General features: G+C 44.4%; 192 protein-coding genes, 1 pseudogene and 1 riboswitch (2 of these 194 cut by a window edge). Of the genes and pseudogenes, 151 read left to right on the forward strand and 42 right to left on the reverse strand.

From position 1 onward, the window contains the following. Positions 1-1,070: the 3' portion of a cytochrome P450 gene (locus MKY85_RS13840; RefSeq protein ID WP_342572957.1), read on the forward strand. It extends 163 nt beyond the left edge of the window; 1,070 of the gene's 1,233 nt are visible here — the last part of the coding sequence; its start codon lies beyond the left edge, outside the window; it ends in the stop codon at positions 1,068-1,070. Positions 1,071-1,167: 97 nt separating this feature from the next. Here the strand turns inward: MKY85_RS13840 and MKY85_RS13845 are convergent, their stop codons facing one another. Then, on the reverse strand, positions 1,168-2,607 hold the full coding sequence (locus MKY85_RS13845) for a DHA2 family efflux MFS transporter permease subunit (RefSeq protein WP_342573365.1): 1,440 nt from the start codon (positions 2,605-2,607) through the stop codon (positions 1,168-1,170). Between the two features lie 281 nt (positions 2,608-2,888). On the opposite strand from MKY85_RS13845, the gene MKY85_RS13850 reads away from it, so the two are divergent. The 26 genes from MKY85_RS13850 to MKY85_RS13975 all read left to right on the forward strand — a co-directional run bounded on the left by MKY85_RS13850 (position 2,889) and on the right by MKY85_RS13975 (position 30,756). Then, on the forward strand, positions 2,889-3,494 hold the full coding sequence (locus MKY85_RS13850; RefSeq protein ID WP_339242450.1) for a TetR/AcrR family transcriptional regulator C-terminal domain-containing protein: 606 nt from the start codon (positions 2,889-2,891) through the stop codon (positions 3,492-3,494). Positions 3,495-3,591: 97 nt separating this feature from the next. Continuing rightward, positions 3,592-4,125 (forward strand): GNAT family N-acetyltransferase, encoded by a 534-nt coding sequence (locus MKY85_RS13855; protein ID WP_342572960.1) that lies wholly within the window; start codon positions 3,592-3,594, stop codon positions 4,123-4,125. A gap of 70 nt (positions 4,126-4,195) precedes the next feature. Beyond that, a complete protein-coding gene (locus MKY85_RS13860) occupies positions 4,196-4,870 on the forward strand; it encodes a response regulator transcription factor (protein ID WP_339242454.1) in 675 nt (224 codons plus the stop codon). Further along, positions 4,867-6,237: a HAMP domain-containing sensor histidine kinase gene (locus tag MKY85_RS13865; RefSeq protein WP_339242455.1), complete on the forward strand. Its 1,371-nt coding sequence runs from the start codon at positions 4,867-4,869 to the stop codon at positions 6,235-6,237. Before MKY85_RS13860 ends, MKY85_RS13865 begins: the two co-directional genes overlap by 4 nt. A 215-nt stretch (positions 6,238-6,452) precedes the next feature. Next, positions 6,453-7,436, forward strand: a complete 984-nt coding sequence (locus MKY85_RS13870; RefSeq protein WP_342572963.1) for an alpha/beta hydrolase — start codon at positions 6,453-6,455, stop codon at positions 7,434-7,436. 168 nt (positions 7,437-7,604) lie between these two features. Then, complete coding sequence (locus MKY85_RS13875) at positions 7,605-8,588, forward strand: alpha/beta hydrolase (protein WP_342572966.1); 984 nt, start codon at positions 7,605-7,607, stop codon at positions 8,586-8,588. Positions 8,589-8,728: 140 nt separating this feature from the next. Next, the gene (locus MKY85_RS13880) at positions 8,729-10,183 is read left to right on the forward strand and encodes an alpha/beta fold hydrolase (protein WP_342572968.1); all 1,455 of its coding nucleotides are present in this window, start codon (positions 8,729-8,731) and stop codon (positions 10,181-10,183) included. A 23-nt stretch (positions 10,184-10,206) separates the two neighbouring features. Beyond that, on the forward strand, positions 10,207-12,297 hold the full coding sequence (locus MKY85_RS13885) for a serine hydrolase domain-containing protein (protein WP_342572970.1): 2,091 nt from the start codon (positions 10,207-10,209) through the stop codon (positions 12,295-12,297). 217 nt (positions 12,298-12,514) lie between these two features. Beyond that, positions 12,515-14,641, forward strand: a complete 2,127-nt coding sequence (locus MKY85_RS13890; RefSeq protein ID WP_342572972.1) for a serine hydrolase domain-containing protein — start codon at positions 12,515-12,517, stop codon at positions 14,639-14,641. A gap of 25 nt (positions 14,642-14,666) precedes the next feature. Continuing rightward, on the forward strand, positions 14,667-15,608 hold the full coding sequence (locus MKY85_RS13895; protein ID WP_342572974.1) for an alpha/beta hydrolase: 942 nt from the start codon (positions 14,667-14,669) through the stop codon (positions 15,606-15,608). Between the two features lie 177 nt (positions 15,609-15,785). Further along, a complete protein-coding gene (locus MKY85_RS13900; RefSeq protein ID WP_342572975.1) occupies positions 15,786-16,160 on the forward strand; it encodes a hypothetical protein in 375 nt (124 codons plus the stop codon). Between the two features lie 2 nt (positions 16,161-16,162). Continuing rightward, entirely contained in the window at positions 16,163-17,881 is a 1,719-nt protein-coding gene (locus tag MKY85_RS13905; protein WP_342572977.1) for an ABC transporter ATP-binding protein, read from the forward strand. A gap of 423 nt (positions 17,882-18,304) precedes the next feature. Next, on the forward strand, positions 18,305-18,727 hold the full coding sequence (locus MKY85_RS13910; protein ID WP_339242471.1) for a MarR family winged helix-turn-helix transcriptional regulator: 423 nt from the start codon (positions 18,305-18,307) through the stop codon (positions 18,725-18,727). Further along, complete coding sequence (locus tag MKY85_RS13915; RefSeq protein WP_339242473.1) at positions 18,724-19,803, forward strand: low specificity L-threonine aldolase; 1,080 nt, start codon at positions 18,724-18,726, stop codon at positions 19,801-19,803. The genes MKY85_RS13910 and MKY85_RS13915 overlap by 4 nt, the downstream gene beginning before the upstream one ends. 139 nt (positions 19,804-19,942) lie before the next feature. After that, a complete protein-coding gene (locus MKY85_RS13920; RefSeq protein ID WP_342572982.1) occupies positions 19,943-20,722 on the forward strand; it encodes a methyltransferase domain-containing protein in 780 nt (259 codons plus the stop codon). Further along, positions 20,719-21,348: a pentapeptide repeat-containing protein gene (locus MKY85_RS13925; protein WP_342572983.1), complete on the forward strand. Its 630-nt coding sequence runs from the start codon at positions 20,719-20,721 to the stop codon at positions 21,346-21,348. The genes MKY85_RS13920 and MKY85_RS13925 overlap by 4 nt, the downstream gene beginning before the upstream one ends. Positions 21,349-21,418: 70 nt before the next feature. Further along, a riboswitch (guanidine-I (ykkC/yxkD leader) is annotated at positions 21,419-21,519 on the forward strand. A gap of 101 nt (positions 21,520-21,620) precedes the next feature. Next, positions 21,621-21,959: a multidrug efflux SMR transporter gene (locus MKY85_RS13930; RefSeq protein ID WP_339242481.1), complete on the forward strand. Its 339-nt coding sequence runs from the start codon at positions 21,621-21,623 to the stop codon at positions 21,957-21,959. Then, complete coding sequence (locus MKY85_RS13935; RefSeq protein ID WP_339242483.1) at positions 21,959-22,273, forward strand: multidrug efflux SMR transporter; 315 nt, start codon at positions 21,959-21,961, stop codon at positions 22,271-22,273. The genes MKY85_RS13930 and MKY85_RS13935 overlap by 1 nt, the downstream gene beginning before the upstream one ends. 116 nt (positions 22,274-22,389) lie before the next feature. Then, the gene (locus MKY85_RS13940) at positions 22,390-23,817 is read left to right on the forward strand and encodes a DEAD/DEAH box helicase (protein WP_339242485.1); all 1,428 of its coding nucleotides are present in this window, start codon (positions 22,390-22,392) and stop codon (positions 23,815-23,817) included. Positions 23,818-23,953: 136 nt separating this feature from the next. Continuing rightward, positions 23,954-24,310, forward strand: coding sequence for an MmcQ/YjbR family DNA-binding protein (locus MKY85_RS13945; protein WP_342572984.1), 357 nt, complete (start codon positions 23,954-23,956; stop codon positions 24,308-24,310). Between the two features lie 56 nt (positions 24,311-24,366). Beyond that, a complete protein-coding gene (locus MKY85_RS13950) occupies positions 24,367-25,056 on the forward strand; it encodes a hypothetical protein (protein ID WP_342572986.1) in 690 nt (229 codons plus the stop codon). A 171-nt stretch (positions 25,057-25,227) separates the two neighbouring features. Then, positions 25,228-26,112: an alpha/beta hydrolase gene (locus MKY85_RS13955; RefSeq protein ID WP_342572988.1), complete on the forward strand. Its 885-nt coding sequence runs from the start codon at positions 25,228-25,230 to the stop codon at positions 26,110-26,112. Between the two features lie 265 nt (positions 26,113-26,377). Next, positions 26,378-27,535 carry a type III polyketide synthase gene (locus MKY85_RS13960; protein WP_339242494.1) on the forward strand — a complete coding sequence of 386 codons (1,158 nt, stop codon included), beginning with the start codon at positions 26,378-26,380 and terminating at the stop codon, positions 27,533-27,535. Further along, a complete protein-coding gene (locus tag MKY85_RS13965) occupies positions 27,522-28,241 on the forward strand; it encodes a methyltransferase domain-containing protein (RefSeq protein WP_339242496.1) in 720 nt (239 codons plus the stop codon). Before MKY85_RS13960 ends, MKY85_RS13965 begins: the two co-directional genes overlap by 14 nt. Before the next feature lie 6 nt (positions 28,242-28,247). Next, entirely contained in the window at positions 28,248-29,396 is a 1,149-nt protein-coding gene (locus MKY85_RS13970; RefSeq protein ID WP_339242499.1) for an NAD(P)/FAD-dependent oxidoreductase, read from the forward strand. 169 nt (positions 29,397-29,565) lie between these two features. Continuing rightward, the gene (locus tag MKY85_RS13975; protein WP_339242501.1) at positions 29,566-30,756 is read left to right on the forward strand and encodes a PLP-dependent aminotransferase family protein; all 1,191 of its coding nucleotides are present in this window, start codon (positions 29,566-29,568) and stop codon (positions 30,754-30,756) included. Between the two features lie 76 nt (positions 30,757-30,832). Here the strand turns inward: MKY85_RS13975 and MKY85_RS13980 are convergent, their stop codons facing one another. Continuing rightward, positions 30,833-31,258, reverse strand: a complete 426-nt coding sequence (locus tag MKY85_RS13980; protein ID WP_339242503.1) for a MaoC family dehydratase — start codon at positions 31,256-31,258, stop codon at positions 30,833-30,835. A 158-nt stretch (positions 31,259-31,416) separates the two neighbouring features. Between MKY85_RS13980 and MKY85_RS13985 the strand changes: the two genes are divergently transcribed. From MKY85_RS13985 to MKY85_RS14025, 9 genes are all read left to right on the forward strand, one after another. After that, positions 31,417-32,415, forward strand: a complete 999-nt coding sequence (locus MKY85_RS13985) for a LacI family DNA-binding transcriptional regulator (protein WP_339261043.1) — start codon at positions 31,417-31,419, stop codon at positions 32,413-32,415. A gap of 117 nt (positions 32,416-32,532) precedes the next feature. Further along, positions 32,533-33,417: an AraC family transcriptional regulator gene (locus MKY85_RS13990; protein ID WP_339242507.1), complete on the forward strand. Its 885-nt coding sequence runs from the start codon at positions 32,533-32,535 to the stop codon at positions 33,415-33,417. A gap of 85 nt (positions 33,418-33,502) precedes the next feature. Continuing rightward, complete coding sequence (locus MKY85_RS13995; RefSeq protein WP_339242508.1) at positions 33,503-34,768, forward strand: extracellular solute-binding protein; 1,266 nt, start codon at positions 33,503-33,505, stop codon at positions 34,766-34,768. A gap of 103 nt (positions 34,769-34,871) precedes the next feature. After that, entirely contained in the window at positions 34,872-35,762 is an 891-nt protein-coding gene (locus MKY85_RS14000) for a sugar ABC transporter permease (RefSeq protein ID WP_339242510.1), read from the forward strand. A 14-nt stretch (positions 35,763-35,776) separates the two neighbouring features. Beyond that, positions 35,777-36,658, forward strand: a complete 882-nt coding sequence (locus MKY85_RS14005) for a carbohydrate ABC transporter permease (RefSeq protein ID WP_091016464.1) — start codon at positions 35,777-35,779, stop codon at positions 36,656-36,658. A 185-nt stretch (positions 36,659-36,843) separates the two neighbouring features. Beyond that, positions 36,844-38,253, forward strand: coding sequence for a spore germination protein (locus MKY85_RS14010; protein WP_339242512.1), 1,410 nt, complete (start codon positions 36,844-36,846; stop codon positions 38,251-38,253). A 40-nt stretch (positions 38,254-38,293) separates the two neighbouring features. Beyond that, a complete protein-coding gene (locus tag MKY85_RS14015; RefSeq protein WP_339242513.1) occupies positions 38,294-39,409 on the forward strand; it encodes an endospore germination permease in 1,116 nt (371 codons plus the stop codon). A gap of 18 nt (positions 39,410-39,427) precedes the next feature. Beyond that, the gene (locus MKY85_RS14020; RefSeq protein ID WP_342573000.1) at positions 39,428-40,603 is read left to right on the forward strand and encodes a Ger(x)C family spore germination protein; all 1,176 of its coding nucleotides are present in this window, start codon (positions 39,428-39,430) and stop codon (positions 40,601-40,603) included. Positions 40,604-40,641: 38 nt separating this feature from the next. Next, positions 40,642-40,860 carry a hypothetical protein gene (locus MKY85_RS14025; protein ID WP_339302543.1) on the forward strand — a complete coding sequence of 73 codons (219 nt, stop codon included), beginning with the start codon at positions 40,642-40,644 and terminating at the stop codon, positions 40,858-40,860. Between the two features lie 88 nt (positions 40,861-40,948). On the opposite strand, the gene MKY85_RS14030 is transcribed toward MKY85_RS14025, so the two are convergent. From MKY85_RS14030 to MKY85_RS14040, 3 genes are all read right to left on the reverse strand, one after another. Next, positions 40,949-42,223 carry a stalk domain-containing protein gene (locus tag MKY85_RS14030; protein ID WP_342573001.1) on the reverse strand — a complete coding sequence of 425 codons (1,275 nt, stop codon included), beginning with the start codon at positions 42,221-42,223 and terminating at the stop codon, positions 40,949-40,951. A gap of 225 nt (positions 42,224-42,448) precedes the next feature. Continuing rightward, complete coding sequence (locus MKY85_RS14035) at positions 42,449-42,874, reverse strand: hypothetical protein (RefSeq protein ID WP_339242519.1); 426 nt, start codon at positions 42,872-42,874, stop codon at positions 42,449-42,451. A 42-nt stretch (positions 42,875-42,916) separates the two neighbouring features. Beyond that, positions 42,917-44,152, reverse strand: coding sequence for an ATP-binding protein (locus MKY85_RS14040; protein ID WP_339261051.1), 1,236 nt, complete (start codon positions 44,150-44,152; stop codon positions 42,917-42,919). A gap of 162 nt (positions 44,153-44,314) precedes the next feature. On the opposite strand from MKY85_RS14040, the gene MKY85_RS14045 reads away from it, so the two are divergent. The 5 genes from MKY85_RS14045 (at position 44,315) to MKY85_RS14065 (ending at position 50,727) form a co-directional block, all read left to right on the forward strand. Further along, on the forward strand, positions 44,315-44,623 hold the full coding sequence (locus MKY85_RS14045) for a hypothetical protein (protein WP_339242523.1): 309 nt from the start codon (positions 44,315-44,317) through the stop codon (positions 44,621-44,623). Positions 44,624-44,811: 188 nt separating this feature from the next. Then, complete coding sequence (locus MKY85_RS14050; protein WP_339261414.1) at positions 44,812-45,384, forward strand: alpha/beta fold hydrolase; 573 nt, start codon at positions 44,812-44,814, stop codon at positions 45,382-45,384. A 193-nt stretch (positions 45,385-45,577) separates the two neighbouring features. After that, positions 45,578-46,576, forward strand: a complete 999-nt coding sequence (locus MKY85_RS14055) for a helix-turn-helix domain-containing protein (protein WP_342573005.1) — start codon at positions 45,578-45,580, stop codon at positions 46,574-46,576. 129 nt (positions 46,577-46,705) lie between these two features. Next, positions 46,706-47,500, forward strand: coding sequence for an SDR family NAD(P)-dependent oxidoreductase (locus tag MKY85_RS14060; protein WP_342573007.1), 795 nt, complete (start codon positions 46,706-46,708; stop codon positions 47,498-47,500). A gap of 407 nt (positions 47,501-47,907) precedes the next feature. Further along, on the forward strand, positions 47,908-50,727 hold the full coding sequence (locus MKY85_RS14065; RefSeq protein WP_342573009.1) for a glycoside hydrolase family 2 TIM barrel-domain containing protein: 2,820 nt from the start codon (positions 47,908-47,910) through the stop codon (positions 50,725-50,727). A gap of 106 nt (positions 50,728-50,833) precedes the next feature. Here the strand turns inward: MKY85_RS14065 and MKY85_RS14070 are convergent, their stop codons facing one another. Both MKY85_RS14070 and MKY85_RS14075 read right to left on the reverse strand, forming a co-directional pair. Continuing rightward, a complete protein-coding gene (locus tag MKY85_RS14070; protein WP_342573011.1) occupies positions 50,834-52,207 on the reverse strand; it encodes a sugar phosphate nucleotidyltransferase in 1,374 nt (457 codons plus the stop codon). Between the two features lie 17 nt (positions 52,208-52,224). Beyond that, positions 52,225-53,034, reverse strand: coding sequence for a DUF6492 family protein (locus MKY85_RS14075; protein ID WP_342573013.1), 810 nt, complete (start codon positions 53,032-53,034; stop codon positions 52,225-52,227). 203 nt (positions 53,035-53,237) lie between these two features. Here MKY85_RS14075 and MKY85_RS14080 point away from each other — a divergent pair, with 203 nt between their 5' ends. From MKY85_RS14080 to MKY85_RS14100, 5 genes are all read left to right on the forward strand, one after another. Continuing rightward, entirely contained in the window at positions 53,238-54,002 is a 765-nt protein-coding gene (locus MKY85_RS14080) for a YheC/YheD family protein (protein ID WP_342573015.1), read from the forward strand. A 198-nt stretch (positions 54,003-54,200) separates the two neighbouring features. Continuing rightward, positions 54,201-54,941 (forward strand): LytTR family DNA-binding domain-containing protein, encoded by a 741-nt coding sequence (locus tag MKY85_RS14085; protein ID WP_339242535.1) that lies wholly within the window; start codon positions 54,201-54,203, stop codon positions 54,939-54,941. Further along, positions 54,942-56,243, forward strand: a complete 1,302-nt coding sequence (locus MKY85_RS14090; protein WP_342573018.1) for a GHKL domain-containing protein — start codon at positions 54,942-54,944, stop codon at positions 56,241-56,243. A 111-nt stretch (positions 56,244-56,354) separates the two neighbouring features. Next, the gene (locus MKY85_RS14095; protein ID WP_342573020.1) at positions 56,355-58,406 is read left to right on the forward strand and encodes a serine hydrolase domain-containing protein; all 2,052 of its coding nucleotides are present in this window, start codon (positions 56,355-56,357) and stop codon (positions 58,404-58,406) included. 192 nt (positions 58,407-58,598) lie between these two features. After that, positions 58,599-60,005: a PQQ-binding-like beta-propeller repeat protein gene (locus MKY85_RS14100; protein WP_339261069.1), complete on the forward strand. Its 1,407-nt coding sequence runs from the start codon at positions 58,599-58,601 to the stop codon at positions 60,003-60,005. A gap of 71 nt (positions 60,006-60,076) precedes the next feature. Here MKY85_RS14100 and MKY85_RS14105 read toward each other — a convergent pair whose 3' ends face one another. After that, positions 60,077-60,751 carry a methyltransferase domain-containing protein gene (locus tag MKY85_RS14105; protein WP_339261071.1) on the reverse strand — a complete coding sequence of 225 codons (675 nt, stop codon included), beginning with the start codon at positions 60,749-60,751 and terminating at the stop codon, positions 60,077-60,079. Positions 60,752-60,994: 243 nt separating this feature from the next. Here MKY85_RS14105 and MKY85_RS14110 point away from each other — a divergent pair, with 243 nt between their 5' ends. From MKY85_RS14110 to MKY85_RS14120, 3 genes are all read left to right on the forward strand, one after another. Further along, complete coding sequence (locus MKY85_RS14110) at positions 60,995-61,975, forward strand: SDR family NAD(P)-dependent oxidoreductase (protein WP_339261073.1); 981 nt, start codon at positions 60,995-60,997, stop codon at positions 61,973-61,975. Positions 61,976-62,239: 264 nt separating this feature from the next. Continuing rightward, positions 62,240-63,130 carry a UDP-N-acetylmuramate dehydrogenase gene (murB, locus tag MKY85_RS14115; RefSeq protein ID WP_339242548.1) on the forward strand — a complete coding sequence of 297 codons (891 nt, stop codon included), beginning with the start codon at positions 62,240-62,242 and terminating at the stop codon, positions 63,128-63,130. Between the two features lie 146 nt (positions 63,131-63,276). After that, positions 63,277-63,972 carry a hypothetical protein gene (locus MKY85_RS14120; RefSeq protein ID WP_339242550.1) on the forward strand — a complete coding sequence of 232 codons (696 nt, stop codon included), beginning with the start codon at positions 63,277-63,279 and terminating at the stop codon, positions 63,970-63,972. 24 nt (positions 63,973-63,996) lie between these two features. Here the strand turns inward: MKY85_RS14120 and MKY85_RS14125 are convergent, their stop codons facing one another. After that, positions 63,997-64,776 carry a DUF817 domain-containing protein gene (locus tag MKY85_RS14125; RefSeq protein WP_339242552.1) on the reverse strand — a complete coding sequence of 260 codons (780 nt, stop codon included), beginning with the start codon at positions 64,774-64,776 and terminating at the stop codon, positions 63,997-63,999. Positions 64,777-65,032: 256 nt separating this feature from the next. On the opposite strand from MKY85_RS14125, the gene MKY85_RS14130 reads away from it, so the two are divergent. From MKY85_RS14130 to MKY85_RS14160, 7 genes are all read left to right on the forward strand, one after another. After that, positions 65,033-65,377, forward strand: a complete 345-nt coding sequence (locus MKY85_RS14130; protein WP_339242554.1) for a YojF family protein — start codon at positions 65,033-65,035, stop codon at positions 65,375-65,377. Then, entirely contained in the window at positions 65,377-66,075 is a 699-nt protein-coding gene (gene bshB2, locus MKY85_RS14135; protein WP_339242556.1) for a bacillithiol biosynthesis deacetylase BshB2, read from the forward strand. Before MKY85_RS14130 ends, bshB2 begins: the two co-directional genes overlap by 1 nt. 315 nt (positions 66,076-66,390) lie before the next feature. After that, positions 66,391-67,779 (forward strand): NosD domain-containing protein, encoded by a 1,389-nt coding sequence (locus MKY85_RS14140; RefSeq protein ID WP_339261075.1) that lies wholly within the window; start codon positions 66,391-66,393, stop codon positions 67,777-67,779. After that, positions 67,776-68,324, forward strand: a complete 549-nt coding sequence (locus tag MKY85_RS14145) for a nitrous oxide reductase accessory protein NosL (protein WP_342573027.1) — start codon at positions 67,776-67,778, stop codon at positions 68,322-68,324. The genes MKY85_RS14140 and MKY85_RS14145 overlap by 4 nt, the downstream gene beginning before the upstream one ends. Before the next feature lie 61 nt (positions 68,325-68,385). Beyond that, positions 68,386-69,207: an ABC transporter permease subunit gene (locus MKY85_RS14150; RefSeq protein ID WP_342573368.1), complete on the forward strand. Its 822-nt coding sequence runs from the start codon at positions 68,386-68,388 to the stop codon at positions 69,205-69,207. After that, positions 69,200-69,913 carry an ABC transporter ATP-binding protein gene (locus tag MKY85_RS14155; RefSeq protein ID WP_342573029.1) on the forward strand — a complete coding sequence of 238 codons (714 nt, stop codon included), beginning with the start codon at positions 69,200-69,202 and terminating at the stop codon, positions 69,911-69,913. The genes MKY85_RS14150 and MKY85_RS14155 overlap by 8 nt, the downstream gene beginning before the upstream one ends. Before the next feature lie 11 nt (positions 69,914-69,924). Continuing rightward, positions 69,925-70,467, forward strand: coding sequence for a redoxin domain-containing protein (locus MKY85_RS14160; RefSeq protein WP_342573030.1), 543 nt, complete (start codon positions 69,925-69,927; stop codon positions 70,465-70,467). 188 nt (positions 70,468-70,655) lie between these two features. Here the strand turns inward: MKY85_RS14160 and metE are convergent, their stop codons facing one another. After that, complete coding sequence (gene metE / locus MKY85_RS14165) at positions 70,656-72,950, reverse strand: 5-methyltetrahydropteroyltriglutamate--homocysteine S-methyltransferase (RefSeq protein WP_342573032.1); 2,295 nt, start codon at positions 72,948-72,950, stop codon at positions 70,656-70,658. Between the two features lie 192 nt (positions 72,951-73,142). On the opposite strand from metE, the gene MKY85_RS14170 reads away from it, so the two are divergent. Next, complete coding sequence (locus MKY85_RS14170; protein WP_342573034.1) at positions 73,143-73,766, forward strand: hypothetical protein; 624 nt, start codon at positions 73,143-73,145, stop codon at positions 73,764-73,766. 207 nt (positions 73,767-73,973) lie between these two features. Further along, entirely contained in the window at positions 73,974-74,462 is a 489-nt protein-coding gene (locus MKY85_RS14175; RefSeq protein ID WP_339261081.1) for a GNAT family N-acetyltransferase, read from the forward strand. Between the two features lie 125 nt (positions 74,463-74,587). On the opposite strand, the gene MKY85_RS14180 is transcribed toward MKY85_RS14175, so the two are convergent. Beyond that, the gene (locus MKY85_RS14180; RefSeq protein ID WP_339261082.1) at positions 74,588-74,953 is read right to left on the reverse strand and encodes a helix-turn-helix domain-containing protein; all 366 of its coding nucleotides are present in this window, start codon (positions 74,951-74,953) and stop codon (positions 74,588-74,590) included. A gap of 215 nt (positions 74,954-75,168) precedes the next feature. Continuing rightward, the gene (locus MKY85_RS14185) at positions 75,169-75,981 is read right to left on the reverse strand and encodes an undecaprenyl-diphosphate phosphatase (RefSeq protein WP_342573036.1); all 813 of its coding nucleotides are present in this window, start codon (positions 75,979-75,981) and stop codon (positions 75,169-75,171) included. Positions 75,982-76,192: 211 nt separating this feature from the next. Between MKY85_RS14185 and MKY85_RS14190 the strand changes: the two genes are divergently transcribed. After that, on the forward strand, positions 76,193-77,221 hold the full coding sequence (locus tag MKY85_RS14190; RefSeq protein WP_342573038.1) for an ABC transporter substrate-binding protein: 1,029 nt from the start codon (positions 76,193-76,195) through the stop codon (positions 77,219-77,221). 129 nt (positions 77,222-77,350) lie between these two features. On the opposite strand, the gene MKY85_RS14195 is transcribed toward MKY85_RS14190, so the two are convergent. Then, the gene (locus MKY85_RS14195; protein ID WP_342573040.1) at positions 77,351-78,256 is read right to left on the reverse strand and encodes an AraC family transcriptional regulator; all 906 of its coding nucleotides are present in this window, start codon (positions 78,254-78,256) and stop codon (positions 77,351-77,353) included. Between the two features lie 241 nt (positions 78,257-78,497). On the opposite strand from MKY85_RS14195, the gene MKY85_RS14200 reads away from it, so the two are divergent. After that, complete coding sequence (locus MKY85_RS14200) at positions 78,498-79,076, forward strand: TetR/AcrR family transcriptional regulator (protein ID WP_342573041.1); 579 nt, start codon at positions 78,498-78,500, stop codon at positions 79,074-79,076. Between the two features lie 152 nt (positions 79,077-79,228). Here the strand turns inward: MKY85_RS14200 and MKY85_RS14205 are convergent, their stop codons facing one another. Beyond that, positions 79,229-79,645, reverse strand: a complete 417-nt coding sequence (locus MKY85_RS14205) for a MerR family transcriptional regulator (protein ID WP_339242579.1) — start codon at positions 79,643-79,645, stop codon at positions 79,229-79,231. 192 nt (positions 79,646-79,837) lie between these two features. On the opposite strand from MKY85_RS14205, the gene MKY85_RS14210 reads away from it, so the two are divergent. Then, a complete protein-coding gene (locus MKY85_RS14210; RefSeq protein ID WP_342573044.1) occupies positions 79,838-80,878 on the forward strand; it encodes an NAD(P)-dependent alcohol dehydrogenase in 1,041 nt (346 codons plus the stop codon). Positions 80,879-81,064: 186 nt separating this feature from the next. Here the strand turns inward: MKY85_RS14210 and MKY85_RS14215 are convergent, their stop codons facing one another. Continuing rightward, positions 81,065-81,583: a hypothetical protein gene (locus MKY85_RS14215; protein ID WP_342573047.1), complete on the reverse strand. Its 519-nt coding sequence runs from the start codon at positions 81,581-81,583 to the stop codon at positions 81,065-81,067. A gap of 293 nt (positions 81,584-81,876) precedes the next feature. On the opposite strand from MKY85_RS14215, the gene MKY85_RS14220 reads away from it, so the two are divergent. Together MKY85_RS14220 and MKY85_RS14225 are read left to right on the forward strand one after the other, a co-directional pair. Next, on the forward strand, positions 81,877-82,251 hold the full coding sequence (locus MKY85_RS14220; protein WP_342573049.1) for an HIT family protein: 375 nt from the start codon (positions 81,877-81,879) through the stop codon (positions 82,249-82,251). Between the two features lie 224 nt (positions 82,252-82,475). Next, positions 82,476-82,847, forward strand: a complete 372-nt coding sequence (locus tag MKY85_RS14225) for an iron chaperone (RefSeq protein ID WP_339242587.1) — start codon at positions 82,476-82,478, stop codon at positions 82,845-82,847. A gap of 75 nt (positions 82,848-82,922) precedes the next feature. Here MKY85_RS14225 and MKY85_RS14230 read toward each other — a convergent pair whose 3' ends face one another. Next, a complete protein-coding gene (locus tag MKY85_RS14230; protein ID WP_342573052.1) occupies positions 82,923-83,903 on the reverse strand; it encodes an aldo/keto reductase in 981 nt (326 codons plus the stop codon). 412 nt (positions 83,904-84,315) lie between these two features. On the opposite strand from MKY85_RS14230, the gene helD reads away from it, so the two are divergent. Further along, positions 84,316-86,733 (forward strand): RNA polymerase recycling motor HelD, encoded by a 2,418-nt coding sequence (gene helD / locus MKY85_RS14235; RefSeq protein WP_342573054.1) that lies wholly within the window; start codon positions 84,316-84,318, stop codon positions 86,731-86,733. A gap of 178 nt (positions 86,734-86,911) precedes the next feature. Here the strand turns inward: helD and MKY85_RS14240 are convergent, their stop codons facing one another. The 3 genes from MKY85_RS14240 to MKY85_RS14250 form a co-directional block, all read right to left on the reverse strand. Continuing rightward, complete coding sequence (locus MKY85_RS14240; RefSeq protein ID WP_339242593.1) at positions 86,912-87,742, reverse strand: carbohydrate ABC transporter permease; 831 nt, start codon at positions 87,740-87,742, stop codon at positions 86,912-86,914. Position 87,743: 1 nt separating this feature from the next. Beyond that, positions 87,744-88,616: a sugar ABC transporter permease gene (locus MKY85_RS14245; RefSeq protein WP_339242596.1), complete on the reverse strand. Its 873-nt coding sequence runs from the start codon at positions 88,614-88,616 to the stop codon at positions 87,744-87,746. A 68-nt stretch (positions 88,617-88,684) separates the two neighbouring features. Beyond that, the gene (locus tag MKY85_RS14250; RefSeq protein ID WP_253435486.1) at positions 88,685-89,998 is read right to left on the reverse strand and encodes an ABC transporter substrate-binding protein; all 1,314 of its coding nucleotides are present in this window, start codon (positions 89,996-89,998) and stop codon (positions 88,685-88,687) included. Between the two features lie 206 nt (positions 89,999-90,204). Here MKY85_RS14250 and MKY85_RS14255 point away from each other — a divergent pair, with 206 nt between their 5' ends. From MKY85_RS14255 to MKY85_RS14270, 4 genes are all read left to right on the forward strand, one after another. Continuing rightward, positions 90,205-91,968, forward strand: coding sequence for a histidine kinase (locus MKY85_RS14255; RefSeq protein WP_342573059.1), 1,764 nt, complete (start codon positions 90,205-90,207; stop codon positions 91,966-91,968). Between the two features lie 16 nt (positions 91,969-91,984). Next, entirely contained in the window at positions 91,985-93,511 is a 1,527-nt protein-coding gene (locus MKY85_RS14260; protein WP_342573061.1) for a response regulator, read from the forward strand. 243 nt (positions 93,512-93,754) lie between these two features. After that, the gene (locus tag MKY85_RS14265; RefSeq protein ID WP_342573064.1) at positions 93,755-95,740 is read left to right on the forward strand and encodes a methyl-accepting chemotaxis protein; all 1,986 of its coding nucleotides are present in this window, start codon (positions 93,755-93,757) and stop codon (positions 95,738-95,740) included. Between the two features lie 243 nt (positions 95,741-95,983). After that, positions 95,984-96,817 (forward strand): gamma-glutamyl-gamma-aminobutyrate hydrolase family protein, encoded by an 834-nt coding sequence (locus MKY85_RS14270; protein ID WP_342573066.1) that lies wholly within the window; start codon positions 95,984-95,986, stop codon positions 96,815-96,817. A 28-nt stretch (positions 96,818-96,845) separates the two neighbouring features. On the opposite strand, the gene MKY85_RS14275 is transcribed toward MKY85_RS14270, so the two are convergent. Together MKY85_RS14275 and MKY85_RS14280 are read right to left on the reverse strand one after the other, a co-directional pair. Beyond that, positions 96,846-99,170 (reverse strand): MMPL family transporter, encoded by a 2,325-nt coding sequence (locus tag MKY85_RS14275; protein WP_342573067.1) that lies wholly within the window; start codon positions 99,168-99,170, stop codon positions 96,846-96,848. A gap of 20 nt (positions 99,171-99,190) precedes the next feature. Then, the gene (locus MKY85_RS14280; protein WP_342573068.1) at positions 99,191-99,838 is read right to left on the reverse strand and encodes a TetR/AcrR family transcriptional regulator; all 648 of its coding nucleotides are present in this window, start codon (positions 99,836-99,838) and stop codon (positions 99,191-99,193) included. 236 nt (positions 99,839-100,074) lie between these two features. Between MKY85_RS14280 and MKY85_RS14285 the strand changes: the two genes are divergently transcribed. From MKY85_RS14285 to nspC, 5 genes and pseudogenes are all read left to right on the forward strand, one after another. Continuing rightward, positions 100,075-100,968, forward strand: a complete 894-nt coding sequence (locus tag MKY85_RS14285; RefSeq protein ID WP_342573069.1) for a TetR/AcrR family transcriptional regulator — start codon at positions 100,075-100,077, stop codon at positions 100,966-100,968. A 216-nt stretch (positions 100,969-101,184) separates the two neighbouring features. After that, positions 101,185-102,444: a cytochrome P450 gene (locus MKY85_RS14290; RefSeq protein ID WP_342573070.1), complete on the forward strand. Its 1,260-nt coding sequence runs from the start codon at positions 101,185-101,187 to the stop codon at positions 102,442-102,444. Between the two features lie 164 nt (positions 102,445-102,608). Next, positions 102,609-102,891: pseudogene (locus tag MKY85_RS14295) on the forward strand (nucleoside deaminase); the annotation flags it as partial. A gap of 552 nt (positions 102,892-103,443) precedes the next feature. Then, complete coding sequence (locus MKY85_RS14300) at positions 103,444-104,682, forward strand: saccharopine dehydrogenase family protein (protein WP_017688530.1); 1,239 nt, start codon at positions 103,444-103,446, stop codon at positions 104,680-104,682. A gap of 1 nt (position 104,683) precedes the next feature. Beyond that, positions 104,684-105,811 carry a carboxynorspermidine decarboxylase gene (nspC, locus tag MKY85_RS14305; protein ID WP_339261418.1) on the forward strand — a complete coding sequence of 376 codons (1,128 nt, stop codon included), beginning with the start codon at positions 104,684-104,686 and terminating at the stop codon, positions 105,809-105,811. Positions 105,812-106,007: 196 nt separating this feature from the next. On the opposite strand, the gene MKY85_RS14310 is transcribed toward nspC, so the two are convergent. Then, positions 106,008-106,781 carry an SDR family NAD(P)-dependent oxidoreductase gene (locus MKY85_RS14310; protein WP_342573079.1) on the reverse strand — a complete coding sequence of 258 codons (774 nt, stop codon included), beginning with the start codon at positions 106,779-106,781 and terminating at the stop codon, positions 106,008-106,010. A 111-nt stretch (positions 106,782-106,892) separates the two neighbouring features. On the opposite strand from MKY85_RS14310, the gene MKY85_RS14315 reads away from it, so the two are divergent. Both MKY85_RS14315 and MKY85_RS14320 read left to right on the forward strand, forming a co-directional pair. Continuing rightward, positions 106,893-107,249 (forward strand): MerR family transcriptional regulator, encoded by a 357-nt coding sequence (locus MKY85_RS14315; protein ID WP_339242617.1) that lies wholly within the window; start codon positions 106,893-106,895, stop codon positions 107,247-107,249. Between the two features lie 90 nt (positions 107,250-107,339). After that, positions 107,340-108,212, forward strand: a complete 873-nt coding sequence (locus tag MKY85_RS14320; protein WP_339242619.1) for a YitT family protein — start codon at positions 107,340-107,342, stop codon at positions 108,210-108,212. A gap of 99 nt (positions 108,213-108,311) precedes the next feature. On the opposite strand, the gene MKY85_RS14325 is transcribed toward MKY85_RS14320, so the two are convergent. After that, entirely contained in the window at positions 108,312-108,986 is a 675-nt protein-coding gene (locus tag MKY85_RS14325; RefSeq protein WP_342573083.1) for a cyclase family protein, read from the reverse strand. A gap of 219 nt (positions 108,987-109,205) precedes the next feature. Between MKY85_RS14325 and MKY85_RS14330 the strand changes: the two genes are divergently transcribed. The 3 genes from MKY85_RS14330 (at position 109,206) to MKY85_RS14340 (ending at position 112,195) form a co-directional block, all read left to right on the forward strand. After that, positions 109,206-109,400 (forward strand): hypothetical protein, encoded by a 195-nt coding sequence (locus tag MKY85_RS14330; protein ID WP_339261119.1) that lies wholly within the window; start codon positions 109,206-109,208, stop codon positions 109,398-109,400. Positions 109,401-109,621: 221 nt separating this feature from the next. Then, positions 109,622-110,755, forward strand: a complete 1,134-nt coding sequence (locus MKY85_RS14335) for a serine hydrolase domain-containing protein (RefSeq protein ID WP_342573086.1) — start codon at positions 109,622-109,624, stop codon at positions 110,753-110,755. 297 nt (positions 110,756-111,052) lie between these two features. Further along, complete coding sequence (locus MKY85_RS14340) at positions 111,053-112,195, forward strand: DUF4309 domain-containing protein (protein ID WP_342573088.1); 1,143 nt, start codon at positions 111,053-111,055, stop codon at positions 112,193-112,195. A 99-nt stretch (positions 112,196-112,294) separates the two neighbouring features. Here the strand turns inward: MKY85_RS14340 and MKY85_RS14345 are convergent, their stop codons facing one another. Further along, on the reverse strand, positions 112,295-113,269 hold the full coding sequence (locus MKY85_RS14345; protein ID WP_339261122.1) for a DMT family transporter: 975 nt from the start codon (positions 113,267-113,269) through the stop codon (positions 112,295-112,297). A 271-nt stretch (positions 113,270-113,540) separates the two neighbouring features. Here MKY85_RS14345 and MKY85_RS14350 point away from each other — a divergent pair, with 271 nt between their 5' ends. The 9 genes from MKY85_RS14350 (at position 113,541) to glyA (ending at position 122,780) form a co-directional block, all read left to right on the forward strand. Beyond that, the gene (locus MKY85_RS14350; RefSeq protein ID WP_342573091.1) at positions 113,541-114,530 is read left to right on the forward strand and encodes a LacI family DNA-binding transcriptional regulator; all 990 of its coding nucleotides are present in this window, start codon (positions 113,541-113,543) and stop codon (positions 114,528-114,530) included. Beyond that, positions 114,523-115,401: a ribokinase gene (gene rbsK, locus MKY85_RS14355; RefSeq protein ID WP_342573093.1), complete on the forward strand. Its 879-nt coding sequence runs from the start codon at positions 114,523-114,525 to the stop codon at positions 115,399-115,401. The genes MKY85_RS14350 and rbsK overlap by 8 nt, the downstream gene beginning before the upstream one ends. Continuing rightward, positions 115,401-115,802, forward strand: coding sequence for a D-ribose pyranase (gene rbsD, locus MKY85_RS14360; RefSeq protein WP_342573095.1), 402 nt, complete (start codon positions 115,401-115,403; stop codon positions 115,800-115,802). The genes rbsK and rbsD overlap by 1 nt, the downstream gene beginning before the upstream one ends. Positions 115,803-115,816: 14 nt before the next feature. Continuing rightward, the gene (locus MKY85_RS14365) at positions 115,817-117,298 is read left to right on the forward strand and encodes a sugar ABC transporter ATP-binding protein (protein ID WP_342573097.1); all 1,482 of its coding nucleotides are present in this window, start codon (positions 115,817-115,819) and stop codon (positions 117,296-117,298) included. 1 nt (position 117,299) lies between these two features. Next, entirely contained in the window at positions 117,300-118,271 is a 972-nt protein-coding gene (gene rbsC, locus MKY85_RS14370; protein WP_253435553.1) for a ribose ABC transporter permease, read from the forward strand. A gap of 14 nt (positions 118,272-118,285) precedes the next feature. After that, positions 118,286-119,218, forward strand: coding sequence for a ribose ABC transporter substrate-binding protein RbsB (gene rbsB / locus MKY85_RS14375; RefSeq protein WP_339242634.1), 933 nt, complete (start codon positions 118,286-118,288; stop codon positions 119,216-119,218). A 323-nt stretch (positions 119,219-119,541) separates the two neighbouring features. Beyond that, a complete protein-coding gene (locus MKY85_RS14380; protein ID WP_342573099.1) occupies positions 119,542-120,285 on the forward strand; it encodes a YggS family pyridoxal phosphate-dependent enzyme in 744 nt (247 codons plus the stop codon). Between the two features lie 19 nt (positions 120,286-120,304). Beyond that, entirely contained in the window at positions 120,305-121,510 is a 1,206-nt protein-coding gene (locus tag MKY85_RS14385) for a benzoate/H(+) symporter BenE family transporter (RefSeq protein WP_342573101.1), read from the forward strand. A 25-nt stretch (positions 121,511-121,535) separates the two neighbouring features. Beyond that, a complete protein-coding gene (gene glyA, locus MKY85_RS14390) occupies positions 121,536-122,780 on the forward strand; it encodes a serine hydroxymethyltransferase (protein WP_342573103.1) in 1,245 nt (414 codons plus the stop codon). A 138-nt stretch (positions 122,781-122,918) separates the two neighbouring features. Here glyA and MKY85_RS14395 read toward each other — a convergent pair whose 3' ends face one another. Together MKY85_RS14395 and MKY85_RS14400 are read right to left on the reverse strand one after the other, a co-directional pair. Then, a complete protein-coding gene (locus tag MKY85_RS14395) occupies positions 122,919-123,539 on the reverse strand; it encodes an SDR family oxidoreductase (protein WP_342573104.1) in 621 nt (206 codons plus the stop codon). Positions 123,540-123,583: 44 nt separating this feature from the next. Next, positions 123,584-125,014, reverse strand: a complete 1,431-nt coding sequence (locus tag MKY85_RS14400; RefSeq protein ID WP_342573106.1) for a PLP-dependent aminotransferase family protein — start codon at positions 125,012-125,014, stop codon at positions 123,584-123,586. Positions 125,015-125,295: 281 nt separating this feature from the next. On the opposite strand from MKY85_RS14400, the gene MKY85_RS14405 reads away from it, so the two are divergent. The 7 genes from MKY85_RS14405 (at position 125,296) to MKY85_RS14435 (ending at position 133,803) form a co-directional block, all read left to right on the forward strand. Beyond that, positions 125,296-127,401 (forward strand): serine hydrolase domain-containing protein, encoded by a 2,106-nt coding sequence (locus MKY85_RS14405; RefSeq protein WP_342573109.1) that lies wholly within the window; start codon positions 125,296-125,298, stop codon positions 127,399-127,401. Positions 127,402-127,742: 341 nt separating this feature from the next. Next, positions 127,743-129,188, forward strand: coding sequence for an amino acid ABC transporter substrate-binding protein/permease (locus tag MKY85_RS14410; RefSeq protein WP_342573111.1), 1,446 nt, complete (start codon positions 127,743-127,745; stop codon positions 129,186-129,188). Next, complete coding sequence (locus tag MKY85_RS14415) at positions 129,181-129,909, forward strand: amino acid ABC transporter ATP-binding protein (protein ID WP_339242646.1); 729 nt, start codon at positions 129,181-129,183, stop codon at positions 129,907-129,909. The genes MKY85_RS14410 and MKY85_RS14415 overlap by 8 nt, the downstream gene beginning before the upstream one ends. Before the next feature lie 132 nt (positions 129,910-130,041). After that, positions 130,042-130,404 (forward strand): hypothetical protein, encoded by a 363-nt coding sequence (locus MKY85_RS14420; RefSeq protein ID WP_342573114.1) that lies wholly within the window; start codon positions 130,042-130,044, stop codon positions 130,402-130,404. A gap of 132 nt (positions 130,405-130,536) precedes the next feature. After that, a complete protein-coding gene (locus MKY85_RS14425; RefSeq protein WP_342573117.1) occupies positions 130,537-131,571 on the forward strand; it encodes an NAD(P)-dependent alcohol dehydrogenase in 1,035 nt (344 codons plus the stop codon). Positions 131,572-131,770: 199 nt separating this feature from the next. Beyond that, the gene (locus MKY85_RS14430) at positions 131,771-132,361 is read left to right on the forward strand and encodes a TetR/AcrR family transcriptional regulator (protein WP_339242651.1); all 591 of its coding nucleotides are present in this window, start codon (positions 131,771-131,773) and stop codon (positions 132,359-132,361) included. Positions 132,362-132,432: 71 nt separating this feature from the next. After that, positions 132,433-133,803, forward strand: coding sequence for an MFS transporter (locus MKY85_RS14435; protein WP_342573371.1), 1,371 nt, complete (start codon positions 132,433-132,435; stop codon positions 133,801-133,803). 65 nt (positions 133,804-133,868) lie between these two features. Here MKY85_RS14435 and MKY85_RS14440 read toward each other — a convergent pair whose 3' ends face one another. From MKY85_RS14440 to MKY85_RS14455, 4 genes are all read right to left on the reverse strand, one after another. Beyond that, on the reverse strand, positions 133,869-135,149 hold the full coding sequence (locus tag MKY85_RS14440; protein ID WP_342573118.1) for a glycoside hydrolase family 27 protein: 1,281 nt from the start codon (positions 135,147-135,149) through the stop codon (positions 133,869-133,871). 108 nt (positions 135,150-135,257) lie between these two features. Then, positions 135,258-136,139 (reverse strand): AraC family transcriptional regulator, encoded by an 882-nt coding sequence (locus MKY85_RS14445; protein WP_342573120.1) that lies wholly within the window; start codon positions 136,137-136,139, stop codon positions 135,258-135,260. 34 nt (positions 136,140-136,173) lie between these two features. Beyond that, entirely contained in the window at positions 136,174-136,974 is an 801-nt protein-coding gene (locus MKY85_RS14450) for a GNAT family N-acetyltransferase (protein ID WP_342573121.1), read from the reverse strand. Between the two features lie 69 nt (positions 136,975-137,043). Beyond that, positions 137,044-137,655: a helix-turn-helix domain-containing protein gene (locus MKY85_RS14455; protein ID WP_342573122.1), complete on the reverse strand. Its 612-nt coding sequence runs from the start codon at positions 137,653-137,655 to the stop codon at positions 137,044-137,046. Between the two features lie 138 nt (positions 137,656-137,793). On the opposite strand from MKY85_RS14455, the gene MKY85_RS14460 reads away from it, so the two are divergent. The 4 genes from MKY85_RS14460 (at position 137,794) to MKY85_RS14475 (ending at position 141,451) form a co-directional block, all read left to right on the forward strand. After that, positions 137,794-138,555, forward strand: a complete 762-nt coding sequence (locus MKY85_RS14460; protein WP_342573123.1) for an alpha/beta fold hydrolase — start codon at positions 137,794-137,796, stop codon at positions 138,553-138,555. 192 nt (positions 138,556-138,747) lie between these two features. Beyond that, positions 138,748-139,182, forward strand: coding sequence for a ribonuclease domain-containing protein (locus tag MKY85_RS14465; RefSeq protein WP_342573125.1), 435 nt, complete (start codon positions 138,748-138,750; stop codon positions 139,180-139,182). Between the two features lie 14 nt (positions 139,183-139,196). Next, the gene (locus tag MKY85_RS14470) at positions 139,197-139,472 is read left to right on the forward strand and encodes a barstar family protein (RefSeq protein WP_339242661.1); all 276 of its coding nucleotides are present in this window, start codon (positions 139,197-139,199) and stop codon (positions 139,470-139,472) included. A gap of 284 nt (positions 139,473-139,756) precedes the next feature. Beyond that, the gene (locus MKY85_RS14475) at positions 139,757-141,451 is read left to right on the forward strand and encodes an ABC transporter substrate-binding protein (RefSeq protein ID WP_342573128.1); all 1,695 of its coding nucleotides are present in this window, start codon (positions 139,757-139,759) and stop codon (positions 141,449-141,451) included. Between the two features lie 124 nt (positions 141,452-141,575). Here the strand turns inward: MKY85_RS14475 and MKY85_RS14480 are convergent, their stop codons facing one another. Continuing rightward, a complete protein-coding gene (locus MKY85_RS14480) occupies positions 141,576-142,445 on the reverse strand; it encodes an AraC family transcriptional regulator (RefSeq protein WP_339261161.1) in 870 nt (289 codons plus the stop codon). A gap of 163 nt (positions 142,446-142,608) precedes the next feature. Here MKY85_RS14480 and MKY85_RS14485 point away from each other — a divergent pair, with 163 nt between their 5' ends. From MKY85_RS14485 to MKY85_RS14505, 5 genes are all read left to right on the forward strand, one after another. Then, on the forward strand, positions 142,609-144,114 hold the full coding sequence (locus MKY85_RS14485) for a glycoside hydrolase family 43 protein (RefSeq protein WP_342573129.1): 1,506 nt from the start codon (positions 142,609-142,611) through the stop codon (positions 144,112-144,114). Positions 144,115-144,121: 7 nt separating this feature from the next. Continuing rightward, positions 144,122-145,672, forward strand: a complete 1,551-nt coding sequence (locus MKY85_RS14490) for a glycoside hydrolase 43 family protein (protein WP_342573131.1) — start codon at positions 144,122-144,124, stop codon at positions 145,670-145,672. 126 nt (positions 145,673-145,798) lie between these two features. Next, the gene (locus tag MKY85_RS14495) at positions 145,799-147,478 is read left to right on the forward strand and encodes an extracellular solute-binding protein (RefSeq protein ID WP_342573133.1); all 1,680 of its coding nucleotides are present in this window, start codon (positions 145,799-145,801) and stop codon (positions 147,476-147,478) included. 48 nt (positions 147,479-147,526) lie between these two features. After that, positions 147,527-149,293: a histidine kinase gene (locus MKY85_RS14500; RefSeq protein ID WP_339261421.1), complete on the forward strand. Its 1,767-nt coding sequence runs from the start codon at positions 147,527-147,529 to the stop codon at positions 149,291-149,293. Then, complete coding sequence (locus tag MKY85_RS14505) at positions 149,278-150,903, forward strand: response regulator (protein ID WP_339242673.1); 1,626 nt, start codon at positions 149,278-149,280, stop codon at positions 150,901-150,903. Before MKY85_RS14500 ends, MKY85_RS14505 begins: the two co-directional genes overlap by 16 nt. A 110-nt stretch (positions 150,904-151,013) precedes the next feature. Here the strand turns inward: MKY85_RS14505 and MKY85_RS14510 are convergent, their stop codons facing one another. Next, positions 151,014-151,781, reverse strand: a complete 768-nt coding sequence (locus tag MKY85_RS14510; RefSeq protein WP_339242674.1) for a helix-turn-helix domain-containing protein — start codon at positions 151,779-151,781, stop codon at positions 151,014-151,016. Positions 151,782-152,056: 275 nt separating this feature from the next. On the opposite strand from MKY85_RS14510, the gene MKY85_RS14515 reads away from it, so the two are divergent. From MKY85_RS14515 to MKY85_RS14585, 15 genes are all read left to right on the forward strand, one after another. Continuing rightward, complete coding sequence (locus MKY85_RS14515) at positions 152,057-153,412, forward strand: extracellular solute-binding protein (RefSeq protein ID WP_339242676.1); 1,356 nt, start codon at positions 152,057-152,059, stop codon at positions 153,410-153,412. 104 nt (positions 153,413-153,516) lie between these two features. Continuing rightward, positions 153,517-156,414 carry an extracellular solute-binding protein gene (locus tag MKY85_RS14520; RefSeq protein ID WP_342573137.1) on the forward strand — a complete coding sequence of 966 codons (2,898 nt, stop codon included), beginning with the start codon at positions 153,517-153,519 and terminating at the stop codon, positions 156,412-156,414. Positions 156,415-156,433: 19 nt separating this feature from the next. Then, positions 156,434-157,390 carry a sugar ABC transporter permease gene (locus tag MKY85_RS14525; RefSeq protein ID WP_339242679.1) on the forward strand — a complete coding sequence of 319 codons (957 nt, stop codon included), beginning with the start codon at positions 156,434-156,436 and terminating at the stop codon, positions 157,388-157,390. Between the two features lie 2 nt (positions 157,391-157,392). Continuing rightward, positions 157,393-158,268 (forward strand): carbohydrate ABC transporter permease, encoded by an 876-nt coding sequence (locus MKY85_RS14530; RefSeq protein WP_278295182.1) that lies wholly within the window; start codon positions 157,393-157,395, stop codon positions 158,266-158,268. A 15-nt stretch (positions 158,269-158,283) separates the two neighbouring features. After that, on the forward strand, positions 158,284-159,747 hold the full coding sequence (locus MKY85_RS14535) for a hypothetical protein (protein ID WP_342573142.1): 1,464 nt from the start codon (positions 158,284-158,286) through the stop codon (positions 159,745-159,747). After that, positions 159,731-160,366, forward strand: a complete 636-nt coding sequence (locus tag MKY85_RS14540; RefSeq protein ID WP_342573143.1) for a YIP1 family protein — start codon at positions 159,731-159,733, stop codon at positions 160,364-160,366. Before MKY85_RS14535 ends, MKY85_RS14540 begins: the two co-directional genes overlap by 17 nt. Positions 160,367-160,383: 17 nt before the next feature. After that, on the forward strand, positions 160,384-162,960 hold the full coding sequence (locus tag MKY85_RS14545; protein ID WP_342573145.1) for a DUF5696 domain-containing protein: 2,577 nt from the start codon (positions 160,384-160,386) through the stop codon (positions 162,958-162,960). Positions 162,961-163,013: 53 nt separating this feature from the next. Further along, the gene (locus MKY85_RS14550) at positions 163,014-163,859 is read left to right on the forward strand and encodes a sugar ABC transporter permease (RefSeq protein WP_253435651.1); all 846 of its coding nucleotides are present in this window, start codon (positions 163,014-163,016) and stop codon (positions 163,857-163,859) included. Positions 163,860-163,876: 17 nt separating this feature from the next. Next, positions 163,877-164,824 (forward strand): carbohydrate ABC transporter permease, encoded by a 948-nt coding sequence (locus MKY85_RS14555; RefSeq protein WP_339242688.1) that lies wholly within the window; start codon positions 163,877-163,879, stop codon positions 164,822-164,824. A gap of 275 nt (positions 164,825-165,099) precedes the next feature. Beyond that, positions 165,100-166,803, forward strand: coding sequence for an RICIN domain-containing protein (locus MKY85_RS14560; protein ID WP_339261176.1), 1,704 nt, complete (start codon positions 165,100-165,102; stop codon positions 166,801-166,803). Between the two features lie 293 nt (positions 166,804-167,096). Then, positions 167,097-169,457, forward strand: coding sequence for a helix-turn-helix domain-containing protein (locus tag MKY85_RS14565; protein ID WP_342573149.1), 2,361 nt, complete (start codon positions 167,097-167,099; stop codon positions 169,455-169,457). 275 nt (positions 169,458-169,732) lie between these two features. Further along, a complete protein-coding gene (locus tag MKY85_RS14570; RefSeq protein ID WP_339243069.1) occupies positions 169,733-170,587 on the forward strand; it encodes an ABC transporter permease subunit in 855 nt (284 codons plus the stop codon). 27 nt (positions 170,588-170,614) lie between these two features. After that, the gene (locus MKY85_RS14575; protein ID WP_253435665.1) at positions 170,615-171,544 is read left to right on the forward strand and encodes a carbohydrate ABC transporter permease; all 930 of its coding nucleotides are present in this window, start codon (positions 170,615-170,617) and stop codon (positions 171,542-171,544) included. A gap of 37 nt (positions 171,545-171,581) precedes the next feature. After that, positions 171,582-173,222 (forward strand): ABC transporter substrate-binding protein, encoded by a 1,641-nt coding sequence (locus tag MKY85_RS14580; protein ID WP_339261180.1) that lies wholly within the window; start codon positions 171,582-171,584, stop codon positions 173,220-173,222. Between the two features lie 17 nt (positions 173,223-173,239). After that, complete coding sequence (locus MKY85_RS14585; protein WP_342573151.1) at positions 173,240-175,132, forward strand: beta-L-arabinofuranosidase domain-containing protein; 1,893 nt, start codon at positions 173,240-173,242, stop codon at positions 175,130-175,132. 299 nt (positions 175,133-175,431) lie between these two features. On the opposite strand, the gene MKY85_RS14590 is transcribed toward MKY85_RS14585, so the two are convergent. Further along, positions 175,432-176,574: a glycosyl hydrolase family 8 gene (locus tag MKY85_RS14590; RefSeq protein WP_342573153.1), complete on the reverse strand. Its 1,143-nt coding sequence runs from the start codon at positions 176,572-176,574 to the stop codon at positions 175,432-175,434. Positions 176,575-176,865: 291 nt separating this feature from the next. Here MKY85_RS14590 and MKY85_RS14595 point away from each other — a divergent pair, with 291 nt between their 5' ends. The 21 genes from MKY85_RS14595 to MKY85_RS14695 all read left to right on the forward strand — a co-directional run bounded on the left by MKY85_RS14595 (position 176,866) and on the right by MKY85_RS14695 (position 205,684). After that, on the forward strand, positions 176,866-178,149 hold the full coding sequence (locus MKY85_RS14595; protein WP_342573155.1) for an SGNH/GDSL hydrolase family protein: 1,284 nt from the start codon (positions 176,866-176,868) through the stop codon (positions 178,147-178,149). Positions 178,150-178,189: 40 nt separating this feature from the next. Then, positions 178,190-178,963 (forward strand): alpha/beta hydrolase-fold protein, encoded by a 774-nt coding sequence (locus MKY85_RS14600; protein WP_339261187.1) that lies wholly within the window; start codon positions 178,190-178,192, stop codon positions 178,961-178,963. Between the two features lie 73 nt (positions 178,964-179,036). Then, the gene (locus MKY85_RS14605; RefSeq protein ID WP_339242701.1) at positions 179,037-179,672 is read left to right on the forward strand and encodes a glycoside hydrolase family 11 protein; all 636 of its coding nucleotides are present in this window, start codon (positions 179,037-179,039) and stop codon (positions 179,670-179,672) included. 134 nt (positions 179,673-179,806) lie between these two features. After that, a complete protein-coding gene (locus tag MKY85_RS14610) occupies positions 179,807-180,646 on the forward strand; it encodes an SUMF1/EgtB/PvdO family nonheme iron enzyme (protein ID WP_339261189.1) in 840 nt (279 codons plus the stop codon). Positions 180,647-181,029: 383 nt separating this feature from the next. After that, complete coding sequence (locus MKY85_RS14615; protein ID WP_342573156.1) at positions 181,030-182,145, forward strand: response regulator; 1,116 nt, start codon at positions 181,030-181,032, stop codon at positions 182,143-182,145. Positions 182,146-182,149: 4 nt separating this feature from the next. Continuing rightward, positions 182,150-183,931, forward strand: a complete 1,782-nt coding sequence (locus MKY85_RS14620) for a sensor histidine kinase (RefSeq protein WP_342573157.1) — start codon at positions 182,150-182,152, stop codon at positions 183,929-183,931. 13 nt (positions 183,932-183,944) lie between these two features. Further along, positions 183,945-185,486: a response regulator gene (locus MKY85_RS14625; RefSeq protein ID WP_342573159.1), complete on the forward strand. Its 1,542-nt coding sequence runs from the start codon at positions 183,945-183,947 to the stop codon at positions 185,484-185,486. Positions 185,487-185,625: 139 nt separating this feature from the next. Beyond that, positions 185,626-187,281, forward strand: coding sequence for an ABC transporter substrate-binding protein (locus MKY85_RS14630; RefSeq protein ID WP_339242710.1), 1,656 nt, complete (start codon positions 185,626-185,628; stop codon positions 187,279-187,281). A 174-nt stretch (positions 187,282-187,455) separates the two neighbouring features. After that, a complete protein-coding gene (locus MKY85_RS14635) occupies positions 187,456-188,358 on the forward strand; it encodes an ABC transporter permease subunit (protein ID WP_339243071.1) in 903 nt (300 codons plus the stop codon). Positions 188,359-188,370: 12 nt separating this feature from the next. After that, entirely contained in the window at positions 188,371-189,273 is a 903-nt protein-coding gene (locus MKY85_RS14640; RefSeq protein WP_339242711.1) for a carbohydrate ABC transporter permease, read from the forward strand. A gap of 291 nt (positions 189,274-189,564) precedes the next feature. Continuing rightward, positions 189,565-189,939: a response regulator gene (locus MKY85_RS14645; RefSeq protein WP_342573160.1), complete on the forward strand. Its 375-nt coding sequence runs from the start codon at positions 189,565-189,567 to the stop codon at positions 189,937-189,939. Beyond that, positions 189,929-190,561, forward strand: a complete 633-nt coding sequence (locus MKY85_RS14650) for a chemotaxis protein CheC (RefSeq protein WP_342573161.1) — start codon at positions 189,929-189,931, stop codon at positions 190,559-190,561. The genes MKY85_RS14645 and MKY85_RS14650 overlap by 11 nt, the downstream gene beginning before the upstream one ends. Next, a complete protein-coding gene (locus tag MKY85_RS14655; RefSeq protein ID WP_339261198.1) occupies positions 190,554-191,525 on the forward strand; it encodes a sensor domain-containing diguanylate cyclase in 972 nt (323 codons plus the stop codon). Before MKY85_RS14650 ends, MKY85_RS14655 begins: the two co-directional genes overlap by 8 nt. Positions 191,526-191,829: 304 nt before the next feature. Beyond that, on the forward strand, positions 191,830-194,142 hold the full coding sequence (locus MKY85_RS14660; protein WP_342573163.1) for a glycoside hydrolase family 95 protein: 2,313 nt from the start codon (positions 191,830-191,832) through the stop codon (positions 194,140-194,142). Positions 194,143-194,464: 322 nt separating this feature from the next. After that, entirely contained in the window at positions 194,465-196,051 is a 1,587-nt protein-coding gene (locus tag MKY85_RS14665) for a response regulator (protein WP_342573165.1), read from the forward strand. Next, positions 196,033-197,772 (forward strand): sensor histidine kinase, encoded by a 1,740-nt coding sequence (locus MKY85_RS14670; protein WP_342573167.1) that lies wholly within the window; start codon positions 196,033-196,035, stop codon positions 197,770-197,772. Before MKY85_RS14665 ends, MKY85_RS14670 begins: the two co-directional genes overlap by 19 nt. 121 nt (positions 197,773-197,893) lie before the next feature. Further along, positions 197,894-199,555 carry an ABC transporter substrate-binding protein gene (locus tag MKY85_RS14675; RefSeq protein ID WP_339261206.1) on the forward strand — a complete coding sequence of 554 codons (1,662 nt, stop codon included), beginning with the start codon at positions 197,894-197,896 and terminating at the stop codon, positions 199,553-199,555. Between the two features lie 41 nt (positions 199,556-199,596). After that, on the forward strand, positions 199,597-201,270 hold the full coding sequence (locus tag MKY85_RS14680) for an ABC transporter substrate-binding protein (protein WP_342573168.1): 1,674 nt from the start codon (positions 199,597-199,599) through the stop codon (positions 201,268-201,270). A gap of 176 nt (positions 201,271-201,446) precedes the next feature. Further along, complete coding sequence (locus tag MKY85_RS14685; protein WP_339243073.1) at positions 201,447-202,388, forward strand: ABC transporter permease subunit; 942 nt, start codon at positions 201,447-201,449, stop codon at positions 202,386-202,388. Positions 202,389-202,403: 15 nt separating this feature from the next. Then, positions 202,404-203,324 (forward strand): carbohydrate ABC transporter permease, encoded by a 921-nt coding sequence (locus MKY85_RS14690; protein WP_342573170.1) that lies wholly within the window; start codon positions 202,404-202,406, stop codon positions 203,322-203,324. Between the two features lie 98 nt (positions 203,325-203,422). Then, on the forward strand, positions 203,423-205,684 hold the full coding sequence (locus tag MKY85_RS14695; RefSeq protein WP_342573173.1) for a glycoside hydrolase family 3 N-terminal domain-containing protein: 2,262 nt from the start codon (positions 203,423-203,425) through the stop codon (positions 205,682-205,684). 109 nt (positions 205,685-205,793) lie between these two features. On the opposite strand, the gene MKY85_RS14700 is transcribed toward MKY85_RS14695, so the two are convergent. Both MKY85_RS14700 and MKY85_RS14705 read right to left on the reverse strand, forming a co-directional pair. Next, positions 205,794-206,438, reverse strand: coding sequence for a TetR/AcrR family transcriptional regulator (locus tag MKY85_RS14700; protein ID WP_339242728.1), 645 nt, complete (start codon positions 206,436-206,438; stop codon positions 205,794-205,796). Beyond that, positions 206,431-207,633 (reverse strand): MFS transporter, encoded by a 1,203-nt coding sequence (locus tag MKY85_RS14705; protein ID WP_342573176.1) that lies wholly within the window; start codon positions 207,631-207,633, stop codon positions 206,431-206,433. Before MKY85_RS14705 ends, MKY85_RS14700 begins: the two co-directional genes overlap by 8 nt. A gap of 142 nt (positions 207,634-207,775) precedes the next feature. Here MKY85_RS14705 and MKY85_RS14710 point away from each other — a divergent pair, with 142 nt between their 5' ends. The 4 genes from MKY85_RS14710 to MKY85_RS14725 all read left to right on the forward strand — a co-directional run bounded on the left by MKY85_RS14710 (position 207,776) and on the right by MKY85_RS14725 (position 211,688). Continuing rightward, a complete protein-coding gene (locus tag MKY85_RS14710; RefSeq protein WP_342573177.1) occupies positions 207,776-208,195 on the forward strand; it encodes a DUF3237 domain-containing protein in 420 nt (139 codons plus the stop codon). Between the two features lie 345 nt (positions 208,196-208,540). Next, positions 208,541-210,028 carry a histidine-type phosphatase gene (locus MKY85_RS14715; protein WP_342573179.1) on the forward strand — a complete coding sequence of 496 codons (1,488 nt, stop codon included), beginning with the start codon at positions 208,541-208,543 and terminating at the stop codon, positions 210,026-210,028. 197 nt (positions 210,029-210,225) lie between these two features. Continuing rightward, on the forward strand, positions 210,226-210,717 hold the full coding sequence (locus MKY85_RS14720) for a sigma-70 family RNA polymerase sigma factor (RefSeq protein WP_339302434.1): 492 nt from the start codon (positions 210,226-210,228) through the stop codon (positions 210,715-210,717). Continuing rightward, positions 210,717-211,688 carry a hypothetical protein gene (locus tag MKY85_RS14725; protein ID WP_342573181.1) on the forward strand — a complete coding sequence of 324 codons (972 nt, stop codon included), beginning with the start codon at positions 210,717-210,719 and terminating at the stop codon, positions 211,686-211,688. Before MKY85_RS14720 ends, MKY85_RS14725 begins: the two co-directional genes overlap by 1 nt. 87 nt (positions 211,689-211,775) lie before the next feature. On the opposite strand, the gene MKY85_RS14730 is transcribed toward MKY85_RS14725, so the two are convergent. Together MKY85_RS14730 and MKY85_RS14735 are read right to left on the reverse strand one after the other, a co-directional pair. Further along, on the reverse strand, positions 211,776-212,342 hold the full coding sequence (locus MKY85_RS14730; protein WP_339242735.1) for a GNAT family N-acetyltransferase: 567 nt from the start codon (positions 212,340-212,342) through the stop codon (positions 211,776-211,778). Between the two features lie 30 nt (positions 212,343-212,372). Then, positions 212,373-213,248 carry a LysR family transcriptional regulator gene (locus MKY85_RS14735; protein WP_339243075.1) on the reverse strand — a complete coding sequence of 292 codons (876 nt, stop codon included), beginning with the start codon at positions 213,246-213,248 and terminating at the stop codon, positions 212,373-212,375. Between the two features lie 109 nt (positions 213,249-213,357). On the opposite strand from MKY85_RS14735, the gene MKY85_RS14740 reads away from it, so the two are divergent. The 5 genes from MKY85_RS14740 (at position 213,358) to cydC (ending at position 221,117) form a co-directional block, all read left to right on the forward strand. Beyond that, positions 213,358-214,761 carry an MFS transporter gene (locus tag MKY85_RS14740; RefSeq protein WP_339242737.1) on the forward strand — a complete coding sequence of 468 codons (1,404 nt, stop codon included), beginning with the start codon at positions 213,358-213,360 and terminating at the stop codon, positions 214,759-214,761. A gap of 413 nt (positions 214,762-215,174) precedes the next feature. Beyond that, complete coding sequence (locus MKY85_RS14745; RefSeq protein WP_339242739.1) at positions 215,175-216,539, forward strand: cytochrome ubiquinol oxidase subunit I; 1,365 nt, start codon at positions 215,175-215,177, stop codon at positions 216,537-216,539. Beyond that, positions 216,539-217,552 carry a cytochrome d ubiquinol oxidase subunit II gene (locus MKY85_RS14750; RefSeq protein ID WP_339261225.1) on the forward strand — a complete coding sequence of 338 codons (1,014 nt, stop codon included), beginning with the start codon at positions 216,539-216,541 and terminating at the stop codon, positions 217,550-217,552. Before MKY85_RS14745 ends, MKY85_RS14750 begins: the two co-directional genes overlap by 1 nt. Before the next feature lie 53 nt (positions 217,553-217,605). Next, a complete protein-coding gene (gene cydD, locus MKY85_RS14755; RefSeq protein ID WP_342573376.1) occupies positions 217,606-219,393 on the forward strand; it encodes a thiol reductant ABC exporter subunit CydD in 1,788 nt (595 codons plus the stop codon). Then, complete coding sequence (gene cydC, locus MKY85_RS14760; RefSeq protein ID WP_342573185.1) at positions 219,390-221,117, forward strand: thiol reductant ABC exporter subunit CydC; 1,728 nt, start codon at positions 219,390-219,392, stop codon at positions 221,115-221,117. The genes cydD and cydC overlap by 4 nt, the downstream gene beginning before the upstream one ends. A 191-nt stretch (positions 221,118-221,308) precedes the next feature. Here cydC and MKY85_RS14765 read toward each other — a convergent pair whose 3' ends face one another. Then, on the reverse strand, positions 221,309-221,584 hold the full coding sequence (locus MKY85_RS14765; RefSeq protein WP_339242743.1) for a hypothetical protein: 276 nt from the start codon (positions 221,582-221,584) through the stop codon (positions 221,309-221,311). A 187-nt stretch (positions 221,585-221,771) separates the two neighbouring features. Between MKY85_RS14765 and MKY85_RS14770 the strand changes: the two genes are divergently transcribed. Further along, entirely contained in the window at positions 221,772-223,388 is a 1,617-nt protein-coding gene (locus MKY85_RS14770; RefSeq protein WP_342573187.1) for a helix-turn-helix domain-containing protein, read from the forward strand. 30 nt (positions 223,389-223,418) lie between these two features. Next, positions 223,419-225,164 carry a sensor histidine kinase gene (locus tag MKY85_RS14775; protein ID WP_342573189.1) on the forward strand — a complete coding sequence of 582 codons (1,746 nt, stop codon included), beginning with the start codon at positions 223,419-223,421 and terminating at the stop codon, positions 225,162-225,164. Between the two features lie 39 nt (positions 225,165-225,203). On the opposite strand, the gene MKY85_RS14780 is transcribed toward MKY85_RS14775, so the two are convergent. The 4 genes from MKY85_RS14780 to MKY85_RS14795 form a co-directional block, all read right to left on the reverse strand. After that, positions 225,204-226,094: a carbohydrate ABC transporter permease gene (locus MKY85_RS14780; RefSeq protein WP_339242749.1), complete on the reverse strand. Its 891-nt coding sequence runs from the start codon at positions 226,092-226,094 to the stop codon at positions 225,204-225,206. Positions 226,095-226,115: 21 nt separating this feature from the next. Continuing rightward, positions 226,116-227,006 carry an ABC transporter permease subunit gene (locus MKY85_RS14785; protein ID WP_339242751.1) on the reverse strand — a complete coding sequence of 297 codons (891 nt, stop codon included), beginning with the start codon at positions 227,004-227,006 and terminating at the stop codon, positions 226,116-226,118. A gap of 87 nt (positions 227,007-227,093) precedes the next feature. Then, positions 227,094-228,698, reverse strand: coding sequence for a hypothetical protein (locus MKY85_RS14790; RefSeq protein WP_339261242.1), 1,605 nt, complete (start codon positions 228,696-228,698; stop codon positions 227,094-227,096). 186 nt (positions 228,699-228,884) lie between these two features. Beyond that, positions 228,885-229,895 carry an alpha/beta fold hydrolase gene (locus MKY85_RS14795; protein WP_342573192.1) on the reverse strand — a complete coding sequence of 337 codons (1,011 nt, stop codon included), beginning with the start codon at positions 229,893-229,895 and terminating at the stop codon, positions 228,885-228,887. Positions 229,896-230,020: 125 nt separating this feature from the next. Here MKY85_RS14795 and MKY85_RS14800 point away from each other — a divergent pair, with 125 nt between their 5' ends. Further along, positions 230,021-230,686 carry the 5' portion of a LysR family transcriptional regulator gene (locus tag MKY85_RS14800; protein ID WP_342573194.1) on the forward strand. 219 nt of this gene lie beyond the right edge of the window, so the window shows 666 of its 885 coding nt (coding positions 1-666); its start codon is at positions 230,021-230,023; the stop codon falls past the right edge of the window.

Here is a 230,686-nt window from a genome sequence, read left to right on the forward strand (position 1 = left end):
AGGTCCTAAGCAATCATGAGTATTTCTCAGCTGAAGGAACTCGAACGACCATTGCGGTCGGAGCGAAGAACAACGAAGGCACACCTCCGGACAAATTAAACATTTCAAGTATCGATCCGCCCCGTCATCAAAAAAGTCGTTCGTTGTTATCCGCTGCTTTTACACCGCGTAGTCTGAAAAACTGGGAGCCACGAATTCGCAACATTGCACAGCAGCTCGTAGCTGATATTAAACCGAATACGACCATTGATATGGTTCAGGCGCTGGCCGCTCCCCTGCCTTCGATGGTTATGGCCGATCTACTTGGTATCCCTCTTACAGACAGTCATCGCTTTAAGAACTGGGTAGATATTCTGTTTCAACCCACCAATCCGAAGACTGCTGAGGAGAGTGAACAGAAAAAACAGACGGCAGCTCAAGAGTATTATCAATTTCTCTATCCTATAGTGGTTCATAAACGGACCCATCCTGGTGAGGATATCATTACGGATCTGTTGAGTGTTGAAGTTGACGGGGAGAAGTTCACGGAAGATGAGGTTGTTCGCACGACCATGCTTTTACTTGGAGCTGGTATTGAGACAACGAGCCATATGGTTTCCAATACGTTCTATTCCTTCCTGTACGATGATCCGAGTCTGTATGAACAACTTAGACAGAATCCTGAATTGGTGCCGCTAGCAGTGGAAGAAATGCTTCGTTATCGGTTTCATAATGCTAAGCGGCATCGAACAGTGAAGCAGGATAACCAATTGCTTGGAGTGGACTTGAAAAAAGGGGATGTTGTCATTTCCTGGATGAGTGCAGCCAATATGGATGAGCAGATGTTTGAAAACCCGTTTGAGTTAAACATTCATCGTCATAATAATAAAAGACATCTTACCTTTGGTAATGGTCCACACTTTTGTCTGGGTGCTCCGCTGGCGCGAATGGAATTAAGTATTGCCTTGACTGCATTTGTAGAGAAGATTGCTCGGATTGAACCCGTGGAGTCTTTTGATCTGGAGGATAATCTGGCCGCTTCAGCTCCGGGACAGTCACTGACCCATCTGCCAGTGAAGATTGTCGGCTAAGGGAATGAGTTTCATCATTGGACAACCTAAAAAGCGGCAGATCAGACGTGAACGTCTTGGTCTGCCGCTTTGTTATGCAAGTATGAGTCTGGATAACTTAATTTGAATTCATGGAAACCTTTTGTCTGACAACCTGTTTGACTTCTTCCTCTTTGGCTTGTTTGGTGCGTTTAATAAAGAAGGAAAGAATCAATCCCACGACAGCGATACCGATGATAACAACATACGCATCATTGATACCTTGAATCATGGACTCGGTAGCCAACTGTTGTTGACTGAGGCCATTGGCTGCACCAGTTGCCATCATGTCCTCTATATGTGCTGTTGTACGTGAGGTCATAACACTCACGAGCAATGAAGTACCTACAGCGCCAGCAACTTGTCTGACGGTGTTGGAGATGGCTGTACCGTGTGCACCCAGTCTTGGTGGCAGTTGGTTAAGCCCTGCAGTTTGAATCGGCATCATGAGCAAAGCCATACCAATTCGGCGGCCGGTCGACATTAACACCAGGTAACCATAACTGGTTGAATCCGATAAATCGATGAAACCAATGGTGGTCACAATGGTGATAACCATCCCGATAACAGCGAGCCATTTTGCTCCAAATCGATCAAACAATTTTCCGGCTACAGGCATCAGGAAGCCCATAACAAGGGCACCCGGAAGGAGTAATAAACCGGACTCCAGTGCAGTGTAACCACGTGCATTCTGGAGGTACAAGGGAAGCAACATCATGTCAGCATACATGATCATGGTAATTGCGATACTAATGACCGTGGTCAGGGAGAACATGTTGTACTTGAAAGCCCGCAGATCAAGCAATGGATCTTCCGAAACGAGCTGACGCCAAGTGAACAGCGCAAGTGCAACAAGACCAGCAGCAATACAGATAAGTACTTCTGCACTTGACCATCCCAGACTTCCTGCTCTGCTGAATCCATACAGCAATGCGCCGAATCCGATGGTGGACAACACCACGCTGATCGTATCGAACTTGGTGTTGACCCGTTCGGATACATTCTTCAGGTATACAAAGGCAAAGGCAATGACAATAAGTGTTAATGGAATCATGCCATAAAACATCGTTTGCCAAGAGTAGTTCTCTAGAATATAACCGGCAAGGGTAGGCCCGATGGCAGGAGCGAAAATGATCGCAAAACCAACCATACCCATAGCTGAACCTCGTTTCTCAGGGGCAAACAAGGTCAAAATAACGTGCATCAAGAGTGGCATGATAATCCCAGCACCTGCTGCCTGAATCATGCGACCTGTCAGCAATGTGCCGAAGTTGGTTGCAAGAGCGGATACGATGGTACCGATTAGGAAAATAAACATCGAAGCTTGGAATAATTGCTTGGTTGAAAAGCGTTGCATGAAGTAGGCTGTAATGGGGATCAGCACCCCGTTTACCAGCATGTAACCTGTCGTTAACCATTGTGCTGTTGCGGCGGAGATGTTAAAATCACCCATCAGTTCCGGTGTAGCGACACTCATGATCGTTTGATTCAACGTTGCAAGGAAGGCTCCCAGAATCATGATAAACAGAATAGGGCCTTTCTTTACGGAAGATTCATCTTGTAACTTAACCTGACTCAATCCTTTTCATCCTTTCAATCCAAACGTGACTAAATTTACAACGTGTTGTATAGTTTACATTGTATTTATTGAATTATATACATATTCGGACAGATTACAATTTACGTTATGAGGTGTTTTCGTCGTTTATTTTACAAATGTTATGATATTGTTGTGTAAATCGAATATAAACGACTGATTGTTTAAAATTGTAATGTTCCAAATTTGAAGGAGGGATACACGTGAAAGATGAGAAGAAATCGCCTGTGGACCCAAGAATATTGCGAACACGTCAGTTAATTCGAGGTGCGTTTGTGGAGTTGCTGCAGGAAATGGATATTGAGAAATTGTCAGTGAACAAAATTGCCGAACGAGCGACGATCAATCGGGTAACCTTCTATCTGCACTATCGGGATATTACGGATATGATGGAGAAGATGGCTGATGAGATGATTGAGCATATTGAACGGATCGTGGAAGAATATGCCCCTCATTTTGAGAAGCAAAGAACAGAAGAGGCATGGCCAGTTCTGGTCAAGTTACTGGAGCATTTTGCAGAGAACGCTTCATTCTATCAGGTGGTACTTGCCACGAAGCGCACGCCCATTTTCACAGAACGACTCCTGAAGCTGTTAAGTACCTTGGTCAAAGCTAAGATAGATCGAGCCGAAATGGAAGATGTGCTGGAGGATTCCGGCATTCACAAGGAAATCGCCATCTGGTATGGTTCGTCTGCTTTAATTGGTACCATTGTTGCCTGGCTGCGTAATGACATGCCTTACTCTCCGCATTTTCTGGCGAAACAATTCTCATTGATCCGTTCATACTCTTATAATGACCTGATATAATCAAACTACAATCCACTGAACAATGGCAGCAAACGGGGGGATATGACAGGGAAAATGCAGGCCATCGACTCATACATAACAGAGGAGGACTAATGTAATGAAATATAGTGCAGAACGTATATATGTGAGATTTTGGAAGGTGGAGGATACCTCATTGCTTCTGGATCTTCAGGTTCGAAATCGTGAGGCAATTGAGAGAACCTCTGCAAGTCATCGGGATGACTCTTACTACAGCTTGGAAAAGCAAAGGGAACTCATTGAGAGCTGGGACAAGAAAAGAGAAGAAGGAATTCGCTATTCCTTCGGTATTTTTCTACATACAACGGATGAACTTGTGGGTGAAATTTCTTTGTTCAAGATCATAATGGATTCAACCCCCAAATGGATCGTAGGTTATGTGACGGATGTGCTGCATCAAGGAAAAGGGTATATGAGCGAAGCCCTGCAATGTGTGCTGGAATTTGCCAAACATGAAACTGAAATTACACGCATCGAGGCTGGCGCGGTACCTGATAATACAGGTTCCATCCGTGTACTTCAAAAGGCAGGATTCACAGCGTGCGGGTCACAGTCTGTCCCGATCCAGGGAACGTTAAAGGAGCATACGATGTTTGCTGTGGATATACAATGAGCAGGATGAATCAGAATTAACTATAATTTGAACCATATATTCAAACGTATCGGAGAGGACAGAAAAATCTATGGCTACTATACTCGTTGCGGACGACGATCCGAACATTCGCGAACTCGTCTGTCTCTTTCTCAAAAACGATGGATTCACGACGGTGGAAGCTGCGGACGGTAAGGAAGCTCTCACCGTGTACGGCGAGACGCCAGTGGATCTGGTCGTGCTTGATATTATGATGCCTGTTATGGACGGCTGGGCATTATGCAAGGAACTCCGCAGAGCCAATCCGGATCTCCCGTTACTCATGCTGACGGCGAGAGGAGAGACTTGGGAGAAGGTAAAAGGATTCGAATTGGGTACGGATGATTATTTGACGAAACCGTTTGATCCATTGGAGCTTACCGCACGTGTCCGAGCATTACTGAAAAGATATAAAATTGGCTCCACACACACAATCCAGTTTGGCAATGTCATTCTGGATCGTCAGACGTATAAGGTGACGAGAGGTACAGAATCGCTTACTTTACCACTGAAGGAATTCGAATTGCTATATAAGCTTGCTGGAACACCAGGCCAGGTCTATACACGTGAGCAGTTGATCGATCAGATATGGGGTATTGATTACGCCGGAGATGATCGAACGATAGACGTACATATTAAGCGCCTGCGTGAACGATTCGCGACGACACCTGATTTTCGGATTGAAACGGTGCGTGGGCTAGGATACAGACTTGAGGTCCATGAATGATCAGATCATTATACATTCGTGTGGTGCTCACCTTTCTGATCTCTGTCATCGCTGGTACAGTTATTTCTTTTTTTATGTCAACCTGGATATTCGAAGATAAATTGAACGAAAATGCCCGAATTAACATACGCAACTTTGGCCAAGACGTAGTGCAGATATATAAGACGATGCCTCTGGATGAAGCAGAATTATTCGTTAGCACTATGAAACAGCTTGATTCATATCATATTCGAATTTATGATGCAACGGGCAAGCTCCAGACTTATGGGAAGCTTAATGGACATAAATCAGCTGCTGTATCGAAAGAGCAACTTAAAAAAGTGTTAGATGGAGGGGTTGTTCAAGACACACCCAAGGGGATCGCTACCGTTCTTTTGGGGTTACCGATCAAGACGGAAATGGGCACAAAAGCGATGTTTTTGGAAACACTCGCACCGCCCTCCGCCTCTTTTGTAGTGCAGTTTGGCTTAATCTTTGCAAGCTGTTCGTTGATTGCAGGAAGTCTGCTGATTCTGATTGCTTCTGTATACCTGGTTAGACCAATCAAAAAATTGACCAAAGCGACCAAACGGATTGCAGCTGGAGATTTCAATGTCAAGCTGAACATCACGCAAAAGACTGAGATAGGTACGTTGGCTCGCAGTTTTGAAGAGATGATGCACGATCTGCAGCAGTTGGAGCAGATGCGCAGGGAATTCGTTACGAATGTTTCGCACGAGGTTCAGTCTCCACTCACCTCGATATCCGGTTACGCTTCGGCACTGAAGCAGGTAAACCTCTCAGAACAAGAGCGGAACCGTTATCTGGATATTATTATTGCTGAAGCCAAGCGAATGTCCAAAATGAGCGACAGCCTGCTCAAGCTGAGTTTGCTTGAATCGCAGTCACAGCAACTTCGGCTCAATACCTTAAGTCTGGATGAACAGATCCGAAGGGTTATCGTGGCACTCCAGCCGCAATGGTCTGCGCGCAATATTCATTTCGAGCTTGATTTGGAGAACGTAAAGGTGACGGCTGATCACGATCAGTTAAATCAGGTATGGACGAACATTCTGGGAAACAGCATCAAGTTCTCCAATGATGGCGGCATGATTAAAGTCAGTATTGAAGAGGATATCAAAAATGTGACTATCCGAATGTCCGACACGGGCATCGGTATTCCCCTTGAAGACCAGAAGCGTATATTCGAGCGCTTTTTCAAGGCGGATCGTTCCCACAGTCGTAAATATGACGGCAGTGGTATGGGACTTGCTATCGTTAAACAGATCGTATCGCTTCATCAGGGTGACATTCGAGTGGAAAGTGAACCTGGTCAAGGGACGTCCTTTGTCATCACGTTGCCCATCCATCCACCAACGGATAGTTAGGCTCGCAGGATAGGCCAAAGAATTAAAATCGGATGATTGAATACCGGATTTTCATACCATGTGTAACATGCAAGTTTCCTTGCATGTTACACATGGTTTTTTTGCTTGTTCATATTCCGTTCATATTCCGGTCACGGAGAGTACATCTTTGTTGGTTAGGCTTGCATTAACGGCCTCTTAGGCCAATACACAGATGAGGACAGGAGCAGATAAATGTGAATCAACAAGCAGACAAAAGAGTGCGAAGTAAGAGCAAAACCAAAAAAGTGTTAAGCATTTTGTTAAAAGTGCTTGCCGCAATCATTTTAGTAATTTTACTTTTTGTAGCTACCGTATATACGGTTAACAAAATCAGTAGTTTTTCAGAGCAAAAAAGAATGGAGCCTTATGGTCAACATGTTTCCGTGGATGGGAAAAATATGAATGTGTTCATTCAAGGTGAAGGCGAGGAAACGATTGTGCTTTTGCCGGGTTTTGGAACAGCGTCACCTGCACTAGATTTTAAGCCACTTATCTCGGAGTTAACCCCATATTATAGAGTCGTCGTGGTGGAACCTTTTGGTTATGGATTAAGTGATCAGACCGAAAGGGAACGCAGTACAGCAAATATTGTAAGCGAAATACATGAAGCGCTGCAAAATCTTCGTATTGATCGGTATATTCTCATGGGTCATTCCATATCGGGGATCTATAGTCTGGATTATGTGAACAAATATGCTGATGAAGTAAGTGCATACGTTGGGCTGGACACCAGTGTTCCAGCGATTAGTGAACAGAAGGTTGAAGCATCAGAAATCGTACCGATTAAATGGTACCGTAACTTGGGTTTCCCACGTTTGCAATTGAAAATGAGTGATGATCCATATGCTGGGCTTCCGTATGATGAACAAACCAAAGAACAATTGAACATTTTGATACAAAAGAACATGTTTAATTCAACTCAGTTAAACGAAATTGTAAGCATGTATTCCAATTTTAAAGCAGCTGAACAGTTAACGTTCCCAGTTGATCTCCCGGTTCTTTTCTTTGTTCAAAAGAATCATCCTGCAGTGGACAATTGGGTTCCCGAACACGAGAAGTTAATAGAGAACTCTGCGCGTGGTGAAATGGTGCTGCTGGAAGCAAATCATTATCTATACCGTTCCCATGCCAAAGAAATCGCTGCACAGTTCAGGGAGTTTATGGGAGGATCTCAATAACCCCATTATTCATTAGTATAAGCGCCTGCTCCGTCACGTCATAACATTTCTTTACTTGTTCATATTCAGTTCATATTGTCGTCACGGAGAGTACATGTGCATTAGATAAAGTTTCATTATCGGCAAAGAAGAATACCAACTACCAGTTTAGGACAGGAGAAGATCAGCGTGACACAACCAGAAGGCAAGAAAGCCAAGAATAGAACCAGGGTCAAGAAGGTACGAAATATTATACTTAAAATACTAGGAGCAATCTTAATTGCTATTGTTCTGTTTCTAGGTATTGTTTATATCACAAATGTAATTAGCAGTAATTCTGAGGCGAAAAAGATTGAGTCTTACGGTCAGCATGTATCTGTAGACGGAAAAAATATGAATGTGCTCATTCAAGGTGAAGGCAAGGAAACGATTGTGCTTCTGCCCGGTTATGGAACAGCAACACCAGTGCTTGATTTCAAGTTGCTTATTGATCAATTATCACCATATTACAAAGTGGTTGCTGTTGAGCCATTCGGTTATGGATTAAGTGATGAAACTGAAAAAGAAAGAACGACAGAGAATATCGTAAGTGAAATTCATGAAGCTCTGCAGCAACTTGATATTCAGCAGTACATGCTCATGGGTCACTCTATAGCGGGCATTTACGGTATTGATTATGTGAACAAATATACGGATGAGGTTACGGCCTTTGTCGGTATTGATAGCAGTGTATCCACCCAACCAAGTATTACAGATGCGAAGTTCCCCTTAAAAACGTTTGCTCTTCTTAGAAATACAGGTCTCTTGAGATTAATGATGAAAGTGGGTGCAGATCCCTATGAGGGACTGGCATTCGATGAACAAACGGTTGAGCAGATGAGAATGATTTCGAATAAAAACATGTACAATCCCACCTCATTAAACGAGATGGACCATATTTATACCAATTTTAAAGGTGCTCAAGGTTTAAGCTTCCCTAAAAATCTTCCACTTCTTCTCTTTGTACAAGCGAATAATGAAGGGGTAGAAGGATGGATCCCCTTGCATGAAGGGCAGATCAAAGACTCGGTTCATGGGAAAGTAATTCCAATGGATGGTTCCCATTATTTACATCATACGCAATTCAAAAAAATTGCTGAAAATGTTAGAGCTTTTATGGCTGAAGCGAAATAAATAGGGGTAAACGTACAACCTTTGAATAACAGATCTGTATGAACGAATCTATATGAACGAATATGAAAAACTGTCCTGTGTGGCGGTTTCTACAACATGGTCAATCCGGACGTTGCTGTGATGAGAGAGAGGAAATACAAATGAGATTATTTGAGATACTTTTAGTTCTATCCTGCTTCGCTTTACTCGCAGACTTACTATTTATTAAAAGAAGTGCAAAGAAAACAGGCCTAGGTATAGGTATAGGAAGCAGTGTCATACTCGTAGCTCATTTATTGGTTGAGGGATACAGATGGCAGTTGCTTTTGGTATATATCATGACGGCACTACTCATGTTTATTGTTTTACTCCGGCATTTCGACAAGATGATCCATCTAAAAATAGGAAAGGTATTGAAGTATAGTTTGTCTTCCCTAATCGTCATTCTGCTTGTTGCTTCTACCCTCTTGTCGGTATACTTACCTGTCTTTGATTTGCCGAAGCCAGAGGGTCCAGAGAAAGTAGGTACTCAAACCTTCCATTTTACAGATCAGAACAGAGATGAAATCTTGACTGAAGATCAAACCGATAAGAGGGAGTTAATGGTTCAAGTCTGGTACCCTACTGAAAACATTAGTAACAAGAGACGTGACACGCTGTTTCCAAATAATAAAGAAATGTTCAAAACGTATATTCAGAGCTTCTCTGCTTCTTTGAAACTGCCTGAATTTGTGCTCGACTACTGGAAATATAGTCATAGCAACTCTTATGAAAATGTAGAAATATTACCTTCGGCAAGTCCTTATCCTGTGGTGCTGCTATCTCATGGTATGGGAACCAGTAGAGTTCTACAGGCATCACAGGCGGAGAATCTGGCCAGTCATGGGTTTATCGTAGTGACAATCGATCATACGTACAGCACGTTTGCTACCCTCTTTCCTGATGGTCGTGTAACGGGGTATACAACAAAGATGACAACCATAGATGACCGCAGAGAAGTTGGCGATATATGGACAAAAGACGTGGAGTTTGTAATTGATCAAATTGAAAAGCTGAATTCAGGTGCAATTGAAAGTCAGTTTAAAGGAAAAATAGATGTAGATAACATCGGTGCGATGGGGCATTCTTTTGGGGGTGCAACGGCGTTTAATGCCACGTATTTGGATCATCGAATCAAGGCCGGGGTTAATATGGATGGGTCACTGAATGAAGTAGAAGATAGAGATGATATAAACAAGCCGTTTATGTTTATCAGATCGGGAAATTTTGAAGACTGGTTAGCCAATTTTGAAAAGGACAGAAATTCGGATGACGAAGTAACTAAGTTTCTTTCAGATGAGCTGCACATTATGAAAAATGTTATTGAACATGGGGGAAATGTAATTTATATAGAAGGAACCCAGCACTTCAATTTCACGGATCTTCAATTTTATTCAGAACTGATTAAACTGTCCGGGATCACAGGAGAGATCAATGGTAAAAGAGGTTCAAATATCGTAAATCAATATGTACTCGATTTCTTTAACAAACAATTGAAAGGAACGGGTGGAAACCTGATTCAGGGGCCGAGCGACATCTACCCAGAGGTGAAATTTGTAGATCCGAAAGAACTCTAATTTAAACTCAGGAGATGATGTGAATGGGACGACAAACGGGAAAACGAACTTCAATCACCGCCTTAACTCTGGTGTTAATGATGTTAGCTCCAATGTCAGTCATGGCCGCACCAGCTACGAGTAACAACAGCGATTTAACGTATGAACCAACCAAGAAAATAGTAGCGGAGAAAGCGAAGATCCTTACTGAGACGTACGGTACGACCAGTGTGCAATATGCATTAATCGATGCTGGAGAGATTGTGGTGTCCGGTCAAACGGGCAAGAACGATATAGAGGATAAAGTACCGCTTACTTCAGATACAATCTACGGCATCGGCTCAACAAGTAAAATGTTTCTTACAGCTTCTGTTATGAAGCTTGTTGATGATGGCAAGATCGATTTGGATGTGCCAATTGTGAACTATTTACCTGATTTTAAGATGAAAGATAACCGATACACATTAATCACACCACGTATGTTGTTGAATCATTCCGCTGGTCTACTGGGCAGCTCCGGTAGCAATGCTACATTATACGGGGATAATGACACGTATTCACATGACACGTTTCTGGAGCAATTGGCGAACCAACACCTGAAGGCTGATCCTGGCGCGTACTCGGTGTATAGTAACGATAGTTTTACGTTAGCCGAGATTCTAGTTGAAAGAGTGAGCGGCATGGGCTTTACTGCATTTATACACAAATATATTACAGAGCCCCTGGACATGAAACATACCAAAACACCCCAGGATGTCGTTGATCCGGCAGCAATGGCGGGAATCTATTCTCCTTTGGTTGAAGGCCAGCTTCCTCAAGAGAATTATAATATCATTGCTACTGGAGGCATCTATTCCACTGCTGAGGATCTGGTGAAATTTTCACAAATCTTCACGGGAGAAGTCGATGGCATTCTTTCCAATAAGTCGGTAGGAGCCATGGCGCAGGAAGAATACAAAAGAGGTATGTGGCCGGAGGATAGCGACACGTCTATATCTTACGGGTTAGGGTGGGATAGTGTGAATTTGTACCCATTCAGTGAATATGGCATCAAAGCTATTACCAAAGGTGGGGATACCATATCGTATCACTCCTCATTAATTGTACTGCCAGAATACAATCTGGCTGCAGCCGTTACCTCATCAGGGGGAACGAGTGCCAGAGATCAGTTTATTGCAAGTGAATTATTACTCAGTGCACTTGAGGAAAAGGGCATTATTACAGAACGAAAGCCGGAAAAATCGTTTGGCGTACCAGTGAAGGCAGATATGCCTAAAGAAATATCCACGTATGCGGGTATATACGGTTCTAATAATTCGGTGAAGAAGATCGAAATGAATCATGCTGGAAAAATGACTGTATCCGCGCTAACAGCTCCAAATAATTCGGCTCAAGAATACACATATACAGCGGATGGTACGTTTGTTAACGATAAAGGCACAGAAAAGCTGAAATTCGTTACAGAGCAGAATGGAAGGACATATCTATGGTCTCGATCTTATATATCCATGCCGGGACTGGGACAGTTGGCGTTCTCCGAATATACGGCGGAGAAGCTGGAAGCCAATGAATTATCCCAAGATATTACTGCCTCATGGGAGCAGCGTGAAGGTAAGAGATACTACGTGGTGAATCAGAAGTATACATCAACTGTATATCTCCATTCATCACCAATTCTTTCTTTTCATATGAATGAAGAGACCCCAGGGTATATGACCAATAGTAAGATTATTGGAGCCAACAAAGCAGTCACAGATCTTCAAATCCCTGGTATGGCAGGACGGGATTCAAAGGAAATTTATTTCGCTGAAAAGAATGGAGTAGAGTACATTACAGCTGTAGGTAGCATATACGCCAGTGAGGAAATCGTACAATCACTCTATTCGGGCAAACAATCTGTAACAACGATTCAATCAGACGGTTACGCCAAATGGTTTTCTATACCATCAACGGTGAATGGAAAAGTCATGACCGTTAAACTGCCTTCAAATGGTGCCTTTGCCGTATATGATCAAAAGGGCATTTGTATTAATTACACCGTGGTCAGCGGTAAGAATGAGGTTGTTTTACCGGAAAACGGTCGCATTGTATTTGCAGGTGACGTTGGTTCCACATTTGAAATTTCATTGAAATAGGTATAGTTCTTATCCCCTTTAGTATCTCATAAAGGGGATATTTTTATGGAGAAAAAGGAAGATTCAGGGGTCGTAAATCATCATGTACTCAAATTATTTTATCCGTTCATATTCGGTTCATATCGACGTCACGAGCAGTACATTTATTTTAGTTAAGCTTAATTTAGCACCAAAGCAAGATGCTCTAATAAAGAGATAATGACAGGAGAAGATGCAGATGATACAACAAGAGAAAATGAAGAACGTGGTCAAGAGAACAGTCAAAAAACGAACTTCAATTGCAGCTTTAACGGTAGTGTTAACCATGTTAGCCCCGCTATCTGCAATGGCCGCACCGGCTGTCATGAATAACAGCATTAACCTTACGTACGAGACAACAAAGAAAACCGTAATCGAAAAAGCTAAATTGCTGACGGAGACGTACGGTACGACGAGTCTGCAATATGCGCTCATTGATGGTGGAGAGATTACGGTGTCCGGTCAAACGGGGAAGAACGATCTAAACGACAAGGTTACTCTTACTACGAACACGATCTATGGCATTGGTTCAACCAGTAAAATGTTTCTTACAGCTTCAGTGATGAAGCTGGTGGATGAAGGCAAGATCGATCTGGATGTGCCTGTTGTGAACTATATGCCTGATTTTACAATGAAAGATAATCGACACAAACAGATTACACCCCGTATGTTGCTGAATCATTCGGCCGGGCTTCCCGGAGCTTCTAACGGTAGTGCTATACTGTATGGGGACAATGATACCATTGCACATGATACCTTTTTGGATCAATTGGCGACCCAGAATCTGATTGCAGAGCCAGGTGCGTATTCGGTGTACTCTAACGATGGATTTACATTAGCTGAAATTCTGGTTGAGAGAGTCACTGGTATGAGCTTTACGGCATTTATACACAAATATATTACAGAGCCTCTGAAAATGAATCATACCAAAACACCACAGGATATAGTTAATCCGGAAGAAATGGCGGGAATCTATTCCCCTTTTTATGAGGCACAACTTCCAAAAGAGAATTATAATATCATTGCTTCAGGAGGCATATATTCCACCGCTAAGGATCTGGTGAAATTTTCGCAAATCTTCACAGGAGAGGTCAAAGGGATTCTTTCCAACAAGTCGGTAGAAGCCATGGAGCAAAAAGAATACAGAAGAGGCATGTGGCCAAAGGATAGTGATTCTTCTATGTCGTACGGATTAGGGTGGGATAGTGTGGACTTGTTCCCATTCAGTGAGTACGGCATCAAGGCTGTTACGAAAGGTGGAGATACGTTATCTTATCATTCTTCACTCGTCGTACTTCCGGAATACAACATGGCTGCAGCCGTGATCTCTTCAGACGGGTCAAGCGTAACCGATCAATTCATTGCGAGTGAGTTATTACTTAGCGCACTTGAAGAAAAGGGCATGATTAAAGAACGGAAACCGGAAAAATCTTTTGGTGTACCTGTGAAGGCTGAGATGCCTAAAGAAATCTCCAAGTTTGCAGGAAGATATGGTGGCAATAATTCAGTGACGAAGATCAAAATAAATACGGCAGGACAAATGACAGTCTCCTCTCTCACGTCTCCAAGTCATCCGGTTCAAGAATACACCTATACATCAGATGGTACTTTTGTGAGTGATGATGGTACAGAAAAGTTGAAATTCGTTGTGGAGAAAAATGGGAATACCTACCTGTGGTCTCGATCTTATATCTCCGTTCCAGGACTCGGACAGGTGGCTCTCTCAGAATATAATGCGGAGAAGCTGGAAGCCAATACATTACCCAAGGAGTTTAACGCTGCATGGGCAAAGCGTGATGGTAAAAAATATTATCTGGTGAATGCGAAATACACATCCATGTTTTATCTTAATGCTACATCGATCGTGCCTATTTATATGAATAAAGAGAATCCAGGGTATATGTCCAATAATAAGATTATTGGAGCAGACGAAGCAGCCAATCAATTGCAGATTCCGGGTAGTGCCGGACGAGAACCAATGGACATTCATTTCTTCAAAAAGAACGATGGAGAGTATCTTACATTTTCAGGTTATGTATTCGTCAGTGAGGAATTGGTAAAACCAATCTATTCCGGTAAACAATCCGCAACAACGATTCAAGCAGATGGATATGCCAAATGGTTTTCGGTACCCGCTACTGCGAAAGGAAAAGTCATGACAGTGAAGTTACCTGCAAATGGAGCCTTCGCTATCTATGATCAGAACGGAGTTTGTATTAATCACAGCGTAGTCAGCGGTAATAAGGTTGTTGTTTTACCCGAAAACGGCCGTATTGTATTTGCAGGTGAGGCTGGCGCCAAATTTGAAATTTCACTAAAAAAGTAAATGAACTCAACAGGAGAGAACCATCATGATGAAAAAAATATTAATCATTTTGCTCAAAATATTCGGAGCGATCGTTATCGCTTTTGCATTATTTATTGCGACTGTCTTTATTGTTAATGTATTTAGCAACAAATCGGAGGAAGGGAAAATAAAATCATACGGCCAGTTTGTAGCGGTTGACGGGAAAAACATGAATGTGTTGATTCAAGGAAAAGGCAAAGAAACGGTGGTATTGCTTCCTGGGTATGGAACACCCGCCCCAGCCCTTGATTTCAAACCGCTCATCGATCAGCTATCTCCATTTTACAAAGTCGTTGTCATTGAACCTTTCGGTTATGGATTAAGTGACATTACTGAAAAAGAGCGTACTACGGAAAATATGGTTAGTGAAATTCATGAAGCGTTACAGCAGCTTAATATTCATCGTTATACGCTCATGGCTCACTCCATTTCAGGAATATACGGACTGGATTATGTGAACAAATATGCAAACGAAGTAACTTCCTTTGTCGGCATCGAGAGCAGTGTCCCAACGCAGGGAGGTAACGATGATCCATTCCCAACTGAAACGTACAAACTGCTTAAAAAATCAGGATTCTACCGATTGTTAATGAAACTGGCCCCTAATCAACTGATTGCACCCGATGTTGGTGATGAAACCAGAGAGCAAATTCGAATCCTTTCCCTCAAAAATACGTTTAATCCGAACAATCTGAATGAAGGCGAAAACTTTGGTCCTAACTTCAAAGCAGCGGAGAACCTGTCTTTCCCCAAAGATCTTCCGTTGATTTTCTTCTTACAAGCGAATGATACCGAAACGGAAGGCTGGATACCCTTGCATGAAGAGCAAGTCAAAGATTCAGTGCATGGAAAAGTGATGACTTTCGAGGGAGATCATTATTTGCATCACACCCGCTCCAAAGAAATGGTTCAAGAATATAGGAAGTTTATGAGTGAAATAGAGTAGAGTGTGTCAACAAAAGAAGCCGCGAAATCGCGGCTTTTTTCTATTGAAAGAGGTGATGAACATACATACGTAGTTACTTTATTGGAAAATTAAGGTTGACACTCCTTGTCGCCGCGTATACAATCGTATACATGAATGCGTTGTATACATATGTATACACGTAATGGAGGTGGCAGGATGAGAGATCGACAGATCGAAGGATCGGATGGAAGTGTACGTCAAGGTGAACGTCCGAGACGTGATGTGGGTGACAGCGAGCAACGTGGAGAGCATTCCAGACGTGGCAGAGGACATGGTGAACATCAGGGGAAACGGGGCCATGGTGCGCAAACCTTCCGTCGCGGCCGGATTCTTGTATTTCTGGAACAGATGCAGAATCGAAGAACAACGCTCGCCAGACAACTTGGTCAGGAGGAGTATGAACATATTCGCCCAATAATCAGTGGGGAGTTGAAAGCCATTGATCAGGTCATCGACGAGTATGTCCATCTTTTCGAACTGCAAAATGAAGATGTAGGTCCCAATAAGAATCTGGAGAGTGAGAGTGAATAAGTATGATTCGTCGTTTTTTTTCGTATTATCGTCCTTATAAAAAACTGTTTTTGATTGATTTTGGATGTGCTGTACTCGCAGGTCTTCTGGAGTTGGCTTTCCCCCTTGCCGTCAGTAAATTCATTAATGAGTTGTTGCCCGGTCAGGATTGGCCTCTTATTTTGCTTGCCTGTATTGTGCTGTTATCCATCTATGCACTTAATACGGTATTGAACTATGTCGTTACATACTGGGGACATATGCTTGGCATTAACATTGAGACCAACATGCGTGAGAAGATGTTCGCTCACTTGCAGAAGCTGTCTTTCCGGTTCTTCGATAATCGCAAAACAGGTCATTTGATTGGTCATCTTACGAATGATCTGAACGATATCGGCGAGGTTGCTCACCATGGACCCGAAGATGTGTTCATTGCAGTGATGACATTAATCGGATCATTCTGGCTAATGGCTAACATTAATCTTGAGCTTGCGCTCCTAACCTTTATCATTATCCCAATTATGGCTTGGGTCATTATCGTATTCGGTGGCCGTATGACGAAGACGTATCGAAGGCTCTTCGGAGACGTCGGCAATTTCAATGCGCGCATTGAGGACAATGTCGGAGGCATGCGAGTTGTGCAATCGTTCGCCAACGAAGAACACGAAAAAGAGCTTTTTGCTGTAGACAATCAGAATTTCCGTAAAACCAAGCTGCTTGCCTACAAAACGATGGCAAAAAGTATCTCGGTCAGTTATATGATGATGCGACTGGTTACAGTATTTGTCATGATCAGCGGGGCTTGGTTTTATATTGATGGCAGAATTAATATGGGTGATTTTATGGCCTTCCTGCTGCTATCGAATATCTTCTTCCGTCCTATCGAGAAGATTAACGCAGTCATCGAAAGTTATCCAAAGGGCATCGCTGGTTTCAAGCGTTATCTGGAGATCATTGATACAGAACCTGAAATTGCGGATAACAAAAACGCCGTGGAATTCGAAAGTGTGAAGGGTGATATTCGTTTTGAGAACGTCTCGTTTGGATATGAATCCAGTCGCCGTATTTTAACTGATATCAGTCTGACTGTTCGACCAGGGGAAACCGTTGCTTTTGTTGGCCCGTCAGGCGCAGGTAAGACAACCATCTGCAGCCTGCTTCCTCGATTCTATGAGGTAGAAGAGGGACGAATCACTGTAGATGGAGTGGACATTCGGGATGTTAAGCTTCAATCGTTGCGTAAGCATATCGGGATCGTTCAACAGGATGTATTTTTGTTCTCGGGTACCATTAAGGAGAATATTGCTTATGGTGACCTGAGTGCAACGGACGAACAGATCTGGGATGCCGCTCGCCGTGCCTCATTGGAGGAATTGATTCTTACGTTGCCGGACGGTATGGATACGGTCATTGGCGAGCGTGGAGTCAAGCTATCCGGAGGACAGAAGCAACGGTTATCCATTGCTCGTATGTTCTTGAAAAATCCACCCATTCTTATTCTGGATGAGGCAACGTCTGCACTGGATACGGAAACGGAAGCACTTATTCAGCAATCACTCGCTGAATTGTCGGTGGGTAGAACGACCCTTGTGATCGCACATCGATTGACAACGATCAAGAACGCGGATCGAATCATTGTAGTGAACACAGATGGTATCGCTGAACAGGGTAACCATGAGGAATTGGTCGCCGCAGGAGGTATATACAGCCGTCTTCATCAGGTGCAATATAGTAACTCTTAATCCATATAAAATGAACAAAAAAATATTTACACTGGGTACTCCGATGACAGAATAACCTTCCGATCGCTGTTATCCCCAGATTTTTTTATTCCTTCTTTAAAGGGGAAATCCGGGGATAAAGGCGAACGCTCCGCTTCTTCAGGTTCTTTCTGTCCTCTTCGTATAGTGTAAATGTTCAGTTCAATTTATATAGAAACTTAAGTAGGTGACTAAGTATTTGTATAAAGTATCTAAATCAATTAAACCTTGCCGCGCATATGTGCGGCTTTTTGGTTTGGCTTAAAAATGTGGTAATCAAATACCAAGGGAAAATATAATGTTGACAACGTCCACTAACCTGATTATTATAATGTTGACAATGTCCACTAAAAAGGAGGGTTTGACATCGACTCTCAGTACATAAATCCAGATATTCTGGCTGACATGCGACGTTTTAACCGTTTTTATACCAACATACTTGGTGTACTCGACAAGCATATTCTCGGAACAGGGTATTCCTTTGCCGAAGTACGGGTCATTATTGAGATTGGAATTCGGGGAGAGAGCATTGCGAACAATCTGGTGGATACACTGACCATTGATCGCAGTTATATGAGCCGCATTGTGAACAAGCTGACCAAGGAAGGTCTGCTTGTGAAAGTGAATTCTGAAGCCGATAGCCGGGTCAGTCTGATTCGTCTGACAGCCAAGGGTGAGGAGCTGTATGCCCAATTAAATGATCGATCCGATCAACAGATTCTGAAATTAATGCAAGAACTCAATGAAGAAGAGATTCAAGAGGTATACACCTCCATGATGAACATACAAGAGAAGTTGAACAAGAAGGCAGGAGAGACAACACGATGATACGATTTGAATGTGACTATAACGAAGGTGCGCATGAACGCATTTTACAAAAACTGATGGAAACCAACATGGAACAGACAAGCGGGTATGGCACGGATGAGCATTGCGAACGCGCGAGAATGCTTATTCGTCAGGCTTGTGACAACGAGCAGGCTGATGTTCATTTTTTGGTTGGCGGTACACAGACGAACACAACAGTTATTGCCTCTATTTTGCGTCCATATCAAGGTGTGATTGCAGCGACCTCGGGACACATTGCGGTTCATGAGACTGGGGCTATCGAAGCAACGGGCCATAAGGTACTCACGGTTCCAAGTGAGGATGGAAAGATCACGCCTGAACAGGTTAGAGCAGTCTATGATGCGCACATGAACGAGTCTTCACCGGAACATTGTGTACAGCCAGGTATGGTCTATATATCTCAGCCAACGGAGAACGGAACGATGTACAGCAAAGCAGAATTGCAAGCATTGCACGCAGTCAGCAGAGCATGTGGTCTGCCATTTTTCGTGGATGGAGCACGCCTTGGATATGCACTTGCCTCCCGTAATTGCGATATGACACTTGCTGATCTTGCACGCTTGTGCGATGTATTTTACATCGGCGGAACCAAGATTGGAGCGTTGATGGGAGAAGCGGTCGTGATCCTGAATGATGCGCTCAAACCAGATTTTCGTTATATGATCAAACAAAAAGGTGGCCTGCTTGCCAAAGGCAGATTGTTGGGGATTCAATTCGAAACTTTGTTCGAAGACGGCTTGTATCTTGAGATTTCCCATCATGCCGTGGATATGGCGTTGAGAATTCATGATTCACTCGAACAGCAGGGAGTACGCTTCCTGTATGACTCACCAACCAACCAGCAGTTTCCGATTCTGCCCAATCTTTTGCTTGAGAAATTACGGAATGATTATACTTTCTCCTTCTGGGAAAAGGTTGACGATACACACAGTGCGGTGCGCTTTTGTACCAGTTGGGCAACCCGGCAGGAGAATGTGGATGCACTGACTCGTGATATTGCTCAATTATTGCATGAAGAGACTCGGATTGAACAACGACTCGAAGTATTGGTATAACTTTGCAAATATTAATGTTACTTAAGGACAACCGCGACAGGTTGTCCTTTTTCGTATGTTTTTCGTGAATTGACAGTTCTCTTATATTAAAGTTATTATAGATATAATATATCCTTAATTGAGGAGGAGATTGTATTCTATGAATAACGGACATTTATCCGGTCAAACGAACGAATCGTGGAGTGGTCATTCTGCTCCTTTTACAGCGTTACAGGAAACACCGATCTTAACCTTGCTCCAGCCGTCCCATGGAGAACGAATCCTTGATGTGGGTTGCGGGAATGGGGATCTGACAGCCAAAATTGCAGCCGCAGGAGCGCTGACAACAGGCATTGATTTTTCGAAGGAGACAATTAGGCAAGCTAAACAGAAATATCCTGATATGAATATTCAAGTTGCTAATGCCTGTCATTATCGGTCTGAAGAGCCGTTTGATGCGGTCTTCTCTCATGCCGTTCTGCATTGGATAAAGGATGCCCCAGCTGTAGTGCAATCCATATACTTAGCGCTTAAGACGGGCGGACGATTCGTGGCAGAGTTTGCCGGAAGTGGCAATACGGCTATTTTAATAGCAGCGGTACGGGAAGAACTGCATGCCCGTGGATACAAATGGGAAGGCCGGAATCCATGGTATCACCCTACCATTTGCGAATATACTAGTCTTCTGGAGCAAAACGGATTTCGAGTTAGTCTGGCCCAGCATGCTGACCAATTTACTCCGTTCAAGCCAGGAGCCAGAAAGTGGTTGGACAGCTTTGCAGAGTATTTATTCAGTGGTATCGCACCTGCGGAACAGGATGTTATTATGGAGGCTGTAGAGAAAAAAGTACAGCCACAACTGATGCGGGATGGACAATGGTATTTGGACAGAAGCCGACTGCGAGTGGTAGCTATGAAGGAATCGGGGAATGCGGTATGAAAGTGGACAAACCCAAGCTTCAGGAGCAGTTGCTTGAACCGGAAACGATAGGTTTTCTCGAATCCAAAGTGGAGTATAAACACAAACTGATTGAGAACATGACTTTGGATCAACAGGAAGCGAGTAAGGTTTCCTTTGAAAATGTTGTATTTAGACATGTGACGATCTCGGAGTCTGCCTTGGAACAATTCGAATTCACGGATGTCCGGTTCGAACACTGCGACTTCTCCAATGTCAATCTCTCTGGTGCCTTCATGCACCGAATCGAATGGCATAACTGCAAGTTTGTTGGAACGGATTTTTCCAATAGTCGCTTGCAAAATGTCAGTTTTTTTCATGGTCTAGGGGATTACAGCAATTTCCGTTTTGCCCATCTGAAACAGGTCTCCTTCTCGGAATGTACCTTGATTGGTGCGGACTTTGCCTATCTGGCTCTTCAGAAGATGGAGTTCACTCAATGTAATATCGACCAAGCTTCCTTAACGGGGACCAAAATGAAAGATTTGGATCTTCGCGATTGCCAATTTGACTCCTTGGTGTTAACCATGGAAGACCTCAACGGTTGTGTGATTTCACCACATCAAGCCGCCACATTTGTAGGATTAATGGGTTTGATTATCAAATAAATGGCATGATCACATTAACGGGGTTGCCAAGATAGTGGAAGTGTGTATAATTGGAGACACATTAGAATACAAACAGGTTTTCTAGGGTTCCGCGACGTATGTGTCGGTCTGGTCCGAGAGAAAACCCGCAACCTGTTGGTTGTGCCACGGAGGGATAAAAGCCTGGGAGATGAACTGCGATATGCAGTTTGTTTCCCGGGCTTTTTTTGTTTTTCGCTAATGAACCCTTACAGGTTGTACAAAAAATGTAGTAGAGAAGGAGTGTTTCAGGTATGAATAAAAATTGGATGTCGGTTGTGATTGCTGCGTTGTTCGAAGTGGGTTGGGTCATTGGATTAAAACATGCCAGCGGGTTGCTGGAATGGAGTCTTACACTGGTTGCGATTATGATCAGCTTCAGCTTAATGATTGCAGCTTCGCGTACCTTGCCCGTGGGAACCGTATACGCAGTATTCGTTGGCCTAGGTACCGCTGGAACGGTGCTTGCAGAGATTCTTTTGTTTAATGCAAATGTGCAAACCGGAAAAATGATACTCATTGGTACACTTTTACTCGGCGTAATTGGTCTTAAAATGCTGAGTAAAGAGAAGAACAAGGAGGTGCAGCTATAATGAACTGGGTGTTTCTTATCTTGGCAGGGGTATTTGAGATGATCGGCGTGCTAATGATAAACAAGTTGCACAAAGACCGTAATTTAATTTCACTCGTTCTATTGGTAGCCGGGTTTGGTTTAAGTTTTATGTTCCTGTCCCTTGCAATGGAAACTCTTCCGATGGGGACAGCATATGCGGTATGGACGGGAATCGGAGCCTCCGGCGGTGCCATTCTGGGCATGGTGTTTTACGGAGAACCCCGAAATGCCCTAAGAATTTTGTTTATCGCTATGGTGCTCGGATCGGCAGTCGGTCTTAAATTGGTTAGTTAAATAAGTGGAATTAAAAAGATAATGTACAGATTGCGTTTTTAATGTTATCCTTATACGTTACGTGTGAAATAAAAGATGCGTCTTATTGATAGATGTGCGTAAATGAAGGAGATAACATGACATTTAAGGACCTAAATATTATTCCCTCTATTATGGAAGGGTTAAGCAAAGCAAACTATACTAATCCTACGCCTATCCAGGAACAGGCCATTCCAGCTGTATTGGCTGGCAGAGACTTGCTGGGATGTGCACAGACCGGAACAGGCAAGACGGCAGCATTTTCGGTGCCGATCATTCAATTATTAAGCGAAAGATCCAAAGGACAAGGATCAAAGTCCGCTCGACATATTCGTTCATTGATTTTGACACCAACAAGAGAGCTGGCAATTCAGATCGCCGATAATATCAAAGTATATAGTCGGTATACGGACATCCGTTGTACGGCTATCGTTGGTGGTGTTTCGCAAAAAGTGCAAGAGCGGGCGCTGAATCAAGGTGCAGATATTATTATCGCAACACCTGGCAGATTGAACGATCTGATTAACCAGAAACGTATTGATCTGAAGATGGTTGAGATTCTCGTTCTGGATGAAGCAGACCGGATGTTGGACATGGGCTTTATTCATGATGTAAAAAGAATTATCGCCAAGATGCCGAACAAGAAGCAAACGCTGTTCTTCTCAGCTACCATGCCTCCTGAAATCACCAAGATGGTTAAAACCCTGCTGGTTGATCCAGTCAAAGTCGAAATCACACCCGTATCTTCAACAGTAGACCGCATTGAGCAGTCTATATATTTGCTGGAGAATGGCAAAAAGCAGCAGATGTTGAATCAGATCCTGGAGGATAAATCCATCGTCACGGCATTGGTGTTCACACGCACGAAGCGCGGCGCTGACCGGGTTACACGTGATTTGGCCAAAGTGAATGTTACGGCACAAGCCATTCATGGCAACAAGTCTCAGAACGAGCGCCAGCGGGCACTGAACAATTTCAAGAGTGGGGCTACGCGAGTACTGGTGGCGACGGATATCGCAGCAAGAGGAATTGATGTGGAGGAACTGTCACATGTCATTAACTTTAACCTGCCTAACATTCCGGAAACGTATGTTCACCGTATTGGACGTACAGGTCGAGCAGGGAAAAGCGGGATGGCCATCTCATTCTGTGAGAAGGATGAACTTCCATTCCTGAAGGATATTGAGAAAGTAATCAAGAAGACGATTCCTGAAGTTAAAGGTCATCCATATCCGATGACAGGTGTTCCTGTGTTTGAGAAAACCAGCAAAGCATCGGGCAGTAAACCTGCGTTCAACAAATCAGCTGCGGGCAAACCAGCCAAATCCAAGGCTAACCCGGCACGCAAGCCCAAATCCGAGTGGTTTGCCAAGAGTGGCAAAACAACCAGTAGCCGTTCTAACGACGGTAGATCCAATAGCAATCGTTCTAACAGCAGTAGCAGTCGATCGAACAGTAGTAGCAGTAAATCAAATAATGGTTCATTCAGCCGCAGCAGCAAAACAAGGAATGATAGAGCCAATTAAGACCTAAATAAACGCAGATAAAACCTTCTTCATTCATATGGAGGAGGTTTTATTATGTATGTACAGAGAGCTTATTTACATACGAACTTATATTCGATATCATTATATCGTTCACGGGTAAAAGGGAGGTCCTGACTTGAAGGATACGATAATTAAGTACTGTTTGAACAAGAAAGGCGCGATCAAGGATTATCCATTTGGCCCTGATCCAGTCACGATTAAGGTCGCGGGTAAGATGTTCGCGCTTATTTTTGAAAATAAAGAAAAGAACTGTCGCTTGAACTTAAAATGTGACCCGATTATTGCAGAGAATCTGAGAGAGCAGCATGAAGCTGTTCAACCAGGATATCATATGAACAAAAAACACTGGAATACCATTACGCTGGATGGCTCCTTGTTAGATGAGGATGTCTACGTCATGATCGATCACTCGTATGAAATGGTTATCCAATCCCTTCCGAAAAGGGTTCGGGAATCTCTGGCCGAATCGTGAGGCATTTCGCTCATATCAATGCCGATGGTCTGCTCGCCAAGTAGAATGAATATCTTATGAAAATGAAGACATACTTGAAGCCCATATGGGACCGTTATCTTGGAAATAAGCAAGATCGAACGGCCTTGTTCAACGTTGCATCCCTTGTTATCAATGCCTGGATTGGGATAGGCAAGCTAGTCTTGGGGATATATCTCCTTTCCGGATGGTTCATCACAAATGCAGTGTATTATTTGATTCTGTGTATAGCCAAAGGCCAGGTGCTTCATCAATATAAAGTTGCCAAAGGTATGGTGTCTCCCCAAGAAAGATATTCTTTGGAGCTTGCGGTGTATAAACACGGAGGTCTTTTTCTATGTTTTCTGGGCGTATCCTATTCGATCGTCTGTCTGCGAATGTATCTGATCGGTGATGCCTTCATATATAGCGGACTTATTGTATATATCGTAGCTATAGTCGCTTTTACCAAACTTGCTTTTGCCGTGTATGGTACCTGGGCTAATCGTCATCTACATAACCCAATTATATCTACATTGAAAATGATTAACTTCACCGATGCCATGGTATCCATCGTCGTGACACAAGCGACACTACTTACCATGCAAGCCTCACCTCTCGCTTTAAAAACCAGCAGCGTGTTTGGCATGGGGTGCAGCGTTTTATTTTGTCTGATGGGGGTCTGGATGATGTTCCACAAGACAAAGCAGTCAAGTATGGAGCAGGAGAGCGCATCCAACGAACAGTGAGAAACTTGGGGATCTTGATATCTCGCATGAACATGCTTTCACAACGGAAGGTGAACTGGCAACGACAGTGGGGGAGGAAAATTACATCACTGTCTTGAATTCATTGGAGAATGAATGATTCAAATTTCCGATTGTCGGATTCGTTCTTAATGCAAATAAGGAGTGATATCTATGGGTCAACAGCAACAACTGGCCATGGTACAACAAATGCGTCAAAATGTCGTCGGTACAGATGCAGCTCTTCAACCCAGCTCCACGTATGCCGTCACCGTAGAAGAAGTTATGATTCCTACGACGAAAGGTGATGCGCGTGTACTTGTGTATACACCGAATCGGGATCATTCCGCACCTCTGCCGGTTTTCTTCAATATGCATGGGGGTGGTTTCATCCTCGGACAAGCAGAGATGGATGATCCATGGTGTCGTCTGATCGCTGATCGTGCTGATTGTGTGGTCGTGAATATCGATTACTGTCTTGCACCAGAGCACAAATTTCCAACCGCAGTCCATGAATGTTATGACGTTGTAAAGTGGGTCCACGACAATCCGGAATCCTTCTCGGTGAACCCATCTCTATTCGCCATTGGTGGGCATAGTGCTGGGGGGAATATTGCAGCAGCAGTGTGTTTGCTGAATCAGCAACGTGGTAGCGAGCTGCCGATTGTACTTCAGGTTATCGATTATGCCGTGTTGGATATAGCTACAGATCCGGCCGAGAAACCGAGTTATGAAGTAGCCATTCCTGCTGATATCGCCAGAACGTTCAACGCGATGTACCTTGAAACGCCACAAGATGCGCATGATCCGTTAGCGTCGCCTGTGCTTGCGACATCATTGCAGGGTCTCCCGGAAGTGTTGATCATTACGGCGGAGAAAGATTCACTGGCACAAGAAGCAAGAACATACGCAGCAAGGCTGGAAGAAAGCGGTGTGAAGGTGACCCATAAGGAGTATAAGGGAGCTGCTCATGGATTTACACATTTTGGCGATCTTCAGATAGCTGAGGATGCTTGGTATCGGATGAGTGACAAGATCAGAGAAGCATTTTCCAAATAAAGTACATTAGAGCGACGTGTAGAAAGAACTGGTAAGTGGTTAGATATCATTTGAGCAAGTTGTATAAAAGTTACCTTAAAGTCGCCTAATGGCGGCTTTTTTTGAGTTCATTGGCGTGATTGCTCAATTGCTTGGTGAAACCAAGCTTCTGATCTTGCAGATGTGTTAATAAACTGGATTAGGAGCCGTCTTGAGATTATAACGATATCGTTAAGGGTAAGAGTGTTAATTAGAGGAAATAATAACCAATACCAGGAGGTTTATTATGAACCAATACAACAGTCCATCCGATATCGCCATTCTTGGCATGGGAACGGCTCTCCCTGCTCACCCCGTAGCGCAGTCTGATATTGCGGAACTAATTGCTTCTTCTCTTCAGGATCGGCCGGATTTGGCCCGGTTTGCCAGGCGAATATTCAAGTCCTGTGGTGTTGAAACTCGATATACCGTAGAACCGAGTTATCTGGGCTCACTGGAAGAATGCCGTTATCTGCCCTCTGGTGAGAGATCTGACATCCCGACAACTGAAGAAAGAATGAATACTTACAAGCGAGAGGCGCTTCCGCTCGGAATCGAGGCGGCAGAGAAAGCCCTCTCGGATTCAGGTGTATCTCCCAAGAGCATCACGCATATCATCACCGTCAGTTGCACCGGTCAATATCTGCCAGGTCTTGATGTTATGCTCATCCGTCACTTGGGACTGTCTGACCGTGTTAACCGACTGCCGTTGATCTTTCAGGGCTGTGCCGCAGGGTTGAAAGCCATTCAGATGGCACGAGATGTCGTGCAGGGTGCTCCGGGATCACAGGTACTTATTGTCTGTGTAGAGTTGTGCACAATACATTTTCAGCCGGTGCAAGATCGAGAAGCACTATTTGCGGCTTCATTCTTCGGAGATGCAGCTTCTTCTTGCATAGTGGGCACACCAGAACCTCAGCACAAAAATGTTCTGTGCTTGGGTACGGGGTATTCTGTGCTTCTTCCGGATTCAACTGAGGATATGACCTGGGAGGTTGGGAATCTGGGGTATGACCTTTATCTATCACCTCGTATTCCGAAGCTGCTTGGTGTTCATCTGGAAGAGGAACTTCGTCTCTTATTGCAAAGTGAGGAGCTTCCTGAGCTGTGGGCCATTCATCCGGGAGGACGCGGGATTGTGGACACTGTGCAGAATGTAATGAAGCTGAGAGATGAACAAACAAAGTACAGCAGGGAGATCCTTAGAACGTATGGTAACCTGTCTTCCAACACGATTCTGTTTGTACTGAATGCGATGCGTGAGGACATGAAGGTGCAGGTTCAATCCTCGACAGATGGGGTAGCCATGGCATTTGGACCGGGACTCACCGCGGAGTTGATGAAATTCACTTATGTACCCTCATTATCTTCAGTGATGGAGGACCACGAACATGTCCTTCTTTAGAACATTATCCATTCGGGCCAAGGAAGAGGAACTGATGGATGACTTCTCTATGGGAGGGGAGGAGCTGCGTGAAGCACTCAGACATCTGAGACGTCTTAACAAAATATTCGCGGCACCCGGCCCAACGCTTGCTGGTGTAGAGAAGTTATGGAACTCTGTCGGCAGGCCAGATAAACTGTCTCTTCTGGATGTGGGGGCAGGTTCAGGGGATGTGAACCAGAAACTGCTGCAATGGGCGGACCGTCAGGGCATTCAGTTGGAAATTACATTGGTTGATTTGACGGAAGAGGCGTGTGAGGAAGCAAGACAACTATTCCGTGACGAACCCCGAGTCAGGGTACAACGTGCCGATCTTACGCAACTGCCCGATGCTTCAGCAGATATTGTGACAGGTTCCCAGTTTGTGCATCATTTTGACGGAGATCAGTTGGTTGATATGGTTTCTCATATGCTGCGAGCATCGAGATATGGTGTCGTCATTAACGATATTCACCGCCATTCCGTGTCCTATAAAGCCGTCTGGATTACAACACGAATGATCTCGCGCAATCGGTACATTCGTCATGATGGCCCTCTGTCCGTAGCCAAAGGCTTTACAGGCAGGGATTGGAAGGAACTTAAACAACGGCTAAATCATGATACGATGACTTATGAATGGAAGCCTTTGTTCCGTTACTCTGTTGTTATTCCCACAAAGGGCAGGTGATCTGACGTGACGAATTCGATAGATGTGATTGTCATCGGAGCCGGGATTGCCGGTAGTACGTGTGCAATGCAACTGGCAGGAAAAGGTCATCGAACCCTTTTGCTGGATCGCCAAGAGTTCCCTCGACACAAAACCTGTGGTGAGTTCATGTCACCCGAAACCAAGGAAATGCTGGAGGTTCTGGACATTCACCTTCTGGACCAGACGAAGAAACCCAGTACCATGGATCATGCCAAAATCGTTATGCCACAAGGTGGAGTGATCGAAGCACCACTGCCGGGATTTGCATATGGCATAAGTCGATATGAGCTGGACCAGATTTTGCATCAGAAGGCTCTGGCGGCCGGAGCCCAGATTGTTACCAAAGCGACCGTAACGAGTATTGAGCAGCTTGAGGATGCCAGTTATGAGGTTCAAGTGAAACAGGGAGATGAGCGGATGAGCTACAGAGCCAAAGCCGTCATCGGAGCACATGGTACCAAGAAGCCGCGTGGGATGGCTTCCGCACCTGAACTGCGAGACCAAACCGTATATGTTGGGGTTAAATCCCACTTCAGCGGAATTGAGATTCCTGCACGGGTCGAGTTATATTTTTGTGAGGGTGGTTATGTGGGGATTTCCCCCATTGAAAATGGCAATGTGAATGTCGCCGCATTGTTGACACTGGATACCGTACAGGGAAGTGGCAAGTCTGTAAACGATATTTTACAGGCGGCTTCCCTGAAGAACGTGAGTTTGGCAGCCCGTTTAGCCGAAGGAAAACCTGTAGACGGAACGCAAGTATCGATTGCACCGCTGCATCTGTCCAATGTTCCTGAACCTTGGTCTCAATATCCGCATATTGGAGATGCCATGCTGATGATCCCGCCTTTATGTGGAGACGGGATGTCCATTGCCCTTCGCTCCTCACTCCTGTGTGCAAGGTGGACCGACAAGTACCTGCAAGGCGACATTGAACATGCCGATTGGCAGAGTAATTACACGCTGGAAGCAAGCCGTGAATTCACCCAATTGCTCAGACGCGCAAGAAGAATTCAAAAGCTGGCTTTTGCCAAAACCAATAAATTCTATCCTGGTCTGGCTCGGATGATCCCCGGTTTAGCTGCTTATGTCGTGAAGGCCACACGGTTATCCGAGATGAACGCAGCGCGCTAATTCATTGAAACTTTGCTCGCGAAAGAGGTTGCTGACGGCGGCCTCTTTTTTGGTGTATACATATAATTTTGTGGAGACAGTTTGGAAATTCGGCAAATGCTCGTATAATAGAATCTAATGTAACGATAGAGAACTAAGTCAGATGAAATGTCGGGAGGCACTATTTAAGATGAACTATTCATTTTCCAATCGTATCGCAGCACTGCAACCATCCATTATTCGCGAGATTCTGAAAGCTTCCTCGGGGCAAAATGTGATTCCATTCTCTGCGGGAAACCCCGCACCGGAAACCTTTCCTATTGAGGCGATTCGCACGTTCACCCAAACCATTCTGGAGCAAGACCCGGTCACGGCTCTGCAATATGGAATTACAGAAGGATATGTTCCCCTCAGGGAAGCATTAACGCAACATTTGAAGACAGGTTTTGATACGGGTAAGCCATCCGATCAATTGTTCATTGTATCTGGAGCGCAGCAGGGGATTGAGCTTGCCTGTAAAGTGTTCTGTAATGAAGGGGACACGATTATCTGTGAGAGTCCGAGCTTTATTGGTTCACTCAACTCCTTCCGGGCATCCGGTGCGAAGCTTGCGGGTGTTCCGATGGAGATGGACGGTATGGATATCGAGAAGCTGGAACAGGCGCTGCAAACGGAGCCCAATGTGAAAATGATCTATGTGATCCCAAGTTTTCAGAATCCTACTGGTGTAACGACAAGTCTAGCTAAACGTAAGGCTATATACGAGCTGGCTAAGAAGTATGGCGTTATGATTTTGGAAGATAATCCGTACGGAGAACTTCGATTCAACGGAGACGATGTGCCAACCATCAAGTCTATGGATGATGAAGGTCTGGTCATCTATGTTGGATCATTCTCCAAAATTTTGTCGGCGGGACTACGTGTCGGTTTTGTACAAGCGCCACATGAAGTGGTGGAGAAGATGGTTGTTGCCAAACAGGGAGAAGACGTACATACCGCCATGCTTCCACAGATTCTGGCATACAAGTTCATGACAGAATATGATTACGCGGGGCACATTAACAGCATTCGTGAGGTATATCGGAGAAAAGCTACATTGATGATGGACAAGCTGCAAGAGCATATGGGTGAGTCCGTTAACTACACTCAACCGGATGGTGGACTGTTCCTCTGGTGTGACCTGCCAGCACATGTGCCGATGCTTGATTATGCCAAGACAGCGGCAGCTCAAGGGGTTGCGGTTGTACCGGGAAATGCATTTCTGGTGAACGAGCAAGACCCTTGTAATGCCATCAGACTTAATTTCTCAACCCCGTCAGACGAACAGATTATCAAGGGTGTAGATATTTTGGGTCAGGTATTGAAGGGCTACAACGCTTAATATTGCATAAAAAGTAAAATACAATAATCCATGAGAAGTCGCCAATGGGCGGCTTCTTTTTGGCCTTTCACAGCCCTTAATTATCAATTAATGCACTTAATTCTGCCTGAAAAACCTTTTGATTCTTCTGATTAAAAGTACTCAGCAGCACGGTAACAATCCCATTACCTTTTCGTCGGGGCGTTAGTCCAATAACTTCTGCAATGACATGAAGTTCATCATCCGGAAAGACCGGCTTCAGAAATTGAATGTTATTCATTCCGGTTCCCGCCACGACATGTTCTCCATAGACCCCGACCTCAATCCATAATTTAAAGGAGATATTCATCGTTTGCATGCCAGAAGCAATGATACTGCCAAAGCGGCCTTGCTTGGCTTTCTCCTCATCCAAATGCATGTACTGTGGATCATAGATCGTGGCAAACTCCATAATATCGTTCTTGGACAATGCCAAGGATGTGGTTTCGTAGCGCTGACCTATTACATATTCACTGAATCTCATGAAGGCACCTCGGTTTCTTTAATATGTTTTTCGTAGTCGATGTCTTGGAAAGAGACATGACTGGACTGACGTGTTAAAATGCTAGTGAACACGCCGGTGTTATGCTGTGTTACCGACATAATGAAATAAACAGATGAAACTGTCTTTGAGGAGTATATATGATGATAACGATTAAAGATGTAGCCAAGATGGCGGGAGTAGCCAGTTCAACCGTATCTTGTGTACTCAACGATAAAGGCAATGTAAGTGAGCCAACAAGACTCCGAGTACTTGAGGCAGCGAGCCAACTTAATTACGTTAGGCATGGTCCTGCATCTGAATTAAAACGAAATAGTACACAAACCATTGGTATTATTGTCCATGACATGTCCAGTCCGTATTTCTCGGATTTGGTGAACGGAATAGAAACTGTCGTCATGAGTCATGGATACGATATGATCGTATGTAGTTCGTTGGGTGGAGAGAAATCAACAGCCCATCGTTACATCCGAGAAAGAAGAATTGATGGAGCTATTGTTATCGCTCAGAATATTCAAGATCAATTGCTGATTGAAGCATCTGAAGCCGGATTTCCAATTGTTGTCATGGATCGGGATCTGGATGCTCAACATATTGTAAAGGTTTTGATGAGTGATACGCAAGGCGGATACCTGGCAACCCGTTATCTGATCGATAAAGGCCACCGGACAATAGCTTATATCAGTGGTCCGTCACAATCGGAATGTAATCTCCATCGTTATCAGGGTTATTTGAAAGCCTTGAAGGAGGCAGGCATTGAAGAGAATCCCGAGTGGAAAATTGGCGGACAATACATGAAGCAAGATGGCTACGTTGCAGCCAAGAAACTGCTTGAAGGAGAGTTGCCCTCCGCGGTTTTCTTTGCAAATGATGAAATGGCGATCGGCGGCATGGAAGCCTTCAGAGAGCATGATATTTCAATTCCCGAGCAGTTATCCGTGATCGGCTTTGACAATATACCTGCATCACAGTACATGAATCCACCACTAACCACCTTTCGTCAGCCAAAGAGGGATGCAGGTCAGCTTGCAGGTCATGTTCTCTTTCAATTGCTGAATGGAGAGGTAGTTGAGACGTTGTATACACTGGACATCCAATGCGTGGAACGCGATTCTGTTCGGCTCCTCAACCTGAGTTGAGGAGTTTTTTTCATTCTATAGAATTTTAAATACTTAAAAAGAAAGGAGAGTAGCCATGAATGCATAATATAAAGACGAGGAGTTTTTTTGCTTTGGAAATAAATGGAGGGTGATACGATGGGCGTACCTACGTTTCTGGAGACAGGTCATATGCAGGAAGGTTTTCCCATTCGGGTAATTCACACAGGAAATCAATTCAATTATGCCGCACACTGGCATGATGAGGTTGAACTGATTCTTGTCAATGGTAAGAGCGCCAGAATTGGCGTGAACGACCACGTTTGTGAGTTGGAAAAAGGGGATGTGCTGCTGATCAAACCAGGGGATGTGCACTGTTTTTTTCCAGGGACTGAACAGCTAACCATTATTTTGTTCCGACTCGAATTGTTAACGGGAAGTTTCACGACCGAAGCTGAAATTCAGGATCTCGGACAACTTTTTAACAAAACAACAGTTATTCCCTCGAACACGGGAAGTCAGAGCAAACTGGCTCATTATATAGATGTCATCATTACCGAGAAGAAAAACCAGAAGCCGGGATATCGATGGTTAATGGTATCCAGATTATATGATCTCATCATACTTTTACTACGTACAATTGTACCGGTTACCACCGATGAATCAACATCTTCAGGATGGCCCTGTACTTCCTCCAAAAAATTTGAATTCCTTGAATCAGTTTGTGAATATCTGGAGGAGCACTATGCTGAACCAATCAAGCTGGAACAGGTGGCGGAACATATTAAGTTCAGCAAGTTCCATGTCTGCAAGCTGTTCAAAGAGATCAAGGGCGTAACACTGATGGAATACTTGAATCATTTTCGAATTATCAAATCAGAGTGGGCCTTATTGTTCCGTCAGGATACCATTCTGGAGATTGCGATCGGGCATGGGTTCAACAATGTAAACTCCTATAACCGTCTTTTTAAAAAATATAATGACTGCACACCCTCCGAATTTCGTAAAAAACATCGTACGAATATCACAAAATATGGAGGGTAATGCACAATATTTGTGGAGAAAGCCCTCTCCAAAATCAATATACTCTAATAAATTGTAAGCGTTTCCTTTTTGAAGGAGGGGGCCTATGAAGAAGTGGTTTAAGCCAACAATTGTATTTGTATGTGCAGCACTGTTGTTAGCTGGTTGTCAGTTCAGTCCATCCAATCAAAGCAAGCAACAGGAGATTACCGTGTGGAGTTTTACGGATGAAGCAGGATATGCCATCGAGAAATTCGAACAGCAATATCCTGACATCAAAGTGAACTTTGTCAACATCCCCGGTAATTTCTATATCACCAAGCTGAAATCTGCGCTACAGACGACCTCGAAGGCTCCGGATGTATTTATGATTGAAAATGCGAATATTCGAGAACTGATTGACGTTCCATATCTGGAGAATCTATCAGCTTCGCCGTATAACGCCAATGAACTTATTCAGGAACAATATGCTTTTGTGCAGGCCAATGAAAAGGACAGTGAAGGAAATGTCAGAGCGATAGGTTACCAGGGAACACCAGGGGGCATCTATTACCGTCGGGATTTGGCAAAGGAATACTTGGGTACCGATGACCCTGAGAAGGTGGGTTCACAGATCGATACATGGGAGAAGATTTTCGAGATTGGAGAGAAGGTGCAGCAACTTAGCGGGAATAAAGTACATGCATTGGCGAATTGGAATGCGATATCGAATTCATATGATGGTATACCTTGGGTGAAGGAAGGCAAACTTGTCATCGACCCAACCTACTTGAAAGTACTCGATCTTGTACGTGAAGCACGTGAGCGGAAAGTACTTGCCGAGTATGATGATGGAAGTGCCGGTTACGCTGCATCCATGCAAAAAGGAGAGGTCATGTTCTATCCCGGGGCAACCTGGGCCCTGCAATTTACGTTCAAGGCAAATGCCCCGGATACCGAAGGCTTGTGGGGATTGGCGCAGGGACCGTCAGCGTTTAGTGCAGGCGGAACTTATATAGGGATGTATAGTAAAAGTGACAAAAAAGATCTCGCCTGGAAGTTTATCGAGTTCTATAACTTTAACCATGATTTTCTGTCGGAGCTCGCGAAAGAGCAGGATTATTTCACGAGCAACATGGTTGTGAATGATGAACTTGCTCCGTCTCTCTCATCGTCCTATTTGGGAGGACAGAAGCATTTCGAATTTTTCTCAGAGGCTGCGAAACGGGTTCCTGTATACGAACGCACCAAATATGATGCGATTATTAACAACGATATCTACAAGAATGTACTCCAGTTGTATCTCAATAAGGACATTCAGACCAAGGAAGAAGTCGTAAAGCGAATCAAACGTGATGTCACCTTGAGATTTCCGGAGCTGGAAGTGGAATAGCTTAGGACGGTCTGATAACCTTCTTCGGAGTTTTCAGACACGCCCTCGAAGTAAGCGATGGTTATACACATCACACATCCGATGATAACTGGGGGGATAGAACATGTTTGCCAAAACGATTCGCAAGGACCATTACGGCTACTATTTCATTGCTCCGTTCTTTATTATTTTCACCATTTTTGGGCTTTATCCCATTTTATATTCGCTCTATATCAGTTTCACCAACTTTGATGGCATCACGACTCCTGACTTTGTAGGAATCGGTAACTACGTGGCTGTACTACAAGATCCGTTGTTCTACAAAACCTTGTTTAATACATTATTCATCTGGGGCGTATCTGTCGTTCCGCAGCTGACGATTTCCCTGGTGTTGGCCTTTATCCTGAATGATAAGCTGCTCAGAGGACGGGATTTTTTCAGAGCCGTATACTTTTTCCCGAATATCGTAACGGCTGCATCACTCGGGTTACTTGTCAGCCTGATCTTTGACTGGCAATCCGGAGGACTGAATCATTTTTTGGTGCAAACTGGCATCATACAAGATCCAATTAACTGGAAAAATGATCCCTGGTTTATGCGTCTGATTGTGTCCTCGATTCTCTTTTTCCAATACTTTGGCTATTCCATGGTCATCTACCTCGCAGGTCTTCAGGGGATAGATCCGTCGTTATTGGAGGCTGCGCAGATGGATGGAGCGAAAAAGAAACATATTTTCATTCATATTATCGTGCCAATGCTCCGTCCAATTATTTTGTTTCAGATGATTACCTCCATTATTGGTGGCATTCAGATTTTTGATCAACCATTTACATTAACCAATGGCAATGGTGGTCCTGACCGGGCAGCCATGACAAGCATTATGTATCTCTATAATGTCGCATTTCAGAGCACTCGTTTTGGGTACGGCGCTGCAATCGCATTTTGTCTGTTTATTATCATCATACTGTTGTCCGTTGCATCCTTCATCATGACCAAGCGGAAGAGCCGTTCATAGGGAGGGGAGTTCTCATGCAAACTGCAAAATCAGTTGAACAACCAAATGCAGCGATTCAGCAATATGCCACCACAAGGCGACTGACGGCAGGCAAGATCATCATCTATCTGTTATTGATTGGTCTTGCCGTGCTGTGCATTATTCCATTTTATCTGATGCTCATCTATTCAACACACAACAATGCAACGATTGCTTCAACATTCACCTTTCTTCCCGGATCGTTTTTGGTGGATAATTATATGAACATGGTATCGAAAATCAACATTTGGCGTGGGTTTGCCAACAGTATTTTCATTGCAGGATCATCAACTGTATTATCTCTGTATATTGGTGCTTTGACCGCATACGGTTTTGCCAAATTCAAATTCAAAGGGCGCAACTGGTTGTTCCTGTTTCTGTTAGCAACCATGATGGTGCCGGGTCAGTTGGCCCTGATTGGGGTATATCGCCTATTCAGTATGTTGGGGCTTCTGGACAGCTATGCCGCGATTATTTTGCCGGCTGCGGCTAACGCGTTTAATGTATTCTTTATCAAACAGTTCATGGAGAGCAGTATCCCGGATGAGATTATTGAATCTGCACGTGTGGACAGTGCCGGTGAGTTCCGGACGTTCAATCAGATTGTATTGCCTATTCTGGGGCCGGCCATCTCCGCCCTTGGCATCTTCACGTTTATTGGGTCGTGGAATAATTTTCTAACACCGCTTGTACTGTTTTTCTCCCTGGATAAATACCCCCTTCCAGTACTAGTTGCGTTAGTTCAGGGTTACTATGGGATGGATTATGGGCTCTTATACTTGGGTGTAGCAATCTCAATCCTGCCTATTATTGTTGTATTCTCTGTGTTTTCCAAACAGATTATCGGAAGTGTTGCTTTGGGTGCTGTAAAAGGATAGTGACGAATTGTATAACGGAATATCAGGGATGCAAAGGGTCCTTTATTCTGATTATATTCTCAGGGTCGCTCAAGAGGGCGGCTCTTTTGCTATTCAATATTTTGCGTATATATACCAACGTATAAGTAAAGGATACCTTTAACTGAGAATATCTGGACGAGCATGCGCAGAAAGGGGAGGGCGGTATGGACACATCACAGATAACACAACAGAACCTGCCGTTAACCGGACATCTTGCTATTGATCAGGAAATGTTAAGCTCCGTTTTTGCAGGTTGCTCGGATGTTATGTTTCATACATTCCAAACCGCATGTCATACTTCAGCACTATGTGTATATTGTGTGGGTTTATGCGATACAGAGCGGCTGGAGAGACAAGTTCTAACCCCCCTTCAGGAAATGGGGATTGAAGCTGCGCAGGTTCCCCTGGCTTCAGTTAAAAGTGTTGAAACAACTACTCAGGCGGTGCAGGCGATATTAGAGGGGGAAGCTTTGTTACTACTGGAAGGTTCAATGATTGGAACTACATACCCTCTATACAAAGCTGAAAATCGTTCAACCGAGGAACCTTTAGCTGAATCGACCGTGCGCGGTGCACGGGATGGATTCACAGAATCGTTAACGATGAATGTATCTCTTCTTCGCAAACGTCTTAAGACACCTGCATTGAAGCTTCATACACGTAATATGGGAGATCGAACCAACACCAGTATTTCACTTGTATACATGGAGGGAATTATCGACCCCAAGCTGGTAAAGGAAGTGAAGACACGACTTTCGGATTTAAAACTTCGTGACGTACTGGAGAGTCAGTACATTGAAGAAGGCATTGTTGATCAGCGGTACTCCCCATTTCCACAGATGATTGCGACGGAGCGTCCGGATGTTGTCGCTTCCAACTTGCTGGAAGGTCGCTTTGCTATTTTTGTGGACGGAACGCCTTTCACTCTTATTGCGCCAGTGACCATCTTTTCCATGTTACAATCCCCCGAAGATTATTATCAAAATGTGTTTATGAGTGTTTTTGTACGCTGGCTGCGATACATTTTTTTTGTGTTATCCATGCTGCTCCCATCCGCTTATGTAGCAATTACGACGTTTCATCAGGAGATGATTCCGACCGTATTGCTTCTCAGTATTGCGCGGGCGAGAGAAGAGATCCCTTTTCCTGCACTGGTGGAAGCGCTCATTATGGAAATCGCCTTTGAAGCACTGCGGGAGGCGGGCGTCCGATTGCCGAAGCAGGTCGGATCTGCAGTCAGTATCGTGGGAGCTTTAATTATTGGTCAAGCGGCGACGAGTGCCGGAATTGTGTCAGCCCCCATGATTATCATTGTTGCGATAACCGGTATCGCTTCTTTCATGATCCCTCGTTACGCTGCCAGCATTGCGACCCGATTACTGCGTTTTCCTATGATGTTTCTGGCGGGAACGCTGGGACTCACAGGTGTCATGTTGGGAGTTATCCTGGTTGTCATTCATCTGAGCAGTCTTCGTTCATTCGGAACACCTTATCTGTCACCAGTAGCCCCTACGATGAGCAAGGAACTCAAGGATGTATGGTGGCGTCCAGCACCAAGGAACAAACCGGATTAGAACAATTCATACTCAAGCAATCAAGGGAGAGGGATTACACATGTTAACTGACAAAGGAAAAATATCAGAGACTCAATTGGCATTCATGATCTTTCCTGCCATTCTCGCAACAGCCATCTTGTCTGTTCCTGGAATTACAATGCATTATGCAGGTCATGACATGTGGCTCTCTCCAATTATAGGCTCCCTTATTGGTTTTGCAGCGGTAGCGATCTCTATCGGACTGGATCGCCTGTACCCCGGAAAAACGCTCATTCAATCGAGTGTATCGATTGCGGGACGTATCTTTGGAAAATTAATAGGATTGGTGTATATCATTTTTTTGCCCCATTTGACGGGCTTGATTATACGGACGTACGGTGAATTCATCGTTAACAATGCACTTCCGCGGACTCCGCTATTCGTTGTAATGGGGACGATGGTTGCGGTGTGTGCGCTGAATGTCAGACTAGGAATCGAAGTAGTTGGACGCACGTCTCAAATCTTTGTGACCCTGCTTATCGTGTTGCTTAGTCTAATCTTCATTCTATTGATCGGGGAACTGACTCCAGCGGAATTATTCCCTTTCATGGAGAACGGACCGCTACCTAGCATTAAAGGAGCCCTTGCTCCTGCTGCATGGTTTAGTGAATACATCGTAATTGCCTTCTTGCTTCCTTATGTCAATCGTAGAAAACGCACAACACGAGTTATGTTGGGTTCCCTTATACTAACGACAACCGCAATGACGGTAATCAATCTGTTTTGCCTTTTTTTAATTGGAGATCTGACGGATAGCTTTGTATATCCGGTTATGATTGCCGCAAGATACATAACCATTGCAGACTTTCTGCAACATATTGAATCCCTGATTATTGCGGTTTGGATTTTTGGAATCTTCGTCAAGATTTCTGTTTTTCTTTATATTTTTGCGACATCCACAGCAGAATGGTTCGGTTTGAAGGATTACAAACCCGTCGTTGTGCCGCTTTCGTTTCTATGCATGGTTTATGCCTACTGGGTTGTGTCCGGCGGATCAGGTACATCCAGTCTGATTGGCCCTTCAGCTAATTTGTATACGATCAGCATTTTATTAATCCTTCCGGCTATGATCTACGGTGTCGCATGGCTGAAGAAAGGGTGGGCACATTTTCGAAAGAATCAAGCGAACACCTGATTGATGGGGGAGGAGCACTTGCGAATATATAGAGTACTACTAATGCCAATATTGTGTTGTGTACTTTTAAGTGGATGCTGGGATCGCATTGAGATTAACGATTTGGCTATCGTGCTGGCTACGGGTATAGATTACGAAGATGGCAAAGTGCAACTGACTTCACAGATTTTCATTCCGCGAAAGGCCAGTGCAGGAGATAGCAGTGGGAGCGGAGGCAGTCCAAGCGGGGTTACGATGATTCGAACAGCGGAAGGACTTACAATTGCTGAGGCATTGAATCGGTTACAACGTAAGGTTCCCCGGAATATGTTCTGGGGCCACTGCGAAGTCATCATCATTAGTGAGCAAGCCGGTAAACGCGGTATCCGCGAGTACATCGATTTCTTCCTGCGTTATCCCCAGTTTAGGGAGCATGCATATGTCTTTTCCAGCGAAAGGGCGGCAAAAGATATCCTTGCCTTGCTTGATCCTCTGGAGCGGAGTTCTGCTGAATCGCTGCGTGAGATGGCCAATCTGAAGCTGGGTACACGGATTACCGCTCTTGAACTAGGTAAATCGATCGAAGGTCCAGGCAGCTCGGTCATCTTGTCTCGCATGTTAATCTTACCCCCGGAGCCCGATCAGGATAAACTGACAACCACCCCATATGTAAAAGGTTTGAGCTTGTATAAGGAGGATCGCTACGTCAAGACGGTCAAAGAACCACTAAGCGTAGGTGTACTATTACTTGCAAAAGAACTGAACAACATTATCATGCCTGTTGAATTTAAGCCGTTAAAAGGTTCTTTTTCGATCCAACCCATTGAAATCCAAACGGTCTTGAAACCTCGGATTGTAAATCAACAGTGGAGTATGAAGGTCGACATCCAAACCCGGGGAGAAGTGGTGTTAAATACAACGGAGGCCGATCTGACTGATCCCGCTGTGTTATCTAAACTGGAACAGGAATGGTCAGCTAAGCTTACAACACTGGCTCATGATGCTTTAGAGATGGCCCAGAAGGAGTTGCGCACCGATTTCTTCAAATTTGCTGTTGAATTCCGCAGATATTATCCGAACCAATGGAAGAAGCAGGAGAAGAACTGGGAAACCATCTATCCTGAATTGGACGTGGAAGTCAAAGTGGATGCACATGTAGTACGTACCGGGAAATCTACAGGCCCGCAGGGGTTACCTGATGAGGACGAAAATTGAACAGAGATCGCTCCTGTTATAGAGAATGAGGTGATTGTATGAAAATAGGCTCAATCCTTGGAATTTTGATGCTGGCGGCTGCGATAATGTATGGAGAGTGGAAGAGTAGCAAAGAGAAGCGAGCCAGAATAGTGAGTGCGGGGATTACTGCAGTGGCGACAGTTATTGGGATCATCCTTCTCTTTCAGCCCCGTTTTCCTGGTCCTACTCAGGTTATGAAGCTTGTATTTGGAAGCGTGGATAAATTAATGAAGTGAAAATATGGAAACAGAAGGACCACGTCTTTACGTACCATAGATGAGGTCCTTCTGTTGTTTGAAGTGAGCTGCATCAGCTCAAAGATGTCTATTCTTTGATTACTGAAGCGTTCACGGCATCTTCCATTTTTGTATTGTAGGAACGGAACAGACCCAGACGCCAGAACGCGGCTCCTTTGAGTTCATAACGTTTGGCAAGACCGAGCTTGTCATCTACCGAGGAGGGCGTTTCACTGCTTAAACTGATCCCGAGCAGAAGTTTACTCTTCGGAACACCGGCCTCTATAGCTAATTGAATCGCCTGATTTACAAGACTATTTGGCTCAGGTACCTGAGATTTGGTGCCAACCGGATTATACTGATAGGCCATAATAATAAGATCATCCGCAATAGAGGCAAGTGTCTTGTAATCATAACCCTTATAAGCACTATTTAGAGGCGGGACCGCTAGTGATAAGGATGTATCCTGGGACAAGGAACTCTTTAATTGCTTCACGTAAGCATTGAGCAGCTTCTGTTGTTCTACTGCATCCAGTTTAAAGCCCAGTCCTTCAAAATCCAGAACAACTCCACCAAAACCATGCTCTGTGACAGCAGCACTTATGCCTTCAATTGATTTTTGCCGCAACTCAGCGTTACTCAATACTTTGGTCAGTTCGCCGTTTCCATCCAAGGCATATACCATAAGCTGCGGTTGGATCTGCTGATCTGCCGCGTCAGCAACGATGGACTGCGGCGTAATATCACCCGAAGCAGCAGGAAGACGGTACTCATCCCCCTGAAGTGTAAACTGACCTTCGCGATCAATGCGGCTCCAACCAAATGCTACAGAATTCATGGAAGGAATAAGATCCTTTTCTTGAAAGGATTGCAATGCATAGAAGGCCCTCAGGTGCATCTCGCGTTGTGGAGATACGAGGGAGACCGTCTTGGTTGCCTGATTCCAGCTTACTTGTACACCGAATTGGTTACTGAATGAACTTAGTGGAATGAGCACGCGTCCCTCCCGCTGAACGGGTGCTGCTGGGAGAGTAACTTTCTTCCCGTTTACGGTCGCTGTAGTACTACCCACTTGAAGCAGTACTTCTGTTGCTTGTCCTTTCACAATTTGCGTCGCTTTTACAGTTTGTGATTTGCTATTCCAGGTAATATCGATGCCAAGGGCTTCCCCGACCGTCCGAAATGGAACGTACGTGACACCTTTCTCAATACAAGGAGCTGCATCAAATTTCAGGGGGACATCATCCAATTGAACCGAGATGGCTGGGGCAGCATAGGCTCCACCGATATTTGGGGTACCCCCGATGATAGAGAGAGCAATCACCGTAACCGCAGCAATTTTTCCTGCACGTTTAATAAGCATCGTTTGTTTCCTCCTACTAATACTTAATAATAGAATCATGTTTTATAACAAAATCTAGTAATCTAGCATATGTAGCATAACAAAATTTTCATATCGTTCCAATATAAGAGTCCGAAAACTGCAGAAGAAAGAACAAAAAACCAGTTTTCAATTGAAAGAGAGTGGCCTAAATAACCCCATACCTCTAATGGGAAACAGCTTAGAGGCATGGGGTTATACGTGTTTTTAATCTGAAACAACAAATCCTTCGAAATTCTCAGGTCCGACCCGTGTTGTACCCAGCAGGTTTGTACTGATAAACGCGGTGTAGGTTAATTGGGGCATGAGCGGGGGGTTATAGTCAGTGGTAGCGAAGACAATCACCTCTGGGTTAAGCAGACCATCTAGACCATAGGTGTGGTTTCCCGAGTACACGATTGGATCGGTTGCGATTGTACCTCGTACAACAGTAATCCTCACTACAAAAAGTGCACGCGGCAATTGCACCGTGATGGTTCCTTTTAAGGAAACTCTTAGATTGGTTCCGGCTCCAGCAGTTATGAGACCAATCTGGCCAAATAATTCTGGTGTAAGGATCACTGGAATCGGTATGGAAATGGAATTAAACAAGGCGGCATTCTGTGATGTCCGTGCATCTAGAAATTGCGTCAATGAATATACCTCCTATCTGTTCCAGATAGAATAATATATTCCTCATCGGGATATTCGCATGGACGGTGGGGCAATGCTGGAAATATTAAAGACAAACTGACTGCCCAAATCACTGGAATCTTTAAGCCATACCACGCCACCCATAAATTCAGCAAGCTGTTTACAGATGGACAGGCCCAATCCCGTTCCGCCATACTTCCCTGAATTACCATGAATCTGAGAGTAGGATTTGAACAACAGATCCTGACAATCCTGTGGGATGCCGATGCCCGTATCCTGTATTTCGTAGGTTGCATGCAGAAGCCCTTTTTTATCAGCAGATACTTGAGCAGAGATACATACTTCACCTTTCTCCGTGAATTTAAGCGCATTCCCAACGAGATTAATTAGAATCTGACGAACTTTGTGTTGATCACCCATTAGCATCACATGATCATTGATGTTGTATTCTGCGTACAAACAAATTCCTTTTTTCTGTGCTTCAGAAGAGAATAATTGTAATACATGATCTACTGTTTCAGTGACACTATAGGGATTGATCTCCAAAGAGATCGCACCAGCCTCAGCTTTCGAATAATCGAGAATCTGATCCATCATCGATAGAAGACTTGTGCCACTAGACTCAATGACATTAACATATAACGACTGGTCGTCATTTAGCCGGGTAGATTGTAACAGATTGGCCATCGCAAGAACACCATTCATTGGTGTACGGATTTCGTGGCTGAGCACTGCCAATAAATTGTTCTTTTCTTCAAGTACTTTTGCAGCGGTTTCTTCCGCTTGTTTTAACTGCTGCAGCGTCGTTTCCATCTCAAGAAGACTTGTGAAAAATGAAGACAAGGAGAGAAGCAGATCCACGTCTCTTTGCTGATAGGAATAGAAATCCTGATCAAATGAGCAGAGGGAGCCGTAAATCTCTCCGTTCTCATTATGTATAGGTACCCCTACAAATGAACAACCGCCTACGAATTCTGTAGCATCCATATGTTTGGTTAAAGGATGAGTAAGATTATTATTTATCACCAACGGGCCTTGGATATGTTCTGTCACAAGCGCACAGTATGACTCGGCGTTTTCAACGACTAGTCCCTCACCCAGAATTAGTTTGTCACGATTATATACGTTCAGAACTTTGGTGGACAGGTGATCCAACTGGGCAATACAAAACGTATTTGCTGGAATTAACCTGCTTGCCGTGTCCATAACATTAGCAGCCGAATCATATAATTTATGTGAGACTATAGATAGTACATCAATGAATTCTGTTTTTAACATATTGATTTGACTCCTCCTGATTGTAGAAATTCGTTGTGCACTGTATTCAGTATATATGAATTCGAAGAATTGAGCATGTATGGTTTTGACAGTGGAAGATGGAAATGAGAAAATATAGTGCTGTAGAACATGAAAAATATATAAATTGGTGGAGGCATCTCAATGAATCAGCGTTTTCGAATTACCCGGTCCATACAAGATAACAATGCGGAACAATCCATCTCCCTGGAAGAGTGCAAACTTTACTTTGAATCGAAGCCCGAATTTACCTATTCACCGGTTCTTCATATTGTCGGAGCAGAGAGCACCATGTCCATCGATGGGGATTTTTTTATGTGGGATCTTGAGGGAACACAGATTGCTTTTCGTTTGTACATGGGCGATATCTATGTGGCTATTTCTAACGAGGCAATTGTCCCCAAAATGATGGAGATTGCAACGGATCTGCGTGCAGATATTGTTGAAGGATAAATAAAAGGCTGAGAATTAGATCTGGATAAAATGGAATCAAATCGTTGTAGTGCGTTTGGATAATCCTGTAAAAATGAGACTAAAGGTTCATTTATATTCCATATGTTAGCTTGTAATATATGGAATATAAATCATTTTACAGGAGAGTGAATGAAGTGAAAAAGACTAAATTAATACTTGTTGTATTCATGAGCATGATTCTCGCCATATCGGTACCTGGGATGGGCTCAAGTTCAAAGGCTTCTGGAGCTACTGCACGTACACCCATTGTATTGGTACACGGACTGACCGGTTCAGATAGCAATTTTACAGCGATTGAGAGTTATTTGCGTAGCCAAGGGTGGACGAGAGATGAACTATTCGCGATTGACCTCCCTAGCAAACAAGGAAACCAATTATTGAACTCCGCAGCCATCAGTCGTTTTGTAGATGATGTACTGCAACAAACAGGTCACACAAAAGTTAACATTGTAGCGCATAGCATGGGCGGAGCAAATAGTCTGTATTACATAATTAATCGTGACGGCGCTTCCAAAGTGGACAAATTAATTACCCTGGGAGGGGCTAATCGATTGACCACTACTACAGCTCCGAGTGGAATAAAGGTGACTTCGATCTATTCCACCAGTGATACGATCGTGTCCCCGGCACTGTCCCGGTTGAACGGGGCGAACAACATTTCTGTTTCCCTTGTATCCCATATCGGTCTGTTGTTCAATTCACGGGTAAACGCCCTGATCAAAACCGCGTTGAACGAGTAGCTAAATTGGTAATAGTGGCATGCTTTCATAATATACTGAATGATTGATTTGAACACGACTGACCATTCATGGTTAGTCGTGTTTTTCGTATTATCCGAAATAGCTCGCTGAGGTAAGATTCAAAAATAGCTACATCCGTTCTATAATTAGAAATCAGAATGAAAAATGGAACAAGCTAAAGGAGTCTGGATTCATGCAATCTCAACCGAATGATCGAATTAAAGTTCACCCAGGCTTTTGGGCCGGATTATATCAATTGGGAATTGGTGCAGAAGACATCGCTCGGACAGCACAACTATCTCTCGAGACAATAAATAAACCTGTAGTGACCCAATCTCAGTACTTTGCAATCTGGCAGGCTTACTCTGATCTCATAGGGGACACCGCCGAGGGCATCATCAAACTTGCAACCGGATATGAGATATCCAAGTATCCTCCGCCTGTGCTGGCGATGTACCATGCTCGTGATTATCGTGATGCGTTGAATCGAATGGTCCGTTACAAGCAAATGTGTCCTCCCGAGAGTTTGCAGATTACCGAAGCAGGGGAGGAATGTATCATTGAACTCGAATGGTTACATAAGGAGCTAACAGGTCCGCCATTATTGGTCGGTATTACGCTGGCATTTCTGCTTGAACTTGGACGTAGGGGTACAGGCCAGCCTTTGATGGCCAAAAGGGTCGAGTTCTCCCAACCGATGGGCAACGTATATACGCTTGAAGCTTACTTTGGCTGCCGAGTTGAGACGAACTCCAACTATAATCGGCTGACGCTGGAGCGAAGAGATCTGAGTCTTCCATTTCTCTCGTATAACGAGGAGTTACTGGAGATTCTGACCCCGGCTCTGGATCGGTCGCTGAACGAACAGAAGAACAGTCATTCCATTACTGAAGTGGTCAAATGGATCTTGAAACGCAACCTCACAGGAAAGCGCCCTGACATCCAGGCGGTCGCCAAAGAACTTCGTATGAGTGATCGTACCTTGCAACGGCGACTGACGGAAGAAAATACAAACTTCAAGCAATTATTAACCGAAGCCAGACGTGAGCAGGCCAGGGAGTACCTGGCAGATCCTTCGCTCGATATCAAAGAGGTCGCATTCCTGGTTGGATATGAAGACCAGAATTCGTTCTATCGTGCGTTTCGGACCTGGGAAGGAGATACGCCATCGAATTGGCGTGTCAGGCATTAACTCTGGCGCAAGATGCTAGTTACTGAGCCCTTCAGACTGCGTAATATTATAACTATCCAGTGCATGAAGCTGTTGATAATGTTCAAAAATAGCTGCCGGATAGTTGTAATCATGAAGGAGAAATGCAGGATGGATATGGGACTAAAAGAGAAAACAGCCTTAGTTACAGGATCAACAAAAGGAATTGGTAAGGCGATTGCCATGGAACTTGCCCAAGAAGGTGTTCATGTGCTGATTAATGGACGCAATGATGAAGAGGTGGAACATACCGTTCGTGAAATCAAGACCACTTTTCCAGACACCTCTCCGCAGAAGGCCACGGCTGATCTTGTAGATCAAGCGCAACGCCAAGTTTTATTTGAGAAATTTCCCGAAGTTGATATATTAATCAATAGCATGGGCATATATGAGATCATGAAATATGAAGAATTGAATGATGAAGTGTGGGAGAGATATTTCCGTATTAATGTGTTGGCTGCCAATGGCTTGTCTCAATTTTATTTACCTAAAATGATGAAGAACAATGACGGGCGCATTATTTTCATCGCAAGTGAAGAAGCCCTAATGCCCTCAGGCCAGATGCCCCAGTATTGCATGACCAAGTCAATGCTACTGTCATTATCCAAAAGTTTGTCCAAACTGACAGCAGGCACCGACGTTACGATTAATACGATCCTGCCAGGCCCAACACTGTCCGAAAACGTACGGGAAATCATTGAGGGCATATACCCAGATGAGACGTTGACTTTCGAGGAAAAAGAGAAAGACTTTATGATAAAAAATCTGCCTCAGTCTGAATTACAGCGCTTCATCAAACCAAGTGAAATAGGCAGACTCGCCGCTTTTGTATGCAGCCCGTATGCTTCAGCCTTTCGAGGCTCTCCCATCCGTATGGACGGGGGCATGGTACCCACCATATTCTAAAATTGTTCAGGATACAGCATAAGTAACGATAAGAAGTCGCCAGTATTGGCGACTTTTTTAATGCCCATGTTAAAGATCGTTGTTGATATTTGCTTACACAAATGTTCTATAATGGAGTCATCAATCTACGAGGAAAGGTTGGAGCGTAAATGATTATAAGAAAAGCAATATTAATGGAATAGTGTTGACGATGTTCTAGGAAATTTATAACCACACGTCAATATGATAAAAGATACTATTTAGCTTTGAAGACGTTTGTTTTGAAAAGAGGTACGGTATTTTATACATAAGACCTATGCGAGGAGGGGTATCAAGTTTATAATACAGGTATGATTTACCGAAAACGGTTTCTATGACTTGGAAGCGATTACTTCTATTAAACAGATGAATTCAGAGGAGACAAAATTATGATAGCTGCATTAAATCTGGAAGGTGTCTGGAAACTTCAGCTCGATGAGCATAAAGTGGAGAATGGTCTGAATTTCTCAGACGTTATTACTTTACCTAATACAACTTCTCATGCGGGCAAAGGCAAGAAAAATGAACAGGTGTTAATCGGTGCGCTGACGGATGAGTATTTGTTTGAAGGATATGCCTGGTTTTCACGTGAGATTGATATTCCCGAACATTTGGCGAATAAACGTTGTTTCTTGCACCTGGAACGAACACGAGTAACCACAGTTTGGATTGATGGGGTAGAATGGGGCACGCAAAACAGTCTAAATACACCTCATCGTTACGAGTTGGAGGCAGGGTTAACGGCTGGGACACATACGATCACGATTCGAGTGGACAATACCAATTATCCAACCAAAGGCGGGCATCTTACATCTGAAGACACGCAGACCAATTGGAACGGGATTACCGGGAAGATGGAATTTCAATTTTTTGAGCGTGTATTTCTGGATAATGTGCAGGTCTACCCTGATCTTGCGAATCGGTCTTTTGAGATTAAAGGAGCACTTGTCGGTGAGCTGAGAGGAGTACATATCGTCATATCCGCTGTTGCTGTCAGTGCAGATCCGGTTCATACGACGAAGGAACAGATTTTCATTCCGGATTCGCAGGAGATTGGGCTGACATATAAGATTGGCGAAGATGCCATGTTATGGAGTGATGATGAGCCTAATCTGTATCAGCTTCACATTCAACTGCAAGACGAGAACGGGGAAATACTGGACTCCACCGAAGTATGGACAGGATTACGGGAATTCCGGGCAGCTGGGGACAAATTCACGATTAATGGTCGCAAAACATTTCTTCGGGGCAAACATGACGGACTGATCTTTCCGCTCACGGGATATGCGCCAACCGATGTGGATGAATGGGTTCGCATTCTCGCGATCTCCAAGTCTTACGGCATTAATCACTACCGTTTCCATACCTGTTGTCCTCCAGAGGCTGCTTTCATTGCGGCTGATCTGCTCGGCATCTATATGGAACCTGAGCTTCCGTTCTGGGGAACCATTACGGACGAATCCTCGGATGCACACAATCAAGCAGAGCAGGATTACTTGATCAGCGAGGGGTTTGCGATGCTGCAAGCTTTTGGTAATCATCCTTCGTTTGTCATGATGTCCTTGGGAAATGAACTTTGGGGCAGCAAGGACAGATTGAATTCAATTCTGAAAGCATACAAAGCATATGATCATCGTCACCTATACACCGAAGGCTCCAACAACTTTCAGTTTGTACCGGACATTCTGGAGGAAAGTGAATTCTTTTGTGGGGTTCGATTCTCGAAAGAGCGTCTGTTCAGAGGTTCGTATGCCATGTGTGATGCGCCGCTAGGACATGTACAGACCGACTTGCCCAACACATTGAAGGATTACGATTCGAACATTGTACCTGAGCAAGGTAGTGATGCTGGCCCTGCTGCTCAAACGGGGGACAAAGAGATTCAGATTCAATATGGCACAGGTTCCAAAACGGTGCAGGCTGAAGCCGGAAGTGATCAACTCATCTCACATGTACCGATCATCTCGCATGAAATTGGACAGTATGCCACGTTTCCGAATTTTGAGGAGATCAGCAAGTATACAGGCTCTCTTAAAGCCAAAAACTTCGAAGTGTTCAGAGAGCGTCTGGAAGCCAAAGGATTGGGACATCTGGCAGAAGCCTACTTCAGGGCCTCTGGCAAGCTTGCAGTCGCCTGTTACAAAGAAGAATTGGAAGCGGCTTTTCGTTCGCAGCAACTAGCAGGTTTCCAACTGCTGGATCTCCAGGATTTCAGTGGTCAGGGAACAGCGCTGGTAGGTGTACTGGACGCATTCATGGATTCCAAAGGCATGATTACACCTGAAGAGTGGAGAACGTTCTGTTCCGATGCGGTGCTGCTCGCGAGATTTCCCAAATATAATTATCGAGCTGGTGAATTATTCGAAGCGCGTATTGAACTAAGTTACTTCCGGAGACAAGTGTTGGATGGACTTCAACTGAAGTGGGAGCTACTAAGCGAGCAGCAACAAGACGGCATCCTTGTAGAAGGGAGAGCTGACCTACCAGCGTTCAATGGAGAACATTATGTGAGTATCACGGATCTTAGCATTCGTATTCCTGAAGTCTCCAATATGACCAAAGTGGAGCTTAGAATGTCCATTCCGGGCACGGATATCCGTAAGTCTTATGACTTGTGGATCTACCCCGGGCAAGTCGAAGTGGGTCTGAGCGGTCTTAACCTCTTTACCGAACTTTCGGAACAAGCGCTGGGTCTGCTTGAAAAGGGGGAGGATATTCTACTATTCCCGAATCCTGATCAGATTCAACACGCGATCCAAGGTTTCTACAGCACCGACTTTTGGTCTTACCCTATGTTCCGATCGATATCGGAGAATATGAAAAGAGAAGTTCCTGTGGGCACAATGGGCTTGTTAATTCAACAGGATCATCCGGTCTTCGAACATTTTGTCACAGAGGAGCACTCAACCTATCCGTGGTGGAGCATCGTTTCTGAATCGTCATCCATCATTCTGGATGAGTTGAATAAGGAGCTGCGGCCAATCGTGCAGACCATTGATAATTTTGAACGAAACCACAAGCTCGGCCTGTTGATGGAGTTTCGGGTCGGGAAGGGTAGAGTGCTGATGGGAGCGCTGAATCTGGAGCGTCTGATGACTACATTGGAGGGCAGACAGTTGTTATACAGCTTCCAGCGCTATGTACTAAGTCCGGCCTACCAGCCAGCTGCCCGCCTGGAAGTCGAGGAACTTCGCAAGTTGTTTAACTAAGATATAGGGAGAAGAAGTGTCAGGTTTCCCTTAATTATGCCAATGAGCCCCTTCCGCGAATGGAAGGGGCTATAAGACACGCAGATTGAATCGGTTCATTCTCCCATTAAACGTTAGATGAACCTGCACTTTTTAGGATTACATTCCAATCTTCTTCTTCAAAAAGTATGTTGTCTTTCTCCTCTGTTACTCCGATCCGGACCTCAAGGATCACCATCCTGGTTTCAGCCAGAATAGAAAAGAGACTCTCCTTGGTAATCGCGAACTGATTGCCCATGCTCACTTGCATGACCTTTCTGTTGACAAGCACTTGCCCACTGCCTGCAAGCACGGTCCATGCTCTCCACCCAGTTCTATGCCAGTTCAACCCGATATGTTTGCCCGGTAGAACCGTTATGTTTAATGTGGTTACTGTTGCACTCTCATCTTCTAACGAACTTTCAATGACACGATAACTGCCCCAGGTTGCTTCGCCATACATCGGTTTTAGTGGCAAGCTACCCAATTGCGCTTTAATTTCATTTGAATTATTTTTGTTGGCAATGAGAATGCCATCCGGACTTGCGGCAGCGATAATACCTGGCACACCAATGACTTGGATGGGGTAGGGAAGCTCGTTAATAATATAGGAATCGGAGGAAGAACCCGAGATTCCACCGTGTCCGATTACATGGGTATCTAACTGGGCGCACAGCGTATCCCAGCTTCCGATATCCTGCCACACTCCCTTATAAGGCAGGACTACGGCCCGCTGTGCCTTTTCTGCAACATGCTTGTCAAAACTGCGTTCAGGCAACGCTTCATACAGGGACGACAATTGATCATAATGAACCGGAAGCCCCATTTTTTTAATATGGGATATCATAAACGCGACGGTGAATGCGTACACACCGCAGTTCCATAGTGCCCCACGTTGTAGCAGAGTTTCAGCAATGGTGGTTTCGGGTTTTTCTATAAATTGTGTTATGGGCGCATAAGCATTACGTTCTTCCCCACCCGGCAGGATGTATCCATACTGTTCTGAAGCATGTGTAGGCCTTGTCCCAATTAAAGCGATATCGGCTTGAGAATGTTTCAATATATCCGGCAGTAATTGGAAGTTGCTGAAAAAATCTTCACCTGCGAACACATCAGCTGGAGCGATACAGATTACATCGTCATCTTTGGCCATTCGGAAGGATTGCAGATATAACGTCGCTAAGGCAGCCGCAGTAAAAGTGCCTCTTTTATAAGGTTCCCCAATGACTGGTATTTTGCCTTGAGTATGTCGTGCCGTAATATTAGCCTGATCCTGATGTGAAATAATGAGTGTTGAATCTGTTAGGGATGAACTGCCAAGCTGACGGCATACTCTGCTGATCATGGATTCCCTACCTCCAGCGTGTGATGGAAGTATATCTATGAACAGCTTGGAGCGAAGCTCATTGGATAAAGGCCAGAGCCTTTTGCCAGAGCCGCCGCACAGCAATACGATATGCATGGGCTTCCTCCTTACGCTCAGGGAGCTTTACTATAGATTTTCCGTTTATGAAAGGAAAGAGAACGGTATTTAAGAGCCAGATTACGGATTTGTTGCTCTTTTAACGAAGAAGCGTTCACATTCAGACTTTTATTCATGGAACTTCTAAGGGCCATGCTGCCAGGGTTTTTCGTATACATAAAATTGGCATACGTTTCATACTCGGAGAAACCAAACTGCTTTTTCTTATTGATATTGGAGATGATCGCTTTGTACCATGGCAGCTTATGAACATCTTCAATTTTCTGTTTTAAGGCAGCGAGTTTCGATTTGTCGAACAGCATATAATGGGTGACAAAAGAGCGGGGACGCGGAGCTTTCATGCCTAACAACTTGCGGTAGGTATTGAAATATTCCGGCTGGCTCCAGTCACGGCAGTAAAAGACGGTTTTGCCTTCTACAAGAAATGTATGAGGCTTAATCAGTACGGTATCCGCATCCATGACTAAAAAGTGCTTTGCCTTCACAATGGAATCTCCGTTCATTTTGAGCAGCTGCTGATATAACCAGCCTGACCGATTCCATCGGGAGGACTGGTAGTGTATCTCGTCTTTGGTTAGAGGCAGGACGGATCGCTCATTAACAAAAATGCAGTTTTTAAGGGAACAAAGTTTTCTGATTTTGGAGCTGACCGGAGAAACAATATATATGCTTCCGATGGGATGCTTCACGTAACGGCGAATGTTATCAATGACGTGGGGAAGAGTAGCCAGATCTTTCTCGATCGCTGGTATAAGAACATCAATCTTGGGCGCAGCATTTAACTGCATTCCACGCTGAACGGACATCTTCTCAACTCCTTGCACATATCGTTATGACTTCTTCCATGGTATGTGTGCAAAAGTGGTTTGGTCAGGGCATGTGCTAATATACATTTTTTACGAATAGGGGCTCTTGTAGAGGGTTCCTATATCGGTATGACATATAATGCATGCAGGATCTTGATCAAACAGCAGGCTTTGATGCGGCTGCTGAAGGAAGAATGTACGACATGGGAGTTGATAAATTGCAGCCATTAAGAAGCAAGTGGTTAAAAACAAAATTGATTATTAATAATGAATCTATTAAACCGTTTATCCCAGACACACAGAAATATAACAAAACGAATCTGAAATCCATGATCAGCAAGTATGGAATGGTCTATGTTAAACCTGAGAGAGGTACTTTCGGGATGGGTGTCATTAAGGCTGAAATGGAAGATCATCAACATTTTGTCTATCAGCATGATCAAAAACGTCTGACTTTTAACAGCTTTGAATCGTTCTATACCAGTCTGACACGTTTGGTGAATAAAAGAAGCTATCTGATTCAGAGAGGAATCCATCTTCTTAAGCACAATAACAGACGTTTTGACATCCGAGTCATGATACAGCTAAGCCCGACCAAGCAATGGGAAGCTACCGGAATCATCGGCCGACTGGGTCATCCAAAGAAAATCGTAACCAATTATCATAGTGGTGGTACACCGATGGATATTCACAAGCTGCTACAATCACATGCATCCACTAAACGCAGGAATGAACTGGTTAAGGAGATGAATGAGCTTAGCCTGCGCATAGCTCGTCATATGAAAAAAAAGTACCCGTATCTAATGCAAATTGGTGTAGATATCGGCCTTGATCATAGTCTGAAACCCTGGATTATTGAGGTAAATGTCAAACCCGACCCATATATATTCAATCAATTAAAAGACAAGACAATGTATCGCAAGGTAATACGATTTTACCGCCATGCTGTGCCCAAAAAAACAGAATAACCGACCGGACTTTTCATAGAAATGGCTGGAGAAGGTTTCAAGTTCAAGAGTCGCCAATGTGGCGACTTTTTTTGTTGATCTGCGTTTTAGGGTCGGAATAATGCATCTCATCCTAATTCGACACTGAAACCTATGCTAAAATAGTATATTCGAGAGTGAAATTCAGAGTCGATGTTGATGAAAGGCGGATGTCCCTCCATGTTTAATATTGCAATCTGTGATGACGAGCAGCAGCAGCGAGATCGTGTGAAATCAATGCTGGTCTCCTTATCTCTAAAAACCAATTTTGATTTTCAAATTAGCCTATTCACATCTGGAGAACAACTGCTCTCACACTACAGAGAGGTTGGGGATACATTTCATATTCTCATCTTGGATGTGGAGATGGGTGGAATGAACGGAATCCAGACCGCTAAAGAGATCAGGAATATGAAGTTTCTGGATGTACAGATTATGTTCTTGACCAGTTACCCGGAATACATGGTGGAGAGCTTCGATGTCATCACTTTTCAATATCTGATCAAGCCAATACAGCCGCAAGTTTTCGAGGAGAAGATGATTAAGCTGTGTCAATATTTTCAGGCATTGGAGAAAAAGTATGTGCTGATCAAGTCAGACTATGATGAATTGCTGCTGAAATATGATGACATCCTCTGGATGGAGGTCGTCAAAAGCTTAACGATCAAGAACAAGTTGAATGTGGTGACACGAGAAAATGTGCATGAGACCAAAGGTGTTTTATCCAGCTATGCTTCCGGTTTGAAAGACCATGGTTTTTTACAGATTCATCGCTCGATTATCATTAATTTGATGCACGTGCAGAAGTTTTCCGGTACTCAAGTCGTTATGTTAAATGGGACGGAGCTGCCCATAGGCAGATCCAAGATTAAGGAAGTCAAGGATGCCTATACCAAATACATGATTATGAGGGTTCAGTAAATGGACATGTATATGATGTTTTCTATCATCTTCGTGACCTTACTTATGGCTTTCCAGGCAAATTTTTATTTTGACTCTGTGTTGGGGAAGTCCAAGCGGAAGCCGCGTAGAGCAGTCTATTTCTTGGTATTTGTGCTGTTGGATTACTTTTATTTGGCAACTTCCTTCTCGGACCTCGTTTCGACGGGGGTAGCTCTGCTATTAATTTTCAGTCTGGCACAATCCTATGAAGTGGAGTTTAAAATCAAGCTTGTGTTTACCATCCTGTATGGGGTTCTGATTACAATGGCGAATACGATAGCTGTATATATTCTAGGCGTTTTGGAGTCCACTGGAGATTTCATCTCATGGGAACAGTTCAATGGTGAAAATCACTGGATTCTCTCCAAGGTGATGCTGCTTGGTTGCAGTATCATGTTCATTGTTATTCAAATTGTACGTCTAGTCGCCAAACGCAGAGGTTTTGCTGTGCATTATCGTTATTATTTGCTGTTTCTTATTGTGCCCATCATTACGATCTATCAGATCAATGTGGCTTCCATCTATAGTGAAAAAAATTTGTTTTACGTCTTTTCAGTACTGGGCTCTCTTTTTCTCAACGTGTTCATTGTTTATGTATTCGATAATATGGTGGAAAAGGTACAGCTCACACATGAAAATACCCAGTTACAGCGTCAGATGGATTACCAGGATGCCAATTATGAGAAGACCGTTCATAGTTTTAAAAATATTAAAAGCATCATCCATGATATCAATCAGCAATTTCTGTATATAGATGAATGTATCAAACGTAACGAACTGGCGGCAGCAGGTGAACATATCCAGTCTACATTGAATACCATTGAAGGTGCGTATCAGCGGGTGAATTCCGGCAATCTGGTCATTGATGCTCTTGTTACAAATACCCTGGCTATGGGGCAGGCAAACGGAATCAAAATCGACACCAAAATCCAACTCCACTCGCAACATATCCAAATCGATCGTTATGATCTGTGTGTGGTGCTTGGTAACATGCTCGATAACGCAATTGAAGCCTCCAAGAAGGTTAGACAGGCGGAGGATCGATATGTTCTCATTGCCATTCACTCCACATCTTCTGCACTCGTCATTCAGATTATGAATCATGTAGAGAAACCGATCGTTGAGTTGAAAAGTGAAAAGCCAAATCCCGAGTACCATGGCATCGGTCTAACCAATATATCGAGAATATGCGAGAAATATGGCGGACATATGAGTATTGAACATCCGTATCGGAAGTTTAACAACATGGTCGTGCTTCCGTTTCACACCGACAATCCCTGAACATACCGTTCGGGGATTGTTTTTTTCCATTCAGGGTCCAATTGCGTTCGATCTGTCATTTCCCGGATATGATGAATTCATTCATAAGAACATTTGAGGGAGGACATTGGGATGAAAAAGTTAATTAGTCTTTTATGTACAGCCGTGATTGTAATTACACCGATGACAGATGTCAGCGCAAAGGAGAATACCAGTACAACGATTGAGACACGGGCGGAGCAGATCGCCACGGAGATGGTGCAAAACTACGGTGTCACCAGTGTGCAGTATGCGATCAGGGACGAAGGGAAACTCATTTTATCAGATAGTGTTGGATTGCACGACAAGGCATCACAAAAGCCAATAGACAAGGAAAGCATGTACGGCATAGGCTCGGTTAGCAAAATGGTTGTTACGGCAGCCGCCATGAAGTTGGCCGATTCCGGCAAAATAGATCTGGATGAGCCGCTTACTTCGTATATCAAAGACTTTAAGATGGCAGATCCGCGATATACTCAAATCACACCGCGCATGTTGATGAATCATTCATCCGGTCTTTACGGTACACATTATGGAAACAGCATGTTGTTTGACGATAATGACACCCGCAATCATGACGAGCTATTACTCAAACTCCAGTCCGAAAAACTGAAATCCAAGCCGGGAGCCTATTCCGTCTACTGCAATGATGGCTTCCAGTTGCTGGAGCTTATGGTGGAACGGGTGAGTGGGTTATCCTACAGCGAATATATCGACCAGTACATCAGTGAGCCATTGAAGTTGGAATCAACGAAGACGCCAATGGATGACTTTGATAGAAATCAGTTATCCGAAACCTATTGGCCAACACTTGCAATGAAGATGCCGACCGAAAATGCAAACATTATCGGTACAGGCGGAGTGTACTCCACCGCAGAGGAGTTGAGTCAATTCGGAGAGGTTTTGATGGGGAATAGACCGGATATTCTGTCCGAATCTGCTGTGAAGGCCATGCAAGCTCATGAATATCGTAAGGGCATCTGGGTATCAGATGAGCAAAATACGATCAATTATGGCTTGGGGTGGGATGCGGTGGATCTTGCACCGTTCAGCGATTATGGGGTTACCGCACTTGCCAAAGGCGGAGATACCATGATGTATCATGCCGTGTTAATCACGATACCTGAACATGATATTTCAATGGCGGTCTTATCTTCCGGTGGATCTTCCGTTTACAATCAGATGTTTGCCAGCAAAGTGCTACTGGAAGTTCTGGCGGATCAAGGTATTATTGACAAGGTGAAGCCCGATCAGACCTTCTCGTCACCCGATAAAGTGAAGATGCCCACAGAATTAAGCACGTACTCCGGTCTCTACGGTACGGTAGGAGAGACGTTGGATATAAAGATCGAGGATGACGAGTTCAAATTGCCTGCATTGCTGGGTGGAATTATTCCAGAGCAGAACTATGTGTACACAGGGGATGAACATTTTACAAGTACAGATGGCAGCGTGAAAGCCAGTTTTGTGAAGGAACGTAATGACAAGGTGTATGTTAAAGTTCAGGCCGTGATAACGTTACCTGGGATAGGCCAAACCGTAATGAACACGTATGATTATCAAAAACTGGATCAACATGCGCTGGACGCAACAACAAAAGAGAAATGGACAGCTCGTGACGGCTCGAAATATTACGCACTGGATGAAAAAATAACATCGATCTTTTATCTGCTTCCATCGATGCTGATCAAAAATCTGTCTGTTGATGCCCAAAATGGTTACGCCAATGGCACGGAAATCTTGGATGCGAATAATGCGAAGAACATCGCCCAGATTCCTGTGATGAACGGAAGAGATGCTTTCGATCTACAATTTTACACGAAAAATGGTGCCGAGATTTTGATCCAGGATGGGCAGGAATACATTGCAGAGGATGCAATTACGCCAATCTTTGGTGGAAAAAAAGGAATTACGACTATCCCGGCTAATGGTCAAGCAAGGTGGTATGCCATCGATTCCCGATCGGCGAACAAATCCATCACGGTGAATTCTCCGAACAGCGGAGGTTACGCAGTGTATGATGATCAAGGAGTAGTGGTTGATTTCTCTGTAGCAACCAATCAGGAATCAACGAAGCTCCCGAAAAGTGGTTTTATCGTTTTTGGTGGCAACGCCGGTGATGTATTCCAGATTGAATTAAAGTAAAGCAGGGACCTCATTACAAAATCACGTTCCCAACGTTGTCACATAACTAATGTCGTATTCAGGAAGTCGCCAACTGGCGGCTTTTTGATTTTTAGAATAATTTAACAATCGAGTAACTTTTCGGACTCAATGCTCGTTATATTTTATGTAGTTATATATTAGGCTCATTTATCACAGGAGGAATCACTTTCTATGATCAATCGACATAAACGTCACACAATGAAGCATTATAAAAGAAGTGCAGGCAGACCCATCATTGCTGGTCTTACTGCCGGAATGCTGATGGTTCATGGAGTCATCGGCGTACTGCCATCTCAGGCACATGCTGAAGCATCGGATGTATCCATCCGTAACTGGTATTCGTATCAGCGAATCACTGTACCTGAACTGAAACCTACTTGGACAGCAAATGTAGATAACTATTTGAATATGAATGAGACGTACATCGGAGCAAGTGCCATTGCAGAAGAAGGCAAAGTATTCACGTTTGCTGGATCGAAGTTGGTGGCACTTGATGCGACAACAGGTAAAAGGCTCTGGACTTACGGCAAAGATCTGACACCTTATATCACCTATCAAAGCGGCGTCCTTTACGGACTGACCAGTGATCATAAGCCTTATGCCTTGAATGCAAAAACAGGCAAAGCAAAATGGCAATCTGTCACATCCACCTGGATTGATACGGTTCAACGTACAGAAGTGTTGGTGCCAACAATGGATACGCTCTACGTGATTAAAGGAAGTACAACGTTTGCACTGGATATCAAGTCAGGCAAATTGCGTTGGTCGGCAGATGAACCATTAGGGGAAGGTCATGGTACTGAGTATCTGGAAGAAGCTAATGGTGTGGTGCTGAGAACTTTTTTTGTTCAAGGAGCACTTACATCCACTCAGCTTAATGCGTACGACAAGAAAACAGGCAAGAAGCTATGGGGTCATTTTGGTCAGGGGGAGGCTCTTCAGATCAAAGACGGTCTTGTATATTCAGCGGATTACTATTCTCCAATGTTGGGAGATGATGACGAATCTTCGCCTGAACGCAAATGGAAAGTTAATGCGTACAACCTGAAGACGGGTGTGTTAAAAGGAAGTCAGGAATACACCTGGAAAATCCCTGGTGATCCACCGTATGAAAATGGGTATGGCGGAATTTTTACGAATAAAGATAAACTATACATTTTGCAAGGGGATAAAATAGCCGAGTATTCATTGACTTCAACCAAGTCTGAACCCACGCCACTTCGAACTTTTCGTAGCCCTTATGGAGAAAATATGGTGTGGGTTGGCATTACACAGGAACGGTTGATCTTCAGGAACGCCAACACGGGAGAGCTCACAGGCATTAAGCTGGCTAATGGTCAGGAGGTACAGTGGCATGGTGATGCCCCCGTTGCTCAGATCGATGTTTACGGTAAAGGAATGTATCGAGCGCAACGTAACGGCACCTTACTTGCACTCAACATGATGACGGGGCAGCCTGCTTTTCGAGTATCCACTGGTGGTGACCTGCACAACACGACGTTGAAGACAAACGGAATGATTATTATCCAGGCTGAAGGCAAACTTCTTGGCGTTAAGCTTCTAGCATCGCTGAAATAATTGTTTCAGAATGAAAATTATAGGGAGAAGACCGGATCATGGCATAGCTTGCGCCTCTAATCCGGTCTTTTTTATTTTTGCGCGTAAAATACCGCAAAGTCCAAGGATTTGTACATGCAATCAACCACAGGAAACCCCGCTTCTTCCAACCACATAAACTGATCCTCCAGCGTGGCATTGATATCCACCTTGCGTCTTTCGATCGAAGCCGAGATGGCTTCCTCAGACAAGCCACTTTGATGAATTGCTTCTAACCAGCGCTGGCGATAATAGGTGTCCGTATCGGGAGTTCTTCCCTGAACCTGATCTGCGTTGATGAAGCGGCCACCTGGTTCTAACAGCTTATGTACAGTTTCAAACACCTTTTTCTTGTCAGCGTGGGTCAGATGGTGAATAGACAGGGAGGAAATAATCATATCGTAGGAACTGGTGAAGTTGTAATTTGAGTAATCTCCGACCAAGTACTCTACCTGTGTAGTATCAGCAAACCTTTCACGTGCCCCTTCGAGCATCTGATCGCTGATGTCGATCAGGGTTAATCGTGCGTTGGGGTACTTTTGCAGGACCAATCCGGAGAGAAGCCCCGTTCCTGCACCGAGATCAAGAATACGTGGCGAATCGAGCGAACATTCCATTAGCTTCAGAGCCATTCCATAGAAATCATCAAAGCAAGGGATAAGTTGTTTTCGCTGCACATCATAATCTTGGGCTACCTTATCGAACAGCTGCTTTACTGAGAATTCCATATGCTCATCACTCCTTGAGGTTTTCTCCATAGTTTACAAACTGGAAGGAAACAAGGGAAATACCGATTATGGATAAGTTCATAGGCTGGAGCTATGGGTTCCGAGTCAAAAGGTCGCCAACCGGCGGCTTTTTTCAGATTGAACGGAAACGTTAAGACGAATGATTCGCTGTATTTGACCTAGAGTGTACTCTAAGGTGTAGACTTGCATTAGATAGAAACTATTTCAAAGGAGACAGATGAGATGACACAAGAAGATACCTTTAAAACCTTACAACATAAAATTGGCTCAGGGTTCGATCATCGGAGTACAACAGAGGACGTATTAAGTAATATTGATCTGACAGGACAACTTGCTATTGTAACAGGGGGTTATTCCGGCCTGGGGCTGGAGACGACACGCGCACTCGTCCAAGCAGGAGCTCACGTCGTTGTGACGGCACGCCGGCCAGCTGTTGCCCAAGAAGCTCTATCCGGACTGTCCGGTGTGGAAATTGACGAACTGGATCTCGCGGATCTCTCAAGTGTTCGTGCCTTTGCCGAGCGGTTTGTGGCGAGTGATCGCAACATCGACATGTTAATTCTCAATGCGGGCATCATGGCTTGTCCGGAGACGCGTGTTGGTCCTGGATGGGAAGCTCAATTTGCAACCAATCACCTAGGCCACTTTGCATTGACTAATCTGTTATGGCCAGCACTTGCAAATCAGGGTGGCGCACGTGTTGTTTCCTTGGCATCAGCGGGACATCATTTCTCACCGATTCGTTGGGATGACATCCAGTTTGAGCATGATTATGAGAAATTCCCTGCCTATGGACAGTCCAAAACAGCAACCATTTTATTCAGCGTTGAGCTGGACAGACGTGGTGCTGAACAGGGAGTGCGTGCGTTCTCGGTTCATCCAGGTGGAATTATGACGCCGTTGCAGCGTCATATGCCTAAAGATGAGATGATCGCATTGGGCTGGATTGATGAATCTGGACAAGTGGCCAATCCTGCATTCAAAACACTTGAACAGGGGGCGGCAACGCAAGTCTGGGCAGCAACTTCTCCTCAGCTTGAGGGCAAAGGCGGTGTCTACTGCGAGGATTGTGACATCAGTGAATTGGCTCCTGAGGATGGAGGTTTCTATGGGGTGAAGAAGTATGCGATTGATCCTGAGCAAGCTCTTCGTCTATGGAAACTGTCCGTAGAACTGACGGATACGGATATCCCAACCACATAAATCCTTGAGTTACACAATAATTAAATTGAGATTCACACTAAACGCTACTGAAGTTGTCAGTAGCGTTTTTTTATTTTGCTCATACTATTTGAGAAAGTAACATCCCTCATGGTTAGGTGAATATCATATATCAGAACAGAGGGAAGAAAGGATACATTATACGGCTCAGTGAAGTGAAATAAATGTGATGGATTGTAATGTGAGTGCTTTTCCATTTAAAATAGAGGAATCATGTTCTTTTTGAGAACGCAGGGAGAGAAAATCATGAATATTTTTGAGCAACACATACCTTTAGAAAAAGTAAAATTCAATGAACCGCTAAAAAATCACACGTTTATTAAAATTGGTGGTAAAGCAGATATCCTCATCCATCCAACAACGATAGACGAAATCACTAAAATCGTAGAGATTGCCAACATACATCAATTGCCGCTGACGGTTATTGGCAAAGGCTCCAACGTCATCATCAAAGATGGAGGTATCCGAGGTGTAACTATTTCCCTTAGTCATTTCGATCAAATTAAAGTGAGTGGAGACAGTATGATTGCGCAAAGTGGCGTTGATATCATTGATGTATCCAGGCTTGCTTTGGAGCATAGCTTAACCGGTTTGGAATTTGCTTGCGGTATTCCCGGAAGCACGGGGGGCGCACTCTACATGAATGCGGGTGCCTATGGGGGTCAGATCGAAGATGTTGTTGAACGAGCGACTGTGATCACCAAAGACGGTACAGTATTGGAGATTCCTCGAGAAGAGATGAAGTTTGGTTATCGAAATAGTCTCTTCAAGATGGATCACTATATCATACTGGAGGCCGAATTCGGGCTCAAAAAAGGAAACAAGGAAGATATTGCAAGCAAAATGAAGGAATTAACGTTCCTGAGAGAATCCAAGCAGCCGCTTGAGTTCCCCTCTTGTGGAAGTGTATTTAAACGACCCGAAGGACATTTTGCCGGTAAACTGATTCAGGATTGTAACTTGCAAGGCACTCGTATCGGAGGTGCAGAGATCTCCATGAAACATGCGGGTTTTATCGTAAATGTGGATCACGCTACTGCCCAGGATTACATGGATCTGATTCAATTTATTCAGAAGAAAGTATATGATACGTTCCAGGTTGAATTGGAAACCGAAGTGATCTTCCTGGGAGAATAGCTTCGATGAATACTTGAAAGGTCGCCGTTGGCGACCTTTTTTGATTGGACACATTGGATTCGTACAAGAATCCATATACTAATTATGGTAATATTAGAGTGATTGTTTTTAATATTTCATCGTTTTTATAAGGAGTGCACTCGGAGATGTCCAAACGTAACAGGAGAATCCTGCTAATCATCACAATGGTAATTGTACTCTCGCCCGTGTCAGTCCTGACATATATGTATATGAATGAACGTGCAGGGGGGTTAGCCGATCAACGCATATCTAAAGTTTGGGGATTAAGTGAAACTATACATATTCCTATAGCGAAAAGTCCTGAGGGAGCAGTTCAGGAATTTAGAGGTGAGTTTTATACCTCCCAATTTATTCATCAGGAGGCTGTAGACGGAGGCATGATTTTGTTCACACAAAAAAAGGGTCGGGAAAACAACAGTAATCTTCAGATGGAGTATACCCGCAAGAACATGTTCGGATGGAAATGGGTATGGGGTGGAGGTTATTCCATAAGTGAGGGTCTACAAACCAAGTTTGCTTTGAATTATATGAATATACCGAAGTTGGATAAAGTCTCGGCCCCGTTTCCCATGTTGTTTGGTGACATCGTAGACCCAACCATCAGACGTGTAACTGTTGAAATCAAGCAAAATGGAAAACCAGTAGAGATAGAAAGCAAATTGGTTGAAGTGAGTCGGGACCAGCTGATCTGGTACGCCTTCCTGCCACCCGCAGCAGATATCCCATATACAATTCAAGCTTATAATGTTGAGGGCGAACTTATAGCAAGCAAGCGAATTGAAGATGCGAATGACAGTGGCTCATTGAATGTTGAACGATGATGCATATGGGTGTGATGATGGATATTACGCAGGATCATCTGTTGTTCGATTGGCTTTCACATATTTGAGCTGCGCAACGATGATGACGCTAATGATCACCAGCAGGAACCACGAACTGATCTTGCTAAAGCTAACCAGTTGCCAAGCATCATGTTGATCAGGATATTTCCAGCCATTGAAGAATGTAGCGATATTCTCAGCAGCCCAGATGAAGAAACCAACAATGACAAAAGCAATGGATAACGGCATTCGATAGGTCGTTGCCCGTACCCGGTAGATAATCCACGTTTTCCAGAAGACAATAAATACAAGCACCGTTAGCCACCAACGAAAATCGGGAATAAAATGATGGGTGAAAAAGTTGATATATATGGCTGCACCGAGCAGACCGGAAGGTAATATACCAGGCCATCCAGTCATGTCCATTCGCAGTCTTCGCCACACCTGACACATAAAGCTGGCTACACTTGCATACATGAATCCACTATATAGAGGGACACCAAGGATTTTGGTGTACGCCGGCTCAGGGTATGACCATGAGCCCATCCATACTTTATAGATCTCCAACGCCAGGCCAATCATGTGAAATACACAGATGACCTTGATTTCATCCCGGGTTTCCAAGCCGCTTCGATACATCAGGTACTGCACAACAAGCAATACCAGCAGGATCGCATCATATCGATAAAGAAAAGGAACTGGGATGACGCTGGATAGGGCCAATGTGCCAAAGATCGCTACAGGAAATATGCAGCTCATCGCCTGATGATAGCCGAAATGCAGTAGCTGTACTATAGGTTTCATTTCAAATTCAACTCCTTTCCAAACACGTTGGAGCCAGATTTATTTAAGATTTAGGGTGTTTATCATAGGCGTTTTTCTGCCTACACTTCATCATATAGATATTTCTGTGAATAAAAAGAGAAAAAAACGCACAAATCTGTTCTTGTTTTTCAGGATTGTATCCCTCAACCGTGATGACTCGGTCCTTCCATGTATATTCTCTCGTGGTTATGTTAAAATGGAATTCGAACAATTAACAATAGACAAGGAGGCCGCCATGCAACCGATCAAACCTCAAGATATTCAGCTCCGACTCAGTGAACTTGCTGATCAGGACTTATACGTACATCTGGAACTCACGTCAGGTGCATATGCACATCATTATGATAGTTCGAAGCATCCGGCATCGGCATTCATTACCAATGCGGCCATACGATATACGCAGGGCTCTATTTCGGGTACGGGTCCATACCGGGTAGGTCTAAAAACCACTCAGGGATGGATATATGCCGAGGGTCTTACACATATTGACGAACAGGAAAACGAAAGACTTATTCTGGCTGGTCACGACACTCAAGGCAAGCTGGTTGTCGCGTTACAACTGAGTCGGGAGATGTTCTGATGAAAGTGGAGGATGGAAAAACCATGAATACGACACACAATGAGCATGAGCGAATCTTGGTGGTGTATCCACATCCGGATGATGAAGCTTTCTCTGTATCGGGAACATTAGCCAAATACATAGATGGCGGTGCCCATGTAACCTACGCTTGTCTGACACTTGGCGAGATGGGGCGCAACATGGGTATTCCTCCCTTTGCCAACAGAGTCACATTGCCTGCGATTCGCAAGCAAGAACTGATTGAAGCTTCCGCAGCGATCGGAATCCAGGACTTAAGAATGCTCGGTTTTCACGATAAAATGATTGAGTTTGAAGATCCGCAGCTGCTCGACGATTGTATTATGGCACTGCTTGAAGAACTGAAACCGTCGCTCGTCATCACCTTCTATCCGGGCTTCAGTGTTCACCCCGATCATGATGCTACGGGAGAAGCCGTCATTCGCACGATTACTCGTCTTCCTGTAGCTGAGCGCCCAGTGGTTCACTGTGTTGCGTTTTCGAATAATCATGAACAGTTCATTGGCACAGCAGATGTATTCGTTGATGTGACTGGATTTTTAAGTCAAAAAATGGCATCAATTCGTGCCCATCGTTCCCAATTCCAGGCAGCAGAGCTTGTCGGAAATCGTGAGCTCGATGATGAAGAAATTAAGAAACGCTTTGGTAGAGAAAAATTTTGGACCTATCCATTTGAATAATCGGATCACTTAGAAGTCGCCATTATGGCGGCTTTTTTTGTTAGATCACAATATCGACACAAAAATGTGCTGTCTATAGCCTAATTGAGCTATATGGAAAAAAATCCGTTTTAAGTACACTGTGATCAGGATTGTGATAACGCTTCATTATTGGGTTGCTTCAATGGATGAGGAATAAGGATGAATGATTCTGAGTGAAATGGAGGGATGGTGTGTACAGCCAAAGTATGCTTGAGATTGACGTAAGATCTGTTAAATACAAAGCCGCAGTATTACACCTCAGCAACAAGGAGCCAGATTTGCGCGGGATGAATCATGAATAATTTTGGGGAAAGGTTGCGTGTGTTTGGCTGTTGCAAGAAAAGCAGGGGCCTGGTCCTGCCTTTTCTAATTAGCATGTTGATTGCCCTATTGTATTTCCCGCAGGGAAAGGCCATGGCCGCCTCTGTAGAACGTGATCTCATTCCCCTTCAGCCAATGATTGACCGTTCTGCATCCGGAGATGTCATTGTACTTGAGTCAGGCCGATATGCAGGCCCCATAACGATTGATAAGAACATCACCATTCAGGGCGATCCTACGGTCATTGTTGTTAACGCGGAAGCCACATCTACAATAATGATTCGTTCGGATGGGGTGAAGTTGAGAGGTTTTACCATTGAACATGATGCGAATGCACAGACTGCAGCCATTCAGGTTGAAGGGAACAACAGTGAGATCACGGATCTGCATATTCAGACCCAGGGTTTTGGGATAATCATCCGGAATTCAAGTCAGGCGGCGATTCAGCGGAACAAGATCACTTGGGTGGGGTCTGGTTCTGCAACCAGTAGCCAGAAGGGCAATGGCATTGATCTGTACAACGCCCATGACAGCTACATTGAAGGCAATGAGATCACAGGCATGCGGGATGGCATCTATCTGGAGAACAGTCGCATATCTACCGTTCGAAATAACAGGCTGTTACATACAAGGTATGGCATCCACTGTATGTACATTGACGGCTCTTCTGTCATGGACAATACCGGAGAAGAGAACATGACAGGTGCCATGATCATGGGCGTCAAGAATACGGTTATATCGGGCAATTCTTTTCGCAAACAAAGTACCCATGTTCATTCCCAAGGCATTCTGTTGTATGACGTACATCAATCCTCTGTACTCAACAATGTGGTGGAGGGCAACCGTGTCGGTATGAATATAGCAGAATCCTCGGGCAATGAGATCCGTGGCAATGCGGTACTTCGGAATTTTGTGGGCATTCAGCTGGTTCTGGCAGAAGATAACGAATTCACACATAACCAATGGGTCTCCAATGTTATTGAGGCTTCGGCTTTGGATAGCCCGAACAATGTCATGATGGAGAATTACTGGGACTCCTTTCAGGGGCTCGATCTAAATCAGGACGGAATCAGTGAGATTTCCTATGCCATTAATCCTTTTTATGAGCAACTGGTCAGTCGAAATTCTGCGTATCAGCTCTTTTTTCAATCACCGGGCATGGTCTTTCTGAGTGACTTGTTTACAGAAGGCAGAGAACAATGGACTACTGACAAGTCGCCACGAATGAGCATGGATAAGGGATCTGATCTGCACATAACAGTGGAAACAGCTACAGGTACCCATATGGTTTGGATCATTGGGCTAGCTTTGCTGGGTATAGCGACTTTTATCATTATCTATATGGGGGTATCACGAAAATGAACAAAAGCTTGAACGGAAGATGGTCAATGCTTATGGTACTTATGTTTGGCATCGTATTATTAACAGCTTGCGGAACAAAATACGCGGCATTGCCGATTAATGAAGAGGTGGATATCTGCGCGATATGTAAAATGCAGGTGAAGGACGATGCATATGCAACGCAGCTCACTACGAAAGACGGCCAAAATTACAAGTTTGATGATATCGGTTGCATGAACCAGTGGAAAACAGAGAATGGCACAGATAACATCGGCATGGACTATGTGCGTGACTATAATGACAAGGAATGGATTGAATACAGCAAAGCCACGTATGTATATGATGCTTCATTGCGCACGCCTATGGCCTATGGAATTCTAACTTTCAAGGACAAGCCATCGGCTGAAGCGTTCGTTGCAGAGCAAGGTGTGGGGACCATTATGACTGCTGAGGATCTTGCATCGCATGACTGGAAACAAAATACAGAGAATATGGACATGATGGGTGAACATGGGCACGGAGAAGAGGGTATGAGTGACGAAGGAATGAGTGATGAGAAACACTAGGAAGATGAGACGAAAGAAGAGTCAGGTCACTAGGTATGACCATAGAAAATGGTGATCAATGATGGCAGATATGATACAGATTGCAAGACGGGAAGTGAAGATGGGATTTCGCAATCCCTGGGCGTATTCGTTTCTGATTCTTTTTTGCACATTTAGCTTAAGTTTGTTACTCCTGAATTCGCAGAATCTGGTTCAAGGATATTCGGGCACAACAGGTTCGATGCTGAATCTAATTCTATACCTTTTGCCATTAATGACGCTGTTCCTCGGTTCCTTCTCATTAACATCCGAAAAGGAAGATGGCAGTTGGCAACTGCTGGCGACATATCCTATTGGTACAATGTCCTTTATTGTGGGCAAGTATGTTGGGTTGTCAATTGTATTGATTACCATTGTTGCGTTTGGATACGGCCTGATGGGAGTGATTAGCGGAGTAGTCGGGAATCCACTGGATGTCATGACATATCTTCTCTTTCTGGCATTCTCGTGTGGACTGGTGTTGTTATTTCTGACACTGGCTCTATTCATCGGTTCGTTGTCGCGCAATCGGTGGCAGGCATTAACCATCTCGGTGACCGTATGGTTTTTCACAGTCATTGGATGGCCAACGTTACTGCTCTCAGTATTGGGATTGATGCCTTATCTGTGGGTCAAACCGATGCTGGTTATGCTAACGTTCATTAATCCGGCTGAGCTGGTGCGATTGTTCGTAGTCATCAAACTGGGAGGTGGATCCATTCTGGGGCCTGAATATTATCAATGGGTGGACTGGGTGCAGCAACCCAGTGGCAGTTGGATTTTCATCGGGATATGTCTGTTCTGGATCACCTGCTCTGTCCTGACCATATACGCGATCTGGGAGAGGGGGCGTTCTCATGGATAAGGTGGGACTCGAAGTGATGGGATTGGGAAAATCCATTAAAAAGAAACGTATTGTTGAGGATATCTCCTTTCGCATGAGTTCCGGTCAAGTGCTTGCCCTCTGTGGAGGCAATGGCGCAGGAAAGAGCACGGTGCTGCGTATGATCGCTGGAATTCTTCGGCCTACCACGGGTGACGTTGTAGTCAACAATATTCGTTGGTTGAAGGAGCGCAAACATTATTCACAGCAGATTGGATATATGCCGGATGATTATCAATTTAATCAGGGATTAAGTGCGGAGGAAATGCTTCTGTTCTGGGCTTCTCTGCGGAAAGTTCCCAAGGGGAGAGTACAGGAAGTACTGACTATGGTAGGTTTGGAGAATCAAAAGAAAAACCGGGTTACGACTTTCTCCAAAGGGATGCGCCAACGTGTGTTATTTGCTCAAGCTGTACTGTCCAAACCTCCATTGCTCATCATGGATGAGCCAACAAATGGATTGGACCCGTTCTGGATGCAGGAATTAGCTCAGCTCCTCAAGGGTATCAAGCAGGATGGCCACATGGTCGTGTTCTCAACCCATCAGCTGGAGATTGCAGATGATATTGCGGATCAGGTGATGTTCATGAACCAGGGACGTAGTGTGGGAGAGGGCTCCACCCGTGACTTTCGTGATCAATTCGGTTCGCTCCATGCAGCATTTCATCAAAGTCTTGGTTTAAAGTGAAGGTGAGTTCAGTGCAGAAGAAGAATCTTAAGAGCAGACGTACTCTTACAATTTTGATTGGATTGATCGCTTTGTTAGCAGGTGCATGGGCTATTTTTGAAAATGTATCGACACCTGAGTCAGGGCGAGCCAACATGATTCAAGTAGGTGCAAGGGCCCCTGAGTTCACAGCGGTTAATTCAGCAGGCGAGCAAGTGAAGCTGTCGGATTATCGGGGCAAAGCCGTCATGATTAACTTTTGGGCTTCATGGTGCACGCCCTGTGTAAGGGAGATGCCGCTCGTACATCAGATTGCCCAGGACTATCAGAATGATGTGGCAACCCTGTTTGTTAACGTGGGGGAATCAAAGGGTACGATTCGTGAGTTTATGGATAAGCAAGCGTTTGATTTTCCGGTCATCATTGATGTGACGGGTAACATATCAGGGATGTATCGTATTACGGGTTTGCCCGCTACGATGGTTATTGATAAGGAAGGGAAGTTCCGTCACATATTGCTAGGCGAACTTACTGAAGACATCCCTTTACAGCAATGGCTGGAAGAGAGTATTTAGTCGTAAGAGTTGGATGGTGAGAAAAGCGGCAGGAACCCCCAAGATCGCCCAAGATCCCTCATAATACAAGTGAAATGAAGGTACGTTAAAAGTAACTACAAAAATTTAAGCACATAAAAAGCCGGACACCCCTTTAACGAAGGGGTGTCCGGCTTTACTTTTTTAAATATGCTGCTTCGCAGCAGAGATTACAATACAGCAGCGGAAGCGTAATTGGTACGGGCGATTCTGGTTGCATCCACCATGTTACGGAGGGAAGCCACGGTTTCTTCCTGTCCACGGGTTTTTAATCCGCAGTCCGGGTTGATCCAGAACAGCTCCGGATCAAGAACACGCAGGGCGCGTTCAATCATGCTGCTCATTTCATCCACACTTGGAACCCGTGGACTATGGATATCATATACGCCAAGACCAATACCCAGCTCATACGTATTTTCTTCAAAACTATGAATCAGTTCGCCGTGACTACGGGATGTCTCAATAGAAATGACATCTGCATCCATGGCTTCGATGGAATCAATCATGTCATGGAATTCGCAATAGCACATATGCGTATGAATTTGGGTCGTTTCGTGCACCGTGCACGTGGAAATGCGGAACGCTTTGACCGCCCAGGCCAGGTAATCGGCTTGTTCATTTTCCTTCAGCGGAAGCCCTTCACGAACAGCCGGCTCGTCAACCTGAATCATGCCAATGCCTGCCTGTTCAAGTGCTTCAACTTCCTGTCTTAGCGCATACGCCAATTGATAGGCAATCTGCTCCCGAGCAATGTCTTCCCGTACGAACGACCAGTTCATGATGGTAATTGGGCCAGTCAGCATGCCTTTAACAGGGCGATCGGTCTGCGATTGAGCATATTTCGTTTCTTCTACCGTCATTTCACCCGTGAACGCAACATCCCCGAAGATAATAGGCGGCTTCACGCAACGTGAACCATACGACTGTACCCAGCCGAACTGTGTAAAGGCAAAACCGGCAAGTTTCTCGCCAAAGAACTCAACCATATCGGTACGCTCAAACTCACCATGTACCAATACGTCAATTCCGATCTCTTCCTGAAGCTTAATCCAGATATCAATCTGCTCCCGGATGAAGGCAGCATACTGTTCGTTGTTCAACTCACCTTTTCGCCATAACTGACGTGCTTTTCTGACTTCAGCAGATTGTGGGAAACTGCCAATCGTTGTCGTTGGGAAGAGTGGCAATTGCCATTTGACCTGTTGGGCTTCATGACGCTCGGCAAAAGGACGAGAGCGCTCTGGCTGTTGAACACTTATGGAAGCAACGGCTTTCTGTACAGCTGTGCGGTTCCGATCTTCGGATTGCTGAAGTGCCTGAAGGGGAAGCTCTGCTTCGTCTATTTTGGCTGTAATCTCTGCACTTGGTGAATATAGGGCTGTAGTCAAAAGAACAATCTCATCCAGCTTTTCATCTGCAAACGCAAGAGCATTTTTCAAATCAGATGTAAGTTTTGCCTCACGTGCAGTGGTAACGGGCACATGCAGCAGGCTGCAGGATGATTGCACGATGATACGTTCAGACGTTACGACTTCAGCCAGTTCATTCAGCAACTTCAGTTTGCCTTGAAGGGAAGCTTTCCAGATCCCACGTCCATCAATAATACCTGCTCCGAGCACTTTGTCAGCCGGGAAACCGGATGTGCGAATGGATTGTATGTTACCAGAGAGTCCGTGTACAAAATCTAGTCCTACCCCTTGCACTGGCAATGACACAATGTCACTGTAGTTTTCGACAGATTCAAAGTACGTTTGCAGCATGATATTCAGGCCCGGCACGGCCGCCGCAAATGTCTCATATATATTATTCAGACGCTGTACGTCTTCATCATCTAATTTGGTGACCAGAATAGGTTCGTCGATCTGCACCCACTGAACACCTTCACTCGCAAGTTCCTGGAGTAATTGAGTGTAAAGTGGAAGCAAGCGATCCAGCCATGCGTCAGTCTCGGATTTATCATAGCCTTTCGAGAGCTTCAGGAAGGTTAATGGTCCAACGATGACCGGTTTTCCTTCAATGCCGAGTTTTTCTTTTGCTTCACGATAAGCGAGAAGGGGTTTGTTCTCCGTCAGAGTTGGGGAAGCCCCCTCCAGTTCAGGTACGATGTAGTGATAGTTGGTGTTAAACCATTTTGTCATTTCGCTCGCTGCGGCATCTTTCGTACCCCGGGCAATGCCATAATATACGGACAACGGAACCGAGCCACCATCATATGTAAAACGTTTAGGAATAATGCCGAACATCACGGCCGTATCCAGGATATGATCGTAATAACTAAAATCATTCACCGGAATGAGGTCGATGCCTTTTGCTTGCTGTTTACACAAATGATCGATACGGATCTCCTGCAAACGTGCGTGAAATTCTGTTTCCTCCAATTTTCCTGCCCAGAACGCTTCCAACGCTTTCTTCCATTCGCGATCAGCACCAATACGCGGATATCCCAATACACTACTTTTCGTCATCGTTTAAAACCCCTCTGCTTTATGTTACACAAAATTTATCACAGATCCGGAGTTATAACGTAATTCCATTAAATTATACCTAGTTATAGCCTGTGGCTATATCAAAAGTGATCATTACGTTTGAAAAAGACACCAGTAATGTTACAATGGTTAACTATGTTCATACGAATGATTGAAGGGAGGGCGATAAGCATGAATCTGTATCACATCCAGTCTACCGTGCACGGAATCAACAGAGTAGCATCGTTTTTGGAAGAAAATTATATTGGTATCGCTTGGTCCGGTACAGGAGATCTGGAGCAAACGCCCCCGGAGCTATGGAAGGAACAGTTAGTTCAACACGTTAGCTTGGATGAAGCAGAATTGGCGAGAGCACTCGGGACATTACATATGTTTGCCAACCTCATGCAGGATGGAGATTATGTATTAATTAGCGATGATGAATGGACGTATGTGGGGGATATCGGGGATTATTATTACGACGATTCCGCTGGTACGGAAGAGGACTTGATCTGTCACCGCCGCGGGGTTACATGGTTGGGTCGTATTCCTCTCGCTGAGCTAAATGACAAAGTTCAGTCGCTGCTAAAAGATTCATCCATACTTGCAAAGTTTGAGCATCCCGTTTCACAAGCACAGCTGGATCGCGGACTTGCAATCGGCATAGCAGCTGAAGCAACACACACTCTCTCAACAGCAATAGATGAAGCTACAATTCAAGCAGCTATTCATGTGCTGAAGGAAGCGTTGCACAGTGAAGAAGAAGAGCTGCGAATTCGTGCGGCTACAGCCATTTTGCAGTATGCCAAACCATAGTAACATGCAAAAGTTAGAGAATAGTCGTGATTTTATATAGAAATCATTCATATCAAAACAATTTCAAATTTTCCAATTCTGGAGTGAGTTGAGGCGTACTTATAGAAATATTCAATGGATGGGGGAATTGACGCTTGCTGTTGGGAATGATAATTTAGACATATCATTAAAACCAATAAGTCCAATGAGATAAAGGGGGTATGTAGGGTGACACACATCGTGCATGCAGCAGCTGAAGATATTCGCAGCGAGGATTCGTTGCAATTGATCAAGGAACTGAGTGAAGAACTCGGTTTGTTATATGGCGGTGATGGAACGGCGGGATTTCAACTGTCCGACGTTGAAGTGCCACGGGCGGCTTTTATCGTTGCGAGGATCGACGGGTACCCGGTTGGTTGCGGAGCACTTAGACCCCTTGATGAAACATCTGTAGAAGTTAAACGCATGTATACACGCAGTGGCTACCGCCGTAAGGGGATAGCCCAGGCTATTTTGGCTGAGGCGGAGCGTCTTGCAAGCGAACTTGGTTATACCAACCTGAAACTGCAAACCGGTCCATTACAGCCGGAAGCTGCAGCACTATATGAGCGTGTAGGGTATTATCGAATCCCTGTATTCAGTGGCAATTGGGATAAAGTATTGGCCTATCAGAAAGATCTGGTACACGAAAAGGTAAATGTTACGCACGAATCATAACTTCCGTTATTGAACGGATAGAGGAGCATAATATACAAGAAAAAGTCGCCTATGGGCGACTTTTTTTAGCTTTAATATATGCAATGTACTCCAATGATCTCATCTGAACATCTAGACAAAGTCGTTTAATCCGTTACGCTATTATTGATCGATGGGTCTTGATATTGAGCGCCCCATTCGCACAGTCCTTCCAAAACGGGCAGTAACCTCTCAGCTTTCGCTGTCAGTCGGTACTCGACTTTAGGAGGGACTTGAGGATACTCTTTGCGCTCTACCATGCCATCTGCTTCCAGTTCTTTGAGCTGTGAACTCAATGTTTTATATGTGATGGCTCCGATCTGTCTTTTCAGCTCATTGAAGCGGACAGGCGGGTTTTCTGCCAAAAGGTACATAATCACCATTTTCCATTTGCCACCAATAACGGACAATGTATATCCAAAAGGGGTATCTTGAATGTTTTTAACTTTACCGTGGTAGTCAGCCATGCTCATTATTAACACTATCCTTCCGGGTAGTACCTATTATAAAAGACCGTACTGTTTATTTGGGATCAGTTTAAACTAATCTTACTTGGAAGTAAAGGAGATTTACGATGACTCAAAAAACAATACGTCGCCGGAGCTGAAGATTCCACTGATGGCTTTGCTAGATACACCAAAAGGAACAACCATCGCTGGTTGTTCCTTTTGGTGTGATTAGTTTGTTTTTATAAGAAGATCAGCAACAATGTTCCTGCGGCAAAACAGTAATACGAAAAGTATTTCAGGTTGCCTTTTGCCATAATGCCCATAAACCATCTCATGGAGAAATAGGTAACGAAGAGTGTTGTGATGAATGCAATCAGATAGGGGATCGCCAGCTGTGATCGATTTGGATCATTGGCGATGTCGGATACACCCATGATGAGTCCACCAATGCTTATTGGAATGTACAGCATGAAGGAGAACTTCAGTGCCGTTTCCTGTTTCATGCCCACAGCGATGGAAGCAATTACAGTCGCCCCTGAACGGCTAATTCCGGGAATAAGAGCTACTGCCTGAGCGAGACCGACCAACAATGCATCTTTTGTAGACAGATCACCGTCTTGTTTGCGGCCACGAAGATTACGAATCAGCCATAAGGCAACGCCGGTAATCAATAGCGCGATGGAAACAGTGTAGACGGACGAGAAAATTTCTTCAATCCGATCCTTGAACAGGACCGCAACGACAGCAGCAGGAACCGTACCAATAATTATGTATAAGCAAAACATGAAGTCTGCTCTATATTCCTCTTTACGAGTACGCAGGTAACCTAGTGCACCAATAATCAACTTTTTGATATCTTCCCGGAAAATAAAAATAATAGCGATAAGCGATGCTGTGTTTGTTAAAATCTCAAATGACAATCCATTCTGCTTCATGCCCATCAGTCTCTGCGCGATGATCAAGTGACCGCTGGAGGAGACAGGAATCGGCTCCGTTGCGCCTTGAACAATACCTAAAAATAAATACTTTAACCATAACATAATTTCTTCCATGTTGTCCTCCTTGAATACGTGTCATTGGCTTTCCAATGATCTCTCTTTTTAATAAAAGTGACTTGTCTACTCTATTGATGATAGCCGCTTAAGTTAGTGACTTGCAAGTTAGAGTTCATAGAGGGAGGGAAATAAACATAGCTTGTCAAATACTTCAGAGCATGATATCGTTGATAACGATTATCAATATCAACGAAAAGGTGGGTTTATTTTGCGTAAACAGAGAAAATCAGTATGGATCATAATGGCACTCATCTTGCTGCTTGTACTTAGTGCTTGTGGTCAATCTACCACGAGCAATAGTACAACCGGGGACAGTACGAATGAAACTGCGGGAACAGAAACCAAGACGAACTCGGATTCAGCTTCTTCAGCTGGTACAGAAGCAACTGCCGAAGAGGAACTCGTTACATACCAATCGGATGCAGGTGAAGTACAGGTACCCAAAAATCCTAAGCGCATTATTGATTTGACGTCATTTTCGACGGGGTACTTTGTTGCCCTCGATGCACCGGTAGTCGGCGCTTTATCAGGAGCGATGAACAACAAGTATATCAAGGATCAACTTGCAGAAGCTGGCACAAGTGATCTGGGTGAAAAGCCTACACCAGAGAGTCTAATCAGCTTAAAACCCGACCTCTTTATTGTGTACACAGGCACAGAGGGCATCGACAAGCTGGAGCAGATTGCGCCAGTCGTACAGATTGATTATGGTAAGCGCAATTTCAAGGATCTGATGCTTGAGATGGGTAAGCTTACCAATAGAGAAGACGCAGCTAAAGCATGGAATGCTAAATGGGAAGCAAAGATTAACGAAATGAAGCCTAAGGTTCAGGAAGCTGTGGGTGATCGCACGGTATCCATTCTGAATCCATATGCCAAAGGATTATTTGTATTTGGTCACAACTACGGCCGAGGCGGTGAAATTATTTATGGAGAGTTTGGTCTCAAGGCACCGGCCAAGGCTCAAGCTGAAGCAATTGACAGCGGTACTGGTTGGGCTTCGATATCCATGGAACTATTACCGGAGTATGCGGGGGATATCATCTTCACCAGCCCATGGTCGGGAGATAAAACTGATCCCAAGATCGTATATGATAATCCATTGTGGAAGAATTTGCCTGCGGTGAAGGCCAATCATGTGTTCCAGCTTGACCCGACTTCAGACTCGTACAACGATCCGTTAACGTTGGAAGGTCAGCTGCAGTTTATTTCGGATAGCTTGCTTTCGGAAAAGTAAAATTGGACTGAAAAATACAATAGAGTAACATAGGAGCATTTCCAAACGTCATTAAAAGACGGGGAGATGCTCTTTTTTTGTGATGCGAAACAGTAATAGCTAGTACCACGACAGATGAGGGCAGTTGTTTTATTGATCCATACCTCTCAGGCGTTTAATATCTTCTCTGGGCGGTAAACCGAACATGCGAGAATATTCACGACTGAATTGCGACGGGCTTTCGTAACCTACCTGAAATGCTACATCTGCTGCATCGGTGGACTTGGATAATAACAAGCGCCGAGCTTCTTGCAACCTAAGTTGTTTTTGAAACTGAATCGGACTCATGGCAGTCACTTCTTTAAAGTGTCTGTGCAGCGAGGCAGTACTCATATTCGCCAAATCGGCCAGATCCTCCACCCGAAAATTTTGCTCAGAGTGATTCATAATATATTCAATAACGTCTCTGATTCGATAGGTATGGCTGCCCGCAATGGTAGCTTGTTCCAAGGCAATCCCATGGGGGCCTTTCAGAACTTTATAGAGAATTTCCTTCTTGAACAAAGGAGCGAGCAGTGGTATATCTTCCGAATGATCTTCCAACAAACGTATTAACCTGACAACTGCATCCAGCAGAGATGGCTCAGCCTGGCTTACAAACATTGCACGTTTCGTTGTTTTCTGCGGTCTTGCCGGGAAATGGGAGTGGTTCAACACCTCCAGAATCTCACTGGACGTAAATTCAAGTTTCAGGGCCAGATAAGGAGCCTCAGACGAGGCTTGAATCACTTGTCCACTAACCGGCAAGTCAACGGTTGCCACGATATAACTTCCTGGACCATATCGGAAACGATCCTGTCCCAGCAGGACCTGTTTCTCACCCTGTACGATAATGCAGAACGAAGGTTCGTTCACTCTAAATATAGGTTCAGTAACAACCGATTCACGGATTAGAAATAATGAAGGGATAGCCGTCTGGTGCACACCATTGGTGTTTGAATAACGGTCAATACGTTTGGCTAATTCGTCTTGATGCTCGTGTAATCGATCAGACATGCGTAAATCTCCTTTTTCGCACAATATAATAATTAATCACATTCTAGCGTATATTGACCCTAGGCGGTAGAAAACGGATAGGAATAGGCAAACATTTGATGTAAATGGATAAAACATGCTGACTGCTGGTTACATAATCACAAGTGCACAATCATGATATACAACAAGTACAGAAGATGTATACGTCTTTTATTTACTGATCGTTCCCGATGTGTTAGATTGACTTTAGGAGGGAAGTCGAATGGCTAGAAGTAAAGAGTTTGAAGTGAACGAAGTGTTGGATAAAGCAATGAAGATCTTCTGGGAACAAGGTTATGAGAAGACATCGATGAGTGACCTTGTGGAGCATATGGGAATACATCGCCGAAGTATATACGATACATTTGATGATAAACATACATTGTTCTTGCAGGCTATGGATCGTTATAAAGGCAAGATCAGTGCTACATTACTTGCAGAAATTAAAGCGTCCAAGACGGCAGTGGAAGCACTGCATAACATTTATGGATTGATGATCAGTGAAGCAGAGGATACACCATCGGGTTGTCTGATCGTAAATTCGGCAGTAGAGCTGGGCACACGTGATTCGGATGTAGATTCACGGTCCCTTGAATCATTTAACGATACAGAGCGGATGTTTGAGCAGATCATCGAATGGGGACAACGCGATGGAGAATTTTCCTCAGACCATGATGCGAAGGAAATGGCAGAGTATTTGCACAATATTTCTGTCGGCATTAGAGCCATGGCCAGAACCTCGATGGATAAAGTTAAATTAAATCGAATAATCAATGTATCCATAAAACTGTTGGAAAAATGATACGGCTGGCTCTACGCGCATATAGAGGCATATCTCCGAAATGTTACTCCATACGATGTGCCTAAACATATCCCAAATAGCAGCTTGTAATCCGTTATAGGATTACAAGCTGCTATTTTTGTACCTATTTACGTCATGAGAAAGATGGACCATCAATTGGTGACGGCATCGGCTGTTGTTTTTACTCTTCTGTGAATCTCTTCGGTTCCAGCTTCCAAAGCAGTTTCGTAGTATGAACGTTTATGGTCAATAACTTCCATGGTCCTTCTTAGTTGCTCCATTTGTGCTTCAACAATGGCTTTTCGTTCCGTGAACATATCATATCTTTGCTTCAGGGTGGAATCCCCTTCAGAACACCATTCAATAAAATCCTTGATGTCTTTGATAGGCATTCCGGTCAACTTCAGGCATTGAATGATCTTTAGAAAGTCGATGTCTGAATCTTTGAACAAGCGCGTTCCGCTCGTGGTACGTTCTACAAAAGGCATAAGTCCTTCCTTATCATAGTACCGCAATGTATATACTGTAAGGTCTAATTTTTTGGCAACTTCACCGATTGAATAAGTCATATAGAATGAATTCCTTTCTACGAGGGGTAGACTTCGAGTTAACTCTAGGATTGATCCGAGTGAATTCTATCATGTTGGATTACTGGATGTCAAAGTACGTTGGAGATAAAAAATAAGATAAACATTTGACCTAGAGTTAACTAGAGGGCGTAAGATTATTTATGTACTTACAATTACGAGGAGGTTATTCCATTGATTATAGCTAAAGCCAGAGCCGTTGACGGTCCAGACCAACAATTCAGAAGTGCTGAAATTAAACGACGTGATCTGGATACCAATGATGTATTAATCGAGATTAAATATGCCGGTATCTGCCATTCTGACATTCATACTGCTCACGGTGAATGGGGTCCTGTGAACTATCCACTCGTTCCTGGGCACGAAATTGCCGGGATTGTAACTGATGTAGGAAGCGGAGTCTCCAAATATAAGGTTGGTGACCGAGTAGGGGTCGGATGTATGGTCGACTCTTGTGGTGAATGTGTTAACTGCCGTAAAGGTGAAGAGCAATACTGTCTTAAAGGAAATATTCAAACTTACGCTGGAGTAGACAAATACGGTGAACCTACGCAAGGTGGATATTCAACACATATTGTTGTCGTAGAGGATTTTGTCGTTCGCATCCCTGATAACATTGCACTTGATGCAGCTGCACCTTTGTTGTGTGCCGGTATTACGACGTATTCACCACTTCATCACTGGGAAGCTGGCCCAGGTAAGAAGGTTGCCGTTGTAGGTATGGGTGGTCTGGGTCATATGGCTGTCAAAATCGCACATGCGATGGGTGCGGAAGTAACGGTCCTCTCCCAATCCTTGAGCAAAAAAGAAGATGGACTGCAATTTGGTGCAGATCATTACTTTGCCACAAGCGAACCCGAGACCTTCGAAAAACTTGCAGGAACCTTTGATCTGATGATTAACACGGTGAGTGCCAATATTGACATTAACGCGTATTTCTCACTGCTCACGCTAGATGGTACACTCGTGAACGTGGGTGCTCCTGCAGAGCCATTAGCCGTAAACGTATTTTCTCTGATCGGTCATCGCCGTTCATTCGCAGGTTCCATGATTGGTGGCATTCGTGAGACGCAAGAGATGCTTGATTTCTGTGCAGAACATGATATTGCGCCTAACATTGAGGTTATCTCGGCTGATCAGATTGACGAAGCTTACAAGCGTGTACTGGCTTCTGACGTGAAATATCGCTTTGTTATTGATATCAACACCATGTAAGTGTGGAGTGTGATTATTGATAGGGATAGTTAAAGATAGAATAAAGCAGCTGCCTATAAGGTCAGCTGCTTTTTATCTTGTTCATTGTAGGATCCTTTTTAGCTCACCTTCCTGGTGAAAATTCATATTTAATCTTTCAGCATGATATGGTTAAGTAAAAAGAGCCGCAGCAGCGGCTCAAATAAATTAAAAGTTAAGATGCAGCAATGGCTTAATATGCTTAGCAGCGGCACTGAACTGATCAGAAAATTCTTCTGAATCGTGGTATTCTCTAGGCAAGTCATTCAGGAATAATTTGATCTGTTTGGCTACTTTTATACGTACTTCAGAATCTGTACGGTTTCCTTTTAATTGATCCTTTACAAGATAACCATATTCATTTCTAAATATTAAAAAGTCATTGATAAGAACATTTATATAATCAGAGAAATTTTCAGTGTGTTCTTTGATGAGCGTTAATCGGTCATTTATTAAAATGATGGAAGTATAAACATCAAACATTTGCTCGATTTCTCCAGTAGAATGGACCTCACTGGTTTGAGAAAGTGTATCATTCAGATTCTGTACTCTCGAAACAAAACTAGTATAATAATCCGAATTGACCGCAATTTCTTTCTTGCGAGTTGAGTTCTCAATTAAAATAAAAGTTGAACCAATGATCAATAGAACCAAGAGGAATATAATGATATTAGAATATTTTTTCATGTAGTATTATGCTTCCCGTTAGTGAGAATGAAGTGTAATTCTGCAGCTACGAGAACGAATACTCCTCCCAATGAAATTAAAACTTTCAATTATGTAACCCCCATATTTTTTTTGTACAGAACATTAAAGAGGTTAACACAAAAAAAGGGAATAGATCTATCTGCATAATTTACCACTTATATAGGTTGTTTGTTATTATAATATTCTATCTTGAAATTGCTACAGACATAGGTGTGAAGCTAGCTAAATCTAATAATTACTTGAAGAAACTTGAAAGGAGTGGAAGGAGAAAGATGACAGCATCATTTTCACATCAGCCCGAAGGGTATGAATGTCCATTTTGTTGTATTTGGGGTATCGAGCGACCGGATCAGGGAACCAAACAAAGAGATATTATCTATCAGAATGAAAAGGTAACGGCATTTATAGCAGGCAAGTGGTGGCCAAACAATAAAGGACATGTGCTTATTGTTCCAAATCAACATTTCGAGAACATCTTTGAACTTCCTGCGGACTACGCTGCTGAGATTCATTACGCGGCTCAACTTACAGCATGGGCAATGAAAAGTACATATGGATGTGAAGGAATCTCTACACGACAGCATAATGAACCTGCAGTAATCAAGATGTATGGCATTATCATCTGCATGTTTATCCCAGATACGTGAATGATCAACTTTATCTGACAAAGGGTTCTCAATCCGATCCAGATGAACGCGCATTCTGTGCTGATCAGTTGCGTTCTTGGATTAAGGAAAACATTTAAAGTCTAGCAAGCTACTTATCGTTTTGAGTTATCGGACAGATAGGGGTCTTGAATTTGATATTCATGATAGAATGAGTTTGAATGGGGCAAATTAAATAGTATATTTCATGATATAGGGGGAAACCAATGGAGACCTTTGCAGAATTTATAGCACGCATCGATAACCCGGAACACCAGGCACGAACGGAAGAAGTTTTGAACTGGATCACTGAAAGATTCCCGAATTTAAAACAAAAAATTGCATGGAACCAACCGATGTTCACCGATCATGATACCTTCATTATTGGTTTTAGTGTATCCAAGCAACATTTGGCTGTTGCTCCCGAAAAGGCAGGAATTAATCGTTTTTCGGAAGAGATCACTAAAGCCGGTTATGATCATACCAAAGAGTTGGTGCGAATGAAGTGGAAACAGGAGATTGATTATTCGTTACTTGAGAGAATGATTGAGTTTAATATCGCGGATAAGGCAGAATGTTCAACATTTTGGCGAAAATAAATTGCACACATAAAAGACCCCCCGACTTCCGGATGAGGAAATAGGGGGTCTTCTCCATTTTCTTGGGAAAATTTACTATTGAGCACCTACTACAGGATGAGGTACATAAGGTTCTTCAAGGAATGTGACATCTTCTGAGGTCAACTTAACGGAAAGAGCACCTACAGCATCTTCCAGATGTGATAGTTTGGTGGCACCGATAATTGGAGCCGCTACAGTGTCTTTTTGCAGCAACCACGCAAGTGCGATGTGTGTACGAGGGACTCCGTATTTTTCTGCAATAGATGCAACCCGTTCAACCACAAGTCGATCTGCATCACTGGTCGCATTGTACTTGGATTTCTGAATTTCGTCTGTCTCGGATCGAAGGGTCGATACGGACCAGTCACGGGTTAACCTGCCTGAAGCAAGAGGACTGTAAGGAGTCACACCAATCTTTTCTTCCTTGCATAACGGTAACATTTCACGTTCTTCTTCGCGGTAGATGAGGTTCAAGTGGTTCTGCATGGAGACAAACTTGGTCCAACCATGTTTCTCTGCTACATGTAATGCCTTTTGGAACTGCCAAGCGAACATGGCTGAAGCCCCAATATATCTTACTTTCCCGGACTTCACCACATCATGTAAGGCTTCCATGGTTTCTTCAATAGGCGTATTGTAGTCCCAACGATGAATGATATACAGATCTACATAATCCGTTTCCAATCGTCTCAGGCTTTTATCAATCTCACTCAGGATGGCTTTTCTGGAAAGGCCAGAACCGTTGGGTCCTTTATGCATCTGTCCATGTACTTTGGTTGCAATAACGACCTCATCCCGATTAGCGAAATCCTTTAACGCCCGACCAAGGTACTCCTCGCTCGTACCCAGAGAATATACATTCGCTGTATCAAAGAAATTGATGCCCAGATCCAGCGCTTTTTTGATCACGGGGCGAGAGTCCTCTTCATTCAGTACCCACTGATGAACCCATTTACTGGCGTCTCCAAACCCCATACATCCTAGGCAAAATCGAGATACGTCCAAGCCAGTGTTACCCAGTTTCGTATATTCCATGTCATGTTCATATCCTTTCTAATGTTTATTATTGCCACCGGTCTGGTGATCTATTTACACCATTAGTATGTCATAACAAATGAACGAGCGGGTACCACATTTCTATCAAACTATTGCCTAATCTTCTCACAATCCCAGAATTCGTTAGATCGAGGACATAAAAAAAGATGCTCCTTGTAACTCAAGGAACATCTTATGCATTATCAATTATGAATGAACTCCAACTCAGACAGTGAATAAAAAGATTGAACTAGAAAAAACGCCATGATATAATCTATAGCGCAATTGACATTTTTATTAGGAACAAAGGGTGTATCATTATTTCTCCTAATTTAATTTTACATCCGACATTCCGATTTGTCAATGCTCTTTTTTGGGGTCCTAATAAATGGAAAAGGGAGTGGGTTCATTCATGGATAAAACCGTTGAATGGAAGTTGGAAGAGGAAAGATTAGTGCAGGTAAGGAGCAAGCTTCAGGCAAGACTCGACGACTTAGAACCAAAGGTTGAAGGACTGCATGAACAGGCAGCCGAAATTCGTAAACGGTTTTGGGAAGAAGTGACGATTAACACGGGTTCGTACACCGATTTTGAAGATGCCTTCTATACCATTAATCAGCAATCGAGAGTGTTGGCCGAGAGGGAACGTGGGCACAAGCTGTTAACGCAACAATGGAAAAATACAAAGAGATTACTTCCGACACCGTATTTTGGTCGCTTCGATTATAAGGAAAAAGGCATGACATATACTGAACAGATCTACATCGGCGTATCTTCCTTCATGGATGAAGATGGATTGAGCTTTCTCATCTATGATTGGCGTACGCCAATTGCGAGTCTGTACTATGATCACTCTCCGGGGCCAGCAAGTTATGACACACCTTCAGGACAAATCGAGGGTACGATGGAGCTCAAGCGTCAATTTCAGATCCAACACGGGCAGCTTCTTAGCATGTTTGACTCAAATGAGACGATCGGTGACGAATTGTTACAGCAAGTACTCGCCAAAGGTGCAGACTCACAAATGAAAAGCATTGTAGCAACCATCCAAAAGGAACAAAATGCTATTATCCGTGATGACCGGAGCCGTATGCTCATTGTTCAGGGAGCAGCTGGCAGTGGCAAGACGTCCGCTGCGTTACAGCGAGTGGCCTACTTGTTATACAAACACCGGCAGACCGTTAAGGCAGATCAGATTGTACTTTTTTCTCCGAATCCGATGTTTACCAGTTATACCTCCACCGTACTCCCGGAACTTGGCGAAGAGAACATGCAGCAGACCACTTTTCAGGAATATCTGAATTATTGGCTGGATTCCTCCTTACGACCAGAGGATGCCTTTGATCAGATTGAATATGTGCTGACAGCCCAGGGAGATCCAGGATATGAAGCTCGTATGGAGGCGATCAAGTATAAAGCTTCGGAGACATTCCTTCAAGTGCTCCAAAACTACGGGAAGTGGTTGGGAGGAGAGGGGATGCTGTTCAATGGGATTCGATTTCGGGAACGTGAGTTCATCACTGCGGACCGAATTAAGAACCAATTTTACAGTTTGGATCAAAATCTGACACTGTCCAACCGAATTCTTCTTGTGCAGGAATGGCTGCTGAGAGAACTCGTTATGCTGGAACGTCTGGAACGTGAAGCCGACTGGGTTCTGGAGGAGTTGAATTATCTGGATACCGATGAGTATGTGGAAGCTTACGGTATGCTTCACAAAGAAAAGCCTGTGTTCGATGTCGCGGAAAAGTATGCAGCACGAGATAACGGTAATAACAGCGCAGAGCAAGATGAGGGTGCTTTTGATTTTGCAGAGCGCGAAGAGCAATTGCTTCGTCAGAAACTGGTGAAAAACATGTTTAAACCTTTAAGGAAGAGTGTGCGGAAATTCCAGTTCGTGGATGTGAAAGGGATATATGAACAACTATTTGCAGATGAAGCCGCTTATCGGGAACGAACGAACGGGGCAATCCCCCCGCAGCATTGGGCTGAGATATGCAAACAAACCAGGGAGATGATCCTCCAGAACAAGCTTTTCCATGAGGATGCTACTCCTTATTTATATGTAAAAGAACTGATCGAGGGCGTTCGGACGAATAGAGAGATTCGTTATGTCTTCGTGGATGAAGGTCAGGATTATTCAGCGTTTCAATACGAATATCTCAAGAAACTGTTCCCTCGTGCTCGCATGACCGTACTTGGAGATTTCGGGCAAGCCATCTTTATGCAGGCTACGGAGTTAGCAGCGTCCAACTCGCCATTGATCCACCTTTATGGAGAAGCTGAAACCACGTTGATCCGCCTGGTACGCAGTTATCGTTCAACCCAAGAGATAGTTGAATTCACGAGACACATGTTACCCGGGGGAGAAGAGATTAGACCCTTTGAAAGGAGAGATCGGAAGCCTCTTTTAACAAGATTGAAGGACGAGGAGCAGCGTGGTACGCGTATTCTGGCAGACATTACTGCGCTTAAGGCAGAGGGGTTCGATTCCATCGCTGTAATAACGAAGACCGCAGCTGAAAGCCGAGAAGCCTATGAAAGGTTACAGAGTCAAGGAGGCGAAGGGTTACAACTTATAACGAAGGATACACAGATTTTTGAAAAAGGAATCATGGTTATTCCTGTGTATCTTGCGAAAGGCGTCGAGTTCGATGCGGTCCTGGTCTATGATGCTTCACCAGAAGCTTACAGCCAGGAATATGATCGCAAGCTTCTATATACGGCTTGCACTCGAGCCATGCACCGACTTCAACTCTACACAACGAACGAGTGGTCACCGTTTGTGCAGGCGTTACCGGCGAATCTGTATGACACTTATCCCAAATAATAATCGTGAAGATATTACTGTTATTGTAAAACTTTATTACAGAACATTACTTCAAAAACAAACAAAGAAAGACCCGCCAATTAAGGTGGGTCTTTATGTTTATCTTTAAGCCTTTATAGATTGCTACATGGATTCCCTCGAATTCCTAACGTATTAGAGTTCTGCGAGAATATAGGGATTAACCTTTAACTGCGCCGGCAGTAAGGCCGCTGACGATATATTTTTGCCCAAATAGATACAGAATGAACACAGGCAACGAAGTAAGCACGAGATTGGCGAAGATCAGGTTCCAGTCCCGACTATATTTGCCGTAGAAATTGTAGATCGATAGTGGCATCGTCCAAGTGGAGCTGTCTGTCAGGAAGTATACCGGAATGGTGATATCATTCCAGACGGACATGAACACCATGATTGCTACCGTTGCGTTAACGGGCAGGATGAGTGGTGTGACAATGCGGAAGAACACACCGAACACACTTGCTCCTTCCAGAAAAGCCACTTCGTCCAGTGCTCGTGGAATGGTTTTAATGAATCCACTGTACAAGAACACGCTGAAGGCTGTATTTAACGCGGCATAGATCAGGATAACGCTAGTGATGCTGCCGTAGAACCCCAGTCCCTGTACAACCCGTATGGTCGTGATAATGGACATTGGCGCAATCAGTCCCATAAAGAAATACATGTAGAGGGTGCCGGATAGTTTGGTTTCCCGACGTGCCAGAATGAATGCCGCTGCAGAAGAAGCAACGATATTAATGATGGAAGATACGCCAGTAATCAAAATACTGTTGAAGAATGCTCGCGACAGACCGCCTTCCTGGAAGACACGAACATAGTTCGAGAACTGCCATGTTTCCGGGAAACTCAGGGAGAAGCTGAGCACTTCGGCGCTGGTTTTGAATGAGCCGAAGATCAGAATGACAAGCGGCAACAGAACGATAAGAGAGGCCAGAATCAGGAAGCCTTCCACGATATAGTTACGGATGGCGAGTTTGCGTGTATAGCCCATGTTATTCGGTAACCTCCTTACGCCGCATGAAGATCAATAGCGGTATAGCGATAATGGTAACGACCACGAACAGAAGGGTGTTGACCGCTGTTCCAAGTCCCCAGTTGCCTTCGCCGAAAGACCGCAGAATGATCGTACCTACGACCTGGGAAGCGTTACCCGGGCCACCACCGGTCATGACATATACTTCGGAGAATACTTTGAGTCCACCGATCAACGTCAGCATCAGGTTAATGTTAATGGCGGGCAGCAAGAGTGGCAGTGTGATTTTGAAAAAACTTCTCCACGAACTTGCGCCATCAATCTTGGCGGCTTCGTAATACTCCTGGGAAATGGACTGCAGGCCTGCCAGATAGATGGCCATCTGGAACCCGGCACTCTGCCAGATGGAGACGATGGCAATCGTCCAGATTACAATCGATGGGTTGGTCAGCCAAGCTTGGCTTAACGAATGTAATCCTACAGATTCCAACAAATTGTTGATGGTACCTTCGGTACGCAACATGGGAGTGAACAGAATGCTGATCACGAGTATGCTGAGAATGGAAGGGGAGTAGAATATCGCACGCAGCAGGTTCTTCGTTCTTAATCGCATGTTAAGTCCTACGGCCAGCAATAGGCCGATGACATTCTTGCCGACAACGGTGACAATTGCAAATATCGCTGTGTTTTTCAACGCCAGAATCAGCGTTTTGTCTGAGAAAATTTTCTCGAAATTATCCCACCCGATGAACTTCAACTCCAGCCGGTCTAACCGCCAATCCGTGAATGAGTAATAAAAAGCGGCGAGAGCAGGCACAACGAAAAAGATGGAGTAGATCAATAGTGCGGGAAATATCATGTAATACGAGTATAGATTTTTAGTCCTTTTCATGTCTCACACTCCGTTATAGCTAGGCAGCATAACAATTGATCATGTTATGCTGCCTTATATTTCACTCTTTAGAAACCTTCTACGCCTTTATCCTGCATCAGCTGACTGAACTTCTCATCCCAGGATTTCAGCACTTCTTCTGGTGACAATCCACCAGCGAATTGATCCTGCAACAATCGGTACAATTCACTGCGATCCACCAGCATGTATGCATCCGTTGTTAGCACGGTTTTCTTAGGCGTAATGTAATTGTCTACAATATCCTGTTTGTATGCCGGCAGTTCCGGAGTAGTAACGTCACTGAAATTGGATACGTATCCTTTGGAATCCACGATCTGTTGTGCGACATCTTTGGAAGCGATATAGTCGAGGAACTGTTTGGCTTCGTCCAAATGTTTGGATTTCTTCGGAATGAACAGTTGTCCGCCGAGCGGACTTGCACCCAGACTGGCATTATCCGACGATGGAATCGGGAATACACCCAGTTCCATATTTGGATCTTGCTCGGCCACGCCTTCAATTAACCAATCGCCCATAAACATCATGGCAACTTCCTTGTTCAGGAATTTACCTACTGCCATGTCATAGCTGTCGCTAAGTACATCGGTGTTGGTGTACCCTTTGGTGTACACTTCATACTGTTGTTCCAGGAATGTTTTGAATTCGGGAATATCGGACCATTTTTTCTTGTTACTGTTCAACTCATCAAAAAACGTCGGATCATTTTTGGCTACAAAATCGGCAAAAGCTGCAGCGGGCCAGATGTTGGCAGCCCAGGCATCTTTGTATGGCATGAATACAGGTGTAATGCCACTTGCTTTGATTTTTTCACAGATCGCCAGGAATTCTTCGTAGTTCGTTGGAATCGACAACCCGAGTTCTTCAAAGATTTGTTTGTTGTAAACTACCCCTTGCATCCCCGTATCCTGACTGACATGGAAGCTGTAGAGATGGCCGCCGGAAGAGAGGACGTCCTTATTCACAATTCTGCTTGCCCAAGGTTCGTTGTCCAGAATCTCGAAGTTCCGTTCAAGGTTCAGGTCCGTGACAGCACTCGCCAGATTGTACTGAATGATATCAGGCGTTTCATCTACTGCCAGTTTGGTTTGCAGTACTGTCGTCGTTTGTTCCGCAGGAATCAGCTGCAAGTTGACGCGAATGTTCGTTTGTTTTTCAAATGCATCGAGAATGTCCTGCTGAATGAAGGCAGAGTCCTGAGAACTTTTGGAGATTGCCAGCTCCAATGTGACCTTGCCACTCTTGCTGTCCCCGCCAGCAGCTGTACCTGAATCCGTATCTCCTGAACCACAAGCGGTTAATGAGATGGATAATAAACTGGCCAGAATAATGGAAATCGCCTTTTTTCTTTTTATTGTTTTCAATGCAAATCCCCCTCTAAAACGTGTTGTGAATCCGTTTACAAGTCCGATTATAGATTTTTTTCTCTCCCCGGTACATGTCTGTGCTTGAACGTTGATGTGTAAAATCCTGAACTTGAAATCGCTATCATTTCATGGAGTACCGTGATAGAGTAGACATCAATGTAAGGGATTTCACATCATGTCAGAACAGGAGGGTATCTCTAATAATGGCGAAGTTCATACATAAAACAACTCAATTCAGTTTGCAGACGAAGGTGTTTTTGACGTTTCTGGCTCTGCTTTTGTTTGTGCTGGGCTGTTTTATCGTTTATGTGAATGTGATCGTTGTCCGTCCGCTCAAATTGAAAACGGAGCAGGATACGCTCGTGACCGCTACGAAGGTAAGAGAGCAAGTTGATCTCTATGTGGAGCAGCAGAACCAGATGTCACAGCGAATATTATCCAGCAAAAATATTTTTGCAGCCATGGACAAGAGCTCCTCAGCGCATAGTAATTATGAAAGACTGAAACAGATTCGGATCATTAAAGACATCATGTTCCAGGCCATCGGTCCGAGCATGAATATCAAGGACATGTCCATCTATGACAATCACGGCGTTCTCCTGACGTCATATCTGGGTTCGGGTAATCCACCCGCCATCCTGAACACCCTGATGGAGAGTAGTCAGATCGGACGAGAGTGGACGGAAAGTGGTTTTGTTCTGCTGCGCCAAGTCGATACCATTTCCTTTGTTCGTACGATCAATGATCAGAATGGCAAGGTGTACGGTTATCTTAGCATTCAGATGGAACAAGCTTATATACAGAACCTTACGGAAGGCATTACAGCAGGGGAAGTCTATATTCTGAATGAACAAGGAGAGCAGATGACAGGTACGGAAGCTAGTGAGACATTTGCCAATTGGACAAAGCCTTCATCAGACGAGGGGTTAGATGTCGACAAAGACGACAATTACGTCACACATTCTATTTCACCGAGTACAGGTTGGATTACATACATCATAACGCCCAAAAAATCTGTCCTAGGCTCGATCCATTCTGTTCAGACGATGTCCATCCTGCTGATTACAGCACTGATGCTGGTGTCGTTCGTGTATATCTTCCTGTCGACGCGTAACCTGCTGCTGCCTATCCGCAAGCTACGTAGCCAGATCTGGCGAATGAACTACAGCAATATGAATCTGAAAGTGGATGAAACGCCGAAGAATAACGATCTATTGTTGCTGAATGAAGCCTTTCGGGATCTGATGGAGAGGCTTCAACAATCCATTGACCGGGAAAAATCGGCGCTTCATGAAGAAGTAAAGGCGCGTAATTCTGCGCTGCAAGCCCAGATCGCACCTCATTTTATTCATAATGTTCTATATCTGATCAGTATTGCCGCCCAAGAGGGGAAGACCCAAGTTGTATCCGATATGTGTAAACATCTCTCGGACAGTCTGCGTTATATTGTCTCTTCACCATACGCGCATGTGACTTTGGCTGAGGAACTTCAACATACGAGACATTACCTGTCCCTTGTACAACAAAAGTACGAGGAGGATCTGGAATGGGACATCTGTGCTGACGAGCTGGCAAACGAAATCCGGTTGCCACGGTTGGTCATTCAGCCGTTTGTGGAAAATTGCATTGAACATGCCTTTGCCAACACCGCGCCGCCTTGGCATATCCGGATTACAGTGAAGCAATATAACGGATTATGGGCTTTGGAGATCAAGGATAACGGAGAGGGGTTTCCACCCGATAAGATCCAGGAGATTGTAGCCAATATTCAGGCATCGGGCTCCGGAATGAACCAGACGGCCGATCGTGCTACAGCCCTTGGTAATATGGGGATTATCAACAGTGTCAATCGACTCAAACTAATGTATAACAACCGACTCTTTATTAATATATTTAACAATCATTCTGAAGAGCAACATGGAGCAACGATTCAGATCATCGGCTCACTGACGAAAGATTTTTACTAGCGAGGAGGCATAGGCGATGTATAATGCGATGATTGTAGAGGATAGCAAGCCGATATTACGTAATATTAAAATGCTCTTGGAAACGCTGAGCTTTCCCATTCGTGTAGCGGCTACGGCAACGAATGGAGAGGAGGCTCTGGCAGCGATAAAGCAGTCATCGATTGATCTGTTGTTGACGGATATTCGAATGCCAAAAATGGATGGCCTGTCCCTAATTGAGCAAGCCAAGCTTGCCAACCCGGATCTGAAGGTCATTCTAATTAGCGGATACAGCGATTTTGAATACACAAGAAAAGCATTGAACCTGCAAGTGTTTGACTATTTGCTAAAACCTGTCGAACGAGAGGCGCTTGAAGAAGTCATGGGTCGGGTAATTGACCAACTTGATCAACAGATGTCCAAGGAACTGCTGGATCTGCAAGAAATCATTCATCCCCAATGTGAGACTACGCCCAAAAAGGGGGAGGATTTTCCGCCCTTATTCAGCCAGATGATGATGATTATGAGCAAACAACCCTTCACCGCAGGGCATGAACGATGGGTGCAGCTGGAGCTTGAGGCGATGGTGAAGGATTTTTTCCCATTCTATTCTTGTCGTGTGTACACCAGCCAAACACCATATCAATTTATTGCTTTTGTTAACAAGAGTGCACTTGAGGTGTATTCTTCTGTACACGAATGTCTTGAATCCTTGAGACGGCATTTGGTTGCGCATAACATCGATGCGATTATTGGAGGACAACTTCTATTGGCTGAGTCTGGTAATCTGCCTGAGCTCTATCACCGCATGTCATCCATTATGTCTGAGCAGCAACGGTTGAAACAAGGAATAGTGTTGGATACCGGGAATCCGGTATCAATGGCTAGATCCGAGACAGGCTGTCTGGATTCGGTACTGGAATCTGTTTTTGTACAGATGATACAGGCCCGGCAGAAAGAACGGTTTGCTCTTAAGTTATCTGAATTGTTGAATCAATGGGCAGAGGAAAATGTACATATGACTGAGGTGGAACGGTTTATTGGATTGATCGTAGACACGTTTGCTCATCTGTACGAGGAACAGGGCTCGGGCATGAGATTGGGGTTGGAGCTTCGGGCAAAACAATTCGTCCAGGCACAGTCCTATGCCGATTTTTGCCGGGAACTGACGGAATGGACGGGACAGTGTTTCGATATGCTGCAATCCCACGTCCGCAAAAGCAAGGCGATCCTGTTCGAACAGATTGACGATTACGTAAAACTAAATAAATACTCTCCATTGTCGATCAACGACATTGCCATGAAGTTTCACGTAAGCCCGTCCTATGTCAGCAGAGTGATCAAAAATGAAACACAAATTACGTTTGTTCAGTATTACACCCAGCTTCGCATTCAGGAAGCCTGCAGACTGATGGAAAGCCAGCCGGACATGAAGTTTAAGGAAGTATCCGATTTGCTGTCGTTTAGTGATCAGCACTATTTCTCCAAGGTGTTCAAAGAGTATACAGGGCTAAGTCCTACCGAATATAAACAACAGATGCTTGGTATAAAGAACCAATCATAGCTAACAAACCCTTTTTATTTATGCTATAATACGAAACAAATACGGCTTGTTACTGAATTCATTCAGGCAATACCTATGTATATACATGCTCAACGTTTCTTTGGGTGTGTACATATATGGGTTTTTTTGCGTTTACTTGCCGGTTGATTCTACTAAAAATGGATACAGAGAGGAAGATTCACTTTGGAAAAAGAAAAGAAAAAAAGGTCATTTTATAAGAAAGGAGGAGCTAATTTACGATTAATGAGTACTAGGCTGATTGCAGCTTTCCTTGCGGTGCTTATTATCCCAACTGCACTTATCGGTTATTTCTCGTATCATAGTGCCAAAGATCAGGTGCAACAAAAAATGACAGATCCCATCAACACAATATTAACGATGACAGGACAGCATATTAACAATCTGGTAGGGGAAAAAGCAGAATTATTGAGTTATATAGACCGTATCTATAGATCCTCGCCCGGTCAGGCGAACATCGAAGCTGTACAAGTAGAAATCGAGCAATTAGCTGATACATATCCTGATATTCTTGGTATAACTGTGGGCAGCGACCAAGGAAGTGTTATATCATCTCCAGCAATAGAGGATGCAACATATGATCCACGCAGCACGGAATGGTATTCCAATGGTATGAGTAACAATGGATCACTCTATTTTTCGAGTATTATGACAGATTCAGTATCCGGGAAGATTTATGTAGAAATTTCAAAGGCAATTTCAAATCAACAAGGTGTAGCAAGTATTAAACTTGATCTGGAGCAATTAGCCAAAGAAATATCTGATGTGGATGTAGGAGGTAATGGGAGCCTGATTGTGGTTGACGCCAATCGAACAATCGCGGCTTGGTCAGGTGCCATTGTAAAAGGTGGGGGAGGAGAACTTGGCGGAGCGCTCATCGAAGGAATTCCAGTTCATCCGAATACGGCTTCAAGTTCCGAAGAACCGATGGCATTCTCCCAATTTGTTAGAACGGATCTGGCGTATGATTTGGAGGTGTATAACGGTGTTAATGCTTTGACGGGATGGAATGTCATTGCTTTGATGGGCCATGAGGATTTTATCGCCGCAGCGAAACCCATCATGGTATCGAGTCTAATCGTCATTGCTGTATCTGTAATGACTGTCGGAGTTATTATTTTCTTCATTCTGAGATCATTTATTGTACCCATGCAAAAACTGCGAAAGGCCACTCGCAGCGTAAGAGAAGGGAATCTGTCCGAACGGGTTAATCTTAAAACTGAAAATGAATTTGGTATATTAGCCAATGATTTTGACCAGATGACCATTTCCCTTCAATCGGTGGTTGCCGAACTTCATCAGACGTCATCGTTGTTAAGTCACTCTTCCCAAATGATTCAGGAAAGCACAGAACAAACCACCCAATCGGTTCAACATGTGGCGGAAACCATGCACCAGACTGCGGAATCAGCTGTCGTTGGGGCGGAAAACTCGGAACAAACCGCGAATGCCGTAGAAGAGATGGCGAGAGGCATCAGTACAATTGCAGAATCTGCTAGTGCCATCGTTGATTCGGCTGAAGAGACGGAGCGCGCTGTTGCTAATGGTGGAAAAACCATTAACCAGGTCAGAGAACAAATGCAACATATTATCGGAGCTGTTGAAGAAACCTCGGCATTGATTAATGAGCTGTCCAGTCTGTCCGCCGAAGCCAATCGAATGAATGAAGCGATAGCGGATATTTCTCGGCAAACCAATCTTCTATCACTGAATGCCTCTATTGAAGCATCAAGAGCAGGAGAACACGGTAAAGGTTTTGCTGTTGTTGCTGGTGAGGTGCGTACGTTATCCATGCAATCCAAACAAAGTGCGGACGACATTGGCGCTACCATTGGCAAAATGCTTGATCTGATTGCAAAATCCACCTCCCTTATGAATGATAAAGTTCGCAATCAAGTTGGTGAGGGAATGCGGATCAGCCAAGAAGCTTCTGCAACCATATCCAACATTGAACAATATACAACTCATATCGTGGATCAAATTCAGGATATATCTGCTGTCTCAGAACAGTTGTCAGCCAGTACGGAGGAAGTCTCGGCTACCGTTGCCGCGATGAGTCACATCTCTAAAGTGTCGGCTGATAGCGCTCAGACAACTTCAGCAGCAGCCCAAGAGCAAATGGCGGCAATGGAGGAGATATCCGCATCTTCTGCACAGCTATTCAAAACAGCAGAGAATATGCAAGAACTGGTTCGCCGGTTTAAGCTCTAGATTAGAAGTAAGTAAGTTTGAAACGAAACGTGTTAAGCAAAGGGCGTTCCCCAAAGGGAGCGTCTTTTGTGCGCTTAGCTGAGAGAGAGGAGTAGGAATGTGATCACTCATCCTCAACATATCCTTTCCAGCATTCCGGATGAAACGAGTTCGCAGACAATAGAGGTAGGATAATGCAATAATTCAGTGAATTTATATATGAAGAGATCTGATAAAATGAATGAAAAGCTGGGAGGTAAAGCCATGAAAAAGCCCATGATCGGTGTACTGCCTTTATATGATACTGACAAAAAAAGTTACTGGATGCTTCCGGATTATATGAACGCAATAGAGGGAGCAGGTGGGATTCCGATTATGCTGCCTTTGACAACGGATACCGATATTATAGGAACATTGGTTAATGAATTCGATGGCTTCCTGTTCACCGGGGGACATGATCTCAATCCGGAGCTGTATCATGAGCATGTAGAGGTCACCTGTGGAGAGCTATGTATTGAACGCGATATGATGGAGTCGTTATTATTACAAAAGGTAATTGAGCTTGATAAGCCAGCCTTTGGCATATGCCGTGGACTACAATTATTTAACGTTGTTTTGGGTGGTACGTTGTATCAAGACATTCCGACTAGCCTTCAACTTCATGTGAACAAGATCGTTAATCATAAGCAAAGTCCGCCGTATACGAATCTTGTACATGATGTACATATTGAGAAAAATAATATCCTATACGATATTTTGCAAACAGATACGATAAAAGTAAACAGCTATCACCATCAGGGGATCAAGATGTTAACGGATAAATTAACGGCCGTGGCAGTTGCTGAAGACGGACTCGTCGAATCCGTAGTCATGCCGAACCGTTCATTTGTTTTAGCTGTGCAGTGGCATCCAGAGTACAGCTACAACGTAGATGACTGTAGTCAAAAGTTATTTGCGGCGTTTGTTAATGCTTCTCAATCCCCGGCTATAATGTCCATATTGAAGATATCACTGCATAATCTGGAGCAGAGAAAAGACCTCCTGTTTATAAAACAGAGGAGGTCTTTGTATTGGGAATCTAGTCGTGATGATGAGTAATCCTGGTATTAGCATTGAAGTGGACTGATTATTTTAATCCAGACTTGGTGTTGGCTTGTTCTTCAGCATGAAGGGAAGCAATCAGCTTCTCGCCTTCAACATCCAGGTTTGGCAGAATGCGATCCAGCCATTTCGGAAGGGCCCAAGCTTTGTCTCCGAAAATAGCCATGATGGCTGGAACCAATCCCATACGGATGATGAAAGCATCGATCAAAATGCCTACCGCCAAGGTGAAACCAATCTGTTTGATCATGACATCATCGGTGAAGATAAATCCTGCAAATACAGAGACCATGATCACTGCTGCGGCAACAACCACGCGACTGACCTGATTGTACCCATGAACGACGGATTCGGTTCCGCGATGACCGTGGACATATGATTCACGCATCGAGCTAACAAGGAAGACTTGATAGTCCATTGCGAGGCCATACAAAATACCTGTCACAATGATCGGCATAAAGCTCAGCAACGGTCCGCCGGTATCAAAACCAAAGAGCGAATGCAGCCAGCCCCATTGGAATACAGCAGTCGTAATCCCGAATGTAGCCAGGATACTAAGCAGGAAGCCAATTGTTGCTTTGATAGGAACGATGATCGAACGGAATACGAGTAACAGGATGATCAGCGATAGCAGGATGATAATACCTACATAAATAGGGAATACCTGCGCGAGTTTAGCAGACATATCAATGTTAACAGCCGTAAGACCCGTAACTCCAAGCTTCACATCATAGGTCTGTGCGATACTCGAATCAGTCGATCGCAGATCACTGACCATTGTTTTAGTGAGTGTATCGTTAGGACCCGTTTTTGGAATGAGACTAAAGATAGCCAAATCTTCTGTCATTCCAAGCGGTGTAACCTGTGCTACGTTGTTTTGACCTTGCAGCTCCATCATCAGACCACCCAAGAGTTCCGGCGTGACTTTTGCGGAAGATTGATTAGGCTCTGCGACCAGAATAAGTGGTCCGTTGAATCCTTCTCCGAAGCCTTCCGAGATAGCATCATAGCTCTGTCTTGCATCCGTATCCAGATTCGCTGAGGAAGCGCCAGGGATACCCATTTCCATTTTCGAGATAGGTATCGCGGCAAAACCAAGAATGATGATAATCGCGATAATGGTAGCCCAACGATTCTTGATAATGAATTTCACCCATCTATCCGCAACTCCGTGACTAGCGGCTTTAGGATGTTTCGTGCTTTTCTCACGAGCTTTGGCTGAACAGATGCGTTCTCCTACCAATCCCAGCAAAGCCGGCAACAGGGTTAAAGCAACAAATACGTTGATGAGTACAGTGGCTGCTGCAACCAAAGCCATCGTAGACAAGAATGTGAGACCAATGACGAGCATACCACATAGTGCAATAATGACGGTTAACCCGGCAAAAAATACTGCGCTGCCCGATGTACCAATGGCTCTGGCTGTTGCTTCTTTGGCGCTCAAGCCTTGATCAATGATCATTCGACGTTGGCGATTAACAATGAAGAGAGCGTAATCGATTCCAACAGCCAATCCAACCATGAGAGCCAGAACGGAAGTGACACTTGGCATTTCGATGAATTTGGAGATTGAGAATGCTCCACCTACTCCGATCGCAACACCCAGTAGTGCAGTAATCAGAGGCAGACCTGCCGCAACAACGGAGCCGAGTGTGATCAGCAATACGATTACAGCAATGACCAGTCCAACAATCTCTGCGGAGCCGACCCCAATTGATACCGCTTTGAGCGTTTCGCCTGGCAAGACCGTAATATTGGTTCCTTTCTCTACTGTCATAACGGATTGAATAACAGAATCAAATACATCCTGCGTTATGGCAGACTGCTCGATTGTAAATTGGAACTGGAACAGTGCAATACTGCCGTCTGAAGAGATCAGCATACCAGGTACAGGAACACCATCCACCATCAAAGGTCCGTAGGGAGGAGGCGTGGTTGTTGCGGATTGAGCCGCACCCGCAGACTGAGCATTCTGAGCCATCTCAGCAGAAGCCCCTGAATTACTCGCTTCAGCTGCATAATCGGCAGGGTTAAGGACTTTGTCTAACGCGTAAACTTCATTAACACCTTTCATCATGGCAGCCAAACGTTCAGGTGTATCCAAACGCTCGTTGTCCGGTGCTTTGAACACAACACTTCCTTGACCGCCGGAGGCGGCTGGCAATTCTTTTGCTAATTGATCCAGAACCTTCTGCGACTCTGTGCCTTCAATCTTCATTTCAGAACTGATGTGAATACCATTGATACCAATCATGGAGATGACAATTCCCAGAATTAATACCCAGCCAATGATAAAGTAGGCAGGTTTGCTAAAAGCGGTTTTCCCCACTCTGTATAATAATGTAGACATTTATCTATTTTACACTCCCTCTATGATGAATGTGGATGGTTGGCATGTTCGAATCCTGCCCGCAAATGACTAAACGTCGTTTCTAAAAATTGATCGAAGGTGATAGCACCGGGCTTGGTATCTTCAGTAAAGACTTGTCCGGGCAGCAGCACATTGAGTCTTCCATCAATTAATGGCAGTATCGTTCCATATAGTGCGTTAATTAGAAGATAAGTATAGATCTCGTCATACTTCCCGTTGGATAAGTCTAATAAGGTATCTTGTGCCTGCGTCTGCATCCGGTGCATAGCTCCGAGGTAATGAGGTTCAAGCACGGGATAGGTCTGGGATAGCGAGAGTAGCTGATGAAGCCTTCCAATTAGTTCTGTTGTAAGTTGCATCTTGATCAGGTCATACAGCAAGTCTAACAAGGAGGCGTGTTCAGGCATTTCGGTAAGTAACTCTTCGAGTTCCGTTGTATTCTGAACGGATATTGCGCCTCTTGCTACGGCTTCTTCTTTACATGTGAAGTAATTAGCAAATGTTCTACGTGAACAACCCACCTGATGCACGATATCTTCGACCGTAAAGCCATCAAGCCCATGTTCAAGGGTTAGTTCAAATGCAGCACTAGCAAGTGCTTTTTCAGTTGCTTCTTTCTTCAAATGTCGCAAGTTTCGTTTAATCATTGTTCTCCGCTTATGCGTTCACCTCCCACACCATGACTATGGTTTAATTCTTTTTAAGAAGAGCACACTTACTGAATATGCACTTTGTTAGGTTTATCATAACAACAAGTTGCTCATTGTGCAAATTTACTCATTGTGCAATTATTTTATATGACGGTTATACTGCGAATCAATGCTTCAACTCCTGAGGAATTGAATGTTATAATCAATAGAAAAACTTGGGGCGATAACGAGATATGAGTAGTCGTAAACAAAGTTTATTGGAAACAGCACTTGCACTATTTTTAGAGCATAGCTATGCAAATACAACAATCCAGATGATCCTGGATCAATCAGGTGTATCCAAAGGTACATTCTACAAATTCTTCAGTTCGAAAGAAGACTGTTTATATTCGATTATTGATCAGCGTATGCAGGAGGATGTTTTCATTCGCAAGGAACTTGAACAAAATCATTATACTTCGGATTATGCTCTGCTTGTTGATCAGATTGCCATTCCCATGTCTGGACCTGACAAAGAGCGAGTGTGGGAATTGTATTGGACTGGTTTTTACGCCGGAGAGATCAACTCAGCGAAACTGGCTAAAGTGCATCTAAACTGGCTGTCTACACGCTTGATTCAGGTGTATGGAAAAGACATCAGTTTATATGCAAACGAAGGTGCAATATTGTGTTACGGCATATTACATCAGATTGCCAACACTTCGAGAAGTCTAAATACGCAAAAACCAGTATGGAGCGAAGTTGTTCCAAAAGTGTTAACCTACATTGAAGTGATCCTAAGAACGATGCACCAGAGAAATGAACATATTTTCGATTTTCAGTCACTCTATTTCCTGAATGCCGATGAGCGCAGCCATGATATGGGTTTGGACATCGATGATATATTAAAAGATTTTGATGAGTTCAACAAACGCGTTCAAAAATCCAAGGAATCGGAATCCTTGAAGCAACTTTCGAAGGGACTTTTAGGGCTTTTACAAGATAAAGAGGATATAAATATTCCTGTGATCGAAGTGGTGCTTCAAGCGTTTCACAAAGAGTACAAGTCCAGTGCATTTCAATCCGAAGCCAATAGAGTGACCGAAGCCTGTTGGTGGTATTTGGAACGGGTGAAACAACGTTATTAATATGGGGGTTGGCTAATGGCCGCCCTCTTTTTTATGCTTCAAGTACATTCGTTTATAATAAATATACTATTAGTACATCTATTAATTGTTGTTATAACAGTTATTTTGTGATGTTTAACCTATTATATTTGAAATAAAATATACTGGTAGTATATAATTGAAATGAACATATATTTCCATAGATTTGAATAACTTCACTTCGAAAGGAAGATTTATATGACTAACTCGAATAACCAGACCTCAGAGAAAGCACAATTTAATTTGTTTAGCGAAGAAAATAGTAAAGATCCATTTACCATGTTTGCACAGATGCGTTCCAAAGGCTCCGTTGTCCCTATTCCTAATCCGATGGGTGGAGAAGGGCAAACCTGGATTGTAACTCGGATGGACGTCGCCATGGAAGTGTTGAAAGATCATGCTCGATTTACGGTCGATATGAACGCTATTGATCGTGGCAATGATATTCGAAAAAATCTCTCAGGTGAGCTTGGTTCATCGGAACCTCAAACTTTTTTTACCGGAAAGTCGATGCTCTTTGTGGATGAACCGGATCATCGAAGACTGCGAAGCTTAGTGTCCAAAGCATTCACTCCAAGATATATGGAAAGCCTGCGACCGCGTGTCCAGGAAATTGCCGATGAATTAATTGATCAATTTGAAGAAAAAGGAGAGATGGATCTTGTAAAAGACTATGCTTATCCATTCCCAATCAACGTTATTTCCGAGATGCTGGGTATACCACAGGAAGATCGACCTCAGATCCACGTTTGGTCTGAAGCCATTGCAAAAGGCCTTGGTTTTGGTAAACAGGACCCTGCAGTAGCGCAACATTTGCGATCATTCGCAGAGTACACTGCAAAGCTTGTGACGAACAAACGAGTAGAACCTTCAGATGACCTCATTAGTCAATTAATTGCGATTGAGGAGGAGGGTGATCGACTGAATGAGGATGAATTAATATCCATGATCACATTATTGATATTTGCTGGACATGAGACAACTTCCAATCTGATTGCAACCGGCTCTTATCTTCTTCTGACACATTCCGAACAACTGGAACAACTTAAACAAGATCTGAATCTGGTTCCTTCTGCGGTCGAGGAGTTGTTACGATATAATGGACCCGCCACTTCTTCAGGTCCTCGTTATGCTACGCAAGACACGGAACTGGATGGACAATTGATTCAAAAAGGAGATGTTGTGATTCCTCTGTTGAAATCAGCGAATCGGGATGAGCAGCAGTTCAGTGACCCCGAAGAGTTGGATATTGAACGCAAAATAAAACGGCATTTGGCCTTTGGACATGGCATCCATATGTGTCTTGGCGCTCCACTTGCTCGTGTGGAGGGTGACGTGGCGTTTACGACGCTTTTACGTCGACTGCCGGATCTTCAGCTCAGTGTCCCCCAGGAAGAGATTCATTGGCACTCCGCTTTGTCATCACAAGGATTGGCATCGTTGCCCGTAAAATTTTAATAGATTAACGTAGGTTGACTCACTGGAGTATGACGAATTTTCGTCATACTCTTTATTTGTAATGATGATAATATGGAATGAATAAAGGTCAGTCGTGTCATTGATCAATGATTATAAGCAATGATGTATTTGAGTACATCATTTTTGTTCTGGAGGTAAACGATATGAATAAAGATGAACTTTTTATGCATAAAGCCATTGAGATTGCTCTGCAAGCACGCAAAGAAGGAAACGAACCATTCGGGGCCATTCTGGTGAAAAATGGAGAAGTGGTCATGATTGGAGAAAATAAGATCAACACTTTTTGTGACACTACGCATCATGCAGAAATTGGGCTTATCCGAAAATATTGTTCCGAACATCATATTTGACCTCAGCGAGTACACTCTGTATACAAGTTGTGAACCGTGTGTAATGTGTTCCGGTGCGATGGTTTGGTCGAATCTGAGGAGGCCGGACAAAAATTTTTTTTGATAATTGCTTGATTTTTTTTTCAACGTCTGATAGTGTAAGACCTGTGATTTTGGGAAGTTGATTTATCAATATGAATTAGAGCTTTCCAGCAGATAATTTTTGACCACTTCACCAGGAAGTTAAGGCCATACGGACAGCCGGGTCAAACGCCGATTGGCAACTTACGTTGCTTTATTGATTGAGTTCAAAGCTCAAATTTTATAAGTTGGTTACTTTACAACCAGTGCAATTGCACATCAACTTGTGAAACGGTCAATAAGAGTGGTAAAGGCGAATTATTTGCTATATAGACTCTGATCCAATATTGATATACATGAAGGAGCTTTCCGCCAAAGGAGTTCTTGTGAACTTTTTTGGTCATGGAGACTTCACGTCTTTTTTATGATGTATATCGATAAGCAAGTGTGATGATGCGCGATTGCGGGCATTTTTCACCTTGCTTTTTTTGTTGTCTTGTTGTCGTCACTGTATCAAACCAAATTAAACCAATTAAAAAAAATACATATTGGGATAGGAGAATGTAAAATGGGAAAAGCACTAATCATCGGCGCCGGCGGCGTTGCTTCCGTGGCAGTACACAAATGCGTTCAAAACAGCGAAGTTTTTGAGGAAATCTGCATCGCGAGTCGTACAAAATCCAAATGTGATGAACTCAAAGCCAAGCTGGACGGCGGAAAAACCAAAATTACGACAGCACAAGTAGATGCTGACAATGTTGACGAACTGATCGCTCTGATCAACGAAGTTAAACCGGATATCGTGATGAACCTTGCTTTGCCGTATCAAGATCTGACCATCATGGATGCTTGCCTTGCAACGAAAACAAATTACATGGACACAGCAAACTACGAGCCACATGATACAGCGAAGTTTGAATATAGCTGGCAATGGGATTACAAAGAGCGTTTTGAACAAGCAGGAATTACTGCTTTGCTCGGAAGTGGATTTGACCCAGGTGTGACTGGTGTATTCTCCGCTTATGCCCTGAAACATTACTTCGACGAAATTGAGTACATCGACATTCTCGATTGCAATGGTGGCGACCACGGTTATCCGTTCGCTACGAACTTCAACCCGGAGATCAACATTCGCGAAGTTTCTGCGAACGGAAGATATTGGGAAAATGGTGAATGGATCGAAACGAAACCGATGGAAATCAAACGTGTCTACGACTTCAAAGAAGTTGGCGAGAAAGACATGTACCTGTTGTACCATGAGGAATTGGAATCTTTGGCCAAAAACATGCCAGGTTTGAAACGTATCCGTTTCTTCATGACATTTGGGCAAAGCTACCTGACTCACTTGAAAGCTCTTGAAAATGTAGGCATGACTTCAATCGAGCCTATTGAATATGAAGGTAAACAAATTATTCCACTGCAATTCCTGAAAGCAGTACTGCCTGATCCAGCATCCCTTGGACCACGCACTGTAGGTAAAACAAACATCGGCTGTATTTTCAAAGGTAAAAAAGATGGTCAAGACAAAACATATTATGTTTACAATATCTGTGATCACCAAGAGTGCTACAAAGAAGTGGGTTCCCAAGCAATCTCTTACACAACAGGCGTTCCAGCTATGATTGGTGCGGCAATGGTCATGACAGGCAAATGGAACAAACCAGGCGTATACAATGTAGAAGAATTCAACCCGGATCCATTCATGGAAGAGTTGAACAAATGGGGTCTCCCATGGGTAGAAGACTTCAACCCGGTACTCGTTGATGAGCTGCCAGAAGAAGTTAAAGAATCGGAGCTTGTTCGTTAAAATGCGGTTCGAGCAATTACCGACACCATGTTTTGTTGTTGACGAGGCGCTTATCGAGAAAAATCTGAAAATCCTGAACGGTGTTATGCAGCGTACAGGTGCCAAAATCGTGCTCGCTCAAAAAGCATTCTCCATGACTGCGATGTATCCGCTGATTGGAGAATACCTGAGCGGTGCTACGGCGAGCGGTCTGTATGAAGCACGTCTGGGCCACGAGGAAATGGGCAAAGAGAACCATGTCTTTGCTCCGGCATACCGCGCAGAAGAGATCGACGAGATTATCTCCATCTGCGACCATATTATTTTCAATTCTTTTTCACAGCTTGCCAAATTCAAGGATAAGGCGCTTCAGGCTGGCCGTAAGGTCGGCTTGCGCGTCAATCCTGAATGCTCTACCCAAGAAGGGCACGAGATCTATGATCCGTGTTCTCCGGGTTCACGTTTTGGGGCGAAACAAGAGGATTTCCAAGCAGATCTGTTGGAAGGTGTCTCCGGACTGCACTTCCACACACTGTGTCAGCAAAATTCTGACGATCTGGAGACTACGTTGAACGCGGTTGTCGAGAAGTTCGGACAATGGTTGCCGCAAATGGAATGGATCAACTTCGGTGGTGGACACCATATCACGCGTGAAGATTATGATATTCCAAGGTTGGAAGCTTGCATCAAGCGTATGCAGAATGATTATGGCCTGGAAGTATATCTGGAGCCGGGAGAAGCTGTTGCGCTGAACGCGGGTTATCTGGTGACTTCTGTGCTGGACTTCCATAAAAATGGCATGGACATCGCCATTCTGGATACTTCAGCTACATGCCATATGCCGGATGTGCTGGAAATGCCATATCGCCCGCCGCTGATCGGTTCGGGAGAAGTGGGCGAGAAAGCTCATCTGTATCGCCTAGGTGGACAAACCTGTCTGTCTGGGGACGTGATTGGGGATTATTCATTCGATCAGCCTTTACAAGAAGGTGACCGTCTGGTATTCGAGGACATGGCGATTTACTCCATGGTGAAAACCAACACGTTCAACGGCATGCCGCTTCCAGCGATCGCAGTCAAAAGAAAAGACGGCGATTGCGAAGTTGTTCGCGAATTCGGATATCAGGATTTCAAAATGAGGCTGGCATAAACGTTCATTATATAGAAGGTATTAATACAGAATTGTTTATAAAAAAGAAGGGAGCCTGGAGACAGGTTCCCTTTTTAACGTCCAATGATGTTTTAATGACTAGATGATGCAATGATGTTTATCATCGATGTCTATCAGTAAGGTTAGGTGATGTCTAAATGGAATCAAGCGACTCGGTTTGAACATCAGCTTCGGGTTAATTTTGTGGTTTTGAGGCTGCTCTTGCGGCGTAAGGAAAGATCGGTTCTCTTAGCTCAAAGTCATAGGTCATGCCATCCACAATGCCGACTACACTCTCACTGTCATACAGCTCCAACAGAAAACCAGCCATTTGTTCCGCCGTATGGAATTTAGGAACTCTGCCCTCATATTCAAACTCGTCTACATTAAAGGAATGTTTCGCAAATTCCGTCTCGGTTGCAGCCGGAGCGAGCACTTTGGCTTGCATTGCTGCATTCTTGCCTTTCAACTCCTGCGCAAGCCCTTCTGTAAAGGCACTTACATAGAACTTGGTTGCACAGTAAGTTACTGCATCGGCTACAATGGTATATCCTCCACCAGAGGAAATATTAATGATCTGTGTGCCATCGACATCTGCATAATCACGTACATACAGGGAAGAAAGAATCGTAAGAGCTTCTATATTTAGATGAAGCATCTGCTCAATTTTGGGCAGGTGTTGTTCGCCAATGGAAGCAAAATTCCCGAATCCGGCGTTGTTAATCCACGTCTCAATGGAATAAGCTTTAAGACTTTCATAGAATTCATGCACATTAGTGCCAATGGATAGATCCACTGTACGAATGACAACATCTAGATCAGGATTGATTTCAGCCACTTTTCCTTTTAACTTGTCCAATTCATCGGTTCTGCGTGCTGCCAGGATCATATTTTTGCCACGAGCTGCAAAAGCTAAAGCCGCTTCATATCCAATACCTGAACTGGCACCGGTAATCACTGTGTATTTCATGGGAATTCCTCCTGGATCTGATTTCATTTTTTATTGTGATGTGAGCACGAGTTGATTATACTGATTAGAGCTTACTCTAAGTCAAGCTCGAATATAGAGGGGAGGTTAACCATGCATACCATTGGTGAAGTGGCCGAGTTACTCCATATCAGTGCACATACGTTGCGTTATTATGAGAAAGAACAGATTGTAACACCTCTCCGAGATGCGAGTGGAGACAGGCGATACAACGAGTCCCACCTGAAATGGCTTCAATTTGTGATCAAATTAAAAGAGACTCAGATGCCTATTGCTACCATTAAGAAGTATGCATCCTTATTCCAGGAAGGGGAGCATACAGCGGGAGATCGGCTAAAGTTGCTAGAGGATCATAAAGAGTCGATTCAAAAACAGATGCATATCCTTAACACAGCCGATGAGATGCTTGAGCATAAAATCTCGTCGTACCGCACGTTCATCGGGCAATGATGTAACACACACAATGCCGATCTATTTGCCAAAACAGTGATTTTTATTATAGACTGTTTTTTATCGGTTGTTCATCAAGGAGGAAATGGAATGCATCAAAACAGAAAACAAAAGTCAAACAAGTTAAAGATCCTCTCCAAAGTATTATTGATTATCATTGGGGGATTTATAACGGCTTATGGCCTGGAAGCCATATTGATCCCGAATAATGTCTCAGATGGTGGTGTCACAGGTCTGAGTATCGTAGGATCACAGCTGTTTGGATTACCGCTGGGGATGCTCATCGGGATTATCAATATTCCGTTTGTATGGCTCGGGTACAAGCAGATTGGTAAAAGCTTCGCATTATATTCAATCATCGGTATTGCGTCACTGGCGATCAGCACCAGTCTGATGCACCATGTACCAACGATCATCGAAGGGGATACCTTGCTCGTTACGGTGGTCGGCGGGATTATCATCGGTTTCGGTATGGGTCTTGCATTACGTAATGGCGGGGCATTGGATGGCATAGATATGCTGGCTGTACTTCTTTCGCGTAAAGTCCCTTTTGGAACCAGTGATCTCATTCTGTTTCTCAACATGTTTGTCTTTATTGTCGTTTCTACCGTGTTCGGTCTGCAAGGAGCGATTTTGTCAGGACTTGCGTATTTTATTGCTTCCAAAGTAATACATATTGTTGAAGAGGGATTAAGCGGCTCCAAAACGTTTAAAATTATTACCACTCAACCTGAGATCATGGTTGAAACCATTCGTGACCGTCTAGGTCGTGGTGCAACGTACACCGAGGCGTACGGTGGATATTCCAATGAACAATTCAAGGAAATTACTTGTGTCATTAACCGGATGGAAGAGAGCAAAATTAAAGATATCATTCATGAAATTGACCCATCTGCTTTTGTAGTTGTATACGATGTAGCTGAAGTAAGAGGTGGCAATTTCAAAAAGAAAGATATTCACTAACAACGTAATCACTATAAAAAAACGCGCCAGAGAGGATCTCTTGGCGCGTTTTTTTATTATACACTACATATTGTTTATGAATACTTCGGGCTGCTCCAGCTAACATTTTTCAGTGAAAATGGTACTGAAACTGCTGTCAACCCCTTCAACAAACAAAGGCACAGCATAAACAACACCGATATCTGATAAATCCTGGTTTAAATTCATATCCTCTATGACTAGAATAAATTTGCCATCCACACGGTCTTTTCCCAGGATCTTCTGATGAAAAGCGATAGCTTCATCCTCATGAAGTGAAGATCCCGCAGAGATCATATCCATGCCGATTGCTCGTAGTGAATCAAACACCATGAGGTAACTGGCAGCTGATGCGGCAAACCCAGGGTTATGATCACTATAACGAACAGGGTCTGAGGAACGAAGCTTCCCAAAACCTGTACGTATGAGCAGCAAATCAGAGCCTGCAATCAGGTGCTCATAGGGCTCCAGGTCGGCTTTGGTAATCAATTCGTCATCACTTTTGGGAATGTCGAGGATCGTAGGATGAGAGAAAATAAAATCGTCTAATGGAAGCTCACTCAGTTTTTGGCCTTTGGGATTAAAGTGCCAAGGCCCATCAATATGAGTGCCGCTATGGTTGAGGGATGTGATGATAAATTGGTTATACGGGTCCCCTTGAGCTATGCTTGATTGCTGCTGGATCTCAACTGGGGGATTATCTTTATATACGGGAGTATTTACGCTAAGCGGATAGGATAAGAGCAGACGTTTCATTAGTTGTTCTCTCCTCTGTAATCGATGTGCACAGGTCTGAACAAGCACCCTCTCCATAGTGAAACGGCTAAACATGCTCTTTCACTTATTGATTGCTAATGGAAGCTTGAGCTCATTTTATGTAAGGATTCTGAACCTCATGCATAACTACAGTTCACTTATGGAAAACTTCTGTAGTGCGAACAAATAATATGGTTTCATTAATGGGAGGTTAGTATAGTGACAAATCAGGACCCGCAAGAGCTTCTGAAGCAAAAACACGAGCTGGATGAGCAAAAAAAGCAATTCACTAATTTTTCCCGAAATATCTCAGGTCATGGTGAGGTTGAAGCTGGCCAAGAGTTCAGTGTTGACCGTGTACCAGATGATCAAAACCGTATGAAATCGGTTGAGAACAGACGCGGCGAAGTCTAAAAGTTCCAACTTAAGCTGATCCTTTAGGGGATCGGCTTATTCATGCGAAGCTTTGTAACAACAGAGGACTATGTATGGTAGTTGCGCAAAAGAGAGGATATAGAAGGTGGTCAATCGTTGTAAAAGGTCGTATATTATTACTATGTGGATTGTGGATTGTGGAGTGAACATGGACCACATCGCAAAATGATAAACGATTTTACATAGAAGGACGGGAAAAAATGGACTTTAAACCACTTGCTACATTTATTGACCGCATGACATCCTGGCGTATACCGTGGGCAGAGGTATTGGTGATGCATCGAAATGATACTGTTTTCCATTACCGTAATGGTTACGCCAATCTGGAGGACAAAACGCCTATTAGCGATGGAGCAATTTTCAATCTATACTCCATGACCAAAATCATGACCTGTGTGGCAGGACTGCAACTAGTGGAGAAAGGTGAAATACTGCTAAGTGATCCACTTTCCGATTATTTGCCCGAATATGCCGATATGACGGTGAAGAAAACGATGGTAAACGGAGAGGTTCAACTGGAAAAGGCGACAAGAGCCATTACCGTACGCGATTTGTTCACCATGACCGCCGGATTCTCCTATGACGTAGGTAGTCCAAGTATTCAGGAAGCCGTAAAAAACACCCACGGAACATTGCCAACACGTGAATTCGCGAAAGCGCTAGCGAAGGAACCGCTTTTGTTTGAGCCAGGAACACATTGGAATTACAGCATGTGCCATGATGTGCTCGGAGCCTTGGTGGAAGTCGTCAGTGGTAAAAGCTTTGGTGCGTATCTCCGGGACGAAATCACCGGACCACTTGGTATGAACGACACAACGTTCAATCTGAACGATGAGCAGCAGAAACGCCTTATTCCGCAATATGCATACAATGACGAACTTGAAAAGGCTGTACGTATGGATGGGAATGGATTCCGTGTAGGTACCGAGCTGGAGAGCGGTGGCGCTGGGTTGTTATCAACCGTTAGCGATTATGCACGGTTTCTGAACGCGCTTACTGGACGTGGTACGAGTCCTGAAGGTGTACGCATTTTGTCACAAGCTTCAGTGGAACTGATGCGAACGGATCATCTGAACGAGATGACTCGCGGTGATTATTCGTGGGATCATATGTATGGATACGGCTATGGACTAGGTGTCCGTACACATATCTCGAAAGCACGCAGTGGTTCGCTGAGCCCGCTTGGTGAATTTGGATGGAGTGGTGCTGCTGGTTGTATGGCTATTATTGATCCGGATTCAGAGCTTACGGTCATGTATGCCCAGCATTTGCTGAACAGTCAGGAAGGATATGTTCAACGACGCTTACGCAATGTGATATACTCCTGTCTATAAATTATATCGTTTTCGAATATGGAAGAAGAGCCGCTAATCAGCGGCTTTTTTATGTTATATGGATTAATAACGAAAAAATAGATTGATTTATATTTCTTTATTAGAAAGGGTATGTTATCATTCTTAGGAAAATAGTACTAGTAGGAGGATATGCTTATTGAAATATACCTATATTAATTACATAGTTTGATCAAAGTACACTCTAGCAAGACTTATTAAAATGTTGAGATTATGCACGATTAAAAATTAGAAATGAGATTTTAGATGTTTATTTTATTACTCAGAGGAGAGTCATCAATGATACACCCTAAATACAAAGCAAAATGGGCTTCACTTGCCTTACTTACCTTAATCAGCTATGTTCTGAGCGCATTGCTCCTGCTGCCGCCCAATGCCGCTGCCAAAGGAGAGCAAATCTCAGCCAAACAGCTGGAAAGTATGAGCCGACTTTCATTTACGCTTCGTGATGCCAAGCAAACGGCATACACGGTTTATATTTTTGCTTATGATGAACAGAAGAGCACGCTGACCGAGGAAAATGGTTGGACGAAAAACAAAAAAGGAGATAAAAGTTACACTGGAACCTATCGGGCGGCCTTAATGAAAAAAGGTGCAGCATATGGAACAGTGCAAGCAGCAAAACTGGATCTGAATACGATTATTTTGCCTCAAACCTTGAACTTCGTTGTGAAAGGCAAAGAGGCGAGTACACCTGATATGCTGATGATCACGGACTGGGGAACTTCTAATTTCAATGAAGTGAAAACGTATATCGTTCGTTCCGGGGAATTGCGCCGTGTCACATATGTCGATAATAAAGGAAAAAAAATTGACGATGCATACTCCGCGATCAGAGATGGTGGAATTCGTACTCTTACAGGTGCCCGAGTGCAGTTCAAAAATTACAACAACCTTCAATTCGTCTATGGCGTTAATACGTTTAAGCTGAATGTGAACAAATTGGAAATGCGGTTGGAAGATACGCGCAACCTTCGTACAAGAGATTGGCCGAACTCGGGTGTTGGCGATCGTGCTTACCTGAAAAGCCTGAAGGACGCTGCATTAAAGGGTGCATTGCCTGGGCGAACGGACATCAAGATTGGCATGACGCTTCAAAATGCACAAAAAAAGCTGGGGAAACCCAATTCTCGTTCTAACGAAGAATGGGGAGCGTTCTATTATTATTCTAAATTCGGCGTTGGATTCGATTCATATATGCACGAGCTTACCAATAAATCACGTATTGCCGTTTTCGACCTGTACAATGAGAAGCAAAATCTTTCGCCATGGAATGTGAGAATATGGATGGGGAAACCGTCTTCAGAATATTACAATGAAGTCGTAGGTGGTTATGAGATGGTATATCATTTGGGTAATCACGCCATTGTATTTAACTATGAGGAAGAAGAGGACTTGATTGACTTTACGAGTATATATTAAGTGGTATAATCCAGAGAATTGAATATTCATGGGACTGTATAAACAAACAAAAGCCGCTAATTAGCGGCTTTTTTTAATGTGCATAAGATACACTATTAGTTATTTTATTGGTGTGTTCTCGGCGCTTTGTACAGAACGTACACGATTAACCAAGTAGATGCCAACGGATACAAACAACAATGCGGCCAGATTCTTCAATTCCAAGATCGTTTCACCGAGGAATAACGCTGATAACAATGCACCAAACACAGGGATAAGAAAGTTGTATACAGATACTCTTCCGACCTTATTGTACTTAAGAAGCATATTCCATAGACAAAATGCAACGGATGACAGCAAGGCCAAATAGATCAAATTACTGGTGGATTCCAGGGTGAAATGAGTGACTCGTCCGCCGAGTAATAGACCTAACAGCGTAAGCACCAGTCCACCAATGAACAGGCTAACCCCTGTAATGATTAGAACATCGATGGTCGCGGTGAGACGTTTTGCGTAAAGGGCTGTAACGGAAAACACAAGGGCTGCTAAAATAATGAAACCTTCGCCTGTAAATGAAAAGGAAAAAGTAAGCAGATCGGTATGGAAGTTTACGATAATGACGCCAACGAATCCGAGCAAGCAGCCAACGATTTTATTTCTGCTTAATTTGTCGTTCTTATAGATGAAATGGGCAAGAACAACACTGAAGAAGGTCGTCGTTGCGTTCATAATGGAACCTTTGACACCTGTCGTATTAGCTACGCCAACGTAGAAAAACATATACTGCAAACCGGTTTGCAATATACCTAACATGATAAGGCTTGTCCACTGAGTCCTGGATAATTGCAGCTTTTCTTTTCGAACGATACGAGACAAGAGTAATAGCAGCAAGCCCGCCAGTGTGAATCGATATCCGGCAAAGACGTATTTGGAAGCAATGTCTTCCGGCAGAATGTTAAATGCGATATATCCAAGTTTGATGGACGGGTACGCACTACCCCATAACAAGCAACAAAGGCTCGCTATAAGCATGACGAAAATGGGATCACTAAATTTACTCGGTTTGTGGTTTTCAAGGGTATTTCTGTCTGTCACTTTCAATCTTCTCCTCACATTTTATGCACATATGTATGTATCTAATATCCTCACTGACCATATCACATATCGCTAATATTTGTAATGATAATTAACTCCTTAATATAGCTGAGAAGAGTAAATAAGACGGGAAGAAGCCAAGTCACTGATGAATTTTCAATGTACTTTCATGTTTACTTGGAGAAATTTCCAGAATGAAAGCGCTTGTCAAATCGAAAGTAATATGATAATTTAATATCTGTAACCGGTTACACATAGAGGAGAGCAACTTATGACAACAATTAAAGACGTAGCTCAACTGGCGGGCGTATCTGTTGCCACTGTATCCAGAGTCATCAATGATAGAGGTTATGTTCACGCGGATACACGCAAGAAAGTGGAAGATGCTGTGAAGGCACTTAACTTTTCGCCAAATGAAGTGGCCCGCTCATTATATAAGCGCAAGTCCAAACTGATTGGCCTGTTGTTGCCGGACATTGCCAACCCCTACTTTCCGCAGTTGGCTCGCGGTGTAGAGGATGGGATGCAGGAGCAGGATTATAGACTGATATTCGGAAACAGTGATGAGGATGAACGGAAGGAGCAGGATTACATCCAGACGTTTATCCAGAACAATGTGGTCGGTGTAATCTCTTCAACGAACTACCCTCATTCTTCAATATATAAAAACCTGAAGATTCCTGTCGTGTTTTTGGATAGAACATCACTTGATCGTCCATCCGTGTATGCGGATGGCAGGGAAGGTGGAAGACTAGCTGCAAGGGAGATTATCCAACGCGGCAGTCGCCGGATCACAGTTATGCAAGGACCGTCACAGATCAGACCAGCTCAGGATCGCTTTGAAGGGGCGATAGAAATTATCCGTGATGCTGGGTTAGATTACCGGGTAATCCAGACGACCTCATTTTCAATTAACGAGGCAGGTATATGGGCTGAAGAATTATTCAGGAAGTATGCGGACACAGATGGGGTGATTGCCAGTAATGATATCGCAGCCATGGCAGTACTGCATGAGGCCTCACGAATTGGAAGGAAGATTCCTGATGATGTCCAAGTGATTGGTTTCGATGATATACCGATGAGCAGCCTGTTATCGCCGGCATTGTCCACCATCCATCAGCCAGCATACGAGATGGGAAGAGAAGCGGCGGGATTACTTATCAAGCTTGTGGAACAAGCTGCAATAGAGAACAAAAACATACAGTTGCCCGTAAGCTTCATCGAACGAGGCACTACGAGAAAGGTGAGATCAGATGGCTAAAATATGTGTAATTGGAAGCAGTTCAATGGATCTGGTTGTTACTTCGTCAAGACGGCCGGGGGCGGGTGAAACCGTTCTCGGAGACAGCTTCAAAACGGTCCCTGGTGGTAAGGGAGCCAATCAGGCTGTCGCTGCTGCACGACTGGGGGCTGAGGTTGCGATGATCGGCCGGGTAGGCGACGATGCTTTTGGCAAAGATATTTTAGAGAACTTCAGAACAAATGCTGTAAATACGCAAAATGTGAAACCGGTTACACATTTAGAAAGTGGAACGGCTCATATCATTCTGGCGGAAGGTGATAATAGTATCGTAGTGGTTGAAGCGGCGAATCGCGAAGTCACTCCTGCATATGTCGATGAAGCAGCGGAAGTGATCCGCAATGCAGATATCGTACTGATTCAGCAGGAAATCCCGGAGGAAACTGTTGTTCATGTCAGTGCAATGTGTGCGGAGTTCGGAACACCATTATTGCTTAATCCAGCTCCGGCGAGAAAATTGCCGCAAGAAGTTATTGATAATGCTGCATATATCACACCAAATGAGCATGAGGCCGAGATTTTGTTTCACGGTATGAGTTCGGCACAGGCATTGCGCCAATATGCGAACAAACTGTTCATCACGGAAGGCAGTAAAGGGGTTCGTTATTTTGATGGCACAGAGGAAATTCTAGTCCCAACTTATAAGGTGCAGGCAGTCGATACGACTGGTGCAGGGGATACGTTCAACGCCGCATTCGCAGTTGCTTTGGCTGAAGGTCAACCGTTGCAAGAGAGTATACGCTTCGCTAATCGGGCTGCATCGTTGTCAGTCACTAAGTTCGGAGCGCAGGGCGGCATGCCAACGCGTGATGAAGTAGAGGAGAGCTTGTAATGAAAAGATCCGGCATGTTGAATAGTCACATCTCCAAAATTCTGTCTGATCTGGGTCATACGGACATGATTGCGATTGCGGATGCGGGTCTACCCGTACCGGACGGAGTTGTTAAAATCGATCTGGCCCTCAAACTGGGAACACCCAGTTTTCAGGAAGTCGTGGAGCTTATCGCAGAAGATATGGTCATTGAAAAAATTATTGTGGCAGAAGAAATTCACGAAGGCAATCCTGCAGCTATGCAATTCATCACGGAGAAGTTCAGTGAGGAAGCCATCGATGCTTCCGTCAGCCACGAACAATTCAAAGTATTAACTCGACAGGTGAAAGCGGTCATCCGCACAGGCGAAGCGACACCGTATGCCAATTGCATTTTACAATCGGGAGTCCATTTCGGTTAAAAGGAGGTTGCGTAATGCATATTCAGATGCAAAACATTCATAAAGCGTTTGGCACCAATCAGGTGTTGAGCGGAGTGGATTTTGAACTAAAAGACGGTGAGGTTCATGCCTTAATGGGGGAGAATGGAGCCGGCAAATCCACACTGATGAACATTCTGATTGGTCTCCATGAGCGAGATCAAGGAACCATCAGAATAGACGGAGAAGAAAACTATTTTGCAAGTCCGAAGGAAGCAGAGAAGTTAGGGATCACCTTTATACATCAGGAGCTAAACGTGTGGCCTGAAATGACAGTGCTGGATAATCTCTTTATTGGTAAGGAAATGACATCATCCTTGGGGCTGCTTAATACGAGACGGATGAAAGCGCTTGCCAAAGAGCAGTTTGAAAAGTTGTCCGTTGACATCCCATTGGAACGTCCTGCGGGAGAATGCTCTGTCGGGCAGCAGCAGATGATAGAAATCGCCAAAGCACTTATGACAGATGCCAAGGTTATCATTATGGACGAGCCAACAGCCGCCCTCACGGAGCGCGAGATACAGAAACTGTTTGGTGTAATCAGCTCACTGAAGAAGGACGGAGTATCCATCGTGTACATTTCTCACCGCATGGAGGAGATATTCACGATCTGTGACCGGATTACCATTATGCGTGACGGCAGAACGGTGGACACTCAGCCCATTCCACAGACAAGCTTTGATGAAGTGGTACGGAAAATGGTAGGTCGTGAACTTACCGAGCGTTATCCTGTCCGAAATCCTTCTTATGGTGAAGTTGTTCTGGAAGTAAGGAATGCCAGCAGCAAAGGGTTGTTCGAGAATATTAACTTCACGGTGAGAGCGGGAGAAATCCTCGGTTTCTCAGGACTTATGGGTTCTGGGCGAACCGAGATTATGAGAACAATCTTTGGTTTGGATACGTTGGATAGTGGTGAAATCTTCATCCGCGGCAAAAAAGCGAACATTCGTAAACCGGCAGATGCAGTGAAACATGGAATCGGATTTATTACCGAAGACCGGAAGGATGAGGGGCTGGTATTAGACTTCTCCATTCGCGAGAATATGGCATTGACTAATCTGTTCAGTTTCTCAAACAAAGGTTTCATCTCCGCTTCGAAAGAACAAGATTTCGTGGATACATTGATCAAACGTCTTCAGATCAAAACACAATCCTCCGAGACGGCGGCAAGGAATCTATCCGGGGGTAACCAGCAGAAGGTGGTTATCGCGAAATGGGTTGGTATTGGTCCAAGCGTACTTATTCTGGATGAGCCCACACGCGGAGTGGATGTCGGAGCGAAGCGCGAAATCTATGAATTGATGAATGAACTTACAGACCGTGGGGTTGCAATCATCATGGTTTCGTCGGAGCTACCTGAAGTACTTGGCATGAGCGACCGTATCGCAGTTGTGCATGAAGGACACATCAGCGGCGAGGTTGCAAGGGAAGTAGCAACACAAGAACACATTATGACATTGGCCACAGGGGGACAGTGATATGACAACAATGCAGGAAAACAAAACGGCTAAAAGCGGGTTCCGTTTCTCAAGCGTGATACAAAAATTGGGACCGCTGCTCGGCTTAATCATTCTTATTCTTATCGTATCGGTGTTGAATCCAAGTTTCTTGGAACCGCTTAATATCTTGAATTTATTGCGTCAAGTCTCGATTAATGCACTGATTGCCTTCGGTATGACGTTTGTTATCCTGACGGGTGGAATTGATCTGTCAGTTGGATCGATCCTGGCTTTATCCAGTGCTTTTGTGGCAAACATGATGTTGTCCGGTCTGGATCCAATCTTGTCCATCATTATCGGGGTAGCACTCGGTGGTGTCATGGGTATGGTGAATGGACTGATGATTACCAAAGGAAGAATGGCTCCGTTTATCGCTACATTGGCAACCATGACGATATTTAGAGGATTAACGTTGGTGTACACAAATGGTAATCCAATTACAGGACTAGGGGATAACCTGTTGTTCCAACTGTTCGGCCGTGGATACCTGCTGGGCATTCCGGTACCTGCAATCACGATGCTGATTACCTTTATGATTCTATGGATTATTTTGCATAAAACGGCTTTTGGACGCAAAACGTACGCCATCGGCGGTAATGAGAAGGCTTCCATTATCTCGGGTATCAAAGTTAATCGCGTGAAAATTATGATCTACTCCCTGACAGGCATGCTCGCTGCTCTGGCAGGTGCAATCTTGACATCTCGGTTGAATTCAGCACAACCAACGGCCGGTACATCCTATGAGCTGGATGCAATCGCAGCGGTTGTATTGGGTGGTACAAGTCTTGCCGGAGGACGTGGACGAATCGTCGGTACCCTGATCGGTGTTCTGATTATCGGCGTACTGAATAATGGATTGAATTTGCTTGAAGTAAACTCATTTTACCAAATGGTTGTGAAAGGTATTGTCATTGCCATTGCCGTCCTGCTGGACCGCAAGAAAACAGCATAAGGAGAGAAGCGAATATGAAAAAGTGGACAATAACACTTGTAAGTGTGATGATGATTATCGTTCTGGCCGGATGCTCTTTGGAACCACCGGAATGGGCCAAACCTGACCCTTCCAAAAGTAACGGACAGAAAAAAATAGGTTTGTCGATCTCTACACTAAACAATCCATTCTTTGTATCACTAAAGGACGGGGTCATGGCTGAAGCCAAAAAACAGGGAGTACAGGTCATCGTGGTGGATGCACAGAACGATTCGGCCAAACAAACCAACGATGTGGATGATCTCATTCAGCAAGGAGTCAGTGCACTTCTGATTAACCCTGCTGACTCTGCAGCGATCTCCACAGCGGTTCAATCGGCCAATAGTGTGGGCATTCCCGTGATCACGCTGGATCGCTCCGCAGACAAAGGCGAAGTGGCAGCATTAGTAGCCTCGGATAACGTTAAGGGTGGACGCATGGCAGCGGAATACTTCGTGGAACAACTCGGTGAAGGAGCCAAAGTTATTGAACTTGAGGGTGTGCCTGGCGCTTCTGCAACAAGAGAACGGGGTAAAGGCTTCCATGAAGTGGCTGACAAGCAACTCGATGTGGTTTCCAAACAATCTGCGGATTTTGATCGGTCCAAAGGATTAAATGTCATGGAGAACTTGCTGCAAGGTAATCCGGACGTGCAAGCGGTATTTGCCCATAATGATGAGATGGCACTTGGTGCGATTGAAGCGATTCAAAGCTCGGGTAAAGACATTCCGGTCATCGGATTCGACGGCAATGATGATGCAATCAAATCCATTAAAGATGGAAAATTGACGGCAACCGTCGCTCAGCAGCCTGTACTAATTGGTCAACTGGCGCTGCAAGCTGCTCTGGATGTGCTCAGTGGCAAGCAGGTGGAGCCATCGATCCCGGCTGAATTAAAGCTGGTAACGAAGGAAAACGTGAACGAATAAATCATGACATGCAATGTTTCTCGTCTTGTGGAGAAGAGCATAGGGATATAACCAAGCCGCTAATTTAGCGGCTTTTTTTCATTTTATAGGAGTGGACATCACATCAAATGGACCTATTGGCGTTTAAAAGCCTACAAAAGGTGCCCCAATTGAATGGTAGTTTTTATTGTTTTGGATTGCTCTAAAAGAATGTTTTTGGATATGTATAACCAATCCATTGATTGATATACTAGCATGACGTTCTACACAATCTTCACAATACATAAGGAGGAAGCTTATCTTAATGATTCATTCCTGTGCGGAATAGAAAGAAGGCGAATGACATGAAACATCTAGTTGAAGAAAATCTCCAATCGGTAAGACAGCAAATCGCATTGGCCTGTCAGGCCTCAGGGCGTGACATATCGGACATTACCTTGTTGCTCGCCACCAAAACTGTACCGCTAGAGAAATTACAAATGGCTATTCAAGCAGGTGAGGTCCTTTTCGGAGAAAACAAAGCTCAAGAACTTCGGGACAAATTTCCACTTATGGAACAAAACAAACAGGTAGAATGGCATTTTATCGGACATCTGCAAACAAACAAAGTAAAGGACGTTGTTAAATATGTTACGCTCATTCATTCCGTAGATCGTCTGAAGCTGGGGCAGGCGTTACATAACCAGCTTCTCAAAGAGAATAAGACTCTAGACATTCTAGTTCAAATTAACACCTCCTACGAAGAAAGTAAATTTGGGGCCTCTCCAGAAACAGCCATTGAGCTTGTAGAACAATTAACTCAATTCGAAACGTTGAACGTGAAGGGCTTAATGACCATTGGAAAACTGAATGCAACGAATGAAGAAACACGGCATTGCTTTCGTTTGTTAAACCGTATTCGCAATCAAATTAAAGAGAAAAATATTCCGCGTGTAGAAATGGATATTTTATCGATGGGCATGTCCGGTGACTTCCAGGTCGCCATTGAAGAAGGAGCTACAATGATTCGTGTAGGAACAAGTGTATTTGGGCCACGGTATTTACCAGACGAATATTACTGGAATGAAAACACACGCATCGATGATTAAGTGAGAGGTCGTGTTAAATATGAAGACAGCATCTGCTTCATTACGTGGTCGCGATCTGATCTCACCGATGATCGCCGCCTTAATATCTGTGATTGTTAATTACGGGGGTACATTTATTCTTGTGTTTCAAGCTGCAAAAGTGGCTGGTTTAAGCCCGGAAATGACGGCTTCCTGGATTTGGTCCATCTCGATTGGGGTTGGAGTAACGGGGATCTGGCTCAGTTATCGATACAAGGAACCGATTATTACAGCCTGGTCTACACCGGGTGTGGCGTTTCTCGTTTCAGCATTAGCGGTGACCCCTTATCCAGAAGCTATCGGCGCTTACATGATTTCAGCAGTCGGATTTATTATTTTGGGTATGTCAGGCATGTTTGAACGTTTTGTTCGACTTATTCCCCCAGGCATCGCTTCCGGATTGTTAGCAGGTATTTTGCTACAGTTTGGAATATCGGCCTTTGGAGGGGCTAAGCTTGATCCTTTGCTTGTTACTGTGCTATTTGCCGCCTACATCGTGCTAAGAAGGTTTACTTCCCGTTACGCCATAGTTGGCATATTGGCAGTTGGTTTGATTTATTTAATATGCATGGGAAAAACGGACTTCAGTACGATCCAATTGGCGGTCGCTTCGCCTGTATTTGTTTTCCCCGCGTTTTCGTTAAATGCTTTACTTGGCGTTGCTCTACCACTGTTCATTATTACCCTGACAGGGCAGTATATGCCCGGAATGCTAGTTTTGCGTAATGATGGATTCAAGACAAGTGCCAATCCCATTCTGGCGGTAACAGGTTTGGGATCACTGCTTGCAGCCCCATTCGGATCACATGCTTTTAACGTGGCGGCTATTACCGCAGCGATATGTACAGGAAAAGATGCACATGAGGATGCAACAAAACGGTACATAGCGGGGATTGCTTGTGGAATCTTTTATATTTTTGTTGGTATTTTTGGCGTAACCTTAGCTGCACTGTTTTTGATTCTTCCTGCTACCTTTATTGCAACATTAGCCGGACTGGCGTTACTAGGAACAATTGGTGGCAGTCTCGCGAATGCATTAACGGACCCTAAAGGACGCGAAACCGCATTGATTACCTTTCTGGCGACCGCAGCCAATGTGACCTTACTTGGTGTTGGTGGTGCATTTTGGGGACTATTTGCAGGAATGATGGCGCATCTACTAATGAATAGTAGAATTCCCAAAAAACGATTTGGATCGAATAGATAAGTTCATTATTGAGAGGAAGATGTTCATGAAACATTTGGAGAAGCAAGATCAAGTCATAGGAAATGCTGTCCAGCAAGAGCTTGCACGGCAGCGGAATACGATTGAACTGATTGCATCAGAGAATTTTGTGAGTCAAGCTGTGATGGAAGCAACGGGTTCCGTATTGACCAATAAATATGCGGAGGGGTATCCGGGCAGAAGATATTATGGCGGATGTGAGCATGTCGATACCGTCGAAGAGATAGCGAATCACCGCCTTAAAACGCTTTTTGGAGCTGAACATGCGAATGTGCAGCCTCACTCCGGTGCTCAGGCAAACATGGCTGTTTATTTTGCCTCGGTGGAGATCGGTGACACAATCCTTGGTATGAATTTATCCCATGGTGGTCATTTAACACACGGAAGTCCTGTTAATTTTTCAGGGAGATTGTACAATTTTGTTCCATACGGTGTCGATGCACATACGGGCCGTATTGACTTTGACGAAGTACGTAAACTTGCTCATAAGTATCGTCCACGCATGATCGTTGCAGGTGGAAGTGCATACCCGCGGACCATTGAGTTTGAATTATTTGCCCAGATTGCCGCCGAAGTGGGAGCACTTTTCTTTGTAGATATGGCGCATATAGCGGGAATTGTTGCCGCAGGTTTGCATCCTAACCCGGTACCACATGCACATTTTGTTTCAACTACCACACATAAGACCTTACGAGGACCAAGAGGGGGAGCCATCTTGTGCGGGGAGCCGTGGGCACAGTCGATCGACAAAGCTGTATTTCCGGCAATTCAGGGTGGTCCATTCATGCACGTCATAGCGGGGAAAGCGGTGGCATTCGGTGAGGCCTTACAACCTGATTTCACAACATACATGGAGAGTGTTCTGGATAACGCCAAAGTATTGGCTGAAACATTAATTAATGAAGGACTCACCCTTGTATCAGGAGGAACAGATAATCATATGGTGTTGGTTGACTTACGATCCATTGATCTTACAGGCAAAGTAGCCGAGGCTTTACTTGATGAAGTAGGGATTACGGCAAATAAAAATGCAATCCCTCACGATACGGCAAGTCCTTTGGTTACGAGTGGTATCCGCTTTGGAACACCGGCTATGACTTCAAGGGGGCTTGGAGGCAGGGAAATGAAAGAAATCGGTCAGCTTATAGCGCTTGCCTTCAAGAATCCAACGAACTCGGATGTCAAAAAACAGATATTAGGTAGTGTCCGCGAAATCACTTCGCAATTCCCTTTATATGAAGGGCTTGAATAGTTTAAGAGCAGAAACATATGTAGCCTGCAATTGATCCTGATGGATTACAATTGCAGGCTTTTAATGTTGCTTGCTTAAATTGAGAACTTATTTTTTTGAACAGAAGAGATACACCATAAGTGAAGTTTAAGACACGCCCTAGTAGGCTATTCCTACACGAGACTGCACATACTCATCAGATATTAATTGCTGATAAGCAAACTCTGCCGTATCGATTACAGATATTGAAGTTCCACCGTCTGGCAAGTAGTTGCGCTCAACTCGATACTTACCGGGCGATTCTCCATCATATAAATAGGTGGGGCATACAATCGTCCATTCCAACTCTGAGGCCTTGAGAATGTTGTACATTTCCAGATGCTCTTCAGCTGCGCGCGTTGACTTACGTTTGGATTCGGAGGATTGAAAACGAAACAAGCCAGGATCCGTTCGACTTTCCAATATTCCTGCTGTACCAATGGTAATGATTCTTCTGATATGCTCCTGAGCCATAGCCTCAACAATTAATTTCGTGGATTGTGATAATGTAGTCGTTCCATCTGTACCTAAGGCACTAACAACGAGATCAGCACCCTGAATGGCGTGATGAATATCCTCTTTGGCTAGAGCGTTTCCTTGAAGCAGGACGAAATGGTCATCGCTGATATGTACCTTTTCCGGGCTTCTTACCAGTGCAGTTACATGATGATTGGAACGTAGGGCACTAGCGACAAAATGACTTCCAACCCGTCCGGTAGCTCCTAACACTAAAATTTTCATCGCAAAAACATCCTTTCAAATCCAATTGGAGAGCATGTTCTCCATCATAATACAATCTTCGCAAGTCGATGTATGCCATCCTCAATCTGATCCTCATCCACTTTCGCAAAACCTAATATCCATCCTTTTCGATGACTCTCCAGGCAATATCTACTAAGCGGATACACGCGCACACCTTGATCAAGAGCAGCATTCGTCAGCGCTTCTTCATCAAATGACATTTCTGATTCTAGAAGCATATGTAATCCCGTTTCCACACCACTTAATGTAAATCGTGAGCCTAACCCAGAAGCAACAATGGCTTTAGTCATGACTTCGTGTCTGCGTCGGTATATGTTCCGAACTCTTCTCATATGGCGCATAAAATGACCACGCTCAATAAAATGAGTTAGCGTTAACTGTTCCATAATCGGAAGATGACGATAAGTCAATTCTTGAACTTGGGTAAGACGATCGATGGCTATTCTGGGCCCGATGATAGCGGATAGCCGAATGCCAGGTGCAACCATTTTGGAAAAACTCATCATATAAAGCGTATTCTGAGGTTGCTGACTGAATATAGTCGGAAGTGGATCTCCACGGTACCTAAATTCGCTATCGTAGTCATCCTCAACAATCCAATATCGATGATGAGCAGCCATGTGCATTAATTGTTGCCTGCGAGGTTCTGACATAATAACACCTGCTGCGCATTGATGAGAAGGTGTGACATATACGAGTTTTGTCTTTGGGTGAATACGATCTACACATAATCCATGCTCATCGACTGGAACCGAATCGACTTGCATCCGGCGGTGTTTCATTGCCATCCAAGCAGCAGGGAAGCCGGGATCTTCTACGGAAACTCTATCTCCCTCACTTAAGAGGGCCTGAGCGATTAAATCAATGCTATGTTGTGCACCGGACGTTAACAAGATTTGATCCAATTCGATATGAATGCCTCGTTCAAGTGACAAATAACGCTGAATCTGCTCTCTTAACGCCAGTAAACCTCTGGCATCGCCGTAAGCCCAAAGATCCAGATTGGGTTCAGTGGAAGCTTGTAAAAAAGATTGCCTCCAGGCTTTTGTGAAACTTTCATCCAGATAAGGCTCGTGGGGATTAAAATCTATCTCGATCTTACGGCGGTCTCTATTGCCGAACCAACGATGCAGATGACCAATAGATTCGGTTAGTGCAGGCAGTTCGGGAGGAAGCGGCCCTTGGATCGTGGTTTCTTCTGATGAACGCGGTGCGTATGCCCAATCACTAACCCTTGTCCCTGCCCGACGGGAAGTTACCGTATACCCTCGGCTGAATAATTCCTCGTACACAATCTGTATGGTTGACCGTGAAACACCAATCAATTGGGCGAGTTCGCGGGATGGGAGCAATAATTCACCTGGTCTCCATTTTCCAGTTGTAATATGTTGAATCGCTTGATCCAAAAGTTGCTGCCAGATCGGGCGAGGGTCATCTCGATTCACTTTTAGCATAAATTCAACTCCAATATGGGGCGTTATGGATTGCTTTTAATTATGTATTTACGGTCGTTATTGGCACTCCATTGATTGATATATTATCATGGAAAAAGTTTGATTTGTAAACAAAACAGAGTTGTACTAAAGGGTTCTTTATCATGTGTTCAATTTATTTTGGTCGTTCCTGGCTGGTTCATACTCGATTCATATTCAAGCCATAGATAGTTCATCATGTTCGGTTACACTACTGGAGTACTACCACAGAGATTCCTAATCCATAGACTAGACAGGAGAAGATGAGATTGACACGAAAGAAACGAAGTTCTATCGCAGCCATAACCTTGGTGCTTGCGATGATGTCCCCAATGTCGGCCATGGCCACACCCGCTACCAGTGATGGTGGTAGACCTACGTATGATGTAACTAAAAAGGCAGCAAGTGAGAAGGCGAAGATACTTACCGAATCATACGCTACGACAAGTGTACAGTACGCACTGATGGATGGGGGCGAGATTGTAATTTCCGGTCAGGCCAGCAAAGATGGCTTAAAAAACAACATTCCGCTTTCGTCTGATACCATGTATGGCATTGGTTCAACCAGTAAAATGGTACTTGCTACCGCCGTAATGAAGCTGGTGGAACAAGGTAAAATCGATCTTGATGAGCCTGTCGTGAAGTATATCCCGGACTTTAAAATGAAAGACAATCGTTACGATAAGATTACACCACGTATGCTCCTGAATCATTCATCCGGACTTCTCGGAACGTCAAGTAACAGTGCAATTCTGTTTGGAGATCATGATACCTATGCACATGATACGTTACTGGAACAATTGGCGACGCAACATCTGAAGGCCGATCCTGGTGCATACTCGGTGTATAGTAACGATGGTTTTACATTAGCTGAAATTCTGGTTGAACGGGTCAGCGGCATGAGTTTCACCACGTTCATGCACCGTTACATAACGGAACCACTTGGGATGGATCATACTAAAACACCGCAGGATATTGTGGATCTTAGCCAAATGGCAGCAACATATTCCTCGTCGCAAGAGGAGAAACTTCCATTAGAGACTACCAATATGATTGGGTCGGGAGGTATCTATTCCACCGTAGAAGACCTAGTCCAATTCTCGAAAATCTTTACAGGTGAGGTTGAAACGGTTCTTTCACAGCAATCTGTAGAGGCCATGCAGCAAGAAGAATACAAAAGAGGCATGTGGCCGGAAGAAGGCGATTCGTCCATTGGCTATGGCCTGGGATGGGACAGCGTGAACCTGTTTCCTTTTAATGATTACGGCATTCAGGCAGTAAGCAAAGGTGGCAATACGATAACCTATCATTCCTCATTGATTGTGTTACCGGAATATAACATGGCTGCTGCCGTAACCTCTTCGGGTGGTCACAGCTCAACCGATCAATTGCTGGCAACTGAGCTGTTGCTTGGCGCGCTTGAGGAAAAGAATATTATTCTAGAGCGTAAGCCGGAGAAGTCACATGGTGTACCGGTAAAAGCAACCATGCCGAAGGAACTTACAAAGCATACGGGTACGTATGGCGGTGGTGCAAACATGTTATTAAACTTGGCCGTGAAGGATGGTGGACAATTAACGCTATCTAACTTGTCGTCTCCTAACAGCCAAGATCAGACATATACTTACAGCGCTGATGGCTCATTCATTAATGATGAGGGTACGGAAAAGCTCAAATTCGTTCAGGAAGTCAACGGAAACACATACTTGTGGTCTCGCTCGTATCAGTCTGTTCCCGGACTTGGACAAGTTGCTTCTTCTGAATATAAAGCAGAAAAGCTTGAAACTAATGAACTGTCTGCAGAAGTAAAGGCAGCATGGCAGAAACGGCAAGGCAAAGCATACGTGTTGGTCAATGAAAAATACACATCCACATTGTACAATGCAGCTATGCCGATCATTCCCATTCATACTTTTAATGAGCTGCCTGGTTATATCTACACCAATAAAATTATGGGAGCTAACCAAGCCGTAAACCAATTGCAAATTCCTGGATTAGCAGGACGTGACACAATGGAGTTCAATTTCTATGAGGAAAATGGTGTGGAATACGTTACAGCCGGAGGCAATGTCTATGCCGCTCAAGATATCATAAAACCGATCTATGCGGGAAGATATTCGAAGACAACAATTCAAGCGAATGGTCATGCTACATGGTACTCAATTCCGGCATCGGCCGCAGGTAAAGAAATGACGGTCAAGATGTCTTCAAACAGCGCATTTGCTGTATATGACCAAGCAGGTGTAGGTATTAATCATACAGTGGTCAGTGGAAAAAATGAAATTGTATTGCCTGAGAACGGAACCATTGTGTTCGCGGGTGAAGCTGGTTCTAAGTTCGAGATTGTATTGACAACCAGAGAAAATTAATAGATGATAAAAAAACTGTACAACAAGAAGTCGCGGAAATCGCGGCTTTTTTGAGTTTTAAATTTTAAATAATACGTTTTAAAGTAAATGTACCTTTTTCAGATTTGCGATGTAATATTGGGTTTCGTAAAGCTTACCTAAAGGGTAAGTATAAAGAGGGCTTTTACTGGTTGGAAAAAAATGACGGAGGAAAATGTTGCAAGTGGAAAGGCAGGGCATTGATTGTTAATATACAGTAAATAATAACAATCAAATGTGAAGAAGATCGACAAGAAGCATAACAGTAATACCGATTCCAAAGAAAATAATGATTATTCGGACAACCGAGACGGGGAGGACACATGAAAACAACGAAGATCTCATTTTTTATACTTTCACTGATGCTGCTCCTGGTGAGCGGTCTATCAGGGTGGGTTGGGAACGCTGCTGCAGCATCCGATTCAGGTAAAACTTATATTATCGGAACCGATATCACATTTGCTCCATTCGAATATCAAGACGAGAATGGTGATTATGTAGGTATTGATATGGATTTGCTGGATGCCATCGCCAAAGACCAAAATTTCAAGTACCAAATCAAAGCTCTCGGATTTAACGCAGCTGTACAGGCACTTGAGGCCAATCAGGTTGATGGTGTCATTGCAGGCATGAGTATTACGGATGAAAGAAAAGCAAAATTTGATTTCTCAGAGCCATATTATGATTCAGGCGTAGTCATGGGTATTAGCGCGAATAATGATACCATAAAGAGCTATGAGGATCTTCGTGGTAAAAAGGTCGCCGTGAAAACGGGTACAGAGGGGTACAGCTTTGCTGAGTCAATCGCCTCGAAATATGGATTTACCATTGTCCCATTCGACGATTCTTCCCAAATGTATGATGATGTTAAGACCGGTAATTCAGCCGCCTGTTTTGAAGATGAACCTGTACTAAAATTCGGGGTAAAACAGAATAATGGTCTGAAAGTGGTTACTGACAAAGAAGACGGGGCTTCCTACGGATTTGCGGTAAGTAAGGATAAAAATCAGGAACTTCTGGAGATGTTCAATGCTGGTCTCGTGAATATCAAAGCTAACGGTGAGTATGAGCGCATTATTGCGGAATATGTTGGAGAGAATGCCCAAGTCGCCAATCAAGGTCGCTGGGAGCTCATTCAGAAATCTCTTCCTGCCTTGTTTAAAGGTCTGGGGAACACACTTATATATACGATTGTGTCACTGTTCTTCGCGTTTATCATTGGTTTGATATTCGGATTCATGAAGGTGGGACAGAACAAATTCCTACGTGGTGTTGCCACTGTATTTGTAGATATCTTCCGCGGTATTCCGCTGATTGTCCTGGCATTCTTTATCTATTTCGGAATTCCACAGGCGATGGGCTTCACGATGCCATTGTTCTTGGCGGCTATTCTGACACTTAGTTTGAACGCAGGAGCATATGTGACTGAGATTATTCGTGGCGGGATTCAATCGATAGATCGTGGTCAGATGGAAGCAGCGCGTTCATTGGGACTTCCTTATCGCAAAGCTATGATCAAGATCGTTATTCCGCAGGCGGTGCGGGTTATGATTCCGTCCTTCATTAACCAGATGGTGATCACGCTGAAGGATACGTCCATCCTATCCGTTATTGGTCTTGTAGAGTTGACACAATCGGGTAAAATTGTCATCGCAAGAACGTTCTCCTCTTTTGACATTTGGTTAACGGTTGCGGTTATGTATCTGATTGTTATCATCACATTGACCAAAGTTGCTGATTATCTGGAGGTGAAGGTTCGTCGTGGCTAAAATTAAAGTTGAAGGTTTAAAGAAAAGTTTCGGCTCGAATCAGGTTCTCAAGGGAATTGATGTAGCGGTTAACGAAGGAGAAGTCGTCTGTGTCATCGGACCTTCCGGCTCAGGAAAAAGTACCTTCTTGCGCTGCATCAACCAATTGGAGGATATCACAGCAGGTCGAGTTATCGTGGATGATCAGGACCTCAATGATCCTAAAACCAACATTAACAAAGCGCGTGAAAATATCGGCATGGTATTTCAACATTTTAACTTATTCCCTCATTTTAACGTCTTGAAAAATATAATGTTTGCGCCAAGAGAATTAGGGGTTTTAAACGCAGAAGAGGCTCGAAAAACGGGCCTTAGCTTACTCGATCGTGTCGGGTTGTCTGATAAAGCGGATAGTTTCCCCAGTCAACTCTCGGGTGGGCAAAAACAACGGGTTGCTATCGCTCGTGCGCTTGCCATGAACCCGGATGTGATGTTATTTGATGAACCGACTTCGGCGCTTGATCCAGAGATGGTAGGCGAAGTTCTGGGGGTTATGAAAGATCTTGCGAGTGAGGGCATGACGATGATCATTGTTACACACGAGATGGGTTTTGCACGTGAAGTAGCTGATCGCGTCATCTTCATGGACGGTGGATATATTGTCGAGCAGGGTACCCCTGAACAAATATTTGGAAATCCGAAGAATGAACGGACGATCAGCTTTTTGGAAAAGGTACTCTAGAACTGATCAAGACTATACAGTTTTCACATTGAAAGTCGCTAGTTTTAGCGGCTTTTTTTGTTATATTTATGAGGTGATTTAATTTAATATATTTGAATACCAAATCAAGCAAGAAAGCGAGGTCTGTACTCCATGGAAAATGTGTCACAGGAAGACAAACTGGAATCCATCAAAGCCTTTCAATCAACCATCCGCAAATCGGAAAATGCCTTAGTGAATATGACTCAGAATAGTAATAACACAACATTGCTACAGAGACGTCTCCAAGCTTTTTACATTGGTCTAGCTTTGTTGGATAAACAGTGGAATCAAAAAGCTCATTCATACACGAAGGAAGATATAACAGAAGCCCGTCTTGTCTTGATTGGATTGTTTCCATCCCTTGAGAGCATGTATGCCAAGGCCAAAGAAGGTAGCCCTCAAAAGACTCTTCTGGAAAGAAGAATGAAAGCATTTCATCTTGCCGTTCATGCCATGGATGATCTCGCATTTTAAGTATTCCAACATTACAAATCTTCTACAAGTGAAACCGCTGAATATATATCAACGTATCCGTTGTTTGACAGGAAGATTGGGTATGCGTAATGGACCATGGATACAACTATGTCTATCGAATGGAGACTGATCATGGGCGGAAAAACGTATCATGCTGGATTACCCCAAAAATCGGGAAATAACTTCATGAATGCATTGGTATATGATACCTATGGAACACCAGAAGTCCTGCGATTGGAAAAAGTATCTGTCCCTATGCCCAAGGATCATGAAGTGTTAATTGAGGTCCATGCGACTTCGTTAAATTCATGGGATTGGGATCTCCTTCGTGGAAAGCCATTCGTTAACCGCATCGGCGCGGCAAGGCAGCCGCGTTATCGAATTCTTGGCGTAGACGTCGCAGGGCGCGTAATCGCCGTTGGAGCATCTGCTACACGGTTCAAACCAGGAGACGAGGTGTTCGGAGATCTTTCCGGTTGCGGGTGGGGGGGATTCGCGGAATATGTATGTGCGGCTGAGGAGGCCTTGACACTCAAGCCAACCGGTATCGACTATGTGCAGGCAGCTGCTATTCCTCAAGCAGCCGTTCTGGCTTTGCAAGGTCTACGTGATCGGGGAAAGCTGCAAAAGGGGCAGCGTGTTCTGATTAATGGCGCCGGTGGCGGAGTCGGAACATATGCCATCCAATATGCCAAATTGCTTGGGGCTGAGGTGACTGGCGTTGACAGTGCTGAAAAGCTCGACATGATACTTGCTGTGGGAGCTGACTATGTGTTGGATTACAGGAAAGCGAATTTCACTGCTGTAGGTGTACAATACGACCTGATTCTGGATGTCATCGGAAAGCACTCGGTTTTTGCTTTGAAACGTGCACTAGGTAGTGGAGGCAGGTACGTAATGATCGGAGGCCCAATGCCCCGTATTCTTCTCAATCTGATATGTGCACCGTTCATTGCCAGACTTGAACATAAGAAAATAATGCTTCTTATCCATAAACCGAATCATGAGGATCAAGAGGTGTGGAGAGAACTTGTTGAATCAGGAGAAGTCGTGCCGATTGTTTATCGGGAGTATGCGTTAAGCGAAGCGGCTCAAGCCTTTCGGGATATTGGAGAAGGCCGTGTGAAAGGAAAAGCCGTCGTCTCCATCAAGAAAATGGATTTATGAATATGAAGGGCATTATGAAGGTTGTTTGTCGATTCGTAATCAAAATTATAAGATCATAGTTCCGTCCAGGTCGCTAAATTAGCGGCTTTTTTTGTGCTTTCAAGTGCTATTGGAAATACACCTTGACAATAAAAAGTTCTTTAGTTAACATTGCATCAATGACAGTGAATACTGACATACAGGAAGGAGGGATATAAACATGTCCATCAGCAGTAATCTTAGCAGTAAAGAAAAATTAATGTTGACGGCCATCGATTTAATTTCAAAAAAAGGCTATAAAAGTGTGACGACACAGGAAATAGCCACAACAGCCGGACTAAGTGAGAAAACCTTGTTTCGTCTCTTTAAAACTAAACAAAACTTGTTAGAGACTGCCTTTGACCAATATCATTATGCAGAAGAGATGACAAGGATCTTCAATGAAAAACTGGTATGGGATCTGTATACAGATTTGTTGCTAATCAGCAAGACATATCATAATATCATGAACCGTAATCGAAAATTGTTTATGATTAGCCTCAAGGAAGTAGAGAATTTACCCGGTTATAGAGAGAGAACGGTGAAGCATCCTAAACAACTTTTGGATATTCTAACCAATTACTTTAATATCATGTATGATAAAGGAAAGTTGGCTAAAATCAATCCTGAACTGCAAGCTTTTTCATTCATGTCATTGAATTATGGTGTATTCATAAATAATCTCGAAGAAGAAGTACTTTTTCCAGGGCTCTCATTGGAAGGCATCATTACAGAGAGTGTATGGACGTTTACTAGGGCATTAACTCCCTAGTTTTTTTAAGCTTTTTAATGACAGTAAGTACTGACAGACTAAATATATTCAAAAGAATTGAGGAGAGTATGATGAACACCAATAAAGAAGCGTTATTACTCCGTGTTCTTGTTTTTACACTGATTATATCAGTCATGAATGGAATGATGTTTAATGTTGTATTACCTGTGATTGGCGAAGAGTTCCAACTTACTGCTTCTCAATCGAGCTGGATCGTTACAGGTTATTTAGTTGTATATGCGATTGGTACAGTGACTTACGGGAAACTTACCGATAAATACAGCATGAAGGTTCTAATTTCGTTTGGTCTTTGGATATTGGCAGCAGGCTCTCTTCTGGGGATGGTGGCAACAGAGTATTGGATGGTTATTATCGCACGGATCGTGCAGGCTGCTGGTGCAGCGGTCATACCTGCATTGGCCATGATTATTCCCGTTCGATACTTCGCACCGGAGCAACGCGGGCAAGCCTTGGGTACCTCTGCCATTGGTATAGCTATTGGAAATGCCCTTGCTCCAATCGTGGCCGGATTTGTATCGAGCGCTTTGAGTTGGGAATTTCTTTTTGTGATCCCATTACTTTCTCTTGCTACGCTTCCTTTTTATCGAAAATACCTGGATGATGAAAAAGGCGGCAGTGAAAAAATGGATTATTTGGGTGGAGCGTTATTAGCAGGAACAGTTGCTACACTTTTGCTTTCATTAACCCAATCTAATGCATGGTTCCTACTAACCGGGATTATCTTATTGCTACTGTTCATGGTGCGTATTCGTTATGCGGAAGTGCCGTTTGTAAAACCGGCCTTATTTCAAAACAAAGCCTATTCAGCTGGAATGGGAATTGCATTCCTTCTGGTCGCTATCAGTCCTGCGATTCCATTTACTACGCCACAATTGCTCTCGGAAGTACATGGTCTATCCCCAGCATGGACAGGTGTCATTATGCTACCTTCTGCGCTCGTAGCTGCACTTCTCGGACGCAGAGGTGGAAGGCTCGCGGATGAAAAAGGGAATCCTTTTTTACTGTATACGGCATCTTCACTACTTGTTGTTGGTTTTATAAGCTTATCGTTAGTTGTAGGTGCTACACCGGTCTTGATTTCCTTTTTTCTTGTTTTTGGTGTTCTGGGTCAGTCTTATATGCAAATTGCGGTCTCAAATACCATTGCTCAGACGCTTCCCAGAGAGCAAATTGGAATAGGGATGGGGCTACTATCCATGTTTAACTTCATTGCAGTGTCTGTGTCTACTGCTGCCTTAGGAAAGGTTCTTGACGGGGGAACAGCAACGCTTCAACTTAACCCTCTGCTTCAAAATAAGACAGCTTTTGTGTACAGTAATATATTTATTGTGCTCGCCTTGTTTGTTATTGCGATGACTATGCTATATATGCTTCAATTTGGACGTATGTCCAAAACTGTTCATCAGTCGAGTTCATCTTAAGGATGAACATAAAATGAGAGAGGTCTGCCTAATGAATGACAGACCTCTCTTTTTCTTATTGAAGCTTAAGAAAACCGATAGAGACGTACACCGTGTGTTGGCACAGTTGTAGTTAAAGAATTCAGTGTAATTTCAGCCGCATCCCCGCTCCACAATTCGCTACCTTCGGTAATACCGGATAGTCCGATTTTATCAAAAGACAGATCCACGGGAAGGGGGTTCTCTCCTGGGTTAAATACAGCGACATAAGCGGAACCATCCGCATGTTGGGCAGTCCATACAATAAGATTTTCTTGGCGTAAGGCTTCTCTGGCTCCGTAACTCTCGCGATGCATTCGCAGAACCTCACGATTGGTTAACAGGGACAGCGTCCATTCGTCGTTATCTCGCAGTTCACCACCAAAAATGAGCGGGGAACGGAAGATACTCCACAGTGACATCATCGTTAATTGCTCGTCAGGTGTGAACCGAGTCCAGCGATCCGCTCCACCACCGTCTACAGAACGGATACCGATATGACCCAATGGCAACATATCACAGTCTGGCCAGCAGCCAGCTTGGGGAACCCCTTGCCACGTCCGGCAGCGATCAAACATATCCAATAACAGCGGCCAAAGATCCCAGAAATCATCCGTAACACGCCACATGTTTGCATGTGCGGCTAAGAATTCCGAGTATTCCACCGGAGCAGGCCCAGGAGAGAGACTCAGTACCATGGGGCGCCCGGAGCGCTCAATCGCTTTGGATATCATCTCAATCTCGGGCTGATGAGTATCATAGAGCCTGGAAGCAGCGATATCGTCTACCTTCACCAAGTCAACGCCCCATTGGGCATATAATTCAAAGAGCGAATCGTAATAGGCCTGTGCGCCTTCTTTTGAGCTATCGACACCATACATATCCGTATTCCACGGACAGATGGAGTTCGGATGAGCAATATCGCGCGCAGTGGCGGTTGTGCCCAAGATTGAAGTCCCTGCATGTGCAGCTTGACGTGGAATACCCCGCATGATGTGAATGCCAAATTGCAACCCCAGACTATGAACGTAGTCGGCTAATGGCTTAAATCCCTGTCCACCTGCAGCAGAGGGAAACCGATTCTCAGCAGGCATAAGCCGTGAATATTCATCCATGATTAGTGGAACGAATGGACGATATTGCGAAGAATTGGCCAAAGGCTCGTACCATTGAATGTCTACCGTAATATAGCTCCAGCCGAAGTCTTTAAGATGTTCTGCCATGTACTCCGCGTTGCCACGAATTTCGTCTTCCGTAACAGCCGCACCGTAACAATCCCAACTGTTCCAGCCAAGCGGTGGAGTTGATGCTACAAGCGTATGATTCATGGGAATACTCCTCTACTGATTAATTATTGCTCTCGCTAAATTCATCATAATAAAGGATTTTATTAATATCTACAGTAATGTTGAGTGTGTAATAGCAAAATATTGCGGTTAGTCGAAGAATAATTTACGGTACACAAGGCTTTCACCACCGCTTCGAAATTCGCCTGGCGTGACCCCGGTTATACTGCGAAAAGCTTTGATAAAATAACTTCCACTGGAATAACCAACTTGTTCGGCGATGACTTCAATGCTAAGAGTAGTTCCGCGCAGCAGTTCCAAAGCTTTCTCGGTACGTACACGGGTGAGATAAGCACCTGGAGTCAAGCCTGTACTGGAGGAAAAGCGACGTATAAAGTGATATTTGGAAAGGGAAACATACTCGGCAAGGTGATCAATACTGATCATCTTGGAGTAATTGTTCTCTATGTATTCAACGGCTATTTGAATGTTTTCAGACCAATTCTCCCTGTTGCGTAATGTTGTCCTCTGTAAGCGGGTCAATTCTGTCATGAACTGATATACGCTGGATGATGCAATCAGAGGATCAGTGATTCTGCCTGCCGCCGCATCAGTCACGATCATACGCAACAATCGGATGGGTGTACAATCAACGGGGAGATAGGGAACTTCTCCCGCTTCCCGAAGGAATTTTCGCCAATGGGACAGAATAAGAGTGGGCCTGAACAACAGGAACAGAAACTCCCAAGGTTCTTTTGATGCTGAATCATAGTAATAGCGATGTGCTCCTGGAATTTCTGCCAAAAAAGCTTGTCCTGCGGAAACATGATGTATGCAATTGTTTGACTCAAATACACCTTCACCCGAAGTTGTGTATTGGAATAATAGAAGAGGCCCGTCCGAACGTTCAAGTCCATCCCAATGATAAGAAGGTTCAGTTATTGAATCACTTCCAGCTGCATAGAGTACACACAGTTGGAGCTCTTTGTCTTCGGCGAATCGAAACCCATAAGTTCCTCTGGGGATATTCATATCAGCTCTCCTTGTTGCCCCAAATTTTGCGCATTTATGCGTTATACCAATACATTGGTTGCTCCTCGATCTTATCAAAACAAAGCTTGTTTGCCATATGTAATGATTCAATGTTATCAGCGTGACAGCACCAGTTCGGTACTAATCCTTTGTGTATACACTCTTGAATAAACCGAACACCGACAGCTGTAGCCAATCCTTGCATCTTATGTTCCTCAAGTGTGATGATATCGATCTCCGCATAACCACCACCTACATACGGAGAAGAGCAGACGCTAACAATTTCACTATCTCGAGTAATAAAATGCGCAATACCATTAGCAATAAAGTGCAGTACAGAGTCCCATACAATTGAATAGTAGGAGTAAAAATCATTAATGTACTTCGTTGCGATGGATGGATTTAATTCTACGAGCTTAAAGTGTTTATCTAAAGTGTGAGTATCTCCTTGGTATCTCTCGGTAAACTTCATCTTATTGAACGAAAAATATGTGCGTTTAATTTTCTTTGCGTTCGGTAATTCATAGTTATCAAGTAAATCGATCCAATCTTCCGAAAATAGTGCCAGTGCATAAAAATCTATTTTATGATTCTCTTTGTTTATTAAAAATCGAATGACGTCATCATTAAATTTTCGATTGCTTGCCGTCCCCAATAAACAGTAAAAACCACCACAGCTTGTGATCAGGGCTGAAGTTATGTTGTGCTTGTTATTTACGAATACAGTTCCTTGTTGTCTTTGCTCAAGTACGGAATACACAAATACAGCTTTATTCTTGATCTCTATGAGAAGAGGAAGTATTAAATGAACCTCTTGCCATGGTAGTATTTCCAATACTACACCTTCCTTTGCGTTTATCATGCTTATATAGGGTAGAATTTCTCTTCTCAAGCAGAATCAATTTCACTGCGCTCCGCGAATGAAAATATCCACTAGTCTCTGGCCTAATGATAAATTGGAACCATATTTATTCAGGTTATCTTCCCGATTACCCATTAGCATCATGGTCGAGAAGGTCTCTGCCAGAAAAAACGGATCGTCCATCCGTAGTCTGTTTTCATCCATTGCCCGTTGAAAATGAATGGCTAACACTTCGTGAATATGATGCTCTGCATCCCGTATGTCCTGAATCTGGACCTGGTCAAGAAAAGGCTCAGCTTCTCGGAGCATCGTTACAATCTCTGCATGTGGATTGGCCAGTCTGGCCTCTGCCAAACACACAAGCCCCGACTCCAGACTCTCGGATTGATCGAGCATATGCGAGGTTAATCGGCTCACATTCTGAAGCATCGTTGTGAAGGCAACTTTAAACAGCTCTGGCTTGCTGGTGAAATGATAATAAATGGTTGGTTTTGACACGTTACATGCTTTGCCAATTTGCTGAAGTGTAACTGCTTCGTAGCCATACTCCATGAACAGCTTTGAAGCTGTATGTATGATGGTTTGCTGAATGGAGATATCGTCATCGCCATGTTTGGGTCTTCCAGGCAAACGTTTGTGTGATTTTTCTGTCATTGGACTTCCCTCCATGAATAGTTTATGACAAATAACGATGGTTAGCAAAATCATCTTGTAATTATACTTACCGGTAAGTATAATTTATGAAGAGTTAAAATAAGAACACATTATCCTCATGACAAGGTGGTTTTAGGATTGAAAACAGCACAACGTACAAACAAATGGAAGAAGATAATCACGTGGACGATTTTGTCCATCGTTATCATCGTAGCCGGAGCTTTCGTATATGTTAATTCGGTTACGTATAGTCCTTCTGAACGAGCTGAAGCGGCAATGACAAGTGATGCACAGGTTAATATCACCAAGATTAAGGACGGTTACCGGTTTGAACCCGTGGGTACAGAGGTAACTGAACCGAATATTATTTTTTATCCGGGCGGTCTGGTTGAACCTGAAAGTTATTCTCCGCTTGCCAGAGCAATGGCAGAACAGGGACACCGCGTATACATCGCGAATATGCCAATAAACTTGGCGATTTTCGGTCAGAACAAGGCTGATTCCTTTATTGAGGAACATCCCGATGAAGCATTTGTTATTGGCGGTCATTCATTGGGAGGATCATTCGCATCACGGTATGCTGCCGAGCATACGGAGAAGTTGAAAGGCGTCTTTTTCTTGGCTTCTTATGCAGATGAAGGAGGTAGCTTGAAGAATACGGACTTGTCTATCTTACAGATTACAGGCTCGGATGACGGGGTGCTTAACAGGGAAGACTGGGAGAACGCCAAAGCAAATCTTCCAGAAGACACGACATACATCAGTATTGAGGGTGGGAATCACGGTCAATTCGGCTCATACGGTATGCAAAAAGGAGACAATCAGCCTGCTACTGCGGAAGAAGAGCAGTTGGAAGAGGTTGTCGTAGCATTGCGGAACTGGATGGATAAATTAAAATAATATAATACATGTGTCGAATGATCATGATTCGTGATGCGCTTAAAGTCGCTATTTTAGCGGCTTTTTTAGTTGAAGGATAACTCTGTGCTACTATGAAGCAGGACTAACTGCTTTTATTGATTGAATCTCAATTCAATGATAGGCTTATAAACGGTAGACAGCAGAGTAAGAACATCTAAAGGAGAAAAGATTATGTTTTTCAGAAAATTCGCGTACACATTAGTAATCATCCTCGCCGCATTATTGTTCTCCGGTTGTACATCAGAGTCTTTACTGGACGTCGGATCAAATCAAGTTTCGGAGGATATGGGATTCGATGAGGTTGCCAATTATATCTCAAAGTATAAAGAGCTCCCACCCAGCTATATCACCAAGAAAGAGGCCAGGGATCTGGGATGGGAAGCCAGTGAAGGAAATTTACATGAAGTGGCTCCAGGTAAAAGCATCGGCGGTGACGTGTTCGGGAACCGAGAAGGACTACTCCCTAACAAAAAAGGCCGGATATGGTATGAAGCCGATATCAATTACACAGGAGGACGGCGCGGAAGCGACCGAATTCTATACTCGAATGACGGTTTGATCTATAAGACGACAGATCATTACAAGTCATTTGAACAGTTAAAATAAACGGAGGTCATGATATGAGCAATATTCAGATTGACGGATACCACATTCACAGCAAGGAAGAATTGCATCAAGTACTTCGGAATCAGCTTGAGTTAGACGAGAACTACGGAGGCAATCTGGACGCGCTGTGGGATGTCTTAACCGGGGCTGTAAGCATGCCGCTTACCGTTCAATGGCTTGGCTTCGAGAAGAGCAAAGAAATTCTTGGAGATTACGCAGATCAAGTCATCGAATTGTTGCGGGAAGTTGAAGCGGAGATCCAAGGATTTACGTTGGAATTATATTATTGAAAATATGTTTGGTGTGATGAGGCGATGGGCAACCATCGCTTTTTTGGTCTTCAGATTCTCATCAGATTCTACTCAGACCCATGTCTAGATCATGCTATTTTCATGGCTTAATAATCAAGGTTGGGGTTAGTAGACTTCCTTATACTTTAAGCATGGAATAGGTTAGGCGGGAGTGTAATTGTACACTAGCGGTTGAATATGTAAGCGTATACCACTCCATAGCGAACCATCTTAATGTCTGGATTAATTATTACAACTAACACCATTTAGGGGGCAGAAAAATAATGAGAGCCGTTTCAAAAATGCTAGGAGCATGTCTCGTAACGAGTGTTGTGCTGGTTTCCGCAGGTTGCGGAAACGCTGCAGAGAATTCCGAATCGAATACCAGTGACCCCAACAGTCCGATTACGTTTACCTTCTTTGGAGCAGATGCAAGTCCTAACTGGAACAATATGCAGGATGCTGTAGGGAAGAAAATTACGGAAGAAACGGGTGTAACCCTTAATGCAGAATTCGATATCTCAAGCGGAGGAGGAAACGACCGGATATCCCTTATGGCCGCCAGCGGTGATTACCCGGATTTAATATTCCCTAAAGGTAACCTGAGCAGACTCGTTGATGCTGGTGCAATGATTGATCTGACGGATCTGATCGAAGAACATGCACCCAATTTGAAAAAAATCTATGGTGAGCAGTTTAATCGCTTGAAATATAGCAATGAAGACCCATCCATATATTGGATTCCAACGAATGGTGCAATTGATCAAGAAAGCTTCGATGCCACGAATGGTGCTGCTATTCAGCACCGAGTAGTCAAAGAGCTTGGATACCCCGAGATCAAAACCTTGGAGGATTATGAAAATGTCCTGCGTGAGTATTATAAAAATAATCCAACTACCGATGATGGCCAACCGACAATCCCGCTGACACTCAGTGCAGATGGATGGCGGCGAATGATCACCGTTACCGATCCGGCTGTGATGGCAACTGGAGGACCTGGGGATGGTGAATATTTCATTAACCCAGACACATATGAAGCTGTTCTTCATTATAAGCGTCCTGAGGAGAAGGAATATTTCCGTTGGTTGAACAAAATGTATAATGAAGGTCTAGTGGATAAAGACAGTTTTGTACAAAAGGATGATCAGTATAAGTCCAAAATCGCCAGTGGACGTGTTCTATCGGTGCTTGATCCGCTTTGGGGATTCAGCGATGCGGAAAATGCCCTTAAAAGTGCTGGCAAGGACGACATGACTTACGGATTCTATCCGGTAACGCTGAATGACAGCTTTCAACGCAAAGATTTTCAGAATATGGGCTTTGATGGATATGGTATCGGCATAACCGTTAATGCTGAAGACCCTGTCCGGGCCATCAAATTCCTGGATTGGCTTTCTTCTGAGGAAGGTCAAGTGTTGAGGAACTGGGGGATTGAAGGTGAACATTACGTTGTGGAAGACAGAGTTCGCAAAATACCAGCAGATATTCAGGAGCGTAAAAACAAGGACAATAGCACATTCAGCAAAGAAACCGGTATAAACTTATACACTATTTTTGGTGCTCATTATGGAGACGGTGTCAAAGATTCAACGGACAACTATTATACAACCAACTATCCTGAGCAGATCCAGGAAGGTTACTCTGATATTGAAAAAGAAACGCTGAAAGGTTACGGCATTACAAATTGGAAGGAGCTCTTCCCTAACGGAGATGAGTTCCCGGTGAGAGAATGGGGTGCTGCTTATAATATGCCGATTCCTACGGATAGCGGAGATTATAACGTGGTGTATCAGAAGACACAAGATATTATCCAGAAACGGATTGCGGAAGCAATTACATCCTCTCCGAGTGCCTTTGAAGGCATATATGACAATATGATTTCAGAACTTGATAAAGCAGGTGCAGTTGGGATGGAACAGCAGTACTCAGAGTGGATTAAAGATCGTGTTAGATTGTGGACGGGAAAAGAGGTCAATTAACTATCGGATATGATCACAATAATGGTTGGTTTACAGATCCGAAGATAAATACGTCAAGAACTAGAAAGCATCGAGCCGTTCTGCATGGCTCGATGTTTTCAGTTTACATTGAATGAACTTGTCATTATTTTAGTAAGACTTCCGTTGCATCACGTCTTTGTTTGATATATTTACCGGGGGAGATGCCGACCATTTTGGAAAAACTGCGAATGAAATTGGCATAGTCACTAAAGCCTGATTGAAAGCACGCATCCGTAATACTCATTCCATCAGACAGATGGAATTTGGCCCGTTCTATACGACGACCCAAAATATAGGAGCGGATTGTTAGTCCGGTATGCTTTTTGAATTGTCTGCTGATGTATGTGCTGTTCATATAGAATGCATCGGCAAGTTTGCGAAGTGTAATATCTTGATTTAGATGAATTTCAATATAATCCATCGTTTCACGAACCAGCTCGGGCATGATGTCATTGGGAACAAATGAGTTGTTGTGAAACCAAACGTTAACCAAAACCAACAATTGGGCTACCGCTGCATTAATCTTGATGTCCGTGCCATAAGCATCCGAAGCAAGCAGTTCCTCCAGTTCGTTAGTCCATTGCATCATCATTTTCAAGCTTTGATCGTCCAAATGTACGATATTGCCCTTTCCTTTGGGGCGATGATCAAAACATGACAACAGATTAGTTGATGGTGTAGACAGCTGATAAAGGTATGTTTTTTTGAGATTGATTGTAATGCGTTCATACTCGGATTCATCCAGAATAAAGGCTCGGTGCATCTCCTCGGGTGACATCACAAGCAAATCCCCCGGTTGCACATGATAGCATCGATTTTCTACATAAAAGTGGACATTGCCACGTAGGAACAGGTAAATCTCATATGCATTATGGCGATGATAGATCGTTTCCAGCTTATACGTTGTTACGCGGTGCAGATATAAGAGTTCAGGCTGGATGGGATCGTAAAAACACTCAGAGGATCCACTCATGAAGTACCTCCCGTCATTTCACGCAATAAATAGAGCGGTTAACGCAATGAAATTGTACTCAGCTTACCTTAAAATGTAATCATCCTATCATGATACCTTTTGTATTGCAAACGCTTTCTTATAAAAGACGTAACGAATAACGATTATTAGGGGGATTAATTCGATGAATCAACATACTACACCACATTCAGGTGAGCAAAAGCAAGACCAGGCAGCCAATCTAGGGGAGATTGGAAAGCTTCGTCCAAACGGGAACCCTTTGGTGGCCCACAAATTCGGAGCCGATCCCTATGCTCTGGTATTTAACAATAGAGTCTACTTATATATGACAAGTGATAAGCTTGAATATGATAAGGATGGTCTTCCTCAGAAAAACAGCTATAGTTCAATCAACCGGATTACGGTCATTTCCTCAGATGACTTAATCAACTGGACTGATCATGGGGAGATCAGAGTTGCCGGACCTCAAGGTGCAGCAACATGGGCTTCGCAATCATGGGCCCCGGCAGCTGCTCATCAAATCTTGGATGGCGAGGATTGCTTCTTTCTATATTTCGCTAACAACGCCAGTGGAATCGGGGTATTGTCTGCACCAACACCTGTAGGTCCATGGGTAGACCCCATCGGAAAAGCACTTGTTACAAGAGAGACTCCGGGAGTGGAAGACGTAACCTGGCTGTTCGATCCAGCTGTAATTGTAGATGATGATCATCAGGCTTACCTTTACTTTGGTGGGGGTATTCCGGAAGGGAAAGCAGGAAGACCTGATACGGCAAGAGTTATGCGGTTGGGAGACGATATGATCAGTGTTGTTGGTACAGCTAAGGTTATTCAGGCGCCTTATATGTTTGAAAGCTCAGGGATACATAAATATAATAATAATTACTACTATACGTATTGTTCCAATTTTGACAAGGGAGATCGGCCAGAGGGCAGCCCGCCACCTGGTGAGATTGCATATATGACCAGCGTTCAACCAATGGGTCCATGGACATATCAGGGCACGCTGCTTCAGAATCCCGGACACTTCTTTGATATTGGCGGCAACAACCACCAGGCTATATTTCAACTGGCAGATCAGTGGTACATTGCCTATCATGCCCAGACATTATGCCAAGCCATGAATATCCCCGAAGGTTACCGTTCAACACATCTGAATCGAGTCGAGCATGATGCGGCTACGGGGAAGATTAAGAAAGTACATGCAGATTATCAGGGCGTGGATCAAATCAAGTACTTCAATCCCTATGCGCGGGTAACGGGTTCCACGATTGGATGGAGTAGCAGAGTATCCACTGAGCAATATCCGGTCTCGGGTGAGATGTCTCTGTCAGATTCGAATATCATTGCCGCCAAGCTGCAAAATGAAAGCTGGATAGCTATATCCAAGGCTGATTTTGAAAGTGGAGGACCTTCTACCTTCTCAGCCATGATTTCGAATCAAGGAACCGAAGGTACGTTGGAGCTCCGTATGGATCGCACGGACGGACCTTTAATTGGAGAACTGATTGTTCAGCCCGCCACCGAATCGCTTCAATGGATGGAAGTAACAACCAAAGTTACGGGTGCGCAAGGTGTGCAAGACTTGTACATTATCTTTAGAAGTACAACAGACAGCTCAACTATCCTTTTGAGAGAATGGCAGTTTAATAGAAAAAATGAGGTGTAATTAAAGCATGTATCCAAATCCGATTATTTGGGCCGATTACCCAGATCCTGACGTGATTCGTGTAGAGGACACATATTACATGGTTAGTACAACCATGCATATGATGCCGGGATGTGTCATTCTGCGTTCATATGATCTGATCCATTGGGAAGTAGCTACCTATGTGTACGACACACTGGACGATACACCCGCGCAACGGCTGGAAAATGGTCAGCAAATATATAGTAAAGGCATGTGGGCCGCATCCCTTCGTTATCATAAAGGCATGTTCTATGTCATTTTTGTCGCAAATGATACCCGTAAAACGTACTTGTACACGTCGACCTCCATCGCAGGTGAGTGGAAGAAGCAAGTAGTGGAGGGATTTTACCATGATTGCTCTTTATTTTTCGACGATGATGAACGAGTGTATCTTGTGTACGGGAATACCGAGATCTATCTGACTGAATTAAGCTCTGATCTGACCGGTCCCAAACCGGGTGGAGTGCATCGCTTGATTGTAAAAGAAGAGCAGCCTTATCACCTTGGTTATGAAGGAGCACATTTCTACAAGATCAATGGCAAATATATTGTGTTCCTAATTCATATTACGAAAGCTTCCGGCCGGAGAACACAGGCTTGTTACGTGGCTGAATCTCTGGAAGATGTCTTCACTGGTGGAGAAGTATTTAATGACGATATGGATTATTTTAATTCTGGTGTTGCTCAGGGTGGCATCGTGGATACGCCGAATGGGGACTGGTACGCAATGCTGTTTCAGGATCATGGGGCCGTAGGGCGAATTCCTGTTTTGGTTCCACTCCATTTCGATCAAGGTATTCCGATATTTGCGAGCAAAGCTCCAAAGCAGATTGATATTCCGAGCACCAGACCAGAGCACCGTTATAATCCGTTAATAGGTAGCGACAATTTCAATTATGAAGCCGAAGAAGATGGCAGAATACGCCTCCATGACTTTTGGCAATGGAATCATACCCCTAATCAAGAACTCTGGTCTGTCACAGAGAAACCCGGGGTTTATCGTGTTCGGACGGGACAGATCAGCCCGAATCTGACATTCGCCGTCAACACACTAACCCAGCGTTCAATGGGGCCCGCTTGCGAAGCAATCGTTACGCTTGATGGCAGCCGTCTGAATAATGGCGACTATGCCGGGCTGTGCTTTCTGATTGGTTCATACGGAATGATCGCTCTTACGAAGCAGGATAACCAGTTTTACTTGGTCATGCATGCTAGAGATGGTGAGGACTCGACCATATTTGGTAATCTGATTGACCAGGAGCCAGCTACGGAGCATGAACGTATCCCTGTGTCAGGTCCAGTAGTTAAACTAAAAGCATCCGGAAATTTTGAGAACAATCTGGATGAGTGTTCTTTTGCCTACTTCGATGGGATGGAATGGAGAGATATCGGGATTGTCCATAAGATGATATATAAACTGGATCATTTTATGGGTTGCCGAACGGGGTTGTTTGTATATTCAACCCAAATGGTTGGAGGAACAGCTGACTTTTCGAATTTCGAATATTGTGTGATTAATCCGGAAGAGAAACAATGAACATATGTAAAAGCCGCCCAACGGCGGCTTTTCGTATTCAATAATTACAAGTTGTTGTACAATGATAAGGATTCAAAGTTGACAGAGAGAAAAGAGTTGTTCAAACCGAACTGGGGGCATGTCGTCATGTATAAGAGATGTCTGGACATAACAAAATGGACCTTTATTCTGTTCCTTGCTGTGTCGATACCAGCAGGTCATACCGATGGAAATTCCAAACAACATCATTCGCAGCCAGATGGGCAGCAGATCCAACTTCCCGCGTTGTATGAGAAATATTCTCCTCCCATAGTAGTCTCTTTTGTCAGGGAAACCGGAGATGACCTTGAGCGTATGATTAGCCAGTTGCCTGGGGAGACGATGCTGGATAATCGCTGGACTCGTTTGTATGAGAAGGAGCTAGGAATTCAGATTCACTACGACTGGATTGCTAATGGAGATGTGTACAATCAGAAATTGGGTGTATCCCTTGCTGCAGGACGTTTCCCTGATGTGGTCAAAGTAAATCCATATCAACTTAGACAACTGAGCAACGCTGGATTGATTGAAGATTTAACCCGTGTGTACCAAGAGCATGCTTCACCACTTACGAAGAGTATATTAGAGGCAGAGGGAACAGGAGCATTTGATGCGGCAACCATTGACGGCAAATTGATGGCTATTCCCGAATCTTCTTCCTCTATTGAGACTGCACAATATCTGTGGATTAGAACCGATTGGTTGGAGAATCTGGGGCTGCGGCCACCTGAAACGATGGAAGACCTTCTTCAGATTTCGAAAGCGTTTACAGAAGGAGATCCAGACGGAAACGGAGAGCAGGATACGTACGGACTTGCGCTAACGAACCATCTATGGGATCCAGTTATGGGAGCTGCAGGACTGATGTCAGGCTACGGTGCCTATCCTACGATATGGGTTAAAGATGCGGAAGGAAAACTCACTTATGGAGGTATCCAGCCTGAAGTCCGAGAGGCTCTGAAGGCATTGCAAACGATGTATCGTGAAGGCCAGCTTGATCCGGATTTTGGCTATAAGAGTGGGAGCAAGGCGTCTAGAATGGTTCAGGATGGAAAGATAGGGATGCTCTACGGGGAACAGTGGACATCCTTTATGCTTCAGACCACCCGTGAAACGGATAACGATGTAGAATGGCAGGCATATCCCATTGTTGCAAAGTCTGACCAGAGTCTGTTTGTTCCGCTACGTTCCAACACTGGTCAATACTTTGCTGTAAAAAAAGGCTTCTCTAATCCAGAGGTCGTGGTTAAGCTCATGAATCTGCATCTGGACATCAACTGGGGGGATCAGGCACAGTATGAAACATACTACAATGATGACTCCAAAGCGGTGTGGATGCTTTCACCGGTGACTCCTTTTCCCGGTAATAAAAATATAGATGCTTACAAACAAATTCGGGATGCCAGAATTACAGGGGACTACTCTGCTCTGCAGAATGAAGCTCTCGCCATTCACAAACGAATTGTAGCCTATGATGTGAACCATGTAGAGAGCGGCTGGGGCTGGAAACAAACCTATGGGCCTTCGGGTGCTTTTAGCATTGCAGATTCTTATGAACAAAACGGTCAACTTCTCTATGACCAGTTCACTGGCGGCATTACGGATACCATGGTTGATCGACAAATCATTCTTCGAGATCTTCAGCTTGAAGCCTATATGAACATTATTCTAGGCAGGTCGATCGATGAGTTCGATCAATTCGTAGAGAACTGGCGCAAGCTGGGGGGAGATCAGATCACATCGGAAGTTAACGCGTGGTTTCGCACCAGCAAGCCAAAGGAATACTAATGTTCACTTTATTCATACAAGGAACCAACTCAGCCTTTGGCATTGGAGGTGAACGTATTGATCAAGATCCCTGCTAGATCATGGCTTAATAGTATATTTGCGCGATTAATAATTACCTATCTGGTATTCGTGCTTCCACTTATTCTTCTTGGAGTGTATCTGTATCATTGGAGTTATGACAATGCAAGCCAGGAAATATCGTTGTCAACGGAGAGACGGTTGAACCAATATGTCGTGGAATTGAACAGAGAGATGGAATGGATGGAATTACAGCAGTTTGATATCGTTGAGGATCGAAAATTGAATCGTCTGGCGATTCTCTGGGATATGATGGATCAGGTTGAGCGGCGTGATACATTAAATTACCTGACCGAACGACTTGCTTCATTTAAGAACAGCACTGCTTATATCAAAAACGTTCATGTACATATCCCTTCTGTCGGCAAAAGTATATCCGCGATCCAAGGCATCGACGATTTCAATAAAAGTTCTTACCTATACTTCGGTTCAAGCATGCAAGGAAAAGGGACACGTTTCACGGTGAAAGAGGACACCCTGAACCTCAGTGCCGTCAGGCTGACCGGCACGAGGGGAGAGCCCCCGCTTTTTGTCATTCAAGTGGAGCTGGACACAAATCATTTTCAAAATGAACTCACGCGACTTAATCTGTACCCGGAGAGTTCGACTTTCCTGATTGAGGACAAAACGGGGCATGCCATCACAGATAACCATCAAGCTAGTGTTATTCTCGCGAATTACCGTGAGCACAGTATAAAAGGTACACTGGATGGCTTTCGGATGAAGGTGGGTGACACCATGTATCACGTTAGTCAGTTGCATATGGACACCCTTGGCTTATCCGTAGCTACATATCTACCCGAGGCCATTGTCACCAAACCGCTTAGCAAGTTCTATCATTGGGCTTGGCTGTTTGCAATTACATCATTTGTTGCCATCACGGCGTATCTGTATTCTAGCTACAAGTTGATTCATATTCCGTTACTGTTGTTGGTGAAAAGATTCAAAAAAATGGAGGGAGGCATGCTTGATGTTCCCATCGCGCATAATCGAAAGGACGAATTCGGCTTCCTCTACACCCGTTTCAACCTCATGATTGAAAATCTTCAATCCCTGATCGACCGGGATTTCAAGAAAACACTGATGATGCAGCGGGCCGAGTTGAAACAGCTCCAATCCCAGATTAATCCTCATTTTCTGTACAACAGCTTCTTTATTCTGAATTCACTGGCAAGAACAGGGGAAACTGAGCGTATTGAGCAGTTTACTAACATGCTTGGCGAATATTTCAGGTTCATCACCCGGAATGAAACCGATCATGTGAAGTTGAAAGTGGAAGTGGAGCATTCACGGATCTATACAGAGATTCAACAATTACGATTCTCCAGACGAATCAAAGTTGATTTTGGGTCACTCCCTGCTGAGATGGAACATATTCACGTTCCCAGACTCATTATTCAACCGATTATTGAGAATGCATATGAACACAGCCTTGAAAAGAATACGGCCTCCGGTCTTCTAATTATCGGGTTTACTATGGAAGGTTCATATGCCGAGATTACCGTAGAAGATAATGGAAGCGAGTTGGATGAGCAACATATTGAAGCTCTTCAGCAACGCTTGCATAAGGACGGAGGTACGGATGAAATGACCGCGTTAATAAATATCCATCGACGTCTGGTCCTGACGTATGGAGAAGGAAGTGGCCTTTTCCTATCCAGAAGTAAATTGCAAGGATTAAAAGTCACAATTCGAATCCAGTGGAAAGAAGGAGAGAACGAATGTATCGACTTTTGATTGTAGATGACGAGGAGATTATTACGGATAGTCTCTATGAAACTTTCGCCAGACATATACCCGACCAGCTTGATGTATGTAAGGCATACTCTGCTACAGAAGCATTGTCCTGGATGCAGCGTTCTAGAATTGATATTGTTCTAACAGACATTCGCATGCCGGGCATGAGTGGCTTGGAACTGACAGAGCGAATTCAAGCCAGTTGGCCGAATTGTCGCGTCATTTTTCTGACAGGACATAGCGATTTTGATTATGCCTATCAAGCTTTTCAGATGGCCAATGTACGTTACTTGCTCAAAACGGAAGGTTATGACAAGGTGATGTCTGTTGTCGAAGATGTGATGGAAGAGATCCGGCAAAGTCACAGCATGCTTGAATTGTTGGAACATTCTCATCAAGTCAACTCTCAGCTTGCACGGATTCAACAAAAAGAGTACTTGCGGAAGCTGCTTCAAGATTGTACAGCAGTTATGGCTTCTACTAATGATATGCAGGACGAATTATTCAAAAGAGATATCAGATTACAGATAAACTCGCCAATTTATCTCATACTGGGTCGGTTCAATAATCCGCCAGAAAAAGGTTCGGACCTCACAGAAGTCCAAGAATCTGTTCGCATTATCGGTTCTTCTCTAATGCATGATCGAACAGCGTACGTCAGCGTAACGGACCATTATGGAGATACAATCTGGTTGATTCAGCCCAAGCAGGAAGAAGAGATGTCCAATGATAAACTTGTACGGTTTCTAGAAGGCACACTGGAACTGGTACAGGAAGCTTGCATGGTATCTCTTGGCGTATCCATTGCATTCTCATTAAGCAGTCAAAGCTGCGAATGGTCCGAGTTAACCAAACAATATGAACGTCTGAGATTACTCCAGTGGATGAAAATAGGGGATGGCGTATCCATGGTGCTCACGGATCATCGCAATGACCTCTCATCTGACGTACCCAAAGAATCCATGCGTATCTCAAACCGGATTGAGATTATGTCAGGATATTTGGAAACGGGGCGAATTCAGCCTTTTTACGATATATTTGAGGAACTTGCAGGCGAATTGTTGCAGCAGGAGATTACGATGGAACGTGCAATGGAAACCTACTATAATCTGGCTTTATTATTACATTCGACAATCAATCGGTGGGGTCTTCAACAGAAGATTCCTGATCAACGAAGTTTGCTGCATTTAGGGGAGTATACATGCATGAAGGATGCAGTTCAATTTTTGTATCGTGCTGCCGATGAATTAGTCCGGTACAAGAGGTCCAATGAACAGGAACGCGCTAACGTTGTCATTCATTCTTTATGCAGTTACATCAAGGATAACCTTGAGAAAGATCTTTCTTTAGTAAGATTGGCTGAACTTCATCATTTCAATCCATCCTATCTATCCCGATTCTTTAAGCAGGAAATGGGAATTAACCTGTCCGAGTTCATTGACGACTGCCGAATAAGAAGAGCCAAAGAATTGCTTCAGAACCCGAATTTTATGGTACGTGAGGTCGCACTCCAAGTGGGATACGAGGCAGCACATTCGTTTACCCGACTTTTTAAGAAAATAACGGGAATGACCCCCCAAGAATACCGGGAATCCCTTTTGGTACGTTAATTGTGAATTCTCAGGAATTGGCTAGCTCAAATAACCACAAAAAACGCAGGGAGAACACCTCCTGCGTTTTTCTGTAGTTATTTAACAAACATAGCACATCGGCATCCACCCTAGGCCGTGTGGATTTTTTGTCGTCTATAAGCATTAGGACTCGATCCGGCGTACGCTTTGAATTTTTTATAGAACCAATCAATATCCTTATAACCTACCTCAATCGCTATCTCATATATTCGCAGATTCGTGGAAGACAGCAGTTGCTGGGCCTTTTCCATACGTTGCTGGAGCATATAATCATTGAAAGACATCTTCTCTTCCAGTTTGAACTTCTGCCCAAGGTAGGCACAGTTAAAATGAAGCATATCAGAGATCTTCTTCAGCGTGATTTCATCACTCAGATGATCCCGTACATAGGCTTTGACGATACGAATCACATGACTGGAGTGCATGGGTTTACCATTCATTTGAACAGGCGTTTTGAAGAACGACGACGTTTTGTGTGCCGGATCGGTTTCAAGGTGGGATCGAAGTCCGTGCAGACTGTTAAGTAAAGAAGAGGGACTAACAGGATACGGTAGATAATCATTCACCTGATACGTAAGGGCTTTGCGTACGAACCTGAAGTGATCTCTTCCACCCATCAGGAGGATGGGGATCTGACTTTTCTTTCGAATCTCGTTGCATAACCAGAGCCCCGCGGTATCGAACCTCTCTGTATGTACCATAACAAGGGAAAAGTCTCGTTCTGACAATGCGGTCAAAGCTTCGGACGATGAGAACACACAATTTGCGATAGTATATTGAGCTTTGCTCCGTAGCAACATCTGTTGCAACTCTCCGCACAAACGACGGCTGAAATCCACAAGTAAAATATCATACATGAAGCAATACCTCACCTTCTGCTGAATTGTAATCCGCCAGATTAAACTCAATGATGACTTAATTTCATTATGGTAATAAAAGAAAGCGCATACAATGTGCATATTTTTGTAGAGAGTGCATTTCTTTACCAATTGGAACCCAGAATGCAATTTGTACGCACAAAATCACGGAAATCTATATTCAGCCGGGGTAAACACCTGTATTTTGGCAGGTTGTTTGCGCTTTCATTTGGGCGATACACTGTGAGAGCAAAAGACAATCAGGGGGGAAGACGATGAGAAAAAACAAGTTCATGCTACTGAGCCTGGTTTTCGCGGTTTTGTTGGTGATTGCTGCATGCAGTTCTGCACCTACCGCTCAACCCGAGCCGGAAAAGACAACACCACAGGAGGAACAAACACCCGTAGAAACCGAGCCAAAGAATGAAAACTCTACGCCAGAAATGGACTTTGACATGGGCGGCAGAACGATCAAAGTTGTTGCTTGGTGGGACATGGAAATACAGGGGAACAACCCGGACAACATTCAACGCCTTGAGAATCTCGAAGCGCTGAAGAAAAAACACAACTTTAATATTGAATACGTTTCCATTGATTTCGGCGAATATCAGGAGAAGGTAGTTGCTTCGCTGATGGCAGGGGAACCACTTGGTGATTTGGTGAGATTGGGCAAAAACTATGCCATTCCCGCATTGACCAAACAGGATCTCTTGTGGCCAGTGGATGATTATATTAAAAACGACAAAGTATTTAACCAGAAAACAACGAAGGAATATATGCAATATGAAGGCAAAGGTTACGGCTTTACCGAGGACCAGTCTTCTTTTATCAACGGAATTTTCTATAATCGCACCCTCATGCAGGAGCTTGGCTTGAAGCCATTGCAGGAATATGTAGATGCTGATGAATGGAACTGGGATACATTCCTCAGCGTTGCCAAACAAGCGAACAAGGATCGCAACAACGATGGCAAGCTGGACACTTGGGGACTCGCTCAGACGGGATTGCTTGAACCGATTCTGTATTCGAACGAGGCTTCCCTGACCCTAGAGGATAAGCAGAACCTGGAAGATCCCAAAACGAAGGAAGCGCTGAATTTCCTGTCCAAACTGGCTACGGAAAAGGTCGGCAGAGCTTCTGAAGGCGGCGACTGGACTGAGCCGTCCACGTTCTTCCGTCAAGGCAATACGTTGATGTATTCAGGTGCCATGTACGAGGTTGAAGGCATTATGACAGACATGAAGGATTACGATATCGGTTTTGTACCATTCCCTAAAGGTCCAAGTGCATCAGCGTATCACTCTGGAGAGTCCCGTTACCAGGCTATAACGATTCCTAAAGCAGTAGAGAATCCGGAACAACTGATGTACATCTGGGAGAAAATTAATGAGATCGATTCGATCTATGAGTATCCGGGCCAATCCACACTGGAGACACATCTGACCGATGAAGCAGATATCAACAACGCCAGAGAGGTTGCAGAAGGCATGCTGGTTCTCGACCATAACACATTCCCGTCCTTGCCTTTCTGGGACTTTGATGGAGAGCTCAAAGAAGGAGTATCTGTATCTACGCTGATTGAGAAATACAAGGCACCTTTCCAGGCTGCGATTGATGAGGTATACAAATAAGCATCATGACACACGGGCAGAACGCACCAGTGATGGTGCGGTCTGTCCGGGTTAGTCAATCGTTCAGTTCTCGCAACCTTAGAGGAAAGGGGATACATTCGAACATGCGGTCACGTAAGAAAAAGGGACTAATCTTGGTGCTTGTCCTTGCCCTGGTACTCTCCATATGGACGCTATATCCATCGCGGGATCGTTATCCGGGGACGGTACATGCGCTTGAGGACTTTGACGCAGTATCGGCAACCGAGGATTCATTCAGTTATGACCATTATCTGACTACTCATGACAATGCGGCTAAACCCGAGAAAACAATACGCATTGAAGGCGAATCTTATGTTCAGGCAACTGACGGAGAATTCGAGGTCGTGCAAGGTTATGCCGGACTGGATGGGAGCGCTGTAATTACGCCGGAAACTGGAACCATTCGTTGGGATGTTCCCGTTCAAATGAGCGGTTTGTACAATATTCGCATTCACTATTACCCTGTAGAGGGTAAAAGCTCGGGTATTGAACGCAGACTCGAGGTGAATGGGGAGGTTCCTTTTAGAGGGGCCGATGTTCTCTTGTTTGACAGGGTGTGGGGGAATCGCGAGGATAACGTTCGTCGTGACGATCGGGATAACGATCTCAGGCCAAGACAAGTGGAACAGCCCGAGTGGCAGTTGACTTCCTTCAAGGATAGCGGAGGCTATTTCGAGGAGCCCTTTCAGTTTTATTTTGAAAAAGGAAACCCGCAGTTATCGCTCACTTCATTAAGAGAAAGTATGGCGATTGATTATATTGAGCTGTATCAGGAAGGGGAGATCCCGACCTATGCAGAGCTTGAGGCAACTTATGCCTCACAGGGGCTGAAACCAGCGGCTCCAGTCATGCTGAAAGTACAAGGGGAACAAGCAGTCAGCAAGTCTTCACCTACACTGGCACCCATCTCGGATCGTTCGAGCCCATCGCTAGAACCTTATGATGTGTCCAAAATTCGCATGAATGCGATCGGGGGCATCAACTGGAAGCTGCCGGGTGAATGGATCGAATGGGAAATCGACGTGCCTGAAGACGGATTGTATCAAATCGCGTTAAAGGTAAAACAGGATCAATTGCGCGGTATTTACGCAACCCGCAGTCTGACGATCAACGGGGAAGTTCCGTTTAAAGAAATGAAACGCATTCGTTTCAACTACAGCCCATCCTGGCAAACTCAGGTGCTGGGGGCGGCAGAAAATCAGCCTTACCAGTTTCATCTGGATAAAGGGAAACACCGGATTCGAATGACGGTAACGCTAGGCGACATCGCTCCTCTGCTTCGTACCGTGGAATCCAGCGTGCTGGAATTGAATGAGATGTATCGCAAAATCCTGATGATCACCTCCAACAGCCCCGATCCGCTTCGGGATTATCAGTTGGAACAACGCATCCCGGAGATGACGGAAGTCTTTGAACGACAGGCAGACACGCTCCGTTCTGTAGCGGATTATCTGGAAAAGGCAACGGGTGAGCAAAGTGATAAAGTTGCCGTGCTTCACGCCATGGTCATGCAGCTTGAAGATATGGCGGCCAAGCCGGAGACCGTTCCTAAACGACTGGATACGTTCAAAATTAACGTAGGTGGCCTGGGTACCTGGATATTGTCAGTACGTGAACAGCCGATCACTCTGGATTACCTCGTCGTGTCTCCGCCGGGTGAAGTCTTGCCAGATGCGGAAGCGACGGCCATTCAGCAGGTGAAACATGAGCTGGGTGCATACGTGGCTTCGTATACCGAAGATTACGACAGCATCGGTAACGTGGAGCAAAAAAAGGATTCCATTACTGTATGGATCACGACTGGACGGGATCAGGCTCAGGTATTGAAAGGCATGATCGATGATTCGTTTACTCCGGATACGGATGTATCCGTGCAGCTGCGTCTCGTGCCGCCCAACATATTGCTTCCCGCAACGCTTGCAGGTGAAGGACCCGACATTGCCATGCAAATGGGTGAAGACATCCCTGTAAACTATGCGATGAGAAGTGCGGCAGCGGATTTGAGCAAATTCCCCGACTTCGAGGAAATTGCGGGTCGGTTCCGTGAAAGCGGGTTGACACCATACCGGTATAACGACGGTGTGTATGCCCTCCCAGAACAGCAACATTTTCCGATGCTCTTTTACCGCAAGGATATCCTGAACGAATTGGGACTGGAACCGCCGAAAACGTGGCAGGACGTGTATAACGCCATTGCTGTGTTGCAAAAGCACAATATGGAGTTTTATCTGCCCATCGAGGATACACTGAACAACGCAAACCTTGTGCCGAACTCAACCTTTGCGATGCTGTTGTACCAGAATGATGGCACCTTCTATACGGAAGATCAGAAGAAGAGTGCCCTTGATTCGGAAATTTCGATGGATGCGTTTAAACGCTGGACACAATTCTATACCAATTATAAATTCCCGCTTAAAGCGGACTTTCCAAACCGCTTCCGTACCGGTGAGATGCCGATTGGAATTGCGGACTATACAACCTATAACATGTTGACAGTTTTGGCTCCGGAAATTCGCAATCTCTGGGACTTTACCATTGTTCCTGGTACGCAGCTTCCGGATGGTTCCATCAGGCATGAGGTGGCCAGCGCGACAAGCGCGGTAATGATGCTTGAGAACGCCAGCAACAAGGAAGCTTCATGGAAGTTCATGAAATGGTGGACTGACGAGCAGACCCAGATTGAATACGGACGAGAAATGGAAGGTCTGATGGGGGCGGCAGCCCGTTACCCAACAGCCAACATTGAAGCTTTGAAACAGCTTCCTTGGCCCGTCAAGGATTATGAAAATCTGGAGAAGCAATGGAAATGGGTACAGGGGATCCCGCAGCTTCCTGGAGGTTATTTCACGGGACGGCATCTGGATAACGCTTTCCGTAAGGTGGTCAATGCGAATGAAAATCCGCGTGAAGCTTTATCGGACTATGTTCTGTACATTGATGATGAAATTGAGTTGAAGCGTAAGGAATTTAATCTGAAATAGAGGAAAGGGAGGGTAACGGTTGCAAGCTAAAACAACCAAGACAGCCGCCGCTCCTGCCGTCCATACCCGCCAGGTCGGCTGGTGGTCCCTTTTGAGAAGGGATCTGTATCTCAGCAGGCATTATTATGTGTTGATGGCACCGTTTATGCTGATTTTTTTCATGTTTACTGTCATCCCGGTCGGCATTTCACTGGGGCTCAGCTTTTTTCACTTCAACATGCTGGAGCTGCCGCGATTTGTCGGGTGGCAAAATTATTCCCGGCTTTTCCTGAATGACGACGTATTCCTGATCGCGCTCAAAAACACACTGCTTTTTGCCGTAATCACGGGTCCGCTCAGTTATATCGCCTGCTTTTTGTTTGCATGGATCATCAACGAGCTATCTCCCAAAATTCGAGCGGTCATGACGCTGGTGTTCTATGCCCCCTCCATATCGGGAAATGTCTTCTTCATCTGGCTGATCATCTTCTCAGGTGACAGCTACGGGTATATGAATGGCTTCCTGATGCGCCTTGGTGTCACACTGGAGCCGATCCAATGGCTTGCAGATGAGAAGTACGTGCTCGCGATTGTCATTATTGTACAGCTGTGGCTCAGCCTCGGAACCAGCTTCCTGGCCTTTATTGCTGGACTTCAGACCATCGATCGTTCTCTGGTTGAAGCAGGCACCGTGGACGGGATCAAGAATCGCTGGCAGGAACTCTGGTACATCACCCTGCCTTCGATGAGACCGCAACTGATGTTTGGTGCGGTGATGCAGATTACGGCTTCATTCGCCGTGGCCGAGATATCGATTGCATTGGCCGGTTTCCCAAGTGTCAACTATGCAGCTCACACCGTCGTCACACATCTGATGGACTTCGGTACAATCCGTTTTGAGATGGGATACGCTTCTGCCATTGCAACCGTGCTGTTTGCGTTGATGCTTGGTACGAACGTTTTGACGCAAAAAATGCTTAGAAAGATAGGTGAATGACAATGACCAGCAAAGTACGTGCCGTGTTTGGCATGCCAAAAAGGCTGAATCGGTCATTTACCGTCAGCCTGATGTTATTCGCACTGCTGGCCGTGTTCGGATCATTTATGGTGCTTCCGCTGATCTATGCTGTCAACAATGCATTCAAACCGCTGGATGAGCTGTTTATTTTTCCGCCGCGATTCTGGGTGAATAACCCGACAACAGAGAATTTTGCCGATCTGATCAACCTTATGGGCAATTCATGGGTGCCGTTATCCCGTTATATTGCTAATACCCTGCTCATTACAATCCTGGGGACGGCAGGACACATCCTTCTTGCATCCGCCGCGGCTTATCCGCTGGCGAAATATCGTTTTCCAGGTTCGAAAGTGTTGTTCACGATTGTCATTCTGTCTCTGATGTTCTCACCGCATGTCACGGCGATTCCAAACTACATGGTCATGTCTTGGCTAGGATGGATTAACACACACGCTTCCATTATCGTGCCATCGCTTGCTTTCTCCCTGGGACTGTTCCTGATGAAACAGTTCATGGAGCAGATTCCCGATGCGTTGCTGGAAGCAGCCAAAATCGACGGTGCCAATGAATACCGCATATTTTGGAGCATTGTGATGCCGAATGTAAAGCCGGCATGGCTCACGCTCATGATCCTGCAGTTCCCTGCATTATGGGGGACGGACGGCGGGAGCTTCATTTACAGTGAAAATCTGAAAACGCTGCATTATGCGCTCAGTCAGATTGTACAGGGAGGGATTGCTCGTGCAGGTGTTGGTGCGGCTGTGGCCTTGCTGCTGATGATTGTACCGATCACGCTGTTTATCATCTCCCAGAGCAGTGTCATGCAAACGATGGCCACTTCAGGCATGAAAGAGTAGAAAGGAGGCAGCGAGGTGCGGAGAAGCACATGGAAAAAACGCAAATCGATCATCATGGGCATGATCTGCCTCCTGTTGTTCGTTCAAGAGGCATCATATGTGAGTGCAGACGGTAAAACGGATGCGTATCATTACTCCTTCTGGGGTGACGCAGTTCCGGCACCAGCGGCATATGAGGCAACAACCATTATCACCGGCAAGAAGCTGAACACGATTCCTATGAAAGAGCCGAGCGACATGCATGTTACCGCCAATCAGCACGTCTTTGTGCTTGATTCGGGCAATGGCCGCATTATAGAGATGGATCGCAACCTCAAGCTGGTACGGACGATTGATTCATTTAAGCAGGAAGGCAAGGAAGATCATTTTAAAAATCCACAGGGGTTGTACGTTAGCGATCAAGGCCATCTGCTGGTCGCCGATTCGGATAATCATCGAGTCGTACATTTGGATGAAAAAGGCACGCTGGTCAAGATTGTCGCAGAGCCCAAATCGGACCTGTTAAAAGCGGATTTTCAATTCAAACCTCTGCGTGTTGTTATGGACAAGGGGGAACGTATCTACGTCATGGCCGAAGGCGTATTTGATGGATTCATGGAGTTCAGCGCCGACGGTACGTTCTCATCGTTTATTGGAGCAAACAGAGTTCAGGTAGACCCGGTGGAGTATCTATGGAAACGCTTCGCCACACGTGAGCAGCGCAGTCAGATGGTTATGTTCACTCCGACGGAATTTACCAATCTGGATATGGATGAAGAAGGCTTCATCTACGCGACTAGCGGGGATCGGGGCAAAGATCCGGTCAAGAAGCTGAATGCACAGGGCACAGACATTTTGCGCAGAGAAGGCTATCAGACCCCGCAAGGTGATATGGTGTATACCCAGGAAGCGGGGCCATCCCGTCTGATTGATGTGGACGTGGGGGACAGTGACATGTATTCCGTACTAGATTCCAGCAAGGGCCGAATCTTCACCTACAATGGAGACGGGTATCTGCTCCATATTTTTGGCGGCATCGGAAACCGCCTTGGCCAGTTTAATACACCTGTTGCGCTGGAACGTGCGGGAGACCGGATGTTGGTTCTGGATAAAGCGCTTGGCGAAATCACCGTCTTTCAGACAACTGAATATGGACGCACGCTCCATGAAGCAGTTCGCAGTTATTATAACGGTGACGAGGAGCAGTCCAGTGTACTGTTTGCTAAAGTTGCCGAGATGAACGCCAATCTGGAATATGCTTATGCGGGAATCGGCAAAGCACTGCTTCGTCAGAAGGAATACGGCGAATCTGCGAAATACTTTAAGCGCAGTATGGAACCTAAAGGTTATTCCAAAGCTTTTCTTTTGTATCGCAAAGAGCTGATGCGTGAGCATTTTTCATGGATGATGTCCGGTTTATTCTTGGCTGTCGCTGCGTTTGTTACCGTCATCATCGTTCGCAGGCAGAAAAGGAGGACAACGAATGCAGGCATCAAGTAAACAGTTATATCAGTACCCGCTGCATCTGATCTTCCATCCGTTTGATGGATACTGGGAATTAAAATATGAGCGCAACCAGAGGAACTCACTGTTGATTGCTTGCATGATTCTGGTACTGCTGGTCATCACCAAAATTTTACATGCCCAATACAGCGGTTTTCTGATTAATCTCAGTAATCCCAAATACCTGAACAGTCTGCTCGAAATGGTATATGTGATCGTGCCGGTCCTCTTCTGGTGTGTGGCTAACTGGTCGTTAACCACCTTGATGGACGGGGAAGGCAAGTTTTCTGAAATTTTTATGTCAACCTGTTTTGCACTGGTGCCTCTTTTCCTAATCCATTTTCCTTGGATCTGGCTGAGTCTTGTGATCTCTGCACAAGAAACTGCCTTTTATTATTTCTCCAATGCACTCGCCGTCGCTTGGACGGTGTACCTGTTATTTGTGGGAAATATGACGGTTCATCAGTACACACCAGCCAAAACGATACTCACGATGCTATTGACACTTGTAGCTATGGCCTTTATGGCATTTCTGTGCCTCTTGTTCTTTAGCCTTGTACAGCAGATTGTATCGTTTGTCGTAACCATCTATCAGGAATTAGTGCTTCGGGGCTAAGGGAGGAGGAGAATGTGATGAAATATGCCGTAGCCAAAAAAATAACAGGAATGCTGCTCGCGGGCAGTCTGCTGCTCAGCGGATGTCAGTTCTCGTCAGCACCACTGACCAACCAGGCGGTATCTGCCGCAGATCAAACGGACGTTCCCTCCCTGCCTCCCGGAGAAAAACTGAAATCATCTTTCAGTAATACCCGCCTTCCAGGCATGATTGGCATTGCACAGAATGATCAGCTTCAGCTGTTCATTCATGAAGAGACTGCCGAGATTGCAGTGATTCACTTGCAGAGCGGGCAGATCTGGCGCAGCAATCCTGCAGATCGTGAACAGGATGGAATTGCCGCAGGGATAAACAAAGACCTGTTGTCTTCACAAACCAAGCTCAGCTTCTTCAATAGTCTGGGTCAGAGCAGCACGGTGAATTCTTTCACGGACAGTGCCGCACACAAGCAGATCAGCTTCGAGTCACTGCCAAACGGCGTACGGGTGAATTACCAGTTTGGCAGCACCGAGCGATCCATTGAAGATTTGCCGATGAAGATCAGCAAAGAGCGTTTTGAGCAAAAGCTGCTTGCACAGTTGGATAAGACCGGGCAGCGGGCATTGAAGGTCGGATATGCAGAGGACAAAGAAGAAGGTACTTACGTCCGGATTGATAAGGCGATGCAGGGACTTCAGTTGTCCCGAGCGTTGAAAGCTTTTGACACGGCCGGTTACACACCAGAGGACCTGGCTCAGGATCATGCCGAGTTCGGCATTGAACAGGAACGTAGTGGACCGCGGCTGTTCATGATCACGATGGAATATGAGCTGGATGGAGAGGATCTGTTAGTTCGTGTTCCTTCATCAGGCATTCATTTTCCGGAGGAATATCCGATCAATAACATATCCATACTGGAGTATTTTGGTGCCGGAGGATTGAATGAAGAAGGCTCCATGCTGGTGCCGGACGGATCGGGGGCTCTTATCCATTTTAATAATGGGAAGTTGCAGTATCCTGCCTATCAACAAGATATTTACGGACCGGATATGACGATGAAACTGCGGGAAGCAAGTTCGAATGAAGCCAAAGCCCGATTGCCGGTGTTTGGACTTATTCGGAAAGAGGGGGCGTTCCTGGGTATTGTTGAGGAAGGGGATGCCGTTGCCGTTGTGAATGCCGATATCAGCGGCAAGCTAAACAGTTATAACAACGTATATCCAAGCTTCTATGTTGTGAACAAGAGCGATGTGACACTTCAGGCAAGCGATATGGTTCGTACACTTCCGAAATTTCAGAAGAATCCGACCGTGTCCGACTTCGCCGTTCGATACGCTTTTGTAGGGGCGGATAAGGCCTCGTACTCCGGGCTTGCCTCTCTTTATCGGGATTATCTGATGCAAAATGGCGGACTTCCCGAGCTGAGCGCCAGTAAGGATCAGAATGATGTTCCGTTTTATCTGCAACTGTTCGGTGCCATGACAACAAGCCAGCATATGTTGGGCATACCGTACGATTCAACGGAGGCTCTGACGACGTTTGATGAAGCCAAAAACATTCTCACCACCTTGAAGGAGAAGAAGGTATCCAATATACAGGTTCGCTATGCCGGGTGGTTTAACGGAGGGCTTTATCATAGGATGCCCGATTCCATTCACGTGGACGGTGCCGTGGGTGGCAAAAAGGGATTGCGGGAATTCAGTGCATTCACCAAAGAAGCAGGCATCGGCTTTTATCCGGATATTGCTCTGATAAATGTGTTATCCAAAAAAGGATTTAAACCGTCTAAAGAAGCTTCCCGAACCTTAACCCAGGAACCGGCGGTTATGTATCCGATGAACCAGGCCATACAGCGTCGTGACAGGGATCGTTCACCTTCCTATGTGCTGTCGCCCAACTTGCTGGAGAACGTGACGGCAGAGATGCTGGATGAACTCAAGTCTCTTCAAAAAGATGAACTTTCGTTGAGTCTGAATGACCTGGCCGCTCAGCTGAACAGCGACATGAATCCGAAAAAGTTGGTGGATCGAACGGAAGCACTGGGCTCTGTCAAGAAAGCACTTGAACAGATCAAACAGCAGGTAGGCCCTGTCGTTGCGGAAGGCGGAAACGCTTACGCACTGCCATATGTAACCGGGTTGACAGATGCTCCAATGAATAGCAGCCGTTTCAAGCTGGAGGATGAAGAGATTCCATTCTATCAGCTCGTTGTACACGGCAGCATTAGTTATACAGGTATGCCATACAATCTTTCTACTTATACGGACGCAAGACAGTATGTATTGAAGTTGATTGAATATGGAGCGAGCCCTTACTTTGCCTGGTTCAATGCACCAAACCATGTTGTGAAAGAAACAGATTATGATCAACTCTATGCGGCGAATTACGAACAATGGATGGATCTGGCTGCTGACATCTACAATGAGGTCAACGACGTAAACCAGTCATTTACGGGACGTTCCATGATATTTCATGAATCCATTGAAGAAGGCGTGTTCCGGACCATGTATGAAGGCGGCGGATTCGTAATCGTCAATTATAACGACTTCCCTGTAGATGTTGACAACGTTACAGTGGAAGCCCAAAGCTATGTGACTGGTGGTGAGCAGCTCTGAAGACGCTCCTGAAATGGAAATGGGGAAGTCGTACGTATGCTCAGCAGAAAGCCATGTGGGGCGTAATTTACGTGCTCCCCTGGCTCATAGGTTTTGTGTTATTTTTCTTCATTCCGCTGTTAGCCTCTCTGCGATACAGCATGAGTACAATTCAGGCCAACGCGGAAGGCATAGCGATTCAGTTCACCGGTGTCGCTAATTACATTCAGGCGCTAACCGTCAATACGAGCTTCAACCGTGCGTTAATCGAGGCAATCACAGACGTACTCATCAACGTACCTCTAATCGTTATATTCAGTCTGTTCCTCGCTGTCATCCTGAATCAGAAGTTCAGGGGCCGGGCTGTTGCCCGGTCGATCTTCTTCCTGCCCGTTATTCTGGCATCGGGAGTAATTATGACGCTGGAGAGCACCAGTCTGATTGAAGCGGTGAACCAGAGCAGTACAGGCGGCAGTTCACTCGGGACATTTGAACTCGAAAATCTGATGGTTAATGCCGGAGTAAGCGACTGGATCGTTACGTACCTGAGCAGCGCCGTAGATCGGATCTATCAGATCGTCAGTCAATCCGGTGTACAGATTTTGATCTTTTTGGCAGGCATCCAGACAATCTCCCCTCAGCTGTATGAGGCTTCGAAGATGGAAGGAGCTACGGGTTATGAAGCATTCTGGAAAATTACATTTCCGATGGTCAGCCCGCTGATTTTTGTCAATGCGATCTATACAATAATCGATTCGTTTGCCAATAACGCCATGACAGAACTGATCCGGGATACCGGCTTCGTCAAGTTCGACTTTGGTTTAAGCTCCGCCATGGCATGGGTCTACTTCCTGGCCATTGCCATAATTCTCGTTATCGTATCCATCATCTTCTCGAAGCGTGTCTTCTATCAAGATTAGAAAGGGGGGTGCTCTACGTGACAACTTCACGATTATTATCGCTGGAGCATTGGAAAGGCTGGCTGTGGGCCATGATCCGGTTTGTCCTGATTACCGGGCTGTCCTTCGTTATCCTGTTTCCCATATTCCAGAAGGTGTCAACGTCCATCAAGGATAAAGGCGATCTGTATTCCGCAGTGGTCGTGTGGATCCCGCAGAACTTCTCCATCGACAATTTCAAGCAGGCTATCCGCGTCATGGATTACTGGGCAACGCTGTTTAATACATTTGCATTATCTGCAACAACCACACTGCTGACCACTGCATCCTGTGCGCTTGCAGGGTACGGATTCGCCAGACTGAAGTTCAAGGGAAGCAACTGGCTGTTTGCCGGGGTAATCCTGACCATTCTTGTTCCACCGACGACCATTCTGATTCCGGTATACCTGAATCTGAAGAGCTTTGATCTGATGGGACTTATGACGCTTATCACAGGCAAACCGGTTAATCTGCTGAACACCTATTGGCCGTTTATTCTGACCGCGATTACAGCCAATTCACTCAAGGCTGGTTTATACATCTTCATTTTCCGGCAATTCTTCAGAGGTATTCCGAAGGAAGTGGAGGAGGCGGCCTATGTGGACGGTGCGGGCATCGGCCGAACATTCTCAACCATTATGTTACCCAATGCGATTCCGTCCATGGTTACGGTCATGTTGTTTTCGTTCGTATGGCAGTGGAATGACAGCTTCTATACAACAACTTATCTGACTTCGAGTAAAGTCATGTCGACCCAGTTGTCATCTCTTCCTTATAATCTGGCTCAGCAGGTTACTGACGGTGCAGCCTCCCAAGCTGATCCGTTCTATCTGAGCATGATTCAGGATACAGGAATTCTTCTTGCGATTCTGCCTTTGATCGTCATCTATCTGTTTGTACAACGATATTTCGTAGAGAGTGTTGAGCGTACAGGAATCGTCGGTTAAGTTCAATTCACCTGTACCTTTGGCGCGGCGATCAGCCTGGATAAGGAAGGAGGGATTCCATGGAACATTCCACTTGTAAAAAGGGGGCTTGCTGCGATCATTTGCAAAACTGTTCACTTCAGAATCGCAACCCTTCGCTCCGAAGAATTCCCTTGCTGGTATGGAATGGGTTGCGGGAGCGGGCTCCGACCTGAGCGATATGCTGGTTTAGGAATGCGATGACAGCGTTACTTCGCAGTATAGCAAGGCATTACATCAGAAGAGGAGGAATTATAGTGAAGAAGATTTTGACATCTTTCAAACTTTTAATCATTCTTGCTTTATTGATCACCATTGTTCCATGGGGAGGTAACCGAGCCGAGGCATGGGTGGGCATGCCGATGGGTAAGCTTCACGTTAACGGCAAAAACCTGGTGAACAGCAACAATCAGCCTGTGCTTCTGAACGGTTGGCATCAACCTTCAGGCGCCTACTGGACATATCAGGATAGCAATTATTACCTCAATCTACACGGTAATAACCGTCATGCAGCTACTCTGGCTTATCTGAAGGACATTACCGATACATTTGCGGATACCAGCCCGAAATACGGAAGCAATCATGGCTGGAATATGAATCAGGTACGTCTGTTTATCGACCGTCAGGATATGGGAGATGTGGCTGCTGGTACATATAACTTTGCCGGTGTGCAGACCGTTACGCAAAATGTCATTATTCCGTATATCCAATATGCCAAGAGCAAAGGCGTATATGTGGTCCTGGGACTCGACTTCACATTAAAGGATGATCAGGCAACAACACCTGCAAACCTGCAAAAATTCAATGAAATCTGGGGTTATCTCGCTTCACGCCCGGAGATCAAAAGTGCAGACAACGTTCACTTCGAACTGATCAACGAACCGGTGAAATCCTATGCCAATGGACATTGGGGTGGATACAACGGGGAAAATGACTTTGTGGATCACTGGAATGACCTGCGTAATTTCCAAAATTCCATGATTTCAACAATTCGCAGCAAAGGTGCGGACAATGTCATCTGGGCGGCAGGTCTGGGATACAACCAATTTTACAGCTTAACGGCAAGTCATCCATTGACTGACCCGCTCAACAACTATGGATATGCGGTTCACTGGTACCCTGGTTATGGCGCATATGACAATTTCTCAATCCTGCAAGACCAGTGGAATACCAACGTGAAGGCAGCCGCTGACAAATATCCAATTAACATTACCGAGGTGACCTGGTTCAAAAACAAACCTGGCGATTCGGCCTATTGGAACCTGTTTAATGGCAGCAATGAAGGTTTCGGTACCAATACCAAAACGATCTTCAACGCAGCAGGTAACGTCAGCATTGCAGCACATATGAACGGATTCATTCTAAGTGAAGGACCACGAAGCTCTTTTGCTGATCCAACGGCCGGCCTGAAGTGGGACGGGGATGCTTCACGGAGTGCCATGGGACGATTCCTGTTTAACTGGTACCATGAACGTGCCCAGACTTACCCGGGCAGTGGATCAGGTGGACCAACAACAGGGCTGGTATCCGGTGCAACCTACAAAATTGTAGCCCGGCATTCTAACAAGGTCATTGATGTACCTGGTGGTCTAAACGAAAACAATCTTCAGCTCCAGCAGTGGAGCGATCTGGGTGGCAACCCTCAGAAGTGGGTTCTGACCTCGATCGGCAGCGGCAACTATACACTGACAAGTGTGAACTCACCAGACAAAGTCATCGACATTCGCAACGGTACCAACACCAATGGGGAAGTGGTCCAGCTCATGAGCAACCTGAACACTACCGCTCAGCATTTCAAAGTGAATGACCTTGGAAACGGATACTGGAGTATCATCAACGTGAACAGCAATAAAGCGATTGAAGTCGCCAACGCTTCCACGTCGGATGGTGCCAAATTGCAGCAGAATACCTACACGGGTGCAACAAACCAACAATGGAAATTTGTTGCCGTCAGCAATTAAAAAACAAAGCTTTACAAAAACCTTCCCAAGCCATTCCTGGTCTTGGGGAGGTTTTTTTGCGTTTATTTTTTAATCCTTTGGCATGCAGGCCGTGCGAAGGTAAGTTGCAACTATAGTTGTGCACCAAATAGCAGAGAGACATTTATTTTCATGCAAGCATTGTACGCTGTAGTACGAAAATGTACCATAAGAAAGAAGTTGTACCTTCACTAAGAAGAAATGCCCGGTGTATCATGGAACAGCTACCTAATCAAAGAGAAATGTAAGCGCTTGATAAAAAAAGGGGGGTACATATGCAGCTCCTATGGTCCAAATTTTCACCCGTGTTCCGCCGTTTCCTCATTTCCTATCTTGTCATTCTGATGATTCCTCAAATTGCGGGATATGCCTCTTATCGCGCCTCCATTGAAGCGGCCCGCTCCAGCTCTATTGAGAACAGCTACAAGTCGCTGAGTCTCGGCAAAGAGATTATTGAGCGAAATCTTCTTCAAGTCGAAGCCTTTACCAGACAGCTTGCCGTCAATCCGGATTTGCAAAATTTAATTGCTGGTCCGAAGCCGCATGATCTCTACAATGTATATGGTATGAACCGCATGCAGCGCAGCCTCTCCATGTATAGCAGTACCAATGAATACTTGTCCCATTTCTTCATCCACATTCCAAACTACAATGCCATTATCACACCAAGAACCGTATATTATCGTCCAGAACATTATTATGCTGCCAATCAGCTGGACGGTATGTCGTTTGAACAGTGGTATGACCACATTTTGAAACAGCCGCACTTTAACGAGATCATACCGCTTCGAAACTATAAACGTGAAATTGTCGGTACCGTGCTTGCAGATGTTCCGGCCATCACATTTCTGCAATCTCTTCCTCTGAACAGCTTCAACAAGCCGCAAGCGACGATTGGTGTCATGATTGATCAGGATAAGATGGCGAGCCTGACTCAAAATATTGTGGATCAATATGGCGGCTGGACTCTCGTCACCGATGCAGAAGGACAGATCATTTTCTCGCTAGGCATTGATCAGGCCGAGGCTAAGCAAGTGGCACAAAGTCAGCGGATCGAAGGTAAAGCTGCCAAAACGGAGCAGAATGCGAAGAATGTACAGAGCGTTCAGCCTGGAAGCGATGATCGACTGTTGATATCGATTCAATCCAGTCAAAATGGATGGAATTACATGGCAGGCATTCCCGAGAAAGCACTCATGACCAAAGCGGACCAGATTAAACAAGTCACACTGGCCTTTACTTTGGCAACGATTGCCCTGGGATTGCTGTTCGGGTTGGTTCTGGCTTATCGGAATAGTGCCCCCGTGTACAAACTGTTGGCCACTTTCCGGGAACACATCACCGATTCTCCCGGCAGACGGGGGAATGAATATGATTTCTTGGCAAGCCATATTAACAATCTGATTGCAAATAATGACTCGCTTACAAATGCCATGAATGAGCAGATTCCATTATTGAGAGACGGTTTTATCAAACGGTTGTTAACCGGGGAATTCTATACCTCCACGGAGCTTGAAGTCATCTCATCACAGGCACACATTTCACTTCATAGCAGCAAGGGCTTAGCAGGTTTGGTGAGAGTAAACGGCTATGCTAATCCAGACAGTGAAGAGACGATTCATGAACTGGGCGTCGCGAGGCTTCTCGTCAAGCAGGTACTTACAGAGTGGAATGCCCAGGTACTGATTACGGATTGGGGAACGGACCAGATTGCTTTTGCTTGCCCATTGGATGCAAATCCACTGAATGAAGCGATGCGAAGATGTGAACAAGAGCTGAATACTTTAATGAAAGTGATCTACAGGGAACATCGGATATCTACAACAATTGGTACAGGTGCAGCGTATGAGGTCTGGAATGATGCAGGTCGCTCATTTGACGAAGCGAAACAAGCCCTGGATTATGGCATTCATATGGGAACAGATCATTTGGTGAGATTTGAAGATACGATGAAGGAAAATGAAATGTTCTATTATCCGATTGAGTCCGAACAGCGCCTGCTGAACACAATCAAAGCCGGGGAGCCAGAAGAGGCGATACGTATTCTGGAGCAATTATTTCTTCGCAATCTGGAGGAGCGGGAACTGTCCTACGAGATGACGCAGCAGTTCATCATGGAGTTAAAAGGGACCTTCCTGAAGCTGGACGAGCCAAAATTCAAGCTGGATGCCTCCCTGCTGGAGGAATATAAAAATCGGGTGACCTCTATTCAGATGACCGAAACGATCGCTGTGCTGCGCGGAAAGTTTAAGCAGCTGACAGAAGACATTTGCGGTGACTTCCAGACTAGAAGAGCAGGGGCACATGCGGATACGGTGATCGAAATGATTGAATTTATTCAACAAAGTTATGCGGATGCAAACTTGACGATCTATCGAATTGCCGAGTACATGAGCAAGTCGGAGAAGTATATATCCCAACTGTTCAAAGAACATACGGGAGAAAATCTATCTGATTACGTAGAACATGTGCGCATTGAAGCGGCTTCCAACCTGTTGCAATCCACTGGTCGCACCATTGACGAGATAGCCGAGGCTACCGGGTATAACAGTGCGCATTCATTCCGACGAGCGTTCAAGCGGGTACGCGGCATTTCGCCAAGCGTGTTTCGGAAAATGGATGGTCATAGCGGTTAATGTAGGCTGTTTACAAGGATATATATTCGTATTATGTACGTTTTCAGTGTAACTGTACCTTTACGCCTTCCCAGAGAAAATCTTATGATTACCCCGAAAGTAAGCGCTACCAATTATGATGAAGCTCATTATGAATGGGAGCCTTGAATGGGGGGATGATTCTGAGAACAACAATGACAAGTGAATCGAAGTCCGTAGAAAAGACAAGTAAATCGTCTGCCTTGCAGCGAGCATTATCCAGAAGCTGGAGGCGACATTGGCAGCTGTATCTGTTAATCCTGCCACCAATTGCTTACTTTATTATTTTCAAGTATGTACCAATGGTGAATGCGGTGCTGGCGTTTAAAGATTACAACGTCATCAAGGGAATCTGGGGCAGTCCGTGGGCCGGAACCAAGTATTTTGAATTGCTTTTTCAAAATCCGGCATTCATCACACTCATCAAGAACACGCTTTACATTTCGTTTTACAGCCTGATTGTCGGTTTCCCGATTCCTATATTACTGGCACTCGCGCTGAATGAAATCAAAAACATACGATTCAAAAAAATCGTGCAAATGGTGACGTATGCTCCATATTTCATCTCTACCGTAGTAATGGTCTCCATCATTATGCTCTTTCTGTCTCCTCGGTTGGGTATTGTCAATACAATCGCAGGTGCACTTGGTTTTGAAGCGGTGAATTTTCTCGGAGAGCCTGGACTGTTTCGTTCCATCTACGTATTCTCCGATGTGTGGCAGGGAATGGGATACTCCGCTGTCATATATCTGGCCGCTCTCGCGGGTGTTGACCCATCCCTGTACGAAGCTGCCAAAGTGGACGGAGCCAACCGAATGCAGAAAATCATTAATGTTGATCTGCCTGGATTGCTTCCAGCAGCCGTCATCATTCTGATTCTGAGTGTAGGCAACATCATGGCTGTCGGATTCGAGAAAATATATTTGCTGCAAAATCCGCTCAACCTGTCTGCCTCGGAAATCATCTCCACGTATGTCTATAAAATAGGATTGCTGAATGCCAATTACAGCTTCGCTACTGCGGTTGGCTTGTTCAACTCGGTAATTAACCTGGTTTTGCTATTAATCGTAAACGCGGTCGCCAAGCGACTGTCCAACACAAGCTTATGGTAACGGGAGCGAAAGGAGGAGCACTAATTCATGTCTAACACACAAACAGATACCGGTCGTTCCCGAATCAGGAGCAGCAGTACAATCCGCGAATCTTGGGGAGATCGCGTATTTATAACGGTTGTTTATTTCATGCTGACGGTGGTGCTGATCGCCGTGTTGTATCCCTTGATATACATTGTGAGTTCTTCGCTTAGCAGCCCTGCTGCCGTCTCCTCAGGAAAAGTCTGGTTGTGGCCCATTGACCTGACATTCGATGGTTACAAGTCTGTATTACGCAATGATCAAGTCCTTACGGGGTATGCCAATTCCCTTTTCTACACAGCCTGCGGTACGTTAATCAGCGTGGCTCTGACCATCATGATTGCGTATCCGTTATCCAAAAAGACATTTGTTGGTCGCAGCTCACTAATGATGTTTATCACCTTCACCATGCTGTTTTCGGGCGGCTTGATTCCTACCTACCTGGTGGTCAAAACGATGGGGCTGATTGATACCCGCTGGGCGCTGCTGATTCCCAATGCTATCTGGGTCTGGCAAGTCATCATTGCACGTACATTTTTCCAGAATTCAATACCGGAAGAGCTGTCCGAAGCAGCAGACATCGATGGGTGCAGTGACATCCGTTTTATCTTCAGTGTCATCCTGCCGCTCGCCAAACCAATCATTGCCGTGTTGTCGCTTATGTACGCAGTTGGTCAATGGAATGCATACTTTGACGCTCTCATTTATTTGAAATCACAATCGCTCTACCCGCTACAGCTGATATTGCGCAGCATTCTTATTCTGAACAGCAGTACGGGAAATATGGACGCTTCAGAAATGATCAAACAGCAACAGATGGCTGAACTCATGAAATACTCATTAATTGTCATGGCCAGCCTGCCGGTTCTGATTATCTATCCTTTTGTACAACGATATTTCGTGCAAGGCATGTTGATTGGTTCTGTCAAAGGATAGGTTCATTTTTCTATTATTCATAAGGGAGAGGATTGTATTGAAAAAAGCGGGTTTCATCATTCTTGCCTGTATGCTATTTACCTCGTTGGTTCTTGCCGGATGTTCCAGTTCTGAAAAGGGGAACGGAGAAGGCGGCGATTCGTCAGGCAAGACAGCCATTAATGTGTTTGCACACCAAGGCTCGGACACCAATCTGTCCACCAATAAATTCACGAAGAAAATGGAAGAGAAATTTGATATCCAATTCAACTGGACTACGGTTCCATTCGATGGTGCAGCCGAGAAAAGACAGATTTCACTGGCTTCCGGCGATTATCCGGACTTGTATCTGTTAATACCGTGGGTAGATCGGTTCTCCCAGACAGACTTGTTGAAGTTTGGCCAACAGGGGGTAATATTACCGCTGAATGATCTGATTGAGAAACATGCCCCGAATATTAAAAAAGTGCTTGAAAGCAATGACTATTATCGGGCCATGAATACCGCTCCAGATGGAAATATCTATGGTCTGACAGGTTTGAATGAATGTTTTCACTGTTCATACCCGAACAAGATGTGGGTCAACACCAAATGGATGGAACAATTAGGTTTGACCGAGCCTGCAACGACAGAAGAGTTTAAGGAAATGCTTCGGGCATTTAAAACCAAAGATCCAAACGGAAATGGTAAGGCAGATGAAGTGCCCCTAAGTGGTTCTACCGAGAATTTTGGGGTGCACATTATCCCTTATTTAATGAACGGTTTTATCTATGACGATGATCGGAATTATCTCATCGTTAACCAAGGGAAAGTGGAGACCGTTGCGAATAAGCCGGAGTGGAAAGAAGGACTTGCGTATATCAAATCCCTGTATGATGAAGGGCTGATCGATCCGGGGGCCTTTACGCAGAACGTGGGTGCTTTCAAAAAGATCGGTGATAATGCCGATGCACAGCTTCTCGGTGCAGGAGCAGCGATGCATCCATCGTTATTTGTAACCACTGCCGAAGGTTCACCTTACGGAAATGATTACAATCCCATCCCTCCACTGAAGGGACCGAATGCAACCTATGCTACGTATAACTATCCAATCGATCCCGGAGCGTCTTTTGTACTGACGAACAAGGCCAGCGAGGAAACACAGATTGCAGCCATTAAGCTGCTGGATTATTTCTACACCCAAGAAGGGACCATGGCATCTTATCTGGGAGAAGAGGGCACAAGCTGGCGTAAACCACAGGAAGGCGAAGTGGCGCTCAATGATCAGATAGAGCCGCTCTACAAAGCCATTCCGCTTCCTTCCGGAGAAGAACCTCGCAATGACAGCTGGGCAGCATTGAGTCAGTACAATCATCACCGTGCCTATCGTGACGCCGAAGTACAGGGCAAGGACATCTACGCCAATGACGGTTATGAACGGCGACTGTATGAGGCTACATTATTGATGGAAGGAAAAGAGCCAACGGACGTTTTCCCTCACTGGGCACTCTGGGTTGACCCGTCTCTGGCGGATGAAACAAGCATGATGCAGACTAATCTTAAAGACTATATCGATCAAAATGCGCTGCAATTCATTACGGGAGCGAAAAGTCTCGATAAGGATTGGGAAGATTATGTGAAAGGACTGGAGGGACTGAACATCAATCGTTATCTGGAAATCATGCAGTCTTCCTATGATGCTTCTTCTATTTCCAAATAGTTGAGGTGTCCCATTGCATGCATCAGGTGGAACAAATCAGATATACATTGAAACGAGGTGTCCCTTTGTTCACCAACTTTGGCCTGAATGAAGTCAGGTTGACAAAAGGAGATTTTGCACATCGGCAGCAGCTTGTGCAAACCTATTTGATGTCATTTCGTATCGAACGACTTATGCACACGTTCAGAATCAATGCAGGAAAACCATCGTGTGCAGAGCCTCTGAATGGATGGGAAGCCGAAGATTGCGGCCTAAGAGGACATTTTACAGGACATTATCTCTCGGCATGTGCCAAATTGGCTTTTGCCAATCAGCATCGGGAACTGACGTCGAAGGCCAACGAGATAGTGGATATCCTGGAATCCTGTGCACGTCCGAACGGATACTTAAGCGCCTTCGAGGAGGATCAGCTTGACCAGTTGGAAAGCGAGCATAGTCCAAAGGTCTGGGCACCGTACTATACCCTTCACAAAGTAATGCAAGGACTCATCGACTGTCATATATATCTGGGGAATATGAAGGCTTTGCAGCTTGGAGTGAATATGGCCCATTATATATCCGGACGGTTTGCAAAGCTCTCTTTTTGGCAAATCGATGGCATTCTCCGCTGCACAAGGCTGAATCCGGCGAATGAGTTCGGAGGAATGGGAGATGCCCTTTACTCACTCCATGAACTTACCGGAGATGCGAAAATACTGGAGCTTGCACATTTGTTCGACAGAGACTATTTTATAGATCCGCTTGTTAATGGTCAGGATATGCTTGCAGATCTGCACGCCAACACGCATCTTCCCATGATCATAACAGCAATGCACCGTCATGAGATCACTGGCGAGAGCCAATACAGAGAGGCAGCAATACATTTCTACAAATTTTTGAAAAGAAGAACATTTGCCAATGGCAATAACAGTTCAAAGGCTTTCGCTCCTGTCCAAGGCGGAGTTTCCGAGAAATCGGAACATTGGGGCCATTTCGGAAGGTTGGAAGATGCACTGACAGGTGGAGAGAGTGAGAGCTGTTGTGCACACAACACCGAACGCATACTGGAGCGATTGCATTCATGGTCCGATGGAGTTGAATATCTGGAACATATGGAATTACTTAAATATAATGCCATATTGAATAGTGCCAGCAGTCAGACAGGGCTGTCTCAATACCACCAGCCAATGGGAAGCGGTGTAACCAAAAATTTCAGCAGTGCCTATGATTCCTTCTGGTGTTGTACGGGTTCCGGTATCGAGGCGATGAGCGAGCTGCAGAAAAACATCTGGTTCAGAAGCGGAAACAGATTGCTGTTAAATGCATTCATCTCGTCAACCGTAGAGTGGAGCGAGCACACCCGCATTGAGCAGTGCAGCAAATATCCCGATACGCTTGTGTCTACCCTGGTGATCAAGACGGTAAGACCCGTGATATTGGCATTGTACCTGAAAGAGAAGTCTGTCGCAGCGGTGAAAATCAACGCCAGTGCCCCAGATGTGCAACATAAGAATGGTTACATCGTCATTGAGCGAGAATTTCATGATCGGGATATCATCGAGATTGAGATTGATGCCAAGCTGCATCTGGTTCCACTGCAAGGTTCGGATAGCAAAGCCGCGATGATGTATGGTAACATTTTGCTGGCACAGCTGGGGGATTACAGAAGAGTGAAGGGAATGACGGCAGGCAATCTGCATGAGAAGATCGTCAGACTTCCCGGGGAGGAACTGGCATTCGTTGCAGAAAGTGAGCAAGGAGAAGTCCTGAACTTCATTCCACTGTTTCGGGTGGAAGAAACAAGATACAGCGTTTACCTGGATCTGGGGAATGACGCTTCTCCTGCTCGACCATTCTCCGTGGCCGAGACGGGGAGCGCAGCTTATGAGTACGAGACAACCAGCAACCATGAAGACGCATTTAATTCCTAAAGAGGCATGTCGTACAGAGAGAGAAATGATGATGATGTTGCCTATATTGGCACAAAAAAACGTTCCCGATTCGCAGCTATCAGATGCGAGCCGGGAACGTTTTTTTGTGTGATAAGTCTCATGAGAGGATCTACATATCATTGCATCAGCTCGGGACGATGCAGATGCTCAGATTTATCTTAGAATTCTTTGCAGCGCCAGAAGATCCGCTTTCCGAGGGCGATGGTCGCTGAATTTAGCCTGGCCTCAACCATTGTTCAACGTCCGCAGGACAGGTGCAATGGCACGGACACATCCGCTTAGTACATGCGATATCTTCCGCTTAGAGCCAGCATGCTGAAAAAATACAGGCAATTGTCGTAATAACGCCGTTCTCCCTGACGCAGAGGCGTGTTCCAAAATTTGCGAACAAATGAGGCAGCATGCGGACCATCTGCAGCCAGTGAAGCCATGGCATTGGTAGCCAGCAAACCAACAGGATGCAGTGAAGGTTCGTCAAAAGGCTCACCCTCAATGGTATAACGACGATAATCAGACATTTCAATATCACTAAAGAAGGACTGAATCCGATTGGATTGTTCGATCTGCCATGGATCCTTGCGGAACCATTCCCAGTCCAGCGCAATATTGGCAGCAGTACGATAGGCATCACTGTAAAAATGCCTGAAATCCCCATGTGGCTGTATTGGGGCAGGAGAGCCGTCAAAGTTCGCATATTCTGGTGAAAGTCCGGTGACGGGATGGCAGGCTGTATGTAGGTAAGACCGACTAGAGGTCGCCGCTTCTTTCCAAAAAGCCTGATCTTCTTCATCCGCATATTTCGCGAATAGTTCATAAAAATGAGGCAGATGGTAGGACGGATCGCTAAACGGTGTTTCCGGAATGAATTTGATCAGTTTTGTTTCCGGGTCCCACATGGGGTCACCTTCGCCGTTTTCACCTTGATGTATACAGGCACGAAGGATCTTGCGGGCTTGTGCCTTGTAATCATAAGGTTCAGTACCATCCCCCCAGCGGTTGGCGGCGAAAAACAGCGCCATGGCAAAAAACTCCTCGCCATCAGGAGCAGGTCCTTGCGAGAGCCGGGTACCGTCAGGCTTGCAATGCCAAGCGAAGTAATCTTTGTATTGACCCTCGGTATGCTGCATGAAGGTGTGGGAGAAATTCCAGAGTCGATCAAATTCGTCCTTCTTGTCCATCTGAACAGCCATCATCATGCCATAGGACATGCCCTCAGATCGAACATCGAGATTACCGGTATCTAGCAAATATCCCTTGTCCTCACCCATGGGATAATATATTCGAGTATTTTCATCGCCATAAAACAGCGCGTTCCATGTTTCATCCAATCTGGTCGTAATCTCATTCTGATCGTAGCCTAGCTTCAAAAACAGATTCGTATACATACCCGTATCCAACGCGCCTTGACCTGTGATATTCATGCGTTTCCTCCTTCATCAATGCGGTTTTTCAAAATTATAACATGGAAATAGTATACAAATTAAAGCGTTTACATGAAAAATTATAGGTGTTCTGATCCGCATGTTATTGTACTTAACTTAAAATGATATAGTGGTTGAAATCCTATACTTTGTCAGGTTGTTGTAAAATTATGTAAGCGATACACTTTGGGAGAAGGATCACACCTGATCTAATCATAATACAAGCTGTGGTCCTTTAAATTTGGTTTGAGGGATGATCAGAATCTAGCCGAAAGGATGTGATGGTGATTTATGCTCCGGGATTCAGAAGATGCAGGTGAAAACACGGAATTCACTGCACCGCGTGATCCAGTGGGAGTGACAGCTTCGTCAGTCAAGCCCGCAATTGACTTTGAATCACAAGGATATCGCGACATGATTGGCCGGTCTCTTCTGAACAAAGGGATTAATGTCAGATTAAAACGAGCCATTGAGAAGGCAAAAAACGGCGAACCTGTTGTTATTGCTTATATTGGAGGCTCCATTACCCAAGGTGCTGGTGCAATACCTATTCATCTTCAAAGTTACGCTTATCGGTCGTATGAATCGTTCAAGTTTATGTTTGCGCTTTCAAAAGATAGTCCGATTCATCTGATTAAAGCAGGCGTAGGTGGAACTCCTTCGGAATTGGGGATTGTACGTTATGATCGTGATGTGTTACGTGGAGGTACGGTTCAGCCGGATATTGTCATAATCGAATTCGCAGTGAATGACGCAGATGATGAAACTCAAGGGAATTGTTACGAGAGTCTGGTGCTCAAAGCACTTGCTGCCGATAACAAGCCAGCAGTCATCTTGTTATTCAGTGTATTTGAAAATGACTGGAATCTGCAGGATCGTCTCGCCCCGGTTGGCTGGCATTATGATCTGCCAATGGTAAGTGTGAAAGATGCTGTCGTAGATCAGTTCAACATGACAATAGATGAGGGTAACATTATTTCCAAAAAGCAATTTTTCCATGATATATATCATCCGACCAACATAGGGCATCGGATTATGGCCGATTGTTTGGAATATTTGTTCGATGTGACGAATCATTCTGAATGGGATGAGCAAGATCATGATAATAAAAAAGCTCCGCTAATTGGAGATGATTTTGTTCATGTGAAGCTGTTGGATCGGAAAAACGGCAATAACATTGCCCTTATCGATGAAGGCTCTTTTTGCAAAACGGACACGGATCTGCAGATGGCTGAGATGGATGCTCATGAATATGGTACACCCCAGTTCCCCAACAACTGGATGCGTTCGGGAGAGGGAAGAGGGTCTCAGAGCAGCTTCAACATAAGCTTGCAGTGCAGACGCCTCATTCTGATCTTTAAGGATTCGGGTAGCGACGAATTCGGAACTGCAGATATCAGGGTAGATGGGGTATTGGTCCAAAAAGTCGATCCGCGTAAGATCAACTGGACCCATTGCCATGCATTACTTCTGCTTGACGAAGAACAAGTTAGGGAGCACTCCATCGAGATCGACATGGCAGAAGGTCATGAACATAAATGCTTCACCATTCTGAGTTTTGGCTATGTGGATTAATTAAGACGGATAGTCATTCATATGTTCGGAGGAAAAGAGAATGAAATTGATCTCATCAGCAGTAACGGGATATGACCAATATCGGGAGAATATACCACGTGGAGTCATGGAGATGATAGAGTACCCTTCCAGGGCGGTTGGCAATGCCCGTAAAGCGATGGTGTATACCCCACCAGAGTTTTCTTCGACAAGAATGTATCCTGTACTTTTTCTTTTGCATGGGATTGGTGGAGACGAAACCGAATGGCATACTCATGGTTCTCCCCAAATTATTCTTGATAATCTGTACAACGATAACTTGCTTGAGCCGATGGTTATTGTTTTCCCCAATGGTCGCGCAATGTCGAACGACCGGGCCGAAGGAGACTTGTTTGAACCTAAAAAAATCAAGGCATTTGAACGATTTGAATCCGATCTGCTTCACGATTTGATCCCTTACATGGAGTCCAACTATCCTGTGCATACAAGCCGGGATAAAAGGGCAATCGCTGGTTTATCCATGGGTGGAGGTCAAGCCTTAAATATCGGATTAAGCAATCTGGACCATTTTGCATGGATCGGTGCTTTCTCTGCAGCCCCAAACACCAGAAGTCCGGAGCTGCTTGTTCCCGATCTTTCGAAAGCGCCTTCATTACTCTCGCTGTTGTGGATCTCTTGTGGTGAGCAGGACAATCTTATAGAGATTAGTCTTGGAGTTCACCGATATCTGGCACAACACGGAGTACCTCACATTTGGCATGAGGAAAGTGGAGGACATGATTGGCCCGTATGGAAGAACGATCTGTATCTGTTTTCGCAACGACTTTTCAAGTGAAATCTGCTGAAGATCATTCATATCGGATTGTAGTGTCAACCAAATCTATTAAAATATCAGGAGGTATCATTTTATGTTCAAATTCGGTAAAAAATTAATGACTGTTGTTCTTGCAGCTTCCATGAGTTTTGGTGTATTCGCAGCAACATCCAGTGCTGCAACAGATTATTGGCAAAATTGGACAGATGGTGGAGGAACGGTCAACGCCGTGAATGGATCTGGCGGGAATTACAGCGTGAATTGGCAAAATACCGGGAACTTTGTTGTCGGGAAAGGGTGGACATATGGCACACCTAATCGGGTAGTCAATTACAATGCCGGTGTGTTCGCTCCTTCAGGTAATGGCTATCTCACCTTCTATGGATGGACTAGAAACGCTTTAATTGAATATTACGTGGTGGATAGCTGGGGAACGTATCGTCCGACCGGAACGTATAAGGGCACGGTGAACAGTGATGGTGGCACATATGACATCTATACAACGATGAGATACAATGCACCTTCCATTGATGGTACGCAGACTTTCCCTCAGTATTGGAGTGTTAGACAGTCCAAGAGACCGACTGGTGTCAATTCTACCATTACGTTCAGCAATCATGTGAATGCGTGGGCGAGCAAAGGGATGTACCTTGGAAATAGTTGGTCCTATCAGGTAATGGCTACAGAGGGTTATCAAAGCAGCGGAAGTGCAAACGTAACGGTTTGGTAAAAATGATGTAATGTAATTCAACGTCTGCACTTGCATTTGATTTCAATTTTCCGGAAGCGTTGAGGAACCGTTATTCAGCAGATTAACGGACCTCGACGTTGCCGGATTCAAGCTTAGCAAAGGAGAATAATTGAATGAGGAAGCTAGTATGGTTAACTTTAATTGCCATGGTTGTTAGTCTGAGTGCTTGTTCAGCCGGTAATTCTCAATTAAACGATGACATGGTTTTCGTCGAAGGAGGGGCTTTCAAGAGCAGTAAGACGAGTTTTACTAATAAAAATGAAACGCTGGACTCCTTTTATATTGGCAAATATGAAGTGACTCAAAAAGAATGGATGGAAATTATGGGGGAAAACCCGTCTGGCTTCAAGGGAGATGATCTGCCCGTTGAAATGGTCAGCTGGTATGACGCAGTCGAATACTGTAATCAAAAAAGTATAAAAGAAAACCTGAAACCTTATTACAATATAGACAAGGACAATCTGGATACGAATAATCACAATGAAAACGACAATATCAAATGGAATGTAACGATCAACGAAGGTGCCAACGGTTACCGTTTACCTACAGAAGCAGAATGGGAGTACGCTGCAAGCGGAGGCCAAAAGAGCTTAGATTACACATACAGCGGAAGTAATAATCCGGATGAAGTTGCTTGGTACTGGATAAATGCCGGCGAAAATATTCTGACAGGTGATTGGAGCTGGCCCGCTATTGAGAGTAATCGTAACCAAACCAAAAAAGTCGGAACTCAGAAGGCGAATGAGTTAGGAATCTATGATATGTCTGGGAATGTGAGAGAATGGTGCTGGGAGTGGTACAGCGATCCGGAGGGACCCAATCAAACTTGGCGAGTTGTGAAAGGCGGAGGCTGGATGGGCGGTGTCAATAACAATGAAATAGCATTCCGAGGCAAATTTGATGCAAATGGTTTTGGGCCTGATCAAGGATTCCGTATTGTGCGCGGAGAATAAATTCTCTTGCCTGTTAGTGGATTACTTCTGAGCTCGACCTATAATTTATCGGGTGAAAACCTATAGTTTATCAGGTTGTTGCACAAAAATGTAAGCGTTACACTTGTATTGTCATTCCCGGCGCTTCGTTATAATCGGAGCGTTCTTATAATACGACTGATAGATACAATTCTAAGTTATCGATTAATGATGGTTAGACTGGTAAAAATGTAATTTATTATACAATTGCATACATCTTCAGATCCTGAAATTCTCCAAGTTGTGCGAGCAGACAACAATCCTGCTGTTGTTCTGCTGTTTAGCGTTTTCGGAACAAATGGAATCTACCCATAGATATAGATAAAATACATGCAGCTGATCACGGACAAAAGAGAGGTGAGCTAATGTACAAGGTCATTGTCGCTGATGATGAGCCGTTTATGCTAGAAGGATGGAGAACGATGATCGACTGGCGAGCTTGTGGATATGAACTCTGTGGGACGGCAACCGATGGGGAGGAAGCACTTGCTTTGTTCAACTCGGTTGAACCGGATCTTGTCGTTACTGATATTCAAATGCCTGTTATGGATGGTCTCGGTCTGATTCACACCTTGCGAGAAGATCTCGCTTATACCTCCAAAATCGTTATCGTTACAGGATACTCCGATTTTAATTATGCCAAGCAAGCCATACGGTATCAAGTCGATCAGTATGTGCTTAAACCTCTTGTTCCCGAGGAAATTCATCAAATCCTTATGGAAATGATAGAACCTCTGGACAAACGTAGAAATGAACGACAACAGCAGAATGGAATTATGGTTACAGATGAAGCCTATGAAAATCATCTTCATGAATATCAAATAAGCGAAGAATATAATTTAGAGCAAATGATGAACATCTCCAAAGAGATCTTGGCGTTGATTGAAGCAGGAAACACATATTCCATCGATGATGCAGTGAGGGCATTGCTAAAGAAAAGTGAGAAAGCAGAAGTTTCATTGGAGTGGATACATCATGTCATCCGATATATCCATGGGGATTTGCTACGGAAATATGGAAAGAGAGAGGTTTGCAGAGAAATACTATGTGAAAAAGAATGGCACGAGGCTGCGAGTTGGACTTCTGGAACATTACAAGACCTGTGTGTTCGACTGTCCGCGCAACTTTCCCAGTCTGAATCGAAGCAAAAATCGGGTACAGGAGGGCTTGTTGCAGAAGCGCTGAATGAATTGAAACAACACTATCGAAGTAAAATTAAATTACAAGATGTAGCTAATCGTATTCACGTGAATTCTGCCTATCTGGGTCAACAGTTCAAGCGGGAGATGGGAGTCAGTTTCAGTGACTATGTGCACCAGCTTCGTGTTGAGGAGGCCCGTAAACTCCTGCGACGTACCAATATGAAGATTACTGACATTGCATTCAGTCTGGGATATCATGATGCTGAATATTTCACCCAAAAATTCAGAGCACATACAGGGGAGCTTCCATCCGTCTACAAAAACAAAAATCAAGGGTGATCATATGCGTCATAAATTCTGGATGTTCCGTAAGGTTAATGATATTCCTCTCCGATCAAAATTTCTGCTTATTTATGTACTAAGTATTCTCCTTCCTGTAATAACGATTAATATCTTCTTCTATCAACGAACCTCTGCGGATATCAAAATTAGAGAACAGGAAAATCTGCGCAAATCCATCGACAGGGCTGCGGGGGAACTGCTTGGCATGATTGATGAGAGCGTTGCTCTTAGCCGAATTATTGCAGCAGACGATTCGCTATACGAGGCATTGGATCGGACCTATTCTTCCCCCGTCGATTATTACAATGTGTATCATGCATTTCTGCGAGATAAATTAACACGGTATATGTCAGCGAATATTCTGGAGGTACGTATCTATACGGATAATGATACCATTCAGACGGGCAGTCATTATATTGTGATGAAAGACAAGAATGTACTTCCTGGATTGAAACAGCTGAAATCCACCAGTGGGGGCATTCTTGTTGTTGATTATGTTGAGCCGTCCGGATTTAACGCGGGAAGAAGGATCAGTGTGATTGGCAAAATGGATACCTACACTTCCTATGCCAATTACAACAAGTATTCCAAGATCGATCTGGAACTTAACCGGGTGTATAGCATTTTGAATCGCGAGTCAGACAGTCTTCAGCTGCGTCTGGTCGATAGCAACAACCGTACTGTCGTTTCAAGCGGAGAATTCAGCGAAACCGCCATATCCAACCAGGATAACGAATCAATATCCAAGGAAGCTGGCGATTCTGGTTATACACTCGAAAAGTCATTGGGCAATTTAGCGTACCTTAAGGGTTGGAAATTGATTGGCGTTGCCGATACGCGTCACCTTGACCACCTGTTGCAAGAAGCCTTCAAATCCATTCTGGGATTACTGGCAATAAGTATAGTGGTCCCCTCTGTGTTGATCTATATTATTTTGCGCTCCTATCACTATCGGATTCGCAAGTTGTCCAGACATATGGAGAAGGTTCGCAACGAACGATTCGATCTAATTGAAATTCAGGAAGGGCGCGACGAGATTGGCGGGCTGATTCGTACATTTAACATCATGATTGGTAAAATTCATACGTTGATTAATGACGTATATAAACTGGAAATCCGTCAAAAAGATCTGGAGTTGGATCAAGTAAGGACCGAATTGTCCATGCTCCAGAGTCAGATGAATCCCCATTTTTTATTTAACACTTTGAATGCCTTGCTGGTCGTTAGTACGAAAAATGGATATACAGAAGTCATTGAGATTATTAAAAGTCTGTCCATGCTGATGAGACAGTTGCTCAGTCATTCTGACAATCTGATTCCTTTGCAAGAAGAACTGCAATTTACGAATCTGTATCTCCAGATTGAGAAGTTTCGCTTTGGAGAGCTGTTTGATTACACCTTCGAGGTTGACCCTGATGCAGCTTCGTTGCTAATTCCGCGAATGAGTATTCAACCGCTCGTCGAAAATGCCTGCAAACATGGCTTGCAGGCGCGAAAAAATGGCAGACAGATCAAGATAATGGCGAGACGAAATGCTTCTGAATTGCTAATTCAGGTGATCGATAATGGAATTGGCATGGATGCAGGGAGACTAACCGAGCTTCTGAGAGATATTCGTTCTGAAAGACCCAGAAACGGTGAACATGTAGGACTGCGCAATGTCTACCGCAGGTTGGAACTCTTTTATGAAGGAAATGCGATATTCGATCTAAGCAGTGTACCGGGAGAGCAAACCATTGCAGGATACCGTATACCAATCTCCAGGTTGGAACAGAGGAAATAGGAGGTAAACTCTCATGTATAAAGTATTGCTAGTGGATGATGAACCGTATGCCATTGAAGGATTACAACTTCTGATCAATTGGGAAAAGCATGGATTTGAAATCAGAGGTGTGTGCGCCAATGGTGAGGAAGCCATTCGTATGATACAAGAAGATCAACCTGATCTCGTGGTGACAGACATTCGTATGCCTGTCATGAATGGGCTTGAGCTTGTAGAAGAAGCACGACGATTGGAACATGAGTCTGTGCTGTTTGTCATCACGAGTGGATACAGTGACTTTAATTATGCCAGACAAGCCATTCGATTAGGTGTCTCCAACTATTTAACCAAACCCGTTGACAGTATGGAAGCAGAGGATATGCTGGTTCGTCTCCGTATGCAATTGCAGGAACGTGAAAATCAGGAGCGTATTCGGGAACATGCCAACGAGCAAAGGATCAAAGCGTTTTTGTCCGCAATGATTAAGGATAAGCAGACTATATCGGAGCAGGAGATGTCAGAGACCCTTCCTCGTTTGAACAAGTCCCATTGGGCATACCTGCGGATAGCTCTTCAAGGAGATATTCAGGAAGCCTGTTTAGTAGCTGAACAAATGGCTGACGCAACAACTAGTTGTTATGTGTTAGACAGAACAAGAGACTCATTGGGACTGGTATGGGGTGAAGAAGTGAATGATAGCGGGGGGACTTCTGAAGCAGTTAAAGCTTTTGCCCAGCGTTTGATGAGCAATATGCAAAATAACGGCTGCGAAGATATTCATATCGCGGTTGGTTCAACGGTGAACAAACTGGAGCTTTTATCTGAATCCTTCTGCTCCGCTCAGGAAGTTGGGCGTTATTTGTTTTTTAATCAAAAGCGCCTGTTGTTTGCCGAAGAAATTCAGCTGGAGAATTGGCAGTTTGATCCGGAAACACTGTCAGAGGTGGACCATATTAGCGAGTTGCTTGAGAACGGTTCTGTAGAGGAACTCTCAAGCTGCATTCGTAGTGCCTTTGAACTGTTTATAGAGATGAAGGCTGCGCCAGAGATTGTACATATTTTCTCTACCCATATTATATTCCGCGGACTGTCCTTGTGTAGAGAATTAGGAGGAGAATCTAATGCTCTAATGAATGAATTGGCAAGCGGAATCCTGGAGAAGGGCCAACGAAATATCGAAAAGGTTGCTAGCAATCTGGAACATTTCTGTTTGCAATGCAAGTCAGAACTGGCTATTTTCCGGGAAAGACAGCTTGGTGGCATTCAGGCAACGGTTGCTGAATATGTGCAGATGCATTACAGAGAGACGTTTACCATCCAGGAACTCGCAGAACGATTCTACGTGAACCCAGTCCATTTAGGGCAGTCTTTTTTGCGAAAGTACGGCAAAGGTGTAATCGAGGTAGTACATGATCTGCGAATGGAAGAAGCGAAACGTCTCCTCCAGCATACGAATCAGACATCAAGTGCGATCGCAGAGCAGGTAGGGTACCGCAGTTACCAGCATTTTCTAAGACACTTCGAAAAACGTACAGCTATGAAACCTTTAGAATACAGACAAAAGTATGTGAATTGAGACTTGAAAAAGAAGAACCTCTCCCGAATAAGACCTGCAATTACAGGGGGGTGGACCTTAAATATATATATTTTGAAACCGCATACATTTCTTCATACTAAAAACAGTAAGACATACCACTTCCAAGGAGGGCAAGTACATGGGGGGACTTAAGAAAAAGAAGCTTTGGGGTTCCGTATCACTCGTTCTGGCTTTGAGTTTGGCACTTGCAGGATGCAGCGGTGACAATGAGAAAGCGACTACACCGGATGGGAAAGAGGTACTGAACATTACGGCCTTTATCGGAACGCCAAATCAGGCGCCAGCTAAAGACAACCGAATCTACAAGAAGATCCAGGATGAGCTCGGAGTCAATCTCGAGATGGAGTTTCTTGTGGGTGATCTTCAACAGAAGCTCGGCGTTATGATTGCCGGTGGCGATTTCCCTGACTTGATCACAGCAGATACCAAATTGGTATCAGCCGGTGCGGTTATTCCGCTCGAGGATCTCATTGAAGAGCATGCACCTAATCTGAAGAAGCATTTCGGTAAAGACTGGAACCGGATGAAAGATTCCAGTGACGGACACATTTACTGGTTGCCTAACTATGGAGTGTATACAGGGGAGTTCATTAGTAACTATTATTCTGGGCCAGCATTCTGGATTCAAAAGTCCATCCTGAAGGATGCCGGGTATCCGACTCCTAAAACGTTGGATGATTTCACAAAGTTGGTTCGTGATTATGCAGCCAAGAATCCGACGATTGATGGACAACCGACGATTGGCTTTACTACACTGGCATCTGACTGGCGGACGTTCCCTTTGCTTAATCCACCAGAACATCTTACGGGTCACCCTAATGATGGGGGCGTAGTCGTGGATGAGAATGGAGTGGCGAGTGTTTTTGCCGACAAGGATATCTCCAAACGTTATTATAAGGAACTAAACAATCTGTACAATGAAGGATTGCTGGATAAAGAAGCCTTCGTTCAGAACTATGATCAATATCTGGCCAAAATTTCTTCGGGACGTGTACTTAGTATGTTCGACCAGCACTGGAATTTCCAAGCCGGCGAAGACCCACTCGTAGCACAGGGGAAAATCGGCCAGACATACGTAGGTTTCCCGCTAGTCTATGATACAAGTATCACAGATCATTATCTGGATCGTCCGGTCATTAACTTGAACAATGGTTTTGGTATCAGTAAAGATGCCGAAGACCCTGTCGCACTCATTAAATTCCTCGATAAGCTTATGGATGAGAAGTACCAGAAACTCTTGTCATGGGGTGAAGAGGGTGTAGACTATCAGGTGAATGAAGAGGGAAGATTCTATCGTACACCAGAGCAACGTAAAGAGCAGGATGATCCGGCATGGAGATTGGTTAACAAAGCGGAAGGTTTCTATGCTGCGGCACCAAAGCTCGAAGGAACATTTGAAGATGGCAATGCCATTGGAGCGATCAACCAACCTGAGGAATTCTATGACAACCTCAAACCGGAAGATAAAGAGCTTCTGGATGCATATGGCTTCAAAACATGGAGTGACTTCTTCTCTCCTGCACCAGAAAATCCAGTGTACTATCCAGCATGGCAGGTCGATCTGAAAGAAGGCTCTGATGCTGCGGTAGCGAACAAACAAATGACAGACACTTCATTGAAATTCTTGCCTAAAGCGATCATGTCAAAACCGAATGAATTCGATAACATTTGGACTGAATATGTAGACGCTTACAAGAAAATCGATATTAAAGCTTATGAAGACCGAATTAATGAACAACTGAAATGGAGAATCGAGAACTGGTCTGTTAAATAAAAAAATGCGGCAATGATTCACTCGGAAGGTATTAACCAAAGGAATTACTCAGGCGAGTACCTTCCGGGTATCATGCATAAAGTCGCTGTAAGCCAATAGGAGGAGTGAAAGATGGCGAACACGCCTGGAGCCATACCAGAGCAAACCACCCGTACAGTCGTTGCCAAAACACCAATGTTAAAACGGTTGCGCGGACAAAGACAACTAATGTTCATGTCATTGCCCATCGTTGCGTACATTCTCGTATTCTCGTATTATCCCATTTGGGGCTGGGTTATGGCCTTTCAGAACTACAGTCCTGCCAAGAATTTCTCCCAGCAGGAATGGGTCGGGCTCAAACATTTCAAGTTTTTGCTAACTGATGATGCTTTTCTTAACGTGCTTCGTAATACCATTGCGATGAGTGTAATCAATATGGTACTCGGATTTGCGACAGCCATTATATTTGCCATTTTACTTAATGAGATCAAGCATAAGTTCTATAAACGAACGATTCAAACGATATCGTATTTGCCTCACTTTCTCTCATGGATTATCGTGACAGGCATCGTGGCAAGTTCACTGTCTGTAGACGGCGGGATTGTCAATGTGGTGCTCATGAAGTTAAACATTATTCAAGAACCTATCATGTGGCTCAGCGTTCCGGAATATTTCTGGGGCATTGTAGGCGCATCTCATGTGTGGAAAGAAGTAGGCTGGAATGCCATTATTTATCTGGCGGCCATTACGTCGATCGATCCCTCGCTCTATGAAGCAGCAGAGATCGATGGTGCGAACCGATATAAGAAAATGCTGTATGTGACCTTACCCGGAATCAAATCCATTGTTATCATTTTGCTGATCATGAATATGGGCTGGATTCTGGAAGCTGGATTCGAAGTTCAGTATCTGTTAGGTAATGGTGTGGTTGTCGACTGGTCACAGACGATAGATATATTTGTCCTGAAATACGGACTACAGATCGGAAATTACTCTTTGGCTACCGCAGCAGGCATATTCAAGACAGTAGTTAGTATCACGCTGATCTTTGCAGCGAATTCTATTTCCAAACGGCTCGGGGAAGACCGATTAATATAAGGGGGACTAGAGATGGGAATAAATAAATCTCGGCTTGAACCGATTGTCTTCCATACGTTAAATGGTATACTGATGATCGCAATCGCGATTGTTACCCTGTATCCGTTTGTGAATACACTCGCCGTATCGTTCAATGCCGGTAATGACACCATCCGGGGTGGGATTTATCTGTGGCCTCGGGTATGGACAGATCAAAACTACAGAGCAGTATTTGCAGGAGGAACCATCTTCAGCGCCTTTGGTATATCTGTGGCGAGAACAGTTTTGGGGACAGTATTAAGTCTATTCTTAACCTCCATGCTGGCTTACACATTAAGCCGAAAAGACTATATATTACGAAAGCCCATTACCATTATTGTTGTTCTTACGATGTATTTTAGTGCAGGTCTTATTCCAACGTACTTCCTAATGAAAGATTTGCATTTGTTAAACAACTTTCTGGTGTACATTATTCCTGGGTTGATCAGTGCTTTTAATATGATCGTTATTCGAACCTATATCCAGACACTACCTGAGGGACTGATCGAATCTGCCAAAATTGATGGTGCTGGAGATTTCAGAACGTTCATGTCCATTATTCTACCGCTGTGCCAACCAGTGTTGGCTACGGTTGCACTGTTCATTGCAGTCGGCCAGTGGAACTCTTGGTTCGATACGTTCCTCTATGCTTCTTCCAAACAAAACCTGAGTACGCTGCAATATGAGTTGATGAAACTATTATCTTCTTCCATGAATTCCAACAGCAGTGCAGCCGTTGCCAATGGGGCAGATCTTGGCGCTGCGCGCAACATGGTCACTCCTGTATCTATTCGGGCAGCCATTACAATTGTTGCCGCATTGCCGATCTTGGTTGTATATCCATTTTTGCAGAAGTATTTCGTTCATGGCTTGCAGCTTGGCGGGGTAAAAGAGTAAACTTGATTGGTAAACAGATTCAGTTAAAGATTAATAATCCAGAACGGCCACATGCGTGGCCGTTTTTGACTTGTTTAGAGCCTTTATCCACAAAGGGGAGTTACACCAGAAGAACGAAAAAGTTTTGTTCAACAATATTGTTGACAATCTATTTGACACTACTGTATTATAAATTGTTTTACTTCTATAAATTGCAGGAGTGCCAATAGCGCAAGTGCTCCTTATTAAAGAACTGTCTACAACACCTGAATTTCCCAAGCTTTAACATTGTTGACGAGGAGACTAAAGAAAATGAAAGTACTAATTGTGGAAGACTCCATCTTTGTACAGAAATTGGTCCGGAAGCTAATTATGGATCATATTACGGATTGCGAGATTCAGATTGCAAGCAATGGAGAGCAAGGATATAACTTATATCAGGCATTCAAGCCTGATCTTATCATAACGGATCTGCTAATGCCTGGTTTGAATGGACAAGAAATGCTTCGTATGATTCGGGAAGTCGATCGGGATGTACATATTATTATTTTATCCGCGGATATCCAGAAGGCGACACGTGAAGAAGTAGAGAGTCTGGGAATCTCAGGCTTTTTAAATAAGCCCTTAACTGTTGATAAAGCAAATACGTTGGTTGAATTAATTCGGGTGACCAATCATGCTGAATGAATTGCAGAAGGATTTGCTTACTGAACTTGTGAACGTATACGTGGGACAAGCTGCCAATATGTTATCAGAGATTGTTGACAGGCATATTGTATTGAACATTCCTGATGTAGAACTGATTTCTTTCTCCGATGTTGATCGGAAAGATCGGAGATATAACATTTTTTTCAATGATGGGCATCTATTCAGGTCTTCTCTTCAATTTGGCTATGAGTTTCAAGGAAAAGCTTTTTTGATGTTTCCCGCTGAGCAGGCTAAAATCCTGGCAAATATGTGTCTTGGGGAGCTCACTGAGACCATACCTGAAAACTTCCGCTTGATGGATACCGATCTGGATGTGTTGAAAGAAGTCAGCAATGTCCTTCTCAATGCCATCATTGGAGAATTTGGCAATTTCCTTGAGTTAAAACTTGAATATGTACTGCCGGATATTGAATTAATTCATGGCACTCACTCTGATCCGGAAATACTGCTTCAAAACGAAGTATATGTACTTGTTCTCCATACATCGTTTTTGCTCGCCGAAACGGACGTGAAAGGAATAATTATTATTGCGTTAAGTATGAGCTCCATCTCCATTTTGCTAGACAAAATTGATGCATTGCTAGGAGCTGGCCATGAATAATCTTCTATCACAAGCACTGAAAAAAGCCAATATAGGCATGCTCATTGTCGATAGACAATTGAAAGTTGTTCTTTGGAATGGCTGGTTGGAACGCTTTACTGGCAAAAATGCGGAAGAGGTTATAGGACTGAATCTGCTTGAAGTCTGCCCACGGTTTAAGTCGAACATGTATCAGAATATTTTGCAAAATGCGCTGTATCACGGTCAGAGCAGATTTTGCTCAAGCGCTTTACATAAGGCATTCATTCTCCCGAGGGAAGGCGAGGATGAATATATATTCAGACAAAATATGCACGTGGAGCCACTCTATCTGGAAGATCACAGTTATGCCCTTATTCAGATTACTGACATGACGAATACAAATACCCGTGTGTATAAACTTAAAAATCTGATTAAAGAACTTGAGACGGAATATACCACAATTAAAAAGTCCGCGAGAATGAGCAAACATCTGTCTTTGCATGATGTGCTTACTGGTCTGCCTAATCGTCTTGCTTATAATGACCGTCTTGCCTGGTCAATTAGCAATGCGCAAAGACACGATAGCAAACTTGCTGTCATGTTTGTGGATGCCGATGGATTCAAGCAAGTGAATGATACATATGGACACGATGTTGGGGATCAAGTGTTGATGGAGATGGCAAAACGTTTCAGAGAAACGATCCCGAGCACAGACATGGTGGCCCGGCTCGGCGGGGATGAATTCACTATCTTAAGCCATCTACAGAATGATCAAGAGGCTATAACAATTGCCAAAAAGTTGGATGCTGCATTCAGTACGCATTTTAAAATTGCTGGAAACCATATTAATCTATCCATAAGTATAGGCATTAGCCTGTTTCCAACCCATGGACAAGAGCCTTCTGAACTTCTAAGATATGCCGATCAAGCCATGTACACGATTAAAAAGAATGGCAAAAATGGTTACGGAATCTATGAACCTGAACATGTTGAAGAATTCTAAAGATGCCTTTTAATAAAGTTGCTATAATAGCAACTTTATTTGTCTATACGATTAACATAAGAAAAAATACGTTTCTGGTGGTGCGTAGATTGAACGAAATGGTTGGTGCGATAGTCGCACTTTTGCTGTTCACTTCGGAATTTACGATTAAACACTTTTCGCTACGATAAAATTGTGATAATTCAAGTTAGTTTTGTTCATTTAAATGCTCTTGAGATTACAGTACACTTAAAATAACATACGAACGGAACATACTAAACATGAGAAGAAATGTGAGGAATTATACTTCGTTGGAGGGTTAAAAGTGAAGACCAAAAATATCTGGTTTAATCAACCTGCTAGAACATGGGAAGAGGCATTGCCTATCGGAAATGGAACTCTTGGAGGCATGATTTTTGGAAAAACACAGATCGAGAGAATTCAGCTTAATGAGGATAGCCTGTGGTATGGTGGCCCGATGCAGCGGAATAATCCTCAAGCCCTTGAATCTTTATCTCAGATCAGAAACCTGATTTTTGATGGCAAGATTAGTGAAGCAGAAGAACTCGCAGCAGATACTCTGGTAGGTGTTCCTGACGGGCAAAGACATTACGAGCCATTAGGCGACTTTTACATCGCTATGGATCACAGTGGACAAGAACCGAATGATTATCAAAGACATCTCGATCTGGAACATGGTAAGGTAAACGTGCATTATACCGTAGATCAATCCATATACAGCCGTGATTATTTTGCTAGCTACCCGGATCAAGTGCTCGTTGTTCATCTCAAATCCAGCGTACCTGGAAAGTTATCTTTCTCCACTATTTTTGGCAGGGGAACTGTTCTGGAATCATCATCATGGTCCAATATTCTCAAACATCCTGTTGGTTTTCAATCCTATCTGGATCGGATCGAGAAGCGTGGAACGAATAACTTGATTATCCGAGGAAGAAGTGGGGGAGAAGAAGGAATTCGATTTTGTTGCGGGATTCGCGTTCTATCTGAAGGGGGGCAGGTTCATTATTCAAGCGGCCAGCTTTCTCTGGAGGATGGTAATTCAGCGACTATTCTAATCTCGGCTTGCACAGATTTCCGAATACCCAAGGAACAACTCGAAGCAGAGTGCCTCCGAAGAATTGAATCCGCTTCCACAAAGCCATATAAAGAACTGCTCGCCGATCATGTCTCGGATTATCAATCCTTATTCGAAAAGATGGATATACATCTTGAAGATGATCATACAGATGTTATCTGTTCCGAACTTCCAATCGATCAGCGCCTTGAACGGCTTAGAGCTGGTAAGCATGATCCGGAATTGATAAGTCTATACTTTCAATTCGGTCGTTATCTGCTTATCTCAAGCAGTCGTCCAGGTTCTTTACCTGCAAACCTTCAAGGGATATGGAATAAAGATATGCTTCCAGTATGGGATAGCAAATATACGATTAACATTAATGCACAGATGAACTACTGGCTCGCAGAGAGCTGTAATCTGTCTGAATGTCACGTTCCCTTGTTTGATTTTATAGAGCGACTGCATGTTCGAGGAAAGGAAACCGCTAGCATCATGTACGGATGCAGGGGGTTCGTCGCCCACCACAATTCGGATATCTGGGCAGACGCTGCTCCGCAGGATGTATGCATGACATCGACGTTTTGGACCATGGGAGGAGCGTGGCTTTCATTACATCTGTGGGATCATTATGAATATAATCAGGATGTTCAGTTTCTTCAAAAAGTTTACGCCACGATGAAAGATGCGGCTATGTTTATTCTGGATTATCTAATAGAAGATCCTTCTGGCAATTGGGTGATATGTCCTTCGTCCTCACCGGAAAATCGCTATATCTTAGATAATGGAGAATCGGGGGCTTTATGCTTTGGTGCTTCGATGGACAATCAGATTATTAGAGAGCTCTTCACGCGCTGCATTGAGAGTACACGGATCTTGCAAGAAGATCAGGAATTCGGAGAACAGCTCCGTAATGCTTTAACCAAAATACCGGAGACCTCCATTGGAAAACATGGCCAAATCCAAGAGTGGAGTAACGACTATGATGAATTGGAACCTGGCCACAGACATATTTCCCATTTATTCGCTTTGCATCCGGGAACGCAAATTACGGCGCAAGCCACGCCTGATCTGGCTAAGGCAGCTCGCGTAACACTCGACAGAAGATTGGAACACGGTGGTGGACACACCGGATGGAGCAGGGCGTGGATTCTCAACATGTGGGCACGATTAGAGGAGTCGGAACTTGCACACGATAACATCGTGGAACTTCTACGTTCCTCCACGTTACCCAATCTGTTTTGTGATCATCCTCCATTCCAAATTGATGGGAACTTTGGAGGTACTGCAGGTATAGCAGAGATGCTTCTCCAGAGCCATGACGGAGTACTCCGATTGTTACCTGCTTTGCCCGCAGCCTGGCCAACAGGATATATTCATGGTATTCGGGCTCGTGGCGGATTTGAATTAGATCTGGAATGGGAGGCGGGTCGTCTGTTGAATACCAGAATTCGCTCTATCGCAGAAACTTCTGTAACCGTATCCTATCAGGACCAAAAGATAGAATTAAACTTTCCTGGCCCCAATTCTATCATTGAATTGAAAGGAAACACCTGGATTTAATAGAATGATCAATAATAAGTTACCGATTTACATGAGCGAATATCGCCCGACAGAATTGTCGGGTGAATTCGCTCTTTTTCTTTTCTGAGCTAAGATAAAGCCATTGATTCAAGCCGAATCAACGGCTTTTTGGTGTGAAATCACTGTTTTTAATAGTCCTTTCGCGCAATAAATATAACGATCTATGCAATGAAATTACAGATTGCAACCTATAAAATGTAAGCATATTACATATTTGAGTATAATTAATGAAACCGCTTCCAGATGGGAGGAGAGTAGTTTCTGGCGGGGGTATTTTCGTTTGAAGAAAGGGGACAAAAGGATGTTATCAGTACTACTGGTAGATGACGAGATGTACGTACGAAAAGGGCTGTATGAACTCATAAGCTGGATTGAGCTTGATATGGAGATTATCGGAGAGGCAGAGAACGGTCTAGAGGCACTGGATCTGATTGAACGCCTGCAGCCAGATGTGATTATAACCGATATTCGTATGCCGATTCTGGATGGACTGGAACTTATTCGTGCCGTAGAGAAAATGCCTCATCTGGAACCTGTGTTCATTATCATCAGTGGTTATCATGACTTCAAATATGCACAGCAGGCAATCAGGTACGGTGTTCATGACTATATTCTGAAGCCTATTGATGATGAAGAACTGACGGCGACGTTGCAGAAGTCGGCTAATCTCATTTGCAACAAAAGAAAACATATACTCATGGCCGAGGGGCAGGCCAGTAACATCATGTTGGAGGATCTGATCAAAGGTCATGTACAGAAGCAGGATGAACCTCGATATGCCGAGATGCTCGGAATCAATCATAATTCCAATCTGCTCATGACTTTGATTGAACTTCAGACCGGATTAGATGAAATTAAAATTACCATTGAACAGGTACGTGAAGCAGTACAATCTCTCGAGAGTAACTTATGCCAAATGTTCATCAGTGAGCAACAGCACGGCATGTTTGCATTATTAATGTTGTGGTCTAAACCTGATCAAGGTGGCATGGCGTTACAGGATAAGCTGCATTCTATTCATATAACACTGAGCAAAAAGCTTAATCTGGACATCGGTCTTTACGCAGGAACACTCGTCAAAGAGATTGGAGATATCCCACAATCCCTTATGGCGGCTAAAGAAGCAGCCAAGCATAAATATGCAGAAACTGGTGGCGTCGTGCGCTATACGGAGATCAAAGACAAACCACTGTTTGTTTTTAATGTATACCAGGAGGAGGTAGATCAATTAATCTTGAGCCTGGAAGAGGGGGATAGGGCAGCTTACCACAACATTGTAGAAGAGAAATTCAAATTGTTTCATATGAATCGATTTTCTCCTCAGGCTGTAGCTGGTTCTCTGTTGCATTATATAACGGGTATTCTCGCTGTAGTCCACGAAATGGATGGTACTGATGAAGGGCTGCAGCAGCTAAAGGAGCTGGCACAACAAAGTCATGAAGGGTGGAATTTAAGACTACTGAAGAATGCTTTTCTCATGGCGCTGGAGGAAGCCGAGCATTATGTGTCTCATTTGCGAATGGAGCGATCCAAAGGGGATATCAGCAGGATCAAACGGTATATTGATGCTAATTATACCGAGAACATCAATCTCAAAAGCATTGCTGCGCTCTTCTACATGAATCCCGTTTATCTTGGGCGGTTATTCCGCAAAAGCTACAATCAGTACTTCAATGACTATCTGCTGAACCTGCGGATTCATGAGGCGAAGAAGTTACTGCGGCAGACGGATCTGAGAATGTACGAGGTCGCTGCACGCGTGGGATTTCAGAATGCAGATTATTTTGTAACCCAGTTTGAGAAGCTCGTTAAGTTATCGCCTACAGAGTATCGCAATCTCCTTATGGGAAATGAACAGCGAGGTGCACAATGCCAAGATGGAACCTGAATTACATGAAGCTTCGAGATAAGCTACTGCTGATGTATGTCCTGTCCGTGTTTATTCCCATTGTTGTTACCAATGTGGTGTTCTACAATGTTACATCCGCCAATATTCGTAGTCAGAAAACTCGTGATGCCGGCATGGCCTTGAACAATCTGAAGAACGACCTGCGTGTAACCATTGATCAGGGCGTCGGTCTCTCTTATTCGTTATATACGGATCCTGTGTTCAATGACACCATCTCGCGTTCGTTTCGAAGTCATTTTGAGTACATTGACGCTTATAATTCGTACCTGAAAGGGCAATTCTCCGGTCAATTGAATCAGGGGATTCGCTGGTATCAAGTGTATACCGATAATCCTACCATTCTATCTTCCGGTTATATTGATCGTTTAACTGATGTGGTCCGAAGCTCAGACTGGTACGTTCAATTTCAGGCATACTCCGCTCCTTATCCGGCTCTGATCTCATCTGATCAAATGTTAAGTCTGGTACAAAGGCTCGACAATCTGGACACTGGGGGGAGAGAGCAGTTACTTAAAATTGACCTCAACATGGAGACGATCAAGCAGTATTTTCACAACAGCGGATTCGACGGAAAAGTGTATTTAGTTGATCCAGGAGGACACATCCAATTTTCAAATGATTATACAGCAGAAGCATCTCTGATAGGGAAACGTTACAGTGAGATCCAGTTTCCGAACAAAATGATTCCCTTTGAACTTACGTATACAGGCATTAACTATCTGGAAGGGTGGTCCCTGCATGGCGTTATGGATGAAGAAATTGTGCTGAAGGAGGTACGGAAGTCCCGTTCCTTCGTGGTTTGGCTTGCTTGCATTAATTTTGTCTTGCCTTCCATCATCATCGCGGCCATGTCCAGATCCATCCATGTCAGACTGGTGCGGATTCTAAAACATATGAAAAAAGTGAAAACACAGAATTTTCAGACGATTCCTCCTGAAGATGCAAGAGATGAGATCGGTCAGCTCACGATGGAATTCAATCGAATGACCGAGACGATCCATAACTTGATTCATGAGGTATATCTAGCTGACATTCAGAAGAAAGACCTAGAGTTAAAACAGCAGCAAGCTCAGCTTCATGCACTCCATAGCCAGATCAACCCTCATTTTTTGTTTAATACCCTGGAGTCGGTACGGATGCGGAGCCTCATCAAGGGCGAGAAAGAGACCGCCAAAATTGTGCATAACATGGCCAAGATGTTTCGCAAGTCGATCAGTTGGAATCAGAATGATGTGACAGTGAAGGAAGAACTCGAACTCATCGAGAGTTTTTTGCAAATTCAGAAATATCGCTTTGGCGACAAACTCCAATACAGCATTGAAGCTGATCCTGCGGTACTGATGTACCGAATCCCCAAGATGGTAATTCTCCCCTTTGTGGAAAATGCAAGTATTCATGGTATTGAATCATCTCCGGGTGTAGGCATCATTCAACTCTTCGTTTCGACTGAAATTGACCACCTACTTATCCGACTAACGGATAACGGAATAGGGATGTCACAAGCTAGATTGGAAGAATTGCTGAGCTATCTGAATCAGAACACGGATATGGGAGAGCATGTTGGCATGAAAAATGCGTATAGTCGCTTAAAACTTTGTTATAAAAATCACTTTACATTTGACATCCAGACAGGGGAAGGAGAAGGGACACGTATCCAAATTAAGCTTCCACTTGATCCATCAGCCATGCCAGGCGACTAAATATGAGGGATATACTTTTCAAAGTAGGAGGTACACTTTCATGGGTAACTTTGAAAGCGCTATCTTGATATATTGAGAAGGCTTAAAGACACAAACAATACTTGAAGGGGGCATTTGCTACATGTTTAGAAAAAGAAACATTATAACAGGTCTGGCAATTTTACTGGCTGTAACGCTGGGAGGTTGCAATAAAGCCAGTCCGCAAGCCTCTTATCCTGACAGTAATGACAACACCCCGGTCACCTTTAAATATTTCACGTTTGGCGGTGGCAAGAAGGATATTCTGGCAAGCAGCACGACCATTGGCAAGAAGTTACAGGAACAAACAGGTGTTGACTGGAAGATGGAATATCTGGTCGGCGACGGTGCAACCAAGGCAGGTGTCATGATTGCGAGTGGGGATTACCCCGACATCATCGACTCCAGTGGTGAAATGGCTAAGTTGATGGATGCAGGATCTTTTATCCCACTGGATGAACTGATCGATCAATACGGGCCTAACATCAAGCGGGTATACGGGCCTTATATGGACAAATTCAGACAGGAGGATGGAAAGATCTATTTCTTGCCATACACAGCCAACATTGGTTATGTGTCAGAGCCTAACTTCCAGACCGGCTTCTACATTCAGCGGGCTGTGCTCAAAGAGTTTAACTATCCCAAGATCAAAACGCTGGACGAATATTTTGACTTGATTGAGCAATACAAGCAAAAGCATCCGCAGATCGATGGAAAAGAAACCATCGGCTTCGCCACACTTGCGGGTGAGTCGGGCAGCTTCTTCACCCTGCTAAATCCGGCCATGCATCTGGCAGGTTATCCAAACGATGGCAGTGTGATGGTGGATATGCAGAGCCATGAAGCCAAACTGGTAGCCGGATCTGATTATCAGAAACAATGGATTCAGAAGCTGAGCGAAGTTAACGCACAGGGGATGTTTGATCCCGAATCCTTCACAATGAACCAGGATCAGTATCTCGCCAAGTTGACGTCCGGTCGGGTTCTGGGATATTTCAGTTACTCCTGGCAGGTTGGAGACGCAACGAACAACCTCAAGAAGGCTGGACTTGATGATAAACGATATGTATCTCTACCGATCGTATTTGATGACAGTGTCAAAGACCAGTATGTGGACCCGCCAGGTTTTGTGAACAACTATGGTGTCGGAATTACCGTAAATGCCAAAGATCCCGTGCGAATTGTTAAATATTTTGATAATTTGCTCAAGGAAGAAAACCAGATTCTGGTGCAATGGGGCATTGAGGACGAGACGTATAGTGTGAATGACGAAGGTCGCTTTTATTTCAAAAATGATGACCAACGCAAGGCACATGAAGATCCCGAATTAAGTCGTAAGTTCGGCTTTGACTATTTTAATTACAGCTGGCCTCGTTACGGCAATAACTCCGTACTGGAGGATGGCAACGCCTATGGACCAGGCAATCAACCAGAAGTGGCTACCTTTAGTTACACGGACGGTGACAAGCTGTTGTTAGAGAAATATGGTGTGGAGACATTCACAGAACTATTCAGCACACCGGATGAGCGTCCTTGGTCACCTGCTTGGTCCATTGCATTGGAGCAGGGCTCTCCTGAACAGATTTTCATCACCAAGGCAGAAGATCTCCAGAAGAAATATTTACCCAAAATGATTATGGACTCGCCTTCTACGTTCGAGAACACATGGAATGAGTATATGAGTCAATTGAATCAACTGGACAAGAAAACATATGAAGCTACGATAACACAGGCAGTGAAGGATCGTGTAGCTGGCAAATGGTGAGTGCAATCCATAGAGACCATAAGGAACGGGGGAATATTCACATGTTAAAAGCGAAAGTTAGAATAGCAAGTTTAGCTGTATTAGTGACTGTTTTGCTGGCTGGGTGCAATCAGAACAATTCGTCATCACCTTCAGCCACAGGTGATGATGAGAACAGTCCAGTCACGTTCTCGTATTACATGTTCTCTCCAGGCAAGAAGGATACTCTGGCAAGCGAAACAACAATCGGTAAAGTGTTGCAAGAACAAACAGGTGTGGACTGGAAGTTGGAATATCTGGTAGGTGATAGTGCGACAAAAGCCGGTGTCATGATTGCCAGTGGAGACTATCCAGATGTCATTAGCTCCAGTGGTGAGATGTCCAAGTTATTGGATGCCGGGGCCTATATTCCGCTGGATGATCTGATTGAGGAATACGGCCCTAATATCAAAAGAGTATATGGACCATACTTCGATAAAATGAAAAATGCAGAAGACGGAAAAATCTATGCGCTGCCTTATACGGCTAATCAGGGTGAGTATTCAGGTAGTCCAAATGTTGGTGGGGGAGCCTTCTGGATTCAGCGCTCTGTTCTCAAAGAGTTTAATTATCCCAAGATTACTACACTGGATGAATATTTTGATCTGATTCAGGATTACAAGGAAAAACATCCAACAGTTGATGGTGCAGAGACGATCGGATTTGTGTCACTTGCAGGTGTGGCCAATAACTTCTTCACCTTGCAGAATCCAGCGATGCATCTCGCCGGTTATCCGAACGATGGCAGTGTCATGGTTGACATGACTACCCATGAAGCGAAAGTCGTCGCCGGAACAGATGCACAGAAAAAATGGATTCAGAAGTTAAATGAGATTAATGCTCAAGGGATGCTGGATCCGGAATCCTTTACGATGAACAAAGACCAGTATTTGGCCAAACTGACTTCGGGTCGTGTGTTAGGATACTTCAATTATGGCTGGCAGATTGGGGATGCGTCGAAAAACCTGCTCTCGGCAGGCATTGATGAGAAGCGCTATGCACCACTTCCGATCGTGTTTGATGAAGGAATTAAGGATCAATATGTTGATCCTCCCGGCTTCGTTAACAACTATGCAACCGGTATCTCGGTGAACGCCAAAGACCCTGTTCGTATCATCAAATACTTTGATAATTTGCTGAAGGAAGAGAATCAGGTTCTGGTGCAATGGGGCATCAAGGACGAGACGTACAGTGTGGATGAAAAGGGCCGCTTTTATTATGCAAATGAAGATCAACGCAAGGCTCATGATGATCTGGAGCTCAGCCGTAAATTCGGGTTCACCTACTTTGGTACAGATTGGCCGAAATATGGCGGTGAATCTACACTATCCGATGGTAACGCTTATAGCCCTGGCAACCAGCCGGAAGTGGCCGCTGCATCTTACACCGAGGGAGACAAGAAATTCCTTGAAGCCTACGGTATCCAAACTTTTAGTGAATTGTTCAACAAACCGGAAGAGCGGCCTTGGTTCCCGGCTTGGTCCATCGCATTGGAGCAAGGATCACCTGAACAGATCTTCACGACCAAATCGGATGATTTGCAACGTAAATACTTGCCGGAAATGATCTTGGGAGCACCCTCGAATTTTGATAAGCTGTGGGATGCCTACATGGCTGAATTGAACAAATTGGACAAAGCTGGTTATGAAGCGACCATTACCAAAGTTGTGAAGGATCGAGTCGCAGGAAAATGGTGATACGAACACTTTAAGTACGTGTTCAAGAATTCTTTTTTTGAACAAACTCGTTAAAACAAACTGTACATGCGCAGGAGAAGACGAAAGAACATAAACTCCGGTTTCTCCTCGCATGATGAACAGCATAGGAAAGGAGCAGGTTCACCGTGGAGAAACCTAATGTCTCCCTTAACTCGATGCCGCCAGCCTCGAATCCGAAGGGAACCAGAGCACATTCATTCTTCAAACGTCTTGTGCAACAACGAACACTTGCCTGGATGTGTATACCTTTTGTCATCTGGGCTTTTATCTTCAAGTACCTGCCGTTATGGGGATGGACCATGGCTTTTCAGAATTTCAAACCGGCGAGATCCTTCTCGGATCAGCAGTGGGTAGGCTGGCAGCATTTTAGTACGTTATTTGAAGACAATACCTTCTACCGGGTGCTGCGCAACACACTTGTCATGAGTTCCATTAAACTGGTATTGGGATTTGTGACAGCAATTACACTGGCCCTCTTGTTGAATGAACTGAAAAATGTCATATTTAAACGCTTTGTGCAAACCGTTAGTTATCTGCCTCACTTTATCTCGTGGGTTGTTGCCTCCAGCATTGTATTAACCGTACTGTCACCAGACGGAATTATCAACCTGCTCCTGATGAAGCTTCACCTGATTGATAGTCCGGTACTATGGATGGGAAAAGGTGAATACTTCTGGGGTATTCTTGGGGCAACCGAGGTGTGGAAGGATGTCGGGTGGAACACTATTATCTATCTGGCAGCGATTACGGCAATTGATCCAGCGCAATATGAAGCTGCCGAGATCGATGGAGCCAGTCGCTTCAAACGGATGTTATATATCACGCTGCCTGGTTTGAAACCGGTTATTGTGATCTTGTTGATCATGAACATGGGAAGTATTCTGGAATCCGGATTCGAGCCGCAATATCTGCTAGGTAACGGGATGAACATGGATTATTCGGAGAATCTGGACATCTTTGTACTGAAATATGGATTAGGGATGGGGAACTTTTCCTTGGGTACAGCAGCCGGCATATTCAAAACTGTGGTCAGTTTTGTCTTCCTTTTCTCTGCGAACTATATAGCGAAAAAAATGGGAGAGAGCAGACTATTCTAAAAGGAGGCCTATACCATGCGAAAAGGAAACACATCCCGCTTGCGGAATAGCAGCACCAGGGATCGAGCGTTTGACACCATTAACATGATCTTCATGGTATGTCTGATGATTGTGACGATCTATCCCTTTGTTAATATGATTGCGGTATCCTTCAATAATGCGAACGATGCCATTCGGGGGGGAATATATCTATGGCCCCGTGTATGGACACTGGACAATTACAAATACATTTTTGGCGAATCCGATATCTATCACGCAACGCTGATCTCTGCCCTGCGTACGGTCATTGGAACCGTGGTCTCCGTCTTCTGTACAGCCATGCTTGCTTATACGGTTAGTCGTCAGGAATTTGTGCTTCGTAAGTTCGTTACAATGTTTTTTGTGTTCACCATGTACTTCAGCGGGGGCTTGATCCCCGGTTATCTGCTGATTCGAGACCTTGGATTGATCGGTTCTTTCTGGGTGTATATCATTCCGGGTGTAATCGGTGTATTCAATATGATCGTCATCCGTTCTTTTATTGAAGGTCTTCCGGAAGGCATTCTGGAGTCAGCCCGTATAGATGGGGCAGGGGAGTTCACGACATTTATCCGTGTTGTCCTGCCACTAACGATTCCCGCAATGGCAACCGTATCACTCTTTGTAGCCGTTGGGCAATGGAATTCCTGGTTCGATGTATTCCTCTACAACTCTTCCAATAAAGAATTAAGCACGTTGCAATACGAATTAATGAAGATTCTGCAAACTTCAACGACCTCAGCGACTTCATCAGCAAGTGATGCTTATCAGTCTGCCGAGAGCAATGCAACGGCGGTTACGCCAACATCAATTCGAGCGACGATGACCATTATTGCGAGTGTTCCTATTCTGATGGTGTATCCGTTCTTGCAGAAATACTTTGTACAGGGCATGACGATTGGTGGCGTGAAGGGATAGTCATGATCTGCATATCATTTCATTGAATTATGTCAACGCAACAAACGATACCGTATTAGCGTCTATTCATCCATAGAATAACAACAGGAGTGAAACAAATGCATGTAAAATGGATGACGATGATTGGTGCCGTCCTCGGATCTGTGCTTATAGGGGTGGGGACGGCAGCTGCGGAAGAAAATTTTGTTGATCTTAAGTATTCAAAGTGGGCAGAGGATGGCATCACGTATATGGCGAAACGGGGAACAGTAGCCGGATACGGTAATGGGATCTTCAAGCCTGAGGCACTTGTGACACGGGCACAAGCCGTCACTTTTATGGTACGGGAGCTTTATCCAGATCAGCTTCAGAGAGCAGTGGATGGCACAACCTATTCGGATGTTCCAACGACACACCCTTTCCATCGAGAAATCATGATAGCTGCTAAAAATGGACTTGCGAGTGGTTTCCCTAACGGAACCTTCCGTCCGGATGCACCGCTTAGCCGCGCAGAGACTGCGGCCTTCCTTACAAGGGCATATTCACTCTCGGAAGGTAAGAAGCCCGCAAAATGGACCGATACGGACAAGCATTGGGCGGCAGCGCCTATTCTTATTATGAGTTCCAACGGCTTGGTCGGTGGTTATTCGGATGCCACTTTCCGTCCAAATCAAGCTGTCACGCGCGCTGAATATGCCGTATTCATGGCGAGAGTCATTCGCTTCGAACGCGAAGCAGCCATTCGGGCGCAAGATTGGGATAAGCTGATATCTTATATGACGGTAAGTGAGCAAGTGGGTCAGATGCTTATGCCCGATGTTAGGCAATGGAATGGTAAAGCGACGACGAGCGTTAATGAGGGGCTGAAACGCAGTATCCATGATCAAGACTTGGGCGGACTTATTCTTTTTGACAAAAATATTGTTGACGCAAGGCAGCTTACAACGTTCACACATGATATGCAAAGAGAAGCAGGTGACATTCCGCTATTTCTTAGTATCGACCAAGAAGGTGGTGTGATTAAGCGAATACCAGGCGGTACGAATCTGCCAGGTCAGATGGCGTTGGGCGCAACTGGAGATGCAGCGCTTGCCGAAGCGGCTGGTCAGCTGACTGGGGAGGAACTGAAGGCACTGGGAATTCAGATTAACTTTGCGCCAGTGCTGGATATCAACAGTAATCCAGATAACCCCATCATTGGTATACGCTCGTTTGGCTCGGAGCCAGATTTGGTAACGCGACTAGGTCTCGCAACGATAAAGGGCTTGCAGCAATCCGGGGTGATGGCGGCAGTGAAGCATTTTCCGGGTCACGGAGATACGCAGGTAGACTCCCATCTCGGAATGCCTGTACTAACTCATCATCGCGAGCGGTTGGATGCGGTTGAATTAAAACCATTTCGAGCTGCGATTGAAAACGGGGTAGAGATGATTATGACCGCGCATATTGCTTTTCCTGCCATAGATAACGAACATGTCACTTCGCTCAAAGACGGTGAACGTGTGCCGATTCCAGCTACCTTATCGAAAAAAGTACTGACAGGACTTCTTCGCGAAGAACTGGGATATAAAGGTCTCATCATTTCCGATGCATTCACCATGAATGCCATTGCGGAGCATTTTGGGGAGAATACATCGGTAGAACGTGCCGTTTCCGCAGGTGTTGATATCATCCTTATGCCAAAAGATTCAGCAGCGGCCCATCAAACGCTGGTGAATGCGGTGAACAATGGAACGATCAAGGATGAAACTATACACGCATCTGTGAAACGAATCCTGGAGATGAAAGCGAAATATGGTTTGTTTGAACGTAACCAGACTCTTGCGCAAAAGCTAACTCAGCTTAACGGTATTATTGGATCGAAGGAGCATCGAGCGGTGGAGCAGAAAATCGCAGAACGTGCGGTCACCGTACTCAGCAGCCGCGAAGGTATGCTTCCAGATCAAATTCAGCAAGGCGATCGGGTTGTTATTGTCGCAGCCGAGCAGGATCAGGCGAATCAGCTTGAAAAACAACTGTTGCAAGCTGCTAATAACCTGTCGTTAAAGACTGAAATTGCACTTGTTGGACAAGGCAAAATGAATGAAACGCTCCAGGCGATTGGCAAAGCGAATTATGTCATTCTTGCTTCTTACCAATTCCGGAATGTAGCCAGCCAGTTCGGATGGAGCGATTATCAAACCTTGATTAATGCAGTGAACAAGAGTAATCTGCGATATACGCTGTTGTCATTGGGTAACCCTTACGAGATGATCTATCTTCAGAATGTGCGCTCAGGGCTTGCAGTGTATGGAAAGCAGGAGCCAAATACGTCTGCCGGGATTAAAGTTTTACTTGGTCAATTGAAACCTGGAGGACAGTTGCCCGTTCAAACGGATTAAAGGTCAATCAATGTAGAGAAAATGAAGAAAAAAGACGGATCCCAGCATACGGAATCCGTCTTTTTATTTTAAACTAAACGTTGATTTCACCGATTCATCTACCACGCCATCACTCGGATATTTCTTCGCTGCAAACAAATTGGAGCAGCATCTTCACAAATTGCTCCGTCATCCGCATATCCAATGCATGATCATGAGCAGCACGAATCGTTACCATACGTTGGAGCATGGCCATCATCGTGGTGAAGATAAACTGAGCCAGATCGAGCGGAGGGGACGGATTCTTAATACTGCCGTCAACAACACCTTGGGATAAAGCGCCCATCAGGAAATGATTTTCTTTCCCATTCTGGTTGAATCGATCGTATGTTTCTCTTAATTCAGGACTAAAATCATACATCTCATAGTTGATATCAAATAATTGAATAAACCGGATGTAGTCTGGATGATCCTGGGCATAAACAACCCATGCATTCAACATCACCGTGAGTTGTTCTCGCCCGTTCATGTCCTTCACCGATGTAAGGCTAACCTCATCCGTTAAATGTTCAATCAGTTGCATCTGAATGGCCAGAAGAAGCTCATCCATAGACTGAAAATGTTTATAAAATGTCACTCTGCTAAGTTCAGCTTTCGTACATACATCCTTAATCTTCACTTGCAGCAATCCATATTTCAAAAAAAGCTCCTTACCTGCTGCAATCAAATCATCACGATGTTTATTTCCCAATTGTTGATGCCAGTTTTCATTCACTTGTATACCGTTGTCCTTTCTTCGAACGAAATGCGTTCAAGGTAAGTCCGAGAGAAGCGAGGAGCATAATTGCACCAAAAATATACGGGAAGTTTATGTTTTTGTCAAACAATAGTCCTGCGATCAGCGGACCAATCACCGTCCCGAGACTGGAGAATGTCGTATTCAGACCCGATGCATAGCCTTGCCGATCTCCTGCATTTTTGGATATTAACGTGCTGAGTGAAGGCCGCAAAAACGAGTTAAAGGCAAAGAATAACGCAGAAGCGAATAACAGAAAGGTCAGGTTTACTTTAATTAACATTAATAATAAAGCGATGGGCGTAATAATTAGGGAAAAACGGATTAGCTTAATTTCACCGATTCGCTGTACGAACCAATCCAAAAGCCAGATTTGCACAACGATACCGATAATTGCGCCCAAGGTAATAATGATGGAGATCGTTGCAGCGTTGAATCCGTATTTTTGTTCTGCAAAAAGCGCGAATACGGTCTCATAACTCATGAGGCCAAAGGTCATGACGAGCAGCACAATCAAGTATTTAAAATACGGTACTTTAAATGAACTCCAGATTTTCTTACCCAAGTGATCTCCCTTTTGAAGTCGGATGGAGACGGTTCTTTTTTCCGGGGGAAGTGTCTCAGGCAGTAGCAGCGTCATCAGTGCAGCAACAAGTCCCAGACCAGCAGCGAAGAAATAAGGCATACGAATCCCCATCTCGGCGATGAGACCACCCAGACCAGGCCCGAGCACCATTCCCAAATTCATGGCTGCACCAAAATAACCCATGCCTTTCGCGCGGGTCTCAGGCGTTGTGATATCCGCGACATAAGCGAGATTCGCAGGAACCATTAAACCAAGACTGATTCCCCCGATAATTCGTGCGACATACAAGAGAGGCAGAGCGGTTGAAAGTGCAAAGATCACATCCGAGACAACGGAAAGAAACATGCCGGCCATGATCAACTTTTTACGTCCAAAGCGGTCAGATAATTTTCCTCCCAATGGTGAAAAGAAGAATTGAGCTGCCCCGAAGGCTGCCACTAGAAATCCGGCGACGGTACCTCCCGCATGAAAGAGCTTCAAGTACTCCGGCAAAATGGGAATAAGCATCCCTTGCCCCAATAAAGCGATAAACAGATTTAACATCAGAATGAATAGTGGAAAGCGAATTGATTTTGGTAATGTACTCATGCTTGTCGTAAGCTCCTTCATTAACATTGTGTTAACCTTTACAGTATGTAAACCATTTTAAATGATTCGAATGAGATATGTAAATGTAAATCTTTTTTAGGTGAGTAGAGCTATAATTAAATTCATATGGAGGTGGGAACGCGTGAATTTGGAGGAACTGTTTACGGTACATGTGAACATCGAGAAAACATTTGATTTACAGAATAGCGAAGGTAATTCAGTTGTCATGATTACTTTTACAGGTCGTGTAACCGGAAAGTACTTTGAGGGAATAGTGCTGGATGGAGGCGTGGATACTCAGATTATCGGGAAGAATGGTGACCCGCATACGCTATCGGCAAGATACATGCTTCAAGGGACAGATCACACAGGAGATAGCTGCAAAATTTATATCGAAAACAACGGAAACATCGATAAAACGCTGAACACTGCTTTATTTCGGACTTCTCCCAAAATGATTACGGACAGTAGAGCCTTATCCTTTTTGAACCGTGAGACATTTGTGGGAGAGGGTTATCCAACGGAGTCCGGAGTAGATATAAAAATATATAGGACGTTATGAGAACGAGGGACTCATGATAACGAATTTGTTCATATGTATCGCACCAAGATAGGCTGTAATACAGATTAAGATTAAGATAAGAGTCGCTAAGGAGCGGCTCTTTTTTTCGTTATGCGATTTTACGTCCATCTTTATATGTATTTTTTTACATTAATTTAACAAAGGATGGATACAGCGCAGACACTTCTCACCTATAGTATGATGAGCGAAAATAAACCAATAATAGGCGGATTAAGGAGAAGACTAATCAATATGATGATCAAAAAAATCGGGATTTCAGTCGTATCACTCACCATGCTAACATCTGCGAGTATGTTTGACGTATAAAGTGCAGCTTCCAAACGCATGATCGAAGTTGCTGAACAATCGGCTAATGTGGTCGTGAACGGACAAAGGGTGGAAGGAGAGTCTTTTCTCTACAATGGAGTTACTTACGTGCCGGCAAGAGCTGTTGGTGAGGCACTGGGACAAGACGTAGACTGGGATAACAACACCCAATCGGTGTTTGTTGGAGCAAAAATTAACGATCAGCAGGGATATCGCGGTACCAAAACGCCATACCCTTTTAAGGAAACGAGTTATACTAAAGCTCCTAATGGATATGAACCCGTATTTATTAATTACATAGGCAGACATGGTTCCAGACATCTATCCAGTTCCAAGTACGACAAGACGCTCTATGAACTGCTCGAAATCGCTGAGAAGGATGGGCAGGCTACCAATCTGGGTAAAGAGCTGAAGAAGGAAATTGGTAAGCTTATGAAAGTCGAAAAAGACCATTATGGCTTGTTATCCACTACGGGTGGAGAAGAACTGAAAGGAATAGGAGCCAGAGTCGGACAGAACTTCAAAGAACTATTCACATCAGATAAAAAAGTAATCGCTCAGGCCACCTTCAAAGATCGAACGCCCCAGAGCAGAGATCAGTTTATTGATGGATTAAAGGAAAGTTTGGGAGATAACAAGGTAGACATTGTGGCTTCAGCCTATGAAGAAGGTAAAGACCCTTATCTGCGGCCCTACGACTTGGCTACGAAGTATAACGAATACGTGGAAGATGGAGACTGGGTTAAGTTATACGAGGATTATGTCACACAGAGCACTGGAACGCGGTATGCAAAAGATGTCCTTTTGCAATTTTTCTCTGAAGACTTTTATCAGCGATTGAATTCTGGAGAGTTCGAGTTGAAGGATGAAAAAGGGAAAGTGAAACTCAGTAACCCAACGGAAGCTGCTTCTAATTTATACGAACTGTACATTATATCTTCGAATATTAAAGGAGAAGGTGATTTCGAATTCGGGCGGTATTTTACGAACAACCAGTTAAAGTTGTATGAGAGCGTTGATAATATCAATGACTTTTATGAAAAAGGTCCATCCTTAACATCCACGGATCTGCCGCAGAATATCATCGCACCCCTGGTCAAAGAATTAATCGTGTCTACCGAACAATCCATTCAGCAGAAGGACACGGCTGGTATATTTCGTTTTGCTCACGCAGAAACCATTATTCCACTATCTTCATTCCTGGATATCGCCGGAGCTAATGTGAGTATCGACAAACCGCAGGACGTGACCCAAAACTGGAATGGCTCAGTCATCTCACCGATGGGAGCAAACATCCAATGGATTTTGTATTCCAATGGTAAGGATGTCCTCGTAAAGATGCTTAGAAATGAAGAAGAAATCGCCTTTCCGATCGAAACAAAGACCTACCCATACTATAAATGGGATGATGTGAAGACATATTACCAAAACAAACTGCAGAAGGTAGGCGTGGAACTGGACAGCAGTTTGGAAGATAATATTGAGCTTTTACAGAAGAAGTTCTAGTCGGGGAGAAGATATACGATTATAACAAGATAAAGATAAAGATAAAGACGAAAAAGATGAAGAAAGCGACTCTCTCCATGGAGCTGCTTTCTTTTTTTGCATGTTAACTAAATTGGACAAATAAAAAAATTCAAAACAAAATGTGACCAAATGCCGTCCTTAGGAGTGTTAGAGGTATAAAGGAGGGCATAACAACCATGCAGCGATCAGTGCCCCAGCTGGGCGATCATGTGATGAAAGTCTATGAGACATATGCGGATACGCTGTTCCGAATTGCCATGGTGCACCTTGGCAGACGGGAAGACGCGGAGGAAGCCACTCAGGATACCTTCATCAAACTAATAGAAAAAGCCCCTACATTCAACGATGCAGAGCATCAAAAAGCATGGTTGATTCGGGTCATCACCAATCATTGCAAATCCTTATTAGGCAGAGGCTGGCGTAAACGGGAGGTCAAGCTGGAGGGTGTCGATGCTCTTACGGCGGACAACCCGGAAGATCACGCGCTGATCGAACTCGTGCTGTCACTGCCCCTCAAGTATAGATCGGTGGTTCATCTGTATTATTACGAAGATTATGCAATTCGGGAAATCAGCGAGATTCTGGAGATTAGCGAGTCAGCGGTGAAGATGAGATTAAAGCGAGGAAGAGAGCTGTTAAAACTGGAGCTGGAAGGAGAGGAACTGTAATGAAGGAAGAACAATTCAAACAAGACTACAAGAAAGCGGTGAATCATATGAAAACAAACGAGCAAATGAAAAAACGGGTAGAGCAAGCTTTGAATACGCAACATCAGGGGCCAAAACGTCAACGCAAACCACTATATATCGCAGCAAGTGTCGTTATCGCTGCCAGCATTGGATTGGCTGCGCCGAGTGTGTGGCAACAATTCAATGGACCAGCCGCACCAACTCCTCAGGTGGCAGAGGTGACTCCGGGCGCGTCGTTTGATCCGATTGTGATTCCAAAGATGGAATTGCCGGATTCACAGGGTAAAGGCGCGATGGCAGATATGCTGCAATTGGTTGTGTATGGAGGAAACGTCTATACACAGTCCCCAACATTGCTTGAAGGCGCACATGCACTCAACCTGCGTGGCGAGAAGCTTGGCACAACAACTGGCGGCATCCATGAGCTGAGCGGTCAGGATAAATACACAGAGCTTGCTTCCAACATTGGCGAAGCAGACATCTATGCGGTGAATGGCTACGATAAGGACTTCCGCATCATGTCTTACACCGAAATCGATGGTCAGGTGTATGCTCAACTATTCGACAAGAACAACGGGATCACCATTGGTACGGGTGCCGACCTGATCGGCAAGCTTCATCTCGAAGGCAACATTACTTCGGCACAATGGGAGACGTTTGATAGCTGGAACAATGGAAAGCAGCAGTTTCAGCCGTTAGCAGCGGATGAATCACTGGAAAGCTTCATCTCTGCGTTATCTGCTGCCAAACCAATTGCAACGAGTCCGGAATTGGAAGAGAACCTCTACGGCAAGGAAGATCGCAAGATCATCTACCTCACGCTGAAAGATACGACACAAGTCCCACTGGTTCTGTTCGGTGAAGGTTTGGTTCGTTACGGTAATGTTCCTGCATTTCTCGAAGTTGAAAAAGGCGCGTTTCAATCCTTCTGGAACAGCTTGGGCGAGTAAGGAGAACACGGAGATACGATTGAATGAAGAAGAGCGAACAGGGCACGAAAGTGCTTTGTTCGCTCTTTAGATTATCGGAGGAGTTGTTTAATTAAAATTTTTGTAATACACCAAATGATCGGTCCACTCATCATTTTCGTGTATGAAACCTTTACGGACACATTCAAATTCCATACCCACGCTTTCAGCTAACTTCACAGAAGGGGTATTATCCAGATTGATATGGGCTTCTATACGGTGGAATTTCAGATGTTTAAATGCAATATGAAGAGCTGCATTCACAGCTTCTTTGCCGTAACCTTTTCGCCAATACTGATTATGGATCGTATATCCGAAGCTTCCCCATTGAAAATCATCTCTCGCCAAGGTTGCAATATCAACCATACCCAGATGTGTGCCATCTTCCTTGCTAAAGACACCGAATACATAAACCGCATCTGTACGCGCTAACTCCTGGTGTCGATCCACCAGATGATGGAACCAATCCAGTGTACATTCACTCATATCCATTTTCCCTTTATCATGGCGGTGCTGGGAGGGCAAGCGTTTTTCAAATTCATTTAACCAATTCTCATAATCGTTTTTCTGTAATGGTCTGATGACTAATCGTTCTGTCTCTGAAATATGATCAAATTTATCTGCTTTTAATTTCAAAATGACATCTCCTTTGGATTGAATTTTTATTCATGGCATAGCATTGAAATGCTCCATAACCACGCTGCGAAACTCTAAAGCGGCTTTGGAAATATACCTGTTTTTATGTGAAAGTAGAGCGATTTCCCGAACGAGTCTATGTTCCTCTACCTGAAGATATCTAATGCGTTCATGCGGGTTTCTGGCTGTGCTTGGTATAAATGCAAGACCGATCTCCGCTTCAACAAGGGCTGTTAATCGTGCAGGCTCATCACCTTCATACACATACTTCGGTACAAAACCAGCGGATTGACATGTAGAATCTACCATATCACGAACACCATAGCCTTGTTTTACCCCAACAAACGACTCATCCTTAAGCTCGGCTAGTTGAATGCTGCTTCGTTCTGCATATCGATGACCCATAGGAACAGCGACTACGATCGGATCGTCATAAAGTATCTGACATTCGATGTCGTCACCTTGCATTGGAGGGGAGGAGAGACCAAAATCTACCTCGCCCCGATATAGAAGCCTGGACATGTTTTCTAACGAAACCATTTGTACATGAAACTGAATGTCCGGTTGATTTTTGCGAAATTCTCGTAGTATACCTGGCAAAGTACTTGCCGTAGTTACCGCCAATTGCAGTATACCCTGATCTTTGTTGGAGAGGTCAGCGATTTCCCGCTTTCCTTGTTCCAATTCAAATAGGGCTTTTTCAGTTCGCTGAAGAAATGTTCTTCCAAAGTCGTTTAGTCGCAGCTTTCTCCCGATTCGATCAAATAAGGGGACTCCCAGGTCATCCTCTAATCGTTGTATCGTTTTGCTCAGAGAGGATTGCGTAACATGCAGCTTTCCCGCAGCTTCCGTAACATGTTCGCATCGGGCCACCGTCAGGAAATATTTTAGTTGAAGAAGCTCCATTTGCACCATTCCTTCATTCCTTCTAGTTCATCAAATCATAACATACAATGCGTTGGAATAAATGAATACTTTCAAGTAAGATGACAGCAGAAGAAGGAGTGATGCACTGATGAACGTTCGAAATAAAGGATTGATGTTGGCTGTTGGGCTTGGAATTATGTTGAATCCGTTGAATTCCTCCATGATTTCGGTGGCAATCTCCAGACTACAACAAGTGTACCAACTTGATTTTACAGCTGTTTCGTGGATCATTTTATCATTTTACATTGCCAGTGCTGTTGCTCAACCCGTCATGGGCAAGTGTAGCGATTTGTTCGGCCGCAGGAAGATCTTCCTCACGGGTCTTGTTATTGTTTTTGTATCGTCCATGCTTGCTCCGTGGTCTTCGAGCTTTTCGTGGCTCATCGTATTCCGGATCGTTCAATCGATTGGCACAAGCATGATGGTAGCCGTCGGAATGGCGATTGTAAGAATTAATGTGACTGACAAGCAAGCCTCCGCATTGTCTACTTTGGCGATATTCCTCTCCGGAGCAGCTGCCATCGGGCCATTTATTGGTGGAGTATTGATACATTGGTGGGACTGGCACAGCATATTCATCGTTAATATTCCGTTTGTCATAGCAAGCTTTGCGTTCGCCTGGAAAACAATTCCGAAGGACGAGTCATCTCCATCGATCACTATTCACATGTCCGTTCGGCAATGGCTTGCATTAATTGATGCATCAGGCATCCTGATGTTTACGGTAGCTTTGGTGACTCTGCTCATCGGATTACTGTCAGTAAATTCCACAGGAGATATTTCTACATGGCATCTGCTGACAGGAGGGATCGGGTTAATTACACTTGTCATGTTCATCCGGCATGAATTAAAAGCAGCCAAGCCATTCATCCCTCTGCGAACGTTTGCCATATATCCCGAGATGACTTGGGTGAATGTACAATACATGCTGGTGAACATCCTGTTTTACGCACTTTTTTTTGGAGTTCCAACGTATTTGAAGCAGGTACGTCATCTCAACGAAGTTCATACAGGAATGAGCATGCTGGCTTTGGGATTATGTTCAGTCATGATTGCTCCGATCGCAGGGCGCTGGATTGACAGATCGGGATCACGGCCAGCTCTGATCGTATCCGCTTCTTTAATGACATTTGGATCTATATTAATCGTTGTTATGAATGAAACTTCTCCAATCTTCATAATCATTGTTGCCTTAGCTTTATTTGGCATAAGTAACGGCTTAAACGCGGTTGGCATGCAAGCAGCTCTGTTCAAAAGCACACCCAAAGAAATGATAGGTGTTTCATCGGGGATTTTTAATACATCACGCTACCTGGGGACCATCATATCATCGTTATTGATTGGTATCGTTATGGGGGATACATTCAATGTGACAGGATTTCAGATGCTTGGAATTATCCTTACGGTATTAGCTGCATCACTGATCATCATGAGCGTACGCCGCGAGGCAGATGCGGTGAGTCCAGAGCAAATAAGCAAGCAAATAAAATAGTGAATCCACGTGCAATACCACGTTTACACCCAATGAATCAATAGCTCTATTGGGTGTATTTTTTGTTTTTCACCAAGTTGTCAGAAAGAGTTGATCCTTTCTTGAACGTTTAGGGTAGAAGACGTGACGTTGATTGAATTAGGTAAAAATAAAGATATAATAATTTTGATTATTAGGTCTCGCATAGCATTTTCTATGCATTTAATATCAGGAATCAACAGGAGTAATCGCAAAGTACATGTGGCAACATATCGTTGTAGCGTACTTTGTGAAAATTTTCTCTTATCCTAAACACACGAATTAGAGGAACGTCCTAATCTGATATTAAATGCAACCAGTGAGTAGCAGACCTGATCATAAGCAAATATTTTTCACTAAAAATCAACAGATTTTGAAAGGAGGCAACATAAAGAATGGCTATTGATACGGTGTTATGGAGCAGACTGGTGACTGGTTTGACACTCGGATTCCACGTTATTTTTGCAACGCTTGGTGTTGGTGTACCTTTGATGATTGCAATTGCAGAGTTCATCGGTATTCGGAAGAAGGATCACCATTACATACTTATGGCAAAGAGGTGGTCCAGAGGATTTGTCATATCTGTGGCGGTTGGTGTGGTGACAGGTACAGCGATATCGCTGCAATTGGCCCTGGTGTGGCCGAATTTTATGAAATTGGCCGGGAATGTTATTGCACTGCCACTATTTATGGAAGTATTCGCGTTCTTTTTTGAAGCGATCTTCTTGGGCATTTATTTGTACACGTGGGATCGGTTCAAAAATCCTTATATCCACTGGTTGCTGACTATACCGGTTGTTGCCGGGGCAGGGATGTCTGCTGTTTTTATCACGACAGTAAATGGATTCATGAACCAGCCTGAAGGCTTTGTCATGGAAGCAGGTCAATTCTTGGCAGTGAATCCTGTACAAGCAATGCTGAATGCGGCGACGTTCTCCAAAGTATTTCATGTATTAAGCTCTGCTTATCTGACAGGAGCTGCTCTGTTAGCAGGAATTGCAGCCTTGGCGATGCTGAGAAAAGGGGTGTCAGCCTACCACAAAAAGGGCCTGAACCTCATGATGGCCGTTGTTCTGGTCTTCAGCTTATTAAACTCCTTAGCCGGAGATGTATCTGCCAAGTTTTTGGCTGAGCATCAACCGGAGAAGCTCGCGGCTGCCGAGTGGCATTTCGAGACGGAAAGCGGCGCGGATCTGATCTTATTAGGATGGCTGAATGCTGAGCATGAAATCATAGGTGCTCTCCATTTGCCGAAAGTGCTCAGCTTTCTTGCCTTTGGAGACTTTAACGCCGAGGTAACCGGGCTGAATGAATTTCCACCCGATGAGCATCCGCCGTTACTTGTGCATTACTTGTTTGATCTGATGGCTGGAATCGGTTTCGCACTGCTTGCGATCTCATCTCTGTATTTCCTGTTTGTGTTCTGGAAGAAACGCAACCAGTTTAACAAGTGGATGCTACGCATGGTTGCACTCAGTGCACCGCTTGCATTTCTGGCCGTTGAGATGGGCTGGTTCTATGCAGAGATCGGGCGGCAGCCCTGGATCATCCGAGGTTATATGCGCGTAGAAGAGGCCGCCACTTCGTCACCGAGTGTACGAATTTTATTTTTCGTCTTCTTGCTTCTGTACATCGTGCTTGGCGTCATCTGTGTTCTCGTGCTGAGACGTTTGTTCAATAACAATCCTGCTGAGCTTGAGATGGAGAAATGGTTGAAAGAGAAGCGTGATCAATCAGCCAAGGGAGGGGAGCAGGCCTGATGAGTTATGAATTAATTGGTATATCGGTACTCTGGCTGTTCTTGTATGGCTATCTTATTGTAGCTTCTATTGATTTTGGAGCAGGTTTTTTCGCCTTTTATGCACGCCTGACCAAGCAGGATCATCTGATTAATCGGCTGATTTCCCGGTATCTATCACCGGTGTGGGAGATCACCAACGTATTTTTTGTCTTTTTCTATATTGGCATCGTCGGGTTTTTCCCGGATACCGCTTATTATTATGGCTCCGCGCTGCTTGTCCCGGGAAGTATTGCCGTCATTCTGCTTGCTATTCGGGGGTCGTTTTATGCTTTTGAGAATTACGGTTCCAAAAATAACATTATATATTTGTTCTTATACGGAGCTACGGGTTTGCTTATCCCGGCATCGTTGTCAGTGGCACTGACACTGTCTGAAGGTGGCTTTATTCTAAAGCAGGGGGAGACGGTTTCCCTGGATTATTGGGCGCTGTTCACCAATCCGTTATCGTGGAGCATCGTTGGACTCGCCATCGTATCCGTATTGTTCATTAGCGGATCATTTCTTACATTTTACGCTTCTCGGGCAGAGGATCATGCGGCATTAAAACTGATGCGTAACTATGCTCTGTTCTGGAGTACACCGACCATTATTCTCGCGCTGACTGCATTTATCTATTTGGGTCAACACAATGAGCGTCATTTTCAAAACATGATGGATTTATGGTGGCTGCTGGCGCTATCCGTTGCATTTTTCATGATTGCCATGTGGCTGTTATATAACGGTCGCCGTTACGGATTAGCTTTTATTTTCATTATGCTGCAATTTTTCACAGCCTTTTTCGCTTACGGCATTGGGCAGTATCCTTATATTCTTGATCCATATATCACGATTCAGAGCAGTGCCACACCGCCAGCAATGGGTTTTGCGCTAGTGGTTGTGTTTATCGGTGGGCTGTGCCTGTTAATTCCTTCTCTTATTCTGGTCTTCAAACTGTTCCTGTTTGATGCGGATTATGTGAAAGGGAAAAAATAAAGGAGGAGCTTTCTGTGAAGAGAAAAGCCAAATCCAATCTGATCTCGCAGCAAATGTCGTTACAACGAACAAACAGGCTGCTCCTTGCGATCATTTCGCTGGTGCTTGGTGTGACTATTATAAGTCAGGCGGCATTGGTGGCTGAAGCAGTCCAACGGATTTTTGTAGAGAAAGCTTCCTTCTCATCGGTGATGCTGCTGCTTGGGCTATTGCTGGCAGTAATGGCTGTGCGCACACTGTTGACGTACGGCAACGGGAAAGTGGGATTGCATATGGCAGCACGTGCCAAGACAAATATGCGAGCTTCTGTGTTGCAGAACCTTACCCGCGCTTCCATGCCTTCAACCCTTCGTGGACAGACGGGAGGAAAGGTCAGCGTTGCTCTGGATGCTGTGGATGAAGCTGACAGCTATTTCAGTCAGTACATGCCGCGTATGATGGAAGCTGCAATGATTCCGATACTGATTCTGATCGTTACGTTTACCCAGCACGCCAACACAGGCTACATTATGCTGTTTACAGCTCCGTTTATCCCGCTGTTCATGATTTTGGTGGGACTCAAGACAAAGAACAAATCCGAAGAGAAATACGCGCAGCTGGCCGAGTTTTCAGGTACATTTCTGGATTCGCTTCAAGGGCTGGTTACGTTGAAAATATTCGGACGGGCTAAACGTCAGCAGCAGGAGATTGAACGCAGCAGTCTGGGTTATCGGGATGCCACGATGGGCATTTTGAAGATTGCCTTTACAAATACGTTTATGCTGGAATCGATCGTAATGTTAAGCATCGGTATCGTTGCGCTCGAACTGGCTATACAGTTACTCGTGTTCAAATCGATGAGCTTCCACACGGCCTTTCTTGTGTTGTTGCTCGTCCCTGAGTTTTACAGTCTATTGAAGAATACAGGAACGGCTTTTCACAGCGGGCGAACCAGTATGGGGGCCATTCGTAAGGTGGAAGAGATGCTTGAGGAGACGAGTGGCGCAAGTAAGCCTACCATAGATGAGAAAGCCGAGAAGGATACACATATCGGTGATACAAACGATTTAAGGGTGCAGCAGGACGAGTTACGCACAACTCGTGCCGAGTTGATTCCAATGCCACCAACCATTGAACTGGACCACGTTCGTTTCCAGTACGCACCGGATTCCTTTAGACTTGAGACAGGACAGGTCTCGATTGGACCGGGAGAACAGGTTGCCATTGTAGGCAAAAGCGGCTCCGGTAAAACAACGCTGTTGCATCTCATTGCCGGTTTGTTGAAACCAGATTCGGGAGCGGTTCTGGTTAACGGAATGGAGCTTTCGCAACATGATGAAACTGCATGGTTTGAGCAAGTTAGCTACATTACACAGCATCCGTATATTTTTGCAGGTACCTTTGCTGAAAATATAGCGATTGGAGCAGGTCGAAACGTCTCCAGAGCTGAAATAGAGCAGGCGGCAGAGGAAGCAGGACTTGCTGGCGTTGTCGCTCAGTTGGAGCAGGGATTGGATACGTTTGTTGGTGAGGGTGGTCGGGGGTTATCTGGTGGGGAAAAGCAGCGACTTGCCTTGGCACGAGCTTTTCTGAAGAAACCAGCCGTTATTTTGTTCGATGAACCCACAGTAGGACTGGATCTTCACACCGAACGGGTACTGCAACAGTCCATTGCGTCATTAGCCAAAACAGCGACGATGATTACGGTGGCACACCGTTTATATACGATTCAACATGCAGACAACATTTTGTTTATGGATAATGGGGTGTTGGTGGATTCAGGACATCATGAAGCGCTTCTGGTGCGCCTGCCTCAATATGCGGAGATGGTGGATGTACAACGGAAAGGAGGGTTAGCATGAATGAGCTGACGATTCTGTCAAAAGCGATGATTCAGGAGCGCAAGGATATCTTGCTTTCCATTTTGGGCGGATTCATCGCCGGCATTGCAGGGGTAGCTCTTTTTTCCGCGAGTGGATACATGATTTCGCAAACGGTATTTGCGCCACCGCTATATACCCTAATCGTACTTACCTCGATGGTCAAACTGCTCGGTTTCCTTCGGGCGGCGAGTCGTTACACAGAACGCTTGTATTCTCATAGGGCGACGTTCTCCATGCTCAGCCGTTTGCGGACATCCTTTTTTGCCAAACTGATTCCGGTGACACCAGGTATATTAAACAAAAACCGAAGCGGGGATTTGCTTGCGCGGATCGTGGGTGATGTGGAGAGCTTGCAAAATTACTTTTTGCGTGTCGCCTATCCACCGATCATTGTTGTCATGGTGTTTTTGGCTACCATGCTGTTCACTTCGGTCTTTTCAATCTGGATTGCGTGTGTGCTGGTACTTGGCATGCTGATCACGGCTTTTGTTGTACCAAGCATTGTCTTGGTGGGACAGCGAAAAATCCACGGACGTGTCCGCCAGCAACGGGCTTTGCTGTCCACGGAAGTGACCGAAGTGTTGTATGGTTTCAGGGATCTGAAAGTATACGGCCAATTGGAACAGCGCGAGCAGCAGCTTCAGCAGGCTTCCGCTACATTGGCAACAGAACAGAAACAAGCCGCTTCGCACTTGCTACGAGGGCAATCCATGCACGTTTTTGTGACGTATCTCGTGACATGGGGAGTGCTTGCCCTGAGCGCTTTCTTAATTATGAACGGAGTGTTCGCTGGTGTATTCCTCGCCATGCTGATTCTGGCTACGCAGACTGTGTTCGAAGAAGCTGCGGGAATGGCTGTATTACCTCTATATAAGCAGGACAGCGAACATGCAGCTCAGCGACTGACGGAAACGGTGCCAACCTCCGATGTACATCCTGCACAGCCAAGGGGTGAATTGTCAGGCGATCATGCAGTTTCAATCGAGTTATCTCATGTTAACTTCCAATATGAAGGAGAATGGAGACCGGCGCTGAGGGAGCTATCCCTGCAGCTTACAGCAGGCTCCAAAACTGCGATTGTCGGGCCGAGCGGGTCAGGTAAGTCAACGATTATTGATCTAATACTCAAGCTGCGTACACCAACGTCTGGTGATATATGGTTAAACGATATTCCAGTGCAGGAATTGAATGAAGAGAGTATTTGGCAAAGGGCAAATGTCGTGTTGCAGCAAAGTCATTTCTTCCGGGGAACCATCCGGGACAACCTATTGCTGAATGGAGAAGAACATTCGGATGAACATCTGTCGGCTGTGCTGGATAAAGTACAACTGCCAAATAAGTCGTTGAACGACATGGTGTATGAAAAAGGGGAGAATCTGTCGGATGGCGAGAAGCAGCGGCTAGCACTGGCACGCGCCATGTTGCGCAACGGAAGGTTATGGCTGCTGGACGAACCGACTTCTTCTCTGGATTACGTCACAGAGCAACGTGTATTACAGCATCTTCTGGCACAGGCGACCGAAGATACACTTCTCCTGATCTGTCACCGACTGACGGGATTGGAAGAGATGGATCGGATTGTCGTCATGGACCAAGGCAAGATTGTAGAATCGGGTTCTTTCTCCGAGTTAATGGATCAAAAAGGTTATTTTTATAAAATGAAGCAAATTGAACGACAAATGATTGGAGACGCCGGGGCGTGAAATTGTAAGAAGAGTCCTGTTCGTGGTGTCGATAGTGCTTATTCAAAAACTAAAGAACGTCACTGATGTTATCGTCAGTAGCCGTTCTTTAGTCTTTTTGTCTATTCATTAAAAGAACTGTAAGCTCCTAATATAACAAAAGGTTAGCGAGTTCAAACGGATAATGGATATAACGCAATCTAAGTCATCCTTTACATCACAGCAGATGATTCAGATGCCTTATTTTTCTTCGCAAGCGGTTTCTTCCTTAATGTTCGATCATATAGATACGGCTTACCGTGATATTCCCATGCATTCTTTTGTTTTTGCTTTTTATGTATATCAACCTTAATCTCCAGATTGGCAACGTTGCTCTGGAATTCAGTCGCAATTCGTTTGCACCATTTCAGTCCACTTTCTTCAGATGCACTGAAGTGCACGCGTAACAGATATCCATTCACCGTCAATTCAAACTTATATAAATTCATGGTATGTATCCTTTCCAGGTAGAGATTATATACTGCACAAAATACGATAATCTGATTATAACACGAACGTACGTTCCGAAAAAGTGATATTTATGAAAACCATAATCCAAGAAGGTTCGTTAGACTCCTTCGCAGGAGTTCGTTTAATGGTAAAATATCTAAAAATGGTTCATGTTGGGGGATACGCATGTTTAAACTGATGATCGTCGATGATGAATTGCTCATGCGGGTTGGAATTCGTTCTATGCTGAACTGGGAAGAGTACAATTTCCATGTTGTTGGTGAAGCTGGAAATGGTAAAGAGGCATTGAGCCTAGCGCTTGATGTAATGCCGGACCTAATTATTACAGATATCAAGATGCCAGTTATGGATGGACTGCAGCTTATACAAGAGGCCTCCGGCTCACTAAAAACCTGTAAGTATGTCATCCTGAGTAATTTTGACGAATTTCATTATGTGAAAGAGGCACTGAAACTTGGCGCTACAGATTACTTGATTAAAAGCGAGATCACCGAATCCTCCCTTATTGAGCTCCTGAGCACGGTTGGACAGAGACTGCAAAGTGAACATGTTCATCCAACCAATTCACCCTCTATCGCGCAGGATTATTCCAAGAATCTAAGATATCTAAAGGATAGTTTTTTTCAAGATATTGTAAGCGGATTCATAAGTGGAGAGGACATCTTCTCCAGAGCAGAAGAACTGCATTTTCGTATCCATTCGGACCAGCTGGTTGTCATCAAGTTCATCGTGAACTATTACGAGGACGCAAAGAGGAAATATGTTGAGAAGGGGGAAAAGCTACTCCGATTTTCAATTCTTAATATTATGGAAGAGATTATTCCCTCGAAGTGGGAGAAGGAGATTTTTGTTGAAAGTTCTTCTGACTATTGGGTGATCGTCAATGTACATCCTGAGAGCCAATCTGTACACACCGATATAAATAAACTATGTAACAAATTGCTGTCTTCCATCAAGGACTTTATGAATCTGTCCCTCACCGCAGGGGTAAGTACGATGGTTTCGGGCTTCCCTCACATTAAGAAGGCCTGCCAAGAGGCGGAAATGGCTCTACAACATGGGTTCTTCACAGGTAGCAACAAGGTATTGTATTACGAGTATATGGTCGAATCCCTAGATCGACAGGAAATTAAGGGGGCTTTAAGCCCGCAACAAGAACGAGATTTGTTGAAGTTATGGGTAAGCAAAGACAACAATAAAGCGAAAGAGTTCCTCGAAGGAATCCGATTTAATCTGGAGCAGCTACGAGCGGATGAGAATAGCATTCGCAAGCAATATATCCTGGTACTGGAAATGATACATTCCCATCTTTCCCGAGCTACGGAAAGAGGTACAGCTTCTTTAACAGAAAAATCGCCATATGAAATCGTTCTAAAGGGGGAGTATTGGGAGGATATTCATCAAGATATGCTTGCCCATATTGCGTATTACTTCCAAACCGATTCCCAAAACAAACAGGAAAGCACCTACACCGATCTGGCCACTGAATTGATCGACAAGTATTATGCTGAGGATATTTCCTTGCAAGGCATCGCAAGCCAAATCAGTGTTAATCCGTCGTATTTAAGCCGGGTGTTCAAGCAGGAACGAGGAGAGAACTTTATCACGTATTTGACCCGAGTTCGCATTGAACACGCTAAAACATATCTATCGAGCAGAGGAATGAGAGTGTATGAAATCGCAGAAAAGGTAGGCTACCATAATTACACGTACTTCAGTAAGATTTTCAAAAAATCGGTAGGTCTCACCCCTGAGGAATATCGAGAGTTACAGCAGGGATGAATATGTAATCGGTGAATAGAGGTGCAGCATATGAAGCATGTTCGGCCTTTCCGAATCAAGTACAAAATTATGGTGATCTGTATGACCGTCATTATCCTTCCGGTATTGGTGATGACGATCAATTCGTATTACTCCTCTGAGCGGTTATTGGCACAAAACTATACAACGTTGCTCAATGATCTAGCCAAACAGACGAATATTCGCATTGACGAGTTCCTCAAGGAGATTGAAAAAATTTCATTGCTGGCCAGCAATGGTCTTAGTGACAATCTGTCAGCCACTCATGAAGGAAGTTTTCCGATCCAGGATTTCCTGCGAACGGGTGACGAACAGCATGAGATTGCCGCATACAACATTCTGATGAATTATATCATGATGAAAGATCGTGTATTTTCCATCTACCTCTACAATATGAACGGGGGACAGGACCTTTTTGTCAGTCCGCATCAACCCATTGATCCGAACTACAAAGTAGCGAATGAATTATGGTTTAAAAAGTTCATGCATGATAATGATCGAACCATTACCCTCACAACACGAATCGACGAGCAATTGGAGAATAAAATACTGGCAGTGTCACACGCTCGCAAAATTCATGATGTGTCTAGTGGAGAGCTGCTTGGTGTAATCGTTGTCAGTATTGATATCAAATTCATCGAGATTGTCAATCGAAATTTGCAGGAAGGGTTACGCTCCAGATTCATGATCGTTGATGAGGATGACAAAATCGTATATAACGTGAACGAACGATTAATTGGGACATTGTTCAGGGACAACGTGCGTCCACCTGAAACATTCAATGTCGTGGTGACCAGTCCCCTTAGTCAGCAAAAATGGACAACTTACTTATATATGCCTTTGGATGAGTTGACTGCGGATGGCAAAATATTGGGCCGTAATCTGGTGACGCTCGCCATAGTCATTGTTCTTTTTGCTGCCGTCATATCCATCTTTCTATCTCACGTGATCACAACGCCCATTAAAAAACTGCTACGGAATATCGCGTTAGTTGAGAAAGGTCAGTTTGAGCAAGTTGAACCTATTGGCTCAAGAGACGAGATTGGACACTTATCCATTCGATTTAATAGAATGTCTCACGAGTTGAAGCGGTTGGTCGAACGGATGCAGCAAGAAGAGATAGAAAAAGCCAAGGCCGAGATGCGTGCGCTCCATGAACAGATCAAGCCTCATTTTCTATATAATACCCTTGGGTCGGTGAAATGGATCGCCTCGATGCAACAAGCTGACAAAATCGTGGATATGACTGATGCCCTAATCTCGATGCTCCGCTATGCCACAAAATCCGATGGAACCCTCGTAACGATTCGTGAGGAACTCGATAATATAGCCAATTATGTAACGATCCAGAATGTCAGGTACTATGATTGTATTCAGATGAGATATGAGATTGAGGATAGAGTGTTGGATTATCGGATGCCCAAAATGATCCTGCAGCCCATTGTGGAGAATGCAATTTTTCATGGCCTGGCCGAGCTAGAGGAAGACGGAATCATCACCATTCGGATTCAACTGCGAATGGATGAAGTTGTCATTGAAATCTGCGATAATGGCGTGGGTATGGATCAACATACGATGCAAAACCTCATGGAAGAAAAGTTCGGTGCAGGTACAGGAACCAATGGAATTGGACTGCATAATGTGCAGCGACGAATTCAACTTCATTTTGGGAAACCTTATGGAATACAGGTGGAGAGTATAGTAGGTGAAGGTACCAAGTTCTCCATTTTGCTGCCTGCCATTTCAGAGTTTAGATAGAACCAAAGGGCTTGCAGTATGAACTGCAAGCCCTTTGGTTTACCCCTTGACGCTACCTAGCACCAAACCTTTGGTAAAGTATTTCTGTAGGAACGGATATACGAGTAAAATCGGAATGGCTCCCAAGAACATTTGAGCTGCGCGTCCCGTTCTGGCGTTCATCATGGATAATAGCTGCGTATAATCCGAGCCGGATTTCAGCATGATTTGCTCAAAACTTTGCAGAAGGGTCTGCAGGTAGCTTTGTAATGGATAATTGGCTGGATTGTTCATATAAATAATGCCATCGAACCACGAATTCCAGTGGGCAACGATACTGAACAAACCAACGGTTGCGAGAGCGGGCTTAAGAAGTGGGAGCAGAATCCGAAGCAATACCTGTACTGGACCAGCACCATCGATAATGGCTGATTCTTCAATCTCCTCGGGCAACCCTCTAATGAAATTCATGAGGATAATCATACTGAATACGGGGAGAGCCCCAGGCAGGATCAAAGACCATATGGAATCGATTAGTCCCATTTTGACAACCACGAGATAGGTTGGAATTAATCCTCCACTGAATAACATGGTTACAATGAAAAATCCCATATAGATGTTACGCCCCATTAATTTTTGTTTGGATTTGGAGAGGGGATAGGCCGTGAGTACGATCAGAACCAGATTCACCAATGTTCCGAGAACGGTTCGTTGGATGGCCACCCAGAGAGAGGAGAAAAATGACCCTCCCGTTAACGCAAATTCATAGGCTTTTGTCGTAAATTCCACAGGCCAGAATGTAACACTCCCCGCAGATACAGCTGCGCTGCTGCTGAATGAAACAGCCAACAGGTTAATAAATGGCAGGATACATAAGAGAGAAATTAGAAGCAATATAGTGTAGTTTAAGATAAGAAATACACGTCTGCTCATACTTTTATCATGGATCATAATGTGAGTTCCTCCTCCTTCTTAGAAGATACGATAGCCAGCCACTCTGTAAGCCAGAATGTACGATACAGCAACGAGAACACTGGAAATGATGGATTTGAATAACCCGACAGCTGTTCCGATCGAATATTGAGCCTGTTGAATTCCCAACCGATATACATAGGTATCAATAATATCACCGGTCTGATAGACAACAGGGGAGTAGAGATTATAGATCTGGTCAAAGCCGGCATTCAGTACATTTCCTAACGACAGCACAGTCATTAAGACAATCGTTGGCATGAGGAGAGGCAAGGTAATATAGATGGTTTGCTTCCAGCGTTTGGCGCCGTCAATTACTGCGGCCTCGTAGAGTCCTGGATCAATACTGGTCAGTGCTGCCAAATAAACAACCGTGCCAAAACCAAAGCCTTTCCATATGTCACTTACAATCATTGTCCAGGGAAATATAGAGGGTGTGCCAAGAAATGAGATCGGTGCAATCCCAAATACGCCTAAAAAGGTATTGATAATGCCGTCAGAGCTCAGTATGTCCAGCATGATGCCAGCCATAATGACCCAAGAGAGGAAATTTGGAATATATACAAGCGTTTGAAATGTACGTTTGATTCCACTGTGCAGGACTTCGTTAAGGAGTAATGCGAAAATAACGGGCACGATTATCCCGCCGATAATCTTGAAGACAGACATGTACAGTGTATTCCAGATGGTTCTTACGAAGTTCGGCTGATTGAATACGTGCGTAAAATTATCCCATCCCACCCAAGGCGAGTTGAAGCCGAGTCCCGGATTGTATTTCTGAAACGCGATAATAAGTCCGTAGAAAGGAATGTAACTAAAGATGAAGACCAAGACCAGGCTTGGGATCAACATGAGATGGTAAGGACTCTGCTGTTTCCATTTTCTCAACATTCATATTCCTCCGTTCATCGTGCGGGAAATGTAATCGCTATCAAATAGAGGGGTGAGATCACCCTCATCCCCTCTTTATGAACGAGATTATTTTGCCCCGTATGCCTCATTGACTGCCTGGGTTGCATCATCGCCTCCGGCTGCACGCCAATTCTGGACAATCACATCGAAATAATCGATACTTTCACTTCCCATAATGATCTTGGTAAAGCCCTCTGTCAGGATATCATCCAAGGTTGTTCCATAGCTTGACAGGATCTCTGGTGTAACACCCCATAAGGCTGTCTTCGTATAGTTTTCGCTGTCGAGTACTTTTTTGGCTAGGCCATATGCATTTTTGGGAGCACCTTGTTGCAAATAATCACCGACTGCACCAGGGGTTGCGTTCTCCATGAATTCAACACTGTTATTATATTTTTGCCACATACCCGAAGTCGTGAGTCCACTGGTATCCTTGGATTCAAGGGCAGCCGACACCGCCTCGAATTGCTCGTAATCGGAATTGGGGTTAAGTACACGGAAGGCTCCAACAACATGGGCAATATCGTTATCCAGCAAGGCAGATAGCGTTTCTGTAGATTCCTTGCCATTGCCTTCATCCACGATATAAGCATAGTCGTTCAAAATCTGGATTACTTTCTCGGGGTTCTTGAATCCCTTCTTCATGACAATATAATTGTTGTTGGCGAAAAAGATGGATTGTGTGGCTTCCTTCCCATCAACGGTAGGGATGATATAAGGGTAGAAGATGGCGTCCTTACCCAGATTGGATACGGTATCGACACCCGGATTATAACCCCACCATTGGTAATAAGGCTGCATTCCCACTTTGCCGGCTACAATGTCCGCGTTCATCGCGTTGAAGTCTTTTATTGCAAATTCCGGATCAATAATGCCTCGCTTGTACCATTCCGACCACTCCGCCAGCGCATTCTTCATCTCAGGCTGTACAGATCCGTATACGAGTTTTCCACTGGCATCTTCCATCCACAGGTCCGGATGCGCATTCCATGCGATCGCGAGCAGGTTGAGGTAGTCCAACGATTGGTCTACTGCTATGCCGTAACCGCCATGCTTTTCCATGAATTTCAGTGCAATATTCTTGATGTCTTCCACAGATTTTGGATCCTGGAGTCCCAATTCTTCTTTCCAGTCGTTCCGAATCCAGATGAAGTCTGGTTGTTCAATTAATCCCCAATGCATCTGCGGTATCCCGTACAGCTTGCCGTCCTTCTTTCCAGACTCGTAACTGTCCGCATCTGCTTCCATGTAACCTTTGAGACGATCCGAAGCGTGTTGATCAAATACTTCGGAGAGGTCCATGACCATATCTGCTTCGACCAGCTGTCTCAGTTGTGATGGATTAACTCTGAATACGTCAGGAAGATCGTTCGATGCGATAGCCAAATTCAATTTGGTATCATATTCATCGCTGACCCAGTCTGTTTTGACATCGATATTAAACTTCTCTTTGTATCGCTTAATCCACACATTGTTGGTGATATCATCGCCCTTTGGATATTTGGCAGAAGAGTATTCTGACGTTACGGTGTGAATGGTTGTCGTTCCACCCTCGTTGGAATCCGGGTTCGTCGTTGGATCTTTCTCGGCACCGCTTCCACTGCTACAGGCAGCAAGTAATAAGGTTGACATGCACACAGACAAGAGTAAAGCTTTCGTTTTCTTGTTCATTTCTTTTCCCCCTTATCAGTCATATTTCAATAATGCTTTCTTGAAAATATTCTAAACGAGAAAGGGGAAAGGGGATATAAAGGTTATTGACGAGAACCCATACGTTTTTTTACTTTTGAGTTGTAGCGAAGAAAAGCTAAATAAGCGTAGTGCACTTTTTTTACTCTATACGCCTTCTTTTTTTACTCATGTCTCCAAAAATTGCTTTAGATGACGATCGATAAGGAGTGAATCCACTTCGTTAGCTCCAATCCCGAAGCAGTGTCCCCACTTGGACTCAATGGACTGAAAAACAGCATTCGGCATATGTTGAACATCATACGCACTGTCTTCTGGTGTAAAAAACAAGTCACTGGACCCAGGCATAACGAGGGCAGGAGAGGTGATCTTACGCAGTGCCTGTTCAAAGTTGCGATCATCTGTGGGATTATCACTAATGTCTCCATATATTCCTGTACGAAGCATGGTGATTAAGTCGTTAGCATCAAAGGATAGAAACACCCGGTCCCAGTAATCTTCAACATAAGACTTCAAGGTATCGTAACCTTCAGATTGATGCAATTTCTCCAAATAATACGCCTGCGAAAACCCCCATGGAGCATAAACTCTCCCCATTGCAGCGAGACCAGCAACCGGAGGGAGCTCATATCTGCCATTTTTAAAATTGGAATCTGCCTGTAACGCTGCGATCATTGCTTCGAATACCAACTGTGTATGGGGTCTGCTTTTTGCTGTTCCGCCAAAGGGGGCAATTCGTTCGACCATCTCCGGATAACTCGTGCCCCACTGAAACACCTGCATGGCTCCCAGAGACCAGCCCACAACGAGTTTAATTTTGGAGATACCGAATTTCTCAGTGATAAGTTGATGTTGGGCACGCACATTGTCATACATGGAGATGAGAGGAAAGTTCTCTCTATCAAATGGGGCAGGGGTATTGCTCGGAGACGACGATAATCCGTTACCCAACATATTGGGCACAACGATAAAATACCGACTGGGGTCCAGAGCCTTGTCCACTCCAATTAACCATTCATTATCTGTGTGAAGTCCAGCAAACCATGTTGGAACGACAATAACATTGTCCTTTTCCGGATTTAAGGTTCCATAAGTCTTGTATGCAATAAAAGCATGAGGGAGCTGTTGTCCCGATTGAAGTAATGTATTGCCAAGGTGATATGTTTCATAATCGTTCATGGGTGGATTCTCCTTATAAAAGTAGTAATAACTTGATTTCACTCTACAATACGTCTATCATCAATTCAACGAAACGTTGTTGAATATAACATTCATTTATTTTGAACAAAGGAGGTTTTGGATTCATGGAAATACGACAGCTAAAAACCTTTTGGACCCTTGCATCGACTTGCAGCTTTCATCAAACTGCTGAATTATTGAGTTATGTCCCGTCTACCATAACCATGCAAATCAAATCGCTTGAAGAAGAGTTGGGCGTGAAATTGCTGGATCGATTAGGTAAAAAGGTTGTATTAACAGATGCTGGGCAGCAATTCCTGCCGTACGCCACTAAAATCTTAAACGATGTAGAGGAAGCGAAGTGCATATCTAGTCAACACGGGGAATTGGCGGGAACGGTAGTTATTGGAGCGGACGAAGTGCTGTGTGCTTATCTTCTTCCAGCCTTGTTCAAACGTTTCCGAGCGGACTATCCTGGTGTGCGGTTGTTGTTCCGCCCGTTGTCTGGTCAAGAGCTTAAATCAAGTCTGAGGGAAGGGCATACGGATGTCGTTTTTGTATTGGATGAGCACGTGGGTGCCAAAGATCTTCACTCCACGTTTTTGAAGAACGAGACCTTTCAAATGGTGGTTTCACCCGATCATATGTTAGCATCGCGTTCCGCGTTAGTTATCGATGACTTTCACAAACAGCATTTTTTGCTGACCGAAAAGAACTGTTCTTATCGTGCTTATTTTGAACAATCTCTGCTGAAGAAAGGCGCAGATGTGCTGACAGAGCTGGAGTTTCAT

Source organism: Paenibacillus sp. FSL R5-0749 (assembly GCF_038595085.1).
Taxonomy (GTDB): domain Bacteria; phylum Bacillota; class Bacilli; order Paenibacillales; family Paenibacillaceae; genus Paenibacillus.

Excerpts from the sequence above, each read along its gene's own strand:
- MKY85_RS13845 (WP_342573365.1), bottom strand. The coding sequence starts at position 2,607 with ATGATTCTGGGAGCCTTCCTTGCAACGTTGAATCAAACGATCATGAGT.
- MKY85_RS13855 (WP_342572960.1), top strand. The coding sequence starts at position 3,592 with ATGAAATATAGTGCAGAACGTATATATGTGAGATTTTGGAAGGTGGAG.
- MKY85_RS13860 (WP_339242454.1), top strand. The coding sequence starts at position 4,196 with ATGGCTACTATACTCGTTGCGGACGACGATCCGAACATTCGCGAACTC.
- MKY85_RS13865 (WP_339242455.1), top strand. The coding sequence starts at position 4,867 with ATGATCAGATCATTATACATTCGTGTGGTGCTCACCTTTCTGATCTCT.
- MKY85_RS13880 (WP_342572968.1), top strand. The coding sequence starts at position 8,729 with ATGAGATTATTTGAGATACTTTTAGTTCTATCCTGCTTCGCTTTACTC.
- MKY85_RS13885 (WP_342572970.1), top strand. The coding sequence starts at position 10,207 with ATGGGACGACAAACGGGAAAACGAACTTCAATCACCGCCTTAACTCTG.
- MKY85_RS13890 (WP_342572972.1), top strand. The coding sequence starts at position 12,515 with ATGATACAACAAGAGAAAATGAAGAACGTGGTCAAGAGAACAGTCAAA.
- MKY85_RS13895 (WP_342572974.1), top strand. The coding sequence starts at position 14,667 with ATGATGAAAAAAATATTAATCATTTTGCTCAAAATATTCGGAGCGATC.
- MKY85_RS13900 (WP_342572975.1), top strand. The coding sequence starts at position 15,786 with ATGAGAGATCGACAGATCGAAGGATCGGATGGAAGTGTACGTCAAGGT.
- MKY85_RS13905 (WP_342572977.1), top strand. The coding sequence starts at position 16,163 with ATGATTCGTCGTTTTTTTTCGTATTATCGTCCTTATAAAAAACTGTTT.
- MKY85_RS13910 (WP_339242471.1), top strand. The coding sequence starts at position 18,305 with ATGCGACGTTTTAACCGTTTTTATACCAACATACTTGGTGTACTCGAC.
- MKY85_RS13915 (WP_339242473.1), top strand. The coding sequence starts at position 18,724 with ATGATACGATTTGAATGTGACTATAACGAAGGTGCGCATGAACGCATT.
- MKY85_RS13920 (WP_342572982.1), top strand. The coding sequence starts at position 19,943 with ATGAATAACGGACATTTATCCGGTCAAACGAACGAATCGTGGAGTGGT.
- MKY85_RS13925 (WP_342572983.1), top strand. The coding sequence starts at position 20,719 with ATGAAAGTGGACAAACCCAAGCTTCAGGAGCAGTTGCTTGAACCGGAA.
- MKY85_RS13930 (WP_339242481.1), top strand. The coding sequence starts at position 21,621 with ATGAATAAAAATTGGATGTCGGTTGTGATTGCTGCGTTGTTCGAAGTG.
- MKY85_RS13935 (WP_339242483.1), top strand. The coding sequence starts at position 21,959 with ATGAACTGGGTGTTTCTTATCTTGGCAGGGGTATTTGAGATGATCGGC.
- MKY85_RS13940 (WP_339242485.1), top strand. The coding sequence starts at position 22,390 with ATGACATTTAAGGACCTAAATATTATTCCCTCTATTATGGAAGGGTTA.
- MKY85_RS13950 (WP_342572986.1), top strand. The coding sequence starts at position 24,367 with ATGAAAATGAAGACATACTTGAAGCCCATATGGGACCGTTATCTTGGA.
- MKY85_RS13955 (WP_342572988.1), top strand. The coding sequence starts at position 25,228 with ATGGGTCAACAGCAACAACTGGCCATGGTACAACAAATGCGTCAAAAT.
- MKY85_RS13960 (WP_339242494.1), top strand. The coding sequence starts at position 26,378 with ATGAACCAATACAACAGTCCATCCGATATCGCCATTCTTGGCATGGGA.
- MKY85_RS13965 (WP_339242496.1), top strand. The coding sequence starts at position 27,522 with ATGTCCTTCTTTAGAACATTATCCATTCGGGCCAAGGAAGAGGAACTG.
- MKY85_RS13975 (WP_339242501.1), top strand. The coding sequence starts at position 29,566 with ATGAACTATTCATTTTCCAATCGTATCGCAGCACTGCAACCATCCATT.
- MKY85_RS13980 (WP_339242503.1), bottom strand. The coding sequence starts at position 31,258 with ATGAGATTCAGTGAATATGTAATAGGTCAGCGCTACGAAACCACATCC.
- MKY85_RS13985 (WP_339261043.1), top strand. The coding sequence starts at position 31,417 with ATGATGATAACGATTAAAGATGTAGCCAAGATGGCGGGAGTAGCCAGT.
- MKY85_RS13990 (WP_339242507.1), top strand. The coding sequence starts at position 32,533 with ATGGGCGTACCTACGTTTCTGGAGACAGGTCATATGCAGGAAGGTTTT.
- MKY85_RS13995 (WP_339242508.1), top strand. The coding sequence starts at position 33,503 with ATGAAGAAGTGGTTTAAGCCAACAATTGTATTTGTATGTGCAGCACTG.
- MKY85_RS14000 (WP_339242510.1), top strand. The coding sequence starts at position 34,872 with ATGTTTGCCAAAACGATTCGCAAGGACCATTACGGCTACTATTTCATT.
- MKY85_RS14005 (WP_091016464.1), top strand. The coding sequence starts at position 35,777 with ATGCAAACTGCAAAATCAGTTGAACAACCAAATGCAGCGATTCAGCAA.
- MKY85_RS14010 (WP_339242512.1), top strand. The coding sequence starts at position 36,844 with ATGGACACATCACAGATAACACAACAGAACCTGCCGTTAACCGGACAT.
- MKY85_RS14015 (WP_339242513.1), top strand. The coding sequence starts at position 38,294 with ATGTTAACTGACAAAGGAAAAATATCAGAGACTCAATTGGCATTCATG.
- MKY85_RS14025 (WP_339302543.1), top strand. The coding sequence starts at position 40,642 with ATGAAAATAGGCTCAATCCTTGGAATTTTGATGCTGGCGGCTGCGATA.
- MKY85_RS14030 (WP_342573001.1), bottom strand. The coding sequence starts at position 42,223 with ATGCTTATTAAACGTGCAGGAAAAATTGCTGCGGTTACGGTGATTGCT.
- MKY85_RS14040 (WP_339261051.1), bottom strand. The coding sequence starts at position 44,152 with ATGTTAAAAACAGAATTCATTGATGTACTATCTATAGTCTCACATAAA.
- MKY85_RS14045 (WP_339242523.1), top strand. The coding sequence starts at position 44,315 with ATGAATCAGCGTTTTCGAATTACCCGGTCCATACAAGATAACAATGCG.
- MKY85_RS14050 (WP_339261414.1), top strand. The coding sequence starts at position 44,812 with ATGAGCATGATTCTCGCCATATCGGTACCTGGGATGGGCTCAAGTTCA.
- MKY85_RS14055 (WP_342573005.1), top strand. The coding sequence starts at position 45,578 with ATGCAATCTCAACCGAATGATCGAATTAAAGTTCACCCAGGCTTTTGG.
- MKY85_RS14060 (WP_342573007.1), top strand. The coding sequence starts at position 46,706 with ATGGATATGGGACTAAAAGAGAAAACAGCCTTAGTTACAGGATCAACA.
- MKY85_RS14065 (WP_342573009.1), top strand. The coding sequence starts at position 47,908 with ATGATAGCTGCATTAAATCTGGAAGGTGTCTGGAAACTTCAGCTCGAT.
- MKY85_RS14070 (WP_342573011.1), bottom strand. The coding sequence starts at position 52,207 with ATGCATATCGTATTGCTGTGCGGCGGCTCTGGCAAAAGGCTCTGGCCT.
- MKY85_RS14075 (WP_342573013.1), bottom strand. The coding sequence starts at position 53,034 with ATGTCCGTTCAGCGTGGAATGCAGTTAAATGCTGCGCCCAAGATTGAT.
- MKY85_RS14080 (WP_342573015.1), top strand. The coding sequence starts at position 53,238 with ATGGGAGTTGATAAATTGCAGCCATTAAGAAGCAAGTGGTTAAAAACA.
- MKY85_RS14085 (WP_339242535.1), top strand. The coding sequence starts at position 54,201 with ATGTTTAATATTGCAATCTGTGATGACGAGCAGCAGCAGCGAGATCGT.
- MKY85_RS14090 (WP_342573018.1), top strand. The coding sequence starts at position 54,942 with ATGGACATGTATATGATGTTTTCTATCATCTTCGTGACCTTACTTATG.
- MKY85_RS14095 (WP_342573020.1), top strand. The coding sequence starts at position 56,355 with ATGAAAAAGTTAATTAGTCTTTTATGTACAGCCGTGATTGTAATTACA.
- MKY85_RS14100 (WP_339261069.1), top strand. The coding sequence starts at position 58,599 with ATGATCAATCGACATAAACGTCACACAATGAAGCATTATAAAAGAAGT.
- MKY85_RS14105 (WP_339261071.1), bottom strand. The coding sequence starts at position 60,751 with ATGGAATTCTCAGTAAAGCAGCTGTTCGATAAGGTAGCCCAAGATTAT.
- MKY85_RS14110 (WP_339261073.1), top strand. The coding sequence starts at position 60,995 with ATGACACAAGAAGATACCTTTAAAACCTTACAACATAAAATTGGCTCA.
- murB (WP_339242548.1), top strand. The coding sequence starts at position 62,240 with ATGAATATTTTTGAGCAACACATACCTTTAGAAAAAGTAAAATTCAAT.
- MKY85_RS14120 (WP_339242550.1), top strand. The coding sequence starts at position 63,277 with ATGTCCAAACGTAACAGGAGAATCCTGCTAATCATCACAATGGTAATT.
- MKY85_RS14125 (WP_339242552.1), bottom strand. The coding sequence starts at position 64,776 with ATGAAACCTATAGTACAGCTACTGCATTTCGGCTATCATCAGGCGATG.
- MKY85_RS14130 (WP_339242554.1), top strand. The coding sequence starts at position 65,033 with ATGCAACCGATCAAACCTCAAGATATTCAGCTCCGACTCAGTGAACTT.
- bshB2 (WP_339242556.1), top strand. The coding sequence starts at position 65,377 with ATGAAAGTGGAGGATGGAAAAACCATGAATACGACACACAATGAGCAT.
- MKY85_RS14140 (WP_339261075.1), top strand. The coding sequence starts at position 66,391 with ATGAATAATTTTGGGGAAAGGTTGCGTGTGTTTGGCTGTTGCAAGAAA.
- MKY85_RS14145 (WP_342573027.1), top strand. The coding sequence starts at position 67,776 with ATGAACAAAAGCTTGAACGGAAGATGGTCAATGCTTATGGTACTTATG.
- MKY85_RS14150 (WP_342573368.1), top strand. The coding sequence starts at position 68,386 with ATGGCAGATATGATACAGATTGCAAGACGGGAAGTGAAGATGGGATTT.
- MKY85_RS14155 (WP_342573029.1), top strand. The coding sequence starts at position 69,200 with ATGGATAAGGTGGGACTCGAAGTGATGGGATTGGGAAAATCCATTAAA.
- metE (WP_342573032.1), bottom strand. The coding sequence starts at position 72,950 with ATGACGAAAAGTAGTGTATTGGGATATCCGCGTATTGGTGCTGATCGC.
- MKY85_RS14170 (WP_342573034.1), top strand. The coding sequence starts at position 73,143 with ATGAATCTGTATCACATCCAGTCTACCGTGCACGGAATCAACAGAGTA.
- MKY85_RS14180 (WP_339261082.1), bottom strand. The coding sequence starts at position 74,953 with ATGAGCATGGCTGACTACCACGGTAAAGTTAAAAACATTCAAGATACC.
- MKY85_RS14185 (WP_342573036.1), bottom strand. The coding sequence starts at position 75,981 with ATGGAAGAAATTATGTTATGGTTAAAGTATTTATTTTTAGGTATTGTT.
- MKY85_RS14195 (WP_342573040.1), bottom strand. The coding sequence starts at position 78,256 with ATGTCTGATCGATTACACGAGCATCAAGACGAATTAGCCAAACGTATT.
- MKY85_RS14200 (WP_342573041.1), top strand. The coding sequence starts at position 78,498 with ATGGCTAGAAGTAAAGAGTTTGAAGTGAACGAAGTGTTGGATAAAGCA.
- MKY85_RS14205 (WP_339242579.1), bottom strand. The coding sequence starts at position 79,645 with ATGACTTATTCAATCGGTGAAGTTGCCAAAAAATTAGACCTTACAGTA.
- MKY85_RS14215 (WP_342573047.1), bottom strand. The coding sequence starts at position 81,583 with ATGAAAAAATATTCTAATATCATTATATTCCTCTTGGTTCTATTGATC.
- MKY85_RS14220 (WP_342573049.1), top strand. The coding sequence starts at position 81,877 with ATGACAGCATCATTTTCACATCAGCCCGAAGGGTATGAATGTCCATTT.
- MKY85_RS14225 (WP_339242587.1), top strand. The coding sequence starts at position 82,476 with ATGGAGACCTTTGCAGAATTTATAGCACGCATCGATAACCCGGAACAC.
- MKY85_RS14230 (WP_342573052.1), bottom strand. The coding sequence starts at position 83,903 with ATGGAATATACGAAACTGGGTAACACTGGCTTGGACGTATCTCGATTT.
- helD (WP_342573054.1), top strand. The coding sequence starts at position 84,316 with ATGGATAAAACCGTTGAATGGAAGTTGGAAGAGGAAAGATTAGTGCAG.
- MKY85_RS14240 (WP_339242593.1), bottom strand. The coding sequence starts at position 87,742 with ATGGGCTATACACGCAAACTCGCCATCCGTAACTATATCGTGGAAGGC.
- MKY85_RS14245 (WP_339242596.1), bottom strand. The coding sequence starts at position 88,616 with ATGAAAAGGACTAAAAATCTATACTCGTATTACATGATATTTCCCGCA.
- MKY85_RS14255 (WP_342573059.1), top strand. The coding sequence starts at position 90,205 with ATGGCGAAGTTCATACATAAAACAACTCAATTCAGTTTGCAGACGAAG.
- MKY85_RS14260 (WP_342573061.1), top strand. The coding sequence starts at position 91,985 with ATGTATAATGCGATGATTGTAGAGGATAGCAAGCCGATATTACGTAAT.
- MKY85_RS14265 (WP_342573064.1), top strand. The coding sequence starts at position 93,755 with ATGAGTACTAGGCTGATTGCAGCTTTCCTTGCGGTGCTTATTATCCCA.
- MKY85_RS14270 (WP_342573066.1), top strand. The coding sequence starts at position 95,984 with ATGAAAAAGCCCATGATCGGTGTACTGCCTTTATATGATACTGACAAA.
- MKY85_RS14275 (WP_342573067.1), bottom strand. The coding sequence starts at position 99,170 with ATGTCTACATTATTATACAGAGTGGGGAAAACCGCTTTTAGCAAACCT.
- MKY85_RS14280 (WP_342573068.1), bottom strand. The coding sequence starts at position 99,838 with ATGATTAAACGAAACTTGCGACATTTGAAGAAAGAAGCAACTGAAAAA.
- MKY85_RS14285 (WP_342573069.1), top strand. The coding sequence starts at position 100,075 with ATGAGTAGTCGTAAACAAAGTTTATTGGAAACAGCACTTGCACTATTT.
- MKY85_RS14290 (WP_342573070.1), top strand. The coding sequence starts at position 101,185 with ATGACTAACTCGAATAACCAGACCTCAGAGAAAGCACAATTTAATTTG.
- MKY85_RS14300 (WP_017688530.1), top strand. The coding sequence starts at position 103,444 with ATGGGAAAAGCACTAATCATCGGCGCCGGCGGCGTTGCTTCCGTGGCA.
- nspC (WP_339261418.1), top strand. The coding sequence starts at position 104,684 with ATGCGGTTCGAGCAATTACCGACACCATGTTTTGTTGTTGACGAGGCG.
- MKY85_RS14310 (WP_342573079.1), bottom strand. The coding sequence starts at position 106,781 with ATGAAATACACAGTGATTACCGGTGCCAGTTCAGGTATTGGATATGAA.
- MKY85_RS14315 (WP_339242617.1), top strand. The coding sequence starts at position 106,893 with ATGCATACCATTGGTGAAGTGGCCGAGTTACTCCATATCAGTGCACAT.
- MKY85_RS14320 (WP_339242619.1), top strand. The coding sequence starts at position 107,340 with ATGCATCAAAACAGAAAACAAAAGTCAAACAAGTTAAAGATCCTCTCC.
- MKY85_RS14325 (WP_342573083.1), bottom strand. The coding sequence starts at position 108,986 with ATGAAACGTCTGCTCTTATCCTATCCGCTTAGCGTAAATACTCCCGTA.
- MKY85_RS14335 (WP_342573086.1), top strand. The coding sequence starts at position 109,622 with ATGGACTTTAAACCACTTGCTACATTTATTGACCGCATGACATCCTGG.
- MKY85_RS14340 (WP_342573088.1), top strand. The coding sequence starts at position 111,053 with ATGATACACCCTAAATACAAAGCAAAATGGGCTTCACTTGCCTTACTT.
- MKY85_RS14350 (WP_342573091.1), top strand. The coding sequence starts at position 113,541 with ATGACAACAATTAAAGACGTAGCTCAACTGGCGGGCGTATCTGTTGCC.
- rbsK (WP_342573093.1), top strand. The coding sequence starts at position 114,523 with ATGGCTAAAATATGTGTAATTGGAAGCAGTTCAATGGATCTGGTTGTT.
- rbsD (WP_342573095.1), top strand. The coding sequence starts at position 115,401 with ATGAAAAGATCCGGCATGTTGAATAGTCACATCTCCAAAATTCTGTCT.
- MKY85_RS14365 (WP_342573097.1), top strand. The coding sequence starts at position 115,817 with ATGCATATTCAGATGCAAAACATTCATAAAGCGTTTGGCACCAATCAG.
- rbsC (WP_253435553.1), top strand. The coding sequence starts at position 117,300 with ATGACAACAATGCAGGAAAACAAAACGGCTAAAAGCGGGTTCCGTTTC.
- rbsB (WP_339242634.1), top strand. The coding sequence starts at position 118,286 with ATGAAAAAGTGGACAATAACACTTGTAAGTGTGATGATGATTATCGTT.
- MKY85_RS14380 (WP_342573099.1), top strand. The coding sequence starts at position 119,542 with ATGAAACATCTAGTTGAAGAAAATCTCCAATCGGTAAGACAGCAAATC.
- MKY85_RS14385 (WP_342573101.1), top strand. The coding sequence starts at position 120,305 with ATGAAGACAGCATCTGCTTCATTACGTGGTCGCGATCTGATCTCACCG.
- glyA (WP_342573103.1), top strand. The coding sequence starts at position 121,536 with ATGAAACATTTGGAGAAGCAAGATCAAGTCATAGGAAATGCTGTCCAG.
- MKY85_RS14395 (WP_342573104.1), bottom strand. The coding sequence starts at position 123,539 with ATGAAAATTTTAGTGTTAGGAGCTACCGGACGGGTTGGAAGTCATTTT.
- MKY85_RS14400 (WP_342573106.1), bottom strand. The coding sequence starts at position 125,014 with ATGCTAAAAGTGAATCGAGATGACCCTCGCCCGATCTGGCAGCAACTT.
- MKY85_RS14405 (WP_342573109.1), top strand. The coding sequence starts at position 125,296 with ATGAGATTGACACGAAAGAAACGAAGTTCTATCGCAGCCATAACCTTG.
- MKY85_RS14410 (WP_342573111.1), top strand. The coding sequence starts at position 127,743 with ATGAAAACAACGAAGATCTCATTTTTTATACTTTCACTGATGCTGCTC.
- MKY85_RS14420 (WP_342573114.1), top strand. The coding sequence starts at position 130,042 with ATGGAAAATGTGTCACAGGAAGACAAACTGGAATCCATCAAAGCCTTT.
- MKY85_RS14425 (WP_342573117.1), top strand. The coding sequence starts at position 130,537 with ATGGGCGGAAAAACGTATCATGCTGGATTACCCCAAAAATCGGGAAAT.
- MKY85_RS14430 (WP_339242651.1), top strand. The coding sequence starts at position 131,771 with ATGTCCATCAGCAGTAATCTTAGCAGTAAAGAAAAATTAATGTTGACG.
- MKY85_RS14435 (WP_342573371.1), top strand. The coding sequence starts at position 132,433 with ATGAACACCAATAAAGAAGCGTTATTACTCCGTGTTCTTGTTTTTACA.
- MKY85_RS14440 (WP_342573118.1), bottom strand. The coding sequence starts at position 135,149 with ATGAATCATACGCTTGTAGCATCAACTCCACCGCTTGGCTGGAACAGT.
- MKY85_RS14445 (WP_342573120.1), bottom strand. The coding sequence starts at position 136,139 with ATGAATATCCCCAGAGGAACTTATGGGTTTCGATTCGCCGAAGACAAA.
- MKY85_RS14455 (WP_342573122.1), bottom strand. The coding sequence starts at position 137,655 with ATGACAGAAAAATCACACAAACGTTTGCCTGGAAGACCCAAACATGGC.
- MKY85_RS14465 (WP_342573125.1), top strand. The coding sequence starts at position 138,748 with ATGTTTTTCAGAAAATTCGCGTACACATTAGTAATCATCCTCGCCGCA.
- MKY85_RS14470 (WP_339242661.1), top strand. The coding sequence starts at position 139,197 with ATGAGCAATATTCAGATTGACGGATACCACATTCACAGCAAGGAAGAA.
- MKY85_RS14475 (WP_342573128.1), top strand. The coding sequence starts at position 139,757 with ATGAGAGCCGTTTCAAAAATGCTAGGAGCATGTCTCGTAACGAGTGTT.
- MKY85_RS14480 (WP_339261161.1), bottom strand. The coding sequence starts at position 142,445 with ATGAGTGGATCCTCTGAGTGTTTTTACGATCCCATCCAGCCTGAACTC.
- MKY85_RS14485 (WP_342573129.1), top strand. The coding sequence starts at position 142,609 with ATGAATCAACATACTACACCACATTCAGGTGAGCAAAAGCAAGACCAG.
- MKY85_RS14490 (WP_342573131.1), top strand. The coding sequence starts at position 144,122 with ATGTATCCAAATCCGATTATTTGGGCCGATTACCCAGATCCTGACGTG.
- MKY85_RS14495 (WP_342573133.1), top strand. The coding sequence starts at position 145,799 with ATGTATAAGAGATGTCTGGACATAACAAAATGGACCTTTATTCTGTTC.
- MKY85_RS14505 (WP_339242673.1), top strand. The coding sequence starts at position 149,278 with ATGTATCGACTTTTGATTGTAGATGACGAGGAGATTATTACGGATAGT.
- MKY85_RS14510 (WP_339242674.1), bottom strand. The coding sequence starts at position 151,781 with ATGTATGATATTTTACTTGTGGATTTCAGCCGTCGTTTGTGCGGAGAG.
- MKY85_RS14515 (WP_339242676.1), top strand. The coding sequence starts at position 152,057 with ATGAGAAAAAACAAGTTCATGCTACTGAGCCTGGTTTTCGCGGTTTTG.
- MKY85_RS14520 (WP_342573137.1), top strand. The coding sequence starts at position 153,517 with ATGCGGTCACGTAAGAAAAAGGGACTAATCTTGGTGCTTGTCCTTGCC.
- MKY85_RS14530 (WP_278295182.1), top strand. The coding sequence starts at position 157,393 with ATGACCAGCAAAGTACGTGCCGTGTTTGGCATGCCAAAAAGGCTGAAT.
- MKY85_RS14540 (WP_342573143.1), top strand. The coding sequence starts at position 159,731 with ATGCAGGCATCAAGTAAACAGTTATATCAGTACCCGCTGCATCTGATC.
- MKY85_RS14545 (WP_342573145.1), top strand. The coding sequence starts at position 160,384 with ATGAAATATGCCGTAGCCAAAAAAATAACAGGAATGCTGCTCGCGGGC.
- MKY85_RS14550 (WP_253435651.1), top strand. The coding sequence starts at position 163,014 with ATGTGGGGCGTAATTTACGTGCTCCCCTGGCTCATAGGTTTTGTGTTA.
- MKY85_RS14565 (WP_342573149.1), top strand. The coding sequence starts at position 167,097 with ATGCAGCTCCTATGGTCCAAATTTTCACCCGTGTTCCGCCGTTTCCTC.
- MKY85_RS14575 (WP_253435665.1), top strand. The coding sequence starts at position 170,615 with ATGTCTAACACACAAACAGATACCGGTCGTTCCCGAATCAGGAGCAGC.
- MKY85_RS14585 (WP_342573151.1), top strand. The coding sequence starts at position 173,240 with ATGCATCAGGTGGAACAAATCAGATATACATTGAAACGAGGTGTCCCT.
- MKY85_RS14590 (WP_342573153.1), bottom strand. The coding sequence starts at position 176,574 with ATGAATATCACAGGTCAAGGCGCGTTGGATACGGGTATGTATACGAAT.
- MKY85_RS14595 (WP_342573155.1), top strand. The coding sequence starts at position 176,866 with ATGCTCCGGGATTCAGAAGATGCAGGTGAAAACACGGAATTCACTGCA.
- MKY85_RS14600 (WP_339261187.1), top strand. The coding sequence starts at position 178,190 with ATGAAATTGATCTCATCAGCAGTAACGGGATATGACCAATATCGGGAG.
- MKY85_RS14605 (WP_339242701.1), top strand. The coding sequence starts at position 179,037 with ATGTTCAAATTCGGTAAAAAATTAATGACTGTTGTTCTTGCAGCTTCC.
- MKY85_RS14610 (WP_339261189.1), top strand. The coding sequence starts at position 179,807 with ATGAGGAAGCTAGTATGGTTAACTTTAATTGCCATGGTTGTTAGTCTG.
- MKY85_RS14615 (WP_342573156.1), top strand. The coding sequence starts at position 181,030 with ATGTACAAGGTCATTGTCGCTGATGATGAGCCGTTTATGCTAGAAGGA.
- MKY85_RS14620 (WP_342573157.1), top strand. The coding sequence starts at position 182,150 with ATGCGTCATAAATTCTGGATGTTCCGTAAGGTTAATGATATTCCTCTC.
- MKY85_RS14625 (WP_342573159.1), top strand. The coding sequence starts at position 183,945 with ATGTATAAAGTATTGCTAGTGGATGATGAACCGTATGCCATTGAAGGA.
- MKY85_RS14630 (WP_339242710.1), top strand. The coding sequence starts at position 185,626 with ATGGGGGGACTTAAGAAAAAGAAGCTTTGGGGTTCCGTATCACTCGTT.
- MKY85_RS14635 (WP_339243071.1), top strand. The coding sequence starts at position 187,456 with ATGTTAAAACGGTTGCGCGGACAAAGACAACTAATGTTCATGTCATTG.
- MKY85_RS14640 (WP_339242711.1), top strand. The coding sequence starts at position 188,371 with ATGGGAATAAATAAATCTCGGCTTGAACCGATTGTCTTCCATACGTTA.
- MKY85_RS14645 (WP_342573160.1), top strand. The coding sequence starts at position 189,565 with ATGAAAGTACTAATTGTGGAAGACTCCATCTTTGTACAGAAATTGGTC.
- MKY85_RS14650 (WP_342573161.1), top strand. The coding sequence starts at position 189,929 with ATGCTGAATGAATTGCAGAAGGATTTGCTTACTGAACTTGTGAACGTA.
- MKY85_RS14655 (WP_339261198.1), top strand. The coding sequence starts at position 190,554 with ATGAATAATCTTCTATCACAAGCACTGAAAAAAGCCAATATAGGCATG.
- MKY85_RS14665 (WP_342573165.1), top strand. The coding sequence starts at position 194,465 with ATGTTATCAGTACTACTGGTAGATGACGAGATGTACGTACGAAAAGGG.
- MKY85_RS14670 (WP_342573167.1), top strand. The coding sequence starts at position 196,033 with ATGCCAAGATGGAACCTGAATTACATGAAGCTTCGAGATAAGCTACTG.
- MKY85_RS14675 (WP_339261206.1), top strand. The coding sequence starts at position 197,894 with ATGTTTAGAAAAAGAAACATTATAACAGGTCTGGCAATTTTACTGGCT.
- MKY85_RS14680 (WP_342573168.1), top strand. The coding sequence starts at position 199,597 with ATGTTAAAAGCGAAAGTTAGAATAGCAAGTTTAGCTGTATTAGTGACT.
- MKY85_RS14685 (WP_339243073.1), top strand. The coding sequence starts at position 201,447 with ATGCCGCCAGCCTCGAATCCGAAGGGAACCAGAGCACATTCATTCTTC.
- MKY85_RS14690 (WP_342573170.1), top strand. The coding sequence starts at position 202,404 with ATGCGAAAAGGAAACACATCCCGCTTGCGGAATAGCAGCACCAGGGAT.
- MKY85_RS14695 (WP_342573173.1), top strand. The coding sequence starts at position 203,423 with ATGCATGTAAAATGGATGACGATGATTGGTGCCGTCCTCGGATCTGTG.
- MKY85_RS14705 (WP_342573176.1), bottom strand. The coding sequence starts at position 207,633 with ATGAGTACATTACCAAAATCAATTCGCTTTCCACTATTCATTCTGATG.
- MKY85_RS14715 (WP_342573179.1), top strand. The coding sequence starts at position 208,541 with ATGATCGAAGTTGCTGAACAATCGGCTAATGTGGTCGTGAACGGACAA.
- MKY85_RS14720 (WP_339302434.1), top strand. The coding sequence starts at position 210,226 with ATGCAGCGATCAGTGCCCCAGCTGGGCGATCATGTGATGAAAGTCTAT.
- MKY85_RS14725 (WP_342573181.1), top strand. The coding sequence starts at position 210,717 with ATGAAGGAAGAACAATTCAAACAAGACTACAAGAAAGCGGTGAATCAT.
- MKY85_RS14735 (WP_339243075.1), bottom strand. The coding sequence starts at position 213,248 with ATGGAGCTTCTTCAACTAAAATATTTCCTGACGGTGGCCCGATGCGAA.
- MKY85_RS14740 (WP_339242737.1), top strand. The coding sequence starts at position 213,358 with ATGAACGTTCGAAATAAAGGATTGATGTTGGCTGTTGGGCTTGGAATT.
- MKY85_RS14745 (WP_339242739.1), top strand. The coding sequence starts at position 215,175 with ATGGCTATTGATACGGTGTTATGGAGCAGACTGGTGACTGGTTTGACA.
- MKY85_RS14750 (WP_339261225.1), top strand. The coding sequence starts at position 216,539 with ATGAGTTATGAATTAATTGGTATATCGGTACTCTGGCTGTTCTTGTAT.
- cydD (WP_342573376.1), top strand. The coding sequence starts at position 217,606 with ATGTCGTTACAACGAACAAACAGGCTGCTCCTTGCGATCATTTCGCTG.
- cydC (WP_342573185.1), top strand. The coding sequence starts at position 219,390 with ATGAATGAGCTGACGATTCTGTCAAAAGCGATGATTCAGGAGCGCAAG.
- MKY85_RS14765 (WP_339242743.1), bottom strand. The coding sequence starts at position 221,584 with ATGAATTTATATAAGTTTGAATTGACGGTGAATGGATATCTGTTACGC.
- MKY85_RS14770 (WP_342573187.1), top strand. The coding sequence starts at position 221,772 with ATGTTTAAACTGATGATCGTCGATGATGAATTGCTCATGCGGGTTGGA.
- MKY85_RS14775 (WP_342573189.1), top strand. The coding sequence starts at position 223,419 with ATGAAGCATGTTCGGCCTTTCCGAATCAAGTACAAAATTATGGTGATC.
- MKY85_RS14780 (WP_339242749.1), bottom strand. The coding sequence starts at position 226,094 with ATGATCCATGATAAAAGTATGAGCAGACGTGTATTTCTTATCTTAAAC.
- MKY85_RS14785 (WP_339242751.1), bottom strand. The coding sequence starts at position 227,006 with ATGTTGAGAAAATGGAAACAGCAGAGTCCTTACCATCTCATGTTGATC.
- MKY85_RS14790 (WP_339261242.1), bottom strand. The coding sequence starts at position 228,698 with ATGAACAAGAAAACGAAAGCTTTACTCTTGTCTGTGTGCATGTCAACC.
- MKY85_RS14795 (WP_342573192.1), bottom strand. The coding sequence starts at position 229,895 with ATGAACGATTATGAAACATATCACCTTGGCAATACATTACTTCAATCG.